The following is a 187,488-nucleotide window of genomic DNA, read 5'->3' as shown; positions in this document are numbered from 1 at the left end:
GCCGCCGCGCCGGAATAGTCCGCCGTGTCGATGCCGTTTCCGCCGTCCAGCAGGTCGTTGCCCCCGCCGCCGGTCAGAAGGTCATTGTCATCACCGCCACGCAGGGTGTCGTTGAGGCGCCATCCGCTCAGGACGTCGTCTCCTGCTCCCCCGTCGAAATCGAGAGTGCCTGAGTTCGAGCTGAGCTCATGGAACCAGAAGACGTTTCGGCCCGCGCCGCCCACCGCGACGGTATCCCCGAAGAACTCGCCGTTCTCGAAGGCCGCTACGCTGATGGTCAAGCCGGGGTTGAAAGCGATCCGCGCCTCTCCGGTGGAGAAGTTGACGAAGGTGCCGCTCGCGAAGGACCGCAAGGTGTCCGTCCCGTCGCCGCCGATCAGTGTCGCCGCGCCCGACCCGGAGTAGGGCATGATGATCAGGTCGTTTCCATCACCGCCGTCCAGCGTGTCCGCCCCGCTGCTGCTGATCTCGTCGTCGCCGGCGCCTCCAAAGATCACATCGGCGCCGCTGCCGGTGGTGATCAGGTCATTCCCGTCCCCGGCGTCGATGCGAACACCGGCGTTCAGGAAGCCCAGGCTGAAGATGTCCAGGCCGCTCGTGCCGACAAGGATTTCGACGTTCGTCAGACGGTAGTTGGCGATGGAGATCGCCGCAATGCCGGTATCGTAGCTCCAGAACGCGACCGGACCGATGCCAATCCGGCTGAAATCGAAGGTGTCCGATCCCGCACCGCCGTCGAACGTGGTCTGCGGCGGAGAAGGGGAACCCATGGTGACGGAGGTGGCGATCAGGGTGTCGTCGCCATCCTGTCCGTTGACGGTATCCACTCCCGAACCCGCATCGATGACATCGGCGCCGCCGCCGGCGTTGATGATGTCATCGCCTCCGCCCGCATAGATGAGATCGACGCCGCCGGTCCCGGCGATGGTGTCGCCGTTCGCCGTGCCGTTGATCGTGTTGGGCAGGGGATTGCCCGACAGGTCGAACAGGCCGTTGGAGAAGAGCAGGCGCTCGATCCCGGTCAGGGTGTCCACGCCGTCCGGCCCGCTGACGGTGGTCACGCCGCCGGTGGTTGACACTGTATAGGCCGAGGAGAGACCGGTGAAGACGGCCGTATCCAAGCCCTGGCCGCCGGCGATGGTGTCGTTGCCCTGTCCGCCGGTGATTACGTCATCGCCGACGCCGCCGTCGATGGAGTCGAAGCCTGCCGTGCCGACGAGGGCATCGGCGCCCGACGTGCCGTTGATGACATTCGCGACAGGCGCACCGTTGAGATCGAACAGGCCGTCGGAAAACCGCAGCCGCTCCACGCCGCGTAGGGTGTCCACCTGATTGTAGGTCGCCGTGTCGGTGACGGTCGTGACGCCGTTCGGGCCGCTCGCGATGACGTAGTTGGACCTGGACCCGCCGTACACGGCGACATCCAGGCCATCGCCGCCGTCCAGAATGTCGTCGCCGAAGCCGCCGTCCAGGACGTCATCCCCGTCGCCGCCGACCAGGGTATCGTTGCCGTTGTCGCCACTGAGCCGGTCGCGGCCGCCGAAGCCCATCAGCAGATTGGGCCCCACGATGGTCCCGGTGAGCACGTCATCGAACGCGCTGCCGAAGAGATCGTCGATCCATTCGAGGCGGTCCATGCCCTGGCCGGTGTCCTGAGGCCCGAAGATCCGGAGATCGACGGTCACGCCGCGGGTGGCGGAGCGGTAGTCGGCGACGTCACCGCCCGAAACGTACTGGCCGTTGACGTAGGTTGATTGGGGCCAGTCGCCGCCCTGGCCTCCGTCAAGGCGGTCGTCGCCCTCGCCTCCGGCCAGAATGTCATTGCCGGCCCCGCCCTGGAGGTCGTCGTTGCCGGCGCCGCCGTTCAGGACGTCGTCGCCGTTCCAGGACTGCATGACATCGTCGCCGGCCGTGCCGTTGAACACGTCGTTCCCGCTCGTGCCGCTGAACATCTGTCCGGGCGTGACCAGCGGGTTGTAGCCGAAGTTGGCGGCGGAGAAGTCGGTCCGCACGGTGCTGACGAAGGTGATCAGCGTGATCCAGCCGTGCGCGTTCCCGCTCGCGTCGCGGTCCACCTGCAACAGGACGTCGCCGCCCTCCTGGACCAGGCGGGCGAAGCCGATCTGGAAGGGGTTGTAGCCGTTCCACTGGATGAGGGAGGCGGTCAGCATCGGCTCCCAGCTGAGGATGTCGCCGCCCGCTCCGGCGGTGAAGTCGGTGAATCGGATCGTCGGGCTCGGGTTCTCGAGCCGGCCCATGTAGACGGTGTCCCCCCCGGCGCCGGTCGCGATGGTCAGGTCGCCGTAGAGGAATCCCTGCAGGTAGATCCGGTCATTGCCCGCGCCGCCGTCCAGCAGGGCTGAAAATCCTGGGTCGCCGATGATGCTGAGTTCGTCCGCGCCATCTCCGCCGAACAGTTGGACGCGGTCCGTGGAGCCGCCCCAACGCGAGACCGAAATGGTGTCGTTGCCGTCGCCGCCCATCAGGATGTCGTTGCCGCCGCCCTCGCCGGGGTTGCCCAGATCTGACAGCTGGTCGTCTCCGGCGCCGCCGTCGACGATGTCGTCCCCCATGCCGCCGTTCAGCCTGTCGTTCCCCGCCCCACCATCGAGCCGGTCGTTGCTGTTGCGGCCCTGCAGGAAGTCATCGCCGTCGAGGCCCGACATGATGTCTTCGCCGTTGGTCCCGATCAATTGATCCACGCCGGCGGTGCCCATGAACGTCTGGCCGGGGATGCCGCCGCCGTTGGGGTCGTAGCCGCTGAAATTCCACGCGGTGAGGCTGGAGGCGAGGGTGGAGCGGAAGGTGAGGACGGTGTAGCCCGCCTGGGCACCGGTCGCGCCGTCCAGATCGATCGACAGCACCGTGTCGGCGCCGACCTGGGTCAGCTTCAGGTGGCCGCTCGCGAAGGGGTTGCCGCCGTTCCAGCCGATGAAGAGCTGGGTCAGCTTGAAGGTCGGACTGTCCCAGACGATCCGGTCGCCGCCGATGCCGCCGGTGAAATCGGTGACGACCATCTGGCCGCCCCAGGTCGGGTTCAGGACAGAGAAATCGAGGATGTCGGCGCCGGAGCCGGTGACGATCTCCACGCTTCCGGCGACGGCCCAGATACGGAACACGTCGGAACCGGCGCCGCCATCCAGCACGGCGGTGCTGGCGTTGAAGACATAGTAGTCAAGCAGGTCGTTCCCGTCGCCGCCCTCGGCCCTCAGGACGGAGACCGGCGAACGCTCGGGCCGCCAGAAGTGAAGGGTGTCGTTTCCACCCATGCCGCGCAGGATGTCGTCGCCGCCGAGCTCGTCATTGATGATGTCGGCGTCGCTCCCCCCGGTCAGGGTGTCGGAGCCGGCGGTTCCCGTGATCGTCGGCATCTGTCTTCCCCCAGGGCTCTGCAGGCCCGAACCCGACCGGGGATACGACGCGCACGCGAACAGTCCCCAACTGAGCGTAGAGGTTAATTAGGGCCTAAAGGACAAGCAAGCGCCTGACCGGCTGTCGCGTTGCCGCGCCGCCGAGCCGCCGCCGCTGCGCGCGGAGGCGCGGCGGCGGAAAAGCGCAGTCTTACCGCCCGAACTTCTGGAACTTGATCCGGTGCGGGATCAGGCTCTCAACGCCGAGGCGGCGCTTCTTGTCTTCCTCATAGGCCTCGAAATTCCCTTCGAACCATTCGACGTGGCTGTCGCCCTCGAAGGCCAGGATGTGGGTCGCCAGACGGTCCAGGAACCAGCGATCGTGGGAGATGACCACGGCGCAGCCGGCGAAGCCTTCCAGGGCCTCCTCGAGGTTCTGCAGGGTCTCGATGTCCAGGTCGTTCGTCGGTTCGTCGAGGAGGATCAGGTTGCCGCCCGAAGCCAGGGTCTTGGCCAGGTGGACGCGGTTGCGCTCACCGCCGGACAGTTGGCCGACCTTCTTCTGCTGGTCGCCGCCCTTGAAGTTGAAGCTGCCGACATAGGCGCGCGAGTTAATCTCGCGCTTGCCGACCATCATGATGTCGGTGCCGCCCGAGATGGCCTGCCAGATGGTCTCGTCCGGCTTCAGGTCGTCGCGCGACTGGTCGACATAGGCCAGCTTGACGGTTTCGCCGACCTTGATCGTGCCCCCGTCGGGCTGTTCCTGGCCGGTGATCAGCTTGAACATCGTCGACTTGCCGGCGCCGTTCGGGCCGATCACCCCGACGATGCCGTTGGGCGGCAGCTTGAAGGTCAGGTTGTCGAACAGGACCTTGTCGCCATACGACTTCTGCAGGCCCTCGACCTCCAGCACGACGTTGCCCAGGCGCGGGCCCGGCGGGATCTGGATGACGGCGTGGGTCTGAGCGCCGCGCATGCTCTCCTGCTCGTCGACCATCCGCTCATAGGCGGCCAGACGGGCCTTGGACTTGGCTTGACGGGCCTTGGCGCCCGAGCGGACCCATTCCAGTTCGCGGGTCAGGGCGCGCTGGCGGGCTTCGGATTCCGACTGCTCCTGCACGACGCGCTTGGTCTTGGCTTCCAGCCACGAGGAGTAATTGCCCTCGTGCGGGTGGCCCTTGCCGCGGTCCAGCTCCAGCGTCCACTTGGTCACCAGATCGAGGAAGTAGCGATCGTGGGTGACCAGGATCACGCAGCCGGGGAAGTTTTCCAGGTGGTGCTGCAGCCAGGCGACGGATTCGGCGTCCAGGTGGTTGGTCGGTTCGTCGAGCAGCAGCATGTCCGGCTTGCTGAGCAGCAGGCGGGCCAGGGCCACGCGGCGCTTCTCACCGCCCGACAGGTTGGTGACTTCCCAGTCGTCCGGCGGACAGCGCAGGGCGTCCATGGCCATTTCGATGCGGCTGTCGATGTCCCAGACATCGCCGGCGTCGATCTTCTCCTGGAGGGCGGTCATCTCCTCCATCAGCTCGTCGGAGTAGTTCTCGGCCATCTCCATGGCGATCGCGTTGAAGCGGTTGACCCACTGCTTCTCTTCGCACCAGGACTCGACGTTCTCGCGGACGTTCAGGGCGGGATCCAACTGGGGCTCCTGCTCCAGGTAACCGCGCTTGATGCCGTCGGCGGCCTTGGCCTCGCCGGAGAATTCCTTGTCCAGCCCGGCCATGATCTTCAGCAGGGTGGACTTACCCGAGCCGTTGACCCCGACCACGCCGATCTTGGCGTCGTTGTAGAAGCTCAGCCAGATGTTCTCGAAGATCTTCTTGCCGCCGGGAAAGGCCTTGGTCAGGCCCTGCATCTGGAAAATATATTGCTGCGCCATGAGGTGCGGTGCGCCCTGTCGTCTGATCGGATGGGGAGGTTGGCGCGGGATGTAGCCGCCACGCCGCTTCAGGGCAAATGACTAGCGGACGGGCAGGGCGGTTTGATGGCCGCGGCCTGCATCCATCTGATCACCTGGCGGCCTCTCTGCCGTACGCCTCGCTGTCGGGGCCGAGGGAGCATCCATGCGTTCGAATCTCGCCGCAACGGCCCTTGCGGCCGCGATCCTGCTTGTCCTGCCGGCCGCGGCCGGAGCGCAGGACCGCGCCGCCTTCCCCGCCGCCATGGACGCCTTCGCGCGCCGGGCGCTGGCGCGGACCGAGGCCGTGCCGGGCATGGCCGTGGCCGTCGTGGACCAGAACGGCGCGATCTACACCGGAGGCGTCGGCGTGGCGGATGTCGCGAGCGGCGCGCCGGTGGACGCGGACACGCGGTTCTACATCGCCTCGGCGACCAAATCCTTCACCGCCCTGGCCATCGCGGCGATGGCGGGACGGGGCGAGGTCGATCTGGAGGCGCCGCTGGCCGCGTGGTCGCCGGACTCCGGCGTGCCCGCCGACATCGCCGGGCGGATCACCCTGACCGACCTGCTCAGCCATCGGTCGGGCGTCGAGAACGGGCCGATCGCCTTCCGCGCCGCCTTCTCCGGCGACTGGACCCCGGCGCTCATGTGGGACCTGACCGCGCAGACCCGACCGGTGGAGGACGGCGGCTACGGGACGTTCGACTATACCAACTCGGGCTACAACCTGGCCACGGTCTTGCTGGAGCATGAACGGGGCCGCGACTGGCGCGCGCTGGTGCAGGGCGAGGTCCTGACGCCGCTGGGCATGACCGACACCACGGCCTTCATCGACGAGGCGCGGACCGAGGGTCACACCGTCGCCGCCGGCCATTTCGGGCGTCTCTCCGGACAGCCGGAGCGGTCATATCTGCAAAAGACCGACGCCACGATGCAGTCGGCGGGCGGGCTGGTCTCCACGGCGCACGACATGGCCATCTGGCTGGAGGCGCAGGTGACGGACGGAACGGTCGGCGGCGGCCGCGTCCTGCCCGCCGGCCTCATCGCGTCCACCCATGCGTCCCGCGTGGCGCAGGAGACGACCTTCGGTCCCTATGTCCGCACCGGCTACGGCCTGGGCTGGCAGGTCGGGCGATACGGCGACGACGTCCTGATCCACCATTTCGGCAATTTCTCGGGCTCGCGGGCCCACGTCTCCTTCATGCCGGAGCGTCATCTGGGCGTGGCCGTGATGGTCAACGAGGACGCCTTCGCGGGCGAACTGGCCGACCTGGTCGCCAACTACGCCTATGACTGGTTCGCGAACCTGCGGGATGTGGACGCCGTCTATGACGCGAAGCTGGCCGAGCTGGTTGTCCGCAGGGACCGGCGGCGCGAGGGGATCGCCGGCAACCTGGCCGCCCGCGCACAGCGGCCCCGCACGCTGAGCCTTCCGAACGCCGCCTATGTCGGCGATTACGTCAGCCCGGCCTACGGGACCCTGAGCGTGCGCGAGGACGGCGACCGCCTGCGGCTGACCATCGGCGTGCAGTCGGCGGTGGCCGAGAACTTCACCGATCCGGAAAGCCTGCGGGTCGAACTGACACCCTACACCGGCCAGGGCGTCACCTTCCGACTCGGCGCCGACGGACGCCCCGTGTCGCTGGATTACGACGGCGACATCTACACGCGGCGCTGACGCGGTGCTTGGGGCTTTGCAGGCGCCGCCGTCAGGTCGCGACGTGACGGGCGCCGCGACGGATGACGACCCCGCCCACAACCAGGGCCAGGCCGGCGCCCATCAGGAACATCGAGACGGCGCCGCCCCCGATCTCGCTGTTGTTCGCCGCGCTGATGGATCTGGCTGCGGATGTTGCGTCCGTCGCAGTGGTCGCGGTGGCGAAAGCGACCTGTTTGCATTGAGCGATCAGATCCGCATCGGCCCCACGTTCGGCCATTGAAGCCTCGCAAGCCTGTCTCAGGCCTGGATCGGCCGTCGGCGGACCACCCGTGAAATGCATCCACCCGCCGACAATGATCAGGATGACCCCAAGCGCGATCAGAACGAGCGGATTTTTCTTCAAGAGAACCCCCTATTGCGGCGACTTTGAACGAAGGCCGCCGCGGTCGGATCGGTTCCCCGAAAGCGCTACGTCTGCGCCGGCAGGAGGGCCATCAGGGCGCGGGTGAAGCCGACCGGGGCGACGGTCAGATGATCCTCGTCCCCCAGCACCGCCGACTGGACCCGAAGGCCCGGATAGGCACGGGATTTCAGGGTCCGTTCCATGGTCCGCACGTCCCCGACCATGTCGGCGTCCGTCGTATGGCGGGGGCCGGGGCCGGGAGTCTCATAGGCGCCGATATACATGAAGACCTCGGCCGGCAGGTCGCGGTGGGTGCGGGCGTATTCGGCCTCCATCGTCATGATGTGCCGCCGGTCGAACCAGAAGGACGGACTGCCCAGCACATAGCCGTGGAACAGCGCCGGATCGGTGAACAGGACCTGGGCGCCGAGCAGGGCGCCGTAGGAGTGGCCCAGCAGGACCCGGCGCGCGGGATCGGCGCGGAACCGGTTCTCGATGAAGGGCAGAGCCTGCGTCTTCAAATAGGTCTGGTAGGCCGAGCCGCCGCCATGGACGGTCGACCTGGCGCGCCGAGGCCCGTTCGGGGTCGGCGTATAGTCGCGGTTACGGCTGGCCACCGGGTTGTCCCCCCGCGCATAGGACAGGCCGACCAAGATGAACTCCTCGATCACCGGGCCGTCGAGGTTCACCCGCCGCGCGATCTGGCGAATGATGGGGAAGGCGTAGTCGGCGTCAGTGACGTACAGCACCGGATAGCGGCGTCCGGGGCTGGTCTCGTAGCTGGCGGGCAGGCTGACGAAGACCTCGTAATCGCGGCCCGAGACCGGATCGGGCACGGTCCAGACCTGGGTGCCCGCCAACACATAGGGCGCGCCTTCAGCGCGGGCGGGCGTTTCCGCCGACTGGGCGTCAGCCTTTTCCGTGCAGGCGGCGACGGACGCCGCCAGCAGGATCATCGCCAGACCGAACGCCTTCATCGCTAACTCCCTCGAAGCTTCACTGCGAGGGAGCCTAGGGCGGAATGTGGCGATGAGGGGGCCGCCGGCCCCCTCATCCTCCGATCAGGCGCCGATGCCGCCGTCGACCAGGATGCTGGTTCCGGTGATGTAGGCGGCGCCCGGACCGGCGAGGAAGGCGACCGCCGAGGCGATGTCCTGCGGTTGGCCGAAGCGCCCGAGGGCGGTGCCCGCCAGCAGTCCGGCGGCGTTGGGACCGTCGGCAGGGTTCATGTCGGTGTCGGTGGCGCCCGGCTTGACCAGATTGACGGTGATCCCGCGCGGCCCCAGCTCGCGAGAAAGGCCCAGGGTGAAGGCCTGCAGCGCCGACTTGGTGGCCGAATAGACGGTCACGCCGGGGAAGGGCACGCGGTCGGCCAGCACGCTGCTGATCGAGATCACGCGACCGCCTTCGCCGAGGTGGGGCAGGGCGGCCTGGGTCGTCAGCATGACGCCGCGGATGTTGACGTTCAGCAGGGCGTCGATCTCCTCGGCCGACTGGTCAGCGAACATCGTGCCGCCCGCGATGCCGGCGTTGTTCACGACGATGTCGAGGCCGCCCAGTCCGGCGACCGCGCCTTCGACGGCCTTCTGCGGTCCATCGGTTGAGCCGGAGTCGGCCTGCAGGACGACGGCCTTGCGGCCAAGGGCGCGGATCTCGGCGGCGACGGCTTCGGCCTTGTTGGCGGACTTCTCATAGGTGATGGCGACATCGGCGCCGTCGGCGGCCAGCTGACGGGCGATGGCGGCGCCGATGCCGCGGCTGGCGCCGGTGACGAGGGCGCGTTTTCCGGCGAGGGGGAGAGAGGCGGTCATGTTCTGGTTCCATTCTGTAACGACTGCTACAGAACGCCAGATGGAAAGCTTGCCTGCCGTCGTCAAGGGATTATGTATCGCTCGTTAGAAAAAGAGGTCCGAAAGACGCCATGGCCGGCCGTCCCCGCAGTTTCGATCGTGATGAAGCCCTGTCCCGCGCCCTCGAGGTGTTCTGGACCAAGGGCTATGCGGACGCGTCCATGACCGACCTGACCGGGGCCATGGGGATCAACGCCCCCAGCCTCTACGCCGCCTTCGGCAGCAAGGAGGCGCTCTTCCGCGAAGCCGTGCGGCTCTACACCGACACCCAGGGCGCGGCCCTGTGGGCTTCGATGACCGAGGCCGCGACGGCGCGCGACGCCATCGGGGGGCTGCTGCTGGCCACGGCGATGGCTAGCGGAGAGTGCGACCAGCCGAAGGGTTGTCTGCTGGCGATCTCGAGCGCCAACCTCGACGCCCTGCCGAAGGGCGCCTGCGACGATGTGGCGGCGATCCGAAAGGATGCGTTCGCGACGATGCGAGACCGGCTGAGCGCCGGTCAGGCGGCGGGCGAGATCGCACCGGACGCCGATCTGACCGCCATGGCCGCCTTCTTCGCCACGGTCCAGCAGGGCATGACCTTCCGGTCCCGCGAGGGGGCGACGGCGGACGAACTGGCCGGAACCGCCCGCGCCGCCATGCTGGCCTGGGACGGACTGGCGGGGCTTACGCGTAGTTGAAGCTGATCGAGATGCGCTCGGACTTGGCGGCGTTGGTCGGCACCTCGTGGCGCAGCCAGCTTTCCCACATCAGCACCGTCCCGGCCTTGGGGGCCAGGTAGATGAAGGGCTGTTCGGCCTCGGACGCGTCAGGGCGGACTCCGGGGCGAGCCATCATCATCGGCAGACGCGGATCTTCCAGCTTCAGGGCCGAGGCGCCGTCCGGGACCTCGACATAGACGGTGCCCGACAGGAAGGCGTGAGGGTGGATGTGCCCCGTGTGACCGCCGCCGGGCTTGAGGATGTTGACCCACAGATTGTCCAGTCGCGGCTTGCGCGCCAGATCGAAATTCAGAGCCTTGGCATAGGCTTGCGCGTGCTTGTCGAGATGCCGCTTCAGCTCGCCGAACTCCGGCAGCCGCACCGGCAGGTCGGTCAGGGAGCCGTAGGAGGTGTAGCCGCGATAGCCGTGCTCCTTGCACCACTGGCGTCCCGCCATGTCCTCGGCCGCGAGCATCCGGCAGGCGTCGGCCAGCTCAGCGTTGAAGGCCGCGAAGCCGGTGGAGGCGGCGAGCGAGGCCTCATAGACCTGGGTGACGAAGAGGGGGCGCAGGGACATGGCGGTGGCATAGCCGCTAGGGCCGATCAGCGAAAGCGGAGGAGGGGCTGTCCGAGCGTCGGCCCCTCCGGTTCGCTCGATGCGTGCGGACCTCAACCTGACGTTATTGTGATTGGGACGGCTCAGCTTGCTGTCTGAACCTCCGTCGGCCCATTCGGGGCAAGGAGGAAAACCATGCTGAAAATCGCCTTGGCCGTCACCTCGATCGTGTTCCTGGCGGGCGCCGCTCCGGCGCCCCTGACCGGGGGCGCGCCCCAAAGCGCGTATACGCAGACCCGAGTGACCGGCCCCGGAGACGGCAACTGGGACTACAGCAGCCCCTACGAAATGTGTTTGCGCAATTTCGGCTGTGAGAAATACGGCGACGGCTCGATCGGCTGCTCGCAGGACTGGCATTTCCGCGTCTGCGCTGACGTCGGCTGACCCCATCCCGTTCGGTCGCCGGGGGAGGTCCGCCTGGGGCGGGCGTCCACCCGGCGGCCCTTCAGGCGGCCCGGTTTCGGCCGGTCACCATTCCAGCCCCGCTTCGCCCCGCAGCACAGCCTCAGCCTCCGCCGTATGCTTGGCTCCGTCGCGCGCATGCAACACCAGCGGGGGCAGCAACCGCAGCGGCGCCTTGCCGGTCTTGATGGCCTGCACCAGGACGCGTTTGGCCGGTTCGTCTGCGAAGGCGTGGATCGGGCGGATCGCGAACGACCCCGCCGTCTCACCCAGGCCCGCCAGCAGATCGGCCAGACGGTCGGCGCGGTGGATGACCACGATCCGGCCGCCCTCGCGCACGGACTTCAGCAGGAAGCGGGTCCAGGCGCCCAGGCCGTCGTCGGCCATCCAGGCGCCTGACTTGCCGGGAGAGGGCGCGCGCAGGGCGCCCGGATCATCGAAAAAGGGCGGGTTGGACACCGCGCGGTCGAACACCGGCAGGTCCAGGGCGCGGAACCCCTGGGCGATGTCGCCTTCGACGATCGTGGTCTCGGCCCCGTTCAGAATCGCGTTTCGCCGGGCCAGCGCCGCCATGGCCGGATCCCGCTCCAGCCCGGTCAGGGCCACGCCGGGGCGCCGCGCCGCGATCTGCATCAGCACGGCGCCCGCGCCGCAGCCGGCCTCGATCACCCGCTCGCCGGGTGCGGCGTCGCAGGCGGCGGCCAGCAGGGCGGCGTCCATTCCGGCGCGATAGCCCTTCGCGGGCTGGAGGAATCGCACGCGACCGCCGAGAAGGGCGTTCTCGACGATTTCCGATGACGATTCAGTGGCGGATGCGACGGTCACGCGGCTTGACCCCTGTTGACCCGATCACCATTGTGCGCCGCATCGCCGCCGGGCAAGGCGGCGGCTGGATTTTCAGGCGCGATCCTCCTCCCGCGCCGTTCCCGAAGAGTATTCCGTTGGACGCTGTCACCGTCGCCGAGTCCCGTCGCAAGGGAGAGGTCGAGCCCTTGATCCGGCTCGCGCGCGACGACATGGCGGTGGTCGACGCCTTGATCGTCGAGCGGATGCAGTCCGACGTTCCGGTCATCCCGATGCTGGCCGACCACATCGTGGCGGCGGGCGGCAAGCGCCTGCGCCCGTTGCTGACCGTGGCCGCCGCGCGCGCCGTCGGCGCGCCGAACGGCATGGAGGCCGCCGTCCGCCTGGCCGCCTCGGTCGAATTCATCCACACCGCCACCCTGTTGCACGACGACATCGTCGACGCCTCGGATCTGCGCCGGGGCAAGGTGGCCGCTCACCTGATCTGGGGCGCCCCCTCCAGCGTGCTGGTCGGCGACTTCCTGTTCGCCCGCGCCTTCGAACTGATGGTCGAGACCGGCCAGATGCGGGCCCTGGGCATCCTGGCCCGGGCGTCCAGCGTCATCTCCGAGGGCGAGGTGCTGCAGCTGACCCGCGCCCACGACCTGGGGCTGGATCAGGACACCTATCTGCAGATCATCTCGGCCAAGACCGCCGAACTGTTCGCCGCCGCCGCGGAATCGGGCGCGGTGGGGGCCGGCGCCGACGAGACGGCGGTCCAGGCCCTGCGCGCCTACGGTCTGAACCTCGGCCTGGCCTTCCAGCTGGCCGACGATGCGCTGGACTACGGCGGCCAGGCCGCGGATCTGGGCAAGAACACCGGGGACGACTTCCGCGAAGGCAAGGTCACCCTGCCGCTGCTGCTGGCCGCCGCCCGCACCAAGGGCCACGACGACGGCTTCTGGGAGCGCACCATCAACAAGGGCGAGCGCCACGAGGACGACTTCAAGCGCGCCCGCGAGCTGGTGGTCGGCGCGGGGGCGGTCGGCGCGACCCTGGACGTGGCCTGGGACTACGCCGACCTGGCCAAGGCCGCGCTGGCGCCGTTGGCGGACAGCGAGTGGAAGACCGCGCTGGAGCTGTTGGCTGATTTCGCCGTCAGCCGGGTCGCGTAAGGCTTGTTCCGCACCGCTACGGACTATTTCACCCCGCCACGGCTGTGCTAGAGCGCTGCAACCGGTCGGGGTGAGTCTTCGTTAGAAGGCTTGCGCCGCCGTCGCCGTCGTCATACGGCAAGGATTGAGACAACAGCCGCCATGGCGGCATCAGAAGGCAGAGACACCATGTCCGACACCCTGGAACGCGTCCGTAAGATCGTTATCGACCACCTGGACGCCGATCCGGACAAGGTCACTGAAAAGGCCAGCTTCATCGACGACCTGGGCGCCGACTCGCTCGACAACGTCGAACTGGTCATGGCCTTCGAGGAAGAGTTCGACATCGAGATCCCGGATGACGCCGCCGAGCACATCCAGACCGTTGGCGACGCCGTGAAGTTCATCGACGAGAAGCTGGCGGGCTAAGGCTCACCAGCCGTTTCGTACGGCATCGAAAAGCCGCCGCGACGCTGAAGGGCGTCACGGCGGCTTTTCTGCGTCTGGGCGAACCTGGACGGCCGACCTGACGGCGTTCGCGTATCGCGGCGAACGCCGTCAGGCCGCCATTCGTCTCAGACGACCGGGAAGGTCGGCGGCGCCAGGGTCAGGTGGGTGTCGCTCACCGGCTGCTCACTGAAGAACTTGACCAGCAGGGGCGTCACGTCCGGGTGAGCTTCGAAGACGTTGTGGCCGGCGTTCTCGACCACCACCCGCGTCTTGTTCTGGAACTGGGCGATCACCTCGGCCTGTTCCTCCAGCGGGGTGCGGCCGTCGAGGGTGCCCGCGACCAGAAGGGCCGGGGTCTCGATCTCGATCGAGGCCCGGAAGTCGTCACCCAGGTCGACACCGGGGATGGCGCCCAGCAGGTGCGGCATGGGAATGTTGAAGGCGTCACCCAGAACCGCCGTCTTCGCCTCTTCGGTGATCATCGCCAGGCGGGCGGGCGTGATGCCCGACGCGAGGTCCATCGCCTCCGGCATGCCGGAGATGCTGAAGTAGCGATGCGGCGGCGGGAACAACGGCGCCAGGACGTCGGTCTTCCCGGCGTCGAGCGCCAGGTAGATTTTCGGCAGCATGGTCAGCTGCGGCGGATTGGCGACCAGGGCGGAGGCCATCAGCTGCACCCCGAAGCCGCCCATCTGGACGTCGACCGTGCCGCTTTCGGCGGGCATGGTCACCGTCGCCGGGTCGGCCTCCAGCCGCTCATGCACGCGGCGCATCAGGGCCGGCATGTTCGGGATCGCCGCGCGAACGGCGGGGTCCGTCCCCATCAGGCGATCGACGCGGTCCAGGAACATGTCGATGTGCGCGGGCCGTTTGACGGTCTGGTCCTGACCTTCAAGGCTGGCCAGGGCGACGCGGCCGATCGAGTTCGGATACCGTTTGAGCACCGACAGGGCCAGGTGGGTGCCGTAGCTGATGCCCCACAGATTGACCTTCTCCGCACCCAGGTGAATGCGCAGGTCCTCGATGTCGTCGGCGTTCTGCTCGGTGTTGTAGCCGGTCATGGCGATGCCGGCGCGGGTCCAGTCGATCCAGGCCTTCTGCATCTCCTCCCGGTACCAGGCGGTCATGCCGGCATGGGTCAGGGCGGGGTAGGGCGTGGTGTTGGCCCGGTCGGGAATGCTGGACGACAGGCCGGTGCCGCGCTGGTCGAAGGCGATGACGTCGGCCACCGCTCTCAGGGCCATGAAGATCGGGAACCGCGGGCCCATCGCGGTGCGCACGCCCGATCCGCCGGGGCCGCCGGCCAGATAGACGATGGGCGCGCCCGGGTTCGGTGAGGTCGAGGGGAAGCGCACATAGCCAAGGCGGATGCGACGCGAACCGGGGATGCGCCGATCCTCGGGTACCTCGAAATAGCTGCGGACGGCGTCGGTCTCTTCGCCGTTTCCGGCCTTGTAGCGGAAGGGGCCGGCGGGCTCCTGCGCATGGGCTTTCCAGGGAAACGTCAGGGCGGGCACGGCGAGGCCTGCGGCGGCGAGGATGGAGCGGCGGTTCAGGGATGTGTAGGTCATGACGACGGTTGAAGCAGGGTTCTCGAGCGGCTGGGGCGTGCTTCGGCGAATGGCGCGTCTGCATCGGCGAACGGCAGCGCTCTCCGGCGAATGGCGATAGGGTCCGCGCCATGTGGCGGATTCTCTTCATCGCGATTCTTCTGGCTTCGGTCTCGACGGCGCTGCGGGCCCAGGAACGGCCCGCCGAATTGGCGTGGCAGGCGTGCCGAGGCGCGCCCGGCGTCGCCGCGCCGGTCCTTCAGGACTGTCGTCCCGTCGAGGGCGTGATCGACCCGCAGGGGCGGGAGCTCTGGCTTCGCGCGGTCGTGCGGCGGCCGGCGGGCGATGATCCCGTCGCCCTCTATGTCGTCGGCGTCGCCTCCTCGCAGGTCTGGCTCAATGGCCAGACGCTGGGCGCGAATGGACGACCGGGTGATTCCCCCGCGTCGGAGACGGCGGGGCGGTACGAGGCGGCCTTCGCGATCCCCGAACGGATGTGGGTCCCCGGAGACAATGTCGTGACGATCCGCATGTCGTCCTTCCATGGTCTGGTGCGTCTGGACGGCCCCATCGCGGCGATCCTGGTGGCGCCCTATCCTTGGCCGTCTCGCGCGATCCCGCTGGCGATCGCCTTCCTGGCGGCGGGGGCCCTGTTCGCCGCCGCCTTCGGCTTCGGCGTCATCCACATCCTGCGCCGGACGGGGTCCAGCCTGGCGCTGGCGGCCATGGCCGGGGTCGCCGGTCTGCAGGCGATCCTGGAGAGCCTGCGGGTGCTGATCCCCTACGCCTATCCCGTCCACGGTCTGCGGCTGGTGGGCATCTGGGTTCTGACCGCCGTCTTCGCGGTGCTGCTGGCGACCTATGTGGTGTCGCGCTTCCAGCCCCAGGCGCGGCGCCCGGTGGTCGCGCTGGCGGTGGCGGCGGTGGCGGCGACCTGCTTTGCTCCCGGATTCGACAGTAAGACCGTGCTGGCCCTGATGGCCGGAGTGGTGCTGTCCACCGCGGTAGCCGCTTTCGCCGTCTATCGCCGCATGCCGGGCGCGCGCCTGACCCTGGCCTATCTCGCCGTCTTCCTGGCGATCTGCGCGCTGTTCCCCGGCTGGGTCGTCGACCTGTCCTACTTCCTGTTCGCCGTCGGTCTGGTGCTGACGCTGCTGATGACCGAGGTCGTGCGGCTCGGCCGCGACGATCAGGAGCGCGAGGTCGCCCTGACCCGCGCCGCCGCCCGTCCGAACTGCCTGACGGTGGCGTCCTCACGCGGTGTCGAGCGCGTGCCGCTGGAGGACATCGTGGCCATCGTCGGGGCGGACGACTATGTCGAACTGCGGCTGACGGGCGGCCGGCGGTTGCTGCACGCCGCCCGCCTCGACCGGCTGGAAGAGGACCTGCCGGCCAGCTTCCTACGGGTCCACCGTTCGGTGATCGCCAACCTGGCCCATGTCCGCGGCTTCGAGCGGGACGGCGGCCGGAGCCGGCTGCTGATGGACGAAAGCACGCCCCTGCCCATCAGCCGAAACCGCCTCCCGACCGTCCGCGAGGCGCTGGACGAACCTGAATTGCTCTAGGTCGACCAGGCCAGCGGCGCCTCAGTCCTGGCCGGCCAGCTGTGCGATCCAGCGCTCGAGGCCGGCGGTGTCGGTCAGGGCGCCTGTCCAGGCGTGTCGGGGAACGGCGGTCTGGTTGTTGGCGCGCGCGCGGTTCCGATAGACCTTCATCGGCACATAGGCGGTGGCGCGTCCGCTGGGCAGCGGCACGTAGCGGATCTCCATGTACAGGGTGTCGGCGGAAGTCTCCTGTCCGACCTGAACCGCGCCCAGAGCGGTCAGGGTGTCGACCGCGTCTAGGCAGGCGGAGGCGCAGCCGTAGTCCGTCAGCACATAGACCTTCCCCGCGACCGGGTTCGCGGGCGCCGCTCCGCGCTTGGGTTCGGCATCGTCCGCTTCATGGAACAGGGGGCTGCCGGCGGCCATCGCCGCCGACATGCCGTCGATGAGCCGGTTCACATAGGCCAGGGTGTCGGGCTGGCTGCTGAACTGGGTCCGATACTCTTCCAGCTTGGCCAGGTTATCGGGCGAGGCGCGCCAGTCGATGCTGGAGGAGTCCGCGGTGTGCGCGTCGGCGTAGTCCGCCCCCCAGATCGTCCGCGCCAGGGTGCTGAGCCAGGTCGAGGATCCGCCGTTGTTGCCGCGCAGGTCGAAGACCAGGACGGGGGCGGCGCGCAGATCGGCGACCCGGGTTTCGGCCTCCGCGAGCAACGCCGTCAGCTTCTGGCCTTCGGGCGTGCGCGGGTCGGCGCCGAAATCGCCCAGTTCGATCCAGAGCCCGGCGTCCCATGGCCGGAGCGCCGTGGAGGCCGTGAACCTCTGGCCGCTCGCGGCTGCGATTCCGGCGTCGCGGTCGGCGGGGTCGAGCGGACGCCAGGACAGGGCATGGCGCGTGGTCCGGCCGTTGACGGTGAAGTCGCACCGCTCAGGGCGCCGGACATAGGGGTTGCCCGTATCGACCAGACTCCAGACCGCATGGCTGACCCGCGTAGAGCGCAGGGACCAGCGGCCTGCCTCGCGTCCGATCATTTCCTGGGCGAGGGCCTCGGCCGGGCGGCCGTCGCAGGAGACCAGCACCGCACCGACCGGGGGCGCGGCTGGATCGCGATTGAACGCCACCTCATAGTGATCGCCGCCGGGCGCCGACCGCAGTCCGACCAGGAAACCGGGCCAGTTGATGGGCGCCGGCGCCGGGTTGTCCTTGATGTCCTTCAGGGCCAGATGGCCGTCATTGAAGGCAGCCGCGTACTCGGCCAGCGCGGCGCGCCAGGCGGAATAGCTGTCGGCGGTGCGAGCGCGGTCGAGGGCGAGGGTTAGCCCTTCTTCCAGCGAGGCGTTGAAGGCCGGGTTCTGGTCGTCGACCGGTCCCGGGTGGTTTTCGGCGACCAGGTCGTGGAACGCCTTGGCGTCCTCGCGCAAGGCCTGGCCCCATGAGGCGGGCTCCGTTCCATCCTGGGCCAAGGTCGACTGGGGCGCCGCGAGGCCGAGCCCGAACAGGATGGTTATGATCGCAAGTCGCATGAACGCCCCTCAACTGAGGTCAAAGGGTGAAACGGCGATGGTCGCTGGGCTACTTAACTTTCGGTCATGCCGCGGCGAAGGTGCCCGCCTTCGTCGACTTCGGTCGTCACAAATCGAAGCCAAGCCTGATTTGAGACTCGCGGCGAACCCGGCTTCACCAGAGCGGCGTTCTGGAGGTGAAACATGGCGTTGTTCTCGGGGCTTTCAGCCTTTCCCATCACACCGATGACGCCGGAGGGCGGCGTCATCGTCCCCGATCTTCAGCGGCTCGTGCGCCGGATCGAGGCGGGCGGGGCCGATTCAATCGGCCTGTTGGGCAGCACGGGGACCTATATGTTCCTCAGCCGCGATGAGCGGCGTCGGGCCGTGGCGGCGGCCGTCGAGGCGGCGGGGTCGGTCCCTGTCATGGTGGGGGTGGGCGCGCTGCGGACGGATGAGGCGGAAGCCGTTGCGCGCGACGCGGCCGCGGAAGGGGCCGCGTGCCTCCTGCTGGCGCCGGTCAGCTACAACCCGCTCACGGAGGAGGAGGTCTTCCAGCATTTCGTCGCCGTGGCCATGGCCAGCGATCTGCCGCTCTGCATCTACAGCAACCCGGGAACCACGAACTTCACTTTTAGTCCCGAATTCGTCGCGAGACTGACGGCGATTCCCGCGGTGGCCGCCATCAAGCTTCCCCTCCCGTCGTCCCGCGACATGGCGGCGGACCTGGCGGCTTTCCGCCAGGCGGCGCCGGGCCTGTCCGTGGGCTACAGCGGCGACTGGGGGTGCAAGGAGGCGCTGCTGGCGGGAGCGGACTGCTGGTACAGCGTGGCCGCCGGCCTGTTTTCGGAGCCTGTCGCGGCCTTGGCGGCGGCGGCGATGAGGGGCGATCGCGCGGTCGCGGAGCGTCGCGACGCCGACTTCGCCGGCCTGTGGAACCTGTTCCGCGCGCATGGCGGCCTCAGGGTGATGTATGCCGCAGCGAACATGCTGGGGCTCACCGAGGCCCAGCCGCCGCGGCCGCTGCTCCCGCTGATGGAGGACGTGAGGAGACGGCTGGCCTCGGCCCTGCCTGCCGGAGCCGCCGACGTCTGACGGCGCGCGACCGCTCCGGTCAACCAATTCCTTCCCCGCCTAGCGGTGCAGCCTTCGCCTCACTATTGTCCTGCGCGAGATTCACTGTGAAGGAACGCAGGAATGCGTCGTGTCGTCGTTACCGGCCTTGGCCTCCTGACCCCGCTCGGCTGGGGTGTAGAGCACACCTGGAAAGGGATCGTGGAAGGCCGGTCCGGCATCGGGCCCATCACGGCGTTCGACACCGAGGGGTACGGCTGCACCATCGCCGGCGAGATTCCGTCGGTGGACGGGCGCGGCGGCGGCGTGGCGGGCGAGCCCGGCGTCTTCGACCATGAGAAGATCATGTCGCCCAAGGATCGCAAGCGGGTCGACGATTTCATCGTCTACGCCATCGCCGCGGCCGACGAGGCGCTGGCCGACGCGAACTGGAAGCCGGAAACCGACGAGCAGAAAGAGCGGACCGGGGTGATGGTCGGCTCGGGCATCGGCGGTCTGGGTCCCATCGCGGACACCGCCATCATCCTGAAGGAACAGGGCCCGCGCCGGGTCAGCCCCTTCTTCATCCCGATGTCGCTGATCAACCTGACCTCGGGCCAGATCTCGATCCGCCACGGACTGAAAGGGCCGAACCACTCGGTCGTGACGGCCTGCGCCACCGGCGCGCACGCCATCGGCGACGCGGCCCGGATGATCGCGCTGGACGACGCCGACGTGATGGTCGCGGGCGGGGCGGAAAGCTCCATCGTGCCGATCGGCATCGCCGGCTTCCTGGCGTGTAAAGCGCTGTGCACCGCCTTCAACGACACGCCCGAGAAGGCCAGCCGTCCCTACGACAAGGACCACGCCGGCTTCATCATGGGCGAAGGCGCCGGCATCATGGTGCTGGAGGAGTACGAGCACGCCAAGGCGCGCGGCGCGAAGATCTACGCCGAGGTCGTGGGCTATGGCATGAGCGGCGACGCCTATCACATTACAGCCCCGTCCGAGGACGGGGAGGGCGGCCTGCGGGCCATGAAGGCGGCGCTGAAGCGCGCGGGCCTGCAGCCCTCGGACCTCGACTACGTCAACGCCCACGGCACCTCGACCATGGCGGACTGGATCGAGCTGAAGGCCATCGAGGGTCTGGTCGGCGATCACGCCAAGGATCTGGCGGTGTCCTCGACCAAGTCGATGACCGGCCACCTGCTGGGCGCCGCGGGCGCCATCGAGAGCATCTTCTCGGTGCTGGCCATCCGCGACCAGATCGCGCCGCCGACCATCAACCTGGACAATCCGGAGATGGAGACGCCCATCGACCTGGTGCCGCACAAGGGCAAGCCGATGAAGATCGATGTCGCCATGTCCAACAGCTTCGGCTTCGGCGGCACCAACGCCTCGGTCATCTTCAAGAAGGTGTCCTGAGTGTTCCGTCGGGGGGTGGAGAAGGGATCACCGGGCCGCAAGACGGCCTTCCTGGCCGCCTCGGCGACCTTCAGCCTGTTCCTGATCGCGGCCCTGGTGGCGGCGTGGAGCGTCTTCTACGCCCCCGGGCCGACGGCGCGGGAAGGGGATACGACCGTCGTGACCCTGCCCAGCGGGGCCGGGGTCAGCGCCATCGCCGCCAATCTGAAGGCGGCGGGGGTGATCCGCTCGACCGACATGTTCAAGGCCGCCGCCAGCCTGACCGGCGCCGACCGCCGCCTGCGCGCGGGAGAGTATGAGGTGCCGTCCAGGGCCTCGCTGCGCTCGGTCCTGACCCTGCTGGTCTCGGGCAAGGTGGTGCGCCACTACGTGACCCTGCCCGAAGGCTGGAGCTCGGCCCAGGCGGTCGACATCCTGATGCGTCAGCCGATCCTCGACGGCGCCGTGGACGCCGTGCCCGAGGAGGGCAGTCTGTGGCCCGACACCTATGAGGTGTCGCGCGGCGAGACCCGGGCCTCGGTGATCGCGCGCATGCAGCGGGCGCACGACGACAACATGACCCGGCTGTGGGCCACGCGCGGTCCCAACAGCGTGGTCCGCACCCCGGAAGAGGCGCTGATCCTGGCCTCCATCGTCGAGAAGGAGACCGGCGTCGCGGCCGAACGGCCCCGTGTCGCGGCGGTGTTCTCGAACCGTCTGCGAGCCGGCATGCGGCTGGAGAGCGACCCGACCATCGTCTACGGCATCACCAAGGGCCGTCCGCTGGGCCGCGGCCTGCGCCGGTCCGAGATCGACCAGCACACCGACTGGAACACCTACCAGATCGACGGCCTGCCTCCGACGCCCATCGCCAATCCGGGCCGTGACGCCATCGCGGCGGTGCTGAACCCGCCACAGAGCGGCGACCTGTTCTTCGTCGCCGACGGCAGCGGCGGACACGCCTTCGCCCGGACCTATGACGAGCATCTGGCCAATGTCGCCCGCTGGCGCGCCATCGAACGCCGCCGTCAGGGCCTGCCGCCCGAACCGGCGGCGCCCGTCCTGCCGCACGCCACGCCCAACGGCCTGCCTCCGGGCGTCGAGGTCCCGCCCGGCGCCCAGGTGATCCGCGTGCCCCAGCAACCGGCGGCCGCTCAGTGAGCCGCCTTTCCGGAATGACCGGCTTCGGCCGCGCCGATGGGGCGGAGGGGGATTGGAGCTGGTCGGTCGAGGCCCGCTCGGTCAACGGCCGCAATCTGGAGGTCCGTTTCCGCGGCCCCCCGGGCTTCGACAATCTGGAACGTCTGGCCAAGGCTTCGGGTCAGGCGCGCCTCAACCGGGGTCAGGTCACCCTGGGCGTGCAGGCCAAACGGGCCGAGCCCGGCGCCGCCGCGCTGAAGGTCAACGAGGACATCCTGGCCCGCTATCTGCAGCTGGCCAATCAGCTGGCCGAGGACGGCGCCACGCCCCCTTCGGCCGACGGCCTGCTCAGCCTGCGCGGCGTGCTGGAGGCCCCTGAGGAGGCCGACGACGCCGAGGCCCGCGCGGCGGTGGAGGCGAAGATCGCCGCCAGCATCGACGCCGCCATCGACGCCCTGAAGCTGTCACGCGAGCGGGAGGGCGAACAGCTCGCCCCGGTCATCACCGGCTTCATCGACCGCATCGAGACCCTCGTCACCGAGGCCGAGACCGAGGCCGGCGCCCAGGTGGCGGCCATCCGCGAGCGGTTCACCCGCCGCATCACCGAACTGGCTCCCGACGCTCCGGGGCTGGAGGACCGCATCTTCCTGGAAGCCGCCGCCCTGGCGACCAAGGCGGACGTGCGCGAGGAGCTGGACCGGCTGGCCGCCCACGTCGCCTCGGCCCGCACCCTGTTGCAGCAACCCCCCGCCGGGCGGAAACTCGACTTCCTGATGCAGGAATTCATGAGGGAGGCGAACACCCTCTGCTCGAAATCGGCTACCACGCCGCTCACCGGAATCGGCCTTGAGCTGAAGGCGGTGATCGAACAGCTCCGCGAACAGGTCCAGAATGTCGAATGAACGTACGCCCCGTCGGGGTGTCCTCCTGATCGTCGCCAGCCCCTCGGGCGCCGGCAAGACGTCGCTCTGCCGCCGGCTGATGGCGGACCACAAGGGGCTGGAGCTGTCGGTCTCGATGACCACGCGCGGCATCCGTCCGGGCGAGGTCGCGGACCGCGACTACCACTTCGTCGACGACGCCGAGTTCCAGCGCCTGATCGACGCCGACGCCTTCCTGGAGTGGGCCGACGTCCACGGCGCCCGCTACGGCAGCCCGCGCGGCCCCATCGACCGCGCCCTGGCGGAGGGCCGCGACGTGCTGTTCGACATCGACTGGCAGGGCGCCCGCGACATCGCCGAGAAATGCCCCGGCGACGCCGTCCGCGTCTTCATCCTGCCGCCGAGCCTGGAAGAGCTGCGCCGCCGCCTGGTGACCCGCTCGCAGGACGCCGAGGAAGTCATCGAGCGCCGCATCCAGAACGCCAAGGGCGAGATCGAGCACTGCGGCCAGTTCGACTACGTCTTCGTCAACGACGACTTCGACCGGTCCTATGCGGAACTGGCGCATATCTACCACGCCGAACGCAGCAAGCGCGGCCGCAACACCTGGGTCGAGGCCTACAAGGACGCCCTGCTCAACGAGGCGGTTTGAGCCTCAGGCGCTGACGGCCTGGCTGGGCGTCACCAGCATGTTCGACAGTTTCTCGGCCAGTTCCGCCTGTTCGAACGGCTTGAGGATCAGTCTATCTTCCGGCGCCGAGGCGAGGGCGTCGGCGTCGGCGTAGCCGGTGGCGAACAGGATTGGCACGCCGGGACGGCGGCTCTGCATCTCTCGAGCGAGGTCCGCGCCGTTGAGACCGGGCATGGCGAAGTCCAGAACCACGGCGTCGATGTCCTCGCGATGCTCGAAAATCTCCAGCGCCGCGCCGCCGCTGCCCGCTTCGATAGCGGTGTAGCCGAGGTCTTCCAGATAGCCCGAGGTCACCTCGCGCACGGCCTCGTCGTCATCGACGACCAGAATGACGACGTGGTCGGCATGGGCCGCGGTCAGGTCCAGGTATCGGGACACGCTGGGGACCGGGGCGGAATCGGCGCGTGGCAGGAAGATCTTGATGGTCGTGCCTTGGCCCACCGCCGTTTCGATGGCGACGCCGCCGCCGGACTGTTTGGCGAGCCCGAAGACCTGGCTGAGCCCCAGGCCCGAACCCTTTCCGACGTCCTTGGTCGTGAAAAAGGGCTCGAACGCCCGGGCCAGCACCTCGTCGGTCATGCCGGAGCCGTTGTCGGTCACCGAGACCATGACGAACTGTCCCGCCGGGGGCGCTTCCGGAGATGTCGAGGCGGTAGTCTCCACATTCTCCGTCCGGATCAGCAGGGTGCCGCCGACATTCATGGCGTCGCGGGCGTTGATGGCCAGGTTCAGGATCACCAGCTCGAGCTGGGTCGGGTCGATCATGGCCGGCCAGAGGCTCTCGGCCAGTTCGGGCTCGAGGATCTGGACGCTGCCGCCGATGGTGCTCTGGAGCAAATCCCTCATGCTCCGGACCGTGTCGTTGAGATCGACGGCGCGAGGCTCAAGCTTCTGACGCCGCGAGAAGGCCAGCATCTGCGCGGTCAGGCGGGCGCCGCGCCGGGACGCTTCGCCCATCATGTCCAGGCGACGGATCAGGGCCGGATCGCTGACCCGCTTCTGCATCTGCTCCACATTGCCGATGACGACGGTCAGCAGGTTGTTGAAGTCATGGGCGACGCCCGAGGTCAGCTGGCCGACCGCTTCCAGCCGTTGCGCCTGACGCAGGGCGGTCTCGACTTTTTCACGCTCCGTGATCTGCGAGGCCAGTTGCCTGTTCGCGGCCTCAAGTTCGACCGTGCGTTCAGCGACCCGACGCTCCAGCAGGGCCTCGCCCTGACGGATGGCGGCGATAAGCTCGCGCGCCTCATACTGTCTCAGTCGCCCTCGCAGCGCGGTGCGCACGGCGCTGACGAGGGTGGTGGGGTGGAAAGGGCGCTCCAGGAAGCTGACGTTGCCGAGCGCCTCCGACAATCGCCGGGCCGCCGGATTGCGCTCGACGCTGCCGCCGCGCTGGGTCAGCAGCAGGAAGGGAAAGTCCGACCACGAGGGTTGCCGGTCGACCCAGCCGGACAGCGGGGCGATGTCGCTGTTGCGCAGGGCCTCGTCGGCGATGACCGCCAGGCCCGCGCCTTCCTCCATGCGCTGCTGAAGCGTCGCGAGATCGGGACAGGCGACGGCCGGCACTCCGGCCTCTTCCAGGATCGCGGCGGCGATGGCCCCGTCGCGCCCGTTGGGCGCGAGCACCAGGGCTCTTTGGGAAAGGTCGCCGCCACCACTCATGCAGCGGATTCGCCCAGCAGGCCGCTGCCCTGACCGACGAAGTTCGGAACGCCGCGCAGGACGCCCTGGAACCCGGTCAGGGGCTCGCCCAAGGTCAGCCCGTCTTCACCGATATTGTACTCGCGAATGGTCTTCTCGTGGCGGCCGGACCGTTTCTTGATGACCGAGACCGCGCGGCGGACATTGCCCAGGGCCTCGAAATAACGAAGCAGGATTACCGTGTCGGCGAGGTAGGTGACGTCGACCGGCGCCTTCATTTCCCCCACCAGCCCGTGTTGGGCGACGGTCAGGAAGGTCGAGGCGCCCTGGCGGTTGAGATACTGCAGCAGCTCGTGGATGTGCAGGACCAGGAACTGCTCCTGCGGCATGGCCGCCTGATAGCCGTTCAGGCTGTCGATCACGACGGTCTGAATCTTCTGGTCCGACACGCAACGCCGGACCCGGGCGGCGAACTCGCCCGGCGAGAGTTCGGCCGCGTCGATCTGCTCGATGATCAGCCGGCCCTCATCGCGCATGACTTCAAGTTCGATGCCTAGCTGCTTCATCCGGTCGAACAGAAGGCCCAGTTCCTCGTCGAAGATGAACAGGGCGGCGCGCTCGCCACGATGGACTGCGGCCATGGCGAAGTTGATCGCGAAGAGGGATTTTCCGGTGCCGGCGGGGCCGAGAATCAAGGCGCTGGACCCCCGTTCCACCCCGCCGCCCAGAAGCGCATCGAGTTCGGTGACGCCGCTGGACACCGGCGTGCGGTCGAAGGTGGTGCGATGCTCGGACGCGATGATGCGCGGGTAGACCTCGAGCCCGCCGGTCTTGATGGTGAAGTCGTGGTAGCCGCCCCGGAAGCGTCGGCCGCGATATTTGATGACCCGGACCCGGCGGCGCTCGGCGCCGTATTCGGGGGCCAGTTCCTGCAGCTGGATCACGCCGTGCGCCACGCTGTGCACTGTCTTGTCATTGATCTCGGTGGTCAGGTCATCGAGCAGCAGAACGGTGGCGCTGTTCTTGGCGAAGTAGTGCTTCAACGCCAGGACCTGGCGGCGGTAGCGAAGCGAGCTTTGCGCCAACAGCCGGATTTCCGAGAGACTGTCGATCACCACGCGCCGGGGCTTCCTGGCCTCCACGGCTTCGAAGATCATCCGGGTGGTCTCGCCCAGTTCCAGGTCGGACGAATAGAGCAGGCTCTGCTGCTGCTGCTCGTCGAGAAGGCTCTCGGGCGGCACGAGTTCGAAAATGTCCATGCCGTCCAGCGACCAGCCGTGCGAACGCGCGGTCGCGCGGAGCTCATCCTCCGTTTCGGACAGGGTGATGTAGAGGACGCCCTCTCCGAGGCGGGCGCCTTCCAGCAAGAAGCTCATGGCTGCGGTGGTCTTGCCGGTGCCCGGCGCGCCTTCGAGCAGGTAGACGCGATCGCGCTCCAGCCCTCCGGCCAGGATGTCGTCGAGGCCCTGAAGGCCGAATGCGGCTTGCGTAGACCCGTCGGCGCTATGGTCGACCATCACTCTCCTCATGAGTTAGCTGGGCCGTAACGCGCCGACGAGGACTTGGTTACATGCGGACGATTTTTGCGAACGTCTTGAAAGTATGGGAGCGATCCCCAAATCGAGTCTGCTTTTTCAACAATCGAAAGGAGGTGTCGAATGTCTCATTGTCTCACGCCGTATACGGCCCGGATGAACGCGACTTACGCCCTCTCGGGGGTTCGCGCCTGATCCAGCCGACAGGCTGAACAATGGAAGGGCCGCTCCGGAAGGGGCGGCCCTTTTTGCTGGCTGGCGGGCGGCCTCCGTCGGCCCTATGGAAAGTTTCATTGTCTGAATGTAAAAGATGCTTGACGTCGCTGCGGCCTCGGACGTAAAGGTTGCTTGTCACAAAGACATAGGAGCTTGTCATGACCGGACGCGCCGACCCCTCGGTCGAGACCGTCTTCGCCCTCTGATCCCGACCGGTCGCCGACCGGTTCTCGCCGGCGCCGCATTCCGCGGCCCCGGATGCAGCCTTCCTCAAAAGGATATCGACCATGACTCTCCAGGCCGTTCTGGGGCGCGCCGCCTCGCGCCTTGAATCCACCGCCGCCGGCATCGCCCTGAGCCTGGCCGCCTGCGCCGTGCTGTTCGCCGGCGACGCCCATGCGACCGAGGCGCAGGCCGCCGCTCCGCCGCCCATCGCCCGCGCCGCCGGCGACGGTCCGCCCCTCTGGGTCATTCGCGACGCGGATTCGACCATTTATCTGTACGGCACGGTCCACATGCTGAAGCCGGGCACGGCCTGGGGCTCGGACAAGGTTGACGCCGCCTTCGACAGCGCCTCGGACCTCTGGCTCGAGATTGCCGATCCGAACGACCAGAGCGAACTGGGGCCGTTGATCCGACAGTACGGTGTCCAGCCCGGCCAGCCGCTGTCCAGCTGGCTGACCCCCGAGGAGAAGACGGCGCTCGACGCCGCCGTGCGCGCCACCGGCATTGAGCCCGCGCAGATCGATCCATTCCGTCCGTGGTTCGCCGCCCTGATGATCGCCACCGGTCCGTTGACCGCGGCGGGCTTTGATCCGGCGCTCGGCGTCGAACTGAACCTGCGCGCCCGGGCCGTGGCGGCGGGCAAGCCGATCCAAGGCCTCGAGACGGTGGGCCAGCAGATGCGCGGCCTCGCGCTGATGAGCGACGACAATCAGAAGGTCTATCTGCGTCACTATCTGAAGACCTGGAACGCCGTCGCGGGCGATCTCGATCGCCTCGTCGCCGGCTGGATCGCGGGGGACGAGACCGCCCTGGCGGAGTTCGCGCTGGAGAACGGTCGTGCGATTTCGGAAGAGACGCACCAGACCTTCCTGGCCCGCCGCAATGCCGACTGGGCCGGTCAGATCGAGACCCTGCTCAAGGGTTCGGGCGTCAGCTTCATCGCCGTGGGAGCGGGACACCTGGCTGGCGACGACAGCGTGCAGGAGATGCTGGCCGCGCGCGGTGTGACCGTGACGCGCGAATAGGAGCGGACGTCAGGGCGGGGCCGTTCCGGTACGAGCGGCCCTTTCGCCTAGGCGCGTTTGCGCCGCGCCAGCGTGGCGCCGCCGTCCGTCGGCGGTGTCAGTTGCGTCTGTCCGGAGGCGGCGCGGGCCAGGCGCAGGAAGCCGTCCAGGTCGATGACCTCGGCGCGGTCCTCGGGGCTGATGCCGGCGGCTTCGCACAGGTCGGCGCCGCCCAGCGGCTTCAGGCTGGAGCGCAGCATCTTGCGGCGCTGGCCGAAGGCGGCGGCGGTGACCCGTTCCAGCGCCTTCAGCAGGGCGGCGTCGGGGCGATCAGCCCTGGGGACCAGATGCACCACGGCGCTGGCGACCTTGGGCGGCGGGGTGAAGGCGGCGGCGGGCAGGTGCATGACCAGCTTGGCTTCCGCCACGGCCTGCGAGATCACCGCCAGCCGGCCGTAGGCGTCCTCGCCGGGCTTCGCCACCACGCGCTCGGCGACCTCCTTCTGGAACATCAGGGTCAGGGACAGCGGCGTCCAGGGCCCGGTCAGCCATTTGATCAGCAGCGGCGTGCCCACGTTGTAGGGCAGGTTGGAGACCAGGTGGGCGGGGCCTTCGACCAGCTCGGCCTCCTTCACCTTCAGCGCATCGGCCTCGACGATCGTCAGGCGGCCGTCGCCGTCTTCCAGTTCGGTCAGCAGGGGGATGAAGCGCGGGTCCTTCTCGACCAGCACCACCTTGCCGGCGTCGCTCTCCAGCAGGGCGCGGGTCAGGCCGCCGGGCCCTGGCCCGACCTCGATCACCGCGCGGCCCTCGAACGGTCCGGCCAGCCGCACGATCTTGCGCGTCACATTCAGGTCGAGCAGGAAATGCTGGCCGAAGCTCTTCTTCGCCGCGAGGCCGTGCGCGTCGAGGTGTTCGCGAATGGAAAGGTCGGCGGTCACGGACGCTGCTTAGCCCGCCGCGCGCGCCGCCGCCATCATTCCGGCGAGGCGGATGGCGGCGATCAGGCTGTCGGCGCGGGCGACGCCCTTGCCGGCGATCTCGAAGCCGGTGCCGTGATCGGGAGAGGTGCGGACGACGGGCAGGCCCAGCGTCGCATTCACCCCGCCCCAGAAGTCCAGCGTCTTCACCGGGATCAGGGCCTGGTCGTGATACATGCAGATGGCTGCGTCATAGGCGGCGCGGGCCTCGTCATGGAACATGGTGTCGGCGGGCAGGGGGCCGGCCACGTCCATCCCCTCGGCCCGCAGGATCTGGATCGCCGGGGCGATGACCTCGATCTCCTGCAGCCCCAGGGCGCCGCCTTCGCCCGCGTGCGGGTTCAGGGCGGCGACGGCCAGGCGCGGGCGGGCGATGCCGAAGTCGCGCTTCATCGACTCGTGGACCACCCGCGCGGTGCGCAGGATGCGTTCGGCGGTGACCAGCTCGGGCGCCTCGGCCAGGGGCACGTGGATCGTCACCAGGCAGACGCGAAGGTCGGCCGCCGTCAGCATCATGACCGGGCCGCGCGTGCCGGCGTAGGGCGCGTCGGCGGTCAACTCGGCGATGAACTCGGTGTGGCCGGGGAACCGGAAGCCGGCGGCGTACAGCGGCGCCTTGGCGATGGGGGCGGTGACCACGCCCGAGGCTTCGCCGGACAGGGCCAGGTTGACCGCCTGCTCGATCCAGTCGGCGACGGGACCGGCGTTGGCGGGCTCGGGCCGGCCGGGGCTGACCGGAGCGGGCAGGGGCTGGTCCAGCACCGGGACGGCGCGAGCGAAGACGGCGGCGGCCTCGCTGATGTGTGGAATGGACTGGACCGGCTGCCCCTGCGCCCGCAGCAGGGCGGCGTCGCCGATGACGGCGAAGGCCGGCCCCGTCTCGCGCAGGGCGGCCCAGGCGCGCGCGATGATCTCGGGCCCCACGCCCGCCGGTTCTCCCATCGAGAGAGCCAGCGGCGCGGGCGCCGTGGTCACTGCTTGTACTCGATCAGGGCGTCGTTGCGCAGGTCGCGCATGTAGCGGCGGCCCAGGGTGGCGATGTTCTGGCGGAAGATCTGGTTCTCGACCGTGCGGGCGTCAGGCGCCTCGCTGCCGCCCACGCGACGGCCGCAGACGGCCAGCAGGTGAACGCCCAGCGGGGTGCGCACCGGCGAGCTGATCGTGCCGATCTCGGCCGAGCGGGCGACCTGCTGGAACTGCGGCGCCAGGTTCTGGACATCGGATTCGCCCAGATCGGAGCCCAGCAGACCCTGTTCCGAGCTCGCCCGGGCCTGGATGTTGTCGCAGGTCAGCTGGCCGCGGATGGCCTCCAGCCGTTGCGTCGCGGCGGCCACGTCGGCCTCCGACGCCGTTTCCGGCAGTTCGATCATGATCTGCTTCATGGCGACCAGGCTGGTCGAGGCGCCGTCGCGCTTGTCACGCATGTAGATGATGTAGACGCCGCCCTCGACCGGGATGGGACGCGACAGCTGTCCGGCGTCCAGCTGGTCGAGCGCCTGCTGCAGGGCGGGCTGGACGGTGCCTTCAACGACCCAGCCGGCGTCGCCGCCGCGGGTGGCCGACGGAGCGGCCGAAAACTGCTGGGCGACGTTCTGGAAGGGCGCGCCCTGGACCATCTGGGCCACCAGCTGGTTGGCGCCGTTGAGCGCGGCCTGCTGACCGCCGACGCGGCTGGCCTCGATGTAGATCTCGCCGATCAGATACTGCTTCTTGGCCGCGGCCTCGTTGACCTGACGCAGGGCCGCGTCGATGGCGGCGCGGCTGGCGCGGGCGCGGCTCTGGAAACGACCGCCGACCAGCCGGGACCAGCCGATCTGGGTGCGAAGCTGGTCACGGAAGGTCGAGGTGCGGATGCCGCCCTGGGCCAGATACTGGAGGTAGTTTTCGGGCGTGGTGCCGACTTCCCGCGCCATGTCCGCGATCTCGGAGTCCACGTCCGCGTCGGGGACCTTCAGGTCCTCGTACTTGGCCAGTTCCTGATTCTGCAGGCGTTCGTCGATCAGGACGCTCATGGCCTGCTGCTGGATCGCCGGAAGGTTTTCGGCGGTCGGCTGCACCTGGGTCATGGCGATCAGCAGCAGCATGCGCTGGCGCAGATCGAAGCCGGTGATGACGCTGTCGTTGACCGTGACCAGAATGCCGTCGGCGAGCTGGAACTGCGGCGCGGCGGCCGGAGCGGCCGGCGGAGCCTGCTCGGCCGCTGGATTCAGCGTGCCCGCGGCGGCGGGGGCCTGTCCCGGAGCGGTCTGGGCCACGGCCGAACCGGCCAGCAGGGCGGCCAAAGCCACGCCCGTCAAATAACGCTGCAAACGCATGTCAGTCCTGGTTCCTCAAGCGGCGCCGTCCGGTTCGACCGCGGGAATTGCACGCTTCGCGCAGCCCGAGTCGCGCGTCGGTCAGCGCCCGTCGCCCTGTCCATAACCTGTACCGCCGAAAGTGGCGAGGTTTAGGCGGATATAGATGCCCTCGGACGGTCCGCTCGGCCGTACGCTCGTGTTGTCGCGGCGCCACCCGATCTCGAAACGGAAGCAATCGTCGTCAAACAGCAGGCCGACTTCGGACCGGGTGATGATGTTGCGCTCCAGATCGGCGACGCCTGCGGCGGCCACCCCCCAGTTGCCGTAGACGAACTGCTGCCCCGCGACCTGAACGAATTCGTAGTTCCGGTTCTCGGGTCCCGCGAGGGGGTTGGAGCGATCGACGACGTAGCTCATCGTCCCCTGGTTGCGCAGGCCCCAGCGCCCGTCGACGGCCAGTTCGGCGCGGCGGATGTCGCCTGAGGAATCGACGGTGGCGTGGCCCCAGCCGCGAATGCGGTCCGACGGCGAGAAGCTGCCCTGCACGACCCAGTCCGAGGTATCGGCCGACAGACCGGTGGGGTCATAGAGGCGGGTCGGCGCGTCCGGCACCGGGACCAGGAATTCCGTCTGTTCGCCGTCCCGGAAGCTGCGGCCGACGAACAGGCTGGCCTGGCGGCTGTCGCCCCAGCGCACGGTGGCCTTGGCGCCGGTGGTCAGGCGCAGGCCGCCCTCCACCAGGTCGTAGCCGGGGAAGCGGTCGATCCGGAACAGCGAGCTTTCATCCAGCTCCACGGTCGCGCTGTCCTCGTTGGGAATGCGGACGTCGAGGTCGGGATCGGTCGACATCGACAGCTGGGCCATCGGCTCGATGATCAGGTCGGCGCCCGGCCCCAGGCGGCGGATCAGCGGATAGGAGACGTCCAGCCCCACGGTGGCGCGGGTCCGGCTGATGGTGTCGCCCTCGATGCCCAGCACCGGCGGCAGGTCGCTGACCGAATAGACATCGGCGCGCACGTCGACGAAGGGCTCCCAGCGCAGGCCGATCGGCGAGATCAGGACCCGGCGCCATTCGGCCTGGCCGGAGATCCGGCGGCTGTCGACGCCGGGATAGCCGAGGGTCGGGCCGGCCGGGATGACGCCGGGGCGCAGGACCGGGCTGCCGATATAGTCGTCGCGCGACAGGGACACGGCCGAACCGCGCAGGCGCAGGCGCCCGCCCAGCACCGGACCGTCAGGCTCCCACCGGGCTTCGATCAGCGGCGCCACATAGGGCAGGTCGCCGTCGCTCTCGAACACGTTCAGCGCCGGCGTGATGAGGCTGAATTCCTTCACCCGCAGGCTCTGGATCGAGAAGGCGGCGATGGACAGGTAGGACCGCTCGGTCTGATGCTCGGCGTAGATCTGCGAGATCAGGCGGCGTTCGTCGCCGTAGTAGAGACCGTTGTCCTGATAGGGCGAGCGGACGTCGTAGCGGTCGAACAGGGTCTTGTCCGAGGTGCGCTCGGCCGTGAAGCCCCACCGCCAAGGACCCGCCGGGTCGAAGGCGCCGTAGCCCAGGAAGTAGCTGCGGCTGGTCAGGTCGCCGAAGCGCACGTCGTTCTCGACGGTCCCGTCGCCGTCGAGGTCGAAATTGCCGAAATTGCGCTCGTAGGTGTAGCCGCCGCGCAGGACCAGCGTGCCGTCAGCGAAGCGGCGGCGCCATTGCAGGTTCACGAACGGTGCGACGTCGGTGTTGAACTGCGGGCTGATCAGCCAGTCTTCGGACGGCGATATGACCTGCAGATAGGGAACCTCGACGCTGACGCCCCGGCCTTCGTCATAGCTGGGGATCGGGACCAGGAAGCCCGAGGCGCGGTCGACCGTGGGGTCGGGGTGCGAGAAGACGGGCAGGTAGAAGACCGGCACTCCGCCGATCCGGAACACGGCGTTGCGGTACAGGATGGCGCGCAGGGCTTCGTCCTGGACGACCTTCTCGGCCTGGATCGAGATGCTGGGCTGTTTGGTGTTCCCCTCGGCGTCGCAGATCGGGCAGGGGGTGAAGATGGCGTAGTTGAGCTCGTTGACGTTCTGGCTGCGGCGCACCGCCGTGGCCGCCATCAGGCTGGCCCCGTTGCGGAAGCGGGTGGCGAAATCGACGGCGACGCCCGCGCGCAGGTCCGAATCCATCTGCAGCTGGCTGGCGTAGACGATGTTGCCGTCGGGGTCGGTGAACTCGACCCGGTCGCGCGCGCTGCCGACGCCGAGTTTCAGGTCGTAGCTGATCTCGCCGGCCCGCACGGTGGTGTTGCGGAACCGGGCCAGCACCCGCTCCGGGCTGCCGGTGGCGGTGATGACGTCGCCGGTCCGCGTGGTCGAATCGGATTCGATATAGATGGCGTCAGGGATCAGGCCGTCGGGGCCGGGCTGCTGGGTCGGCTGCGGAGCGGGGGCCTGCTGGGCGAAGGCCGCGCCGCCCGAGGCGGCCAGCGCCACCGCGCCCGCCCCGGCGAGGAGCCGGCGGCGCAGGACTGCGGTACGGGGCCAGCGGCGGTCACGCTGCATGCAAGCTCACTTCAAGAAAAGGCCGGGCAGGGGGGCGACGGATCGCTTAGCCGTCCTCGGTATAGAACAGCAAGGTGAACGCGGCGAGCGCCGTCAACAACGGCGGCAGCCAGGCGGCGAGCCACGGCGGGATGACCTCGGCCGAACCGAAGGCGGAGGCGGCCTGGTTGACGAAGAAGAAGCCGAATCCCAGCACGACGGCGGCGGCGCTCATGCGGGCCAGATCGCCCAGCCGCATCAGCCTCAGCGAGAAGGCGGCGGCGAGAATCGACATGGCCGCGAACATCAGCGGAGTCGCCAGAAGCTGCTGCAGGCGCAGGTCGTAGGCGGTGGCCGAGAAACCTGCGTTCTTGACCCGGGCGATCTGGGCCGGAAGGGACCAGAAGGGCGTCGACTGCGGGCGGGCGAAGCGCTCGAAGGCCTCTTCGTCGGCCAGGCTGGAGGGCAGGTCGAGGGTGGCGTAGCGCACGGCGCGCTGGCCGATCTGGGCCCCGACCGCGTCGATCAGGCGCCAGCGCCCGGCGCTGAGCGAGGCCGAAGCGGCGTCGATTCGCTCGGAGAAGCTGCGCAGGCCCTCCCCGTCGTTGGTGTAGATGAAGAAGGTCACGCCCAGCAGGCGGCCGCCCGCGCGGTCCTGCCGGTCGGCGCGGATGACCATCTGGCGGCTGTCGTCGCCTTCGCGGATCCAGACGGCTTCGGGCGCGCTCGATCCGGCGACGGACCCGGACAGGCGGCTGCGTTCGCGCTGGAACAGGCCGTCGGCGGCCGACGCCGCGGGTCCCAGCGCCGTCACCGTCAGGACGCCGAACAGGAAGGCCGCGCCGGCCGCGGGCAGGACGAAGCGCCAGGCGGAGACCCCGGCCGCCCGCATCGCGATCAGCTCGCTGCGCCGGTTCAGGCCGACGAAGGCCGCCAGGGTGCCGAACAGGAAGACGAAGGGGAGCAGCTGGATGATCACCTGCGGCGACTTCAGCAGCATCAGCCCGAGGATGCGCAGGCCCGACAGATCCACATCGGACCCGACGCCGCGCGAAATCTCGACGAAGTCGATAAGCATGATCAGGGCCGCGATGACCCCCAGCGCGATGGCCAGGGCGCGGGCCTGCTGGACCAGGATGTAGCGTTCGATGCGGCCGAGGCGCAGCCAGGGCGCGCGCAGGGAGGTGCGGCTGGTCATGCGAACCTCGCCTTCAGCCGGTCCAGCACCGGCCAGCGGCGCCGGCGGCGCGGCTTGAGCGCCCGGAACAGGACGCGAAGGGCGATGGCCGTGGCGAGGATGGGCAGAAGATACTGCAGAATGTTGAGCCAGCCGTTCCAGGCGCTGGCGGCGACGACGCCGTAGCCGATGATGCGGACGATCAGGAAGGCCGCGGCGGCCTTGGCGATGCGCAGGCCGTAGCCGGTGCGGCTGAACGAACCGCCCATCAGCGCGGCCAGGGCCATGGCCATGGCGGCCAGCGCATACAGGGGCGCGGACAGGCGCGAGTGGCCCTCGGCGGCCAGTTGGCCCGCGGATCCGACGCGTTCGAGATCGCGCGGAGACGGATTGAACAGCTGGGGCAGATAGAGGTCGGACGGCTTGTACCGGACGGTCTCGTTCACATCGATATATTGCGCGAGCGGCAGGTCCTGACGGCCGAACGACAGATACTCCAGCACCCCGCGGGACGAGAACCGCTGCCAGGATCCGTTCAGAAGGGTCAGGTAGGGCTGGCCGTCGATACGGCTGAAGCGGGCCTCGGCGGCGTCCCAGGTCGTCGTCTTGTCGCCGTCCTGGACATAGACGAACAGGTTCTTGAGCAGGCCGTTCTGCTCAATCTGCTGCACATAGACGGTCAGGCCCTTGGGCCCCTGGACGAAGCGGCCCTCCTCGACCAGCAGGGCGGCCAGGTCGGTGCGGACGGCGAAGGTCTCGTTGCGCGCCTGCCGTTGGGCCCAGGGCTGGGCCACCGTGGTGATGAACAGGGTCAGTACGGCGGCGATGACCGCCAGCCGCACGGCGGGCCGGATCGCCTGCCAGCGCGTCACGCCCGAGGCGAAGACCGCGGTCAGCTCCTGCTCGCGCTGCAGGCGGGTCAGGGCCGTCAGGGCGCCGACGAACAGGCCGATGGGAATGATGACGGCCAGCAGCTGTGGCAGCGCCAGCAGGGTCAGCTTGACCATCACCCAGACGCTCTGGCCGCGTTCGACGATGAACTCCAGTTGGTCGAGGCTCTGGCTAAGAATGCCGATTCCGGCCAGCGCGGCGCACGCAGCCAACACGGGGCGGCCGATCTGCCGGAAAAGGTAGCCTTGGATCAACGTCATAAGGGAACGGAAATCGCCCGTTGCAGCCGGCGGCGAGGGAGAGCATCTAATACACACCCGTTTGCACCGGTGAAACCGCGCGAACAATCCCACTCGCACAAGACCGGGGCGTACATCCCGGCGGGAGCAGTAAATGAAGATCGAATTCGTCGCCTCGGCCGACGCCGCCGAGGTTTTGGCCGTTCTCGTCCACGATGGGCGCGCCTTCGCGGGCAATGGCCAAGCTGTGGATAACGCCACCTCCGGCGCCCTGACGAAGGCCATGACGGCCAGCCGCTTCACCGGCGGATCGAACAGCACCCTGATCGTCGCCGCCCCCGCGGGCGTGAGCGCCGGGACCATCGTCCTGACGGGCGCGGGTGATCCCGCCAAGTTCGACGACCTGGCGCTGGAAGCCGCCGCCGGCGCCGCTTATCACGCGGTGAAGCTGTCGGGCGCGGCCTCGATCACCATCGACGTCAGCTACCTGTCGGCCGACCAGGCCGCCCGCGCGGCCTTCGCCGCCCGTCTGGCCGCCTACCGCTTCCTGAAATACCGCACCACGCTGAAGCCGGAGAAGACCCCGTCGATCGAGACGATCAAGGTCGTCGCCGCCGACGTGAAGGCCGCGCAGGCCGCCTATGAAACCTATTCGGCCGTGGCCGGGGCGGTCGAGTTCGCGCGCGACCTGGTCGCCGAACCGGCCAACGTCCTGTACCCGGAAGAGTACGCCAAGCGCGTCAAGGCGCTGGAGAAGCTGGGCCTGGAGGTCGAGGTTCTGGGCGAGAAGGAGCTTGAGAAGCTGGGCTTCCGCACCCTGCTGGCCGTCGGCCAGGGCAGCGTGCGCGACAGCCAGGTCGTCATCATGAAGTGGAACGGCGGCGCCAAGGGTGAACAGCCGATCGCCTTCGTGGGCAAGGGCGTCTGCTTCGACACCGGCGGCATCTCCCTCAAGCCGGCCGACGGCATGGAAGACATGAAGTGGGACATGGGCGGCTCGGCCGCCGTGGTCGGGCTCATGCACGCGCTGGCGGGCCGCAAGGCCAAGGTCAACGCCATCGGCGTCATCGGCCTGGTCGAGAACATGCCGGACGGCAACGCCCAGCGTCCGGGCGACGTGGTCGTGTCGCTGTCGGGCCAGACGGTCGAGGTGCTCAACACCGACGCCGAGGGCCGCCTCGTTCTGGCGGACTGCCTCTGGTACACCCAGGAGCGCTTCAAGCCGAAATTCATGCTGGATCTGGCCACCCTCACGGGCGCCATGATCGTGGCTCTGGGCCTGGAATACGCCGGCGTCTTCTCCAACTCGGACGAGCTGGCGAACAACTTCCTGGCCGCCGGTCCCAAGGTCGGCGAGAACGCCTGGCGGATGCCGATCCCGGCCTTCTACGAGCGTCACATCGACACCCCGATCGCCGATGTGAAGAACACCGGCAACGGTCGCGCCGGCGGCTCGATCACCGCAGCCCTGTTCCTGCAGCGCTTCACCAACGGTACGCCGTGGGCGCACATCGACATCGCGCCGACCGCCTGGGTCAAGGACAGCCGCAACCCGACCGTGCCGGACGGCGCCGTCGGCTGGGGCGTGCGCACCCTCGACCGGATGGTGAAGGACTCGTACGAGTCCTGAACCTCGCCGTGACCCTGCCCCGGCGACGGGGAGGGGGCGCTCGGCTCATATTCTCTTCAAACTCGACGACCCCGTCCGCTGTCACTGGATAAGCGGGCGGGGTTTCGTCATTCTGGCCGACATGACCACGGGTCCTGAAATCTGGTTCTACCACCTCGAGCGGTCGAGCCTGGGGCAGGTGCTGCCCGGGCTGCTGGAGAAGACGCGCGAGCGGGGCTGGAAGGCCGTCGTGCGCGCGTCCAGCCCGGGCCTGCTGGACGATATCGACGATCACCTGTGGACCTACCGGGACGACAGCTTTCTGGCCCACGGCAGGGCGTCGGAGCCGAACGCGGACCGGCAGCCGGTGATCCTGACCGAATCGCTTGAGAACCCGAACGCCGCTCAGGCGCTGTTCATCCTGGACGACGCAGAGCTTGGCGATACGAAGGGCCTGGAACGATGCTTCATCATCTTCGACGGACGCGACGAGGCGTCGCTGACCGGCGCGCGGGGGCGATGGAAGGCGTTGAAGGACGCCGGGGCCAACCTGGCCTATTGGAAACAGTCGCCCGAGGGACGCTGGGAAAAGGCGGCCTGATCGCTGTCGCCCTGCTGGCGGCCTGTTCGTCGACGCCGGCCGGCGACGTTCCGGCGGCGCGTGCGGTCGAGGCGGCGCAACTGAACCAGCCGGTCGGCAGCCGCAACCCGCAGAACCCCACGGCAGACCTGTGCCGTGCCGGCGATCTGCAGTACCTCGTGGGCAAGCCGAAGACGGACATTCCCGTCCCGGTCGACGTGGTGAACCGGCGCGTGACCTGCACCACCTGTCCGGTGACCGAGGACTTTTCGCCTTACCGCCTGAACATCTTCTTCAACGAGCGGACCCAGATCGTCGAACAGGTCCGTTGCGGCTGAACCGAATTTCCAAGGGAGAGACGCCGATGAGAATCCTGATGCTGAGCCTGGCCGCCGCCGGACTGCTGTCCGCCTGCGCGCCGACCAGCGGGAGCGATCCCGCGACCCCGCCGATGGACGGTCCGCGCGCCTGCAAGGCCGACCAGTACCAGCGGCTGGTGGGGACCAACCGGTCGCAGCTGCCGGCGGCTCCGGCGGGCGAGACCTGGCGGGTGGTCTGCTCCACCTGCGCGATGACCATGGATTACAACCAGAGCCGTCTGAACATCGTGTTCGATCAGGCCAGCGGCGTGATCCGCGAGGTCAAATGCGGCTGACCGCGGCGGCGGTCGCCGCCGTAACGGTGCTGGCCGGAGCGTGCGCTCCGGTCACGCCGCCCACCGGACCCGGTGCCCCGCAGCGCTGCGACGCCGCCAACGCCCGCTCGCTGATCGGCAAGCATGTCGGCGCGGTGGACTATGCGGCCGGGGCCAATGTGCGCATCGTCTGCACCACCTGCGCCGTGACCTTCGACCACCGGCCCGACCGGCTGAACATCCGCTTCGACGAGGCGACGGGGATCATCAAGAGCGTCGACTGCGGATAGGCGCTCCCCCGCCCGGCTTGGCGAAGCCGGTTCGACCCGTCAGGATGCGTGGAACGGGGAGACGACCATGAAACGCATTCTGCTGGCGGGCGCGACGCTGGGCGCGATGATGTTCGGCCCGGCGGCCGTGGCCGATGCGACCGCGGACAGGGCGGTGCGCGACGCCATCGAGCGGCCGCAGGTCTGCGGACCGGCGACCTCGGCCCTGTCCGGCACGCCGGTGGCCGACATGGTCATGGTCGACGGCTTCGGGACCGGCGGCTTCGCCATCGAGACGGTCAATCCCGAGGCCCAGGCCTGGTTCAACCACGGCGTTCGTCTGCGCTGGGCGTTCGAGCACAAGGAATCGGCGCGAGCCTTCAGGAAGGCGCGGCTGCTGGATCCCACCTGCGCCATGTGCGCCTGGGGCGAGGCCTGGGCCCTGGGGCCGAACCTGAACGGCGGCGGCAATGACGACGAGAGCCAGGCGGCGGCGCTGAAGGCCGCGCGCGACGCCCGCCGCATGGCCCGCCGCGCCACGCCGATGCAGCGCCAGATGATCGACGCCCTGGTGCAGCGCTATTCCGGCGCCAAGGCCACCCGCGAGCGCCGCTTCGCCCAGGCGATGGACCGCATCGCCCGCCGCAATCCGCAGGACGTCACCGTTGCGGCCATCACCGCCGACGCCTGGATGTTGAAGGCCGACCGCTGGTGGGACGAGGACGGCAAGGCCGCGGATCCGGCCATCACCCGCGCCCTCGGCATTCTGGAGCAGACGCTGGCCTTCGCGCCCGACGATCCCGGCGCCATCCACCTCTACATCCACCTGACCGAATGGTCAGACGATCCGCACAAGGCGATCCCGTATGGCGAACGGCTGGCCGCCCTGGCGCCGGGCGCCAGCCATCTGGTGCATATGCCGTCGCACACCTTCTACCGGGTGGGACGCTACCGCGACGCCATGATGTCCAACGTCAACGCCGTGGCGCTGGATCGGCGTTACGACGGGCTGGCGCGGCCGCCCGGCGGCGTGCCCGGCATGCCGCTGCACGGGCACAACATCCATTTCGGCATGGGCGGCGCCCTGATGGCGGGCGGGGGCGAGCAGGGGTTGCTGCTGGCCGACTGGTTCCTGGCCACCTATCCGGACATCGAGGCGACCAACGTCTGGCGCCAGATCGTGGCCAACAACGCCTACGCCATCTACGGCCGCTTCGGGACGCCGGAGCAGGTGACGGCGCTGAAAGAGCCCGGCGCCGACCGTCCGATGCTGCGCGTCAGCTGGCGCTACGCCCGGGGCGAGGCGGCGGCGCGGGCCGGCGACGCCGCGGCCGTCCGCGCCGAGGCCGAGGCGATCAAGGCGATCCGCGAGGCCGACAGCTTCAAGGCCGGGCCGATGGCCAAGCGGCGCAACGACTTCACCGAACTGTCCCAGCGGGTCCTGGAAGGCCGGGCCGCCATGCTCGAGGGCAACGCGGACGCCGCCGTGGCGGCCTTCACCCGCGCGGCCGAGATCCAGGCGCAGGGCGACGAGGGCGGCGATCCGCCCGCCATCTGGTATCCGACCCGCCGCAGCCTGGCCGCCGCCCTGCTGGCCGGCGGCGACGCCGCCGGGGCCAAAGCAAAGGTGCTGGAGCTGCTCGAGGACTGGCCGAACGACCCCTACAGCTACTTCGTGCTGTCGCGGGCCGAGGCGGCGCTGGGCGACACGGCGGCGGCGGCCGAAGCCCTCCGCCGCGCGCAGGTCGAATGGATCGGCGGCGCCATGGACCTGAAGCTGGCCTGAGGTCTAGCGGCTCTTGGCTTCCCGGATCGCCGCTTCCAGCGCGGCGGGCTGGATGCTGGCCACGGCGCGCCCGTTGATGATGAAGGTCGGCGTGCCCTGAAGGCCCAGGGCCGAGGCGGCCGTGTGGGTGTCGGTCAGGTGCCGGGTCATCTCGGGGCTGCCGATGGCGGCGTGGGCGGCTTCAAGGGTGACGCCGTTGGCGACCATGATGGCGTCCACCGACTCGGGCGTCAGGTCGCCTTCGGACATCAGGGCGCGGAACACCGGCAGGTATTTGCCCTGGTCATGGGCGGCCTGGGCGGCGCGCGCGGCGTAGTGGGACGGACCGGCGGGATCGCCGCGATCCAGGATCGGCCAGTCCTTGAACACGAAGCGCACGTCCGGATGGGCCTGCATCATGCGCAGGACCTCGGGCGCGGTCTGCTTGCAGCCAGGGCAGCGGAAGTCGAAGAATTCGATCACCGTCACCTTGGCGTCGACCGGGCCGAACGCGGGGTCGCGGGCGTCGACGGTCAGCAGGGACGGGCTGGCGGCGGCGCGGCGCGTGATGCTGTCGGCCAGTTGGGAATCGGACTTGATCTGCAGGGCGGTGCTCATCTCCTGCATCACTTCGGGATTGTTGAGCAGGTAGGCGCGGATGCGGGCGTCCGAGGTCCCACCGCCGAAATAAGGGAAGGCCGCCAGCGCCAGGGCCACCACCGAGACCGCGAGGGCCGCCTTTCCGGTGCTCAGGCCGCTCAGGAACGGGCGCGGCGCGGGGACATCGGCCTGGGGCTCGGGCGTATCGGTCATGCGGTCTTCCGTGAGAAAAGAATCAGCCGGCGGCGGGAACGACGACCGGGCGGTTGCGGCTGTTGCGGCGGTCGACGTCATCGACGTCGTCCTGGGTGGCGCCCGAGGCGAAGACGATGTCCATCGCCCGGGTCCATTCGTTGCTGCCCGGCGTCAGCATGTCTCGCGCGCGCAGGGCGAACTGGGTCGCCTGCGTCTTGGCGCCGAGGGCGAAATACATCTCGGCCGAGGCCAGGCGGGCCTCGCCCTCCTTGCCCTGGCTGGCGTAGGCCTGGGACAGCAGGCGCCAGCCCATGGAGTTGTCGCTCTCCAGCGCGGTGGCGCGCTTCAGCTGGTCGACGGCGAGCTCGATCTGGGCCGGGTCCCGGGTCTCGAGCATGGCGTGGGCCAGGTTGATGCGGAGCAGCGGGGCGTCGGGCTTCAGATCGACCGCGCGCTGGTGGGCGCCGATGGCTTCGGCCGGACGGCCTTCCTCGAACAGGATCTGGCCCTTCAGCTCCCAGAAATAGGGGTTCTGGGGCTGTTCGGTCAGCAGGACGTCGACCGCGGCCAGCGCCTTCTCGGTCTGACCGTCGCGATACCAGGCGATGACGCGGGCGTAGCGGCCCGGCAGGCTTTCGTCGGTTTCGGGATAGGCGCGCAGGGTCGTGTTGGGCGCATCCATGAAGGCGTGGATCTTGGCCAGGATCAGGGCGTGCTGGGCGACGCGCTCGGGGCTGTCCTGATGGTCGTAGTGGGGCTGTTCGGCGACCAGGCGGCGCAGGTTCTCGATCCGGTCCGACGACAACGGGTGGCTGCGGAAATAGGGATAGCGGCGGGCGTCGGAGAAGACTTCCTGCGAGCGGAAATTCTCGAAGAAGGTCAGCAGCCCCCGGCCCGATTCGCCGGCCCGTTCCAGCGCGCGGGCCCCGCTGTTGTCGGCCTCGCCTTCCTGGTGGGTCATGTAGCGCAGGGCGCTGAGGGTGCCGAAATACTGGCTGTTGCCCAGCAGGACCGCGCCCGCGTCCGGCGCGCCCGCGGCGATGGCCAGGGCGCCCAGGGCCATGGTCATCAGCATCGGCTGCATGCCCGCGTTCTGGGCGCCGTCCCGCAGGGTGTGGCGGTTCTTCACGTGCCCGGCTTCGTGGGCGATCACGCCCAGCAGCTCATTGGCGTTGCGGGTGCGCAGGATCAGGCCGGTGTTGACGCCGATGATCCGCCCGCGCGTGGCGAAGGCGTTCAGGTCGTTCTCGTTGATCAGCAGGATCTCGACCTCGTCCGGCTCCAGCCCCATGGCCGTGAACACGGGGGCGGACCAGTCGTGGATGATCGCCTCGATCTCGGTGTCGCGAATGGCGCTCTGGGCGGCGGCGGGGGAGGCCGCCGTCAGCACTAGGCCGACGGCGGTCGCTGCGCCGATCAGGCGGGCGGCGTTTCGGGACAGCCAGGACATGGCGAACTCCTCAAGACCCGGACGCCCCCGTCCGTTGTGATGCTCACAATCTAATCGCGGCCTTTCAGCGGCGCCACCATCCACGCTTCGGCTTTTCGGGCGGGGCCGCGATCTGGGCGGGATCTTCCGCGATCAGGGCGGCCACGTCGACTTCAGGCTTGGGCGGTTCGACGCGTTCGACGACCGGGGCCGGAACCGGCTCGGGCGCGGCGACCGGCTCGGGGGTGACGACCGGCGCGTCCGGCTCGATGTCGAGAACGGCGGGTTCGCCTTCCGGCTCGGCCTCGTTCGGCTCGACGGCCGAGACCGGCGCGACGTCCGAATGCTCGGTGGCCGAGGCGGAGACCTTGCGGCGCACGCGGCGGCGCTTGGGCTCTTCCGGGATGGCGACCGGCGCGGCCTCGGCCTCGATCTCGGCGTCCGGGATGATCACGGCCGACGGGGTGTCGGGCGAACCGTCGGCGGGCATGCCTTCGTTGGTGGCGCGGGTCTCGACCTTCACCTCGTGGGTCAGGCCGGCTTCCGAACCGCGATCCCGGCCGCGGCCGCGGCCGCGACGACGACGCGAACGTCCGCCGCGCTCGCCGCCGATTTCGCCCTCGGGACGTTCACCGACCACTTCGTCGACGTCGGCGGCCTCGGTTTCAGCGCCCGAATCCTCGGTGCGCGGCGCGCGCTCGGGGTTGATGGGGTCGAACCAGACATAGGGGTCGTCCAGCGACGGCGTGCGGCCGCGAACCCAGAAGAAGGAGTCACGCTCGGCGGCGGCGCCGCCTTCCTCGCGCATCCGGCGGCCGCCGCGGCGGCCGCGGCGGCGGCGGCGTCCGCCCTCGCCGTCGTCCTCGTCATCGGCCAGGGCGACCGGCGCGCCGTCTTCGGCGTCAGCGGCGGCGGGGGCGTCGGCCTCGTCACGGCGACCGCCGCGACGGCGGCGGCCACGGCCGCGGCCGCGCTCGCCGTCGTGACGCTCGGCGCGCTCGCGCGGCTCGTCGTCGTCGCTGTCCTCGCGGTCCAGGTCTTCGGCGTCGTCATCGTCCTCGATGATCTCGTCGTCGTCCTCGTCCTCATCGGCGTAGGCGCTGTCGTCGAAATCGTCGTCCAGGTCGATGAAGGGCTCGGCGCCTTCCGGCGGCGAGAAGTCCTCGTTGGTCTCGGTCCGCTCGATCGTGCTTTCGCCCTGGCCCAGGGTGTCGTCGATCAGGATCACGACGTTCAGGCCGCGCTGGATCAGCAGGCTCTGCAGATAGTCGCGCTTGTGGTTCAGGATGTAGAGGGCGACCGCGGTGCAGACGCGCAGGTTCACCGAACCCGCGCCGTTCTTGCCGGCCTCGATGTCGACGGCGCGCAGGGTGACCAGCGCGGCGCTCTCAGCCGAGCGGATGCGGCCGGCGCCCTGGCAGTGCGGGCAGACTTCGGTCGCGCCCTCGATCACGCCGAGGCGGCGACGCTGGCGGCTGATCTCCATCAGGCCGAAGCCCGAGATGCGGCCCATCTGGATGCGGGCGCGGTCCTTGGCCAGCGCGTCCTTCAGCACCTTCTCGACGGCGCGGTTGTTCTTCGACTCCTCCATATCGATGAAGTCGATGACGATCAGGCCGGCGAGGTCGCGCAGGCGTAGCTGGCGGGCGGCCTCGGCGGCGGCCTCCATGTTCGTCTTGAAGGCGGTGGCCTCGACGTTGCGCTCCTTGGTGGCGCGGCCGGAGTTGACGTCGATGGCGACCAGCGCCTCGGTCTGGTTGATCACCAGATAGCCGCCCGACTTCAGCGGCACGGTCGGCTGGTGGATCTGGGTCAGCATCTCCTCGATGCCGTTCGAGGCGAACAGCGGACGCGAGCCCTGGTACAGGTGCACCTTCTTGGCCTGCGAGGGCATCAGCACCCGCATGAAGTCGCGCGCTTCCTTGAAGCCCTGCACGCCCTCGACCTGGATGCCGTCGAAGTCCTTGTCGAACATGTCGCGCACGGCGCGGCGGACGAGGTTCTCTTCCTCGTAGATCAGGGCCGGGGCGTTGGAGGCCAGGGTGGTCTCGCGGATCGTCTCCCACAGGCGCAGCAGGTACTCATAGTCGCGCTTGATCTCGGCCTTGGTGCGCTTGGCGCCGGCGGTGCGGATGATCAGGCCCATGCCCTGCGGCACATGCAGGGCGGCCGCGGCGGCCTTCAGGCGCTTGCGGTCCGACGCCTGGGTGATCTTGCGGCTGATGCCGCCGCCCTTGCCGGTGTTGGGCATCAGCACGCAGTAGCGGCCGGCCAGCGACAGCCAGGTGGTCAGGGCCGCGCCCTTGCCGCCGCGCTCGTCCTTGACGACCTGCACCAGCAGGATCTGGCGGCGCTTGATGACGTCCTGGATCTTGTAGCGGCGCATCAGGCGGCGCTTCAGGCGCTCCTCGTCGGCCAGACCGCCTTCGTGGTCGCCGTCGTCGCTGTCGCGGCCCAGGTCGTCGTGGTCGTCATCGTCCGAGTGGGCCTCGGCCATGATGGCTTCACGGTCGGCGACCGGGATCTGGTAATAGTCGGGGTGGATCTCGTTGAAGGCCAGGAAGCCGTGGCGGTTGCCGCCGTATTCGACGAACGCCGCCTGCAGGCTGGGCTCTACGCGGGTGACCTTGGCGAGATAGATGTTGCCCCGAAGCTGACGCTTCGAGCGGGATTCAAAGTCGAATTCCTCGACCTGGCGGCCCTCGACGATCGCGACGCGCGTTTCTTCCGCGTGCGCCGCGTCGATCAACATGGTCTTTGACATCAGTAGTCTCTCTCTGGCGCGCTCGGGCCGGTCCGGTCAGCGCGTGGCTGAGGGACGCGGCGGCTCGCCGAATGGGTAGGGGGAGGGGGGCGCAGGCAGGCGCAGCCTCGTCGCCACGGCGGACGCCGCGGGCGGAGTCGGTCGATGCTGACCGGAGGTTGAGGCTGGCGTATGCGCCCATGGGTCGGTTCGGTCCTGGACCCTTCCGCGCCTGTCTATAAGGCGGCGATGCGGATCCGGTTCGTCGGGTCGTCGGCGCCTTGTGGCCGGGCGACCCTCGGATTCAGTGAAAGCAGCGCTGTGAGGAGGGCGCATCCCGGTTCCGTCAAACGGGGGGACGCGATCATTTCGCCAGCGCACAGAGCATAGTCACTGGAAATGTGAATTAAAAGCGGACTTCGCCTTAACCCGTTGGCGACGACGTTCGTGCATGGTCACGGCAACCATAATGGTGGGTTGTTCGTCGCAATGGGCGCTTTCGCGCGTATCAGGCTGTCGCAGTGGGGCCTCCGCGAGTGGGCGATGACGGCGCTCGCCTTCGTCGTCTTCTGCGCCGCCGTGCTGATCGCCGGGCGCGGCCTGGCGTCGGGCGCCGTGGGTGAAGTGATGCGCGTCCGCTTCGGCGGCGACGCCGAACGCACCCGCGTGGTCGTGGATCTGGACCGCACCTCGCGCGGCGAAGTGATCCGGCCGGGCGGCGACGGGCGGGTGATCGTGGCCCTGTCGGGCGTGGCGCCGCAACGCGGCCTGTCCGGGACCGGCGTGGGCCTGGTGCGCGGCTATCGCGTGGCGGGCTCCGGCGCCTCCTCGCGCGTCGAGCTGGACCTGGCCGTCAGCGCCGAGATCGAACGCCGCTTCCTGCTGCCGCCCGGCGACGGGGTGCAGCACTATCGCTATGTCATCGACCTGAAGGCCACCGGCCGCGCCCCGACCGCGCCGCGCCGTGCAGCTCCCGCCGCGCCGCGTCCGGCAGAACGCCCCCTGATCTTCATCGACGCCGGCCACGGCGGCCGCGACCCCGGCGCGCGCGGCGCGCATGCCGAGGAAGCCGACGTGACCCTGGCCGCCGCCCTGGCCCTGAAGCAGGAGCTGGAGCGCTCGGGCCGCTATCGGGTGCGCTTGACCCGGGACACCGATGTCTATGTGGGACTGAACCGCCGGGTGGCCATCGCCCGTCAGGCGGGGGCGGACCTGTTCATCTCCCTGCACGCCGACGCCCTGGCCGATCCGGCCACGCGCGGCGCCAGCGTCTACACCCTGTCGGAACAGGGCGCGGGCCGGGCCGTGCGCGAGATCACCCGCGACGAGAACTGGCACCGCAGCCTGAACCTGCCGGGCCGCGACGCCTCGGTGGACCGCATCCTGCTGGACATGACCCAGCGCGCCACCCAGAACCGCTCGGCCGTGCTGGCCCGCACCCTGCTGACCGAGATCGAGAGTTCGGACCGTCCGCTGCTGCGCCGCAGCCACCGCGACGCCGGCCTGGCCGTGCTGCTGGCCCCCGACGTGCCCGCCGTCCTGCTCGAGATGGGCTACATCACCAATCCCGAGGATGAGCGGCTGCTGACCGACGTCCGGGCGCGCCGCCGCCTGATGCGCGCCGTGGCGTCGGGCATCGACGCCTATTTCGCCGCCCCGACCGGCGCGCTGCAGGTCGCCTCGACCAGCGAGGCCGGGCGACCCTGACGGCCAGGCTCGCGCCCGGGCGCTGAACCGACTATCTGGAATTCATGCGCCTGCGTGTCGTGGATCTGGAAACCTCCGGCGGAGACCGGACCGCCGAAATCATAGAGGTCGGCATCGTCGACGTCGTGCCGGACGGGGCGGGCTGGAAGGCCCTGCCGCCGGTGACGAAGCTGTTCCGGCCGCGGGGCGAGATCTCGGTGCACGCCATGGCGGTGCACCACATCACCCCCGACGATTTCCACGAGGCCGACCCGCACTGCGACGAGTACGCCCTGCGCGCGATGTTCGCCGAGCCGGCGGACGTCATGGTCGCCCATGCGGCCAATTTCGAACGCGGCTTCATCGCCGACACGGCCCACGGCGGCCTGCCGTGGATCTGCACCGTGCGCTCGGCCAAGGCGGTCTGGCCTCAAGCGCCGGGCCATTCCAACCAGGTGCTGCGCTACTGGCGGCAGCTGAAGCTGGACCCGGCGCTGGCCAATCCGGCCCACCGGGCGGGGCCGGACGCCTGGGTCACGGCGCATCTGCTGATCGATCTGCTGAAGGAGGCGACGGTCGAACAGATGATCCAGTGGACGCGCGAACCCCGCCGTCTGGACAAGATCCCGTTCGGCAAACATCGCGGGAGCCGCTGGACCGAGGCCCCCGCCGACTATCTGCGCTGGATGGCCGGGCAGTCGGACATGGACGCCGATGTCGTGGCCGCCGCGCGACAGGAACTGGAACGTCGTGCAACGGCGGCGACGGGTGCTCTGGCGAACGCGACCGACGCGGGCTAAAGCGGTTTCATGCCGCAAGCGCGCTTTCCGAACATCACGGGCGTCAAGATCGCCGAACGCTGGTTCGTCCTGGCGGGCGTGGCCCTGCTGGGCGCGATCACGCTCGCGGGCCTGATCGTCACCGTCTACGCCGCCTGGCTGTTCCACGACCTGCCCGACGCGTCCGAACTGGCGGACTACCGCCCGGCCACGGCGACCCGGGTCTACGCCGGCGACGGCACCCTGATCGGCGAGTTCTCGGACGAGCGCCGCATCTATGTGCCTTATGAGCAGATCCCGCTGCCGGTGATCCAGGCCTTCCTGTCCGCCGAGGACAGCCGCTTCTTCGAACACGGCGGCATCGATGTGTCGGGTCTGGGCCGGGCGATGTTCAAGAACGTCTTCAACGCTGCCACCGGGCGGCGTCTGGAGGGCGGCTCGACCATCACCCAGCAGGTCGCCAAGAACGTCCTGTTGACCAACGAGAGCAGCATCAACCGCAAGGTCAAGGAAGCCATCCTGGCCAACCGGCTGGAAGCGACCCTGTCCAAGCAGCAGATCCTCGAGTTGTATCTGAACGAGATCTTCCTCGGCTATCGCTCCTATGGCGTGGCCGCGGCCGCCTACAACTACTTCGGCAAGTCGCTGGATCAGCTGACGCCGGACGAGGCGGCCTTCCTGGCTTCCCTGCCCAAGGGGCCGAACAACTACCATCCCAAGCGCCACCCGGGCGCGGCCAAGGGCCGCCGGGACTGGGTGCTGGGCGAGATGGGCGAAAACGGCTTCCTGACGCCGGAACAGGTGGCGACCGCCCGCGCCCGCCCGCTGGTCGCCCAGGACGCGCCGCGCCGGGCCCAGTACGCCGACGCCGACTTCTTCGTCGAGGAGGCGCGCCGCCAGGCTATCCGCCGCTTCGGCGCCGAGGAGGTCAACCGCGGCGGCTACTACCTGCGCACCACCCTGGATCCCAAGCTGCAGTCGGCGGCGCGCGACGCCCTGATGAAGGGGCTCGAGAACTACGACCGTCGCCACGGCTGGCGCGGCGCCTGGGGCACGACCGATTTCGCCGAGGGCTGGCAGCGCACGGCCCTGGCCGGCACCCGCCCGCCCGAGCGCCGCAGCTGGGAAGCCGCCGGGGTCGAGAACGTGGCCGGCAACAGCGTGCGCATCCGCAGCGCCAAGGACGACCGCGTCGGCTATCTGCTGACCGGCGACGCCGCCTGGGCCAACGCCAACCGCCCCCTGAAGCGCGGCGACCTGATCTTCGTCGAGCGCGAAGGCGGGCAGTACGCGCTCAAGCAGGTACCGCGCGTGAACGGCGCCCTGGTGGCCATCGAGCCGCAGTCGGGCCGGGTGCTGGCCATGGTCGGCGGCTATTCCTACGCCCTGTCCAGCTTCAACCGGGCGACCCAGGCCCGGCGTCAGCCGGGTTCGGCCTTCAAGCCCTTCGTCTATGCGACGGCGCTGGAGGGGGACTACACCCCGGTCTCGATCGTGCTGGACGCGCCGATCAGCTTCGCCGGCGGCCCCAACGGCACCCGCTGGAGCCCCGAGAACTACAGCCGCGAGTACTACGGCCCGCAGACCCTGCGCCGCGGCCTGGAGCTGTCGCGCAACGTCATGACCGTGCGCCTGGCGCAGGACATCGGCATGAAGAACGTCGTCTCGCTGGCCGAGAAGATGGGCGTGGCCGACGACCTGCAGCCGAACCTGTCGGTGTCGCTGGGGGCGGGGGAGACCACGCCCTACAACCTCACCGCCGCCTACGCCGCCTTCGTCAACGGCGGGCGCCGGGTCAATCCCTACCTGATCGAGCTGGTCCAGAACCGGGACGGCGAGACCATCTTCCGCGCCGACGACCGCCGCTGCCGCGAATGCGGACGGGCGTTCAGCGGGCAGGAATCGCCGCGGCTGGAAGCGCGGGGCGAGCAGGTCATCGACCCGATCACCGCCTATCAGGTGAGCTCCATGCTCGAAGGCGTGGTCCAGCGCGGCACCGGCGCCGCCGCGCGCGGCCTGGGCCGCTGGGTCGGCGGCAAGACCGGCACGACCAACGAGTACCGCTCGGCGTGGTTCGTCGGCTTCTCGTCGGACATCGTGGTCGGCGTCTTCATCGGCTTCGACGACAACCGGCCGCTGGGCTCGGGCGAGACCGGCGCGACCGGCCCGGTGCCGGTGTTCACCGACTTCATGCAGGTGGCCCTGCGCGAGCGCCCGGCGCGGCCTTTCGTGCGGCCCAAGAACGCCATCTTCCGCACCGTGAACGGCATCGAGGAAGCCTTCCGCCCCGGCACCGAGCGCCGCCGCGAGGAGGAACAGGCCCCCGCTCCGGAGATCCCGCTCGGCCCGCAGAACTACAACGAGGTGCTGCGCCGCGAGCAGGAGGAGGCCGCCGGCCTGCCACCGCCCACCACGCCCCAGGCCACCACTCCGCCGCCGCCCAAGAAGGAACCGGCGCAGGATCTGGATGGGCTGTACTGAGCGGCGGCGCCGGAACGACGAGTGGTTAGTGGATAGTGATTAGTGGGTGGCTGGGGCCGCCGTCAGTTCTTCCCTGGTGAGCGCTGCTATCGCCGCGAGCGATCCACTAATCACTATCCACTAACCACTTCCACAGGCCGCCGCCTGTCGTTAGCCCCTAGCCACAGTGCGCGACGCGCTCTATGTCCGCGCCTCACTTTTGGATCGCAGGAGATTGCGATGAGACCGGATGTCGAGGCCATGAAGGCCGACATCGAGCAGAGCATCGCTCTGCTCAGGAGGCGTCTTTGACTGGGATGTCGCGCTTCGAAAGCTCGATGAGCTGAACGCCCGCGTCGAGGATCCGACGCTGTGGGACAATCCCGAACAGGCCCAGGCCGTCAGTCGCGACCGCTCGCGCCTGGAAGCCCAGATCAATACCGTCAAGGAGATGGAGCAGGGCCTCGAGGACGGGGTCATGCTGGCCGACATGGCCGATGAGGAAGGCGACGAGGCCGCCCTGGACGGCGCGCGCGCCGACCTGAAGGCGATCAAGGACCGCGCCGCCCGCGCCGAGCTGGAAGCCCTGCTGTCCGGAGAGGCCGACGGCAATGACGCCTATCTGGAAGTGAACTCCGGCGCCGGCGGCACCGAGTCCAACGACTGGGCCGGCATGCTGCTGCGCATGTACAGCCGCTGGGCCCGCGCCCACGGCTACGAGGTTGAGATCGAGGCCGAGGAATCGGGCGAACAGGCGGGCATCAAGTCCGCCACCATCCTGATCACCGGACCGAACGCCTATGGCTGGCTGAAGTCGGAATCGGGCGTCCACCGGCTGGTGCGCATCAGCCCTTATGACGCCGCCGCCAAGCGCCACACCTCCTTCGCCTCGATCGGGGTGTCGCCGGTGGTGGACGACGCCATCGAGATCGACATCAATCCGTCGGACGTGCGCACCGACACCTACCGCGCCTCGGGCGCGGGCGGTCAGCACATCAACAAGACCGACTCCGCCGTCCGCCTGACCCACATCCCGACCAACACGGTCGTGGCCTGTCAGGCTGGGCGCTCGCAGCACCAGAACCGCGAACAGGCGTGGAAGATGCTGCGCGCCCGCCTGTACGAGCTGGAGCTGCAGAAGCGCGAAGCCGCCGCCCAGGCGCTGGCCGACGCCAAGACCGACATCGGCTGGGGTCACCAGATCCGAAGCTACGTCCTGCAGCCGTACCAGATGGTCAAGGACCTGCGGACCAACGTGGAGACGTCGGACACCCAAGGGGTGCTGGACGGGGACCTCGACGACTTCATGGGGGCCGCCCTGGCGGCCCGCGTGGGTGAGACGCGGGGCAGCACGGTCGAGTGAGGGCCTGCGGCCGGCTGAGTGCCGGAAAGTGATTAGTGGTTAGTGATTAGTGGGTGGCTTGGATCGGGAGCCGCTCTCGAACGGGGCGCCCTAGCGTTGGCCGTCGCGTCCACTAATCACTAGCCACTAACCACTTCACCGCACCGGTGTCCGAGACGGCCCGCACTAGGCGTCCCGCCAAAGCAAAAGGCCCCGGAGCGATCCGGGGCCTTTCTTCTTTCAGGCCGGTCGGGCGCCTCAGGCGGCCGGCGGCTTCATGTCGATGATGTGCGGCGCGGGCTCGACCGGGCGCGGGGCCGGAGCCGGGGCGGTGGCCTGCGGGGCTTCGCGGCGGCCTTGCAGGACGCGGCCCTGGAAGTAGGCGCCGATGTCGATCGACAGCTGCTCGGCGGTGATGTCGCCGTCCACATAGGCGGTGGCGATCAGCTTGACCTGCTTGCCCGAGACGGCGCCGACGACGCGGCCGCGCACCTCGACATAGTCGGCGGCGACATTGCCTTCGACCGCGCCGGTCTCGCCGACGATCAGACGGCCGACCTTCACGTCGCCCTTCACCTGGCCGTCGATCTGCAGGTCGCCGGCGCCGCCGACGTTGCCTTCGAACTGCAGGTCCGACGACAGGGTCGACAGGCCGCGCGAGGCGACGGCCGGCGCTGCGGGCCGCGGCGCGGCGGTGGCGGCGGACGAACCGCCCGGCGCGGGCAGGTCGGGCAGCGGCGGAATGGAGGAACCGCTGTCCGAACGCGACAGGGGCTGCTGGGCGGGGGATTTAGTCTTGTTGAACAAGTTGGTCTCCGGCTCTCATGAAGCGGGCTGGGTTTTGCGGGCGGCCGTTCATCCACACCTCGTAGTGCAGGTGAACGCCGGTGGAGCGTCCTGTCGTTCCCATGGCGCCGATGCGTTGGCCAAGCGCGACACGCTGGCCCGCTTGCACGGCCATGGAGTTCAGATGAGCGAAACGGGTCTTGAAACCGCGACCGTGGTCTATCTCAACGACGTTGCCATACCCTGAACGGATACCGACAAAAGACACGATTCCGGGAGCGGTGGCGTAGATGGGGCTGTTCAGGGGCGCGGCGAAATCCTGGCCCTGGTGCAGGGCGGGGCGGCCGTTGAAGGGGTCGAAGCGGACGCCGTAGCCCGAGGTGGTCCGCGCGCTGGTGGGACGGCGGAACGGCAGCCCCTGGGCCGCGTCGGCCAGCTGGCGCATGTCGGACAGGTTGTCGGCCGCGTTGCGGATGCGGACGGCGAAGGCCTCGTCCACGTCCAGCACGGCCCCCAGCGCGCGGGGATCGCCGGCGTCGACCAGCGGCCCGCCCAGGGCGGCGTTGTGCGGGGCGTAGGCGGCGGGGTTCAGGCCGGCGAGGCGGAAGGCCAGGCGCAGCCGTTCGGCGCGGGTGCTGGCCACGCTTTCGGCGCGGGCGATCAGCCGCTCCTGGTCCATGCGCACGGCGATCATGCGCTGGACGGGGGTGTTGCGGTCGGCGTTCAGGGCCGGGGCGGGGGCCAGGGCGGCGGGAGCGCCCTCGACGCCGCGGAACATGGTCATGACCCGGGTCAGGGCGGCGTGGCGGCGCTCGACCATCTCGGCCATTTCATCCAGCGAGCCGGTGGTGGCGGTCATGCGCACCACGGCGCTGTCCAGGCGGGCCTGCAGGTCGGCGTTCAGGCGTTGGGCCTCGGCGCGGCTACGGGCCACGGTGCGGTCGGCGTTGCTCTGGCGGACCATGTCCAGGGCGAAGCCGCCCGAGGCGACCAGGAACCAGCCGCCGATCAGGACGGCGCCGGCGGCGCCCAGGATTTGACGGCCGGGCGTCAGCGCCCAGGCTTTCACGTCGTCGCCGTCGCGAAGATAGAGGTAGCGCGTCGGGAACCAGCGCCCGATCAGCGACCGTCTGACTTCAGCCTCGTGCTCGGCCATACTCAAACGCCCCCACGCCCGGCTGGGTATGAGCCACGACTGGGGGACGACGGCAAGTCTCTTTACGTCTCGTTAACCACGCCGAGGCGTCTTCAGGCGAAGAACGACGGTAATCGCGTCTGATTTTCGCCTGTCAGGCGTATGCGCGAACCTTGGAAGGCCCGCCCGAATCTGGTTTCGGGCGTTTTGATCCGTGGTCAGAGCGACTTTGCGGCCGCGAGAACTTCGGCCGCGTGGCCCTTGACCGAAACCTTGCGCCAGACCCGGCGGACGACGCCCTGGCCGTCGATCAGGAAGGTGGCGCGCTCGATGCCCATGTATTCGCGGCCATAGAGCTTCTTCTGGACCCAGACGCCCCAGGCCAGGGTGACGTCCTCCGGCTCGTCCGAGGCCAGCACGACCTTGAGGTCGTACTTGGCCTGGAAGCGGGCCAGCTTCTTCACCGGGTCGCGCGAGACGCCGACGACCACGGCGTTCGCGGCCTCGAAGTCGCCGATCAGGGCCGAGAAGTCCTGGCCCTCGGTGGTGCAGCCGGGGGTGTCGGCCTTGGGATAGAAGTAGAGGACGACCGTCTTGCCCTTCAGCGCCGCCAGCGTGGTCCGGCCGCCGTCGGCGGTGGCCATGTCGAAGGCGGGGGCCTTCATGCCTTCGGTGATCTCGGTCATCAGACGGGCCTCACCAGCACGATCTTCTTCTTGCCCGCCGCCAGCTTCAGCACGCCGTCGGCGTTGACGTCCGAGGCCTCGATCAGGCGGGCGCCGTCGGCGATCGCCTCGTCGTTCAGGCGCAGGCCGCCGCCCTGGGCCAGGCGCCGGGCCTCGCCGTTGGACGCGGTCAGGCCGGCCTTGGTCGTGACCGCGGCGACCATCGCGCCGATGACCTCAGCGGTCGGCAGTTCGACGGTGGGCAGATCGGCGGACAGGGTGCCGCGCTCGAACGCGCCCTCGGCGGCCGCACGGGCGGTCGCGGCGGCTTCTGCGCCGTGCAGCATGGTGGTGGCGGCGTCGGCGAGGGCCTTCTTGGCGTCGTTGATCCGGGCGCCTTCCAGCGCTTCCAGGGCGGCGATCTCGTCCAGCGACAGGTCGGTGAACAGGCGCAGGAACCTGCCCACGTCGGCGTCGTCGGCGTTGCGCCAGAACTGCCAGTAGTCGTAGGGGCTCAGCTGGTCGGCGTTCAGCCAGATCGCGCCCTGGGCCGTCTTGCCCATCTTGCCGCCCGAGGCGGTGGTCAGCAGCGGCGTGGTCAGGCCGAAGGCGGCCTTCTGGTCCACGCGGCGGACCAGGTCGACGCCCGAGGTGATGTTCCCCCACTGGTCCGAACCGCCCATCTGGAGCGTGACGTTGCGGGCGCGGTTCAGCTCGAGGAAGTCCACCGACTGCATCAGCATGTAGTTGAACTCAAGGAAGGTCATCGGCTGCTCGCGCTCAAGGCGCAGCTTGACCGAGTCGAACGCCAGCATCCGGTTCACGGTGAAGTGGGTGCCGAAGTCGCGCAGGAACTGGATGTAGCCGAACTGGGACAGCCATTCGTCATTGTTGACCATGACGGCGTCGGTCGGGCCGTCGCCGAAGGTCAGGAATTTGGCGAAGACCTGCTGGATGCCGCCGATGTTGGCCTGGATGTCGGCGTCGGTCAGCTGGGGGCGCGAGGCGTCCTTGCCGGTCGGGTCGCCGACCTTGGTCGTGCCGCCGCCCATCAGGACGACCGGCTTGTGCCCGGCCTGCTGGAGGCGGCGCAGCATCATGATCTGGATCAGGCTGCCGACGTGCAGCGAGGGCGCGGTGGCGTCGAAGCCGATGTAGGCCGTGACGATCCCGGTCGACGCCGCCTCGTCCAGTTCGACGGGGTGGGTGATCTGATGGATGTAGCCGCGGTCCCGCAGGGTGCGCAGGAAGTCGGACTTGAAATCTTGGTCGCTCATAGGCGGCTCCGTTAGCAGGGAAGCCGGCGGGCGTCTTGGGGGTTTGCGCGCCGGGGAAGGGGCGGCGCAGGGGTTCGCTGGCCGCTCGTCAGATCGAGAGGCGGTAATACAGGCCGGTGCGGGGCGTGCGGGCGAACATGGCCTCTGGGTAGCCTCAGCCATTGACCGCGGTCAAGCGGCGGCTATCGAAGACGGATGCTGGTCTCCCTGACGCCACACCCCGACACGCCCTCGACAGCCGTTCAGCGGATCGAGGTCGATGTGGAGCGCCGCGAGGAGTTCGTCTGGCTGCGCTACACCGTCTTCGGAGACGTCGCCCGGGTGTTCTGGCCGGGAGCGGTCGAGCCGGGCCGGGCCGACGAGCTGTGGCGGCGCACCTGTTTCGAGGCCTTCGCCCCGACCGATGACGGCTACCGCGAGTTCAACCTGTCGCCCTCGGGGGCCTGGGCCTCGTACCGGTTCGACGGCTACCGGGCCGGGATGGCTGCGGCGGACGAAAGGGCGGAGATCCTGGGCCTGGAGACGGCGGAGGCCTGGGTCGCCCTAGAGGGCCTGGTCGAAATCCCGGCGGACGCCGCTCGTGTCGGTCTGTCCGCGGTCATCGAAGACATCGACGGCGTGATCTCCTATTGGGCGCTGGCCCATCCTGCGGGTAAGCCGGACTTCCATCATCCCGAGTCGTTCGCGCTCGTCCTGCCTGTTCCGGAGCTGCCATGAAGTTCGGCCTCGACCGCCTGCTGTCCGATCTCGCGCTCAGTGCGCCGCTGAAGGGGCGGCGCGTGGCGCTGGTGGCCCATCCGGCGTCGACGACGCAGGACCTGACGCACGCCGTGGACGCCCTGGCGGCGCATCCGGACATCCAGCTGACGGCCGCCTTCGGCCCGCAGCACGGGATGAAGGGCGATCTGCAGGACAACATGATGGAAAGCCCGGACTATACCGATCCGGTGCACGGCATCCCCGTCTTCAGCCTGTACGGCGAGGTCCGTCGCCCGCACGGCCAGTGGATGAGCACCTTCGACGTGGTGCTGATCGACCTGCAGGACGTGGGCTGCCGCATCTACACCTTCGTGACGACGCTTCTGTACATGCTCGAGGCCGCCGCCGAGCACGGCAAGGAGGTCTGGGTGCTGGACCGGCCCAACCCCGCCGGGCGGCCCGTGGAAGGGACCATCCTTCGCGAGGGCTGGGAGAGCTTCGTGGGCGCCGGGCCGATGCCGATGCGCCATGGTCTGACCCTGGGCGAGATGGGCCTCTGGTTCATCGACCACTTCAAGCTGGATGTGGCCTACCGCGTCATCGAGATGGAGGGCTGGAAGCCCGCCGAGGGCCCGGGATACGGCTGGCCGCTGAGCCAGCGCAGCTGGATCAATCCCAGCCCCAATGCGCCGAACGTCTCCATGACCCGGGCCTATGCGGGCACCGTCATGCTGGAAGGGGCGACCCTGTCAGAAGGGCGGGGGACGACCCGGCCGCTGGAGCTGTTCGGGGCGCCCGACATCGACGCCCGCGCGGTGATCGCCGAGATGAAGGCCTTCGCGCCGCAGTGGCTGAAGGGCTGCGTGCTGCGCGACATGTGGTTCGAGCCGACCTTCCACAAGCACGTGGGCAAGCTGTGCTCGGGCGTTCAGATCCATGTCGATGACCCGGCCTACGACCATGAGGCGTTCCAGCCGTGGCGGGTGCAGGCCCTGGGCTTCAAGGCGATCCGGCGGCTGTATCCGGACTACGACCTGTGGCGCGACTTCCCGTACGAATACGCCTTCGGCAAGCTGCCGATCGACGTGATCAACGGCGGGCCGGAGCTGCGCCAATGGGTCGATGATCCGGCCTCGACGCCGGACGATCTGGACGCCCTGACCCGGCCGGACGAGCAGGCCTGGCTGGACACCCGCCGGCCCTTCCTGCTGTACCGGTGAGCGCGTCCCGGGACCGCCTGATCGGGGTCGCCTGCGGCCTCGGGGCCGGGGCCATGTGGGGGCTGGTCTTCCTGGCGCCCAAGGTCGCGCCCGACGCCTCGCCCATGCTGATGAGCGCGGGCCGCTATCTGGCCTACGGGATCATCGCCGCCCTGCTGCTGGCGCCGCGCTGGAAGCGAGTCGCGGCCCTGCTGGACGCCAGGGCGTGGCGGGCGTTGGCCTGGCTGAGCCTGGCGGGAAACATCGTCTACTACCTGTTCCTGGTGGTCAGCGTGCATTTCGCCGGAGTCGCCGCCTCGGCCCTGATCGTGGGCATGGTGCCGGTGGTCGTGGCGGTCTGGGGCCTGCGCGATCCCGATGCGCCGCCGCTGAGGAAGGTCGGGCCGCCGATCCTGCTGGCGGCCTTCGCCGTGGCCCTGATCGGCTGGGAGAGCCTGTCGCGGGACGCCGCCGCCGGGCGGGACGCGGTCTCGGTGCTGATCGGACTGGGCTGTGGCCTGGCGGCCCTGCTGTGCTGGTCGGCCTATGCGGTCGGCAACAGCCGCTGGATGGCGCGGCTGCCGCAGGTGGGGGCGCATAACTGGTCGCTGCTGACCGGCGTGGTGACCGGCGCCTTCGCCCTGTTGCTGGCGGTGCCGGCTCTGCTGGGCGCGGGCGAAGCGACGGCGGAGCAGTGGGCGCGGCTGGCGGCGGTCAGCGTCGGGGTGGCGGTTCTGGCCTCCATCGTCGGCAACGCCTTCTGGAACCAGGCCAGCCGCCTGCTGCCGCTGTCGATGCTGGGCCAGATGATCGTGTTCGAGACCCTGTTCGCCTTCCTGTACGGCTATCTGTGGGAAGGGCGCGGGCCGACTGTGGTGGAGATCGTGGCCATGATCCTGATGATCGTCAGCGTGGTCTGGTGCCTGCGCGCGCACCGGACATCCGCCGTGGCGGTAGTGGAAGGCGACCACTGACGCGTCAGGCGGGAAAAAGTGCACTCCGAAAAAATGGAGTGCACATCGTGCACTTTTTCTCGTGTGGCGGGGTGGCGGCGAGCGGGTTCTACCGCAGGCGAGCGAGACGGACGGCGATGTCAAAGACCGGGATCAGGCTGGCACGGGCGTGCGTCAGAAACGGACGTCACGCCTCGGGTCCGGAACGGGAAACGCCGCCGGGCGAACCCGGCGGCGTTTGATTGTTCGACGATCCGTGATCCGTTCGAGGTCAGGCCGGCTTCTCTTCCAGGCGCTTGTCCAGATAGGCGCCGACGCGGCGTTCGACGGCGCCGATATGGTCCTGCCAGAAGTGGGTCGCGCCCTCTTCCAGTTCGTAGTCGATGATGATGCCCTTCTGGGTGCGCAGCTTGTTGACCACGCGCTCGACCTCGACCGGCGGGACGATGGTGTCGGCGGTGCCGTGCAGGAACAGGCCCGAGGCCGGGCAGGGGGCCAGGAAGCTGAAGTCGTACATGTTCGACGGCGGCGAGACCGAGATGAAGCCGTCCGTTTCCGGGCGGCGCATCAGCAGCTGCATGCCGATGTAGGCGCCGAACTGGTAGCCGGCGACCCAGGTCTGGGTGGCGGCGGGATTGTTGGCCTGGAGCCAGTCCAGGGCAGTGGCCGCGTCGGCCAGCTCGCCGATGCCCGAGTCGAACTCGCCCTGCGACTTGCCGACGCCGCGGCTGTTGTAGCGCAGGGTCGCGAAGCCGCGCTTCACGAAGAGCTGGTACAGGGTCACCGCCACCGGGTTGTTCATATGCCCGCCCGCCTTGGGGTGCGGGTGCAGGATCAGGGCGATGGGGGCGTTCGGACGCTTGCCCGGGGAATAACGGCCTTCGATGCGGCCAGATGCGCCGGGCAGGATGACTTCAGGCATGGGCGGAGCGAATTCCCGTGTTCAAACATCATTTCGCAGCTGCGTAATACTTGACCACGGGGGTAGGACTTTCTAAGTCCGCCTTGCGTGCCGCCGCTTTTGCGAAGGCGCGGGTTCTAGCACAGGACCCTCGTAAAGCGCGCAAATTTTGAAGGTGCGCGATGCGACTGTCGACCAAGGGACGTTACGCCGTGATGGCGATGGCCGATCTGGCCCGGAACGGACGCGCCGTGAGCGGCGAGACGCGGGCCGTTTCGCTGGCCGAAATCGCCACCCGGCAGGAGATTTCACTCAGCTATCTGGAGCAGCTGTTCGCGCGCCTGCGCAAGAGCGGGCTGGTGCAGAGCGTGCGCGGTCCGGGCGGCGGCTACCGCCTGGCGCGGGGCCCCGAGGCGACCATGGTGGCCGAGATCGTGCTGGCCGTGGACGAGCCGATCCGGGCCACGCGCTGCTCGGGCCTGGGCACGCCGCGCGGCTGCATGATGGGGGGCGAGCGCTGCATCACCCACAATCTGTGGGAAGACCTGGGCGCCGAGATCCACGCCTATCTGGCGGCGGTGTCGCTGGAGGACGTGGTCCTGAACCGCACCGGCGCGCGCCGCCGGTCGCAGGCCCCGGGCATGGAGGCGGCGGCGTGAGCGTCTACCTGGACTACAACGCCTCGGGCCTGGTGCGTCCGGAAGTGCAGGAGGCCATGGCCAAGGCCCTGGCCGACAACGGCAATCCGTCGGCGGTGCACGCCGCCGGACGCCGGGCGCGGGCGCGGATCGAGACAGCCCGGGCCCAGGTGGCCGATCTGGTCGGGGCCGATCCGACGGCGGTCATCTTCTCGTCGGGCGGCACCGAATCCAACGCCCAGGCCATCGTCAGCGCCCTGGCGGGCGGTTGCGAGCGGCTGATCGTCGGCGCGACCGAGCATCCCTGCGTGGCCGAGGCCGCCATGGCCTCTGGCGCGCCGGTCGAGGTGCTGCCGGTCGATGCGGACGGCGTGGTCGACCTGGCCTGGCTGGCCGAGGCGCTGGCGCGGCCGGGCAGGGCCGTGGTCGCCATCCATCATGCGAACAACGAAAGCGGCGTGATCCAGCCGATCGCCGAGGCGGCGAAGCTGGTGCGGGCCGCCGGCGGCTGGCTGCACGTCGACGCCATCCAGTCGGCAGGCAAGATTCCGGTCGACATGCGCGCCCTGGACACGGACACCCTGACCCTGTCGGCGCACAAGCTGGGCGGACCGCAGGGCGTCGGCGCCCTGGTGCTGAAGCCGGGCCGCGAGGGCGTGCGCATCCTGCACGGCGCCGGACAGGAGCGCGGCCTGCGCGCGGGCACCGAGAATGTGCCGGGCCTGAGCGGCTTCGGCGTCGCGGCCGACTGCGCCGCGCGCGACCTGGACGACGCCATGGCCCACGTCGGCTGGCGCGACGCCGCCGAGGCGCGGGTGAAGGCCGCCGGCGCGACCATCATCGGCGGCGCCGTGGCGCGCCTGCCCAACACCCTGTTCATGGCCGTCGAGGGCTGGGACAGCCCGCAGCAGCTGATCACCCTGGACCTGGCGGGCGTGATGATCTCGGCCGGCAGCGCCTGTTCGTCGGGCAAGACCAAGCCGTCCAAGGCCATCAGCGCCATGGGGCTGGATCACCTCGCCACGGGCGGGGTGCGCGTCTCAGGCGGGTGGGGGACCACGGAACAGGACTGGATCCGGTTCGCCGACGCCTGGATCGCGGCGTACGAAAAGCATGTCGCGCGCACCAGTGAGCGGGCGAGGGAAGTCGCGTAAATCATGGCCGCCGTTCAGGAAACCATCGACGCCGTCGCCGCTCTCGAGAAGTACGAGCACGGCTTCAGCTCTGACATCGAACAGGAGTTCGCGCCCAAGGGCCTGAACGCCGATATCGTGCGCTTCATCTCCGAGAAGAAGGGCGAGCCCGAGTGGATGCTGGAATGGCGGCTGGCCGCCTTCGAGCGCTGGCAGGCGATGGAGGAGCCGACCTGGGCGGCGGTGAAGTACACGCCGGTTGACTATCAGGACCTGTATTATTACGCCGCGCCGAAGACCAAGGAAGGGCCCAAGAGCCTGGACGAGGTCGATCCGGAGCTGCTGGCCGTCTACGCCAAGCTGGGCATCCCGCTGAAGGAGCAGGAGGTGCTGGCGGGGGTGCAGGGCGCGCCGCGGGTGGCGGTGGACGCCGTGTTCGACAGTGTCAGCGTGGTGACGACTTTCAAGGCCGAGCTGGCCAAGGTCGGCGTGATTTTCATGCCGATTTCCGAGGCCTTGCGCGAACATCCTGAGCTGGTGCGCAAATACCTGGGCTCGGTCGTGCCGGTGTCGGACAACTATTTCGCGGCGCTGAACAGCGCGGTCTTCAGCGACGGGTCCTTCGTCTACATCCCGCCGGGCGTGAAATGTCCGATGGAGCTGTCGACCTATTTCCGGATCAATGCGAGCCAGACCGGCCAGTTCGAGCGGACCCTGATCATCGCCGACAAGGGCAGCTACGTCTCGTACCTCGAGGGCTGCACCGCCCCGATGCGCGACGAGAACCAGCTGCATGCGGCGGTCGTGGAGATCGTGGCGCTGGACGACGCCGAGGTGAAGTATTCGACCGTCCAGAACTGGTACCCCGGCGACGCCGAGGGCAAGGGCGGCATCTACAACTTCGTCACCAAGCGCGCGGACTGCCGCGGCGACCGGTCGAAGGTGTCGTGGACGCAGGTGGAGACCGGCTCGGCCGTCACCTGGAAATACCCGTCCTGCATCCTGAAGGGCGAGGAGAGCTCGGGCGAGTTCTATTCGATCGCCATCACCAACGGACATCAGCAGGCCGACACCGGCACCAAGATGATCCACCTGGGCAAGAATTCGAAGAGCCGGATCATCGCCAAGGCGGTCTCCGCCGGGAAGTCCGACTCGACCTATCGCGGCCTGGTCTCGGTGCACCCGAAGGCGACCGGCGTGCGCAACTTCACCCAGTGCGACAGCCTGCTGATCGGAAAAGAGTGCGGCTCGCACACCATCCCCTACATCGAGGCCCGCAACGGCTCGGCCCAGCTGGAGCATGAGGCGACGACGACGCGGCTGTCGGACGACCAGATGTTCTATGCGCAGCAGCGCGGGCTGTCGCAGGAGGAGGCGGTGGCCCTGCTGGTCAACGGCTTCGTGCGCGACGTGCTGCAGCAACTGCCGATGGAGTTCGCCGTCGAGGCGCAGAAGCTGGTGGCGATCAGTCTGGAAGGGAGCGTGGGGTGAGCGCCGCTACACGCGATCAGCTTGTCGGACGGGCTCGTACGATCCCCCGAGACATCTCCGGAGCGGCGTCGGTCGTCGGATTCCTGTTGTCGATCCTGGGACTGGTGCTGCTGATCGCCAGCCTGCCCGGCCTGTCCGGAACCCTTCGGCCCGACTGGCGCCTGGCCCTGGTCCTTCTGGTCGCCGGCGCCGCCTTGATGTGGTGGGGCGGGAGCGTCATCCAGCGCCGCTTCTCAGCCGCGGCGACGGCCGCTGGTTTCTCGCCTGTTCAAATCCGCGAAATTGAAGATGAGGCCGAGCGCCTCAACGAAGAAGAAGACTGATGCTCTCCATCTCCAACCTCCACGTCTCCGTCGGCGACAAGCCGATCCTCAAGGGGCTGACGCTCGACGTTCCCGCCGGTGAGGTGCACGCCATCATGGGGCCGAACGGGGCCGGCAAGTCGACGCTGGGCTACGCCCTGTCGGGCCGGCCGGGCTATGAGGCGACCGAGGGCGCCGTGGCGTGGAAGGGCGACGACCTGCTGACGCTGGACCCCGCCGAGCGGGCGGCCAAGGGCGTCTTCCTGTCGTTCCAGTATCCGCTGGAGATCCCCGGCGTGCCGGCGATGACCTTCATCCGCACCGCCCTGAACGCCCAGAAGCGGGCACGCGGCGAGGAGGAGGTCTCGGCCCCCGCCTTCCTGAAGCTGGTCCGGGCGGCGTCGGCGGCGCTGAAGATGGATTTCGACATGCTCAAGCGGCCGCTGAACGTCGGCTTCTCGGGCGGCGAGAAGAAGCGGATGGAGATCCTGCAGATGGCCCTGCTGGAGCCGTCGCTGCTGATCCTGGACGAGACGGATTCGGGCCTGGACATCGACGCCCTGCGCATCGTCGCCGACGGGGTCAACGCCATGCGCTCGCCGGAACGGTCGATGCTGGTGATCACCCACTACCAGCGCCTGCTGGACTACATCAAACCCGACCGCGTCCACGTGCTGGTCGGCGGCCGCATCGTCGCCTCGGGCGGCCCGGAGCTGGCGCACCAGCTCGAGGCGGACGGCTACGACCAGTATATGGTGCAGGCGGCGTGAACGCCCCGGTGCGCATCGACCTGAAGGCTGTCGAGACGATCCCGTCGCGACGCACCGAGGCGTGGAAATACTCCGACCTGCGCCGCTGGCTGCGCGACGAGCCGCCGCTGTCGCCCGCCCTGCCCGAAGGCGAGCCCAATGCCGGGCCGTTCAAGGCGTTGACGCGCAATGAGGTGCTGATCGCCAACGGCCGCCTGAACTGGTGGTCGGAAGGCGAGATGGAGCCGGGCATCGAGGTCAGCCACCACGCCGGCCCGGACGCGCCGCGGATGGCCGACGAGATGCCGATGGGCGCGCTGGCCGCGGGCAAGGCGCTGGAGGGCGTCTACATCATCTCGTTCAAGGCCGGCGCGCCCCGCACCCTGGCGCTGCGCCTGCTCAGCGACGCGGTCAGGACCGGCCACCACGCCCGGATCGGGGTGGTGGTCGAGGCCGGCGCCCACGCCACCCTGCTGGAATCCCACGAAGGCTGGGGCGAGGCCTATCTGTCCAACACCCTGCTGGAGATCACGGTCGAGGAGGGCGCGACGCTGGAGCGGGTCGTCCTGGTCGACGAGCCGCACGACGCGATCTCGGTGGCGTCAGTCGAGGTGCGGCTGTCGAAGCAGGCGGCCTATCACCAGACCATCGCCGCCTCGGGCGCGAAGCTGCAGCGTCTGGAGACCCGCATCGCCCACGCGGGCGAGGGCGCGACGGTGCGCATGGACGGTCTCTACGCCCTGTCCGGCGACCGCCACACCGACCTGACCAGCGTGGTCGATCACCTGGGCCCCGACGGCCTGACCAGCCAGCTGACCAAGGGGGTGGTGCGCGACACCGCGCGCGGGGTCTTCCAGGGCAAGATCATCGTCGAGCGCGGGGCCGACGGCACCGACGCCCGCATGGGCCACCACGCCCTGATCCTGGGCGAGCGCGGCGAGATCGACGCCAAGCCGGAGCTGATCATCTACGCCGACGACGTGCAGTGCGCGCACGGCAATACGGTCGGCAATCTGGACGAGAGCGCCCTGTTCTACATGCAGCAGCGCGGCATTCCGGCCGATGAGGCGCGGGCCCTGCTGACCCAGGCCTTCCTGATCGAGGTGGTGGACCGCATCGCGCACGAGGGCGCGAGAGAGGTGGCGAGGACGTGGCTGACGGAACGCTTGTGAAGACCTTCGACGCCTACGCCGCGCGCGCCCAGTTCCCGATCCTGTCGCGGACGGTGAACGGCAAGCCGCTGGTCTATCTGGACTCGGCCGCCTCGGCGCAGAAGCCGCGGGCGGTCATCGACGCCCTGACGGCGGCGATGGAGGGCAGCTACGCCAATGTCCACCGCGGCCTGCACACCCTGGCCAATGAAACCACCGAGGCGTTCGAGGCCGCGCGCGAGAGCGTGGCGCGGTTCCTGAACGCCGAAAGCCCCGACAACATCGTCTGGACCAAGGGCGGCACCGAGGCGATCAACCTGGTCGCCAACGGGATCGGCCTGTCCATCCAGCCGGGCGACGAGATCATCGTCAGCCAGATGGAGCACCACTCCAACATCGTGCCGTGGCACCTGCTGCGCGAGCGGCGCGGGGCGGTGCTGAAGTGGATTCCGCTGCTGGACGACGGGTCGCTGGACATGGCGGCCTATGCCGACCTGCTGGGATCCAAGACCAAGGTCGTTGCCGTCACCCACATGTCCAATGTGCTGGGCACCATCAATCCGGTGGCCGAGATCACCCGCATGGCCCATGCGGTCGGCGCCAAGGTGCTGATCGACGGTTGCCAGGGCGCGGTGCATGGCCTGCCGGACGTGCAGGCCATCGGCTGCGACTTCTACGCCTTCACCGGCCACAAGCTGTACGGCCCCACCGGCATCGGCGCCCTGTACGGCACGACCAAGGCGCTGGAGGCCCTGCCGCCCTACCAGGGCGGGGGTGAGATGATCGAGACCGTCGAGATGGACCGGGTCACCTACGCCAAGCCGCCGCACCGGTTCGAGGCGGGCACGCCGCCGATCCTTGAGGCCATCGGCCTGGGCGCGGCGATCGAGTGGCTGAGCCAGTACGACAAGGCGGCGATCGACGCCCACGAGCGGGCGCTGTACGCCCATGCGCGGGCGCGGCTGGACGGCGTGAACTGGCTGAAGGTGATCGGCGAGGCGGAAGGGAAGGGGGCCATACTGACCTTCACCGTCGAGGGCGCCCACGCCCATGACATCGCCCAGGTGATGGACCGCTACGGCGTCGCCGTGCGCGCGGGCCTGCACTGCGCCGAGCCGCTGGCGAAAAGGTTCGGCCTGACGTCGAGCGCCCGGGCCAGCTTCGCCCTATATAATACGACCGAGGACGCCGACGCGTTCGCCGACGCCCTCATCAAGGCGCGTGAGTTCTTTGCATGACCGACCCGATGACCTCTGAAGCCCCGACACCGGACGATGACGGCGGCCGCGCCGCCGCGGTGGAATCCGGCAAGATCAGCCAGCAGGAGCTGGACAAGCTGACCGACGACATCATCGAGGCGCTGAAGACGGTGTTCGATCCGGAAATCCCGGTCGACATCTATGAGCTGGGCCTGATCTACAAGGTCGACCTGTCGGACGAGCGCGACGTGCAGGTCGAGATGACCCTGACCGCCCCCGGCTGTCCCGTGGCCGGCGAGATGCCGATCTGGGTCGAGCAGGCGGTGATGAAGGTCGACGGCATCCGCTCGGCCCGCGCCGACATCGTCTTCGACCCGCCGTGGGATCCCTCCAAGATGAGCGACGAGGCCAAACTCGCGCTCAACATGTTCTGAGGACTGGATGAGCGAACTTTCGACCACCACCCGTCCGCGCCGTCCCCGTCCCAAGGCGATCAGCCTGACGGACGCCGCCGCTGCGCGCGTGAAGGACCTGATGGCTTCGGCCGAGGGTTCGGTCGTGGGCCTGCGCGTCGGCATCAAGAACGGCGGCTGCGCGGGTCAGGAATACACCTTCGCCTTCGCCGACAGCATCCAGCCGCTGGACGAGGTGGTCGAGGACAAGGGCGCCACCGTGCTGATCGACGGCAAGGCGGTGCTATATCTGATCGGTTCGGAGCTGGACTTCGAGACCTCCAAGCTGGCCTCCAAATTCGTGTTCCGGAACCCGAACCAGACGGATGCCTGCGGTTGCGGCGAGAGCGTCACCATCGTTCCGGTAAAGGCCGACTGAGATGATCCGCCTCGAGGGGGTGACCCGGCGCTATCGCAGCGCGGCGGGCGAGCGCGTGGCGCTGGACAGCGCCGACCTGCATGTCGCCAAGGGCGAAGTGTTCGGCGTGGTCGGCCGCTCGGGCGCCGGCAAGTCGACCCTGATCCGCACCATCAACCGGCTGGAGACGCCGGACGCCGGCAAGGTGTTCGTGGACGGGCAGGAGATCACCGCCCTGAACCCGGCCGAGCTGCGCGCGGCACGGCGCCGGATCGGCATGATCTTCCAGCATTTCAACCTGCTGAACGCCAAGACGATCGCCGAGAACGTGGCCTTTCCGCTGCGGCTGGAAGGGCGGCCTGAGGCGGAGGTGAAGGCGCGGACGGCGGAGCTGCTGGAGCGGCTGGGCCTGTCCGAGCACGCGAACAAGCATCCGGCCCAGCTTTCGGGCGGCCAGAAGCAGCGCGTCGGCATCGCCCGCGCCCTGGCCTGCGGCCCCGGCGTCCTGCTGTGCGACGAGGCGACCAGCGCGCTGGATCCCGAGACGACCGAGGAGATCCTGACCCTGCTGGACGGACTGAACCGCGACCTGGGCCTGACCATCGTGCTGATCACCCACCAGATGGAGGTGGTGCGCCGGGTCTGCGACCGGGTGGCGGTGCTGAAGGACGGCCGGATCGTGGAGCAGGGCGCGACGGCCGACGTCTTCCTGCATCCGCAGCATCCGGTGACCCGCGCCATGCTGGCCGAGGGCGAGGAGGCGTTCGACGCCTCGGTCGTGCCCGCCGGGGCGCGGCTGGCCAAGCTGACCTTCCGCGGCGCCTCGACCTATGAGCCCGAGCTGAGCCGCGTCGCGCGCTCGGTGGGCGTGGACTATTCGATCCTGTCGGGCCGCATCAGCCGCATCCGGGGCGAGCCCTACGGCCAGCTGGTGGTCGCCTTCACCGGCGGCGACGCCGAGGCGGCGGTGGCGCAACTGACGGCGCGCGGCGTTTCGGTTGAAAGCGTCCTGGGGGAGGCCGCCTGATGTTCGACAACGTCGACTGGAGCGAGATCGGCCGCGCCACCGTGGACACCCTGCTGATGCTGGGTGGGTCGCTGGTGCTGACGGTGATCCTGGGCGTGCCGCTGGGCGTGCTGCTGTACCTGTCGGGCAAGGGGCGGCTGGCGGCCAATCCGGTGCTGAACGCCGTGCTGTCCTTCGTGGTCAATGTGCTGCGCTCGGTGCCCTTCATCATCCTGCTGATCGTCATGCTGCCGGTGACGGTGCTGCTGGTCGGGACCTCGCTGGGCGTGGCCGGGGCCATCCCGCCGCTGGTCGTGGGCGCGGCCCCCTTCTATGCGCGCCTGGTCGAGACGGCCCTGCGCGAGGTGGACAAGGGCGTGGTCGAGGCGACCCAGGCCATGGGCGGTTCGACCTTCCAGATCGTCACCCGCGCCCTGCTGCCCGAAGCCCTGCCGGGCGTCATCGCCGGCGCGACCGTCACGGCCATCGCCCTGGTCAGCTACACCGCGATGGCGGGGGTGGTCGGGGCCGGCGGCCTGGGCGACCTGGCCGTGCGTTTCGGCTATCAGCGCTTCCAGACGGACGTCATGGTCGTGACCGTCGTCCTGCTGCTGGTGCTGGTGCAAATCCTCCAGATGATCGGCGACCGCGTGGTCGCCGCCGTGTCCCACCGCTGATCGCTCCCCCCGAAAGGCCCTGCCATGATCCGTCGTTCGCTCCTGCTTTCCGCCGCCGCCGTCCTGACGCTCGCAGCCTGCGGCGCGGGCGGGGAGAAGAAGGGCGCCGAGGGCGGCCCGCTGCTGGTCGGCGCGACCGCCGTGCCGCACGCCGAGATCCTGGAGGTCGTGAAGCCGATCCTGGCCGCCGAGGGCGTGCCGATCGAGATCAAGGTGTTCAACGACTACGTCCAGCCGAACGTGCAGCTGGCCGAGCGCCGGCTGGACGTGAACTATTTCCAGACCAAGCCCTATCTGGACGAGTTCAACGCCGCGCGCGGGACCAGCCTGATCACCGTCGCGGGCGTGCACGTCGAGCCGCTGGGCCTGTACTCGCGCAAGCATACGGCGCTGGCCGCCCTGCCTGCGGGAGCGCAGGTGATCCTGCCGAATGACGCGTCCAACACCGGCCGCTCGCTGCTGCTGCTGCAGTCGGCGGGTCTGATCACCCTGCGCGACGGCCAGAACCCTCTGCAGACGGTGCGCGACATCACCGGCAACCCGAAGGGTCTAGTCTTCCGCGAGGTCGAGGCGGCGACCATCCCGCGCATCCTGCCGCAGGTCGATGCGGCGGTGATCAACACCAACTACGCGCTCGACGCAGGCCTGAAGCCGCGCGCCGACGCCCTGGTGCTGGAGGGGGCGAACAGCCCCTACGTCAACTATCTGGTCGCGCGCCCCGACAACCAGAACGACCCGCGCGTGCAGGCCCTGGCCCGCGCCCTGCGCAGCCAGGCGGTGAAGGACTTCATCGCGCAGAAGTACGAAGGCGCGGTGATTCCGGCGGCGTGAGGGGCGAGGGAGTAGGGCTTAGGAACTAGGGGGGAGGCGACGCTTCCCCTCGCTGATCAGCCACTCCACCACCTCAAGCGGGATTTCAGGTTCGAAGGCCGAGAAGGTCATCGAGCCGTCCCGGTCGCTGCGGAAGACCTCGGCGATCGAGTTCTCGTGCTCGTGCCCGTCGTAGAAGAGTTCGAGATACATCCCGTCTCGCGGGACATCTGAGCCCATCGTAACAGCTATGGTTCGACCACGGAGCTTCATGCGGCGGCGGCCTTCGCCGCCGCCTCAGCCTTCTTCACCTCGTCCGGCGTCGGCACCTGAACCGCCGGCGTCACGGGATTGCCCGTGGCCTCGGCGATCAGTTCGGCGGTGCGGCCTTCGACGGCGGCCTCCAGCCGGGCCAGGAACTCGTCTTTCGGCAGGCCGGTGGGGATGGGGTCGAGGAACTCCAGCGTGGCCGTGCCCGGGTTCTTGCGAAACGCCTCCTGCGGCCAGAACAGGCCCAGGTTGGTCGCGACCGGCACCACCGGCATGTCGAAGTCGCGGTACATGTGCCAGACGCCCGAGCGGTAGCGATACTTCTCGCCGACCTTGGCCAGGTTGCCTTCCGGATAGATCAGGATCTTGCGGCCCTCGGCGTGGGCGTCGGCGGCGCGGTGCTTGAGAGCGTCGCGCGCGGCGCGACCGCCGCAGTTGTTGACGACGATGGCCCCCAGCTTGCGCAGCACCGTGCCCAGCAGCGGAAACTTCTCCAGGTGGTCGCCGGTGACGAAGGCCAGGTCCTGGAACCGGTCGTAGGTGGCGAAGCCGTCGCCCCAGCTCTGGTGCTTGGAGGCGATGATGAAGGCGCCCTGGGGCAGCCGGTCCTCGCCGCGATACTGGATGCGGATGCCCGCCAGCACGCGCATGGCCTGCACCATCCGCTTCACATAGCGGCGGATGATCCAGCCTGTGGCCCCGCGGCCGGGCGCCAGGGCCGCGATACAGGCGGCCAGGGTGTAGACGATGGACAGCGACCAGTAGGCGATCGCGAAGGCGAAGCTGCGCATGGGGGGACTATGCCCTGTTCTGACGGCAGGCCAACCGATCAGGCGGCGATGTCGAGCGATTCGGCCGAGGTGACCCGGTTCCGCCCGGTTCGCTTGGAGGCGTAGAGGGCCGCGTCGGCGCGTTCCAGCAGGGTCGAGCCCGTCTCGCCCGGACGGCGCACCGCGAAGCCGGCGGAGATGGTCACCGCGCCCAGTTCGTCATTGGTGGAGCGGCGTCGCAGCGAGCGCGACGCGATCTCCTTGCGGATGGCCTCCAGCGCGACCTCGACCTGCTTGCTGCTCTCGCGCGGGAAGATGACGGCGAACTCCTCGCCGCCGTAGCGGGCGGCGATGCGGGGCAACTGGCCGTAGCGGCCGATGACGCTGGCGACATAGCGCAGGACCTGGTCGCCGGTCTGGTGGCCCCAGGTGTCGTTGAAGCGCTTGAAGTGATCGACGTCGAGGACGGCCAGGACCATCGGTTCGCCGTCGGCCTCGACCTGCTGGCAGGCGGCGGCCAGATGTTCGTCGAAGGCCTTGCGGTTGGCCAGGTTGGTCAGGGCGTCCGTCATCGCGTCGCGGCGCACCTGTTCCAGGTGTTCGCGCAGGCGGGCGACCTCCTTGGTGGAGGCGTCGAGCTTCTTCTCCAGCGTCTCGTTCTCGCGCTGGACCCGGCGGGTGGCGGTGCTCAGGCCGCCGACGATGGTCTTCAGGGTCTCGCCGTCGCCGGCGGCGTCGATGCTGCTGGCGGCCTTGTCCAGGGTCTGGCCGTAGGCGGCCTGGGACCTGTGGGCCCGGGATATGGCGTCGGCGACGCTGGACAGCTCGCGGTCCAGCACCCGGCCGGCGTCGCGGATCTCTTCGGTCAGGCGTCCGCGCGGCAGGTATTCGGCCGCCAGCATGTCGGCGGTGGCCTCGGTGAACGGCTCTTCGGCGGCCAGGATGCGCTGGATCTCACGGCCCAGGGCTCCATCGGGGTCCCCGAGATAGTGGAGCCACAATTCGAAATTCAGCGGGGTGGGCCAGACGCCCGCCGCCTCCATCTCATCGATCACCCGACGCGACAGGCTATAGGCTTCCGGTCCCCGGAGCGTGGTCTCGACCGACGAGGTCATGCGGAATTCTTCCCCATGCATCCGCCCCTGACGAACGGATACAGCGGCAAGACGCTAGAACGCCGATCGGTAACGCCGGGTTAAGCGTAACCGTAAGAAGGCCGGAAAAGCCGTTAGTTTTTGATGGTCACCGGGCGGCGCAGGAAGGCCGGGATATCGGCCTCGCCGAACGGACGGCCGTTGCCGGCGCGCGCGTCGTCCGCCGGAGCGGCCTCGCGGCGGTCGGCGTTGCGGTCCCGATCACGATCCCGGCCACGACCCCGCTCGCGGCGCGGTTCGCGGGGTTCGCGAGGCTCGGCAGCGGGCGCGGCTTCGGCCACGGGCGCGACGGCGTCCGGCGCGGCCTCAGTGACCGGGGCGGCCTCGACCGGCGCATCCACGGCGGGCTTGGCGCCGCGACGGCTGCGGGTGCGGCGGGCGGGCGCGGCCTCTTCGGCGGCGGGCGCGGCGACTTCAGCGGCGGGCTGTTCGACCGCGGCCTCGACCGATGCGTCCTCGGCGCGGGCGCGGGCAGGGCGTTCGCTGCGGGTGCGGCCGCGCTTGTCGCCGCGGCCCCCATCACGACCACTGTCACGACCGCCGTCACGGCGCGGCTGGTCCTTGATGGCGGCGAAGTCGATGCCGTCCAGCGTCAGCTCCTGCGGGTCCATCTTGATCAGCTTGAGCACCTTATCCAGCGACTTGTCGTCGGAGGGGGTGACGATCATGAAGGCCTGGCCCAGCTTGCCGGCGCGGCCGGTGCGGCCGATGCGGTGCACATAGTCGTCGGCGTGGTGCGAGACGTCGTAGTTGAAGACGTGGCTGACATCCGGGATGTCCAGGCCCCGCGCGGCGACGTCGGAGGCCACCAGAATCTTCAGCGCGCCCGAGCGGAAGTCCGCCAGGGTCTTGGTGCGCAGGGACTGGTCCAGATCGCCGTGGATCGGCGCGGCGTCGAAGCCGTGCAGCTTGAGCGACTTGGCGACGATGTCGACTTCCGACTTGCGGTTACAGAAGACGATGCCGTTCTTCACGTCGTCGCGGCCGACCAGGGCGCGCAGGGCGGTGCGCTTGGCCTTGGGATCCGAGGTCGGGATGCGGACGATGTACTGGGTGATGGTGTCGGCGGTCATGGCCGGACGCGAGGCCTCGATCCGGGTCGGATCCTTGAGGAACTGCGTGGTCAGGCGCGTGATCTCGGGCGGCATGGTGGCCGAGAAGAACAGGGTCTGGCGCTTGGGCGGCGTCAGTTTGAAGATCTTCTCGATGTCCGGGATGAAGCCCATGTCCAGCATGCGGTCGGCTTCGTCGACGACCATGATCTCGACGCCGTTCAGCATCATCTTGCCGCGCTCGAACAGGTCGATCAGGCGGCCCGGGGTGGCGATCAGCACGTCCACGCCCTTGTTCAGGGCGGCGACCTGGTCGCCCATCGACACGCCGCCGATCAGCAGCACCCAGTTCAGCTTGGTGCCCTTGGCGTATTTGGCGAAGCTTTCGGCGACCTGGTCGGCCAGCTCGCGGGTCGGGGCCAGCACCAGGGCGCGCGGCATGCGGGCGCGGGCGCGGCCGGACTGCAGCCGGTCGATCAGGGGCAGGGTGAAGGCGGCGGTCTTGCCGGTGCCGGTCTGGGCGATGCCCAGGACGTCGCGGCCGGCGAGGGCCACCGGGATGGCGGCGGCCTGAATGGGGGTGGCGGTCGTATAGCCGGTATGGGCGACCGCTTGCAGGGTCGTGGGCGAGAGGCCCAGTTGCGAGAATTCTGTCATGGGTCCTTGGGACTGTGGAAGGACGCCCCGCGCATCGGGCCGTCGTGCGATGTCTCGGAACCGCCCTGTGCCGTGGGCGAGCGGGCGGCGCGAATTCGCCAGTCCTGTCCCGTAACGTGGGCCGCATATAGAAGCCCCTGCGCGATAGTCAACTATTCGTGTGACGGCGTTCGGGGGTTGGCAGAACCTTACACGATGTTAATGTCCGTCTCGGGAAGGGTCTTTGTGAGGGTATCTGTATGCTGCGTGCGCTAGCCGTGGCGACCGTTGCGGTCGCCTGTCTCGCCGCCGGCCCGGGTCGGGCCGATATGAATTCCGCCTTCGGCAACACCGTCATGTCCCGGTATCCGGACGGCGGCTGGGTCAAGCACTGGTTCAATCCGGACGGCAGCTACGCCGCCCAGTTCTCGGACGGCCGCCGCCTGGCCGCGCGCTGGAGCGTGCAGGGCGAGCGGATCTGCCTGACGAACATGCGCCCCAACATGCTGATCCCGCGCTTCTGCACGGCGCTGATCGAGGCCGATGTCGGCGACACCTGGCAGTCGCGCGATCCGCTGGGCCGCCGCGTCCAGAACGTGCTGCTCGCTGGACGCCAGTAGGGGCGCTCAACCCGCCGCCTGAGGCGCACAGACAAACGGCCGCTCCGGGGGAGCGGCCGTTTTGTTGTCGTCGGTATCGATGGAGAGGGGCGGTGCGCCATCCCTTCAGAGTAGCAGAACCTTGAGCGGATCGACGCGGAGCAAGCTCGACGTGGCGGCTGCGGCGGCTAGTATCCCGTGATGCTCCTCGAATTCCTCCTCGCTGCGGCCCTATCGCAGACGCCGGCTCAGGACAGCATCCGCGACTTTACGATCAGGCGGATGGACTTCGTGCTCTTCCATCAGGAGATCGACCCGGAGAACGTCAGTCGTCTGTCTCGTATCCTCGGCGAGGGGGAGATCCTCGATGTGCAAAGCCCGGGTGGAGACATCTGGGCGACCATCGACATGGCCCGCCTTGTCCGGGAGCGGCGAGCCCGGGTTCGCACCACGGCCGAATGCAGCTCTGGTTGCGCGATCGTGTGGGTGACGGCGCGGGAGAGGATGGTGGACGGGTTCACCGCTATCACCTTCCATGGCAACCCGATCAGTTCGCTGGCGTGGATGCGCGCCAACCCTGGAACGATGCGTGATGAGGAAATCCGGTTTGCCGAATCGAGCGCCGCCGCGCTGACCGCCGTCCTGGATGAGGCCCGAATTCAGCCTTGGCTGTTCCTGTGCGCCAACCGCCTACAGAACCAGGTGCATACGGTACGACCAGACCTGACGCTTCCGACCAGCGAGCGTTTTACGTCCACTGAGGACTACCATCTGGTCTGGTTCCCTCGATCCATTCTCGAAGCCGCGGGGGTTCGTCACCTGGATAGCTATGACGAGCCGAATGCGCGGCAGCGACAGGCGATCGAGACCGAGCAAGGGACACGGCGCGTTCCCAAAAGGATCTACTGGGCCAAGGATGGCGATTGCGACATCGATCGTGAGGCCTCGGCGGGTTAGCGGCGGGCGCTCCGCATGTGGTCAGGCCCGAAACACAAACGGCCGCTCCGAAGGGAGCGGCCGTTTTGTTGTCGTCGGTATCGATGGAGGGGGGCGGTGCGCCATCCCTTCAGAAGAAGGAATGGCGCGAGTGACGGGGCTCGAACCCGCGACCTCCGGCGTGACAGGCCGGCACTCTAACCAACTGAGCTACACCCGCGTTTCCCGACCGAAGCGCTGGTGCGCCGCGGCGAGGGGCGTCGTTTAGGCGGGCTCGCCGGGCGCGTCAAGCACGTCGGATAAGGAAAATCCGGATCAGCGGTTGGCGACCCCCGGACCCGCCACCGCGGCGGCTTCCGGAGGCGCGACGGGGCCCGCCACGCCGCCGTCCGCGGGCAGCTGGGCGGCCACGGCGGGCGGCGGCGGTTCATAGTGGACGCCGACGCCGGGGCCGACCGGCAGGTCGAAGGCGACCCAGGCGGCGACCATGGCCAAGCCGGCGACCAGGAAGGCCCCGGCGTAGGGCAGCATGGTCGACATCAGCGATCCCAGGCCGAATTTCGGGTCCCAGCGCTGGGCGAAGGTCAGAATCAGCGGGAAGTAGCTCATCAGCGGCGTGGCGATGTTGGTGACGGAATCACCCATGCGGTAGGCGGCGGTGGTCATCTCCGGGCTGATGCCCAGCAGCATGAACATGGGCACCACGATGGGCGCCAGCGCGGACCATTTGGCCGAGGCCGAGCCGATGAACAGGTCGAAGAAGCAGGACACCAGGACCACGCTGATGAGCAGCAGCGGGGCGGGCAGGTTGATCTGCTGCAGGCCGGCCGCCGCGTTGATGGCCAGAATCGGTCCCAGCCCCGACCAGTTGAACATGGCTACGAAGTGGGCGGCGAAGAAGGCCAGCACGAGGTAGGGCGCCAGCTGGGAGATGCCCTCGCGCATCATGCGCACCAGGTCGCGATGGTTGGTCACGGTGCGCGAGCCGACGCCAAAGGCCGCGCCGGTGACGAAGAAGGTGACGGCGAAGAAGGCGGCCAGCGACTTGTAGAGCGGGTTGAAACGCTGGGCGGCCTCGGCGTCCGGATCGACGAAGGGCGAGCCGGGCAGGAGGGTGATCAGGGTCCACAGGGCGATCATGCCCAGCACCGTCAGGCCGGCGAAGCGCAGGCCGCGCTTTTCGTCGGCGGTCAGCGGCGTCTTCTCGTCCGCGGCGGGCGCGTTGACGCCGGCGGCGGGCTTCCACGGCCCCAGGCGCGGCTCGATGACCCGATCGGTCAGGAACCAGACGATGGGGGTGAAGACGGCGACGACGCCGATGATGAAGAACCAGTTGCCCGCGATGTTCACCGAATAGGACGGATCGATCAGGTGGGCGGCCGGCTCGGTGATGCCCAGGATTAGGGCGTCGCTGGCGCCGGGGAACAGATTGCCGGCGTAGCCGCCCGAGACGGCCGCGAAGCCGGCGGCGAGACCCGCCAGCGGGTGACGGCCCGCCGCGGCGAAGATGACCGCGGCCAGCGGGATGACCACGACGTAGGAGGCGTCCGAGGCGTGGTGCGAGACCATGCCGGTGATCACCACGATGGGCGTCAGGATGGATTTGGGGGCGTTCAGCAGGGCGCTGCGGATGGCGGTGGAGAACAGTCCGCTGCGCTCCGCGACCGAGGCGCCGTAGATGATGGTGATGACGATGCCCAGCGGCGGGAACTCCGCCAGGGTGCGCGGCATGCCGATGATCAGCCGCTCCAGATTCTCGGGCGCGAGCAGGCTGACCGCCTTCAGGGTGTCGCCGGTGACCGGATTGACCGCCGCCCAGCCCAGGCCCGAGCCGATCAGGCTGAGCACGATCAGCCCGCCGATGAGCCAGAGGAAGAGGAAGACCGGGTCGGGCAGGCGGTTGCCCACCCGTTCGACGGCGTTCAGGACCCGTGCGCCAATGGCCATCCGCGTATCTCCCCCGGATTGTTTCGCGAACTTCCATAGGCGTGAAGCGGCGGTTCGGGACAAGACGCGGGCCCTGCGACATGTCGCCCGCAAATCTGCGAACCGTTCGCAAGAAAAACCTTTCACCATATGGGTTTGAACCCCGGCAGTTCCGGGGCTAGAAAGCGCCGAATCCGCCCCTCCCTCTGTGGCGGACGAGGTCCCTCCGGATGAATGCATTCCTTCTCGAATATCTGCCGATCGTGATCTTTCTCGGGATCGCGGCGGTGCTCGGGCTCGGCTTCATGCTGGCCGCCTGGGTGCTGGCCCCCAAGAACCCCGACTCGGAGAAGCTGTCCGCCTATGAGTGCGGGTTCAACGCGTTCGACGACGCGCGCATGAAGTTCGACGTGCGCTTCTACCTGGTGTCGATCCTCTTCATCATCTTCGACCTGGAAGTGGCCTTCCTGTTCCCGTGGGCGGTGTCGATGTTCGACCTGTCGCACGCGGGCATGATCTTCGCCTTCTGGTCGATGATGGTGTTCCTCGGCGTGCTGACCGTCGGCTTCATCTACGAATGGAAGAAGGGCGCGCTCGAATGGGAGTGACGACCAACAACGTGCCGCTGATCGGCATGGGCAACTCCGGCGCGTCGCCGGTGGGGCCGGGCGCCTCGTCGCCCGTCGCTTTCGGGATGGGCGCGCGCTCGACCGTCGAGGGCTATGACCCGGCGATCCACGACAAATTCTTCGAGGCCGTGAACGCCGAACTGGGCGAGCGGGGCTTCATCACGACCTCGCTGGACGACGTCATCAACTGGGCGCGCACCGGCTCGCTGATGTGGATGACCTTCGGTCTGGCCTGCTGCGCCGTGGAAATGATGCAGGCCTCGATGCCGCGCTTCGACATGGAGCGCTTCGGCATGGCCCCGCGCGCCAGCCCGCGTCAGTCCGACCTGATGATCGTGGCCGGCACCCTGACCAACAAGATGGCTCCGGCCCTGCGCAAGGTCTACGACCAGATGCCGGACCCGCGCTATGTGCTGTCCATGGGCAGCTGCGCCAACGGCGGCGGCTATTATCACTACAGCTACAGCGTTGTTCGTGGTTGTGACCGGGTGGTCCCGGTCGACGCCTATGTGCCGGGCTGCCCGCCGACGGCGGAGGCGCTGCTGTACGGGCTGCTGCAGCTGCAGAAGAAGATCCGCCGCACGGGGACCATCGACCGATGACCTCTCTGGTGAAGCAACAGGAACTCGAGACCGCCCTGACGCCGCTGGGCGCCGAGATGGTGGCCGAGCTGGGCGTGCAGGCGCAGGTGGCCTTCGGCGAGCTGACGCTGGTCGCGGACCGCGAGAAGATCGTCGAGGTCCTGACGGTGCTGAAGGACCGCTTCGGCTTCCAGCAGCTGCTGGATCTGTGCGGCGTGGACTTCCCGGACCGGGAAGAGCGGTTCGAGGTGGTCTATCACCTGCTGTCGCTGACCCGGAACGCGCGCATCCGCGTGAAGGTGACGACGGACGAGGTCCAGCCGGTGCCGAGCGCCGTGTCGGTCTTCCCCTGCGCCGACTGGTTCGAGCGCGAGGCGTTCGACATGTACGGCATGCTGTTCGAGGGCCATCCGGACCTGCGCCGGCTGCTGACCGACTACGGCTTCCAGGGACATCCGCTGCGCAAGGACTTCCCGATGACCGGCTATGTCGAGGTCCGGTACGACGAGGAGCAGAAGCGGGTGGTCTACGAACCCGTCAAGCTGACCCAGGAGTTCCGCAACTTCGACTTCCTGTCGCCGTGGGAAGGCGCTGAGTATCCCGCCCCGGTCCTGCCGGGCGACGAGAAGGTGAAGGGCTGATGGCTGATTCCAACACCATCCCGGCCCCTGTCGGCACCGACGTGTTCGACGACCTGCCGCACGACGGGCGGACCGACCACGCCCGGGCGATGGACGACCGCAAGTTCACCATCAACTTCGGCCCGCAGCACCCGGCCGCGCACGGCGTGCTGCGCCTGGTGCTGGAGCTGGACGGCGAGCTGGTCACCCGCGTCGATCCGCACATCGGCCTGCTGCACCGCGGCACCGAGAAGCTGATGGAGGCGCGCACCTATCTGCAGAACGTGCCGTACCTGGATCGCCTCGACTACGTCGCGCCGATGAACCAGGAGCACGCCTTCTGCCTGGCGATCGAGAAGCTGCTCGGCGTCGAGGTGCCGTACCGCGCCCAGCTGATCCGCGTCCTGTACTCGGAAATCGGCCGCATCCTCTCCCATCTTCTGAACGTGACGACCCAGGCCATGGACGTCGGCGCCCTGACGCCGCCGCTCTGGGGCTTCGAGGAACGCGAGAAGCTGATGGTGTTCTACGAGCGCGCCTGCGGGGCGCGTCTGCACGCCAACTACTTCCGCCCGGGCGGCGTCCACCAGGACCTGCCGAGCGACCTGATCGACGACATCGGCCGCTGGTGCCAGACCTTCCCGGCGGCGCTGAAGGACATCGAGAGCCTCGTCACCGAGAACCGCATCTTCAAGCAGCGCAACGTCGACATCGGCGTGGTGTCGAAGCAGCAGGCGCTGGACTGGGGCTTCACCGGCGTGATGATCCGCGGTTCGGACATTCCGTGGGACCTGCGCAAGTCGCAGCCCTACGAATGCTACGCCGATCTCGAGTTCGACATCGCCGTGGGCAAGAACGGCGACTGCTGGGACCGCTACCTGTGCCGCATCGAGGAGATGAAGCAGTCGGTGCGGATCATGGAGCAGTGCATCCACAAGCTGCGCAACTGTCCCGGCGAGCCGGTGATGATCGAGGACAACAAGATCGTCCCGCCCAAGCGCGGTGAGATGAAGCGCTCGATGGAAGCGCTGATCCACCACTTCAAGCTCTACACCGAGGGCTTCAAGACGCCCGAGGGCGAGGTCTACGCCTCGGTCGAGGCGCCCAAGGGCGAGTTCGGCATCTATCTGGTGTCGGACGGCACCAACAAACCCTATCGCGTGAAGATTTCGGCGCCGGGCTTCCGCTCGCTGCAGGCGATGGACTGGATGAACCGCGGCCACATGCTGGCCGACGTGTCCGCCATCCTCGGTTCGCTCGACATCGTTTTCGGAGAAGTGGACCGATGAGCGTTCGTCGTCTCGCCAAGGAACAGCCGGCCTCGTTCGCCTTCTCGAAGGCGACCAAGGCCAAGTGCGACTGGTGGATCGCCAAATATCCCGAGAACCGTCGTCAATCGGCGGTGATCCCGATCCTGTGGCTGGTCCAGAAGCAGGAGGGCTGGGTGTCCGAGCCCGCCATCCGCGCCATCGCCGAACTGCTGGGCATGCCCTTCATCCGGGTGCTGGAGGTCGCGACCTTCTACACCATGTTCATGCTGGAGCCGGTCGGCTCGGCGGCCCTGATCCAGGTGTGCGGCACCACGCCCTGCATGCTGCGCGGCGCCGGCGACCTGATGGATGTCTGCAAGAAGAAGATCGGGCCGAAGCAGACCCTGAGCGCCGACGGCCGCTTCACCTGGGAAGAGGTCGAGTGCCTGGGCGCCTGCGCCAACGCCCCGATGGCGATGATCAACGACTATTATTTCGAAGACCTGACCGCCGAGAACATGGCGCAGATCATCGACGACTTCGCCGCCGGCAAGAAGCCCAAGCCCGGCTCGCGCGTCGGCCGCGCCAGCTCGGAGCCGGAAGGCGGGGCCCTGACCCTGACCGACGCCAGGCTGTATGACGGCTCGGCGGCCAAGCCGATCAAGAAGCTGCCCAACAGCGATCCGGTGACGGCATGAGCCAGAAGCCGACTCTCAGCCCCCAAGTCGCCTCGGGCCTGTTCATCGCCGCGGGTGCGATGTGGTGCTTGGCTGCCTGGATGGGTAAAGAGGCGGCGTTCTACGGCGTCGGCGCGATGTTCGTGCTTCTCGGGATCGCCAACCTGGCGCGGGCGCGCAGGGGCGGGGCGTCATGAGCCTGCCGGATCTCGACACCGAGGAAGGCCGCGCGGCCTACCGCAAGGAACTGATGGCCGTGGGCCGTCCGTACCGGCTGGGCGGGCTGGCGCTGGTCGTGGCCGGCGCCGGCTACGTCCTGGGCACCCGTTACGCCGGCCTGCCCGCCGACCAGACGCTGACGGTGGTCGCCTTCGGCGCCGTGGCCGCGGGCTGGGTGCTGTTCCTGGCCGGCCGGTTCATGCGCACCCAGCACCACAAGCGCCGCCTGAGGGAGGGCCTGTGATGGCTGAGCAGGATCCCAAGAAGCTGGGGCAGATCTATTTCTGGGTCGGCGTCAGCGATGTCGTGATCGGGGCGGGGCTGGCTTTGGCGAGCCTGACCGGTCTGTTCGGCCCGGGCATGGACGTGCTGGCGATCGTCGGCGGAGTGATGGCGCTGGTTGGCGTCGGCTTCATCGTCTTCGGGCGAAACCAATTGAGCAACGCCGACAGCCGGCGTGGAGATCTGAACTGACCATGGTCGGAATCCTCGAAGACAAGGATCGCATCTTCACCAACCTCTATGGTCTCCAGGATTGGGGCCTCGAGGGCGCGAAGAAACGCGGCGCGTGGAACGCGACGAAGGACATGCTCGACCTGGGTCGGGACTGGATCATCACCAACGTCAAGAACTCGGGCCTGCGCGGACGCGGCGGCGCCGGCTTCTCGACCGGCCTGAAGTGGTCCTTCATGCCCAAGGAGGTGAAGGATCGTCCTCACTACCTGGTGGTCAACGCCGACGAATCCGAGCCTGGGACCGCCAAGGACCGGGAGATCATGCGCCACGATCCGCAGCTGCTGATCGAGGGCTGCCTGATCGCCAGCTTCGCGATGCAGGCGCACGCCTGCTACATCTACCTGCGCGGCGAGTACGTGCTGGAGCGCGAGCGCATGGAGGCGGCGGTCAAGCAGGCCTATGAGGCCAAGCTGATCGGCAAGAACAACGTCCACGGCTGGGACTTCGACGTCTACATCCACCATGGCGCGGGCGCCTACATCTGCGGCGAAGAGACCGCCCTGCTGGAGAGCCTGGAAGGCAAGAAGGGCCAGCCGCGCCTGAAGCCGCCGTTCCCGGCCGGCGCGGGCCTGTACGGCTGCCCGACCACGGTGAACAACGTCGAGTCGATCGCGGTCGTCGGCACCATCCTGCGCCGCGGGGCCGAGTGGTTCGCCGGCTTCGGCCGGCCGAACAACACGGGCACCAAGCTGATGACCATCAGCGGCCACGTGAACCGGCCGTGCAATGTCGAAGAGGCGATGTCGATCCCGCTGAAGCAGCTGCTGGAAGAGCACTGCGGCGGCGTGCGCGGCGGCTGGGACAATCTGAAGGCTGTGATCCCGGGCGGCTCGTCCGTGCCGCTGATCACGCGCGAGATGTCCGAGACGGCGCTGATGGACTTCGACTCCCTGCGCGATATGCGCTCGGGTCTGGGGACCGCGGCGGTCATCGTCATGGACGAGTCGACCGATCTGGTGAAGGCGATCGCCCGCATCAGCTATTTCTACAAGCACGAGAGCTGCGGCCAGTGCACGCCGTGCCGCGAAGGCACCGGCTGGATGTGGCGCGTGCTGGAGCGGATGGCGATCGGCGAGGCCGACCCGTCCGAGATCGACCTGCTGCTGGACGTGGCCGGCCAGGTGGAAGGTCACACCATCTGCGCCCTGGGCGACGCCGCGGCGTGGCCGGTGCAGGGGCTGATCCGCCACTTCCGCCATGAGATCGAGGACCGCATCGCCCAATACCGCAGCCGCCGCGCGAACTTCGCCGGCCATGCGATCGCGGCGGAGTAGGGGAAGATGTCCACGCGTCTTTCAATCCTGATGCTGTCGGCGGCGGCGCTGGTCGCCTGCTCGCCCAAGCCCGCCGAGGCTCCGGCCAAGGCCGAGACCCCCGCGCCTGCGGCTGCTCCCGCCGAGCCGGCCGCCCCGGCTGCTGTGCCCGCGACGTCGGACGTGACGCCCAAGGCCGGTGAAAGCTACTGGACGGTGCGCGCCCGGCTGGTCGCAGCAGGCTTCACGCCCGTGGACACCAATGACGAGGAGTTCACGGTCTGTCCGGACGCGATGCAGCAGCAGCGCGAGATTTCCGTCCGCGAATGCCCCAGCACCGTCGAGGTGCTGCCGGAAGTGAACAGCTGCGCCGGGACCGGTATGGGCAACTGCCTGACCAACTGGCGCAGCCCGGACGGCCGTTTCCTGAAGATCTTCACCGTCGACGGCCCCCAGCCGGGCGTCGTGCAGTCCATCGAATGGTCCAACACCCGCCCCGCGTTCGAAGAGTGAAACACGCTGTCGCGCCTTTGATGCTGATCCTCTCCCTCGCCGCCTGCGGCGAGCGGACGGACGCGCCTGCCGCGACGCCGGCGGAGAAGGTCTCGGCCGTGAACCCCGCGTCGGACGCCGAGGCCAGCGTGCCGGTCGTGCTGACCGCCGCCGACCTGCGCCGCGTCTGTCAGGCCGGTCTGGCCGCGATCCACGGACAGGACCTGTCGGCCATCCAGATCGACGGGCTGGAAGGCCCGGTGGTCAACGCGTCGTGGCGTGCGCCGGTCGACGGCGGACGTCGTCGGGCGCAATGCCGGGTCGACGGCGACATGGTCACCTGGAAGCCGGTCGATGCGAGTAATCCCGAACAAAACCGCTGGATGAACCAGTCCGGCGACCCGGCGGTGCGCTTCGTCCTTGACGGCGACGCCATCACCATCAACACGACGCTCCCGGATGGGAGCACCGCCACGGAACAGTATTCCGTGGCCGCTGAGCAAGAGGCCCGCTGATGCCCGTCGCCAAGGTCAACGGCGTAGAAACCGAGTTCGAGCCCGGGATGACCGTGCTCCAGGTCGCCGAAAAGGCCGGCCATGAGATCCCGCGTTTCTGCTACCACGAGCGCCTGTCCATCGCCGGCAACTGCCGCATGTGCCTGGTCGAGGTGAAGCCCGGACCGCCGAAGCCGCAGGCGTCGTGCGCCCTGCCGGCCGCCGAGGGCCAGGAGATCTTCACCGACACGCCGATGGTGAAGAAGGCCCGCGAAGGGGTGATGGAGTTCCTGCTCATCAACCACCCGCTGGACTGCCCGATCTGCGACCAGGGCGGCGAATGCGACTTGCAGGACCAGGCCGTCGGCTATGGCCGTGACGGCTCGCGCTACGCCGAGAACAAGCGCGCGGTCGAAGAAAAGAACATGGGTCCGACGGTGAAGACCTTCATGACGCGGTGCATCCAGTGCACGCGTTGTGTCCGCTTCATCACCGAAGTCGCCGGCGTGCCGGACATCGGCATGATCTCGCGCGGCGAAGACGCCGAGATCACCACCTATCTGGAAAAGAACATCGACAGCGAGCTGTCGGGCAACGTCAACGACCTGTGCCCGGTGGGCGCCCTGACGCACCGCCCGTGGCAGTACCACTACCGCCCGTGGGAGCTGAAGAAGACCGAGACCATCGACGTCATGGACGCGCTGGGCTCGAACATCCGCGCCGACTTCAAGGGCTCGGAAGTCATGCGCGTGCTGCCGCGCGTGAACGAGGGCATCAACGAGGAATGGCTGTCGGACGTGAGCCGCTACGCCGTCGACGGCCTGCAGCGCCAGCGCCTGGACCGCCCCTATGTGCGTGAGAACGGCCGCCTGCGCGCCGCCTCGTGGGACGAGGCCCTGGGCGTTGTGGCCGCCAAGTTGAACGCCGCCCCGGCCGATCGCATCGGCCTGGTCGGCGGCGACCTGCAGGACGCGGAATCGATGAAGGCGGCGCTGGACCTGTTCCGCGCCTTGGGCTCGGCCCACACCGACTGCCGCCAGGACGGAGCCGCTCTCGGCGTCGGCCCGCGCGAGGGTTGGCTGTTCAATACCGGCCTGCAAGGCATTGAAAACGCGGACGCCGTCCTGATCGTGGGGGCCAACCCGCGCACCGAGGCGCCGCTGCTGAACGCCCGCCTGCGCAAGGGCTGGCTGGCCGGCAAGACCGAGATCGGCCTGATCGGCGAACAGGCCGCCCTGACCTTCGACTACAGCTGGCTGGGCGCCGGCTCCAAGACCCTGGCCAAGCTGCCCAAGGCGGCGATGGACTTCCTGACCAAGGCCGAGCGTCCGGCGATCATCGTCGGCTCGGGCGCCCTGACCGGCGCGAACGGCCCGGCCGTGCTGAACGCCCTGGGCGCGCTGGCCAAGAAGGTCGGCGTGGTCACCGAAGGCTGGAACGGCTTCAACGTCCTGCACACCGCCGCCTCGCGCGTGGGCGGCCTGGACATGGGCTTCGTCCCGGGCGAGGGCGGCAAGACCGTCGCCGAGATGATCAAGCCGGGCGCGCTGGACGTGCTGTTCCTGCTGGGCGCCGACGAGATCGAACTGGGCGGCTCGGACGCCTTCCGCGTCTACCTGGGTTCGCACGGCGACCGGGGAGCCCACGGCGCCGACGTGATCCTGCCGGGCGCCGCCTACACCGAGAAGTCGGGCCTGTATGTGAACACCGAAGGCCGGGTGCAGATGGCTGAACGCGTCGTCTTCCCCAAGGGACAGGCCAAGGAAGACTGGGCCGTCCTGCGCGCCCTGTCGGCCCTGGTCGGCCAGACCCTGCCGTACGACACGCTGGACGCGCTGCGCGCCAAGCTGATGGCGGACCATCCGACCTTCGGCCGCATCGACTACCTGCCGACGCCGGCGTCGTTCGACGTGGCGGCGCTGGGCAAGAAGGGCGACCTGGGCGACGTGGCCTTCGCCTCGACGGTGCGCGACCCCTACCTGAACAACCCGATCACGCGCGCCAGCGTGACGATGGCCGAGCTGTCCGCCCAGCGGATCGCCCCGGTCGCGATGGCGGCGGAGTAACCGATGACCGACGTCGTTTCCCCCAAGTCCAAGCCGAACGTCCTGGCGGTGCTGTTCCTGACCGTCGTCGGTCTGGCCGTCGCCGCGGGCCTCGTCGCCCTGGCCGTCTGGGCCTGGGGCCTGATCCCGCCGGCCTTCTGGGCCGGCCCGGTGGGCTGGACCCTGATCACCGCGGGCGGGATCCTGCTGGTCACCGTCGGGATCCTGATCTCGCTGGCCTTCCTGCTGCTGGCCGACCGCAAGATCTGGGCGGGCGTGCAGATGCGCAAAGGCCCCAACGTGGTGGGTCCGTTCGGCCTGCTGCAGTCGTTCGCCGACTTCTTCAAATTCGTGCTGAAGGAAATCGTGGTCCCGGCCGGCGCCGACAAGGTCGTCTTCCTGCTGGCGCCGCTGCTGACCTTCATCCTGGCCTTCATCGCCTGGGCGGCCATTCCGTTCGCGCCGGGCTGGGTCGTCTCCGACCTGAACGTCGGCATCCTGTACATCTTCGCGATCAGCTCGCTGGGCGTGTACGGCATCATCATGGGCGGCTGGGCTTCGAACTCGAAGTATCCGTTCCTCGGCTCGCTGCGGTCCGCCGCGCAGATGGTTTCGTACGAAGTCTCCATCGGCCTGGTGATCATCAACGTCATCCTGCTGGCCGGGACGATGAACCTGACCTCGATCGTCACCCAGCAGCAGGGCATGATCTGGAACTGGTTCGCCTTCGGCGGCGGGGCAGGGACCTGGCCGACGATCCTGGTGATGTTCCCGATGGCGATCATCTTCTTCGTGTCGGCCCTGGCCGAGACCAACCGCCCGCCGTTCGATCTGCCCGAGGCGGAGTCCGAACTGGTGGCTGGCTATCAGGTCGAATACTCCTCGACCCCGTACCTGCTGTTCATGATCGGCGAGTACGCCAACATCGTCTTCATGTGCGCCATGATCAGCCTGCTGTTCTTCGGCGGCTGGAACCCGGGCGTGCCGCAGGACTGGCTGGACGCCCTGCCGGGCTGGCTGGAGCAGGCGGTCTATCTGGTCACCTTCCTGGCCAAGATCGTCTTCTGGTTCTGCATGATCGCGCTGGTGAAGGCCTTCGTGCCCCGCTACCGCTACGATCAGCTGATGCGCCTGGGCTGGAAGATCTTCCTGCCGACCTCGCTGGTCTGCGTGGTCGCCGTCGCCGCCTGGCGCGTGTTCGCGGTGGGTTCATGATCCGCACCCTCGCCCTTTCCGGACTGATGCTGGCGGCGCTGGCCGCCGGCGGCTGCCAGACGGTCTTCAAGCCGATCCAGCCCGAGGTGATCTCGCCGATCGACCGCATGGATCGCGCCGAGGGCGCCCGCCAGCGCGGCGCCCAGACACATCCGGACTGCAGGATCGAGCCTCGTGGCGGAAGCCAGGAGGACCAGCGGCGCCGGCGCGAGGCCTGCGAGCGGATGGAGCGCGGCCAATGATGCGCGTCCTGACCCTTCTCGTGGCCGCGGCCACGCTGACCGCCTGCGCGGGCCAGCCCTACGAACCCCTGCCGGTGTCGCCCCATCAGTGGCAGCAGCGCCAGGAACGCATCCAGCGTCAGGAGGCCGAGCGCCTCCAGCGTTGCGAGGCGATGGATAAACAGAGCGAGCGTTACGCCCGCGAGTGCCCGCGTACCGGAGGCGCGCAATAATGCTGAACCGTCTCGTCCAGGCCGCGAAAGGCGCTCTGCTGCTCGACGCCGTCGGCGCCATCGGCCTGTCGCTGAAGTACATGGCCCGACCCAAGGCCACGGTGAACTATCCGTTCGAGCGCAACCCGCAGTCGCCGCGCTTCCGCGGGGAGCATGCGCTGCGCCGCTATCCGAACGGCGAGGAACGCTGCATCGCCTGCAAGCTGTGCGAAGCCATCTGCCCGGCACAGGCCATCACCATCGAGGCCGAACCGCGCGCCGACGGCAGCCGCCGCACGACCCGCTATGACATCGACATGGTCAAATGCATCTACTGCGGCCTGTGCCAGGAGGCCTGCCCGGTGGACGCCATCGTGGAAGGTCCGAACTCGGAGTTCACGACCGAGACCCGCGAGGAACTGCTCTATGACAAGGATCGCCTGCTGGCGAACGGCGACCGCTGGGAACGGCTGATCGCCAAGAATCTGGAACTCGACGCGCCTTACCGCTAAGGCGCAATCGCTGAACGGGGAGGACGATTCCACCAGGGATCGCCGCCCATAACCGAAAGGGGCTGAGGCCTCCGATGTTGCAAGGCATTGCCTTCTATCTGCTGTCGACGGTGGCCGTCGTGGCCGGCCTTCTGGTCGTCACGGCGAAGAACCCCGTGCACAGCGTGCTGTGGCTGATCCTGGCCTTCTTCTCGTCGGCGGGGCTGTTCGTCCTGCTGGGGGCGGAGTTCCTGGCCATGCTTCTGATCGTGGTCTACGTCGGCGCCGTGGCGGTGCTGTTCCTGTTCGTCGTCATGATGCTGGATGTCGACTTCCTGCGGCTGCGCGAAGGCTTCGCGCAGTATCTGCCGCTGGCGGTGATCGTGGCCGGTGTCCTGCTGGCCGAGATGGTCATGATCTCGCTGACCGTGGTGAACCGCGGCGCCGCCGCGGACGCGGCCTCGCCGATGGTCGCGACGGCGGACGCCTCGAACGTCGAGACGATCGGCCGGGTGCTCTATACGGACTACGTCTACTTCTTCCAGGCCGCGGGCATCGTGCTGCTGATCGCCATGATCGGCGCCATCGTCCTGACCCTGCGCCACAAGCCCCACATCAAGCGCCAGAAGGTCGCCGACCAAGTCGGTCGCGACGCCAAGACGGCCATGGAAGTGAAGTCGGTCACCACCGGCGCGGGCGTCACCCCCGAGGATCTGGTCTGATGGTCGTCACCCTGCAGCACTATCTGGCGGTCGCCGCCATCCTGTTCACCATCGGGGTGTTCGGCATCTTCGTGAACCGCAAGAACGTCATCATCATCCTGATGTCGATCGAGCTGATCCTGCTGGCCGTGAACATCAATTTCGTCGCCTTCTCGAGCTACCTCAACGATGTGTCGGGGCAGATCATGGCCATGTTCGTGCTGACCGTGGCCGCCGCCGAGGCGGCCGTGGGCCTGGCCATCCTGGTGACCTTCTTCCGTAACCGCGGCGACATCGCCGTGGACGACGCCTCGGTCATGAAGGGCTGATCGTGAATATCCAGCTCCTCGTCACTCTCGGGATCTTCGCCCCGCTTCTGGGCGCGACCATCGTCGGCCTGTCGGGCCGCCGACTGGGCAACGTCGTCTCCCAGGCCATCACCACGGGCCTGCTGTTCTTCTCGTGCGTCATCGCCTGGATCGTGTTCAGCCAGTGGACGTGGGGACACCTCGAGCCGTTCACGCTCACCCTCGCGCCCTTCATCCACGTCGGCGACTTCGTCTCCAACTGGTCGATCCGCATCGACGCCCTGTCGGCCACCATGCTGGTGGTCGTGACCAGCGTGTCGTCGCTGGTTCACCTGTACTCCTGGGGCTACATGGCCGAGGACCCGGACAAGCCGCGGTTCTTCGCCTACCTGTCGCTGTTCACCTTCGCCATGCTGGCGCTGGTCACCGCCGCCGACTTCATGCAGCTGTTCTTCGGCTGGGAAGGGGTGGGCCTGGCGTCCTATCTGCTGATCGGCTTCTGGTACAAGAAGCCCACCGCCAGCGCCGCCGCCATCAAGGCCTTCGTGGTCAACCGGGTCGGCGACTTCGGCTTCGCCCTGGGCATCTTCACCGTCTTCTGGATGTTCGGCACGATCCAGTTCGCCGAGTTCTTCCCGATGATCGCCGCCAAGGCCGGCACGGGCTGGGAGTTCCTGGGCCACACCTGGTCGGGGCTCGATCTGGCGGCCTTCCTGCTGTTCATCGGCGCCATGGGCAAGTCGGCCCAGTTCTTCCTGCACACCTGGCTTCCGGACGCGATGGAAGGCCCGACCCCGGTGTCGGCCCTGATCCACGCGGCGACCATGGTCACCGCCGGCGTCTACATGGTCTGCCTGCTGTCGCCGCTGTTCGAGTACGCGCCGACCGCCTCGGCCATCGTCGCCACCATCGGCGCGGTCACGGCCCTGTTCGCCGCGACCGTCGGTCTGGCCCAGAACGACATCAAGCGGGTCATCGCCTATTCGACCTGTTCGCAGCTGGGCTACATGTTCTTCGCCGCGGGCGTGGGCGCCTATGAGGCGGCCATGTTCCACCTGTTCACCCACGCCTTCTTCAAGGCGCTGCTGTTCCTGGGCGCCGGCTCGGTGATCCACGGCATGCACCACGAGCAGGACATGCGGAAGATGGGCGGCCTGTGGAAGCTTCTGCCCGTGACCTATGCGGTCATGACCATCGGCACCATCGCCATCACCGGCCTGGGCATCCCCGGGATCGGCGGCCTGGCCGGCTTCTATTCCAAGGACGCCATTATCGAGAGCGCCTTCGCCGCCGCGGCGTCGGGCCACTCGCCGATCGGCCTGTTCGCCTTCTTCGTCGGCATCTTCGCCGCCGGCCTGACCGCCTACTATTCGTGGCGCCTGGTGTTCATGACCTTCCACAACAAGCCGGTGTGGAAGGACGAGCACCACGACGATCATGCGCACGCGCATGACGACCACGCCTCGCACGCCCAGCTGGAGACCCACTCCGAGCCGGACGCGCATGACGATCACGCTCATGACGACCATGGCCACCACGGCCCGCTGAAGCCGCACGAGAGCCCGTGGATCATGCTGGTTCCGCTGCTGGCCCTGTCGGTCGGCGCCGTGGCCGCCGGTTTCGTCTTCGCGCCCTTCTTCATCGGGCACCACGAGGGCGAGTTCTGGAAGGCCGCGATCTTCTCGGGTCCGCACAACCACGTCCTGCACGACGCCCACTCGGTTCCGACCTGGGTGAAGTGGTCGCCGCTGGTCATGACCCTCGTCGGCACCTTCGCCGCCTTCTGGCTCTATGTCCTCAAGGAGGGCATGGCGCGCCGGATGGCCGATCGTGGCGGCGTGGTTCACGCCTTCCTGTACAACAAGTGGTACTTCGACGAGCTGTACCAGTTCGTGTTCGTCAAGGGCGCCAAGGCGCTGGGCGACTTCTTCTGGAAAATCGGCGACGTGAAGATCATCGACGGAGGAGGGCCGAACGGCTTCGCCTGGCTGTCGCGTAAGTTCGCCGGCGGGCTCGCCCGCTTCCAGTCCGGCTATGTCTACTTCTATGCGTTCGTGATGCTCATCGGTCTCTGCCTGTTCCTGGCCTTCGCCATCTCCGCGTGGGGAGCCTGATCATGCCTCAGATCCCCTACATCCTGAGCGTCGTCACCTTCCTGCCGCTGGTCGGCGCGGGCCTGCTGTTGCTGACCCGCCTGCTGGGCAAGGGCTCGGTGGACAGCGCCGCGCGCTGGATCGCCCTGGTCACCACCCTGGTGACGCTGGCCGTCTCGGTCGTGCTGGTCGCGAACTTCGACCAGTCCAGCGCCGCCTATCAGTTCGTCGAACGCTACGTCTGGTTCGCGGGCGCGCAGTATCACCTGGGCGTGGACGGGATCTCGATCCTGTTCGTCCTGCTGACCGCCTTCCTGATGCCGATCTGCATCCTGGCCAGCTGGAACTCGATCAAGGACCGCGTCAGCGACTATATGATCGCCTTCCTGGTGCTGGAGACGCTGGTCATCGGCGTGTTCACGTCGCTGGACCTGTTCCTGTTCTACATCTTCTTCGAAGGCACCCTGGTCCCGATGTTCATCATCATCGGGGTGTGGGGCGGGGCGAACCGCATCTACGCGGCGTACAAATTCTTCCTGTACACCCTGCTGGGATCGGTCCTGATGTTCCTGGCCATGCTGTGGATGGCGCATACCGCCGGCACCACCAGCATCCCGGCGCTCAAGGAATTCGCCTTCTCGCCGACCGCGCAGCCGATCCTGTGGCTGGCCTTCTTCGCCTCGTTCGCGGTGAAGATGCCGATGTGGCCGGTGCACACCTGGCTGCCCGACGCCCACGTTCAGGCGCCGACGGCGGGCTCGGTCATCCTGGCCGGCATCCTGCTGAAGCTGGGCGGTTACGGGTTCATCCTGTTCAACCTGCCGATGTTCCCGGACGCGTCCAAGATGTTCGCGCCGCTGGTCTTCACCCTGTCGGCCATCGCCATCGTCTACACCTCGCTGGTCGCCTTCCGTCAGACCGACATCAAGAAGCTGATCGCCTATTCATCGGTCGCGCACATGGGCTTCGTGACCATGGGCATCTTCGCCGGCAACGATCAGGGCGTGCAGGGCGCGGTCTTCCAGATGCTGAGCCACGGCCTGATCTCGGGCGCGCTCTTCCTCTGCGTCGGCGTGGTCTATGACCGGATGCACACCCGCGAGATCGCCTTCTACGGCGGTCTGACCAGCCGGATGCCGTGGTTCGCCGCCATCTTCCTGATGTTCACCATGGCCAACGTCGGCCTGCCGGGGACCTCGGGCTTCATCGGCGAGATCCTGACCATGACCGGCGTCTACCAGGTCTCCACCTGGACGGCCCTGTTCGCCGCCTCGGGCGTGATTTTCTCGGCGGTCTACGCCCTGACGCTGTACCGCAACGTCATGTTCGGCGAGATCACCAATCCGAAGCTCAAGGACATCCTGGATATCGACAAGCGCGAGCTTCTGATCTTCACGCCGCTGATCGTCGGCACCCTGCTGCTGGGCGTCCAGCCCGGGCTGGTGCTGGACTACACCAACGCCTCGGTCGGGGCCCTGACGTCCGCCTATCAACTCGCGATCGGTGGCTGAGACCATGATGCCTGATCTGATTTCCGCCCTCCAACTCTCGGCCCCCGAGATCACGCTCGCCGTAGGCGGCCTCGTGCTGCTGATGGTCGGCGCCTTCTCGGGCGAGCGCAGCGCCGGCCTGGTGTCCTGGCTGTCGGTGCTGCTGCTGATCGCCGCCACCGCCGTCACCGTGACGGGTCCGCTGGGCCAGGCGTTCAACGGCGCCTATGTGGCCGATCCGCTGGCCGTCTACGGCAAGGCCGTGATCTTCCTGTCCAGCGCCGCCGCCATCGTCCTGGGCAACGGCTGGATGCACCGGTCCAAGATCGCGCGCTTCGAATTCCCGGTCCTGATCGTGCTGGCCTCGGCCGGCATGGGCATGATGGCCTCTTCGGGCGACCTGATCTCGCTCTACGTCGGCATCGAGCTGCACTCGCTGGCCCTGTATGTGCTGGCCGCCTTCCACCGCGACGACCTGAAGGCGTCCGAGGCGGGCCTGAAGTATTTCGTGCTGGGCGCCCTGTCGTCGGGCCTGCTGCTGTACGGCGCCAGCCTGATCTACGGCTTCACCGGCTCGATGCGGTTCGAGGACATCGCCGCCTACGCCGCGGCCAACCCGTCGACCGGCCTGATCTTCGGCCTGGTGTTCCTGATCTCGGGCCTGGCCTTCAAGGTCTCCGCCGCGCCGTTCCACATGTGGACGCCGGACGTCTACGAAGGCGCCCCGACCCCGGTCGTGTCCCTGTTCGCCACGGCCCCCAAGGTCGCGGCCATGATCCTGATCGCCCGCACCCTGGAAGGCGGCTTCGCCGGCTCACATGACCAGTGGTCGCAGGTGCTGATCCTGATCTCCCTGATCAGCTTCGCGGTGGGCGCCTTCGGCGGCCTGGCGCAGAAGGACCTGCAGCGCCTGCTGGCCTATTCGTCGATCGCCAACATCGGCTACGCCCTGCTGGGCATCGCCGTGGGCACGACCCTGGGCATCCAGGCCATGCTGATGTTCATGACCCTGTACGTCATCGACCAGTTCGGCTTCTTCGCCATCCTGCTGTCGCTGAGCCGCGGCGGCCGTCCGATCCGCAAGATCGCCGACCTGGCGGGCCTGCGGAAGGAGCGTCCGCTGACCACCATCGCGCTGACCGTCCTGTCGCTGTCGGTGCTGGGCATGCCGCCGCTGTCGGGCTTCTGGGCCAAATACTACGTCTTCGGCGCCGCCGCCGAGGCGGGCTACTGGATGGTCGGCGCCGCCGGTCTGGTGGCTTCGGTCGTGGCCGGCTTCTACTATCTGCGCATCATCAAGCTGATGTGGTTCGATCCGGCTCCGGAAGGCACCGCGCCGACCGACGCCGCGCCGGTCGAGGCCCGCACCATCGCCATGGCCTGCGCGGCCTTCAGCTTCCCCGTGGTCATCGTGGCCCTGCCGTGGCTGGTTCCGCTGGCCGCTCGCGCCGCGACGGGCTTCGGGGTCGGATAGGGGTGGCGACCGCCCCCGTCCTGCTGCTCGACCACACCGATTCCACCAATGCGGAGGCCCGTCGCCGGGCCGAGGCCGGCGAGGCCGGACCGCTGTGGATCGCCGCGCGCCGTCAGACCGCCGGCCGCGGTCGGCGGGGGCGGGCGTGGGAAGCCAACACGGGCAATCTGTTCACGACCCTGCTGACGACCACCCGCAAGCCGCCCGCCGAGGCGGCGCAGGTGACCTTCATCGCCGCCCTGGCCGTCGCCGACCTGCTGGACCGGTATGCGCCGCCGTCGCTGGTGACGATCAAATGGCCCAATGACGTGATGCTGGCGGGCCGGAAGGCCTGCGGCATCCTCGTGGAGTCCGGCGCCCATGCGAGCGGCGGCCTGTGGCTGGCCGTGGGCATCGGGGTCAACCTGGCTGAGGCGCCGGCGGGGACTGAGCGTCCCGCGGCCGCCCTGTCGCACCATCTGTCCGCCGAACACATCGCCCCGCCCAAGGTGGAGGTCGCGGCCGAGCAGTTGGCCGAGACCTTCGGGGTCTGGATCGACCGCTGGGAGACGCTGGGCTTCCAGCCGATCCTCGACGCCTGGGCGGCGCGGACGCCGGGCCTGGACGGGCCCGCCGTCGCCCGGCTGGGCCACGAGACCGTCGAGGGCCGCGCCGAGGGCGTGGAGGCGGACGGGGCGCTGCGGCTGAGACTGGCGGACGGGAGCCTGCGCCTTATCTCGGCGGGTGACGTGTTCTTCGGGGAGGGCGGCTGAATGTTGCTGGCGATCGAACAGGGCAACACCAACACGCTCTTCGCGGTGCATGACGGCGCCGACTGGATCGCCCAGTGGCGCGCGGCGACCGATTCCCAGCGCACGGCGGACGAATACGCCGTGTGGCTGACCCAGCTTCTGACCATGCGCGGCCTGACCCTGGACCAGCTGGACGGCTGCATTATCTCCAGCGTGGTGCCGCAGTCGATCTTCAACCTGCGCAACCTGTCGCGGCGCTATCTGAACGTCGAGCCGATGGTGATCGGCGACAATGTCGAACTGGGCATTCCGGTGCGCATCCTGAAGCCCAGCGAGGCGGGCGCCGACCGGCTGGTCAACGCCATGGGCGCGCACCTGATGTATCCGGGCGACCTGATCGTCATCGACAGCGGCACCGCCACGACCTTCGACGTCATCGCGGCGGACGGCGCGTTCGAGGGCGGCGTGATCGCACCCGGCGTGAACCTCAGCCTGCAGGCGCTGCACGAGGCGGCGGCCATGCTGCCGCGCATCGCCATCCAGAAACCCGGCAAGGTGATCGGCAAGGACACCGTCACCAACATGCAGTCCGGCGTGTTCTGGGGATATATCGCCCTGATCGAAGGCCTGGTGGCCCGGATCAAGGCCGAGTGGGGCAAGCCCATGACCGTCATCGGAACCGGGGGCGTGGTCTCCCTGTTCGAAGGCGCGACCGACAGCATCGACCGGTTCGATCCGGACCTGACCATCCGCGGCCTGCTCGAAATCTGGCGGCGGAACACCCATCTCAAGGACAAATGAAAAAACAAGCTGACGACGAATTCGTCTTCCTGCCGCTAGGCGGGTCGGGCGAAATCGGAATGAATCTGAATCTGTACGGCTACGGCCCCGAGCGCGACCGGCAATGGTTGATCGTGGACGTGGGCGTGACCTTCGGCGACCTGTCGACGCCCGGCGTCGACGTGATCGTGCCCGATCCGGCCTTCCTGGAAGGCGAGAAGATCCGCGGCATCGTCCTGACCCATGCGCACGAGGACCATATCGGCGCGCTGGGCTGGCTGTGGACGCGGATGAAGGCTCCGCTCTATGCGACGCCGTTCACCGCCTATCTGATCCGCGAGAAGCTGCGCGAGGCGGGCATCCTGGACCAGGTCGAACTGATCGAGGTGCCGCTGGGCGGCTCGATCAACCTGGGGCCGTTCGACGTCACCTTCGTCACCATGACCCACTCGATCGCCGAGCCGAACGGCCTGGCGATCAAGACGCCGCTGGGCACGGTGCTGCACACCGGCGACTGGAAGATCGACGACGATCCCATCATCGGCGGCGTCACCGACGCCAAGGCCATCAGCCAGCTGGGCGACGACGGCGTCCTGGCCATGGTCTGCGACTCGACCAACGTCTTCGTCGAGGGTTCGGCCGGGTCCGAGGGCGGGGTGCGCGACGCCCTGACCGAGTTGATCGGCGGGCTGAAGGGCCGCATCGCCGTGGGCTGTTTCGCGTCCAACGTGGCCCGGATGGACAGCGTGATCCGCGCCGCCGAGGCCGCGGGACGCCGCGTGTCGCTGGCCGGCCGGTCGATGCACCGCATCACCGCGGCGGCCAAGCACGTGGGCATGCTGCACGACATCAAGCCGTTCCTGAGCGAGCAGGAGGCCCGCATCTGGCCGGCCGATGAGATCCTGTACCTGTGCACCGGCAGCCAGGGCGAGGTTCGCGCCGCCCTGTCCCGGGTCGCCGAGGGCACCCACCCCTATGTGAAGCTGAGCAACGGCGACCACTGCATCTTCTCGTCGCGGGTCATCCCGGGCAACGAGCTGTCGGTCGGGCGTCTGCAGGACAAGCTCGCGGACCGCGGGGTGCGCCTCTACACCGAGAAGGATCACCGCGGCATCCACGTCTCGGGCCACCCGTGCCGGGACGAACTGAAGCAGATGTACGAATGGGCGCGGCCGAAGATCGCCGTGCCGACCCACGGCATGCGCCGCCACCTGGCCGAACACGCCAACCTGGCCAAGGACATGGGCGTTCCGGAAACGGCGACGCCGCGCAACGGCGACATGGTGCGCCTGGCCCCCGGACCCGCCGCCATCATCGACGAAGTGCCCTCGGGCCGCCTGTACGTCGACGGCGGGCGTCTGGTGACCGAACAGGGCGAGGCCCTGCACGAGCGGCGTCACGCCTCGACCAACGGCGTGCTGATCGTCAGCTTCGCCATGGACCGGCGCGGCAAGATCGTCAGCGACATCGACGTGCGGGCCATCGGCCTGCCGGGCGATGAAGAGGCGCCGCTGGGCGACGCCCTGGACGATTTGGCCGAACGGGTCGAGCAGACGGTCCTGAAGCTCAAGGGCCCGGCGCTGGAGGACGAAATGGTCATCGAGCAGGCCATCTCGCGCGTGCTGAAGAAGGCCAGCCAGCAGATCTGGGACCGTCGTCCGATCGTCGAGACGATCATCCTGCGGCTCTAGGAAGCGGGCCGGAACCGCGATCATCCGGGGTCTGTATGTCGCCGGGGCTTTGAAGCGGGCGGTGAGGTTCCTATAAGGAGCCGAATCCCCCGCCCAAGGTCTGCCCATGCCCGACGTTCCGTCCGAGTTCCGCTACAAACGCGTCCTGCTCAAGGTGTCGGGCGAGGTGCTGATGGGCGATCAGGGCTACGGCATCGACATGAAGACCGTGGCCTCGGTGGCCGGGGCCATCGCCGACGTGGCCCGCGAGGGCGTCGAAATCTGCCTGGTCATCGGCGGCGGCAACATCTTCCGCGGCCTGTCCAAGGCGGCGGGCGACATGGACCGCGCCTCGGCCGACTACATGGGCATGCTGGCGACGGTCATGAACGCCCTGGCCATGCAGGCCGCGCTGGAGAAGATCGGGGTCCAGACCCGGGTGCAGAGCGCCCTGACCATGAATGCGGTGGCCGAGCCCTATGTGCGCCGCCGCGCCCTGCGCCACCTTGAGAAGGGACGTGTGGTGATCTTCGCCGCCGGTGTCGGCGCGCCCTTCTTCACGACCGACTCGGGCGCCGCCCTGCGCGCCGCCGAAATGGGCTGCGACGCCCTGCTGAAGGGCACCAGCGTGGACGGCGTCTACACCGCCGACCCGAAGAAGGACCCGACGGCGACCCGCTACGACACCCTGACCTACCACGACGTCCTGGCGCGCGACCTGAAGGTCATGGACGCCTCGGCTGTGGCCCTTATGCGTGACTCGGGCATTCCGATCGTGGTCTTCTCCATCCGGGAGGACGGGTCGTTCCGGAACGCCCTGACCGGGAAGGGCCACTTCACCGTCATCAGCGCCGACGGCAAGGCCGCCTGACAACCTTATAAGAAGACGAGAGAAACGATCATGGCCAAGCCCGATCTGAAGACCTACCGCGATCGCATGGACAAGGCGGTCGCCGCCCTGAAGGAAGAGTTCAACGGCCTGCGCACCGGCCGCGCCCACGCCGGCCTGCTGGATCCGGTGCAGGTGGAAGCCTACGGCTCGACCTCGCCGCTGAACGCCGTCGCCGCCATCAGCGTGCCCGAGCCGCGCCTGCTGTCGGTCAGCGTCTGGGACAAGGGCATGGTCGTCGCGGTCGAGAAGGCCATCCGCTCCGCCGGCCTGGGCCTGAACCCGATCCTGGACGGCCAGATGCTGCGCATCCCGATCCCGCCGCTGACCGAGGAACGCCGCAAGGAGTTCGCCAAGCTGGCCGGCAAATACGCCGAACAGCAGAAGATCGCCGTCCGCAACGTGCGCCGCGACGCCAACGACGACCTGAAGAAGGCCGAGAAGGCGGGCGACATCAGCCAGGACGAGCAGAAGAAGATGGAAGCCGAGGTCCAGAAGGACACGGACGCGGCCATCAAGCGCGTCGACGAGGCCTTGAAGGCCAAGGAAGTTGAGATCATGCAGGTCTGATGGCGCGATCTGCCATAGGATAGCCGACGCATGAGCGCCGAACCTCTCAGTCCTGAACCCCCAAGTCCTGCGTCTCCGGGGCCGCGCCATGTCGCGTTGATCATGGACGGCAACGGCCGCTGGGCCGAGGCGCGGGGCCTGCCGCGCGCCCTCGGGCACCGGGAGGGCGTGCAGGCGCTCAAGCGCACCATCCAGGCCGCGCCCGCGCTGGGCATCACCTGCCTGACGGTGTTCGGCTTCTCGACCGAGAACTGGCAGCGCCCGGCCGAGGAGGTCTCGGACCTCATGGGGCTGGTGCGCACCTATGTCGGCAGCGACCTGAAGCGGCTGGAGCGGGAAGGGGTGCGCCTGCGCATCCTGGGCCGCCGGCAGGGCCTGCCCGCCGACATCGCCGAGATCGTCGACCGCGCCGAGGCGACGACGGCCCACAACACCAAATTCACCCTGCAGGTCGCCTTCAACTATGGCGGCCGGGCCGACATCGTCGACGCCGCGCAGCGCTACCTTGACCGGGTCAGGGCGGGCGAGGCCGTCGAACCGCTGGACGAGGCCGCGCTGGGCGCGGGCCTGTCGACCGCGGGAGGACCGCCGGTGGATGTGATCGTGCGCACCTCGGGCGAATACCGGCTGTCGAACTTCCTGTTGTGGGAGGCCGCCTACGCCGAGCTGATCTACCAGGACATCCTGTGGCCCGACTATGGCGAGGCCGCCCTGGCCGACGTGGTCGCGCAGTTCCGCAGCCGTGATCGCCGTTTCGGCGGCCGTCCCGCCGCCCGCGTGGCCGGCTGATGGCGGTTCGGGCCGGCGACATCGGACTGAGAGCCGCTTCGGCCCTGGTGCTGGTGCCCGCCGCCGTCCTGGCCATCTGGGCGGGTGGCCTGTGGTTCCTGGGCCTGATGCTGCTCGCCTGCGTCCTGCTGTCGATCGAATGGGCGATGATGAGCGCCGCGGCCGCCTGGCGGCTGATGGCGGGCGCCGTCGGCTTCGGCCTGTTCGCGGCGGTGATCTCGGCCCACGTCGGCCAATTGTCCCTGGCCCTGGTGATGCTGGTGTTCTGCGCCGCCGCGGCCGGGATGTTCGCCCGCAGCCGCGGGCAGGAGGCGCTGGATGCCGCCTATGGGGTGCTCTACCTCGGCTGGCCCGCCGTTCTGCTGATCTGGCTGCGCGGGGCGGACACCGAGGCGGGACCGCATGTCGGCCTGTACTGGACCGTCTTCGCCTTCGCCGTGGCCTGGGCCTCGGACATCATGGCCTATCTGGCCGGCTCGACCATCGGCGGGCCCAAGCTGTGGCCGCGCTTCTCGCCCAACAAGACCTGGTCGGGCTTCATCGGGGGACTGGCCGCGGGGACCGTGGCCGGCGCCCTGATGGGCGTCTACCTGGACATGGGGATCGGCCTGTGGGGCGGTCTGCTGGGCCTCGCGGCCGCGATCGCCACCATGGCCGGGGACCTGTGGGAGTCCGCGCTCAAGCGCCGGTACGGGGTCAAGGACGCGGGCAATCTGATTCCCGGACACGGCGGCCTGCTGGATCGGGTGGACGGCCTGATGTTCGCCGCGGTGGTGGTGGCCTGCGGACGCCTGATCGCCGTCATGATGGGCGGAGGCGGAGCATGATCCGTCGCCGCATCACGGTGCTGGGCTCCACGGGCTCGGTCGGCTGCTCGACCCTGGACCTGATGGAACAGGCCGAGGCGGGCGGGGCGGGGGCCTTCGAGGTCGAGGCCCTGACCGGCGGCGCCAACATCGCCCGGCTGGCTGAACAGGCCCGCCGCTGGAAGCCGAAGGTTGCGGTGACCGCCGACCCGGCTCGCCTGGATGAATTGCGCGACGCCCTCTCCGGCAGCGGCGTCGAGGCCGCGGCGGGCGAGGCGGCGATCACCGAGGCGGCCTCGCGGCCCGCCGACTGGGTGATGGCCTCGATCGTCGGCGCGGCGGGGTTGAAGTCGGCTTGGGCCGCCGCCTCGACCGGGGCGACGCTGGCCCTGGCCAACAAGGAAAGCCTGGTCTGCTGCGGTCCGGCCCTGATCGAGCGGGTGCGCCGGTCCGGCGGACGGCTGATACCGGTCGATTCGGAGCATTCGGCCATCTTCCAGGTCTTCCCGCACGACGCGCCGGAACAGGTCTCGAAACTGACCCTGACCGCGTCGGGCGGCCCGTTCCGCACCACCCGCGCCGCCGACATGGCCGCGATCACGCCGGAACAGGCGGTGGCTCACCCCAATTGGAGCATGGGCGCAAAGATTTCCGTCGACAGCGCCAGCATGGCCAACAAGGGCCTGGAGATGATCGAGGCGGCCTATCTGTTCGACATGCCGGCCGAGCGGATCGACGTCGTCGTGCACCCGGAATCGATCATTCACAGCCTGGTCGAATACATCGACGGCTCGACCCTGGCCCAGATGGGGCCGCCGGACATGAAGACGCCGATCGCCTGCGCCCTGGCCTGGCCTGACCGGATCGCCTGGCCGGCGCCGCGGCTGGACCTGGCCGCGCTGGGCCGGCTGACCTTCGAAGCGCCCGACGAGGCGCGCTTCCCGTTGCTGGGGCTGGCGCGCCGGTCGCTGCAGGCGGGCGGTGCGGCCCCGATCGTATTCAACGCCGCCAACGAGGTCGCGGCCCTGGCTTTCCTTGACCGCCGACTGGGCTTTCTCAATATTGCCGCAGTCGTCGCCGACACCTTGTCGCGCATAACGGCTTCGGGGGTGGATTCCGGTTCCCATAACGCTTGTGACGCGGCCCTGGCCGTGGACGCGGAGGCGCGACGGGTGGCGGAATCGATCGTTCGGGGTCTCGCGGCGGCGGCCTGAACGGCGGAGGACCCTTTTCGGCATGACGGGCTTTTTAGGCCAGGCGCTTATCTACATCGTGCCATTCCTGCTGGTGCTGACGTTCATCGTCACCATCCATGAGCTGGGCCATTTCCTTGTCGCGCGCGCCTTCGGCGTGAAGATCGACCGGTTTTCGATCGGCTTTGGCCGTCCGCTGCTGAGCCGCGTCGATCGCCGGGGCGTCGAATGGCGCCTGGGCTGGATCCCGCTGGGCGGATACGTGAAGTTCTCGGGCGATCTGGACGCATCCAGCGTGCCGGACCAGGCCGGACTGGCCGAGCTTAAGTCGCGGGTGATCGCGGAGCATGGTCCCGGAGCCGAGCGCGACTATTTCCATTTCAAGCCGGTCTGGCAGCGCGCCCTGATCGTGGCGGCGGGCCCGGCGGCGAACTTCGCGCTGGCGTTGGTGCTTCTGACCCTGCTGTTCAGCGTGGTCGGCGAGCAGATCGCCGCGCCGCGCGTCGCCGAGGTGGAGCCGGGCGGCCCCGCCGCCGCCGCCGGTTTCCAGCGGCTCGACCTGATCACGGCCATCGACGGACGCCCGATCCGGGACAGCGGGGAAGTCACGCGCACCATCGTGCTGTCGGCCAATGACGCCCTGACCTTCACCGTGGAGCGGGGCGGGCGGACGCTGCAGCTGACCGCCACGCCCCTGCGCCGCCTGGAGAACGATCCCATCGCCGGCCGGATCTGGGTGGCGCGCACCGGGATGACGCTGTCCTCGCTGCCGCAGGACATCCACTACAACCGCCTGAATCCGATCGAGGCCGTGGGCAAGGGCGCCGACACCATGGTGTCTGTGGTCAGCAGCACCTTCCGCTACATCGGCCGGATATTCTCCGGCAAGGAATCCGGCGACCTGCTGAACGGTCCGCTGGGCATCGCCAAGGCCGCCGGGGGCGTGACCCAGCAGGCTGTCGCCTATGAGGCGCCGCCCGCCATCCTGATGCTGAATCTGATGCTGACCTATTTGCAGTTCGCCGCCATAGTTTCGATCGGAATGGGTATTGTTAATCTGTTGCCGATTCCCGTTCTGGATGGGGGCCACCTGGTGTTCTACGGCTATGAGGCTGTGGCGCGCAGGCCAGTCCCCGCCCGTGTTCAGGAGGTCGGCTACAGGGTCGGTCTTGCTTTGCTGGCGGGATTGATGTTGTTCGCAACCTGGAACGATCTCCAGAAACTGAGTTTGTTCAAATTCCTCGGCGGGCTCGCCTGATGAGCCAACGCCAGCCCCCGATGGTTCCCCGTATGATCCGACAAGACGCGTCCGCCCTTCGTTTCGCTCGCGCCGCGAGCCCCAGCCTGCTGGTGCTGGCGATCGCCGCCGGCCTGGCGGGACCGGCGCTGGCCCAGAGCGCGCCGCCTGCCGCGCCGGTCCTCCAGCCGGGCCCTCCGATCGAGGCCGCGCCCGCCGCCGCCCAGGCCGCCCCGGCGGCTCCAGCCCCCGCGGATCGGGTGCAGGTCTCCCGCATCCTGGTGCGCGGCAACCAGCGGATCGACCAGACGACGGTTCTGTCCTACCTGCCGATCCAGCCGGGCGACGTCGTCGACGCCGCCGTGCTGGACGTGGCGGTCCGGACCCTGACCCGCACCCAGTTGTTCGCCGACGTCCAGTTGGGCGTCCAGCCGAACGGCGACCTGATCGTCGAGATCGTCGAGAACCCGATCATCAACCAGGTGGTGTTCGAGGGAAACAGCGCGCTCGGCCAGGAGAAGCTGACCGAGGAAGTCACCCTGAAGCCGCGCGGCATCTACACCCGCGCCCGCATTCAGGAAGACGTCGGCAAGATCGTCGAGCTGTACCGCCTGTCGGGCCGTATCGGCGCGACCGTCACGCCCAAGATCGTCCAGCTTGAACAGAACCGCGTCGATGTGGTGTTCGAGATCAACGAAGGCCCGGAAACGGGCGTGCGCGCGATCACCTTCCTGGGCAACCAGGCCTTCTCGGACAACGACCTGCGCGAGGTCATGATCACCAAGCAGTCGCAGTGGTGGCGTCTGTTCTCCAGCACGGACAACTACGATCCGAACCGCCTGGACTACGATCGCGAGCAGCTGCGGAAATTCTACACCAACCGCGGCTACTACGACTTCCGCGTCCTTTCGGCGGTCAGCGAGCTGACGCCAGACGACTCCAACTTCGGCATCACCATGACGGTGGACGAGGGCGACCGGTACAATTTCGGGACGATCAACATCGTCACCGAGAATGACCGCCTGAATCCGGAATTCCTGCAGCTGCTGCTGCCGATCCACGAGGGCGACCTCTACGAGAGCGACAAGATCGAGACGGCCGTCGACGCCCTGACGTTCGCCGCCGGTTCGGCCGGCTACGCCTTTGTCGAGATCGAGCCCGAGTACCGCGCCAATCCGGAGACCGACAAGGTCGACGTGACCTTCAACATCAAGGAAGGCCAGCGCGTCTACGTCGACCGGATCAACGTGGTCGGCAACACCCGGACCCTCGACAACGTCATTCGCCGCGAAATGATGCTGAGCGAAGGCGACGCCTTCAACCGCACCCTGCTGGAGCGGTCGCGCAACAATCTGCGCGCGCTGGGCTTCTTCAAGGACGTGACCGTCGAGGAAGCCCGCGGCTCGGCTCCGGACCGGTCGATCGTCAACGTCACCGTGCAGGAACAGCCCACCGGCGAACTGTCGGTCGGCGCCGGCTTCAGCTCGGTCGACTCCTTCGTGCTGAACCTGGGCATCACCGAGCGCAACTTCCGCGGCCGCGGCCAGAACGTGGTCGCCCGTCTGGAGTGGGGCTCGCTGCGCCAGCAGATCGACTTCCGCTTCACCGAGCCGAAATTCCTCGGTCGTGACCTGCGCGCCGGCTTCGACGCCTTCCACTCGCGCTACGACCTGAGCGAATATTCGTCGTACGACTACCGCTCGACCGGCGGCGGCGTGCGCCTGTCCTATCCGCTGAACGGCTTCACCCTGCTCAGCACCCGCTACTTCCTGAAGTCGGACGAGATCATCGTTCCGTCGGGCTATTGCAGCAGCAGCGGCTCGGGCTCGAACGCCCTGTGCGACCAGGTCGGCTCGTACATCAACTCCTCGGCCGGCTACACCATCCTGGTCGACCGCCGGAACGACCCGGTCCGCCCCACGCGCGGCTGGACGGGCACCCTGCGTCAGGACTTCGCCGGCATCGGCGGCGACGTGAACTATGTGAAGACCGAAGCCGAAGTGTCGGCCTACTGGGGCTTCTCCCCCGCCTGGATCGTCACGGCCCAGGCCTCGACCGGCTATGTCGCCGGCTGGGGCGGGGATCCGATCCGGATCAACGACCGCTTCTTCAAGGGCGGCAACAGCTTCCGCGGCTTCGAAACCGCGGGCATCGGTCCGCGCGACCTGAACACCACCGACGCGCTGGGCGGCAATTTCTACGTCATCGGCACGCTAGAGCTGACGGTCCCCAACTATCTTCCGGAAGAATACGGCATCCGGACCTCGCTGTTCACCGATGTGGGCACCCTGGGCGCGCTGGATGATCGTTACACGGTCACCTCGGCGGGGCTTCCCGACGCCAAGATCGTGGACGAGCTCGAACTGCGTGCGTCGGCCGGCATCAGCATCCACTGGCGTTCGCCGATGGGTCCGATCCGCTTCGACCTCAGCAAGATTATCGGCCAGGAAGACTACGACAAAACCGAAACCTTCCGCTTCTCGACTTCAACCCAGTTCTAACCGCGGGACGACGTCCCGCTCCAAAGGCCTGACCATGAAACTGTTCGCTATCGGCGCCTTCGCCGTCGCCACCCTCGCCGCCGGAACCGCCTCGGCCCAAGCCCAGGCCCAGCAGCCGGCTCCGCTCACGCACGGACCGGTCCTGGCGGGCGTCTGCATGTACAGCCCGCAAGCCCTGATCACGAACAGCACCGCCGGCCGTTCGCTGGCCACCGGCCTGCAACGCCTCGGTGAAGAAGTGCGTGGCGAGCTGGCCCCGTACGCCGCGACCCTGGAAACCGAAGCCACGGCGCTGCAACAGGGCGGCCAGGCCGCCGATCCGGACGGCTCGCGCGGCCGTGCCTGGCAGACCCGCCTGCAGGAAGCCCAGCAGCTGGAAGAGACCCGCACCAACGAGCTGCGCTACACCGAGCGTCTGCAAACCCAGACGATCGTCAACGCCGCCCGCCCGATCATCACCGCCCTCTATCAGGAGAAGGGCTGCAGCATCCTGCTGGACGGCGGTTCGGTTCTGGCCGTGAACCCGCAGATGGATCTGACCGAAGCCGCGATCCAGCGCCTGAACCAGGCCCTGCCGTCGCTGCCGCAGTTCACGCGCAGCGCCGTGCCGGTCCAGCCGCAGCAATAAGCCTGCGATCCGGAATGCCTGACCCGCGATTTTTCGAGAGCCTGCCGACGCTGGACGTCGCCGGGCTGGCCGAACGGATCGGGGCGGAAGTCTCGCGCGGCGGGGACCGAAAGGTCTCCGCCGTTGCGCCTTTGGGGACCGCCGGTTCGACCGAGGTCGCCTTTCTCGGCGACCGCAAATTCGCTGAACAACTGAAGGCCACCGCCGCCGGCTGCGTGATCGTTCCGGCCGCCGCCGCCGACCTGGCGCCGGCCTCCGCCGCCGTGCTGGTGTCATCGACGCCCCAGGCCGCCTGGGCGGCGGCGTCGCTGCTGTTCCACCGCCCGCATGCGCTCGACAAGGCCGCCGACCCTGTTTTCGCCGTCGAGGACGAGACGGTCGTGCTGGAGCCCGGCGTGGTGCTGGGTCACGGCGCCCGCATCGGCCGCGGCACCCGCGTCGGCGCCAATACGGTGATCGGCCCGGGCGTGCAGATTGGCCGCGACTGTCACATCGGCTCCAACGTCACCATCGGCTTCGCCCTGATCGGCGACCGGGTGAAACTGTATTCCGGCGTTCGCATCGGCGAGCCGGGCTTCGGCGCGGCCGGATCGCGCGCCGGACCGGTCGATGTGCCCCAGCTGGGCCGGGTCGTCATCCAGGACGGAGTCACGGTGGGCGCGAACACCTGCATCGACCGCGGCGCCTATGACGACACGGTCATCGGCGAGAACACCAAGATCGATAATCTGGTCATGATCGCGCACAATTGCACGATCGGCCGCAACTGCCTGATCGCCGCCCACACGGGGATTTCCGGGTCGGTGACGGTCGGCGACGGCGTCATGTTCGGCGGCAAGGCCGGCATCGGCGACCACTTGGCCATCGGCGAAGGCGCCCGGGTCGCGGGCGGCGCCGGGGTGCTGGCGAACATCCCGGCGGGGGAGACCTGGTCCGGTTATCCAGCGAAACCCATTCGACAATTCTTGCGCGAAACGATCTGGGTGTCCAAACAGGCGTCGAAGAAAAAGGACGACAGGGAGTAGAGCCATGGCCGACGAGAACGGCAGCATCGATTACGCCGAGGTGATGCGGCGGCTCCCCCACCGATATCCCTTCCTGCTCGTCGACAAGGCCGAGAATTTCGTGCCCGCGACCTCGATCACCGGGATCAAGAACGTCACGCATAACGAGCCGTTCTTCCCGGGACATTTCCCGATCGATCCGGTCATGCCGGGCGTGCTGATCGTCGAGGCGATGGCCCAGACGGGCGCCTTGCTGATGTCCAAGACCATGGATGTCGCGGTGGCCGACAAGGTCATCATGTTCATGTCGATCGACGGCGTGCGCTTCCGCAAACCGGCCCGGCCGGGCGACCAGCTGCGCATGGAGGTCAGGGTGACCCGCGCCCGCGGCGACGCCTACAAGTTCCGGGGCGAGACCTTCATCGACGGCAAGCTGGCCGCTGAGGCCGAGTTCATGGCGATGGTCGTGACCGTCGATCAGCCGGCGACCTGATGGCCATCCACCCCACAGCCCAGGTCGATGCGTCGGCCAGACTGGCCGATGGCGTCGATATCGGCCCGTGGAGCATCATCGGGCCGAACGTCGTGCTGGCCGAGGGCGTGCGCGTCGCCAGTCACGTGGTGATCCAGCAGGACACCGCGATCGGCGCCGGCACGACGATCCACCCGTTCTGCGTCATGGGCGGGGACCCTCAGCACGGCGGCTACAAGGGTGAGCCGGTTGCGCTGGAGATCGGCGAGAACAACACCATCCGCGAGCACGCGACCTTCAACCGGGGCACGCCGGGCGACCGCAAGCTGACCACCATCGGCTCGAACAACCTGTTCATGACCGGGGCCCACGTCGGGCACGACTGCATCGTGGGCAGCAACGTGACCTTCGCCAACAACGCCACCCTGGGCGGTCACGCCCGGGTCGGCGACAAGGTCTTCCTCGGCGGACTGGCGGCGGTGCACCAGTTCGGGCGGATCGGACAGGGCGCCATCGTCGGCGGCCTGTCGGCGGTGACGCGCGACGTGATCCCCTACGGCTCGGCCTGGGGCAATCACGTGCGCCTGCACGGGCTGAACCTGATCGGCCTGAAACGGAAGGGTTACGGCAAGGACGCCATTCGCCGCCTGCTGGCCGCCTATCGCGACATCTTCGAGGGCGAGGGCCTGTTCTCCGAGCGCCTGACCGAGGCGGCCGCGACCTATGCCGACCTGCCGGAGATCCAGGAGATCGTCGCCTTCATCCGCGAGGACACGCGGCGACCGGTCGCTCTTCCGGAACGCGTATGAGCGGCAAGCTGGCCCTGATCGCCGGCGGCGGGGCCTTGCCCGTCTCGGTGGCGGCGCGCTGCGAGGCCGAGGGCCGGCCGGTGTTCGTGATCCGGCTGGCGGGCTTCGCCGACCCGCACCTGGCCCACTATCCGGGCATCGACGCGGGCATGGCCGAGATCGGCAAGATCCTGTCGGCGATGAAGAAGGCCGGCTGCAAGGCGGTCTGCCTGGCCGGGACGGTCAGCCGGCCCGATTTCAAGACCCTGAAGCCTGACTTCAAGGGCGCGACCGTCCTGCCGGGCATCATCGCCGCCGCCACCAAGGGCGACGACGCCCTGCTGCGCAAGATCCTGTCGGTGTTCGAGGCCGACGGCTACCTGGTCGAGGGCGCCGACGACATCCTGGGCGGAGAGACCCTTCCGGCCGGAGCGCTGGGCCGGGTCCAGCCGAGCGAAGACCAGCTGACCGATCTGCGGAAGGCGCTGTACGTCGCCGAGAAGTCGGGCGAACTGGATATCGGCCAGGGCGCGGTCGTCTGCGACGGCCTGGTGCTGGCCGTGGAGGCCCAGGAGGGCACGGACGCCATGCTGATGCGCGTCGCCAGCCTGCCCGCCGACCTGCGCGGCTCGGCCTCCGTCCGCAAGGGGGCGCTGGGCAAGGCGCCCAAGCCGATCCAGGACCTGCGCGTCGACATGCCGGTCATGGGCGCGCACACCATCGAGATGGCCGCCGCCGCCGGTCTGGCGGGCGTCGGCGGGGTGGCGGGCAAGCTGATCGTCATCGACCGTCCGTCCCTGATCGAGGCCGCCGACCGGCTGGGGCTCTATGTCTGGGGCGAAGACCGATGAGCCGTCCGCTGAAGATCATGCTGGTCGCCGCCGAGGCGTCTGGAGACGCGCTGGGCGCCGGTCTGGCGCAGGCGCTGAAGACCCGGCTGGGCGACGACGTGACCTTCGTCGGCGTCGGCGGGCCCAAGATGGCCGCCGAAGGCGTGCAAAGCCCGTTCGACATCGCCGAACTGTCCATCCTGGGCTGGATCGAGGGGCTGAAGGCCTATGGCGTGGTCAAGCGCCGCGTGACCGACACCGTGGCCCATGCCGTGGCGGAGAAGCCCGACGCGGTCGTGCTGATCGACAGCTGGGGCTTCACCATCCGGGTGGCCAAGGCGCTGAAAGCGGCGTTGCCTGGCGTACCCCTGATCAAATACGTCGGGCCGCAGGTCTGGGCCTCGCGGCCGGGCCGGGCCAAGACCCTGGCGCAGTCCGTGGATCACCTGCTGGCGCTTTACGCCTTTGACGCGCCGTGGTTCGAGCGCGAGGGGCTGGCGACGACGGTCGTCGGCTCGCAGGCCCTGCATGTGGACATGAGCGCGGCGGACCCCGCCGCCTTCCGCGCCCGCCGGGGCATTGCGCCGGACGCCGACCTGCTGCTGGTCCTGCCGGGCAGCCGCCCGTCCGAGATCCGGCTGATGACGCCTGTCTACGAGGGCGCCGTGGGGCGGCTGAAGCGCCAGAATCCGGCGCTCGAAGTGGCGGTAGTCGCCGCCGGCACCGTCGCCGAGGACGTGACCGGGCGGATCGCCGCCTGGCCGTTCCGCGTGCATCTGGTGTCCGAGGCCGAGAAGTACGACGCCATGAAGGCCGCCACCGTGGCGCTGGCGACCAGCGGCACGGTCTCGACCGAGCTGGCGCTGGCCGGCGCGCCGATGGTGATCGGCTATCGCTTCCAGCCGCTCAGCTACGCGATCATGAAGCCCTTCTTCACGGGCAAGTACGCGACCCTGTTCAATCACGCGGCGGACGAGGAGATCGCCCGCGAGCTGATCCAGAACGACGCCACGCCGGAGAAGGTCGCCGCAGAGGTGGAGCGGCTGCTGGCCGATCCCGAGGCGCGCCGGACGCAGGCCGAGCGGCAGACGGCGGCGCTGGATCTGATGGGCCGCAATGCACCGGACCCGTCCAGCCTGGCGGCTGACGCGGTGCTGCGAGTCATCGCGGCCAGGGCGGGGCGCTGAGACCGTGTCGCCGGCGCCCCTGATCCTGATCCCGGGGCTGCTGAACGACGCGGACCTGTGGCGGGCCCAGGTCGCCGCCCTGTCGCCGCGCTTCGACGTGCGGGTCGCGGACATCACCCGGGGCGAGACGATGGCGGCGCTGGTCGAGGCCGTCTTCGCGTTGGCCGAGGGACCGGTCGCGGTCGCGGGCTTCTCGATGGGCGGCTATGTGGCCCAGGCCATGCTGATGCACTGTCCGGAGCGGATCGAGCGGCTGGCCCTGCTGGACACCGGGATTCGTCCCGACACGCCCGAGCGCGCCGCCGAGCGGGCGACGCAGACCCGGTTGGCGACGGCGTCCGGCCGGTTCGTCGGGATCGGAGACCGGCTGCTGAGGACATATATGGCCCCCGACCACGTCGCGAACCCGGACATGGCCGAGCGGGTCAAGGCGATGACCCAGCGGCTGGGAGCCGAGGTCTTCATCCGCCAGAGCGCCATCGTTCGCGGGGACGGCGAGGCGGCGCTGCGGGCGTATCGCGGGCCGACGCTGGTGTTGTGCGGGGAGGTGGACCAGATCACCCCGCCGGCGGGTCACCGCGAGATCGCCGGGCTGGTCCCGGACGCCGAACTGGTCATCGCGCCGGGTTGCGGCCACCTGACGCCGATCGAGGCGCCGGAGCTGGTCAGCGGGGCGCTGGCCCACTGGATGGAGCGCTGAGCATGGCGCGCGCCCTCAGCCCCCGCCGGGCGGCCGAGGTGCGCGCCGCCGTGCAGATGGCGGTCGGGGCCGCCGCGGCCTTCTATCTGGCCACCGCGCTGGGCCTGCCGCATCCCTACTGGAGCGTGATCTCGGCCATCGTGGTCATCCAGACCAGCGTCGGCGGCGGGGTGGTGGCCGTGGCGCGCGACCGGGCCGTCGGCACCATCGTCGGGGCCCTGATCGGCGGAGCGGTGGCCTTCGTGCGGCCCGAGGGCGTCAGCGCCATGGTCGGAGCCCTGGCCCTGTCGACGGCGGGGCTGGCCTTCTTCGCCGCGGGTCGGCCCTGGCTGAAGATCGCGCCGGTGACGGCCGCCATCGTCATCGCGGGCGGCGCGGGGCCCGAGGGACCCGCTTCGCTGGCGCTGGACCGGGTGATGGAGATCCTGACCGGCAGCGGGGTCGGCGTCATCGCCATCCTGCTGCTGTTTCCCCGGCATGCGCGCCAGACCTTCCGGCTGCAGGCGCGGGAGGCGGCGGGCAAGGCCGCGGCCCTGCTGGCGCTGGTCATGCGCGGGGACGCCGCCGACGCGGGCGACCTGGCCCGCAGCCACGCGGACATGAAGAAGCGGCTGGACGCGCTGGGGCAGGCGGCGACCAATGTCATCGACCTGCCGGGCAGCCAGAAGGAGACCGCCGACCGCGCGGCCCTGGTGCGGGCCTTCTGGCGGGTGCGCAGCGACATCGTCATCCTGGGGCGCGGCTTCCAGGCCTCCGGGGCGCTGGACCGTCTGGAGCCGTGGATTCACGCCGCCACGGCCGCGGTGGTTCGTCTGGAGGCGCTGTCGCGGGGCGAGGCGGGGGAGCCGCTGGGCGATCCCGATCCGGTGCTGGCGCTGGGCGGCGGCGAGTCCGACGGCGATCTGGCCCGGGGTGCGGCGGCCATCGGTCTGGCTCACATGCACCGCGATCTCGACGACCTGGGCGAACGTTTCCGCGACCTGCGTCTGGTCTAGACGCGGCGGGGCCGAGGCCACATTCTGGTCCGGAGATCGGGGCTTGCTGAGCCCTCGAAGAGGATTGAGCGATGACCCGCCAGAAAGCCCCCAAGAAGAGCGAGACCATCGAGGTGCGCGTGCCCTACGGCGCCAAGACCGCCTTCGCCGAGCGCTGCCGCGAGAACGGCCAGACGGTCAGCGAAGCCGTACGGGCCTTCATGGAGCGCGAGATCGGCGGCGAGAGGCGGTCGGGGCGGGGTCGGACCCGCCTGTGGCACGCGGTCGCGGCGCTGGCGGCGGGACTGGCCCTGGGCTCCATCGCCGCTCCGTCGCTGGCCCAGAGCGCGCCTGCGTCCCGCGCCGCCTTCGAGCGGCTGGACCGTAACCACGACGGCGTCGTCAGCTATGACGAGTTCCGCCGCTAACGGGTCTAGCGGACCGGCTTGAAGAGCCGTCCGCCGCGCAGGTTCAGCCAGGTCCAGGGTTTGAACAGGCCGGCGCCGGGCTTCCACGACGCGACCACGATCTCGGCCTTGCCGACGATGTTCTCGGCCGGCAGCAGGCCGACGCCAACATCGCCGGGCCAGCGGCTGTCCAGCGAGTTGTCGCGGTTGTCGCCCATCATGAAATACTGGCCCTCGGGCACCACATAGACGCCGGTGTCATCGCCTGGCAGGCCGGACCCGCGGTCATAGGTGAGGTACTGCCGGCCCTCCGGCGTGGTCTCGCGCACCCGCAGCACCTGGACGCCGGAATCATCCTGGTCCTGGACCAGGTTCAGCGGCGTGCGGGGGATGGCGCTGCCGTTCACGAACACCGTTCCGCCCATGACCTGCACCCGGTCGCCCGGCAGGCCGATGACGCGCTTGACCCAGGTCTGCTGCGGCGCGCTGGGGCGGCGGAAGACGACCACGTCGCCCCGCTCGGCCGTGCGGCCGAACAGGCGGCCGTCCGGCAGCGGCGGGTTGAAGGGCAGTGAGGCCCGGCTCCAGCCATAGGCGAATTTCGACACCACCACATAGTCGCCGATCACCAGCCCCGGCTCCATCGAGGACGAGGGGATGGTGAAGGGCTGGTACAGGGTCGTCTGGATGGCGGTGGCGGCCAGCAGGCCAATCGCGACCACGCGGACGGTGTCGATCAGTTCGCGGACGGGCCCCTGGGAGGGGCGGAGGGCGGTCTTGGCGTGTTGGGTCATGAGCTCAGCAGACGGCGCCCCACGGGCGGCTTCAACGGCGAAGGCGTCCGGACGCCGGGAAATCGTGTCCGGACAAAGAAAAACGCCGGGGCGCGGGGCCCCGGCGTTCTGTCCGGTAGAGGCGGGATCAGCCGCGGTTTTCGATCGGCACGTAATCGCGCTCGGTCGGGCCGGTGTACAGCTGGCGCGGACGGCCGATCTTCTGGCCCGGGTCGGCCATCATTTCCTGCCACTGGGCGATCCAGCCGACGGTGCGGGCCAGGGCGAACAGCACGGTGAACATCGAGGTCGGGAAGCCCATCGCCGACAGGGTGATGCCCGAATAGAAGTCCACGTTCGGGAACAGCTTGCGCGAGGTGAAGTACTCGTCCTGCAGGGCGACCTTCTCCAGCTCCTTGGCGACGACGAACAGCGGATCGTTCTCGCGGCCCGTGGCGGCCAGCACTTCGTAGGCCGACTGCTGCATGACCTTCGCGCGCGGGTCGTAGTTCTTGTAGACCCGGTGGCCGAAGCCCATCAGCTTGAATTTGCGGTCCTTCACGCCCTGGATGAACTCCGGGATCTTGTCCGGGGTGCCGATCTCCTTGAGCATGTTCAGCGCCTCTTCGTTGGCGCCGCCGTGCGACGGGCCCCACAGGCAGGCGATGCCGGCGGCGATACAGGCGAAGGGGTTGGCGCCCGACGAGCCGGCCAGACGGACGGTCGAGGTCGAGGCGTTCTGCTCGTGGTCGGCGTGCAGGGTGAAGATGCGGTCCATGGCGCGAACCAGGCGCGGATCGACGTGATAGTCCTCGGCCGGAACGGCGAAGCACATGCGCAGGAAGTTCTCGGCGTACGACAGGTCGTTGCGCGGCGAGATGAAGGGCTGGCCGACGTGGTACTTGTACGCGCGGGCCGCGATGGTCGGCATCTTGGCGATCAGGCGGATGGCCGAGATATTGCGCTGCACCGGATCATGGATGTCCAGGCTGTCGTGGTAGAAGGCCGACAAGGCGCCGACGGTGCCGACCATGATCGCCATCGGGTGGGCGTCGCGGCGGAAGCCTTCGAAGAAGCGGTCGAACTGGGCATGCAGCATGGTGTGCATGGTGATGTTGCGCTCGAAGGCCTCGTATTCCGCGGCCGTCGGCAGTTCGCCGTGCAGCAGCAGGTGGCAGACCTCGATGAAGTTCGACTGCGAGGCCAGCTGGTCGATCGGATAGCCGCGGTGCAGCAGCACGCCGGCGTCGCCGTCGATGAAGGTCAGGGCCGACTCGCAGGCCGCGGTCGAGGTGAAGCCCGGGTCGTAGGTGAAGGCGTCGGTGCCCGCATAGAGCTTGCGGATGTCGATGACGTCGGGGCCGGTCGAACCCGACAGCACCGGCAGATCCACGGTCTTGCCGGCGTAGTTGAGGGTCGCCGTCCCGGCGGGTTTGGCTTGTTCGGTCATTTCAGCCCCTTGTCAGCGGCAGCCTCGCGCGGGGAGGCGGCGGGCCGCGTTTTGTTTGTAAACGTCACTTAGTCTGTTGCAGCGCATCATCCAAGCGCCCGAGGCTTTCTTCGCGTCCCAGGGCCCCCAACGTTTTCGCGATGTCGGGCGATGCGGCCCCGCCGGTCAGGGCCGCGCGCGTGGCCGGGCCGATCTTTCCGAAGCCCACGGCCTCTTCCTCGGCGAAGGCCTTCAGCTCGGCCTCGAGGGCGAAAACGTCCCAGCTTCCGAACAGCTTCAGCCGATCGCGCAGGCGTCCGATGCGCTCGCCGGACTCGCCGGACAGCAGGCCTTGGCCCTTTTCGTCGATGGCGAGGGGCCGGGCGCGCAGCACGAAGGCGGTCTGGTCGGCCAGTTCGAGAATGCTCTTGGCGCGGTCCTTCACGAAGGGCATGGCGCGCAGCAGGCGGACTTCGTCGTCAGGGCCGAGCGTGTGGCCGCGCGACAGGTGGACGTCCAGGGTCAGCTTGGCCAGCCGGTCGTCCTGGGCGAGCCGGATCCAGTGGCTGTTGACGTGGGCCAGCTTGTCGAAGTCCAACCGCGCGGGCGCCTTGCCGACGCCGCCCAGGTCGAACCAGGCCTGGGCCTGTTCATCGGAGAACAGCTCGTCGTCGCCGTGGGCCCAGCCGAGGCGGGCCAGGTAGTTGCGCATGGCCTCGGGCAGATAGCCCATCTCGGCGTATTCGTGCACCGCCTGGGCCCCATGCCGCTTGCTGAGCTTGGCGCCGTCCGGGCCGTGGATCAGGGGGATGTGGGCGAAGGTGGGCCGGGTCCAGCCCAGGGCGTCATAGATCAACGATTGACGAGCGGCGTTGTTCAGGTGGTCGTCGCCGCGGATGACGTGGGTCACGCCCATGTCGTGGTCATCGACCACCACGGCCAGGTTGTACGTCGGGGCGCCGTCCGACCGCAGAATGACCAGATCGTCCAGCGAGGCTGTCTCCCAGCGCACCGAACCCTGCACCGCGTCGTCCACGACGACGGGCGCGTCCGCCGGGCGGCGGAAGCGGACGGTGTGCGGCTTCAACAGGTCATCGACCGTGGGCGTCCGGTCGCGCCACGGCGACTCGAAGGGGCGGCCCTCGGCCTTGGCCTGGTCACGCAGGGCGCCGGTCTCTTCGGCGGTCAGGAAATCCCGGTAGGCGTGGCCGGTCTCCAGCAGGATGTTGGCGACCTCGCGGTGACGGTCGGCGCGCGCGAACTGAAACACCGGCTCCTCGTCGGCGAACAGCTCCAGCCAGGCCATGCCGTCGAAAATGGCCTTCACGGCCTCGTCGGTCGAGCGCTCGCGGTCAGTGTCCTCGACGCGCACGAGAAACTTCCCGTTGTGTCGCCGTGCATACAAATAGTTGAAAAGCGCCGTCCGGGCGCCCCCTATGTGCAGGAAGCCGGTGGGCGAGGGGGCGAAGCGGGTGACCACTTCGGAAGTCGGGGCGGAAGAGGAGGTCATTTCAGGTCGGTCCGATCGGGTCGCCCTTATACCCCCGCCTGCCGCAAAGCCTAGCGCCCGGGTGAGGATCGCGGGTTTCCTGCGCGCCCAGATCAAGGCGCAGACCCTGCGCTGGCGACTGTGGACGCCGGTGGCGTTCGGCGCGGGCTGCGCGACCTATTTCGCCTTCAAGGCCGAGCCGCCGCTGTGGCCGCTGCTGGCCTTTGCGGGTCTGGCTTCGCTGGCTTGGCTCATGGGGCGGCGGCTGCATGCGGCGCGTGTGGTCAGCCTGTGCCTGCTGATGCTGGCCTGTTTCGCCCTCGGACTGGCGGCGGCCAAGCTGCGCACCGACGCCGTCAGCGCGCCCATAGCGCCCGCCATGGACGGGCCGACGGTGATCGAGGGCTGGGTGGTGGATGTCGACAGCCCCGGCGCGGCGGGGCCGCGCATCATCGTCGCCCCGGTGCGCATCCGCGGGCTTGAGCCGGAGCAGACGCCCGTGCGTATCCGCGCGACGGTGAAGGGCGTGGCGCCCGAGCCCGGCGAGGCCGTGCGCCTGTTCGCCATCCTCAATCCGCCGCCCGCGCCCGCCAGCCCCGGGGCCTATGATTTCGGCCGCACGGCCTTCTTTCAGAGGATCGGCGGGGTGGCGTTCGCGCTCGGCGAGACGCGGACGGCGGTCCTGTCCGAGGCCCCGTGGCGGCTGCGCCTGGTGATGTGGGTCAACGCCATGCGCTTCGACCTGGCCCAGCGGATCGTGGCCCGGCAGGGCGAGCGCGCGGGCGGGGTGGCGGCGGCCATGACCACGGGCCACGAGGCCTGGCTGGATCCCGCCGAAGTCGATGTCATGCGCGATTCCGGGCTGGCGCACATCCTGTCGATCTCGGGCCTGCACATGGCGGTGGTGGGCGGCTTCGCCTTCTTTCTGGTGCGGCTGCTGATCGCGGCCTGGCCTTGGCTGGCGCTACGCGTGCCGGGCAAGAAGGCGGCGGCCGTCGCGGGCCTGCTGGCGGTCGGGACCTATCTGGTGGTGTCCGGCGCGCCGCCGCCGGCGGAGCGGGCCGCGGTGACCGCCTCCATCGCCTTCCTGGCGGTCCTGCTGGACCGGCAGGCGATCACCATGCACGCGCTGGCGGTGGCGGCCCTGGTGGTCCTGCTGCTCCAGCCCGAGGCCATCGTCACACCCGGCTTCCAGATGTCCTTCGCGGCCACGGCGGCGCTGGTCGCTCTGGTCGAGGCCTGGCCGCACCGTCCCAGGGAGATTTCGACGCCGTGGCCGATCCTGATGGTGCAGCGGACCGGCGCCTGGGTCGGGGCGGCGGTGCTGGCCAGTCTGGTGGCGGGGGCGGCGACAGGGCCGTTCGCCATGCAGCATTTCAACCGCTCGGCCATGTACGGGCTGGCGGCCAATCTGGCGACGGCGCCGCTGTCGGACTTCCTGATCATGCCCGCCCTGGCCCTGGGCGCCCTGCTGGAGCCGATCGGGCTGGGCGCGCCCTTCCTGTGGCTGGCGGCGCGGGGCATCGACCTGATGCTGGCCATCGGTGAACGGGTTGCGGGTTTGCCGGGTGCAGTGCGGACCATCGCCAGCGCGCCGGACATCGTCCTGCCCATCGCCTTCCTCGGGGTGCTGTTCTGTTGCCTGTGGCGCGGGCCGCTGCGGTGGCTGGGCCTGCCGTTGGCCTGCGCGGTGCTGATCTGGCCGCGCGACCCGGCGCCGGACCTGTGGATCGGCGACGCCGGCACGCAGGCGGCCTTTGTTCAGGACCGGCAGGCCGTGATCGTCCGGCCCGGCGTGCGCCAGTTCGCGGTCGATGTCTGGACCCGGCGGCGCGGGCTGCAGGCGGTCGATCGGCCCGCGGAACGCTGGACCTGCGGCCGGTTCTCCTGCGCGCCGGAGACCTCCGGTCCCGCAGCCCTGTGGTGGGGCCGCCGCGCGCCGTCGGCGGAGCAGCTGGACGCCCTGTGCCGGTCAGCGCCGGTCGTCAGCGTGCGGGGCGAACTGGCCGCGCTTCCGCCGTCCTGCGAAGGGCGGCTGGTGCTGGACGGGCTGGACTACGCCCGGGGCGGGGCGGTGGAGCTGAAACGCGAAGGGCCCGCCGCGGCGAACCGCTGGCGAGCCCTGTGGGTGTCAGATGTGCGTGGCGATCGGCCGTGGAGCCGGTTCGGCGACGCGCTTAGTGATACCGGCGGATGAGGCCGACCAGCTTGCCCTGAACCGCGACCTGGTCCGAGCCGTAAATCTTGGTCTCGTAGTTGCGGTTGGCGGGCTCCAGCGCGATGGAGGCGCCCTTCTTGCGCAGGCGCTTCAGCGTGGCCTGTTCGCCTTCGACCAGGGCCACGACGATCTCGCCGGACGAGGCGTTCTCGGTCGATTTGATGATCACCAGATCGCCGTTGAGGATGCCGGCCTCGATCATCGAGTCGCCCTCGATCTCGAGCAGATAATGCTCGCCGGAGCCCAGCATGGCCTCCGGCACCGGATAGCGGGCGGTCTCGTGCTCGATGGCGTCGATGGGCGTACCCGCCGCGATCTTGCCCATCAGCGACAGTTCGCGGGTGTCGTTCGCCGGTTCGGCGGCCTGCGGACGGCCGCCGCCCTCGATCACGCCCGGCTTGAAGCCCGCATGACCGCGCGGCGCGCCCTGCGTCGCCTGTTCCGGCAGCTTGGTGACCTCCAGCGCACGGGCCCGGTGGGCGAGGCGGCGGATGAAGCCCCGTTCCTCCAGCGCCGTGATCAGGCGGTGGATGCCCGACTTGGACGCCAGATCCAGCGCCTCCTTCATCTCGTCGAAGGACGGAGACACGCCGGTCTCCTGAATCCGCTCGTGGATGAACATGAGCAGTTCGTGCTGTTTGCGCGTGAGCATGACGTCCTCGAGGCGAATCCGGTTTCCAGAACGCTAGCGGAACAAACCGCAAACGTCCAGAAACTGTTCCTGAGGTGTTCCGGTTAAGGCAGGGTTACCGAAGCGGCGCCATTGCGAACCCAAGACGGCGATGACACGACAGGGGCCAAGCTGCGGGAGGCGAAGATGCGAGAGAGGCTGAACGACGCCTGGCGATCTGTCCTGGACTCCACGACCGGCATGATGCGGTTTCGGGGCCGTTCGCGGATCGTGGACGTCTTCCATCTCTGGATCGCCATGGTTCTGGTCCAGCTGATCGCCCTGGCGCTGATCACTCCATTGGCGTGGGACGTGAGCTGGTGGGTCGGCGCGACGGTGAAGACGCTGGTCTGCCTGCCGTTCATCGCCCTCTTCTGCCGCCGGCTGCACGATCAGGGCCTGTCGGGCTGGTTCACGCCGATCATCCTGCCGCTACCGGCGGTGGGCCTGTATCAATCCTACCGGGCGACCTTCGCGGTCCTGAACCCGCAATGGCTGACCGAGCGGTCGTTCGTTCAGGGCCTCGAGTTGTGCATGATGGTGCTGGCGCTGACGTTCCTGATACTGCTGCTGCGGCCGGGTCAGAAGGGTGCGAACCGGTATGGGCCGGATCCGCGCGAAGCGGCCGATCAGGCCAGCAGCGCCCGGGTCGCCGCTTCCACGTCGTCCTGACGCATCAGGCTTTCGCCGACAAGGATGGCCTGGGCGTGGGCGTCGCTGACCTGCTGCACGTCGTCCGGGGTGAAGATGCCGCTCTCGGCTACCAGCAGGGCGCGGACGGGGCTGAGCATGGCCAGCCGCTCGGTGGTCTCCAGATCGACCTCGAAGGTCCGCAGCGACCGGTTGTTCACCCCCACCAGATCGCCGCCCAGCTTGCAGGCGCGGGCCATCTCGGCCTCGTCGTGGGTCTCGATCAGGGCGTCCATGCCGAAGCGTTCGGCCTCTGACAGCAGTTCAGCGGCCAGCGTGTCGTCGATCATGGCCAGGATGATCAGGATGCAGTCGGCGCCCAAGGCCCGGCTCTCGGCCACCTGCCAAGGATCGACCAGGAAGTCCTTGCGCAGGCAGGGCAGGGCGACCGCGTTCCGGGCGGCGGCCAGATAGGCGTCGTCGCCCTGGAAGCTGGGGCCGTCGGTCAGCACGGACAGGCAGGTCGCTCCGCCGCGCTCATAGGCCTTCGCCAATGCCGGCGGATCGAAATCGGCGCGGATCAGTCCCTTGGACGGGCTGGCCTTCTTGATCTCGGCGATCAGGGCCGGGCGACCGGTCTCGATGACGTGGTTGTCCAACGCGGCGCGGAAGCCGCGCGGGGCGGAGACGAGGGCGGCGCGCGCCTCGACCGCGTCCTGCGACAGGGCGGCCTTGCGGGCGGCGACGTCCTCGCGCTTGTAGGCGGCGATGCGGTCCAGCACGTCGGTCACGCCGGCTCCTCTTCCTCGATGGGGGTGTTGGTGGCGGCGACCAGTTCGGCCAGGGCCTTGGCCGCGCGACCGTCGTCGATGACGGCGGCGGCCTGGGCCGCGCCCTCGGCCAGGTCGGCGGCCTTGTCGGCCACGACCAGCCCGGCGGCGGCGTTCAGCAGCACCACGTCGCGATAGGCGCCCTTGGCCCCGTCCAGCAGGGCGGTCAGGGCGGCGGCGTTCGCCTCGGCGTCGCCGCCGCGGATTGCAGAGAGGTCGTGGCGGGCCAGTCCGGCGTCCTCGGGCGTGACGGTGAAGCGGCGCACGGCGCCATCCTTCCATTCGGCCACCTCGGTCTCGCCGGTGACGGTCAGTTCGTCCAGGCCCTGGCCGTGCACGGTCCAGGCCCGCACGGCGCCCAGGCGGCCCAGCACCTCGGCCAGGGGCTCCAACAGACGGGGATCGTAGACGCCCATCACCTGCCGCTTCGCCTGGGCCGGATTAGACAGCGGGCCCAGCAGGTTGAACACGGTGCGGAAGCCGATCTCGGCCCGCACCGGCCCGACGTGGCGCATGGCGCCGTGGTAGGAGGGGGCGAACAGGAAGGCGATCCCCGCCCGGTCCAGCGCGCGCAGCTGCTGGGCCTGGCCGGCCTGCAGATTGACCCCCAGCACCGCCAGCACGTCGGAGGAGCCGGACTTCGAGCTCAGCGCCCGGTTGCCGTGCTTGGCGACCTTCAGGCCCGCGCCCGCCAGCACCAGCGCCGCCGCCGTGGAGATGTTGAAGGTGTGCTGGCCGTCGCCGCCGGTGCCGCAGGTGTCGATGACATCCCAAGGGTGATCCAGCGTCAGGGCCGCCTCGCGCATGGCGGTGGCGAAGGCCGCGATCTCGCCCACCGTCTCGCCGCGGATGCGCAGGGCGGTGACGGCGGCGGCGACCTGGGCCGGGGTCGGCTCGCCGCGCAGGCAGGCGGCGAAGAAGGCGTGCGCCTCGGCGTCCGACAGGGTCTTGCCGTCGACCAGCTTGGCCAGCAGGGGCTTGAAGGTGTCGGCCACCTCAGACCATCGCCCGGCGCTTCACGCCCGCGAGGTCCAGGAAGTTGGCCAGCAGGTCGTGGCCGTGTTCGGTGGCGATCGATTCCGGATGGAACTGCACGCCGTGAATGGGGCGGGTCTTGTGGGCCAGGCCCATGATCTCGCCGTCGGCGGTCCAGGCGGTGACCTCCAGCACGTCCGGCAGGGTCTCCCGCTTCACCGCCAGCGAGTGGTAGCGCGTGGCCGTGAACGGCGAAGGCAGGCCGCGGAACACGCTCTTGCCCTCGTGAAGGATCGGCGAGGTCTTGCCGTGCATCAGGGCCTTGGCGCGGATCACATCGCCGCCGAACGCCTGACCCATCGCCTGATGGCCCAGGCAGACGCCGAAGATCGGCATGTCCAGAGGCGCGGTGTCGATCAGGGCCAGGCAGACGCCGGCCTCGTTGGGCGTGCACGGACCGGGCGACAGCAGCACGGCCTCGGGCTTCAGGGCCCAGGCCTCCGCGGCGGTCAGGTCGTCGTTGCGCACGACGCGCGTCTCCGCGCCCAACTCCGCCAGGTAGTGGACGAGGTTGTAGGTAAAGCTGTCGTAGTTATCGACGACGAGGATCATGACTTGGCTTCTAGGGACTACGGCCCGCCGCGCCAAGCGCCCAAGGCGTCTCAGGAGGCCGGTAAGACTGCGTTAACCGTATTGGATCGAATTGGGACTCTTCGAACGGGGAGGCTCGAATGGCCGACGGCATCCAGAAGGCGCGTATCCTGCTGACCGATCCCGCGGCGACGCGGAGCAGCCCATGGCCCGCGCTCGGCGCGGCGGCCCTGGCCGCGACGGCGGCGGTGCTGATGGCCGGGGTGATGATCCTCGGGCCGGGCGTCCGCTTCCAGGACGCACCGCCGATCGATCAGGCCCTGTTGCCGAACGGATAGCGCCAGGCCTCGTCCGCCGCCCGCATGGGCGCGCGCGCCTTGGCCCGGGTTTCGGCATATTCCGCCGCCGGATCGCTGTCGGCGACGACGCCGGCGCCCGCCTGCACATGGATCTGGCCGTCGGCGAACAGGGCGGTGCGCAGGACGATGCAGATGTCCGCCTCGCCGCCCGCCGAAATATAGCCCACGCCGCCGCCGTAGCCGACGCCGCGCTTCACCTCTTCCAGCTCGTCGATGATCTCCATCGCCCGCACCTTCGGCGCGCCCGACAGGGTGCCGGCGGGCAGGGCGGCCAGCAGGGTGTCGACCGCGTCCAGTTTGGGATCGGCCATGCCCTGCACATCCGAGACGATGTGCATGACCGAGCTGTAGCGCTCGACCTTGAAGCTTTCGGTGACCTCGACCGTGCCCGGCGCGGACACCCGGCCCACGTCGTTGCGGCCCAGGTCCAGCAGCATCAGGTGCTCGGCCCGCTCCTTGGGATCGGCCAGCAGCTCGGCCTCCAGCGCCCGGTCGGCCTCGGGCGTCTCGCCGCGCGGACGGGTGCCGGCCAGCGGACGGATGGTCACCCGGCCGTCCTTCAGCCGGACCAGGATCTCCGGGCTGGACCCGGCCAGCTGGAAGTCGCCGAAGTCGAGGAAGAACAGATAGGGCGAGGGGTTCTGACGTCGCAGGGCGCGGTAGAAGGCCAGCGGGTCCGCGTCCCACGGCGCCGAGAAGCGGTGGCTGAGTACGACCTGGAAGATGTCGCCGGCGGCGATGTACTCCTTGGCCCGGGCGACCATGACGCCGAAGGCGGCTTCATCGACCGGCGAGACAAAGGCGGGGCCGGCGGCCTCGACCGGCGCGGGCAGGGCGGGCAGGGGCGTGCGCAGGTCAGCCTCGAACCGGTCCAGACGCTCGACGGCGGCGTCCCAGGCGGCGCGGGCGTCCTGTCCGCTGTCCGGATAGGCGGCCGAGACCAGGACGATCTCGTGCTTCACCGAATCGAAGATGCCGACGATGGCGGGACGGGTCAGGACCGCGTCGGGCAGGTCCAGCGGGTCCGGGTTGGGCGCGCCCAGCGGCTCCAGGAGGCGGACCATGTCGTAGCCGAACACTCCGAACAGGCCCGCGGCCATGGGCGGCAGGTCCTCGGGCAGTTCAAAGCGCGAGGCGGCCATCAGGGCGCGCAGCGAGGCCAGCGGATCCTCGCCGTCGGGAGCGTAGCGGTCGGCCGCGATATCCGCGCCGCGGGCCGTCTCCGGCCGGCGGTCGCGGCAGCGCCAGACGACGTCGGGCTCGCGCGTGATGATCGAATAGCGGCCGTTGACGGCGCCGCCCTCGACCGACTCCAGCAGGAAGGCGTGGGACCGGCCCCGCCCGACCTTCAGAAAGGCGGAGACGGGAGTCTCCAGATCATCGACCAGCCGGCGGACGACCACCTGCGGCCGGCCCGAGGACCAGCCGTCGCGGAAGTCGGAGAAGGCGGCGGAGAGGTCCGCCGTCGTCATTGCGCCGGGGCGGGGGCCGGACCGCGCGGAGCGGCGGCTCCAGCGGCGCCGCCGGCCGGGGTCGCCGGGGCGACTTCCGACAGGCCCAGGGCCAGGCGGGCCTGCGGTTCGCTGAAGGTGGCGTTCACGCGGGCCGCGGCGGCCTTGATGGCGGCCTCGCCGACGGCGTTCAGGTTGTCCCCGGCCATACGGGCCCGGAACTGGTCCGCGGGGCCGGCGGCCAGGGTCGGGTTGGGCGCCGTGATCGCGTCCGTACGGCCGATGACGAAGCTGTCGGCGGCCTGCTGCTGGGAGAAGACCTGGCCGCGCGGCGTGGAGAACAGGCCCTGGACGACGCCCTGGCCCGCGGACTGGTCCTGGGCGCCGATGTTGGCGGCGGTCTGCAGCGTGGCGCCGGCCGAGCGGGCGACGGCGGCCATGTCCTCGCCGCCGCGGATGCGGCCGGCCAGGGCGTTGGCGCGGGCGTTGAGCAGGCGGTTGTTCTCGCGGGCGATCCAGTTGGCGGCCAGTTCGGAGCGGAAGCTGGGGTTGCTCAGCGAGGGCAGGGCCGGGGGCACGATCTCGTTGATCCGGACGACGAAATATTCGCCCTGACCGGCTTCCATGACTTCGCTCTCGCCGTTGCGGCCGAGCTTCCACATCGCTTCCAGCAGTTGGGGCGGCGCGCGGAAGTTCGGCTGCTGAATGCTGCGGCCGTCCTGGGTCACCTGCGGCACGGCGAGGATGCGGGCGCCGACCTCGGTGACCGCGGCTTCCAGCGTCTTGCCGTCCTTGCGCGCCTTGTCATAGGCCTCGACGCGCCGATAGACGGCGGCGCGGCGGTCTTCCTGGCGCAGTTCCTCGACGACCTGGGCGCGGACGTCCGCGAGCGTCGAGGGGCGGCCCGGCTTCACGCCGGTCAGCTTGGCGACGACGAAGCCGACGCGCGCCTGGACGGGGTCGGACACCTGGTCCGGGGTCATGCCGAACACGGCGGCGGCCACGGCCGGATCGGTCACGGCCGTGCGCGGGCGATCGGTGAAGGCCGAGGGCGCCAGGTTGTTCGCCTGGCCGACGGCTTCCGGCGTCTGGCCGGCGCGCAGGGCGGCGGCGATACGGTCGGCCACGGCCTTGTTCGGCGCCGTCAGGGTCACGAAGGTGCGGGTTTCCGGTTGCGACAGGGCGTCGCGGCGGAAGTTGAAGCGTTCCTGGATACGGGCGTCGGTGATCTCGCCCTGACCGTCGGCCGGGCTGTCGAACAGCACCACCGAGGCGCTGCGGAATTCCGGCAGGCGCAGCTGGGCGGCGTTCTGCTGGATGAAGGTGTTGAGCTGGGCGTCGGTCGGCGCGGCGGCCGAGCCGGCCATGGCCTGGGTCACGGCGAACCAGCGACCGTCGCGGGTCTCCAGCGCCTGGTTGGCCAGGACGGCGCCGTAGATGCGCGGCAGGCGCACGCCGGCGCCGATGGCCGAGCCGTAGTGGCGGGTCACGATCTCGTCGCGCATCTCGTTCTCGAAGCGCTCGGGCGTGGCGTTGTTCTGCTGCAGGGCGGCGACGTAAGCGCCCTGGTCGAAGCGGCCGGTGACCGAATCGAAGAAGGCGGGGACCTGACGAATCTGACGCAGGACCAGTTCCTTGCCGGGGCGGATGCCGACCTTGTCAGCCCACGACATGAAGCCGAGGCGCTCGGACTGCTGGGCCAGATAGGCCGGGAGCTGCCCGCCGCCGACCAGGTCCTCGAACGTCAGGGGGCGACCGGCCTGTTCCTGGGCCTGATTGCGGATGCGGTCCAGGTCGGCGCGGAACTCCGGCGCGTCGATGCTGCGCTCGCCCGCCGAAATCACATGCTTGGGCCCGAAGCTGGACAGCAGGTCCGGCATCTGCGAGCCGCCAGTGACCAGCAGGCCCACACCCAGCAGGACGAGCAGGCCGATGGCCCACTTGGACTTGGCGAATTTGCGGAACGCGGTGAGCATGGTCGGTCCTGAACGGAAGGGCGGCGAGAATGGCCACCTCGGCCTATAGGGCGTGAGGGGCCAGCACGGCAAGACGATGGCGACGCTTCGTCTGTTCGCGCATCTTGGCTTGGCCGCCGTCCCCGCCTAGAGAAGCGCGCATGAAACAATCCGTGAAGCTGGTCGCAGGAAACTGGAAGATGAACGGGCTGGGCGCGAGCCTGGCCGAGGCGGAGGCCCTGCGCAGCGCGCTGGAGGCCGAACCGGCGGCCTGTCGGGTCGCCCTGTGTCCGCCCGCCACCCTGGTCGATCGCCTGGCCGCCGTCTGTGCAGGCGGCCCCGTCGAGGTCGGCGGACAGGACTGCCGCGCCGAGACCTCCGGCGCCTACACCGGCGACATTTCCGCCGCCATGCTGAAGGACGCCGGCGCGAGCCTGGTCATTCTCGGCCACTCCGAACGCCGTCAGGGCCATGGAGAGACCGACGCCCTGGTGCTGGCCAAGGCCGAGGCGGCGCTGGCCGCTGGCCTGTCGCCGATCGTGTGCGTCGGCGAGACCCTGCAACAGCGCGAGGCGGGGCAGGCGGTCGCGGTCGTGCGCGACCAGGTCATCCATTCCCTGCCGCTGGCGCTGGCCGGTCAGGCGTTCGCTGTAGCCTATGAGCCCGTCTGGGCCATCGGCACCGGCCTGACCCCGACGCTGGAGCAGATCGAGGAGGTCCACCGGGCCGTCCGCGCCGCGATGATCGAACGCCTGGGCCTGGCCGCCGCCACGCCGCCGATCCTGTACGGCGGTTCGGTCAAGCCGGACAACGCGCGCGACATCCTGTCGACGCCCGAGGTCGGCGGCGCCCTGGTCGGCGGCGCCTCGCTGAAGGCCGCGGACTTCCTGGGCATCATCCGCGCCGCCTGACTGGAGGCGGGTGATCAGCGGGCGGCTGCGGCCGTCGGCGAACCCCTCGTCCCTGGCCACCAACCCCATCCCTCGCGCCGTCGTTGCCCACCGCACACAACGATGATAGACGCCGCCGCTTGATCGGCGCGGGTTTGCGCCACACATATCGGCTGCCATGCTCCAGATCATTCTCCTCGTCGTCATGATCCTCATCTCGCTCGCGCTCGCGGGCGTGGTCCTGCTGCAGCGCTCCGAAGGCGGCGCGCTGGGCATGGGCGGAGGTCCCTCGGGCTTCATGACCGCGCGCGGAGCGGGCAATTTGCTGACCAAGACCACCTGGGTCCTGGCCTTCCTGTTCTTCCTCTGCGCCCTGTCGCTGACGATCCTGGGCAATGTCGAACGGTCGAACCGGTCGATCGTGGACGCCGACGCCGTCGGCGAACTGGCCGCTCCGCCGCCGTCGGCCACGCCGGGCGCCGCCGCCGCCGATCCGGCGACCCCGGCCCAACCGGCCGCCCCGTCGATGCAGGACCTCGAGTCGAGCCTGTCCGGCGCTTCGGCGGCCCCGGCTCCCGCCCCGGCCCAGCCGGCGCCCGCTCAGTAAGGATGGGCGGGGACCTTCTCCCCGCCTTCCTCTCCCGCCCTCAAAGTCTTCGCAGTTCAGGGTCGCGTTTCGCGCGACCCTTCTTCCACATGTTTGCGCGGTCGCCGCTGATCCGGCGGACCGAATCAGCGGTAAGGTGATCTCCCATGGCCCGTTACGTGTTCATCACTGGCGGCGTGGTTTCCTCCTTGGGAAAAGGCCTCGCTTCCGCCGCTCTCGGCGCGCTTCTGCAAGCGCGCGGCTACAAGGTTCGCCTTCGTAAGCTCGACCCCTATCTGAACGTCGATCCGGGCACGATGAGCCCGTATCAGCACGGCGAGGTCTTCGTGACCGACGACGGGGCCGAGACCGATCTCGACCTGGGGCACTATGAGCGCTTCACCGGCGTGTCGGCCGCTCGGTCCGACAACATCACGACCGGCCGCATCTATTCGACCATCCTCGAGAAGGAGCGCCGGGGCGACTATCTGGGCGCTACGGTGCAGGTGATCCCGCACGTCACCGACCAGATCAAATCCTTCTGCCTGACGCCGGCCGTGACCGATGACGGCGAGGATGTGGACTTCGTGCTGGTCGAGATCGGCGGCACGGTCGGCGACATCGAGGGCCTGCCGTTCTTCGAGGCCATCCGCCAGCTGGGCCAGGACCTGCCGCGCGGCCAGTCGTGCTTCGTGCACCTGACCCTGCTGCCCTTCATCAAGACCGCCGGCGAGATGAAGACCAAGCCGACGCAGCACTCGGTCAAGGAGCTGCGCTCGATCGGCATCCAGCCCGACATCCTGCTGTGCCGCTGCGAATTCCCGATCCCGGCCGAGGAAAAGCGCAAGATCGGCCTGTTCTGCAACGTGCGCGAAAGCGGCGTCATCCAGGCCATGGACTCGGCCGACATCTACGCCGTGCCGCTGGACTATCACCGCGAGGGGCTGGACGCGGAAGTCCTGGCCCACTTCGGCATCACCGACGCCCCGGCGCCCGACCTGTCGCGCTGGCAGGAGATCGCCCGTCGCCGGCTGCAGCCCGACGGCGAGGTCACCGTGGCCGTGGTCGGCAAGTACACGGTCCTGAAGGACGCCTACAAATCCCTGATCGAGGCGCTGCACCACGGCGGCGTGGCCAACAACGTCAAGGTCAACATCGACTGGGTCGAGGCCGACACCTTCGAGGGCGACCCTGAGGCCTGCGAGGCCCGGCTGCAGGGCGCGCATGCGGTGCTGGTGCCCGGCGGCTTCGGCGAACGCGGCTCGGAAGGCAAGATCGAGGCGGCCCGCTTCGCGCGGGTGCGCAACATCCCCTATTTCGGCATCTGTTTCGGCATGCAGATGGCGGTGATCGAGGCGGCGCGGAACCTGGCCGGCTATCCCAAGGCCTCCTCCACCGAGTTCGGCCCCACGACCGAGCCGGTCGTCGGCCTGATGACCGAATGGACCCAGGGCAACCAGCGCGTCTTGCGCCAGCAGGGCGGCGACCTGGGCGGCACGATGCGCCTGGGCGCCTATGAATCGACGCTCAAGCCGGGATCCAAGATCGCGGAGATGTATGGTTCGACCACCATCAGCGAACGGCACCGCCACCGCTATGAGGTCAACATCAACTACCGCGAGGCGATCGAGCAGAAGGCCGGGCTGGTCTTCGCCGGCCTGTCGCCGGACGGCGTCCTGCCCGAGACCGTCGAGCGCACCGACCACCCGTGGTTCATCGGTGTGCAGTATCACCCGGAGCTGAAGAGCCGGCCGTTCGCGCCGCACCCCCTGTTCGCCGGCTTCATCGCCGCGGCTGTGGTGCAGAGCCGGCTGGTCTAGGCGTCGGACCGATCCAGCGGCGCCGGACCTTCGGCGGAGGCGGCCAGCTTCAGGCTCTCAAACGGCTGGCGGACGCGGCAACGGATGCAGGTCTGCATGCCGGGCAGCGCGCGGCTGTCGACGAAGATGTGACCCCTGATCCTGCAGCGTAGCGACTGGAACATGCTCTATCCCGGATTGGGATAACCATGTTTCATCCGATGCCGGGCTACAAGAAAAACATAGATTTCCGACACTTATAGGTCGAATCTCGTCAGGCCTGCAACGCCAGGAGGGCGAAGCTGGCCAGCCAGTGCTCGCCCATATAGTCGCCGGTGACGTGGGGCAGGGCGGCGTCCAGGTGGGTCGCGGCGGCCCGACCGGCGATGACGGCGCGGATGTCGTCTTCAGGAAGGGCCGAGGCGATCTCGCGCCAGCACCAGGCCCGGCTCAGGTTCAATCCGTCCAGGTGGGCGATCTTCCCGTCCGACCGGTCGCTGACGCTGGCGGGCGTGAAGAGGGTCGCCGGCTTCTGTGATCCGACCTTCGGCAGGAAGGCGTTGAACCAGTCCCGGAAAGCCTCGGGCGCCATCACCCGCCGCATCAGGGCGGCCTCCATGAGGGCCGGGGACAGGAACTCGTCCTGCGACGGCTCCCACGCCTGACAGTCGCGGTCGTCCGCGTGCCAGGCCAGCGCCTTCTCGCGGCACAGGGCCGCCAGCGCCGGATCGTTGGTCTCGGCCCAGGCCAGCGTCAGCCGCAGGGCGAAGGCGGTGTTGTAGTGGGTCCCGACCCGCACCGGATAGCCGGCCAGCGGCAGGAAGGCGTGGAAGCGGTCGGCGAAGGCCCGCGCCAGCGGACGCAGGGTGGCGGCGCGGCGGCGGCCGTCCTCGCTGTCGTGCCGGTCCATCTCGGCGGCCAGCATCAGCAGCCAGCCCCAGCCGTAGGGACGCTCGAAGCCCCGGCTGGACGGCTGGGCCAGATAGGCGACCTCGGCGGCGACGTTGTCCGGCGTGAACAGCTCGTTCGCCAGCGCCCAGATCCGCGGCGCCTCGGGATTGTTCGGGTACAACCGCAGCAGGGTGAACAGGGTCCACCAGCCGTGGACGCAGGAATGCCAGTCGAAGCTGCCGAAGAAGATCGGGTGCAGGTCGCGTGGACCTCGCACGTCGCGCCTGCCGGTCATCACGTGATCCAGCTTGTTCGGATACTCGAGGGTGACGTGCCCCAGCGCGGCGGAGGCGAAGCGGGAGGCGGTGGCGGCGTCGAGGGTGTGAGTCATCTCAGAACCGGAAGGCGAGCGCATACATCAGCCCGATATTGACGATCAGCATGAGCAGGGCAGTGGGAAGCTGGGCCCGGATCACCCCGTTCAGGGCGGCGTTGCGGTCGGGCAGCTCCAGCAGGTTGGCGGGCACCACGTTGAAGTTGGCGGCCATGGGCGTCATCAGCGTCCCGCAGAAACCGGCCAGCATGCCGATGGCGCAGACGATGGCCGGATTGCCGCCGAACTGGTGCACCACGATGGGCAGGCCGATGGCGGCGGTCATCACCGGGAAGGCGGCGAAGGCGTTGCCCATGACCACGGTGAACAGCGCCATGCCCAGGCAGTAGGCGATCACCGCCAGCAGGGGCGTGGTCAGGGGGACCGTCTGGCTGACCAGCTGACCGACCACTCCACCCACATCGGCGGCCAGGAAGACCGCGCCCAGCGAGGCCAGCATCTGGGGCAGCAGGGTCGCCCAGCCGATGGAGTCCATCAGCCGGCGGCCTTCCTGCACCGGGGCCAGGACCGGCGGACGGAACCAGGCCATGGCCGCGAACAGGGCGATGACGCAGCCGAGACCCAGGGCGATCAGGGTCGTCTGTGTCGATGAGATCAGCCAGGCCCCGGCCCCCGTGTACTTGGCCAGAAGTGTCCCGCCGACGGCGACCAGCGGGATGATCAGGGCCGGTACGAACAGGGCGTTGCCCCGCCGGGCCGCGCCCTCGCGCCGTTCCTCCAGCGTGGTGGTCGCGGGCCGGCCGACGCCCATCTTTCCAACGGCGCCGACGATCACCAGCGCCACGACCAGCAGGCCGTTGCCCAGTCCGCCCAGCAGATCGCCGAACAGCAGGGAGGCCGCGATCAGGCCCCAGAACAGGGTGTTGCGGATACGGGTCGGGTGGGTCCGGTCCGTGGCCGTGAAGACGGCGAAGGCCAGGAACATCAGCCCGACGAGGATGTAGGCGTGCTGCAGGGTGATCATTGCGCCGCCTCCGCATCGGCGGCGGCGGGCGTGGCCAGGTCGCGCTTCAGCGACCGGTCGAACAGCCACAGCCTGACGCCGTGCACGAGGAAGGCCGCGATCGCGGTGGGGATGGCCCACAGGGAGATGTGCAGGGCCTCGACCCGGATGCCCGCCTGTTCGAGGAAGCCGACCATCAGCACGATGGAGCCGATGGCGATGAAGATGTCCTCGCCGAAGAACAGGCCGACGTTGTCGGTGGCGGCGGACATGCCCCGGATGCGGAAGCGGACCTTGTCGGGCAGGGGACCGTGTTCGGCCTCCGCCGCGCCCTCGGCCATGGGGGCCACCAGCGGTCGGACCATCTGGGGATGCCCGCCCAGCGAGGTCAGGCCCAACGCCGAGGTCGCCTGACGGACCAGCAGATAGACCAGCAGCAGCCGCCCCGCGGTGGCGGCCCGCACCTGGGCGATCAGCTGGCGCGCCCGCTCCTGCAGCCCGGCGCGCTCCAGCACGCCGATGACCGGCAGGATCAGCCAGGTGATGTGGAAGTAGCGGTTGTCGTTGAAGGCCTCGCCCAGTCGGGCCAGCGTCGCCACGCCGGCGTCGAACAGGGCTCGAGGATCCGCCCCTGTCGTCACCGCCGCCAATACGCCCGTAACGACGGCGGCGATCAATATGACCAGCAGCGGATTGATCCGGGCGATGAAGCCCGCGACCACGACCGCAATTCCGAGCAGCACCAGCATCCGCCGTCCCCCTTTTCGTCCCCGGGCGGAGAGTTGCGCGGTTCGCGGGGTTGGGGAAGCCCTAGGCCCTCCCGAACCCGCCGCCGCCCGGAGTCTCGATCACGAACACGTCCCCGGCCGCCATCTCGACCTCCGCCGTGGCGCCCAGTGTCTCCGCCGTTCCGTCCGCCCGCTCGACGCGGTTCACGCCGACCGCGCCCGGCTCGCCACCCGCCGCGCCGAAGGGCGGGGTGCGGCGATGGTTGGACAGGATGGCGGCGGTCAGGGGCTCCAGGAACTGCACGCGCCGCACAGCGCCGTCGCCGCCCCGGTTCGCACCCGCCCCGCCCGAGCCGGGGCGGATGGCGAAGGCTTCCAGCAGGACCGGGAAGCGGGTCTCCAGCACCTCGGGGTCGGTCAGGCGGCTGTTGGTCATGTGGGTCTGCACCGCCGCCGCGCCGTCGAAGCCGGGCCCGGCGCCCGAGCCGCCGGCGATGGTCTCGTAGTACTGGCGGGTCGCGTCGCCGAAGGTGAAGTTGTTCATCGTCCCCTGGCTGGCCGCCAGCACGCCCAGTGCGCCGTACAGCGTGTCCACGACGGCCTGGCTGGTCTCGACATTCCCGGCCACGACGGCGGCGGGATAGCGGGGGTTCAGCATCGATCCCTCGGGCACGATCAGTTCGATCGGCTTGAGGCAGCCCTCGTTCAGCGGGATGGCGTCGTCCACCAGGGTCCGGAAGACATACAGGGTCGCGGCCCGGGTGATCGACAGCGGCGCGTTGAAGTTGTTGGGCCGCTGGGCGCTGGTCCCCGTGAAGTCCACGACCGCGCTGCGGGCCTCCGGATCCACGTCAATCCGTACACGGATGATCGCGCCGTCATCCATCTCCAGATCGAAGGATCCGGGCTTCAGGGCGGCGATGGCGCGGCGGACCGCCTCCTCGGCGTTGTCCTGGATATGGCCCATGTAGGCGGCGACCACGTCGCGCCCGAACTCGGCCACCATGCGGGCCAGCTCGTCGGCGCCGCGCGCGCAGGAGGCGACCTGGGCCTTCAGGTCGGCCATGTTCTGGTCGACGTTGCGCGACGGATGAGGCCCGGAGGCGAACAGGGCGCGGGTCTCGGCGTCCCTCAGCGTCCCGGCGTCGACCAGCAGGAAGTCGTCTATCAGCACCCCTTCGTCCTCGACCTTCTTCGAGGTCGGCGGCATGGAGCCGGGGGTGATGCCGCCCACGTCCGCATGGTGTCCGCGCGCGGCGACGAAGAAGGCCGGCGCCTCATCCGCATCCAGGAAGACAGGCATGATGACGGTGATGTCCGGCAGGTGCGTCCCGCCGTTGTAGGGGGCGTTCAGCATATAGACGTCGCCGCGCCTCATGCCGCGTCCATCCCGGGCCTGCCCGCGGGCGCCACCGCGCGAGGCGACCACGGTGCGGATGCTTTCGCCCATCGAACCCAGATGCACCGGGATGTGCGGCGCGTTTGCGATCAGGGCGCCGCCCGCGTCGAAGACGGCGCAGGAGAAGTCCAGCCGCTCCTTGATGTTCACCGAATAGGCCGTGGCCCGCAGCGCCTCGCCCATCTGTTCAGCAGCGGCCATGAAGCGGCTGTTGAACACCTCCAGCAGGATCGGATCGGCGTGGGCGCCGATGGCCGTGCGGGCGGGCAGGGGAACGACCCGCTCCAGGATCAGGTTCAGCCCCGCGTCGGCGGCGGCGCGCCAGCCCGGCTCGACCACGGTGGTGCCGGTGTCCTCCAAGATCACCGCCGGGCCGTCGACGGCGGCGCCGGGTCCGAAGTCCTCGCGGCGATAGACGGGGGCGTCGTGGCTTTCCCCGGCCATCCAGACCGGCGTGCGGGTCACGGCCTCGAGCGTCCGCTCGCGCGGGTCGCCATCGGTCGCGGCGGTCTGGCCCGAGGCACCGGTGGCCTCGGCCTCCAGCGTTTCGACGACCAGCGCCTTGCCCTCGGCGAAGAAGCCGAAGCGACGGCGATGCAGGGCCTCGAAGGCGGACCTCATGTCGTCGGCGGGACCGAAGGGCACGCTCAGGGGCGTGTCCGAGCCCGCGAACTTGATCTCGGCCCGGGCCGTCACCGTGATCCGGTCGTCGGCGAAGCCCTGCGCCGCCAGTTCGGCCCGCGCCTGTTGGGCCAGCTCGCCCACCCGCGCCGCCATTTCGGCGTCGGCAGCGATCTCCAGCGGGATCGCCGCCGTCGCCTGCCGGATGGCGCGCACCTCGGCCAGACCCATGCCGTAGGCCGACAGCACGCCCGCGAACGGGTGCAGCATCACCGTCGTCATGCCCAGGGCGTCGGCCACCAGACAGGCGTGCTGCCCGCCCGCGCCGCCGAAGCAGTTCAGGACGTAGCGGGTCACGTCGTAGCCACGCTGGATCGAGATCGACTTGATCGCCTCGGCCATGTTCTGCACGGCGATGGTGACGAAGCCCTCGGCCAGGGCTTCGGGCGTGGTGGCGCGGCCCGTCGCCGCCTCGACCTCGGCGGCCAGTTCGGCGAAGCCCGCGCGCACGGCGTCGGCGTCCAGCGGCTGGTCCGCGCCCGGTCCGAAGACGGCGGGGAAGAGCTCCGGCTTCAGCTTGCCCAGCAACACATTGCAGTCGGTGACCGTCAGTGGCCCGCCCCGGCGATAGGCGCGCGGCCCCGGCACGGCGCCCGCCGATTCCGGTCCGACCCGCAGCCGCGCGCCGTCGAAACGGCAGATCGAGCCGCCGCCCGCCGCCACCGTGTGGATCGAGAGCATGGGCGCCCGCAGTCGCACCCCGGCGACCACGGCGTCGGAGGTGCGCTCATACTCGCCGGCGAAATGGGACACGTCGGTCGAGGTGCCGCCCATGTCGAAGCCGATCACGCGGTCGAACCCCGCGACCTTCGCGGTTTCCGCCATGCCGACCACGCCGCCCGCCGGACCGGACAGGATGGCGTCTTTGCCCCGAAAAACGCCCGCCGCCGTCAGTCCGCCGTTCGACTGCATGAACAGCAGGGGCGTGGCCTCGCCCAGTTCGCCGCCGACCTTATCCACATAGGCGCGCAGGATGGGCGACAGATAGGCGTCGGCCACGGTGGTGTCGCCGCGCCCGATCAGCTTGATCAGCGCCCCGACCTCATGGCTGACCGATATCTGCTCGAAGCCCAGCTCGCGGGCGATCCCGGCCACCTGCCGCTCGTGGTCGGTGAAGCGCCAGCCATGCACCAGGGCGATGGCGACGGCCCGGAAGCCGGCGTCGCGCGCGGCCTTCAGTCCACGCCTTGTCCCCTCGATATCCACAGGTCTGTCCACAGCCCCGTCGGCGCGGACGCGCTCGTCGATCTCGACCACCCGGTCATAGAGCTGGTCGTTCAGGCGGATGTGGCGGGCGAACAGGTCGGGGCGGCTTTGCCAGCCGATGCGCAGGGCGTCGCCGAAGCCTCTGGTGATCGCCAGCACGGTCGGCTCGCCCTTGCGTTCCAGGAGGGCGTTGGTCGCCACGGTGGTGCCCATCCGCACGGCCTCGACCAGGCCGGCGGGCAGGGGACCCGGTCCCGCTCCCAGCACCCGGCGCACGCCCTCGACGGCGGCGTCGGCGTACTGCTCGGGATTGACCGACAGCAGCTTGCGGGTCGTCAGAGTTCCGTCCGGCGCGCGGGCCACCACATCGGTGAAGGTGCCGCCCCGGTCGATCCAGAAGCGCCAGCCGCTCGGGGCCTGATCCATTCCGCTGCTCCGACTCATCCGGTCTCCATTGTGCTCAGAGGCCGAGCGGGCCGAACAGCCAGGTCATCCAGATTCCGACCGCGAGGAAGACGCCGAAGGCCAGCCGGTCGTCTCCGGCCAGGGGCTTCTTCATGAGCGCGCGCGCGAGCACGAGGCTGAGCCCTGCCGCCGCTGACCACAGCAGCACGGTCGGCAGGCCGATCCATCCGACCCAGGCGCCGCCCGCCGCCAGCAGGAAAGGATCGCCGCCGCCCAGGCCATCCCGTCCCCTCAGGCGCCGATAGGCGAACGCCAGCAGCCAGAGGGCGGCGAAGCCCGTCGCGGCGCCGATCGCGGCGTTCAGCAGCCCTGTCCCCCCGGGGAGCAGGGCGGCGCCCAGGCCGGCGGCGGCCAGGGGCAGGGTCAGCTCGTCCGGCAACCAGAAATGTTCGGCGTCGACGACGGCGATCAGCAGCAGCATCCATCCCAGAATCGCCGTCAGCAGGGTGGCGGACACCGAGGCCTGCGAGAGCCCGGCCCAGGCGCCGATCGCGGCGGCCGCCAGGGCGAAGGCGGACAGTCTCAGCGGCCAATGCGCGCCGGACCGCGGCCTCGATCCGGGAAGACGGACGCTGATCCAGGCCAGGGCGAGGCCGATCATGGACCCCGCGGCGGCGAAAACGACTGTGACAGTGACGACGTCCACGATCCCTCCGACCGGCTCCGCGACCGTTGCGATAGGCGGCTCGTCCAAGCGCCGCAAGGCCGATGGGGTCGGACCTATTGTGACGGTTACGCCGTATCATGACGGTGTTTCATCAAGCTGCGACGACATCTTCACGCAAGGGCGACCGAACCGTCACGGTTCGGCGGCCCCGCTGTCATATCCGGCTCCTAACCACGGACAGGGCAGGCGGGGGCGATGCTTCGTCAGGATCGGGCGCATGGGCGCGCGGTCTCACCTGCCGTGAGTTCCTCTGGACCAGACACGGTGAAAACGATGACCGGCTTCAAACTGACCACCCTGCTGGCCCTGTCGGCCAGCGCCCTGACCCTCGCCGCCTGCGGTTCGTCTGAAGTGGCTTCGCCCGGCGAAGGCGACTTCGGCGGCGGCACGGGCGGCGGCGGCGGCGTGACGCCCCCGGCTCCGGGAACCCCGGCCGCCGACTGCCCCACCGGCTTCGCCAACGTCGGCGTTGTCGCCGCGGGCACGCTGCGCGCCTGCCAACTGCCGACCACCATCACCGGCAACCTGACCGTGCCGCTGCGCGCCGGCACCATCTATTCGATCTCGGGTCGCACGGAAGTCGGCAACGACCGCGGCGCCGATCCGGCCGCGCCGGTCGCCGGCACCCAGCAAGGCATCCTGACCATCGAAGCCGGCGTGCGCCTGTACGGTTCGGGCGGCTCGGACTACCTGCTGGTCAACCGCGGTTCGCAGATCTTCGCCGAAGGCACCGCGACCAACCCGATCATCTTCACCAGCCGCGCCAACGTCGAAGGCACCACCACCGAGAACTCGCAAGGCCAGTGGGGCGGCGTCGTCATCGCCGGCCGCGCCCCGACGGCGGTCTGCCCGGTCGGCGTCACCGCGCCGAACATCGCCTGCGTCGGTCAGGTCGAAGGCACCAGCGCCAACTACGGCGGCAACAACCCGACCGATAACTCGGGCCGTCTGCGCTACGTCCAGATCCGCTACTCGGGCTTCGAAATCTCGCCGAACAACGAGCTGCAGGCCCTGACCCTGGCCGGCGTCGGTTCCGGCACCGTGATCGACCACGTCCAGGCCTACAACAGCTCGGACGACGGCATCGAAATCTTCGGCGGCACCGTCAACCTGAGCCACATCGTGATCAACGGCGCCGACGACGACGGCCTGGACACCGACACCGGCTGGCGCGGCGGCGCCCAGTTCGGCATCATCACCCAGCGCGCCACGGCCGTGACCAACGGCAGCCGCGGCTTCGAATGGTCGGCCGCCCCGTCGGGCACCGCCTTCTACGCCCAGCCCAAGGTCTCGAACTGGACCATCGTCGGCCGTAACGCCGCCGTGGCCGCCGACGCCCTGCTGACGCTGAACACCGGCACCCAGCCGACGATCATCAACTCGGTGATCACCAACCCGTCGACCTCGGCCGCGGCCTGCCTGGACATCGACGACGCCCAGACGGTCACCAACGCTCCGGTGTTCCGTTCGGTCTTCTTCGCCTGCAACCGTCCGTACGAGAACGACTCGAACGTCAACGCGGTCGCCACTGAAGCGGTGTTCATCAACGCCACGAACGTCGGCAACACCGCGACGGGCGTCTCGTCGATGACGGCTCCGGCCGGCGCCACCCTGACGGCCCAGAGCCTGGCCTTCATCAACGGCGCCAACGAGACCGCCGTGACCCCGGCCAACGCCCCGGCGATCTACAGCTTCTTCACCGCGGTGACCTACGTCGGCGCCGTGCGGAACGCGGCGGACACCTGGTACCAGGGCTGGACCTGCGGCCTGCAGGCGGCCAACGCCGCGGCCCCCAGCCTGACCTGCTGACGACGGATGGACGGGCGGCGGCTTCCCGCCGCCGCCCGGCTACCGAACCCTTCCGTTGATCCCTTCGAGGCGCAGACCATGAAGACCGTGAAAATGTCCTTTGGTGGGCTTCTGCTCGCCACCACCGCCCTGGTCGCGCCGGGCGTCGCCCTGGCCCAGACCGCCCCGACGACCCAGACGCCGGCCGCGCAGGCCGAGCCGCCGGTCGACACGGAGACCGACCTCGGCGAGGTCGTCGTTCTGGGCCGCTATATCCCGCAGCCGAACCGCGAGAGCCCCGAGGTCGCCGCCTTCGTGACCGCCGAAGACCTGCAGCGCACCGGCGACGCCGACGCCGCCCAGGCCCTGTCGCGTGTCACCGGCCTGTCGATCGTCGAGGGTCGCTTCATCTATGTGCGCGGTCTCGGCGAGCGTTATTCGTCGGCCCTGCTGAACGGTTCGCCGCTGCCCAGCCCCGAGCCGCTGCAACGCGTCGTCCCGCTGGACCTGTTCCCGTCGGAAGTGCTGGCGGGCCTGACGGTCCAGAAGACCTATTCGGTGTCCTTCCCCGGCGAGTTCGGCGGCGGCGTCGTCGACCTGCACACCATCGACACGCCGGGCCAGCCGTTCTTCAGCATGCAGGCCTCGATCGGCGGCAACACGGAGACGACGAACAAGGAATCGCTGATCTATTACGGCTCGCGCACCGACTTCACGAGCTTCGACGACGGCACCCGCGATGTCCCGGGCGCGCTCCAGCTCGGCTTCGGCAGCGGCAAGCGCATCTCGGCGGCCAACTTCACCGCTACCGAACTGCGCCACATGGGCCAGTCGCTGGTCAACGCGCCGCTGCGCCTGCTGCAGCGTGAGACCACGCCCGCCAATTTCGGCCTGCGCTTCACCGGCGGCACGAACATGGAAACCGGCATGGGGACGCTGGGCGGCGTCTTCGTGGCCTCGTACGACAACAAGTGGAGCGGCCGTCGCGGCGTGCGCCAGACGGGCCGTATCGACAGCGGCCAGCTGGTCACCGCCAACGACTTCGACTTCCAATCGAACCAGAACGACCTGACCCTGAACTTCCTCGGCGCCCTGAGCCTGACCAGCGACACCAACACGCTGAAGTGGACCAACCTCTACGTCCGCAACGTCACCAAGGAAGCGCGTTCGGAAGCGGGCTTCGATGACGGCTCGGGCGGTCAGCGCCGCACCGACAACACCGAATGGTTCGTGCGTCAGCTGTTCTCGACCCAGCTGGCCGGCGAGCACACCTTCGGCGGCGCCGGCGAGTGGGAGTTCGACTGGCGGGCGGCCTACGCCAAGACCTCGCGTGACGCGCCGTACGAGAGCCGCTTCGGCTACGGCCAGAACGTGGCCGGCGACTGGATCCACGACATCGAGACCAACGCCATCTCGTTCAGCGAACTGGACGACGACATCGTGTCGGGCGGCGCGGACGTCAGCTACACCCTGCCGCTCTCCGACGCCCGCGAAGCCGTCTTCTCCTTCGGCGTCGCCTATTCGGACAACAACCGGGAATCCGAGCAGCGCACCCTGCGCTTCATCGCCCCGAACGGCCTGAGCGCCGATCAGCTGGAGTCGCGCGTCGACTTCCTGTTCGCGGACATCAACATCGGGCCGTACCTCCAGATCGAGGAGATCACCGGGACCAACGGCGCCGCAGCCTTCGACGGCCAGCTGACGGTCAAGGCCGCCTACGCCCAGGTGGCGGCGGAGATCATCCCGCTGGTCAACCTGAACATCGGCGTCCGCGCCGAGCAGGGCGAGCAGACCGTGACCCCGCGCGACCTGTTCGGCGGCACGACCGGCTTCCTGCCGACCCGGATCGAGGAAGAGTACATCCTGCCGGCGGGCACCATCACCTGGAACTTCGCCGAGGACATGCAGCTCCGCTTCGGCGCGTCCAAGACGATCGGCCGCCCCCAGTTCCGCGAACTGGCGCCGCAGCAGTACACGGACGTCGAGAGCGACCGGACCTTCATCGGCAACCCCTACCTGGTCGATACCGAGATCCTGAACATCGACGCGCGCTGGGAATGGTACTTCGCCCGCGATCAGTATGTGACGGCCGGTCTCTTCTACAAGGACCTGGACAAGCCCATCGAGTCGAGCGTCGTCGACCAGGGCTCGTCGATCTCGCAGACCTTCCTCAACGCGCCCAACGCGACCATCCAGGGCGCCGAGGTCGAGGTGAAGAAGTATTTCGAGTTCGGTTCGGAGATGGACTTCATCGCCAACAAGCGGTGGCTGATCCAGGCCAACTACACCTACTCCAAGTCCGAAGTGAACGTCGGGTCGGGCGACACCGTCATCACCCAGAACAGCTTGGGCGTCGCCCAGCCGGCCTCGTTCTACGTGGTCGACGGCAGCCGCCTGCAAGGCCAGTCCGAGCACGTCGCCAACCTGCAACTGGGCTGGGAAGACGACACGGCCCGCTCGCAGGCGACCCTGATCGCCAACTTCGTGTCGGAGCGCACCTCGGCGCGCGGCCGTCCGGGCGAACCGGACCTGATCCAGGAGCCAGGCGTCCAGCTCGACTTCGTCTTCCGCAAGGATTTCGACTACGCGGGCCGCGAATACGGCGTGGCGGTCGAGCTGCGGAACCTGCTGGGCGAGGAATTCCTTGAATACCAGGAGCTCGGAAATCGGGTCGTCATCAACGGCTATGAGCTGGGCACCAGCGGCTCGGTCAGCCTGACCGCCCGCTTCTGATCCAGCGACAGAGGGCCGATTCCATCCGGAGTCGGCCCTTTTCATTTGTATTGTTTCGATGACGCTTCGTCCGTTCGCGGCTTAACCGTCACGGCAAGTTCGCGCCGCCGTCATGGGGCCGTGAAGCCCGAACCCGGACGATTGGTCTAGGAACGCTGCGGGCCGTCGGGGCCCATGACGGGCGTCCTCTCGTGATCGCTGTTCTTCGCAACTGGACCACCTCGGCCCGCGCGTTCGCGCAGGATGTCGCGGCGCGTCCGGTCCGGCTCCGGCCCCTCGTCGAGGGCCTGCTGGTCGCCGTCCTGCTGGTGCAGGCCGGGCGTCTGGTCTGGCTGTTCGTCGAGCCGCCGCCGGTCGCCTCGGCGGAGGCGCCGGCGGCGAACCGCTCCGCCGACACCTCCATCTTCCAGCGTTTCGACGCCTTCTTCCGCACCGGCGGCCAGTCCAGCATGGCGGAAGCCACCGCCGCGGGCAGCAGCCAGATGCGCCTGTTCGGCGTCCGCGCCGACGGCGCCGGCGGCGGCTCGGCCATCATCGGCCTGGCCGACGGCCGCCAGATCTCCGTCGGAGTCGGCGAGGAGGTCGAGCCCGGCCTGACGCTGCAGTCGGTCGGCGCGGACCATGTCGTCCTGTCGCGCAACGGCGCGCTCAGCCGCCTGATCTTCGCCGAGACGCCGGTCGGCGCCGCCGCGCCGCCGCCGCCGCCCGCCACGCCGCAGGTGGTCGCCCCGCCGGCCCCCGCCGCCGCTCCGGCCGCCGCCGAGGCCGCCGTGGTCGACCCGGCCCGGCTGATGGCCCAGGCCTCGCTGCGCCCCCGCATGCGCGGGTTGGGGATCAACGGCTTCACGGTCTCCGCCGCCGGCGACGGCGCCGCGCTGAAGGCCGCCGGCCTGCAGTCGGGCGACGTCATCCTGGCCGTCAACGGGGCCGAACTGAACAGTCTGGACCGTATCGCGGACCTGCGCCGCGACCTCGCCAACAGCCCCACCGCCGAGATCCGCTACGAGCGCGGCGGGCAGGTACGCACCACCACCATAAGGACCGCCCGGTGAACCGCATGAGCCGAAACGCCGTCTGCGCCGTGCTGGCCGGGCTGATGATCGCCCAGGGCCCGCTGGCCGCCGCGCCCGCCATGGCCCAGCCGGGCGCGCAGGCCGGCGCGCGCCAGACCCTGAACGTGCAGGGCGCGGACATCCGCGCCTTTATCCAGGACGTGGCCCGCATGACGGGCCGCACCTTCATCGTCGATCCGGCCGTCAGCGGCACGGTGACCGTGACCAGCGAGCGCGCCCTGTCGCGGACGGAACTGTTCGAGGTCTTCCTGTCGACCCTGCGCGCCAACGGCCTGGTGGTGACCCAGACCGGTTCGGGCGCCTATCGCATCAGCCCGGCCCAGGGCGCGGCGCAGGGACCGGCCACCGTGGGCGCCGAGCGCTTCACGACCGAGGTCTTCCAACTGCGCAACATCGACGCCGCCTCGGCCGCCGAGACCATCCGTCCGCTGGTCGGCGCGCAGGGGCAGGTGCTGGCCAACCCGGGCGCCAACAGCGTCGTCGTGGCCGATTTCGCCGACAATCTGGGCCGCATCCGGGCCCTGATCCGGCGCATCGACGTGGACCGCGCCAGCTTCGAGGTCATCACGCTGGAGAACTCCTCCGCGCGCGAGATCGCGGCCGTGCTGCAGTCGGTCCTGGCGCCTCCGGGCGGCCAGCCGGGGCAGGGGATGGTGTCGGTCACTCCGGTCGACAGCTCCAACTCCCTGGTCCTGCGCGGCGATGCCTCCGCCGTCGCCCGGGTGCGCCCGCTGGTCGAGGATCTGGACCGCCGCGCCCAGTCGGCCGACGACATCAAGGTCATCTTCCTGGAGCACGCCAACGCCGAGCAGCTCCTGCCCGTGCTGCAGCAGATCGTCGGCCAGCCGATCACCGCGGCCCAGGCCAACGCCACCCCCGCCGTCGGCGCCGACGGCGCGCCCGCGGCGACGACGGCCGCGCCGGTAGCGCCCGCCGTTCCGGGCCAGCGCGCCACCATCGCCCGCTTCCCCGGCGCCAACGCCCTGGTCATCTCGGCCTCGGCCGACACCCAGCGCATGCTGGCCGAGGTCGTCCGCCAGCTCGACCAGCGCCGCCAGCAGGTGCTGATCGAGGCTATCGTGGTCGAGCTGAGCGACACCGCGGTGCGCGAACTGGGGGTCCAGTGGCTGCTCGCCGGGCAGGACGGCAATCCGATCGGCCTGACCAACTACAGCGACAGCGCCACGCCCCTGCTGCCCATCGTGGGCGGCGCCGCGGCCAGCCGGCTGGAGCCCACCGACCCGATGCGCGCGCGGCTTCAGAACCTCGCGCTGAACTCCCTGCTGGGCGCCAACGGTTTCGTGGGCGGGGGCGGGGTCTCCATCGGCGACGGCCTGTTCGGCTTCATCATCAATGCGGCCAAGTCGGACGACGGATCCAACCTGCTGCAGACCCCGTCGCTGATGACCCTCGACAATGAGGAGGCCACCATCCTGGTCGGTCAGGAAGTGCCGATCACCACGGGCGAGGCGCTGCTGGACGGCAACTCAAACCCCTTCCGCACGACCCAGCGGCAGGACATCGGGGTCAAGCTGGTGGTCCGGCCCCAGATCAACGCGGGCGGCTCCATCACCCTGCACCTGCGGCAGGAGGTGTCGAGCATCAACGGCGTCCTGACCAGCTCGGCCAGCGACCTGGTGCTGAACAAGCGCGAGCTGGAGACCACCCTGGTGGTCGACGACGGCGACATCGCCGTGGCCGGCGGCCTGCTGGACCAGAACGACCGGATGTCGGTCGACAAGGTGCCGGGGCTGGGCGACATCCCGGGCATCGGCGCCCTGTTCCGCTCGACCAGCCGCCAGCGCGGGCGCACCAATCTGATGATCTTCCTGCGCCCGACCATCATCCGCTCGCCCGCCGACGCCCAGCGCCTGAGCGCCGACCGCTGGGGCTATATGCGCAACCAGCAACTGCTCAACGATCCGACCCGCGAGCCCAGCCTGGACGAGATGCTGCGCGACTACATGCGCACCCAGCCGCCGGTCGCCCCGGGTCCCGAACTGGTCCCCGGCGAGGTGGTGGTCTCGCCCCTGCCGCCCGCGGCTCCGCAGGAGTGACCGGGCGGTGATCACCCTGATCAATCCGACGCTGCCCTACGGCTTCGCCAAGCGGCACGGCGTGATCCTGCTGGACGCCGGCGAGATCGCCGTGATCGGCCTGCGTGAAGGCGCGGACCCCTCGGCCCTGATCGAGACGCGCCGCGTGCTGGGCCGCCCGCTGCGCATCGAGTCGCTGGGCCAGGCCGCCTTCGACCGCCAGCTGTCGGAAGTTTATGCGGGCGATCACCTGAACGCCGCCGACGGCGACGACCTGGACATGCCCGCCGGGCTCGAGGGGCTGATCGACGACATCCCCGCCGCCGCCGACCTTCTGGACACCGCCGACGACGCTCCGGTCATCCGCCTGATCAACGGCGTCATCGCCGAGGCGGTGCGCACCGGCGCTTCGGACATCCACCTGGAGCCGTTCGAGACGGCCCTGATCGTGCGCATGCGCGTGGACGGCGTCCTGCGCGAGGCGCTGACGCTCAGCCCGCGCATCACCCCGCTGCTGGTCTCGCGCATCAAGGTCATGGCCCGGCTCGATATCGCCGAGAAGCGGGTGCCTCAGGACGGACGCATCCCGCTGGCCCTGGGCGGCAAGACCCTGGATGTCCGCGTCTCGACCCTGCCGTCGCGGGCGGGTGAGCGGGTGGTGCTGCGCATCCTCGACAAGGACCAGGCCGGGCTGACGCTGGATCGCCTCGGCATGTCGCCGGACGCCTTCGACGCCTTCCGCGGCGCGCTGAAGGAGCCCAACGGCATCATCCTGGTCACCGGACCCACCGGTTCGGGCAAGACCACCTCGCTGTACGCCGGCCTCAGCCTGCTGAACGATGCGACGCGCAACATCCTGACGGTCGAGGATCCGGTCGAATACGCCATCGACGGCATCGGCCAGACCCAGGTGAACACCAAGGTCGGCATGACCTTTGCCGCCGGCCTGCGCGCTATCCTGCGCCAGGACCCGGACGTGGTCATGGTCGGTGAAATCCGCGACGTGGAGACGGCGGGCATCGCCGTGCAGGCCGCCCTGACCGGCCACCTCGTCCTCTCGACCGTGCACACCAATGACGCCGTAGGCGCTGTCACCCGTCTGCGCGACATGGGCGTCGAGCCCTTCCTGCTGGCCTCGACCCTGCGCCTGATCGTGGCCCAGCGCCTCGTGCGCCGCCTGTGCGGCGAATGCCGCGTGGCCGAGCCCGCCGACAAGGCCACCGCGAAACTGGCGGGAATCAGGAAGGGCGAGACCGTCTGGCGTCCGCACGGCTGCGCCCACTGCCAGAACACCGGCTACGTCGGCCGCGTCGGCCTGTACGAGGTCATCCGCGTCGACGACCGCATCCGCCGCCTGATCGCGGCCGAGACCGGTGAGGACGCCATCGTCGCCGCCGCCTTCGAGACCGGCGGAACGCTGTCGCAGCGCGCGCGTGAGCTGGTGCTGGAAGGCGTCACCTCGGTCGAGGAGGCCGTGCGCGTCACCCGCCAGGAGACCGGCGAGGCGCACGATCCGGCGCCGTCCGAGGCTGCGGCCTGATGGCGGCCTTCGACTATGTGGCGGTGGACGCGGGCGGCCGGACCGTCTCCGGCGCCGTGACGGCGTCCGACGAGACGACGGCCCGCGCCCTGCTGGGCAAGCGCCGCCTGATGCCGCTGGAAGTCCTGCCCGCCCGCACCGGCGCTGCTCGCACGACCACACCCTTGGTCCGGGGCGGTAAACTGGACGCCCGCACCCTGGCCCTGACCACGCGCCAGCTGGCCACGCTGGTCTCCGTCGCCCCGATCGAGGAGGCGCTGCGCACTATCGCGCTGCAGGCCGACCGGCCCGCCGTTCGCCGCGTGCTGGAAGGCGTCCACGCCGGGGTCATGGAGGGCCGCCGCCTGTCCGACGCCATGAGCCTGCAGGGGCAGGCCTTCCCGCCGCTGTACCGCGCCATGGTCTCGGCGGGCGAAGCCTCGGGCGCGCTGCAGCCGATCCTGGAACGCCTCGCCGACGGGCTGGAGCGCGACCAGCAGGTCCAGGGCAAGGTGATCACCGCGCTCGTCTATCCGGCGGTGCTGGCGGTCGTGGCGCTGGGCGTCATCACCGCCCTGATGGCCTTCGTGGTGCCCAAAGTGGTCGACCAGTTCGACAGCATGCACCAGACCCTGCCGCTGCTGACCCGGCTGGTCATCGGCGTGTCGCACCTGATGCGCGACTGGGGCTGGCTGATCATCCTGCTCCTCGTCGTCGGCGCCGCCCTCGGCGCCGCGGCCCTGCGCAATCCCGCCGTGCGCCTGCGCGCCGACACCCTGGTCCTGAAGCTGCCGCTGATCGGCCGCCTGACCCGCGACCTGCACGGCGCGAAGATGGCGCGCACCCTGTCGACCATGATCGCGGCGGGCCTGCCCGTGCTGGAGGGCCTGACCATCACCGCGCGCACGGTCTCGAACCGCCGCCTGCGCCTGGCCACCGAGACCATGGCCGAGGCGGTGCGGGAAGGGGGCGGCCTGTCCGCCGCCATGCGCCGCGCCGACGTCTTCCCGCCGATCCTCGTCTACATGACCGCCTCGGGCGAAAGCAGCGGCCGACTGGAGCCCATGATGGAGCGCGCCGCCGACTATCTGGAGCGCGAGTTCTCCACCTTCACCGCCGTGATGCTGAGCCTGCTCGAGCCGGCCATCATCGTGGTCATGGGCGGGGTCGTGGCCCTGATCGTCCTGTCGATCCTTCTGCCGATCCTGCAGATCAACACCCTCGCGATGGGTTGAAGATGAGTTGTGATATGACTGAATCTGAAAAGAAAACTGCTCAACGTCGCCTTCGCGCTCAAGCCGCGTCGCGCCGCGCGCGACGCGTTAGCGCCCAAAGGAGAGCGGGCTTCACGCTCGTGGAGCTGATGGTGGTCATCGTGATCATCGGCCTGCTGGCGACCGTGGTCGCGATCAACGTCCTGCCCAGCCAGGACAAGGCCATGGTCGGCAAGGCCAGGGCGGACATCGCGACGCTGGAGCAGGCCATCGAGACCTACCGTCTCGACAACCTGGCCTTCCCGGATTCGCTGCAGGCCCTGGCGACCGCGCCCGCCGGCCTGGCCAATCCGGAGCGCTACCGCGAGGGCGGCTACGTCCGTCGCCTGCCCAAGGATCCGTGGGGCAACGACTACCAGTTCCGTCGTCCCAGCCAGCATGGCGGCCAGTTCGACGTCTGGTCGTTCGGCGCCGACGGTCGCGAAGGGGGCGAGGGCAATGACGCCGACCTCGGCAACTGGAGAGTCTGACGCTCTGGGGCGCGCTAACGCTCACGACGCGGGCGTTCGCTTCTTGAGCGCGCGCCGCGATAGGGCGGGAAGGGAGGGCTTCACCCTGGTGGAGCTCTTGATGGTGGTCGCCATCATCGGCTTGGCCGCCGGGGCTGTCGTTCTGTCTGTGCCCAATCCCAAGCCCGCCGTTGCGGCGGAGGCCGAGCGCTTCGCCGCCCGGCTGGTCCGCGCGCGGGAGGAGGCCATCCTCGGCAACCGTCCCGTGGCCGTCGAGGCGACGGCGCGCGGCTACGCCTTCTCGACCTTCGACGGCGCCGAGTGGACGCCGCTGGCCGACGGCCCGTTCGGACCGGAGACCTGGACCGAAGGCTCGACCGTGTCGCCGTCCGACACCCCCGTGCGGGTGGTGTTCGATCCCTCCGGCGTGGCCGATCCGGCGACCCTGACGCTGGCCCGCGACGGGCGCAGCCGCCGCATCGCCGTGGACGGGGCGGGCGAGGTGCGCATCGATGGCTGAGCGCGGCGGCTTCACCCTGATCGAGATGCTGGTGGCGCTGGCGGTGTTCAGCCTGGCCGCCATGGCCCTGCTCAATCTGTCGGGTGAGAGCACCCGCTCGGCCCAGCGGGTCGAGGTGCGGACCCTCGGCGGCATGGTGGCCGAGAATGTCGCCGTCGAGGCCGCCGTTTCGCCGGCGCTCGGCGAAGGGGAGAGCTCCGGCCAGTCCGACCTGGGCGGTCGCCGCTGGGCGTGGAGCCGGGCCGTGACCGCGACCGCCGACCCCGACCTGCTGCGTATCGATGTCCACGTTCGCGACGAGGAAGGCCAGGCCGCCGACCGCACCCTGTTCCGCAGGCGGGCGCCGTGAACCGGTCCGGCTTCACCCTGGTCGAGGTGCTGGTCTCGCTGCTGATCTTCGCCATGCTGGCGGCGGCGGGGGCCGCGGTGCTGGGCGTCACCATCGACAACCGCTTCGCCGTGAAGGCCCAGAGCGACCGGGTCGGCGACCTGCAGCGCATGCGCAGCCTCCTGCGCGCCGACCTGGGGCAGGCCACCGCCCGCCGTGCGCGCGGCCCCAGCGGTCGCCCGGCGCCCCAGGCCATGACCGGGCCCATGAGCCCGGTCGATCCCGTCCTGACCCTGACGCGCTCAGGCTGGAGCAATCCCGGCGAGCAGGCGCGGCCTTCGTTGCAGCGGGTCGAATACCGCCTGGTCGACAACCGTCTCGAACGCCGCGTCGCGGGCCAGCTGGATGGCGCCCTGCCCGGACCGCCCCAGGTGCTGTATCGGGGCGTGCGCGACGTGACCGTGGCCTTCCTCCGAGACGGGGAGGCGGCGCCCGCCTTCACCTCCACCCTCGACCGGCCGCTGCCCGACGCGGTGCGCATCACCATGACGCTGGACGGCTATGGGCCGGTCGAGCAGCTGTTCTTGGTCGGAGGCGGCCGATGAGGCGCCGCGCCGACCGCGAGGGCATGGCCCTGCTGACCGTCCTGCTGCTGGTGGCGGTGATGTCGGTCGTGGCCGTGGCCCTGCTGGACGACGTGCGCTTCTCGGTGCGCCGCGCCACCAACGCCGAGATCGGCGGGCAGGCGCAGTGGCTGGCCTCGGGCGCCGAGCTGCTGGCGCGCAACCGCATCAAGCGGCTGATCCAGATCAATCCGTCCCGCACGCCGCTGCAGCCCGAGTGGAACGGCCGCCGCCTCGACTTCCCGGTCGACAACGGCGCCATCAGCGCCACGGTCACCGACGGACAGGCCTGCTTCAACCTGAACAGCGTGGTGCTGGGCGTGGGCGAGGATCTGGTCGCCCGGCCGCTGGGCGCGACGCAGTTCCGGGCGCTGGGCCGGGCCGTGGGCGTGCCCGACAGCCGCATGCGCGCCATCGCCGACGCCTTGACCGACTGGCTGGACGCCGACAATCAGGCCCTGCCGCTGGGCGCCGAGGACGGGGCCTATGCGGGCCTCGCCAGTCCCTACCGCACCGCCGGGGTCATGCTGGCCGAGGTCAGCGAGCTGCGCGCCGTGAAGGGGGTGGACGCCGACGCCTACCGCCGCCTGCGCCCCTATGTCTGCGCCCTGCCGACCAGCCAGCTCTCGCCGCTCAACGTCAACACCCTGACGCCCGCCCAGGCGCCCCTGATCACCATGCTGACCGCCGGCGTGGTTGGGCCCGAACGCGCCCGCGCCGTGATCGCCCGCCGCCCCCGCGACGGCTGGGGCAGCAGCGAGGCCTTCTGGAGCCAGTCCGAGCTGCAGGGCTTCACGCCTGACGACGAGACCCGGGCCCAGGCCACGGTCCTGACCCGCTTCTTCCGCCTGCGGGTGGACGTCGACTACGCCGGCGTCCGCGCCGTCCGCACCGCCCTGCTGGAGGCCCGTCCCGACGGCGCCGTCCGCACCGTCATCCAGCGCTGGACCCCCGAAGAATGAAGCCCACACGCCTGATCCTGATCCCCGCGCTGGCGGGCGATCCCGCGCCCTACCTGATCATCGGGGCGGGCGGTTACGTCCTTGAGCGCGGTCAGCTGGCCATGGACGCGGTCGAGCGGCCCGAGCCGATGCGCACCGTCGCCGTCGCGCCGGGCGCCGATGTGCTGGTCCGCTGGCTTGACCTGCCGCCGGGCAGCGCGGCCCAGCAGCGGACGGCGGCCCTGTGGGCGCTGAAGGACGATCTGGCCGTCGCGCCGGACCGGCTGTCGGTCGCCCTCGGACCGGTCCCGGCGACGGGCGAGCCGCGGCTGGCCGCCGTGGTCGGCCTGTCCCTGCTGGACGCCTGGACCGACTATCTGGCCGGGCTCGGCGTGCGCGCCGACGTGCTGGTCCCCGATGTCCTGACCCTGACCGAGCCGTCCGACGACAGCCTGACCGCCGTCGCCTTCGGAACCTCGATCGCGCTCCGCGGCCGCCGTTTCGCCGCCTCGGTCCAGCCCGATCTGGTCGATCTGGTCGCGCATGGCCGGTCGGTGGAGCCCGTCGACGATCCCGCCTCGGTCGAGCGGGCGCTGGTGCAGGCCGCGCTCAACCCTCCGATCGACCTGACGCCCGCCCGTGTCCGCGAGAAGGCCGAGAGCCGCCGGGGCTGGAGCCGCGCCGCCGCCCTGGCCGCCGCGGTCGTCGTCTCGCCCCTGGTGCTGATGGTCGCCGGAGCCGGTCGCGACGAGATGGCCGCCGCCCGCGCCGACGATCAGGCCCGCGCCGAGATCGCCCGCGTCGATCCCGAACTGGCCCGCACGCCGGACCCCGTCGCCGCCCTGCGTGGACGGGTCCGCGCCGCGCCGCCGCCCGGCGGCGTCATGGCCGCCACCGCCGCCCTGTTCACCGCCGTCGAGGGCGTGCCGGACGCCGAGCTGGACATGCTGGTGGTCGATCCCGAGGACGGGATGAAGGCCAGCGTCACCCATCCCGACTATGGCGATGTGAAGCTGATCGACAGCGCCATGCGCGCCTCGGGCCTGACCGTCACCGAGACCGGAACCGAGGACGACGCCGGACGCGTGGTCAGCGACATCACGATCGGAGCCGCCCGATGACCGCTCTTCTCGCCCGCGCCCATGGCTGGTGGGACGGCCGCACGGCGCGCGAACGCCGTCTGCTGACGGTCATGGCCGTGCTCGTCGCCGCCGTGCTGGTCTGGCTCCTGGTCGTGCGCCCGGTGCAGGCCTGGCAGGCCGGCGCGGCCGACCGCCGCTTCGAGGCCGAGCAGACCCTGGCCGAGGTCCGCAGCGGCCTTCGCATCGTCGCCCCGGAGACAGCGCCCGCCGTCGTCTCGACCGAGGGCCTTGAGCCGCTGGTGCGACGCACCGCCGAGACCGCGGGCCTGACGGTGGTCACCACCATGGCGCGGGGCGGCGGTCTGGGCATCCAGATGTCGCAGGCGCCGGGCCGAGAGACCTTCGCCTGGCTGGCCGCGCTGGAGGCGGACCACGGGATCAAGGTCTGCAGCCTCGGCGTCATGGAGAACGCCGACGCCACCCTGAACATCGACGGGGCGCTGGGGCAGGGGGGCTGCGCGCCCGCCGGCTGAAGCGGCGCGTCAGCGCGCGATGCGGACGACGGCCCCTTCGGCCGGATCGGACGCGCCGTCCGCCAGGGTGCGCACCACGCCCGCCGCCGCGTCCAGCCCCTGGTGTTCGACGATGCGGATCCATGGCGAGGCCGGGTCGACGACCCGTTCGAAGAAGGCTTTCTGGTCGGCCAGGAAGCGCTCGTAGAAGGCGTGCAGCGTGCCGCGCTCGCGGTGCTGGTCCAGACAGGTGGCGGCGAAGAAGAAGACCGGCTTCGGCCCCCTCAGCTCCGGATCGGCGCCGGTGAAGTTGTCGCTCTGGGTCGAGCCGACCAGGCAGTCGTAGGTCAGGCGCTCGCCGAAGTGGGCGTGCACCCGCCGCCGCAGCGCCGGGTCGCCCGCCAGATCCAGATACAGGGTCGGCGCGTCGGTCGGCAGCGCCTCGACATCATCGTAGCCGTGGACGGCGTCATAGGCGCCCAACCCTTCGACGAAGGCCCGATTGCGCGCGCCGGTCAGGGCGATCACCTCGACATCGTCGTCTTTCAAACACCAGGCCGAGCCGTAGGCCGTCTTGCTCGACGCGCTGGACACCACGATCCGTTTGGCGCCGAAGAAGCCATTGTCGCGCAGGAAATCGACCGCCGTATAGGAGGTGACGAACAGGGGCCGGAACAGGGCCTCGCTGTTCTCCAGCGCGGGATCATAGTGGCGGTCCGCCGCGCACAGGACATAGCGGTTGTAGATGTCCGGCACCGCCTTGCGCCACGGCGAGGCGTCGGCGAAGCCGCCGCGGGTGATCTTCTCGGCCTGCACCACCAGGGCATCGGCCATGGGGAAGTAGCCGAACACCCGCGCCCCGACCTCGACCCCTTCGGCCCGCGACTGCGTCACGTCGGCGAAGCCCCAGACCGGCATCATGCCGTAGTCGTCGCGGCCTGTCGGGAAGACCTTCCAGTAGCCGATGGCGTCGCCATAGGCGGCGTAGGTGATGTTGTTGGTGGTCAGCGAGAACCGGTCCGGCGCCAGCACCGCCTCGCCCTCGGCCAGCGGGCCGTGATCCGGGATCGCCGCCTTCAGCGTGTCGCCGATGTCGGCCTTGCGGGTCATCAGGCGTTGGTTTGCGTCGGACACGGCGTCTCTCCTGTCTGGCTGTTGCGCCAGCCTATCAGGAACGCCGGTTGACGCAGGAGAAGGATCGGGGCGGCCCGTCAGGCGCGCCGCCCCGTCCGTTCGTCAGGCCGACACGCGCCCGAACAGGTCCGCCAGGGCGGTCAGGCGCGCCTTGCCGGCCCCGGTCGCCTTTTCGGCGGCGGCGCGCAGGGGGGCGACCAACCGGCCGGCGGCCCGCTTGTCGACGGATCCTCCGCGCCAGTCCGTGATCGCCGTGCCGGCGCGGTCGGCCAGGTCGGCCTCGATCCCGTTTCCGCGCGTCAGCTGGTCCAGATAGGACTGGGCCACGTCGGGGGTGTCGCTCCAGGTGATGCGGGTCTGCAGCTGCGGATTGATCTCCGCGGCCGTGATGGCCTCGGCCGCCGCGATCTCGGCCGCCGACAGCGTGTCGCTCGGAACCAGACGCAGCACGTCCAGGCCGCGCGCGATCTCGCTGGAGTAGATGCGGCCGTTCAGCCAGTAGGCCGACCACGAACCGCCGACGTACAGACGCTCGGCGCTGATCGGGCCCCGGTCGAAGTGGGCGATCTCGACGGGCTTGGTCGGGTCGGTGAAGTCCATGATCGAGACGCCGCCCTGGTACCAGGCCTGCACCATCAGGTCGCGGCCCGGAACCGGGATGATGTTGCCGTTGTGGGCCACGCAGTTCTCGGTCGCGCCCTGCGCCGAGGGCAGCTTGTGGAAGCTCTTGCCGGTCAGGGTGCGGTTCTCGATCGTGGCGATCATGTTGGCGCCCCAGGTCGCCGGATCCTCGGCCCGGCAGCGTGCGCCGATCCCGCCGCCCCACTCGTCGGTGAAGACTACCTTGTCGCCGGCGTTGTTGAAGGTCGCCGAGTGCCAGTAGGCCATGTCCGGATCGAAGATGTCCGACACCCGCGTCGGGTGCTCCGGATCGGCGATGTCCAGCAGGATGCCGTTGCCGCTGCAGGCGCCGCCCGCCAGGCCGATCTCCGGATAGACGGTGATGTCGTGGCACTGGTTGGTCTGGGCGGTGTTCTGGCTGGCGACGCCGGCCCGGCCGCCGCGCCACAGGCCCGCCACGCGGCCCGTCGTTCCATCGGCGAAGATGCGCGGCCGGTTGACCACGGCGGCGTCCTGCGGATGGCTCAGATCGACCTTGATCACATCGATCGAGAACAGGGCCGTTTCGGGGTTCGCGTCAGGCTCTCCGTCGGTGCACATCGCCAGTTCGCCGGTCTTGCGAACGCTCGAGGTGCCTTGGCCATAGACGTACAGCACATTGGCGTCGGTCGGATGCGGCACCAGCGTATGGGTGTGCGAACCGCGGCAGGTCTGGACGGCGGCGATCTGGCGCGGCGCGTTCAGGTCGCTGATGTCGAAGATGCGCACGCCGCGGAAACGCTCGGGGCTGATTTCGTCCGTCGTGGTCGCGGGACCGCAGTCCAGGCGGCCGCGGCCTTCCTCGACCGACATGAACAGCAGGTTGCCGTGCACCGAGACGTCGCCCTGGCCGCCCGGGCAGACAACCGACATCACCAGCCGCGGCTCCGCGCCGGGGGTGGAGATGTCATAGGCGTTGAAGCCGTTGAAGTTGCCGACGAACAGCTTGCCGTTCGAGACGGCCAGGTCCGTGTTGGCCATGCCCAGCACGCTGAAGTTGGGATTGGCGTGGGCCCGGGCCATCAGGGCCTCGCCCTCGGCCCGGCTGGTCGGCGGCGAGAAGCCGATGTCCGGATCGACGAACCCCGGCGGCTTGCCGATCGTGTGCTCCAGAACCATTCCGGACGCTGACTGGCCGGCGTCGTTCAGGCCCGGCGTCAGCGCGCTGCGGACATCGGCGGTGATGGTCTGGGTCTGGCCGGGGCCTGAGGCCTGCTGCGCCGACGCGGCGGTCGCGCCCAGCAGGACGGCCAGGGCGGCGGCGGAGGTAAGCAAGGTGCTGCGAACGTTCATGGCCGGTCTTTCCAAGAGGGAAGGGATTGGGTTTCGAGGTTCAGAGATCGGAGAGCAGGGACTGCATGCGCAGGATTTCGGTCGACTGGTCCGCGACGACCGAGGTGGTGAAGTCCGACAGCATCGTGTCCTGGGCGGCGTTCGGGTGTTCGAGCAGCTCGGCGACCATGTCCAGCGCGCCCTGGTGGTGCTGGATCATGCCGGTCAGGAACAGACGGTCGAAATCGGCGCCCTGCGCCGCCGCGAGCCGCTGCATCTGTGCGGGCGAAAGCATGCCGGTCATCAGCGGCGTCTCGGACGCGGGCATGGCGTGACCCATGTGGGCGGAGTGATCCATGCCGCCGTGTCCGGCGTGCATGTCCGGCATGTCGGTCGATTGTCCCCGCTCGGTCAGCCAGTCGCGCATCAGGGCCATCTCGGCCTCCTGCGACAGGGCGATGCGGCGGCCCAGCAGCTTCACGCGCGGGTTCGCGCCGCGCGTCTCCAGCAGGCCGACCATTTCCACCGCCTGGGCGTGGTGGACGATCATGTGCTGCATGAAGCCGACGTCGTCTTCGGTGAAGCTCGTGCGGGCCAGCTCCAGCGCCTCGCCGGCGGTGATCACCCGGGACGGCGCGCCCGGTGCGCCGGGCTGGAAGATGGGCACGGTCTGCGGCGCGCAGGACAGGGCGACGGCGATCAGTCCGGCAACAAGCAACACGCCTACGTCTCCCCCGGTCGCCCCTCCGACCGAAGGCCAGACTAGGGTCCGGGATCGAACCGACGCAAGCGGCAAAGGCCGGTCTTCCGTGACAAAGCATCCATCATCGGATGATCCGGCGCCGGATCGAGTGACGGGGCAGGTTCCAGTCAGAGGCGGAAGAGGCCGCCGCTGCGGCCTTTCGTCCGGGCGCTGGGACGCCGGTGCGCCATTCTGGGACGGGTGGGCGTGGCGCGGTCCCGGCCATTCGAACTAACAGTCATTTTTGGGGATGCTCCAGGTTGAGCGCTCCATTAACTCCAGGGTCGGCCGCGTCTCGGCGCCCATGGAGGCGTATCGCGAGGAGGGGGCGCAAGCCCGAGGGGACAATGATTGCCGAATGCGTTTGCCCCCCGGTCGCCGACGACCCGGAGACGATCAACGAACAGACCGCGCCGGAGCGTTATCTGTCCGCGTGGGCGGAAAGCCATTCCGCGCCCCTGGCCCTCGTCTCGCTCGACCAGAAGCTGATCTGGGCGAACAGTCTCGCCGCGGCGGTCTTCGCGGCCGGCGAGCCCTTTGTCGTCCGGGACGGCGTCCTGACCGCCGCCGACAAGGTGCAGGCCGCGGCCCTGCGCGGCTTCTTCGAAAGGCTGGGCGAAACCAGCGAGGCCTGGATCATCAAGTCCGGGTCCGGGGCGCCGACGATCGTGCGCGCCCATGTCCTTCGCGCCGAGGACGGCGCCCGGGCCATCGCGATCAACCTGTTCTCGACCGAGCCGGCCCAGCGCTATGTCTGGACCAATTTCGGCGAGGCCTTCCGGCTCACCCGCGCCGAGGTCGAGGTCGCCAAACGCATCCTCGAGGGGTCGGCGGCCGATGAGGCGGCCGAGGGGCTGGGGGTCTCCGTCGAGACGGTACGGACCCATATCCGCAGCCTGTACGGCAAGCTGTCGATCAACAGCCGCGAACGCCTCTTCGCCCTGATCTCGCCCTTCCGCATCGGCTGACGGATCGTGGGGCGCGGGTCCCGGGTCTTCCGTCAGAAGAATTCGGTCAGGGCGGCCCGCTGAGCGTCATGCAGGTTGTTCCTGAAGGCGCCCAGGAGGCGGTCTTCGGCCGCGCCGGGAAAGAGGTGTTCCGCCGTGAGGCTCCCAGGCTCGGTCATGTCGAAATCCAGCTGGATGGCGGCCACCAGGAAATCGCCGGCCAGGTTCATCGCATAGGGGCTTGTGGGCATCACGACGCAGGCCTGGCGCTTCGGCCGCTGGGGGTCCAGCTCTTCCAGCATCTTGTCGCGTTCATAGGCGAGCGTTTCGTCCCGATCCTGCCGAAGGACGTAGATTATCGCGCGCCGCTCGTTGGTGCCTGCGAAGTCGTATCGCGCGCGCTCGCCAGACCGCGCGAATTTCTGTGTGGCGAAGAACAGCGCAACCTGTGGGTCGCTCGTCAGATCCAGCACCGGGGAATAGAGACCGTAGTGCTGAAGCAGCGTCAGAAAGGCCGGGCTGCCTCCCATGCGGAACGCGTTAAGAAACGCGTCGCGATGCGTGTGGAAGTCCCGCACCAGCTTGTAGTCTGGATCAGGGGGCAGTTCGTCCGTCGCAAAGCTTCCCGGGAACAGGTCCAGTCGCTTCTCATGTTCGTGGACCTCCCGAAGGTCGAACAGGTCGTAGATGATGAGCGACCATTCCATCATCGACAGATCGCGAAAGTGATGGAGTGCGCCGGGGCGTTCCTGCAGGACACGCCGCCACACCGAGGGCAGTAGCGAAATCTCGCCCAGGGTCTCGTGCACGAAGCTCGGATTGGGGACATAGCGCGCCAGAGCATAGTGGCTTGTTTGACCTCGAAAGATCAGGGGATGCCGGTTGGCGGTCCTGAGGTCCTCGATGATCCTCTCAAGGTCCGCCCGGCTTTCGGCGCGCAAGAGCGGCAGCCTGTTCGGTGCGGAGCCGAACCAGCGGCGGAAGTCCTTCAAGGGAAGCCGGGACTTCATGTCGTATGAGGAGATCGCGCCGCCGTAGAAGCGATCAATGACGAGATCGTCCAGCAAGACCGTGTAGCCGGAGGCCACGAGCGCCTGACTCTCGGACTCGCTGAATCCGGACTCGCTGAACTTCACATGGCTGCGGGCGGCGCTGGCGAACGCGACATCGTCATCGTCGAAGACGAAATCGGGATCGAAATAGGATCTATAGTTGCAGGCCAAGACGTCAGTCCTCGTCACCGGCGGGGGCCTCGGCCGTGGCGGACAGGGTGGGATTCGAACCCACGGTAGGCTCACACCTACGGCGGTTTTCAAGACCGCTGCCTTAAACCACTCGGCCACCTGTCCGTGTCCCGCGAGCGGAGACGCCGCATACCCTCAAATCTCCCGTTAACCAAAGCGGAAATGTCTGCGGGGCATGAAGGCCGTCTCAAGGATCGGGGCGATGACGGCAAGATTTCTCAAGGGCGCATGTATCGTCGCGCTGCTGCCGCTGATGGCGGCCTGCGCCACGGCGGCGCGGCCCGGCGGCGGGCGCATTCCCGTGGTCGCCGATCCGGCGCCGATCGTGTCCGGGACCATGCGGCCCTATCAGGTCCGCGGCCGCTGGTACCGCCCGGCCGAACAGCCGAACTATGACGAGACCGGCATGGCCTCCTGGTACGGCGACCAGTTCAACGGCCGTCCGACCGCGACCGGCGAGCGCTTCGACATGTACGCCCTGAGCGCCGCCCACAAGACCCTGCCGCTGCCCGGCCTGGTCGAGGTCACCAACCTGGCCAATGGGCGCAGCGTCGTGGTGCGGGTCAACGACCGGGGGCCCTTCGTCGACGGCCGCATCATCGACCTGTCGCGCGGCGCCGCCGACGCCCTGGGCATGCTGCAGCGGGGCGTGGGCGAGGTGCGGGTGCGCTACCTGGGCCCCGCGCCGCGCCTCGGCTCGGCCCAGCCGATGCAGTACGCCGCCGCGGTCGCCCCGGCCCCCGCGCCGCCGCGGCCCCAGCCCGCCGCCGAGACCGGCCGCTACTGGATCCAGGCCGGGTCCTTCGCGGACCGCCGCGCCGCCCGCCGGGCCGCCGACCGTCTGGGCGACCGCGCCACCGTCGATGTGGCGGGGCAGGGCGATTCGGCTCTGTACCGCGTCCTCGTCGGCCCCTGGCCCGATCCGAACGCCGCCGAGCACGCCCGTCAGGCCGTGGTCGCGCGCGGCTACGCCGACGCCCTGTTGATATCGGCCCAGTAAAGCTTGCGCCCGAAGCCGGCGCCGCCATTGTGCGCCGGTGACCTACGGCAGATTCATTACATTCGAAGGCGGCGAAGGCGCCGGCAAGTCGACGCAGGTCGGCCGGCTGCTCGAGCGGCTGCGCGCGCTCGACATCGACGTCATGAAGACCCGTGAGCCGGGCGGCTCGGAAGGCGCCGAGGAGATCCGCAACATCGCCCTGAACGGCGACGCGGGCCGCTGGTCGCCCCTGACCGAGACGATGCTGATGTTCGCCGCCCGCTGCGACCATCTGGAGAAGACCATCCGTCCGGCGCTCGACGCGGGACGCTGGGTCGTCTGCGACCGCTTCGCCGATTCCAGCCGCGCCTATCAGGGCGCCGGCGGGGGCGCGCCCGCCGAATTCATCGAGACCCTGGACGCCGCCATCGTCGGCGCGACCCAGCCGGACCTGACGCTGATCTTCGACCTGCCGGTCGAGGTCGGGCTGGAGCGGGCCTTCGGCCGCGGCCTGTTCGAGACCCGGTTCGAGTCCAAGGGGCTTGAGTTCCATGAGCGGCTGCGCCGGCGCTTCCTCGAGATCGCCGAGGAGAAAGCCGACCGCTGCGTGATCATCGACGCCGTCGGCGACGAGGAGACGGTCGCCGCCCGGGTCTGGGCCGCCGTCGAGGGCCGGCTGCTGTGAGCGAGCATCCGCGGGACCGTTTCGACCTGATCCCGGACGCCGCCGCCGAGGCCGCCTTCATCGACGCCCAGGCGCGCGGCCGCCTGCACCACGCCTGGCTGCTGTGCGGGGTCGAGGGCTCGGGCAAGGCCACCTTCGCCTACCGCGCCGCCCGCCGCCTGCTGGGCGCCGCGCCCGACCCGTCGCGCGGGCCTCTGGGCGCCGACCCCTACGACCCGGTGTCGCGCCAGATCGCGGCCCAGTCCCATCCCGACCTGCTGGTGCTGGAACGCGCCGTCGAGGGCGGCAAGACCAAGAAGTCCATCTCGGTCGACCAGGCCCGTGACCTGCCGGAGTTCTTCTCCAAGAGCCCGTCCCAGGCCCACTACCGCGTCGCCATCATCGACGCCGCCGACGACCTGAACCTGAACGCCGCCAACGCCTTGCTGAAGGTTCTGGAAGAGCCGCCCGAGCGGGGCGTGCTGTTCCTCGTCACCCATGCGCCCGGCCGCCTGCTGGCCACCATCCGCTCGCGCTGCCGCCGGCTGGCCTTCCCGGTCTGGCCCCAGCATGCGCTGGAGGAACTGGTCCGCGACCGCACCGGCGTGCCGTCCGCCGAGGCCGCGCGCATCGCCGCCATGGCCGGCGGCTCGCCCGGTCAGGCCCTGGCCCTGGCCTCCGGCGCGACGCTGGAGGCCGACCAGATCGCCCAGGCCTGGGTCGCCGCCGACCAGATCGACCGCGCCGAGGCCCTGTCCCTGGCGGACAAGTTCCGGGGTACGGAGGGGCAGGAGCGGTTCGAGACGCTGATGGACCGCCTGATCGCCGCCGTGAAGGTCCGCGCGCTGGAGGAGGGGGCGTCCGGCGCCAAATGGGCCGAGCTGTGGACCCGCCTGTCCGAACTGCCGGACCGCACCGCCGCCATCAATCTGGATCGCGGCGACGTCCTGGCCGGGGCCCTGGCCGACCTGCAACGCACCAAGGCCGCGCGCGGATGATCATCGACAGCCACGTCAACCTGCACGCCCCCCAGTTCGACGAGGACCGCGACGCGGTCATCGCCCGCGCCCGCGAGGCCGGGGTCGGGCTGATGGTCGAGATTTCGGACAAGCTGTCGACCTTCGAGGCCACCCATGGGCTGGCCATGGCCCACGGCGACATCTGGTGCACCGTCGGCGCCCACCCGCACGAGGCCAAGGATCACGCCGACCTGACCGCCGCCCAGCTGGCCGAGCTGGCCGGCCGTCCGCGCGTGATCGGCATCGGCGAGTGCGGGCTGGACTTCCACTATGACCTCAGCCCGCGCGACGTGCAGGCCGCCGTCTTCCGCCAGCATATCGAGGCGTCGCGCCTGACCGGCCTGCCGCTGGTGGTCCACACCCGCGAGGCCGACGACGTCATGGCCGCCATCCTCGAGGAAGAACAGGCCAGGGCGCCGTTCAAATTCCTCATGCACTGCTACACCAGCGGTCCGGAACTGGCGGAAAAGGCGGCGAAACTTGGGGCTTGGTTCTCGGTCTCCGGCATCGCCACCTTCCGGGCGGCGCAGGACGTGCGCGACATCATCGCCGTCATGCCCGCCGACCGGATCATCGTCGAGACCGACTGTCCCTACCTGGCGCCCATCCCGCACCGGGGGCGCCGCAACGAGCCGGCCTATGTCGGCCATGTGCTGGACAAGCTGGCCGAGATCCGCGGCTGGTCCCGCGCCGAGGCCGAGGCGCGCACCACGGACGCCTTCTTCGCCCTGTTCGACCGCATTCCGAGACCTCAGGGGGCATGATGGACGCGCTGGAGGTCGTCATCCTGGGCAGCGGCTCCTCCGGGGGCGTGCCGCGCGGCGACGGCGACTGGGGCGCCTGCGACCCGGCCGAGCCCCGGAACCGCCGCACCCGCTGCTCGGCCCTGATCCGCCGCCACGGCTCGGAGGGGATCACCAGCGTCCTGATCGACACCTCGCCCGACCTGCGCGCCCAGATGCTGGCGGCCCAGGTGAAGTCCGTCGACGCCGTCCTCTACACCCATGACCACGCCGACCAGACCCACGGCATCGACGACCTGCGCGTCTTCGCCATGCGCGCCCGGCGGCGCATCCCGGCCTTCATGGACGCCGCCACGCGCGCGGCGCTGGAGGGGCGGTTTCATTATATCTTTGAAAGTGTCGAGGGTTATCCGGCGATCCTCGACCCGCATGACATCCCGCTCCATGGCGCGCCCTGGGCCGTGCCGGGGCCGGGCGGCGAGGTTCCGGTCGTCACCTTCGACCAGGCCCACGGCCCGATCCGCTCGGTCGGCTATCGCTGCGGGCCCGTCGCCTATTCCAGCGACGTGTCGGATCTGGATGCGGCGGCGATCGAGGCGGTGGCCGGCTGCGACCTCTGGATCGTCGACGCCCTGCGCTGGACCGCCCATCCCACCCACGCCCATGTCGACAAGACGCTGGACTGGATCGCCCGGTCCGGCGTCAAGCGCGCGGTGCTGACGAACCTGCATATCGATCTGGATTACAACGCCTTGTCGGCTGTTGTTCCGCCAAACGTCGAAGTCGCCTACGACGGCTGGAGCACCCGCCTGTCCCTTTGATCTGGAGTCCGAGACGATGAAACGGCTTCTTCCGGCCCTCTGCGGCGCCCTGGCGCTGGCCCTGTCGTCTCCGGCCCAGGCCCAGACGTTCGCCCCCGCCGAGGGCGACTTCACCGCCGCCGGTTTCGCCGTCGCCGGCCAGACCTTGCCGGAGCTGAAGATCCACTACCGCACGCTGGGCCAGCCCCGGCGCGGCGCGGACGGCAAGATCGCCAACGCCGTCCTGCTGCTGCACGGCACCGGCGGCACGGGCGCCCAGTTCCTGTCGCCCCCGTTCGCGACGGAGCTGTTCGGCCCCGGCCAGCCGCTCGACGTGACCCGCTACTACGTCATCATGCCGGACAACCTGGGCCACGGCGCCTCGTCCAAGCCGTCCGACGGCCTGCGCGCCCGCTTCCCCGAGTACGGCTACGCCGACATGGTCGAGGCCCAGCGCCGGCTGCTGGTCGACGGCCTCGGCGTCGACCACCTGCGGCTGATCTTGGGGACCTCGATGGGCTGCATGCACGCCTTCGTCTGGGGCGAGGCCCATCCCGGCTTCGCCGACGCCCTGATGCCGCTGGCCTGCCAGCCGACCGCCATCGTCGGCCGCAACCGCCTGTGGCGCGCCATGCTGCAGGACGCCATCCGCGCCGATCCCGCCTGGCGGGGCGGCGACTACCAGAGCCAGCCCGTGCAGGGCCTGCGCACGGCCGTCGACCTGCTGATCCTGGCGGGCGGCGCGCCCGTTCCGCTGCAGGATCAGCTCCCGACCCGGGCCGCCGCCGACGAATGGCTGCAGGGCCAGATCGCCCGTCGCCTCGCGCCGCTGGACGCCAACGACCTCTGGTACCAGGTCAACGCCTCATGGGACTACGATCCGTCCGCCAACCTGGAGGCCATCACCGTCCCGGTGACCTGGATCAACTCGGCCGACGACTTCATCAACCCGCCGGAGCTGGGCCTGTCCGAGCGGTTCGCGCCGCGCCTGCGCCACGGCGTCTACCGCCTGATCCCCAACAGCCCCGAGGGCAAGGGTCACGGGACGCACACCTGGGCGCGCTTCTGGAAACAGGACCTGATCGACCTCCTGGCCCGCTCGGAACGCCGCTAGGCGTGCGCGTGCACGTGGGCGTGCTCATGAGAGTCCGCATGCCCGTCGTCGGCCGCGGCCTGAGCCTCGGGCTCTGACGCCGGCGGCGCTTCATCCAGGAAGTCGACCCGGCCGGTGGCCATGTCCTTCACGGCGGCCACCACCATGATCTGGCCGGTACGGACAGCCTCGGCCAGGGCGGTGTCGGCGGTCAGCAGTCGGGCCACCACGCGGCGGGCGTTCTCCTCGACCGCCCGCCGCGCCTGGTCGGGCCCGCCGATCTTCCGGGCCGACAGCACCGCCAGCAGGATCGGCACGATCATCTCCTCCAGCGACGGATCCAACTCGACGCGGCCGTCGACCACCGCCTCGGCGGCGGCCACGGCGCCGCAGCCGGTATGGCCCATCACCACCACCAGCGGGCAGTGCAGGTGCTTCACCGCATAGACGATGGACGCCAGCCCGCGCCGGTCCACGGTGTTCCCGGCCACCCGGATGATGAACAGCCGGCCCAGGCCCTGGTTGAACAGGATGGTCGGCGGCGTCCGGCTGTCGGCGCAGCCCACGATGGTGGCGATCGGATGCTGGCCGCCCTGCAGCGCGTCCAGGTCCTGGGCGGTCACGTGGCCCAGCCGGGTGTCGCCGCTCAGGAAGGCGGCGTTGCCGGCCTTCAGCAGGTCCAGCGCCTCGGCGGGCGTCGGCGGGAGTTCAGGTTCGGGCTCGGGATGCGGCGCGTGGACTTCCTCCGCGACGGCGGCGTGGGCCTCGATCGCCGGCGTTTCGTCCGCGGGGGTCTCGACGACGGACTCCGCCGCGGGTGAAACCCGCGCAGGCGTCTTCTTGCGACCGAACCACAGAAAGCCCATCGCCCGTCCCCCGAAATCGCGACTACCCCGTTAACCTTTCTGGAGAACGCGGGTCTCTGTCGTCAATCGGCTTACGGTGAAGCTTTGATGAAGTTTCAGGTGCCCAGCAGCCGCGCCGCCTGCGGGGCGAAATAGCTCAGCACCCCGGCGGCGCCCGCGCGCTTGAAGGCGTGCAGGCTTTCCAGAATCGCCCGGTCCTCGTCCAGCCAGCCGTTGGCCATGGAGGCGCGCATCATCGAGTATTCGCCGGACACCTGGTAGGCGAAGGTCGGCAGGTGGAAGGTCTCGGACACGCGCCGCACGATGTCGAGGTACAGCATGCCCGGCTTGACCATCACCGCGTCGGCGCCCTCGGCGATGTCCATCGCCACCTCGCGCAGGGCCTCCTCGGTGTTGGCGTAGTCCATCTGATAGGTCTTCTTGTCGCCGCGCAGCTGCTTGGCCGAGCCCACCGCGTCGCGGTACGGGCCGTAGAAGGCCGAGGCGTATTTGGCGGCGTAGCTGAGGATCAGCGTGTCCTGATAACCGTTGGCCTCCAGCGCCTCGCGGATCGCCTGCACCCGGCCGTCCATCATGTCCGAGGGGGCGACGATGTCGGCCCCGGCGTGGGCGTGGATGAAGGCCTGCTCGGCCAGCCGCTCCAGGCTGGCGTCATTGACGATCCGGTCGCCCTCCACGACCCCGTCGTGGCCGTGGTCGGTGTAACAGTCCAGCGCCACGTCGGTCATGACGCCGATCTCGGGCGCGGCGTCCTTGATGGCCTTGATGCAGTCGGGGATCAGGCCGTCCGGATCGGTCGCGCCGGTCCCGACGCCGTCCTTGATCGCACCGTCAACGTTGGGGAACAGGGCCACCAGCGGAATGCCCAGGTCGCGGGCCTCGACGGCCGCCTGCGCCGCCGCCTTGGGGCTCAGGCGGAAGACGCCCGGCATCGACGCCACCGGGACCCGGTCTTCCTTGCCGTCATGCACGATCAGCGGCCAGACCAGGTCGGCGGGCGTCAGCGTGGTCTCGGCCACCAGCCGGCGCACCCAGGGGCTGGAACGCAGCCGGCGCGGACGGGCGTAGGGAAAGGCGGCGGGCGGGAAGGGCTGGGTCATGGCGGCTCCATAGACCCCTTCTTCCGGCGGGAGAAGGTGGCGGAGCGCCTCGGTCGCCCGCCGGTCGATAGGAGGCTGGCGGGGTTGCGATGCGAGGGATCAACGCATCCGGAGGAAGGTCGTCAGGTCCATCGTTCCCGGCGGTCGGGGATCGCCGCAAACGATGCGGAGTTGCGCGGCGACCGCCGGGCTCTGTGAAGCCGATGTCACCACCGGCGGCCGATAGACTGTTTTCACCGGATCGCGCAGACCGCTGAATTCCTCGCGGATATGCACGGACCGTGACCGGGCTTCACAGTCGTAGGTCGCTGCAAGCAGGGCATACCGTCGCTGGGGCGTTGGACGGTCGGCGACCTCATACAGGACGGTTTGAACCTGCCCCGCGTCGGTCCGGGAGGTGTTCCCAAGATCGATTGCGAACAGGGTTCGCCCCTCCCGACCGGCGGGCTCCAGATTCTGGGCCGCCGCCGATCCCGCGATCAGGGCAGATGATAGTGCGGCATGGAAGACAATGCGGCGCATCTCAGGGTCCGTTCGCAGGACAAGGCTTCGCGAGATTGAAACCATAGGTGGATCGGACGCATGCCGGGCTGTCAACGACGGACCTTCCAGCCCCTACGGTTTGATGCGTTCAAGACGCCAACCCCTCCCATCGGGAGAGGGGAGTGCTAGAAGCCCGCGACAGACTCGAGGAAACACTGCCCATGGACTTCGCCCTTACCGACGACCAGCGCGCGATCCAGGACGCCGCCCGCGCCTTCGCCGAGGCCGAGCTGGCCCCGCACAGCGCCGAGTGGGACGAGACCAAGACCTTCCCCGTCGACGTCATGCGCCACGCGGCCGAGATGGGCTTCTGCGGCATCTATACGGGCGAGGAGCACGGCGGCATGGCCCTGGGCCGGGTCGAGGCGGCGCTGATCTTCGAGGAGCTGTCGCGCGGCGACGTCTCCACCGCCGCCTTCATCTCGATCCACAACATGGCGACCTGGATGATCGACAGCTTCGGCTCGGCCGATCTGCGCGCCCGCTACGTCCCGTCGCTGGTGACGATGGAGAAGATCGCCAGCTACTGCCTGACCGAGCCGGGCTCCGGCTCCGACGCCGCCGCCATGCGCACCACGGCCGTCCGCGACGGCGACCACTATGTCCTGAACGGCTCCAAGGCCTTCATCTCCGGCGCCGGGACCTCGGACGTCTATGTCGTCATGGCCCGCACCGGCGAGCCGGGCGCCAAGGGCATTTCGGCCTTCGTCGTTGACCTGGGCACGCCGGGCCTGTCGTTCGGCGCGCAGGAGAAGAAGATGGGCTGGAACTCCCAGCCCACCGCCATCGTCAGCTTCGACGACTGCCGCATCCCGGCGGCCAATCTGCTGGGCAAGGAAGGCGACGGCTTCCGCTACGCCATGATGGGTCTGGACGGCGGCCGGCTGAACATCGCCGCCTGCTCGCTGGGCGGCGCCCGTCTGGCCCTGGAAACGGCCCAGGACTACGTCTCGACCCGCAAGCAGTTCGGCAAGGCCCTGGCCGAGTTCCAGAACACCCAGTTCAAGCTCGCCGACATGGCCACCCAGCTGGACGCCTGCCGCCTCATGGTGCTGCGAGGCGCCTGGGCCGTCGACACCGGCCACCCCGAGAAGACCAAGTGGTGCGCCATGGCCAAGCGGTTCACCACCGACGCCTGCTTCCAGATCGCCGACGAGGCGCTGCAGCTGCACGGCGGCTACGGCTATCTGAAGGACTATCCGCTGGAGCGCATCGTCCGCGACCTGCGCGTCCACCGCATCCTTGAAGGCACCAACGAGATCATGCGCGTGATCACGGCGCGTGAGATGATGCGGCAGTAGTCCGGTGATGGGCGAGACGACGAGAGTTTACTACCGCCCCCTTATTGTCTTCAGGGACTTTGTCGTCATGGCCGTGATGGTCGTGGGGTTGTGGAACTACGAAACTCTTCCGACGACCTACTATCAGGCCCTGAAAGCGCTGCCGGGCCTGTGGTTCGTCTACGCTCTCTGCGCGCTTGTCGTGGTCGTGATGCTGTGGAGGCTGCCCCGGGTCTGGCTGACGATCCTGCGTAAGCCCGCTGTGGAATTCGACGGAAGGACCCTGACCGTGCGGAACTTCAGCACGCGCCGGTTCGAGGTCTCCACAACGGACATCCGATACTCGATATCCAGGGAGGGAGGCCCGATCATCATTCGGGCAGGCGGCGCCGAGGTGGCTCGCTTTCACCCCTCGCGCATAGACGGCGCTCTCACGCTGACCCGTCTGCTGGACCATCTCGGTCAGACTGCTCCGGAAAGTGCATGATCTCGGGCGAACCGAGTTGACCAAGCGCCTCGACCCGTGCCCAGCTTCGCCGGTTCCAGGAAACCGGGGCGAGGGGGCAGGTCATGTTGAGCGTTCTGTTGCTGGCGTCGCTGATGGGACTGCAGGAGCCGCCGGCCGAGCCTCGGCACTGGAGCGCCGTCACCTTCTCCACCCCGCCTCACGTCTCCTATCCCGACGGGGAGCGGGGCGTGCCCATGGTTCGGCTGAAGTGCGGGGTCGCGGAGGGCGGTCGCCCCGTCGACTGCGAGGTCGAGCGCCGTCTGCCCGAGGGGACGCGGCTGGGCGGCCGCCTGCTGCGCGCGATGGCCGGCGCCCGGCTGGCGGATCCCGGCGTCCGGCCCGGCGACACCTTCAGCCTGGACGTCTGGGTCTGCCCGCCGACCGCCAGGCCGAGCCCGACGCCGTGCCCCCGCCCGGACTGGCCCGCGGACAGCCCGGTGGACGGCGCGGTCGCAGCCGACTAAGTCGGCCCGCATGACCACCGAGCCTGAAATCCTCACCCGCGTCGCCTCCGGCGTCGGCGTCATCACCCTGAACCGGCCCAAGGCCCTGCACGCGCTGAATCGCGCCATGTGCGACGCCGTGATCGCGGCGCTCCTGGCGTGGCGCGAGGACGAGGCGGTCCAGTCGGTGCTGATCGACCATTCGGGCGAGCGCGGCTTCTGCGCCGGCGGCGACATCCGCATGATCGCCGAAAGCGGGGCAGGGGACGCCTCGGAGGCCAAGGCCTTCTTTAAGGCCGAGTACCAGCTGAACCACCTGCTGTTCGACTATCCCAAGCCGGTGACGGCCATCGTGGACGGCATCGTCATGGGCGGCGGCGTCGGGATCTCCGAGCCGGCCACGGTCCGCATCGCCACCGAGCGCACCACCTACGCCATGCCCGAGACCGGCATCGGCCTGTTCCCCGACGTGGGCGGCGGCTGGTTCCTGCCGCGCCTGCCGGGTCAGACGGGCGTCTGGCTGGCGCTGACCGGCGCGCGGCTGAAAGCGGCGGACACCGTCTTCCTGGGCATTCACACCCACTATCTGCCGACCGACGCCCTGGAGGCCTTCCGCGCCATCCTGTCCGTCGATCCGGCCTATCCCATCGATGTCGCCGACGGGCTGGAGGACGACGCGGGCGAGGCGCCGATCGAGGCCCATCTGGAGGCCATCGACCGCCTGTTCGCCTTCGACACGGTCGAGCAGATCTTCGCCGCGCTCGAAGCCGACGGCTCCGACTGGGCCCTGGCCCAGCTGGCGATCCTGAAGACCAAGTCGCCCCAGTCGCTCAAGGTCTCGCTGCGCCAGCTGCGCACCGGTGCGGCGCTGGAGACCTTCGCCGAGAACATGGCCATGGAATACGCCCTGGGCGGCCGCGTGGTTCGCACCCACGACTTCCAGGAAGGCGTCCGCGCCGTCATCGTCGACAAGGACAACGCCCCGAAATGGTCGCCCGCCGACCTGTCGGGCGTCACCGACGCCGTCCTGGACGCCCTGTTCGCGCCGTTGCCTGCGGGTGAAGAGTGGACGCCGCTGCCCTGAGCAGATGAGCCCTTGCATCGGGCCGGGTGAAGCGTAGCTTCCGCTGCGCAAAACAGGGATCCCCATGCTGAGAACCGCCGTCCTCGCCACCGTCTGCGCCATGGCCCTGTCGGGCTGCGTCATCATCGCCAACGAGAGCAGCGATGAGACGGTGGTTCACGCCACCCCGGCCGCCGCGTCCGTGTCGCCGGAGGCGCGCTACGCCGACGCCCTGTCCGACACCCGCCGCCTGCCCGAGGAGGTCGCCCGCGACCCGCTGCGCAAGCCGGCCGACATGCTGGCCCTGATGAACCTGCGGCCGGGCCACGTCATCGCCGACATCCGTCCGGAGGAGGGCTATTTCACCCGCCTGTTCGCGCCCGTCGTCGGCGCCGGCGGCCACGTCTACGCCTTCGTGCCCAATCAGACGGCGACCCGCGAGAACGCCTTCGCCGACACCCTGGCCTCGACCTACGGCAACACCAGCCGCGTCACCGGCGCGCTCGAGACCATGACCTTCGACCAGCCGCTGGACGTCGTCTTCATGGGCGAGGAGTACCACGACTTCACCATCCCCCGCTTCGGCGTGGACGTGGCGGCGATGAACCGCCGGGTGTTCGAGGTGCTGAAGCCGGGCGGCCTCTACGTCATCCTCGACCACCAGGCCGCCGACGGCGCCGGCATTTCGGTCTCGGGCAGCCTGCACCGCATCGAGGCCGCCGAGCTGCGCCGTCAGGTCGAGGCCGCCGGCTTCGTCTTCGACGGCGAAAGCAGCGCCGTCCGCGTCCCCGGCGACGACCATACGCTGACCGTCTTCGATCCCACGATCCGCGGCCGCACCGACCGCTTCGTCTACCGTTTCAGAAAGCCCGGCTGAGACCGGGTCTCACAGGAGGATAGTCCATGCGTCGCTCCCTGATCCCGGCGCTCGCCGCCGCCCTGCTGCTGACCGGCGCCGTTACGGCCCAGGCCGGCTCCGCGCCGGTCGTCGCGGCCGTCCAGTCGCCGGACTACGCCGCCGTCCTCGCCTCGCCGGTCCGCACCGATGAGGACCGCGCCCGCGACACGGCCCGCCACACCGCCGAGACCCTGGCCTTCACCGGCGTCCGGCCGGGCTGGAAGGTCGCCGACATGATCATCGGCGGCGGCTACTTCACCCGCGTCTTCTCCGCCGCCGTCGGACCGTCGGGCCACGTCACGGCCTGGCAGCCGGACGAGTTCATCGGCTTCCAGGCCTCCTATGGCGAGGCCGTCACCGCCGCCGACGCCCTGCCGAACGTGGACGGCGTCCACTCGGCCATCGGCGCGCCGGTCTTCCCGTCGGGACTGGACCTGATCTTCACGGCCCAGAACTATCACGACCTGCACCTGCGCCCGTTCGCGACGGACACGGCGGCCAAGGTCAATGCGGCGGCTTTCGCGGCGCTCAAGCCGGGCGGCGTCTACGTCATCATCGACCATGACGCGGTCGCCGGCTCGGACCTGACCGTGCCGCACACCCTGCACCGCATCGACCGCGCGACCCTGATCGCCGAGGTCGAGGCCGCGGGCTTCGTGCTGGACGGGTCCAGCGACATCCTGGCCAATCCCGCCGACCCCCGCACGGCCAACGTCTTCGACCCGGCGATCCGCGGCCACACCAGCCAGTTCCTGCTGCGGTTCAAGAAGCCGGGGTGAGCACACCACACTCGTGACTGGCCTTCTCCCTCCGCCCCGGCTAACCCGTCGGCAAAGTCAAAGGGAGACGCGCCATGACCACCACCATCGCCTTCATCGGCCTGGGCAACATGGGCGGCGGCATGGCCGCCAACCAGGCCAAGGCGGGGCACAAGGTGCTGGCCTTCGACCTGTCGCAGGCCGCGCTGGACCGCGCCGCCGCCGCGGGCTGCACCCCGGCCGCCAGCGTCACCGAGGCGGTGAAGGCCGCCGACATCGTCATCACCATGCTGCCCGCCGGTCCGCATGTGCTGAAGGTCTATTCCGAGCAGATCATCGGCGCCGCGCCGTCCTCGGCCCTGCTGCTGGACTGCTCGACCATCGACGTGGACACCGCCCGCAAGGTGGCCGGCCTGGCCAGGGAGGCGGGCTACGCCTTCGCCGACGCGCCCGTGTCCGGCGGCGTCATGGCGGCCGACGCCGGCACCCTGGCCTTCATGGTCGGCTGCGATGAGCCCGACTTCGCCCGCATCGAGGCGGCGCTGGAGCCGATGAGCCGCGCCACGTTCCGCGCCGGCGACCACGGGGCAGGGCAGGCGGCCAAGATCTGCAACAACATGATCCTCGGCATCACCATGCTGGGCACCTGCGAAGCCATCGGCCTGGCCGAGAAGCTGGGCCTGGATCCGGTCAAGATGTTCGACATCGTCGCCAAGTCCTCGGGCCAGAGCTGGTCGACCACCACCTACTATCCGTGGCCCGGCCCGGTGCCGACCGCGCCGTCCAACCGCAACTACGAGGGCGGGTTCGCCGCCGCCATGATGCTCAAGGACCTCAAGCTGGCCCAGGACGCCGCGGCCAAGTCCGGCGCCTCCACCCCGCTCGGCGCCCAGACCGAGGCCCTGTTCCAGATGTTCAACGGCCTCGGCTACGGCGACAAGGACTTCTCGGCCATCCTGCAGCTGCTGCGCGGCAAGCTGGACGAACTGCCCCGGACCTGATCCGGGGCTTGATCCACCTCAATGCGGCGCACGGTCCTTCCGCCGATGCTCGCTCATGCGCACGAACGAAACTGAGAACCGTTATCAATTAGCGAGTTGCGACGATTTAGCCGCCTCCGCTGATAGACTTTCACCCGCACGGGGCGCACATACGCGCCGAACCGACAAGACCATGCGAGTGACAGGGTTGTTCGACTACAAGGCCGCATTCCAGACCGCTGTTGAGCAGGTGAAGAGCGAGGGGCGCTACCGCGTCTTCGCCGATCTGAAGCGCGTGCGCGGTCAGTTCCCGCTGGCCAAGCGCCGCCGCGCCGACGGCTCCGAACAGGACGTCGTGGTCTGGTGCTCGAACGACTACCTCGGCATGGGCCAGCATCCGGTGGTGCTGGAGGCCATGCAGGCCGAGATCGACCAGGTCGGCGCCGGCGCCGGCGGCACCCGCAACATTTCCGGCACGACCCGTTCGGCGGTCGACCTCGAGGCCGAGCTGGCCTCGTGGCACCAGAAGGAAGCGGCGCTTCTCTTCACCTCGGGCTACGTCGCCAACGAGGCGACCCTGACCACGCTGCAGCGCATCCTGCCGGGCCTGATCACCTTCTCCGACTCGCTGAACCATGCCTCGATGATCGCGGGCATCCGCAACGGCGGCGGCGAGCGGCACATCTTCGCCCACAACGACCTGGAACACCTCGAGGCCCTGCTGGCCGCGGCCCCGGCCGACGCGCCCAAGCTGATCGCCTTCGAGAGCGTCTATTCGATGGACGGCGACATCGCCGACCTGGCCGGCACCATCGCGCTGGCGAAGAAGTACAACGCCCTGACCTACCTCGATGAAGTTCATGCGGTCGGCCTGTATGGCGCGACCGGCGCGGGCGTGGCCGAGCGGGACGGCGTGCTGGACGGCATCGACATCGTCGAATGCACCCTGGGCAAGGCCATCGGCGTCATGGGCGGCTATATCGCCGCCGACGCCGTGATCGTGGACGCGGTCCGCAGCTGGGCCTCGGGCTTCATCTTCACCACCAGCCTGCCGCCCGCCCTGACCGCCGGCGCGCTCGCCTCGGTCCGTCACCTGAAGGCCCACCCGGAACTGCGCGACGCCCATCAGGAGCGCGCCGCGACGCTCAAGGCCCGCCTCGCCGCGGCCGGCATTCCGGTCATGGAATCGGAAAGCCACATCGTCCCGGTCTTCGTGGGCGATCCGGTGCACACCAAGATGATCTCGGACATGCTGCTCGAGCAGCACGGGGTCTATGTCCAGCCGATCAACTATCCGACCGTCCCCAAGGGCACCGAGCGCCTGCGCTTCACCCCGTCGCCGAACCACACCGACGCGATGATGGACGATCTGGTCAAGGCGATGGACGCCCTGTGGACCCACTGCAACGTGGCGCGCCTGCCCGCGGTGGCCTGACCTTTTTCTTTTCCGCTCATCCCGGCGAACGCCGGGACCCAGTCCTGTCCAGCCTGACGCCGGTGTTTCAGGACTTGCCTGCGGAGCGGGGAAACGCGTTACCATCACCCAAAGCACTGGGTCCCGGCGTTCGCCGGGATGAGCGGAGTGGGGGGCACATGATCGCTGACGATCCCGGCGAGGTCATCTTCGAGCTGACCCGCAACGGCGCCTATCTGAAATGCTCGGCGATCCACGTCGCCACCGGCCGCGAGGTCTCGGCCATGGGCCCGGTGCACGAGCCGGAGGGGCTGAAGCGCGTCGCGCTGGCCAAGCTGAAGCGGGCGCTGGCCCAGGGCTGATCCCGTCGCCACCGGATCGATCCCTCCTGACAGACTGCTGCCATTTCCTGACAGTCGGATGGGCTACAACAGCGTTGAAACCGAGGAGGAGCTTGCCATGACCCTGACCGCATCCTGCCACTGCGGCGCTATCAAGATCGAGGTTCCGGGCCTCCCGGCCGAGGCCAAGGAGTGCAACTGCACCTACTGCCACCGCACGGGCGCGGTCTGGGGCTATTACGCGCCCGAGGATCTGCGGATCACGACCGCCGGCGAGCCGGCCCGCGACTACGCCCCCAGCGGCATGAACCACCATCATTTCTGCGGCCAGTGCGGCGGCAACACCCACGGCTTCAGCCCGGACTGGGCGTCCCTGTACAACAACGACGGCACGCTGAAGCCCGGGATGAAGGAGGGGATTCCCGAGCGTCAGAACGCGGCGATCAACCTGCGCATGATCGACGACCTGGACCTGTCCACGCTGGCGATCACCAAGGTCGACGGCCGCAACAGCTGGTAGGCGTTCGCGGCCCCCGTTCCGAAGCGGGACACTAGATGTTGTGGTCGGCGGCGCCGGGGCCTAGATAGGTCGGCATCCAGACCACCACTCTAGTATTCGGGGACGCGAGTGACCGCCTTCACCCACGCTGACTATTTCTCGAAGTCCCTCGCGGACGCCGATCCGGAGATCTTCAAGGGGATTCGGGGCGAGCTGGGCCGTCAGCAGGAGCAGATCGAGCTCATCGCGTCCGAGAACATCGTCTCCCAAGCGGTGCTGGAGGCGCAGGGCTCGGTCCTGACCAACAAATACGCCGAGGGTTATCCCGGCCGCCGCTACTATGGCGGCTGCGAGTTCGTCGACGTCACCGAGAACCTGGCCCGCGAGCGCGCCAAGGCGCTGTTCGGCGCCGCCTTCGCCAACGTCCAGCCGCACTCGGGCGCCCAGGCCAACCAGGCGGTCTTCTTCACCCTGCTGCAGCCCGGCGACACCTTCCTGGGCATGGACCTGGCCTGCGGCGGCCACCTGACCCACGGCTCGCCGGCCAACCAGTCGGGCAAGTGGTTCCGCCCGGTGACCTACAAGGTCAATGAGGACGATCACCTGATCGACTACGACCACGTCGCCGAGATGGCCCAGAAGGAGAAGCCCAAGCTGATCCTCGCCGGCGCCAGCGCCTATTCGCGCCACATCGACTTCAAGCGCTTCCGCGAGATCGCGGACTCGGTCGGCGCCTATCTGATGGTCGATATGGCCCACTACGCCGGCCTGATCGCCGGCGGCGTCTATCCGGATCCGATCCCGCACGCCCACGTGGTCACCACCACCACGCACAAGACCCTGCGCGGTCCGCGCGGCGGCATGATCCTGTCCAACGACATCGAGCTGGGCAAGAAGATCAACTCGGCGGTCTTCCCCGGCCTGCAGGGCGGCCCGCTGGAGCACGTCATCGCCGCAAAGGCCGTGGCCTTCGGCGAAGCCCTCAAGCCCGAGTTCAAACTCTACGCCCAGCAGGTCGTGAAGAACGCCCAGGCCCTGTCGGCCGTGCTGATCGACCGCGGCCTGGCCATCGTCTCGGGCGGCACCGACAGCCACCTGGCCCTGGTCGACCTGCGGCCCAAGGGCGTCACCGGGAAGGCCACCGAGCACCAGCTCGAGATGGCGCTGATGACCTGCAACAAGAACGGCGTGCCGTTCGACACCGCGCCCTTCACCGTCACCTCGGGCGTCCGCCTGGGCACTCCGGCGGGCACCACGCGCGGCTTCGGCGAGGCAGAGTTCCAGCAGATCGGCCACTGGATCGCCGACGTCGTCTCCTCGATGAACGGCGGGGACGAAGCCGATCCGGCCGTGGTCGCGGCCGTCGCCGCCCAGGTGCGCGAGCTCACGCACCGCTTCCCGATCTACGGATAAGCGCGCGATGAAGTGCCCCTTCTGCGGAAACCCGGACACCCAGGTGAAGGACAGCCGCCCGTCGGATGACGGCGCGGCCATCCGCCGCCGGCGGTCCTGCCCGCAGTGCAACGGGCGCTTCACCACCTTCGAACGGGTCCAGCTGCGCGAGCTGATGATCCTCAAGCGCAACGGCCGCCGCACGCCCTTCGACCGCGACAAGCTGGAGCGGTCGCTCGGCATCGCCCTGCGCAAGCGCCCGGTTCAGCCCGAGCAGATCGAACAGCTGGTCAGCCGCATCACCCGCCAGCTGGAAAGCCTGGGCGAGACCGAGATCCCGTCCTCGACCGTCGGCGACTTCATCATGAAGGCGCTCAAGGGCGTCGATGAGGTCGCCTACGTCCGCTACGCCTCGGTCTACAAGGACTTCCGCCACACCGGCGATTTCGCCCGCTTCCTCGGCGACGAGGGTCTGGACGACGAGTCCGGATCGCGCTGATGCGCCCCGCGTCCACGACGATGACGGTCACCCTGAAGCTGGCGACCTCCCTCGACGGTCGCATCGCCACCGCCTCCGGTGAGTCCAAATGGATCACCGGCGAGGCGGCGCGGCTGCAGGGACACCGCCTGCGCGCCGCCCATGACGCCATCCTCGTCGGCGTCGAGACCGTCCTGGCCGACGACCCCGAACTGACCGCCCGCCTGCCGGGCCGCCCGGTGGACCAGCCCCTGCGCGTGGTCCTCGACAGCCGCCTGCGCACGCCCCCGACCGCCAGGGTGGCCGCCGGGGACGCGCTGATCCTGACGGCGTCCGAACCGGTCCCCATCGGCTCCGCCACGGTCGAATGGGTCGAGACCCTGGACGGCCGTCCGGCCCCCGCCGCCGTCCTCACCGCCCTCCGCAGCAAGGGCGTGGCCTCGGTCCTGATCGAGGGGGGCGGGCAGGTCGCCGCCTCCTTCCTGCGCGCGGGTCTGGTCGACCGCATCGAGTGGTTCCGCGCGCCCGTCCTGCTGGGCGGCGACGGACGGCCCTGCGTCGCCGCCCTGGCGCTTGCAAACCTGGCCGACGCCCCCAAGTTCCGGCGTCTGTCCGCCGAACCCGTCGGCGACGACCTGTGGGAACGCTATGACGCCCTCCGCTGAGTTCGCGCCGGTCCATCCGGACGCTTCGGACGCATCGGACGGTGTTTTTCCGGGTCCGATCCGCACTGTTCGCACCCTGTTTTTTCCGTCCAAGGCCGCCTGAATGTTCACCGGAATCGTCACCGACATCGGCCGCGTCCGTAAGGTCGAGCAGACCGCGCGCGACCGCCGCTACGAGATCGAGACCGTCTGGGACACCGCCGGCATCGACCTGGGCGCCTCGATCAGCCACGCGGGCTGCTGCCTGACCGTCACCGAGAAAGGGCCCGGCTGGTTCGCGGTCGAGGTCTCGGGCGAGACCCTGTCCAAGACCAACCTGGGCGACTGGACCGAGGGCCATCGGGTCAATCTGGAACGCGCGGCCCGGCTGGGCGACGAGATGGGCGGCCACGTCGTCTCGGGCCACGTCGACGGGCTGGGCAAGGTCGTCTCGATCACGCCGGACGGCGGCTCGCACCGCATCGAGATCGAGGCCCCGGCGCCGCTGCACCGCTTCATCGCCTCCAAGGGCTCGATCACCGTCGACGGCGTCTCCCTGACCGTGAACGCGGTCGAGGGGCGCGTTTTCGTACTTAATCTTATACCCCACACCTGGGACGTGACGACGCTCGGCCAACTGAAAATCGGCGACGACGTGAATCTCGAGATCGACATGCTGGCGCGATACCTCGCGCGGTGGCAGGAGACGGCGTAATGCAACTGGCCGCGAACATGAACGACAGCCCCATCAGCCCCATCGAGGACATCCTCGAGGACGCCCGCAACGGGCGACCCTACATCCTCGTCGACGCCGAGGATCGCGAGAACGAGGGCGACATCATCATCCCGGCCCAGTTCGCCACGCCGGACCAGATCAACTTCATGATCAAACAGGCCCGCGGCCTGGTCTGCCTGGCCATGACCGCCGACCGCGCCCGCCAGCTGCGTCTGCCGCCGATGGCCGCCGACAACCGCGAAAGCATGACCACCGCCTTCACCGTCTCGATCGAGGCCAAGGACGGGGTCACCACGGGCATCTCCGCCGCCGACCGCTCGCGCACCATCCATGTCGCGACCGACCCGTCCAAGGGCGTGGACGACATCGTCTCGCCCGGCCACATCTTCCCGCTGGTCGCCCGCGACGGCGGCGTCCTGGTCCGCGCCGGCCACACCGAGGCGGCCGTGGACATCAGCCGCATGGCCGGCCTGAACCCGTCGGGCGTCATCTGCGAGATCATCAAGGACGACGGCGAGATGGCCCGCATGCCGGACCTGATCGCCTTCGCCCAGCTGCACGGCCTCAAGATCGGCACCATCGCCGACCTCATCGCCTACCGCCGCCGCACCGAGCGCTTCGTCGAGCGGATCATGGACACGCCGTTCGAGAGCGTCCACGGCGGCCCGTTCCGGCTGATGCTCTACAAGAACACCATCGAGGGCAACGAGCACGTCGCCCTGGTCCACGGTCGGATCGAGCCGGGCAAGCCGACCCTCGTGCGCATGCACCAGGTCGACTTCGCCGCCGACCTGCTGGGCCATGTCGAGGCCCGCCAGTGCTACATCCCGCAGGCGCTGAAGGCGATCAGCGACCATGACGGCGCCGGCGTCACCGTCTTCCTGCGCGACCCCGACCTGCACGGCCTGGCCGAGCGCCTGGCCGGCGTCGAGAAGCCCAAGGCGGTCGACCGCTCGCTGCGCAACTACGGCGTCGGCGCCCAGATCCTGCTGGATCTCGGCGTGCGCGACATGATCGTGATGAGCTCGACGCGCCCCAATCCCACCGCGCTGGAAGGCTACGGCCTGCGTATCGTCGGCTGGCGCGACATGGACGGAGAAGACCAATCGTAAGCGATCCCATCCGCGTCCTCATCGTCGAGGCGCGCTTCTATGACGACCTGGCCGACGCCCTGCTGGAAGGGGCGAAGGACGCCCTGCGCGAACAGGGGGTCCAGTTCGACGTGATCTCCGTTCCGGGCGCGCTGGAAGTGCCGACCGCGATCGCCCTGGCCGTCGAGGCCGGGCGCTATCCGACCGCGCCGCGCTACGACGGCTTCGTCGCCCTGGGGACGGTGATCCGCGGCGAGACCTACCATTTCGAGATCGTCTCGGATCAGTCGGCCGCCGGCATCACCCAGCTGGGCCTGAACGGCGTGGTGGTCGGCAACGGCATCCTGACGACCGAGGACGAGGACCAGGCCTGGGCCCGCGCCCGTCGCAGCGAGGGCGACAAGGGCGGCGGCGCCGCGCGCGCCGCGCTCGACCTCATTGCCTTGCGCAAGCGGCTGCGCGTAGGACTGGGCGCGTGACCGAACCCAACAGCCTCAAGTCCGTCCTCGAGCAACTCGCCGAGGCCGAGAAGTCCCGCGCCGAACCGGCCCTGACCTCGCGTCAGCGCCGGGCCCGCACCGTCGCCCGCCTCGCCGCCGTCCAGGCGCTCTACCAGATGGAGCTGGCCGGGGAGGGGGTGGACACCGTCATCACCGAGTTCTCGAACCACCGCTTCGACGCCGACATCGAGGGTGAACCCCTCGCCGAGGCCGATGAGGCCTATTTCGCCGCCATCGTGCGCGGCGTGGTCGGCCACCAGCGCGCCATCGACGAGTCGGTGAAGGCCCGCCTGGCGTCTAACTGGCGTCTGGAGCGGCTGGACTCGACCCTGCGCGCCCTGCTGCGCGCCGGCGCCTGGGAGCTGCGCGAAAGCCGCGACGTGCCCAAGGAGATCGTCATCGACGAGTATGTCGAGCTGGCCAAGGCCTTCTTCGACGACTCCGAGGCCAAGTTCGTCAACGCGGCGCTCGACGGCGTCGCCCGGGACGTGCGCGGCTGATCCCATGCCGGCAATCGACGTCGCCGGTGAGTTCGAGACGATCCGGCGGCTGTTCGCCCCGCTGGCCCATCCCGAATGGGGCAGGGGCCTGCTGGACGACGTCGCCGTGGTTCCGTCCCGGCCCGGCTTCGACTTGGTCCTGACCAAGGACACTATCGTCGAGGGCGTCCACTTCCTGCCGACCGATCCGCTCGATACGGTGGCCCAGAAGCTGCTGCGGGTGAACCTGTCCGACCTCGCCGCCAAGGGCGCCGAGCCCTTCGGCTACCTGCTGTCCTGCGGCTGGTCCGAGCGCTGCGGTTGGCCCGAGCGGCAGGCCTTCGCCAAGGGACTGGCCGACGATCAGAAGGCCTTCGGCGTCGCCCTGCTGGGCGGCGACACGGTGGTCACGCCCGGTCCCGCGACGTTCTCGGCCACCCTGATGGGCTGGTCGCCCAAGGGGAAGACGGTCAGCCGCGCCGGCGCCCGTCCCGGGGACCTGGTCTTCGTCACCGGCTTCATCGGCGACGGCTGGCTGGGCCTGCAGGCCGCGCGGGAGAAGCTGGGACTCGCGCCCGAGCGCCTCGCCGCCCTCGTCGAGCACTATCGCCGCCCGATCCCCCGCCTGATCTTCGCCGACGCCATCCGCGACATGGCCACGGCCTCCGTGGACGTCTCCGACGGCCTGATCGCCGACCTGGGCCATATCGCCGGGGCCAGCCGCGTCGGCCTGGACATCGATCTGGAGGTCACGCCCCTGTCCCCGGCCGGGCAGGCCTGGTTCGCCGGGCGGGTGGACGAACAGGCGGCGCTTGAGACCCTGGCCACCGGCGGCGACGACTATGAGATCGCCTTCACCGCCGCCGCCAGGGATGAGCCCGCCCTGCGCCGCGAGGCCGAGCGCCGCCACATCTGGCTGACCTGCCTGGGCCGGGTCGTCGAGGGCAAGGGCGTCACCGCCCGCTTCGCCGGCCAGCCGGTCCAGATCGCGGCGTCGGGCTTCACCCACGGCTGACAACGAAATCTCAAGGCGTCTGGGGCAGGGTGTCCCCATGCGCCGTCGTGACCTCCTCTCTGCCGCCGCCGTCCTGCCCGCCGCGGCTGTCGCCTCGACGGCCGCCGCCGGCGACGCCCCCCGCTCGTCCGGCGGAGCGACGGTCAACATCTCGGGTGTCGGACTGCCGGTCATCGCCGAAGGCCGGCTGCGCAACTACGTCTTCGTCTCCATGCGCCTGCACCTGGGCGGTTCGGCCACCGTGGAATCGATGCGCGGCAAGGAGGCCTACCTCCGCGACGCCCTGGTCCGCGCCGGTCACCGCACGCCCTTCATCGTGCCCAACGACTGGACCCGCATCGACACTGACCTGATGTCGGCCAGCCTGATGCGCGCCGCCGCCGCCATCGTCGGACGCGGCTCGATCGCGCGCGTCGAGATCATCAGCCAGGCCCCGCGCTGGCGGACCGGCCTGCGGGCCGGCTGAACACCGTTCACCATCCCCTGTTGCGTCACTCCGACGCATTTGGCACGCTTCCTCCGTTATCCCGAGTGGTCGCCCCTGACGCGACCGTTGCGCACGGGGGGACCGGAAGGCGGAGAGAGGCGAAAACGCCCGCCGCGCCAAGGGTCCGGGCGCCCTACACACAGGGTTTGGAAACGCCATGTCTAACTATCTGTGGCTTGTCATAGCCGCGGGCGGTCTCGGAATTCTCTACGGAGCGATCCAGACGGCCGCCTTGATGAAAGCTCCCACCGGCAACGACCGCATGCGCGAGATCGCGGCCGCCATCCAGGAGGGGGCCTCCGCCTATCTGCGCCGCCAGTACATGACCATCGGCGCCGTCGGCGTCGTCATCCTGATCGCCGCCTACCTGCTGATCGGCCAATGGGCCGCCCTCGGCTTCCTGATCGGCGCCGTGCTTTCGGGCGCGGCCGGGTTCGCCGGCATGCTGATCTCGGTCCGGGCCAACGTCCGCACCGCCCAGGCGGCCTCCGAGAGCCTGTCCAAGGGGCTGGACCTCGCCTTCCGCTCGGGAGCCATCACCGGCATGTTCGTGGCCGGCGGCGCCCTGCTGGGCGTGGCGGGCTACTACGCCTTCCTGACCGCCGGGCTCGGGCTCGAGAACACCAGCCGCGAGGTCATCGACGGCCTAGTCGCGCTGGGCTTCGGCGCCTCGCTGATCTCCATCTTCGCGCGACTGGGCGGCGGCATCTTCACCAAGGGCGCCGACGTCGGCGGCGACATGGTGGGCAAGGTCGAGGCCGGCATCCCCGAGGATGACCCCCGCAACGCCGCCACCATCGCCGACAACGTGGGCGACAACGTCGGCGACTGCGCCGGCATGGCCGCCGACCTGTTCGAGACCTACGCCGTCTCGACCGTGGCGACGATGGTGCTGGCCGCCATCTTCTTCCGCGGCACGGAGTACGTCGGCGCGATGATGCTGCTGCCGCTGGCCATCTGCGCCATCTGCATCGTCACCTCGATCATCGGCAGCTTCTTCGTCCGCCTGGGCAAGAGCCAGAACATCATGGGCGCCCTCTATCAGGGCCTCATCGTCACCGGCGTCCTGTCGATCGGCGCGGTCTGGTGGATCATCGACCAGGTGGCTCCGGCCACGGTCACCACCTCGGGCGGGCTGGTCATCACCTCGATGCAGCTGTTCTGGTCCGGCGTGGTCGGCCTGGTCGTCACCGCCGCCATCGTGGTCATCACCGAATACTACACCGGCTCCAACTTCCGTCCGGTCCGTTCGGTGGCCAACGCCTCCGTCTCGGGCCACGGCACCAATGTGATCCAGGGCCTGGCCGTTTCGCTGGAGGCCACCGCGCTTCCGGCCCTGGCCATCATCGTCGGCATCGTCGTCAGCTTCCAGCTGGCGGGCCTGTTCGGCATCGCCATCGCCACCACGACCATGCTGGGCGTGGCGGGGATGATCGTCGCGCTGGACGCCTTCGGTCCGGTCACCGACAACGCCGGCGGCATCGCCGAGATGGCGGGCCTTCCGCCGGAAGTGCGCCACTCGACCGACGCCCTGGACGCGGTGGGCAACACCACCAAGGCCGTGACCAAGGGCTACGCCATCGGTTCGGCCGGCCTGGGCGCCCTGGTGCTGTTCGCCGCCTATACCGAGGACCTGAAATACTTCGCCGAGACCGCCCTGCCGGGCAGCTTCTTCGAAGGCCTCGGTACGGTCGCCTTCGACCTGACCAACCCCTATGTCGTGGTCGGCCTGCTGTTCGGGGGGCTGTTGCCCTTCCTGTTCGGCGGCATGTCGATGACCGCCGTGGGCCGGGCGGCCGAATCGGTCGTCGCCGAGGTGCGCCGTCAGTTCCGCGAGAACCCGGGCATCATGACCGGCGAGGTGAAGCCCGAATACGGCAAGGCGGTCGACATCCTGACCTCGGCGGCGATCAAGGAGATGATCGTGCCGTCGCTGCTGCCGGTGCTGTCGCCGATCGTGCTGTTCGTCGTCGTGCTGTTCATCCAGCCGGAGAAGGCCAACGCCTTCGCCGCCCTGGGCGCCATGCTGATGGGCGTCATCGTGACCGGCCTGTTCGTGGCCATCTCGATGACCTCGGGCGGCGGCGCCTGGGACAACGCCAAGAAGGTCATCGAAGAGGGCTTCACCGACAAGAACGGCGTGGTCCACGGCAAGGGGTCGGAGGCTCACAAGGCCGCCGTCACCGGCGACACGGTGGGCGATCCCTACAAGGACACCTCCGGTCCGGCGGTGAACCCGATGATCAAGATCACCAACATCGTCGCCCTGCTTCTGCTGGCGGTGCTGGCGAGCGGGAAGATCGGCTAACGGTGGGGGTGGCGTCGGTTACGGCGTCACCCCTTTTGCCGCCGGTGGCCGGCAAGTGGTGAGTGGTTGGTGATTAGTGGCTCGATGCCGCCGGCAGGAGGCCCTCTGACGAAGAACCTTCTCCGGCCCAGCCACTAATCACTAACCACTAACTTGGCGCCACAACGAGAAACGCCCCGGAGAGCCATCTCCGGGGCGTTTCGGTGAGCAGAGAGCGCTGTAGACGCCGAACCCTAGTCCGGGCGGCGCTGGCCCGGGGCGTCTTCCTCGGTGCGGGGCAGCTGGCCGCGGGCGACGTTGCCCAGCAGCTGCTCCAGGATGGTCAGCTGACGGCCGCGGGTCGGGGTCTCGCGACCGTTCATCGAGATGCGCTCGCCGTCGTCGAGGCCCAGGGTGCGCACGCCCGCGACCTGGCCGCCGGCGTTGAAAGTGATCTCGGTCACGCTGCGCTGGGTCACCTGCGGGCGGTTGTAGGTGTATTTCTCGGTCGTCTGGCTGACGTAGTACCAGATCGTGTCGCTCTCGAAGGCCGAGGTCGTCGACGGCGAGCCCAGCTTGGTCAGCACCGTCTGGCGCGTGTCCGTGCCGGCGACGATGTCGGTGGGCTTGGCGTCGATGGCCTGGAAGCCGTTCTGGCCCACGACGGGGGCACAGGCCGCGGTCAGCGCGGCGAGCGACAGAGCGGCGATCAGGAGTTTCGTACGGAGCATTTGCGGGGCCTGCGACAGAACAAGGTCTTTGACCTAACCGGACCCGAGCCTTAGTTCAACGGCGCGGCGGAAAAGGGGCCGTGAAACATGCTGCAGAATCTCTTCCGAACCCTCCGCCGCGAACGCTTCGGCGACGGGCTTTATGAAATCGCCGTCCGTCAGGCCCGCGACCCGCGCTTCTACACCGCGCTGGGCGTTGCGGACCGCATCGACGCGCGGTTCGAGCTGTACACCCTGCACGTCCTGCTGCTGACCATGCGGCTGAAGGACGAGGGGACCGAGCGCGGCGGCGACGCCGGCCAGCAGCTGTTCGACACCTATGTGTCGGCGCTGGACCACACCCTGCGGGAGCTGGGCGTCGGCGACATCTCGGTCGGCAAGAAGATGCGCAAGCTGGGCGAGTCGCTCTACGGGCGCATGACCACCTATGAGCAGCCGCTGCGGGACGGGGACGCCGATACGCTGGCGGCCGGCCTGGCGCGCAATGTGCTGGAAAGCGAGACGCCCGCCGACGGGGCGGCCCTGGCGGCCTATGCCCTGTCCAGCCGCGCCCGGCTGGCGGCCCAGCCGTTCGACGACGTTCTGAAAGCCCCCGCGTGGGCGGAGGTGAAGGCATGAGCACTCCCCAGCTGCCCTACAGCGAGCCTGTCCGCCTGCACCAGATCGGGTCCGGCGTGAAACGCACCCTGACGCCCGACGCCGCCGCCCGCGCCCGAATCGCCCGGGCGCTGGACCTGGCGTCGCTGGACGCGGTCGAGGCCGAGGTGAACCTGGTGCCCACCGCCGCGGGCTGGACCCTGTCCGGGCGCGTCCGGGCCGAGCTGGCCCAGACCTGCGGAATCACCCTGGAGCCGCTGCCGCTGACGATCGACGAGGCCTTCTCGGTCCAGCTGGCCGAGCCGGTGGACGAGGAATCCGACGAGATCATCATCACGCTGGAGGACGAATCGCCCGACGTGGTCGAGGACGGCCAGATCGATCTGGGCCAGTACGTCGTGGAACAGCTGGCCCTGCATCTGGACCCATTCCCCCGCAAGCCGGGCGCGGAGTTCGTCCAGCCGCCGGAACCCACCGAAATCTCGCCTTTCGCGGTCCTGAAGCAACTTCGGCCCTCCGACGAAGGTTGACGCCGGGTCCACCTGGTTGCATCCCCCTTGTGCGGCGTTATCGTCGCCGCCTGACCAGCGCCGCTAACGTCGGCGCGACGGAGTCGAAACGGCTTGCCATCCCCCATTCTGATCTCGCTTGACGCCATGGGCGGGGATCACGGCCCGCCGGTCGTGGTCGGCGGCATATGCGACTACCGCACGCGGCACGGCGGCGAGGGCGTGCGCTTCCTCCTGAACGGCGACGAGGCCGCGATCCGCGCCGAAATGGCCCGCTGCGGCCTGGGCGACGACATCTGCGACGTCCGCCACACAGACAAGGTCGTGGCCATGGACGAGAAGCCCGCCACGGCGATGCGCCGCGGCAAGGGCTCCAGCCTGTGGAACGCCATCGAGGCGGTGAAGACCGGGGAGGCCGCCGCTATCGTCTCGGCCGGCAACACCGGCGCCCTGATGGCCATCTCCAAACTGATCCTGCGCATGTCCGCGCCGGGCCTTGAACGTCCCGCCATCGTCGCCAGCTGGCCGACCTTCCGGGGCGTCACAGCCGTGCTGGACGTCGGCGCCAACGTCGAGAGCGACGCAGCCCAGCTGGTCGAGTTCGCCATCATGGGCGAGGCCTTCATGACCGCCGTGCACGGGGTCGCCAGCCCTACCGTCGGCATTCTGAACGTCGGGTCCGAGGACATGAAGGGCCACGAGGAGGTCCGCGAGGCCGCGCGCCTGTTACGCGAGGGCGGCTTTGGTCTGGCCTATCACGGCTTCGTCGAGGGCGACGACATCGCCAAGGGCACGGTCGATGTGGTCGTCACCGACGGCTTCACCGGCAACATCGCCCTGAAGACCGCCGAGGGCGTGGCCAAATTCATCGGCGCCCTGACCCGCGAGGCCCTGACCTCCAGCCTGATGGCCAAGGCCGGGGCGGCGCTGGCCTATCCGGCGCTGAAGAAGATGAGCGCCAAGATCGATCCCAACGCCATCAACGGCGGCCCGCTGCTGGGCCTGAACGGCATTGTGGTGAAGAGCCACGGCGGCGCGACCGCGGGCGGCTTCGGCGCCGCGATCCGCATCGCTGTCGATCTGGCGCGCAGTGACTATATGACCAAGGTCGGGGCCAGCCTGCAGAAGCTGACCGCCGTACTGGAACAGCCGCCCGCGCAGCCTTCGGACGCGGCCATGGAGACTACCAAGTGAGCGTCATGCGAAGCGCCGTGACCGGCGTCGGTTCGTATCTTCCGGAACAGATCGTCACCAACGCCGATCTGGCCGCCATCGTGGACACCTCGGACGAGTGGATCCAGGAGCGGACCGGCATCAAGCAGCGGCACAAGGCGCGCGATGACGAGCCCACCAGCGATCTGGCGGTCGAGGCCGCCCGTCGCGCCCTGATCGATGCGGGCAAGACGGCCGCGGACGTGGACCTCATCGTGGTGGCGACCACCACCCCGGACATGACCTTCCCGGCCACGGCCTCGATCGTGCAGCGCAAGCTGGGCGCGCCCGTCGGCATCGCCTTCGATGTCCAGGCCGTGTGCTCGGGCTTCGTCTATGCGCTCAGCGTCGCCGACGGCTTCGTGGCCCGGGGCCTGGCCAAATGCGCCCTGGTGATCGGCGCCGAGGAGATGACCCGCCTGCTGGACTGGAATGACCGGTCCACCTGCGTGCTGTTCGGCGACGGCGCCGGCGCCGTGGTGGTCGAGCCGCGCGAAGGGCAGGGGACCAAGGCCGATCAGGGACTGCTGGGCTTCGCCCTGCGCTGCGACGGCTCCAAGACCGACCTGCTGTATGTGGACGGCGGCCCGGCCACGACCGGCTCGGTCGGGCATCTGCGCATGGCGGGCAATCAGGTGTTCCGCCACGCGGTCATCAATATCGCGGAGGCCATCACCGCCGCCTGCGAAGCCTCAGGCATCGAGGTGCCCGAGGTCGACTGGTTCGTGCCGCACCAGGCCAACCAGCGCATCATCCGCGGCGTCGGCGACCGGTTGGGTCTGGACGAGGAGAAGGTCATCTCGACCGTCGCCACCCACGCCAACACCTCGGCCGCCTCCATCCCCCTGGCGCTGGACGCCGCCATCAAGGACGGGCGCATCAAGCGCGGTGATCTGGTGGTCATGGAGGCCATGGGCGGAGGCCTGACCTGGGGCGCCTGCGCGATTCGTCTGTAAAGCGCATTTCGCCTTTTCATTTCAGGGCGCTTGCCCTTTTATGCGACCCACTGACGATTGAGGGGAGTGACCGGTGACGCAGACCCTGACGCGGGCCGATCTTTGCGAGGCTGTCCACGAGGAAGTGGGCCTTTCGCGGCAGGAATGCTCCCAGATGGTCGAGCGCACCCTCGAACTGATCGTCGAGTCGCTGGAGCGCGGCGAGACCGTCAAGCTGTCCGGCTTCGGCGTCTTCCAGGTTCGCGAGAAGCGCGCCCGCATGGGCCGCAATCCCAAGACCGGCGAACCGGCGGCGATCAACCCGCGCCGGGTGATCAGCTTCCGCGCCTCGCAGATCATGAAGGGCCGGGTGCACGACGCTGTCGTGACCGCCTGATCTGACGCATGGCCAAGAGCCCTCAAGCGTTCCGGACGATCTCGGAGGCCGCCGACGAGGTCGGCGCGCCCCAGCACGTCCTGCGCTTCTGGGAGACCAAATTCACCTTTGTCGCGCCGTTGAAGCGCGCGGGCGGCCGCCGGTTCTACCGTCCGCAGGACATCGTGCTGCTGAAGGCCGTCAAGCGGCTGCTGCATGACGAGGGCCTGACCATCAAGGGCGTGCAGCGCCTGTTCCGCGAACAGGGGCTCAAGCGCATCGCCGCCTGGGGCGACCCCGAAGGCCTGGTGGCGTTCGAGCCCGAGGGCGCGACGCCGGAGCCCGCGCCCGCGCCGGCGCCCGCCGCCGTATCGTCGGTCCGGCTGCGTCAGGTTCTGGCGGAACTGGAAGGCGCGCGCGCTCGTCTGGAAGCCGCCCTGTCGCGATCCGCCTGAAGACCTCTTTTTTGGGTTTGCGCGCGGCGCGACCCCGTCTATAGGGAGCGCCTCTCGGAGCGTGGCGCAGCCTGGTAGCGCACTTGACTGGGGGTCAAGGGGTCGCAGGTTCGAATCCTGTCGCTCCGACCATTTTCGAAAGAAAATCGGTTGGTTGAAGGGGTCGTCTTCGGACGGCCCCTTCGCAATTCCGGCCTGCGTCAGTCCTTGCCGCTCTCGACCCATTTGAACAGCGGATACAGCGGCACGCCCCAGCCGATGCCGCCGACGGCGAAGAACAGCAGGTCCAGCAGCATGTTGGGGCCGAACAGGCCGCGCAGGGCGATGACGCCCCAGATCCACACGACCAGGAAGACCAGCACGGCGATCATGGCGATGAAGCGCCGGGTGCGGCCGCCCATCAGCGCTTGCTGCGGAACAGGAAGAAGGCGGCCAGGGCCACGGCCGAGGCGATCATCGACCACAGGACCCAGCCCCACTGGTCCATGGTCGAGACGGCGAAGACGCGGACGGCCAGGAAGGCGCCCGCGATCGCGCCGACGCCCGAGACCAGCCCGGTCGCGAACAGGCCGCGGCGGCCAGTGAGCAGATCGGCCAGCCAGGCCAGCACGAAGGCGCCGAGAACGGCGGTGACGATGTCGGCGTACTGCAAACGGCCTCTCCAGCATGCGGCGACAGGGCGCCGAAAAGCGACTCGATCTCGCCCTCATGCGCGGGCATACCGCACAGGTCCGGGCGCGGCGAGTAGCGCGCGAGCGGCAGTGT

Annotated in this window: 184 protein-coding genes, 3 tRNA genes and 2 pseudogenes; 132 read left to right on the top strand and 57 right to left on the bottom strand. The window is 69.2% G+C overall.

Going from position 1 to position 187,488, the window contains the following annotated elements:
* Both AC07NB_RS04755 and ettA read right to left on the bottom strand, forming a co-directional pair.
* A pseudogene (locus AC07NB_RS04755) lies at positions 1–3,371 on the bottom strand (hypothetical protein); the annotation flags it as partial.
* 190 nt (positions 3,372–3,561) lie between these two features.
* Positions 3,562–5,229 carry an energy-dependent translational throttle protein EttA gene (gene ettA / locus AC07NB_RS04750; RefSeq protein WP_492312889.1) on the bottom strand — a complete coding sequence of 556 codons (1,668 nt, stop codon included), beginning with the start codon at positions 5,227–5,229 and terminating at the stop codon, positions 3,562–3,564.
* A gap of 184 nt (positions 5,230–5,413) precedes the next feature.
* Between ettA and AC07NB_RS04745 the strand changes: the two genes are divergently transcribed.
* Positions 5,414–6,928, top strand: a complete 1,515-nt coding sequence (locus AC07NB_RS04745; protein WP_494572528.1) for a serine hydrolase — start codon at positions 5,414–5,416, stop codon at positions 6,926–6,928.
* Between the two features lie 31 nt (positions 6,929–6,959).
* On the opposite strand, the gene AC07NB_RS04740 is transcribed toward AC07NB_RS04745, so the two are convergent.
* The 3 genes from AC07NB_RS04740 to AC07NB_RS04730 all read right to left on the bottom strand — a co-directional run bounded on the left by AC07NB_RS04740 (position 6,960) and on the right by AC07NB_RS04730 (position 9,124).
* Entirely contained in the window at positions 6,960–7,313 is a 354-nt protein-coding gene (locus AC07NB_RS04740; protein WP_492312891.1) for a hypothetical protein, read from the bottom strand.
* Between the two features lie 65 nt (positions 7,314–7,378).
* Positions 7,379–8,290, bottom strand: a complete 912-nt coding sequence (locus AC07NB_RS04735; RefSeq protein WP_494572526.1) for an alpha/beta hydrolase — start codon at positions 8,288–8,290, stop codon at positions 7,379–7,381.
* An 84-nt stretch (positions 8,291–8,374) separates the two neighbouring features.
* Positions 8,375–9,124 carry a 3-oxoacyl-ACP reductase family protein gene (locus AC07NB_RS04730; RefSeq protein WP_494572525.1) on the bottom strand — a complete coding sequence of 250 codons (750 nt, stop codon included), beginning with the start codon at positions 9,122–9,124 and terminating at the stop codon, positions 8,375–8,377.
* A gap of 110 nt (positions 9,125–9,234) precedes the next feature.
* On the opposite strand from AC07NB_RS04730, the gene AC07NB_RS04725 reads away from it, so the two are divergent.
* The gene (locus AC07NB_RS04725; protein WP_494572524.1) at positions 9,235–9,843 is read left to right on the top strand and encodes a TetR/AcrR family transcriptional regulator; all 609 of its coding nucleotides are present in this window, start codon (positions 9,235–9,237) and stop codon (positions 9,841–9,843) included.
* Here AC07NB_RS04725 and AC07NB_RS04720 read toward each other — a convergent pair.
* Positions 9,830–10,441 carry a TIGR02466 family protein gene (locus AC07NB_RS04720; protein WP_494572523.1) on the bottom strand — a complete coding sequence of 204 codons (612 nt, stop codon included), beginning with the start codon at positions 10,439–10,441 and terminating at the stop codon, positions 9,830–9,832. The genes AC07NB_RS04725 and AC07NB_RS04720 overlap by 14 nt on opposite strands.
* 174 nt (positions 10,442–10,615) lie before the next feature.
* On the opposite strand from AC07NB_RS04720, the gene AC07NB_RS04715 reads away from it, so the two are divergent.
* On the top strand, positions 10,616–10,864 hold the full coding sequence (locus AC07NB_RS04715; RefSeq protein ID WP_494572522.1) for a hypothetical protein: 249 nt from the start codon (positions 10,616–10,618) through the stop codon (positions 10,862–10,864).
* Between the two features lie 84 nt (positions 10,865–10,948).
* Here AC07NB_RS04715 and AC07NB_RS04710 read toward each other — a convergent pair whose 3' ends face one another.
* Positions 10,949–11,707 (bottom strand): tRNA1(Val) (adenine(37)-N6)-methyltransferase, encoded by a 759-nt coding sequence (locus AC07NB_RS04710; RefSeq protein ID WP_291841150.1) that lies wholly within the window; start codon positions 11,705–11,707, stop codon positions 10,949–10,951.
* A gap of 116 nt (positions 11,708–11,823) precedes the next feature.
* Here AC07NB_RS04710 and AC07NB_RS04705 point away from each other — a divergent pair, with 116 nt between their 5' ends.
* On the top strand, positions 11,824–12,840 hold the full coding sequence (locus tag AC07NB_RS04705; RefSeq protein ID WP_494572521.1) for a polyprenyl synthetase family protein: 1,017 nt from the start codon (positions 11,824–11,826) through the stop codon (positions 12,838–12,840).
* Between the two features lie 168 nt (positions 12,841–13,008).
* Positions 13,009–13,248, top strand: a complete 240-nt coding sequence (locus AC07NB_RS04700) for an acyl carrier protein (protein WP_092312098.1) — start codon at positions 13,009–13,011, stop codon at positions 13,246–13,248.
* 146 nt (positions 13,249–13,394) lie between these two features.
* Here AC07NB_RS04700 and AC07NB_RS04695 read toward each other — a convergent pair whose 3' ends face one another.
* Positions 13,395–14,840 carry an alpha/beta fold hydrolase gene (locus tag AC07NB_RS04695; RefSeq protein WP_494572520.1) on the bottom strand — a complete coding sequence of 482 codons (1,446 nt, stop codon included), beginning with the start codon at positions 14,838–14,840 and terminating at the stop codon, positions 13,395–13,397.
* A gap of 110 nt (positions 14,841–14,950) precedes the next feature.
* Between AC07NB_RS04695 and AC07NB_RS04690 the strand changes: the two genes are divergently transcribed.
* Positions 14,951–16,384, top strand: a complete 1,434-nt coding sequence (locus AC07NB_RS04690; protein WP_494572519.1) for a LytR/AlgR family response regulator transcription factor — start codon at positions 14,951–14,953, stop codon at positions 16,382–16,384.
* 21 nt (positions 16,385–16,405) lie between these two features.
* On the opposite strand, the gene AC07NB_RS04685 is transcribed toward AC07NB_RS04690, so the two are convergent.
* Positions 16,406–17,884, bottom strand: a complete 1,479-nt coding sequence (locus AC07NB_RS04685) for a S41 family peptidase (RefSeq protein WP_494572518.1) — start codon at positions 17,882–17,884, stop codon at positions 16,406–16,408.
* A 183-nt stretch (positions 17,885–18,067) separates the two neighbouring features.
* Between AC07NB_RS04685 and AC07NB_RS04680 the strand changes: the two genes are divergently transcribed.
* The 5 genes from AC07NB_RS04680 to gmk all read left to right on the top strand — a co-directional run bounded on the left by AC07NB_RS04680 (position 18,068) and on the right by gmk (position 22,993).
* The gene (locus AC07NB_RS04680; RefSeq protein WP_494572517.1) at positions 18,068–18,958 is read left to right on the top strand and encodes a dihydrodipicolinate synthase family protein; all 891 of its coding nucleotides are present in this window, start codon (positions 18,068–18,070) and stop codon (positions 18,956–18,958) included.
* A 102-nt stretch (positions 18,959–19,060) separates the two neighbouring features.
* Complete coding sequence (gene fabF / locus AC07NB_RS04675; protein WP_492312903.1) at positions 19,061–20,341, top strand: beta-ketoacyl-ACP synthase II; 1,281 nt, start codon at positions 19,061–19,063, stop codon at positions 20,339–20,341.
* Positions 20,342–21,481: an endolytic transglycosylase MltG gene (mltG, locus tag AC07NB_RS04670; protein ID WP_291837032.1), complete on the top strand. Its 1,140-nt coding sequence runs from the start codon at positions 20,342–20,344 to the stop codon at positions 21,479–21,481.
* A 14-nt stretch (positions 21,482–21,495) separates the two neighbouring features.
* Positions 21,496–22,362, top strand: a complete 867-nt coding sequence (locus tag AC07NB_RS04665) for a YicC/YloC family endoribonuclease (protein ID WP_494572529.1) — start codon at positions 21,496–21,498, stop codon at positions 22,360–22,362.
* Positions 22,352–22,993, top strand: coding sequence for a guanylate kinase (gene gmk / locus AC07NB_RS04660; RefSeq protein ID WP_492312905.1), 642 nt, complete (start codon positions 22,352–22,354; stop codon positions 22,991–22,993). The genes AC07NB_RS04665 and gmk overlap by 11 nt, the downstream gene beginning before the upstream one ends.
* A gap of 3 nt (positions 22,994–22,996) precedes the next feature.
* On the opposite strand, the gene AC07NB_RS04655 is transcribed toward gmk, so the two are convergent.
* Positions 22,997–24,658, bottom strand: coding sequence for a response regulator (locus AC07NB_RS04655; protein ID WP_494572516.1), 1,662 nt, complete (start codon positions 24,656–24,658; stop codon positions 22,997–22,999).
* Positions 24,659–24,690: 32 nt separating this feature from the next.
* Positions 24,691–26,190 (bottom strand): ATPase domain-containing protein, encoded by a 1,500-nt coding sequence (locus AC07NB_RS04650; RefSeq protein ID WP_492312906.1) that lies wholly within the window; start codon positions 26,188–26,190, stop codon positions 24,691–24,693.
* A gap of 521 nt (positions 26,191–26,711) precedes the next feature.
* On the opposite strand from AC07NB_RS04650, the gene AC07NB_RS04645 reads away from it, so the two are divergent.
* Complete coding sequence (locus tag AC07NB_RS04645; RefSeq protein ID WP_494572515.1) at positions 26,712–27,674, top strand: TraB/GumN family protein; 963 nt, start codon at positions 26,712–26,714, stop codon at positions 27,672–27,674.
* A gap of 47 nt (positions 27,675–27,721) precedes the next feature.
* Here AC07NB_RS04645 and rsmA read toward each other — a convergent pair whose 3' ends face one another.
* The 6 genes from rsmA to AC07NB_RS04615 all read right to left on the bottom strand — a co-directional run bounded on the left by rsmA (position 27,722) and on the right by AC07NB_RS04615 (position 35,736).
* On the bottom strand, positions 27,722–28,594 hold the full coding sequence (rsmA, locus tag AC07NB_RS04640) for a 16S rRNA (adenine(1518)-N(6)/adenine(1519)-N(6))-dimethyltransferase RsmA (RefSeq protein WP_494572514.1): 873 nt from the start codon (positions 28,592–28,594) through the stop codon (positions 27,722–27,724).
* 9 nt (positions 28,595–28,603) lie between these two features.
* Positions 28,604–29,608: a 4-hydroxythreonine-4-phosphate dehydrogenase PdxA gene (gene pdxA, locus AC07NB_RS04635; protein ID WP_494572513.1), complete on the bottom strand. Its 1,005-nt coding sequence runs from the start codon at positions 29,606–29,608 to the stop codon at positions 28,604–28,606.
* Positions 29,605–30,948, bottom strand: a complete 1,344-nt coding sequence (locus AC07NB_RS04630) for a peptidylprolyl isomerase (RefSeq protein ID WP_291837329.1) — start codon at positions 30,946–30,948, stop codon at positions 29,605–29,607. The genes pdxA and AC07NB_RS04630 overlap by 4 nt, the downstream gene beginning before the upstream one ends.
* Before the next feature lie 81 nt (positions 30,949–31,029).
* Complete coding sequence (locus tag AC07NB_RS04625; RefSeq protein WP_492312910.1) at positions 31,030–33,474, bottom strand: LPS assembly protein LptD; 2,445 nt, start codon at positions 33,472–33,474, stop codon at positions 31,030–31,032.
* Positions 33,475–33,520: 46 nt separating this feature from the next.
* Positions 33,521–34,651, bottom strand: coding sequence for an LPS export ABC transporter permease LptG (lptG, locus tag AC07NB_RS04620; RefSeq protein ID WP_291836871.1), 1,131 nt, complete (start codon positions 34,649–34,651; stop codon positions 33,521–33,523).
* Positions 34,648–35,736 (bottom strand): LptF/LptG family permease, encoded by a 1,089-nt coding sequence (locus AC07NB_RS04615; RefSeq protein ID WP_291836873.1) that lies wholly within the window; start codon positions 35,734–35,736, stop codon positions 34,648–34,650. The genes lptG and AC07NB_RS04615 overlap by 4 nt, the downstream gene beginning before the upstream one ends.
* 178 nt (positions 35,737–35,914) lie before the next feature.
* Between AC07NB_RS04615 and AC07NB_RS04610 the strand changes: the two genes are divergently transcribed.
* From AC07NB_RS04610 to AC07NB_RS04585, 6 genes are all read left to right on the top strand, one after another.
* A complete protein-coding gene (locus AC07NB_RS04610; RefSeq protein WP_291836875.1) occupies positions 35,915–37,390 on the top strand; it encodes a leucyl aminopeptidase in 1,476 nt (491 codons plus the stop codon).
* 121 nt (positions 37,391–37,511) lie between these two features.
* Positions 37,512–37,970, top strand: coding sequence for a DNA polymerase III subunit chi (locus AC07NB_RS04605; protein ID WP_494572512.1), 459 nt, complete (start codon positions 37,512–37,514; stop codon positions 37,968–37,970).
* A complete protein-coding gene (locus tag AC07NB_RS04600) occupies positions 37,928–38,287 on the top strand; it encodes a hypothetical protein (protein ID WP_291836878.1) in 360 nt (119 codons plus the stop codon). Before AC07NB_RS04605 ends, AC07NB_RS04600 begins: the two co-directional genes overlap by 43 nt.
* A gap of 26 nt (positions 38,288–38,313) precedes the next feature.
* Complete coding sequence (locus AC07NB_RS04595) at positions 38,314–38,604, top strand: I78 family peptidase inhibitor (protein ID WP_494572511.1); 291 nt, start codon at positions 38,314–38,316, stop codon at positions 38,602–38,604.
* Positions 38,595–38,873 carry a peptidase inhibitor I78 gene (locus AC07NB_RS04590; protein ID WP_291836882.1) on the top strand — a complete coding sequence of 93 codons (279 nt, stop codon included), beginning with the start codon at positions 38,595–38,597 and terminating at the stop codon, positions 38,871–38,873. The genes AC07NB_RS04595 and AC07NB_RS04590 overlap by 10 nt, the downstream gene beginning before the upstream one ends.
* A gap of 67 nt (positions 38,874–38,940) precedes the next feature.
* A complete protein-coding gene (locus tag AC07NB_RS04585) occupies positions 38,941–40,638 on the top strand; it encodes a hypothetical protein (RefSeq protein ID WP_494572510.1) in 1,698 nt (565 codons plus the stop codon).
* A gap of 3 nt (positions 40,639–40,641) precedes the next feature.
* On the opposite strand, the gene AC07NB_RS04580 is transcribed toward AC07NB_RS04585, so the two are convergent.
* From AC07NB_RS04580 to AC07NB_RS04570, 3 genes are all read right to left on the bottom strand, one after another.
* Positions 40,642–41,430 carry a DsbA family protein gene (locus tag AC07NB_RS04580; RefSeq protein ID WP_494572509.1) on the bottom strand — a complete coding sequence of 263 codons (789 nt, stop codon included), beginning with the start codon at positions 41,428–41,430 and terminating at the stop codon, positions 40,642–40,644.
* A gap of 22 nt (positions 41,431–41,452) precedes the next feature.
* Entirely contained in the window at positions 41,453–42,862 is a 1,410-nt protein-coding gene (locus tag AC07NB_RS04575) for a M48 family metalloprotease (protein WP_494572508.1), read from the bottom strand.
* A gap of 64 nt (positions 42,863–42,926) precedes the next feature.
* A complete protein-coding gene (locus tag AC07NB_RS04570) occupies positions 42,927–45,605 on the bottom strand; it encodes an Rne/Rng family ribonuclease (RefSeq protein ID WP_494572559.1) in 2,679 nt (892 codons plus the stop codon).
* 522 nt (positions 45,606–46,127) lie between these two features.
* Between AC07NB_RS04570 and AC07NB_RS04565 the strand changes: the two genes are divergently transcribed.
* The 4 genes from AC07NB_RS04565 to prfB all read left to right on the top strand — a co-directional run bounded on the left by AC07NB_RS04565 (position 46,128) and on the right by prfB (position 51,872).
* Positions 46,128–47,291 carry an N-acetylmuramoyl-L-alanine amidase family protein gene (locus tag AC07NB_RS04565; RefSeq protein ID WP_494572176.1) on the top strand — a complete coding sequence of 388 codons (1,164 nt, stop codon included), beginning with the start codon at positions 46,128–46,130 and terminating at the stop codon, positions 47,289–47,291.
* A 44-nt stretch (positions 47,292–47,335) separates the two neighbouring features.
* Positions 47,336–48,070 carry an exonuclease domain-containing protein gene (locus AC07NB_RS04560; protein WP_494572175.1) on the top strand — a complete coding sequence of 245 codons (735 nt, stop codon included), beginning with the start codon at positions 47,336–47,338 and terminating at the stop codon, positions 48,068–48,070.
* A gap of 9 nt (positions 48,071–48,079) precedes the next feature.
* Entirely contained in the window at positions 48,080–50,530 is a 2,451-nt protein-coding gene (locus AC07NB_RS04555) for a penicillin-binding protein 1A (protein ID WP_494572174.1), read from the top strand.
* A 219-nt stretch (positions 50,531–50,749) separates the two neighbouring features.
* A protein-coding gene (gene prfB / locus AC07NB_RS04550; RefSeq protein ID WP_494572173.1) for a peptide chain release factor 2 occupies positions 50,750–51,872 on the top strand; the annotation gives its coding sequence in 2 pieces (ribosomal slippage) (positions 50,750–50,818 and positions 50,820–51,872; 1,122 coding nt in all).
* Between the two features lie 237 nt (positions 51,873–52,109).
* Here prfB and AC07NB_RS04545 read toward each other — a convergent pair.
* The 4 genes from AC07NB_RS04545 to tyrS all read right to left on the bottom strand — a co-directional run bounded on the left by AC07NB_RS04545 (position 52,110) and on the right by tyrS (position 55,714).
* The gene (locus AC07NB_RS04545; protein WP_494572172.1) at positions 52,110–52,658 is read right to left on the bottom strand and encodes a bactofilin family protein; all 549 of its coding nucleotides are present in this window, start codon (positions 52,656–52,658) and stop codon (positions 52,110–52,112) included.
* Positions 52,642–53,793, bottom strand: a complete 1,152-nt coding sequence (locus tag AC07NB_RS04540) for a M23 family metallopeptidase (RefSeq protein ID WP_492312921.1) — start codon at positions 53,791–53,793, stop codon at positions 52,642–52,644. Before AC07NB_RS04540 ends, AC07NB_RS04545 begins: the two co-directional genes overlap by 17 nt.
* 197 nt (positions 53,794–53,990) lie before the next feature.
* The gene (locus tag AC07NB_RS04535) at positions 53,991–54,458 is read right to left on the bottom strand and encodes a peroxiredoxin (RefSeq protein WP_494572171.1); all 468 of its coding nucleotides are present in this window, start codon (positions 54,456–54,458) and stop codon (positions 53,991–53,993) included.
* A complete protein-coding gene (gene tyrS / locus AC07NB_RS04530; protein ID WP_494572170.1) occupies positions 54,458–55,714 on the bottom strand; it encodes a tyrosine--tRNA ligase in 1,257 nt (418 codons plus the stop codon). The genes AC07NB_RS04535 and tyrS overlap by 1 nt, the downstream gene beginning before the upstream one ends.
* A 195-nt stretch (positions 55,715–55,909) precedes the next feature.
* On the opposite strand from tyrS, the gene AC07NB_RS04525 reads away from it, so the two are divergent.
* Genes AC07NB_RS04525 through AC07NB_RS04515 form a run of 3 tightly spaced genes read left to right on the top strand, consistent with a single transcriptional unit; the run spans position 55,910 to position 58,586 of the window.
* Complete coding sequence (locus AC07NB_RS04525) at positions 55,910–56,431, top strand: DOMON-like domain-containing protein (RefSeq protein WP_494572169.1); 522 nt, start codon at positions 55,910–55,912, stop codon at positions 56,429–56,431.
* Entirely contained in the window at positions 56,428–57,633 is a 1,206-nt protein-coding gene (locus tag AC07NB_RS04520) for an exo-beta-N-acetylmuramidase NamZ family protein (RefSeq protein WP_494572168.1), read from the top strand. The genes AC07NB_RS04525 and AC07NB_RS04520 overlap by 4 nt, the downstream gene beginning before the upstream one ends.
* Positions 57,630–58,586, top strand: coding sequence for a DMT family transporter (locus AC07NB_RS04515; RefSeq protein WP_494572167.1), 957 nt, complete (start codon positions 57,630–57,632; stop codon positions 58,584–58,586). Before AC07NB_RS04520 ends, AC07NB_RS04515 begins: the two co-directional genes overlap by 4 nt.
* Positions 58,587–58,836: 250 nt before the next feature.
* On the opposite strand, the gene AC07NB_RS04510 is transcribed toward AC07NB_RS04515, so the two are convergent.
* Entirely contained in the window at positions 58,837–59,487 is a 651-nt protein-coding gene (locus AC07NB_RS04510; RefSeq protein ID WP_291839330.1) for an alpha/beta hydrolase, read from the bottom strand.
* A 161-nt stretch (positions 59,488–59,648) separates the two neighbouring features.
* Between AC07NB_RS04510 and AC07NB_RS04505 the strand changes: the two genes are divergently transcribed.
* The 12 genes from AC07NB_RS04505 (at position 59,649) to AC07NB_RS04450 (ending at position 69,453) form a co-directional block, all read left to right on the top strand.
* Positions 59,649–60,125, top strand: coding sequence for an Rrf2 family transcriptional regulator (locus tag AC07NB_RS04505; protein WP_291839328.1), 477 nt, complete (start codon positions 59,649–59,651; stop codon positions 60,123–60,125).
* Positions 60,122–61,258 carry a cysteine desulfurase family protein gene (locus tag AC07NB_RS04500; protein ID WP_494572166.1) on the top strand — a complete coding sequence of 379 codons (1,137 nt, stop codon included), beginning with the start codon at positions 60,122–60,124 and terminating at the stop codon, positions 61,256–61,258. The genes AC07NB_RS04505 and AC07NB_RS04500 overlap by 4 nt, the downstream gene beginning before the upstream one ends.
* A gap of 3 nt (positions 61,259–61,261) precedes the next feature.
* Positions 61,262–62,728 (top strand): Fe-S cluster assembly protein SufB, encoded by a 1,467-nt coding sequence (sufB, locus tag AC07NB_RS04495; RefSeq protein ID WP_494572165.1) that lies wholly within the window; start codon positions 61,262–61,264, stop codon positions 62,726–62,728.
* An 86-nt stretch (positions 62,729–62,814) separates the two neighbouring features.
* Positions 62,815–63,051 (top strand): hypothetical protein, encoded by a 237-nt coding sequence (locus AC07NB_RS04490; protein WP_494572164.1) that lies wholly within the window; start codon positions 62,815–62,817, stop codon positions 63,049–63,051.
* Complete coding sequence (sufC, locus tag AC07NB_RS04485; RefSeq protein ID WP_492312930.1) at positions 63,051–63,800, top strand: Fe-S cluster assembly ATPase SufC; 750 nt, start codon at positions 63,051–63,053, stop codon at positions 63,798–63,800. Before AC07NB_RS04490 ends, sufC begins: the two co-directional genes overlap by 1 nt.
* Positions 63,797–64,951, top strand: a complete 1,155-nt coding sequence (sufD, locus tag AC07NB_RS04480; protein WP_494572163.1) for a Fe-S cluster assembly protein SufD — start codon at positions 63,797–63,799, stop codon at positions 64,949–64,951. The genes sufC and sufD overlap by 4 nt, the downstream gene beginning before the upstream one ends.
* Positions 64,930–66,168, top strand: a complete 1,239-nt coding sequence (locus AC07NB_RS04475; RefSeq protein WP_494572162.1) for an aminotransferase class V-fold PLP-dependent enzyme — start codon at positions 64,930–64,932, stop codon at positions 66,166–66,168. Before sufD ends, AC07NB_RS04475 begins: the two co-directional genes overlap by 22 nt.
* Positions 66,165–66,563, top strand: a complete 399-nt coding sequence (locus AC07NB_RS04470) for an SUF system Fe-S cluster assembly protein (protein ID WP_291837950.1) — start codon at positions 66,165–66,167, stop codon at positions 66,561–66,563. Before AC07NB_RS04475 ends, AC07NB_RS04470 begins: the two co-directional genes overlap by 4 nt.
* Before the next feature lie 7 nt (positions 66,564–66,570).
* Complete coding sequence (locus AC07NB_RS04465) at positions 66,571–66,960, top strand: HesB/IscA family protein (RefSeq protein ID WP_291837948.1); 390 nt, start codon at positions 66,571–66,573, stop codon at positions 66,958–66,960.
* A 1-nt stretch (position 66,961) separates the two neighbouring features.
* The gene (locus AC07NB_RS04460) at positions 66,962–67,966 is read left to right on the top strand and encodes a methionine ABC transporter ATP-binding protein (RefSeq protein ID WP_494572161.1); all 1,005 of its coding nucleotides are present in this window, start codon (positions 66,962–66,964) and stop codon (positions 67,964–67,966) included.
* Entirely contained in the window at positions 67,966–68,622 is a 657-nt protein-coding gene (locus AC07NB_RS04455) for a methionine ABC transporter permease (protein ID WP_492312934.1), read from the top strand. Before AC07NB_RS04460 ends, AC07NB_RS04455 begins: the two co-directional genes overlap by 1 nt.
* 24 nt (positions 68,623–68,646) lie before the next feature.
* A complete protein-coding gene (locus AC07NB_RS04450; protein WP_494572160.1) occupies positions 68,647–69,453 on the top strand; it encodes a MetQ/NlpA family ABC transporter substrate-binding protein in 807 nt (268 codons plus the stop codon).
* 18 nt (positions 69,454–69,471) lie between these two features.
* On the opposite strand, the gene AC07NB_RS04445 is transcribed toward AC07NB_RS04450, so the two are convergent.
* From AC07NB_RS04445 to AC07NB_RS04430, 4 genes are all read right to left on the bottom strand, one after another.
* Positions 69,472–69,645 (bottom strand): hypothetical protein, encoded by a 174-nt coding sequence (locus tag AC07NB_RS04445; RefSeq protein ID WP_492312936.1) that lies wholly within the window; start codon positions 69,643–69,645, stop codon positions 69,472–69,474.
* A 56-nt stretch (positions 69,646–69,701) separates the two neighbouring features.
* Positions 69,702–70,493, bottom strand: a complete 792-nt coding sequence (locus AC07NB_RS04440; RefSeq protein ID WP_492312937.1) for a lysophospholipid acyltransferase family protein — start codon at positions 70,491–70,493, stop codon at positions 69,702–69,704.
* A 38-nt stretch (positions 70,494–70,531) separates the two neighbouring features.
* Complete coding sequence (locus AC07NB_RS04435) at positions 70,532–71,587, bottom strand: GGDEF domain-containing protein (RefSeq protein ID WP_494572159.1); 1,056 nt, start codon at positions 71,585–71,587, stop codon at positions 70,532–70,534.
* A 113-nt stretch (positions 71,588–71,700) separates the two neighbouring features.
* Positions 71,701–73,335, bottom strand: coding sequence for a DEAD/DEAH box helicase (locus AC07NB_RS04430; RefSeq protein ID WP_494572158.1), 1,635 nt, complete (start codon positions 73,333–73,335; stop codon positions 71,701–71,703).
* A gap of 239 nt (positions 73,336–73,574) precedes the next feature.
* Between AC07NB_RS04430 and AC07NB_RS04425 the strand changes: the two genes are divergently transcribed.
* A complete protein-coding gene (locus tag AC07NB_RS04425; protein WP_492312940.1) occupies positions 73,575–73,934 on the top strand; it encodes a hypothetical protein in 360 nt (119 codons plus the stop codon).
* A gap of 180 nt (positions 73,935–74,114) precedes the next feature.
* A complete protein-coding gene (locus tag AC07NB_RS04420; RefSeq protein ID WP_494572157.1) occupies positions 74,115–74,870 on the top strand; it encodes a hypothetical protein in 756 nt (251 codons plus the stop codon).
* Positions 74,871–74,992: 122 nt separating this feature from the next.
* Here the strand turns inward: AC07NB_RS04420 and AC07NB_RS04415 are convergent.
* Together AC07NB_RS04415 and AC07NB_RS04410 are read right to left on the bottom strand one after the other, a co-directional pair.
* Positions 74,993–75,069: transfer RNA gene (locus AC07NB_RS04415), tRNA-Asp, on the bottom strand.
* Between the two features lie 95 nt (positions 75,070–75,164).
* Positions 75,165–76,796 carry an AbgT family transporter gene (locus AC07NB_RS04410; protein ID WP_492312941.1) on the bottom strand — a complete coding sequence of 544 codons (1,632 nt, stop codon included), beginning with the start codon at positions 76,794–76,796 and terminating at the stop codon, positions 75,165–75,167.
* Between the two features lie 209 nt (positions 76,797–77,005).
* Between AC07NB_RS04410 and AC07NB_RS04405 the strand changes: the two genes are divergently transcribed.
* From AC07NB_RS04405 to AC07NB_RS04210, 40 genes are all read left to right on the top strand, one after another.
* Positions 77,006–77,383 carry an NADH-quinone oxidoreductase subunit A gene (locus tag AC07NB_RS04405; RefSeq protein WP_492312942.1) on the top strand — a complete coding sequence of 126 codons (378 nt, stop codon included), beginning with the start codon at positions 77,006–77,008 and terminating at the stop codon, positions 77,381–77,383.
* Positions 77,353–78,006 carry a NuoB/complex I 20 kDa subunit family protein gene (locus tag AC07NB_RS04400; RefSeq protein ID WP_492312943.1) on the top strand — a complete coding sequence of 218 codons (654 nt, stop codon included), beginning with the start codon at positions 77,353–77,355 and terminating at the stop codon, positions 78,004–78,006. The genes AC07NB_RS04405 and AC07NB_RS04400 overlap by 31 nt, the downstream gene beginning before the upstream one ends.
* On the top strand, positions 78,003–78,626 hold the full coding sequence (locus tag AC07NB_RS04395; protein ID WP_291839439.1) for an NADH-quinone oxidoreductase subunit C: 624 nt from the start codon (positions 78,003–78,005) through the stop codon (positions 78,624–78,626). Before AC07NB_RS04400 ends, AC07NB_RS04395 begins: the two co-directional genes overlap by 4 nt.
* 89 nt (positions 78,627–78,715) lie before the next feature.
* Positions 78,716–79,894: an NADH-quinone oxidoreductase subunit D gene (locus AC07NB_RS04390; protein WP_291839461.1), complete on the top strand. Its 1,179-nt coding sequence runs from the start codon at positions 78,716–78,718 to the stop codon at positions 79,892–79,894.
* Positions 79,891–80,553 (top strand): NADH-quinone oxidoreductase subunit NuoE, encoded by a 663-nt coding sequence (gene nuoE, locus AC07NB_RS04385; protein WP_494572156.1) that lies wholly within the window; start codon positions 79,891–79,893, stop codon positions 80,551–80,553. Before AC07NB_RS04390 ends, nuoE begins: the two co-directional genes overlap by 4 nt.
* Positions 80,550–80,729, top strand: coding sequence for a hypothetical protein (locus tag AC07NB_RS04380; RefSeq protein WP_494572155.1), 180 nt, complete (start codon positions 80,550–80,552; stop codon positions 80,727–80,729). The genes nuoE and AC07NB_RS04380 overlap by 4 nt, the downstream gene beginning before the upstream one ends.
* The gene (locus tag AC07NB_RS04375; protein ID WP_492312947.1) at positions 80,726–80,995 is read left to right on the top strand and encodes a hypothetical protein; all 270 of its coding nucleotides are present in this window, start codon (positions 80,726–80,728) and stop codon (positions 80,993–80,995) included. The genes AC07NB_RS04380 and AC07NB_RS04375 overlap by 4 nt, the downstream gene beginning before the upstream one ends.
* Positions 80,995–81,225, top strand: coding sequence for a hypothetical protein (locus tag AC07NB_RS04370; protein ID WP_492833768.1), 231 nt, complete (start codon positions 80,995–80,997; stop codon positions 81,223–81,225). The genes AC07NB_RS04375 and AC07NB_RS04370 overlap by 1 nt, the downstream gene beginning before the upstream one ends.
* 2 nt (positions 81,226–81,227) lie before the next feature.
* The gene (gene nuoF / locus AC07NB_RS04365) at positions 81,228–82,541 is read left to right on the top strand and encodes an NADH-quinone oxidoreductase subunit NuoF (protein ID WP_291839449.1); all 1,314 of its coding nucleotides are present in this window, start codon (positions 81,228–81,230) and stop codon (positions 82,539–82,541) included.
* 6 nt (positions 82,542–82,547) lie between these two features.
* The gene (locus AC07NB_RS04360) at positions 82,548–83,033 is read left to right on the top strand and encodes a hypothetical protein (protein WP_494572154.1); all 486 of its coding nucleotides are present in this window, start codon (positions 82,548–82,550) and stop codon (positions 83,031–83,033) included.
* 20 nt (positions 83,034–83,053) lie between these two features.
* Complete coding sequence (locus tag AC07NB_RS04355; RefSeq protein WP_494572153.1) at positions 83,054–83,527, top strand: hypothetical protein; 474 nt, start codon at positions 83,054–83,056, stop codon at positions 83,525–83,527.
* Positions 83,527–85,572: an NADH-quinone oxidoreductase subunit NuoG gene (gene nuoG, locus AC07NB_RS04350; protein WP_494572152.1), complete on the top strand. Its 2,046-nt coding sequence runs from the start codon at positions 83,527–83,529 to the stop codon at positions 85,570–85,572. The genes AC07NB_RS04355 and nuoG overlap by 1 nt, the downstream gene beginning before the upstream one ends.
* A gap of 3 nt (positions 85,573–85,575) precedes the next feature.
* Positions 85,576–86,766 (top strand): NADH-quinone oxidoreductase subunit NuoH, encoded by a 1,191-nt coding sequence (gene nuoH, locus AC07NB_RS04345; RefSeq protein WP_492312952.1) that lies wholly within the window; start codon positions 85,576–85,578, stop codon positions 86,764–86,766.
* Positions 86,763–87,008, top strand: coding sequence for a hypothetical protein (locus AC07NB_RS04340; RefSeq protein WP_494572151.1), 246 nt, complete (start codon positions 86,763–86,765; stop codon positions 87,006–87,008). Before nuoH ends, AC07NB_RS04340 begins: the two co-directional genes overlap by 4 nt.
* Complete coding sequence (locus tag AC07NB_RS04335) at positions 87,005–87,220, top strand: hypothetical protein (protein ID WP_492312954.1); 216 nt, start codon at positions 87,005–87,007, stop codon at positions 87,218–87,220. Before AC07NB_RS04340 ends, AC07NB_RS04335 begins: the two co-directional genes overlap by 4 nt.
* Complete coding sequence (nuoI, locus tag AC07NB_RS04330; RefSeq protein ID WP_492312955.1) at positions 87,220–87,711, top strand: NADH-quinone oxidoreductase subunit NuoI; 492 nt, start codon at positions 87,220–87,222, stop codon at positions 87,709–87,711. The genes AC07NB_RS04335 and nuoI overlap by 1 nt, the downstream gene beginning before the upstream one ends.
* Before the next feature lie 74 nt (positions 87,712–87,785).
* Complete coding sequence (locus AC07NB_RS04325; RefSeq protein ID WP_291839402.1) at positions 87,786–88,412, top strand: NADH-quinone oxidoreductase subunit J; 627 nt, start codon at positions 87,786–87,788, stop codon at positions 88,410–88,412.
* Positions 88,412–88,720 carry an NADH-quinone oxidoreductase subunit NuoK gene (gene nuoK / locus AC07NB_RS04320; RefSeq protein WP_291839400.1) on the top strand — a complete coding sequence of 103 codons (309 nt, stop codon included), beginning with the start codon at positions 88,412–88,414 and terminating at the stop codon, positions 88,718–88,720. The genes AC07NB_RS04325 and nuoK overlap by 1 nt, the downstream gene beginning before the upstream one ends.
* Before the next feature lie 8 nt (positions 88,721–88,728).
* Positions 88,729–90,813 carry an NADH-quinone oxidoreductase subunit L gene (gene nuoL / locus AC07NB_RS04315; protein ID WP_492313595.1) on the top strand — a complete coding sequence of 695 codons (2,085 nt, stop codon included), beginning with the start codon at positions 88,729–88,731 and terminating at the stop codon, positions 90,811–90,813.
* A 2-nt stretch (positions 90,814–90,815) separates the two neighbouring features.
* Positions 90,816–92,303: an NADH-quinone oxidoreductase subunit M gene (locus AC07NB_RS04310; RefSeq protein ID WP_492312957.1), complete on the top strand. Its 1,488-nt coding sequence runs from the start codon at positions 90,816–90,818 to the stop codon at positions 92,301–92,303.
* A 7-nt stretch (positions 92,304–92,310) separates the two neighbouring features.
* On the top strand, positions 92,311–93,756 hold the full coding sequence (nuoN, locus tag AC07NB_RS04305; protein WP_494572150.1) for an NADH-quinone oxidoreductase subunit NuoN: 1,446 nt from the start codon (positions 92,311–92,313) through the stop codon (positions 93,754–93,756).
* Between the two features lie 2 nt (positions 93,757–93,758).
* Positions 93,759–94,508, top strand: a complete 750-nt coding sequence (locus AC07NB_RS04300; RefSeq protein WP_492312959.1) for a biotin--[acetyl-CoA-carboxylase] ligase — start codon at positions 93,759–93,761, stop codon at positions 94,506–94,508.
* Positions 94,509–95,288 carry a type III pantothenate kinase gene (locus AC07NB_RS04295; protein WP_494572149.1) on the top strand — a complete coding sequence of 260 codons (780 nt, stop codon included), beginning with the start codon at positions 94,509–94,511 and terminating at the stop codon, positions 95,286–95,288.
* Positions 95,285–96,958 carry a ribonuclease J gene (locus AC07NB_RS04290; RefSeq protein ID WP_494572148.1) on the top strand — a complete coding sequence of 558 codons (1,674 nt, stop codon included), beginning with the start codon at positions 95,285–95,287 and terminating at the stop codon, positions 96,956–96,958. Before AC07NB_RS04295 ends, AC07NB_RS04290 begins: the two co-directional genes overlap by 4 nt.
* A 106-nt stretch (positions 96,959–97,064) precedes the next feature.
* Positions 97,065–97,808 carry a UMP kinase gene (pyrH, locus tag AC07NB_RS04285; protein ID WP_291840567.1) on the top strand — a complete coding sequence of 248 codons (744 nt, stop codon included), beginning with the start codon at positions 97,065–97,067 and terminating at the stop codon, positions 97,806–97,808.
* Between the two features lie 30 nt (positions 97,809–97,838).
* Positions 97,839–98,396 carry a ribosome recycling factor gene (frr, locus tag AC07NB_RS04280; RefSeq protein ID WP_291840570.1) on the top strand — a complete coding sequence of 186 codons (558 nt, stop codon included), beginning with the start codon at positions 97,839–97,841 and terminating at the stop codon, positions 98,394–98,396.
* 30 nt (positions 98,397–98,426) lie between these two features.
* Positions 98,427–99,185, top strand: coding sequence for a polyprenyl diphosphate synthase (uppS, locus tag AC07NB_RS04275; RefSeq protein WP_494572147.1), 759 nt, complete (start codon positions 98,427–98,429; stop codon positions 99,183–99,185).
* Positions 99,185–100,012 (top strand): phosphatidate cytidylyltransferase, encoded by an 828-nt coding sequence (locus AC07NB_RS04270; protein ID WP_494572146.1) that lies wholly within the window; start codon positions 99,185–99,187, stop codon positions 100,010–100,012. The genes uppS and AC07NB_RS04270 overlap by 1 nt, the downstream gene beginning before the upstream one ends.
* On the top strand, positions 100,009–101,205 hold the full coding sequence (gene dxr, locus AC07NB_RS04265) for a 1-deoxy-D-xylulose-5-phosphate reductoisomerase (RefSeq protein ID WP_494572145.1): 1,197 nt from the start codon (positions 100,009–100,011) through the stop codon (positions 101,203–101,205). Before AC07NB_RS04270 ends, dxr begins: the two co-directional genes overlap by 4 nt.
* 22 nt (positions 101,206–101,227) lie before the next feature.
* Positions 101,228–102,442 carry a M50 family metallopeptidase gene (locus AC07NB_RS04260; RefSeq protein WP_494572144.1) on the top strand — a complete coding sequence of 405 codons (1,215 nt, stop codon included), beginning with the start codon at positions 101,228–101,230 and terminating at the stop codon, positions 102,440–102,442.
* Positions 102,443–102,474: 32 nt separating this feature from the next.
* Complete coding sequence (bamA, locus tag AC07NB_RS04255; RefSeq protein ID WP_492312966.1) at positions 102,475–104,922, top strand: outer membrane protein assembly factor BamA; 2,448 nt, start codon at positions 102,475–102,477, stop codon at positions 104,920–104,922.
* 34 nt (positions 104,923–104,956) lie between these two features.
* Positions 104,957–105,550, top strand: a complete 594-nt coding sequence (locus AC07NB_RS04250) for an OmpH/Skp family outer membrane protein (protein ID WP_291837274.1) — start codon at positions 104,957–104,959, stop codon at positions 105,548–105,550.
* Positions 105,551–105,564: 14 nt separating this feature from the next.
* The gene (gene lpxD, locus AC07NB_RS04245; protein WP_291837276.1) at positions 105,565–106,575 is read left to right on the top strand and encodes a UDP-3-O-(3-hydroxymyristoyl)glucosamine N-acyltransferase; all 1,011 of its coding nucleotides are present in this window, start codon (positions 105,565–105,567) and stop codon (positions 106,573–106,575) included.
* Between the two features lie 4 nt (positions 106,576–106,579).
* Positions 106,580–107,047, top strand: a complete 468-nt coding sequence (gene fabZ, locus AC07NB_RS04240; protein WP_291837278.1) for a 3-hydroxyacyl-ACP dehydratase FabZ — start codon at positions 106,580–106,582, stop codon at positions 107,045–107,047.
* Positions 107,047–107,835, top strand: a complete 789-nt coding sequence (gene lpxA / locus AC07NB_RS04235; RefSeq protein ID WP_494572143.1) for an acyl-ACP--UDP-N-acetylglucosamine O-acyltransferase — start codon at positions 107,047–107,049, stop codon at positions 107,833–107,835. The genes fabZ and lpxA overlap by 1 nt, the downstream gene beginning before the upstream one ends.
* On the top strand, positions 107,832–108,665 hold the full coding sequence (gene lpxI, locus AC07NB_RS04230) for a UDP-2,3-diacylglucosamine diphosphatase (RefSeq protein ID WP_291837282.1): 834 nt from the start codon (positions 107,832–107,834) through the stop codon (positions 108,663–108,665). Before lpxA ends, lpxI begins: the two co-directional genes overlap by 4 nt.
* Positions 108,662–109,831 (top strand): lipid-A-disaccharide synthase, encoded by a 1,170-nt coding sequence (gene lpxB / locus AC07NB_RS04225; protein WP_494572142.1) that lies wholly within the window; start codon positions 108,662–108,664, stop codon positions 109,829–109,831. The genes lpxI and lpxB overlap by 4 nt, the downstream gene beginning before the upstream one ends.
* Positions 109,832–109,835: 4 nt before the next feature.
* On the top strand, positions 109,836–110,531 hold the full coding sequence (locus AC07NB_RS04220; RefSeq protein ID WP_494572141.1) for an alpha/beta fold hydrolase: 696 nt from the start codon (positions 109,836–109,838) through the stop codon (positions 110,529–110,531).
* Positions 110,532–110,533: 2 nt separating this feature from the next.
* Entirely contained in the window at positions 110,534–111,526 is a 993-nt protein-coding gene (locus tag AC07NB_RS04215; RefSeq protein WP_494572140.1) for an FUSC family protein, read from the top strand.
* 71 nt (positions 111,527–111,597) lie between these two features.
* On the top strand, positions 111,598–111,933 hold the full coding sequence (locus AC07NB_RS04210) for an EF-hand domain-containing protein (protein WP_291837290.1): 336 nt from the start codon (positions 111,598–111,600) through the stop codon (positions 111,931–111,933).
* A 5-nt stretch (positions 111,934–111,938) separates the two neighbouring features.
* Here AC07NB_RS04210 and lepB read toward each other — a convergent pair whose 3' ends face one another.
* The 3 genes from lepB to gltX form a co-directional block, all read right to left on the bottom strand.
* Entirely contained in the window at positions 111,939–112,706 is a 768-nt protein-coding gene (gene lepB / locus AC07NB_RS04205) for a signal peptidase I (RefSeq protein ID WP_291837292.1), read from the bottom strand.
* Positions 112,707–112,833: 127 nt separating this feature from the next.
* Entirely contained in the window at positions 112,834–114,135 is a 1,302-nt protein-coding gene (gene gltA / locus AC07NB_RS04200; RefSeq protein WP_492312974.1) for a citrate synthase, read from the bottom strand.
* A gap of 64 nt (positions 114,136–114,199) precedes the next feature.
* Positions 114,200–115,624, bottom strand: a complete 1,425-nt coding sequence (gltX, locus tag AC07NB_RS04195; RefSeq protein ID WP_494572139.1) for a glutamate--tRNA ligase — start codon at positions 115,622–115,624, stop codon at positions 114,200–114,202.
* Positions 115,625–115,685: 61 nt separating this feature from the next.
* On the opposite strand from gltX, the gene AC07NB_RS04190 reads away from it, so the two are divergent.
* Complete coding sequence (locus AC07NB_RS04190; RefSeq protein WP_494572138.1) at positions 115,686–117,800, top strand: ComEC/Rec2 family competence protein; 2,115 nt, start codon at positions 115,686–115,688, stop codon at positions 117,798–117,800.
* On the opposite strand, the gene lexA is transcribed toward AC07NB_RS04190, so the two are convergent.
* A complete protein-coding gene (gene lexA, locus AC07NB_RS04185; RefSeq protein ID WP_291839955.1) occupies positions 117,781–118,473 on the bottom strand; it encodes a transcriptional repressor LexA in 693 nt (230 codons plus the stop codon). The two genes, AC07NB_RS04190 and lexA, sit on opposite strands and share 20 nt — an antisense overlap.
* Positions 118,474–118,638: 165 nt before the next feature.
* On the opposite strand from lexA, the gene AC07NB_RS04180 reads away from it, so the two are divergent.
* Positions 118,639–119,163 carry a DUF805 domain-containing protein gene (locus AC07NB_RS04180; protein ID WP_494572137.1) on the top strand — a complete coding sequence of 175 codons (525 nt, stop codon included), beginning with the start codon at positions 118,639–118,641 and terminating at the stop codon, positions 119,161–119,163.
* On the opposite strand, the gene trpC is transcribed toward AC07NB_RS04180, so the two are convergent.
* From trpC to AC07NB_RS04165, 3 genes are read right to left on the bottom strand one after another with little or no spacing between them, the layout of a single operon-like run.
* Positions 119,121–119,912: an indole-3-glycerol phosphate synthase TrpC gene (gene trpC, locus AC07NB_RS04175; protein WP_494572136.1), complete on the bottom strand. Its 792-nt coding sequence runs from the start codon at positions 119,910–119,912 to the stop codon at positions 119,121–119,123. The two genes, AC07NB_RS04180 and trpC, sit on opposite strands and share 43 nt — an antisense overlap.
* Complete coding sequence (gene trpD, locus AC07NB_RS04170; protein ID WP_291839943.1) at positions 119,909–120,946, bottom strand: anthranilate phosphoribosyltransferase; 1,038 nt, start codon at positions 120,944–120,946, stop codon at positions 119,909–119,911. The genes trpC and trpD overlap by 4 nt, the downstream gene beginning before the upstream one ends.
* A 1-nt stretch (position 120,947) precedes the next feature.
* Positions 120,948–121,538, bottom strand: coding sequence for an anthranilate synthase component II (locus tag AC07NB_RS04165; RefSeq protein WP_291839940.1), 591 nt, complete (start codon positions 121,536–121,538; stop codon positions 120,948–120,950).
* A 119-nt stretch (positions 121,539–121,657) separates the two neighbouring features.
* Here AC07NB_RS04165 and AC07NB_RS04160 point away from each other — a divergent pair, with 119 nt between their 5' ends.
* Positions 121,658–121,855: a peptidoglycan-binding protein gene (locus tag AC07NB_RS04160; protein WP_291839937.1), complete on the top strand. Its 198-nt coding sequence runs from the start codon at positions 121,658–121,660 to the stop codon at positions 121,853–121,855.
* Here the strand turns inward: AC07NB_RS04160 and trpE are convergent.
* Together trpE and AC07NB_RS04150 are read right to left on the bottom strand one after the other, a co-directional pair.
* On the bottom strand, positions 121,831–123,348 hold the full coding sequence (trpE, locus tag AC07NB_RS04155) for an anthranilate synthase component I (protein ID WP_494572135.1): 1,518 nt from the start codon (positions 123,346–123,348) through the stop codon (positions 121,831–121,833). The genes AC07NB_RS04160 and trpE overlap by 25 nt on opposite strands.
* Positions 123,345–125,303, bottom strand: a complete 1,959-nt coding sequence (locus AC07NB_RS04150; RefSeq protein WP_492312982.1) for a peptidylprolyl isomerase — start codon at positions 125,301–125,303, stop codon at positions 123,345–123,347. Before AC07NB_RS04150 ends, trpE begins: the two co-directional genes overlap by 4 nt.
* Positions 125,304–125,443: 140 nt before the next feature.
* Between AC07NB_RS04150 and tpiA the strand changes: the two genes are divergently transcribed.
* From tpiA to pyrG, 3 genes are all read left to right on the top strand, one after another.
* The gene (tpiA, locus tag AC07NB_RS04145; protein ID WP_492312983.1) at positions 125,444–126,193 is read left to right on the top strand and encodes a triose-phosphate isomerase; all 750 of its coding nucleotides are present in this window, start codon (positions 125,444–125,446) and stop codon (positions 126,191–126,193) included.
* Positions 126,194–126,350: 157 nt separating this feature from the next.
* On the top strand, positions 126,351–126,779 hold the full coding sequence (gene secG, locus AC07NB_RS04140) for a preprotein translocase subunit SecG (RefSeq protein WP_492312984.1): 429 nt from the start codon (positions 126,351–126,353) through the stop codon (positions 126,777–126,779).
* Positions 126,780–126,925: 146 nt separating this feature from the next.
* The gene (gene pyrG, locus AC07NB_RS04135; RefSeq protein WP_492312985.1) at positions 126,926–128,578 is read left to right on the top strand and encodes a CTP synthase; all 1,653 of its coding nucleotides are present in this window, start codon (positions 126,926–126,928) and stop codon (positions 128,576–128,578) included.
* Here the strand turns inward: pyrG and AC07NB_RS04130 are convergent.
* The 6 genes from AC07NB_RS04130 to AC07NB_RS04105 all read right to left on the bottom strand — a co-directional run bounded on the left by AC07NB_RS04130 (position 128,575) and on the right by AC07NB_RS04105 (position 135,910).
* Complete coding sequence (locus AC07NB_RS04130) at positions 128,575–128,742, bottom strand: hypothetical protein (protein ID WP_492312986.1); 168 nt, start codon at positions 128,740–128,742, stop codon at positions 128,575–128,577. The two genes, pyrG and AC07NB_RS04130, sit on opposite strands and share 4 nt — an antisense overlap.
* 89 nt (positions 128,743–128,831) lie before the next feature.
* On the bottom strand, positions 128,832–129,839 hold the full coding sequence (locus tag AC07NB_RS04125; RefSeq protein WP_494572134.1) for a DUF2891 domain-containing protein: 1,008 nt from the start codon (positions 129,837–129,839) through the stop codon (positions 128,832–128,834).
* Between the two features lies 1 nt (position 129,840).
* A complete protein-coding gene (locus AC07NB_RS04120) occupies positions 129,841–130,806 on the bottom strand; it encodes a DUF979 domain-containing protein (protein ID WP_494572133.1) in 966 nt (321 codons plus the stop codon).
* Positions 130,803–131,534, bottom strand: a complete 732-nt coding sequence (locus tag AC07NB_RS04115; protein WP_492312989.1) for a DUF969 domain-containing protein — start codon at positions 131,532–131,534, stop codon at positions 130,803–130,805. Before AC07NB_RS04115 ends, AC07NB_RS04120 begins: the two co-directional genes overlap by 4 nt.
* Before the next feature lie 61 nt (positions 131,535–131,595).
* Positions 131,596–135,225 carry a hydantoinase B/oxoprolinase family protein gene (locus AC07NB_RS04110; protein WP_494572132.1) on the bottom strand — a complete coding sequence of 1,210 codons (3,630 nt, stop codon included), beginning with the start codon at positions 135,223–135,225 and terminating at the stop codon, positions 131,596–131,598.
* 34 nt (positions 135,226–135,259) lie between these two features.
* Entirely contained in the window at positions 135,260–135,910 is a 651-nt protein-coding gene (locus AC07NB_RS04105) for a prepilin peptidase (RefSeq protein ID WP_494572131.1), read from the bottom strand.
* A 294-nt stretch (positions 135,911–136,204) separates the two neighbouring features.
* Between AC07NB_RS04105 and AC07NB_RS04100 the strand changes: the two genes are divergently transcribed.
* The 13 genes from AC07NB_RS04100 (at position 136,205) to AC07NB_RS04040 (ending at position 150,830) form a co-directional block, all read left to right on the top strand.
* A complete protein-coding gene (locus AC07NB_RS04100; protein WP_494572130.1) occupies positions 136,205–137,740 on the top strand; it encodes a beta-helix domain-containing protein in 1,536 nt (511 codons plus the stop codon).
* Between the two features lie 78 nt (positions 137,741–137,818).
* On the top strand, positions 137,819–140,452 hold the full coding sequence (locus AC07NB_RS04095; RefSeq protein ID WP_494572129.1) for a TonB-dependent receptor domain-containing protein: 2,634 nt from the start codon (positions 137,819–137,821) through the stop codon (positions 140,450–140,452).
* A 191-nt stretch (positions 140,453–140,643) separates the two neighbouring features.
* Positions 140,644–141,504 carry a type II secretion system protein N gene (locus AC07NB_RS04090; protein WP_494572558.1) on the top strand — a complete coding sequence of 287 codons (861 nt, stop codon included), beginning with the start codon at positions 140,644–140,646 and terminating at the stop codon, positions 141,502–141,504.
* Positions 141,505–141,509: 5 nt separating this feature from the next.
* Positions 141,510–143,582: a type II secretion system secretin GspD gene (gene gspD, locus AC07NB_RS04085; RefSeq protein ID WP_494570992.1), complete on the top strand. Its 2,073-nt coding sequence runs from the start codon at positions 141,510–141,512 to the stop codon at positions 143,580–143,582.
* Positions 143,583–143,589: 7 nt separating this feature from the next.
* Positions 143,590–145,101, top strand: a complete 1,512-nt coding sequence (gene gspE, locus AC07NB_RS04080) for a type II secretion system ATPase GspE (RefSeq protein ID WP_494570991.1) — start codon at positions 143,590–143,592, stop codon at positions 145,099–145,101.
* Positions 145,101–146,315: a type II secretion system inner membrane protein GspF gene (gspF, locus tag AC07NB_RS04075; protein ID WP_494570990.1), complete on the top strand. Its 1,215-nt coding sequence runs from the start codon at positions 145,101–145,103 to the stop codon at positions 146,313–146,315. The genes gspE and gspF overlap by 1 nt, the downstream gene beginning before the upstream one ends.
* A 14-nt stretch (positions 146,316–146,329) precedes the next feature.
* Positions 146,330–146,824 (top strand): type II secretion system major pseudopilin GspG, encoded by a 495-nt coding sequence (gene gspG / locus AC07NB_RS04070; protein WP_494570989.1) that lies wholly within the window; start codon positions 146,330–146,332, stop codon positions 146,822–146,824.
* Positions 146,825–146,867: 43 nt separating this feature from the next.
* Positions 146,868–147,323: a GspH/FimT family pseudopilin gene (locus AC07NB_RS04065; protein WP_494570988.1), complete on the top strand. Its 456-nt coding sequence runs from the start codon at positions 146,868–146,870 to the stop codon at positions 147,321–147,323.
* Positions 147,316–147,672, top strand: a complete 357-nt coding sequence (gspI, locus tag AC07NB_RS04060; RefSeq protein ID WP_494570987.1) for a type II secretion system minor pseudopilin GspI — start codon at positions 147,316–147,318, stop codon at positions 147,670–147,672. Before AC07NB_RS04065 ends, gspI begins: the two co-directional genes overlap by 8 nt.
* Entirely contained in the window at positions 147,669–148,256 is a 588-nt protein-coding gene (gspJ, locus tag AC07NB_RS04055; RefSeq protein ID WP_494570986.1) for a type II secretion system minor pseudopilin GspJ, read from the top strand. The genes gspI and gspJ overlap by 4 nt, the downstream gene beginning before the upstream one ends.
* Entirely contained in the window at positions 148,253–149,236 is a 984-nt protein-coding gene (gene gspK / locus AC07NB_RS04050; protein ID WP_291833807.1) for a type II secretion system minor pseudopilin GspK, read from the top strand. Before gspJ ends, gspK begins: the two co-directional genes overlap by 4 nt.
* On the top strand, positions 149,233–150,336 hold the full coding sequence (gspL, locus tag AC07NB_RS04045) for a type II secretion system protein GspL (protein ID WP_494570985.1): 1,104 nt from the start codon (positions 149,233–149,235) through the stop codon (positions 150,334–150,336). The genes gspK and gspL overlap by 4 nt, the downstream gene beginning before the upstream one ends.
* Positions 150,333–150,830, top strand: a complete 498-nt coding sequence (locus tag AC07NB_RS04040; protein ID WP_291833801.1) for a type II secretion system protein M — start codon at positions 150,333–150,335, stop codon at positions 150,828–150,830. Before gspL ends, AC07NB_RS04040 begins: the two co-directional genes overlap by 4 nt.
* Before the next feature lie 9 nt (positions 150,831–150,839).
* Here AC07NB_RS04040 and AC07NB_RS04035 read toward each other — a convergent pair whose 3' ends face one another.
* The 3 genes from AC07NB_RS04035 to AC07NB_RS04025 all read right to left on the bottom strand — a co-directional run bounded on the left by AC07NB_RS04035 (position 150,840) and on the right by AC07NB_RS04025 (position 154,596).
* Positions 150,840–151,943 carry a DUF2855 family protein gene (locus tag AC07NB_RS04035; RefSeq protein WP_494570984.1) on the bottom strand — a complete coding sequence of 368 codons (1,104 nt, stop codon included), beginning with the start codon at positions 151,941–151,943 and terminating at the stop codon, positions 150,840–150,842.
* A gap of 102 nt (positions 151,944–152,045) precedes the next feature.
* Positions 152,046–153,896, bottom strand: coding sequence for an LVIVD repeat-containing protein (locus AC07NB_RS04030; RefSeq protein WP_494570983.1), 1,851 nt, complete (start codon positions 153,894–153,896; stop codon positions 152,046–152,048).
* A 40-nt stretch (positions 153,897–153,936) separates the two neighbouring features.
* Positions 153,937–154,596, bottom strand: coding sequence for a DUF305 domain-containing protein (locus AC07NB_RS04025; protein WP_291833791.1), 660 nt, complete (start codon positions 154,594–154,596; stop codon positions 153,937–153,939).
* Positions 154,597–154,964: 368 nt separating this feature from the next.
* Between AC07NB_RS04025 and AC07NB_RS04020 the strand changes: the two genes are divergently transcribed.
* Positions 154,965–155,585 carry a helix-turn-helix transcriptional regulator gene (locus AC07NB_RS04020; RefSeq protein WP_291833789.1) on the top strand — a complete coding sequence of 207 codons (621 nt, stop codon included), beginning with the start codon at positions 154,965–154,967 and terminating at the stop codon, positions 155,583–155,585.
* Positions 155,586–155,617: 32 nt separating this feature from the next.
* On the opposite strand, the gene AC07NB_RS04015 is transcribed toward AC07NB_RS04020, so the two are convergent.
* Positions 155,618–156,787: an FRG domain-containing protein gene (locus AC07NB_RS04015; protein WP_494570982.1), complete on the bottom strand. Its 1,170-nt coding sequence runs from the start codon at positions 156,785–156,787 to the stop codon at positions 155,618–155,620.
* Positions 156,788–156,823: 36 nt separating this feature from the next.
* Positions 156,824–156,913, bottom strand: a tRNA-Ser gene (locus tag AC07NB_RS04010).
* 97 nt (positions 156,914–157,010) lie between these two features.
* Between AC07NB_RS04010 and AC07NB_RS04005 the strand changes: the two genes are divergently transcribed.
* The 6 genes from AC07NB_RS04005 to AC07NB_RS03980 are packed head-to-tail and all read left to right on the top strand — an operon-like array spanning position 157,011 to position 162,127.
* A complete protein-coding gene (locus AC07NB_RS04005; RefSeq protein WP_291836033.1) occupies positions 157,011–157,808 on the top strand; it encodes a septal ring lytic transglycosylase RlpA family protein in 798 nt (265 codons plus the stop codon).
* 37 nt (positions 157,809–157,845) lie between these two features.
* Complete coding sequence (gene tmk / locus AC07NB_RS04000; protein WP_492313008.1) at positions 157,846–158,472, top strand: dTMP kinase; 627 nt, start codon at positions 157,846–157,848, stop codon at positions 158,470–158,472.
* Positions 158,469–159,449 carry a DNA polymerase III subunit delta' gene (locus AC07NB_RS03995; protein ID WP_492313009.1) on the top strand — a complete coding sequence of 327 codons (981 nt, stop codon included), beginning with the start codon at positions 158,469–158,471 and terminating at the stop codon, positions 159,447–159,449. The genes tmk and AC07NB_RS03995 overlap by 4 nt, the downstream gene beginning before the upstream one ends.
* Positions 159,446–160,234: a TatD family hydrolase gene (locus AC07NB_RS03990; RefSeq protein ID WP_494570981.1), complete on the top strand. Its 789-nt coding sequence runs from the start codon at positions 159,446–159,448 to the stop codon at positions 160,232–160,234. Before AC07NB_RS03995 ends, AC07NB_RS03990 begins: the two co-directional genes overlap by 4 nt.
* Complete coding sequence (locus AC07NB_RS03985; protein ID WP_494570980.1) at positions 160,231–161,034, top strand: MBL fold metallo-hydrolase; 804 nt, start codon at positions 160,231–160,233, stop codon at positions 161,032–161,034. The genes AC07NB_RS03990 and AC07NB_RS03985 overlap by 4 nt, the downstream gene beginning before the upstream one ends.
* 16 nt (positions 161,035–161,050) lie before the next feature.
* Complete coding sequence (locus AC07NB_RS03980; RefSeq protein ID WP_494570979.1) at positions 161,051–162,127, top strand: alpha/beta fold hydrolase; 1,077 nt, start codon at positions 161,051–161,053, stop codon at positions 162,125–162,127.
* Here the strand turns inward: AC07NB_RS03980 and AC07NB_RS03975 are convergent.
* The 3 genes from AC07NB_RS03975 to AC07NB_RS03965 form a co-directional block, all read right to left on the bottom strand.
* Complete coding sequence (locus AC07NB_RS03975) at positions 162,124–162,972, bottom strand: carbonic anhydrase (protein WP_494570978.1); 849 nt, start codon at positions 162,970–162,972, stop codon at positions 162,124–162,126. The genes AC07NB_RS03980 and AC07NB_RS03975 overlap by 4 nt on opposite strands.
* A 95-nt stretch (positions 162,973–163,067) precedes the next feature.
* Positions 163,068–164,072 (bottom strand): porphobilinogen synthase, encoded by a 1,005-nt coding sequence (gene hemB / locus AC07NB_RS03970; RefSeq protein ID WP_494570977.1) that lies wholly within the window; start codon positions 164,070–164,072, stop codon positions 163,068–163,070.
* 99 nt (positions 164,073–164,171) lie between these two features.
* Positions 164,172–164,594 (bottom strand): hypothetical protein, encoded by a 423-nt coding sequence (locus AC07NB_RS03965; protein WP_291836008.1) that lies wholly within the window; start codon positions 164,592–164,594, stop codon positions 164,172–164,174.
* A gap of 182 nt (positions 164,595–164,776) precedes the next feature.
* On the opposite strand from AC07NB_RS03965, the gene AC07NB_RS03960 reads away from it, so the two are divergent.
* The 20 genes and pseudogenes from AC07NB_RS03960 (at position 164,777) to AC07NB_RS03865 (ending at position 181,929) form a co-directional block, all read left to right on the top strand.
* Positions 164,777–165,916, top strand: a complete 1,140-nt coding sequence (locus tag AC07NB_RS03960; RefSeq protein WP_492313016.1) for an isobutyryl-CoA dehydrogenase — start codon at positions 164,777–164,779, stop codon at positions 165,914–165,916.
* 7 nt (positions 165,917–165,923) lie between these two features.
* Positions 165,924–166,382 carry a hypothetical protein gene (locus AC07NB_RS03955; protein ID WP_494570976.1) on the top strand — a complete coding sequence of 153 codons (459 nt, stop codon included), beginning with the start codon at positions 165,924–165,926 and terminating at the stop codon, positions 166,380–166,382.
* Between the two features lie 83 nt (positions 166,383–166,465).
* Entirely contained in the window at positions 166,466–166,867 is a 402-nt protein-coding gene (locus tag AC07NB_RS03950) for a hypothetical protein (protein ID WP_494570975.1), read from the top strand.
* Positions 166,868–166,877: 10 nt separating this feature from the next.
* On the top strand, positions 166,878–167,930 hold the full coding sequence (locus AC07NB_RS03945) for an enoyl-CoA hydratase/isomerase family protein (protein ID WP_494570974.1): 1,053 nt from the start codon (positions 166,878–166,880) through the stop codon (positions 167,928–167,930).
* 64 nt (positions 167,931–167,994) lie between these two features.
* The gene (locus AC07NB_RS03940; protein ID WP_494570973.1) at positions 167,995–168,786 is read left to right on the top strand and encodes a class I SAM-dependent methyltransferase; all 792 of its coding nucleotides are present in this window, start codon (positions 167,995–167,997) and stop codon (positions 168,784–168,786) included.
* A gap of 26 nt (positions 168,787–168,812) precedes the next feature.
* Positions 168,813–169,586: a class I SAM-dependent methyltransferase gene (locus AC07NB_RS03935; protein ID WP_291835664.1), complete on the top strand. Its 774-nt coding sequence runs from the start codon at positions 168,813–168,815 to the stop codon at positions 169,584–169,586.
* A 71-nt stretch (positions 169,587–169,657) separates the two neighbouring features.
* A pseudogene (gene mmsB / locus AC07NB_RS03930) lies at positions 169,658–170,566 on the top strand (3-hydroxyisobutyrate dehydrogenase); the annotation flags it as partial.
* Positions 170,567–170,738: 172 nt separating this feature from the next.
* Entirely contained in the window at positions 170,739–171,980 is a 1,242-nt protein-coding gene (hemA, locus tag AC07NB_RS03925) for a 5-aminolevulinate synthase (RefSeq protein ID WP_291835666.1), read from the top strand.
* Positions 171,981–172,138: 158 nt separating this feature from the next.
* Complete coding sequence (locus AC07NB_RS03920; protein WP_494570972.1) at positions 172,139–172,321, top strand: DUF6898 family protein; 183 nt, start codon at positions 172,139–172,141, stop codon at positions 172,319–172,321.
* Positions 172,322–172,418: 97 nt separating this feature from the next.
* Positions 172,419–172,820, top strand: coding sequence for a GFA family protein (locus AC07NB_RS03915; RefSeq protein ID WP_291835672.1), 402 nt, complete (start codon positions 172,419–172,421; stop codon positions 172,818–172,820).
* A gap of 108 nt (positions 172,821–172,928) precedes the next feature.
* Positions 172,929–174,212, top strand: a complete 1,284-nt coding sequence (gene glyA / locus AC07NB_RS03910; RefSeq protein WP_291835675.1) for a serine hydroxymethyltransferase — start codon at positions 172,929–172,931, stop codon at positions 174,210–174,212.
* 7 nt (positions 174,213–174,219) lie between these two features.
* Positions 174,220–174,690 (top strand): transcriptional regulator NrdR, encoded by a 471-nt coding sequence (gene nrdR, locus AC07NB_RS03905; RefSeq protein WP_291835677.1) that lies wholly within the window; start codon positions 174,220–174,222, stop codon positions 174,688–174,690.
* Complete coding sequence (locus AC07NB_RS03900) at positions 174,690–175,334, top strand: RibD family protein (protein WP_494570971.1); 645 nt, start codon at positions 174,690–174,692, stop codon at positions 175,332–175,334. The genes nrdR and AC07NB_RS03900 overlap by 1 nt, the downstream gene beginning before the upstream one ends.
* Before the next feature lie 103 nt (positions 175,335–175,437).
* The gene (locus AC07NB_RS03895) at positions 175,438–176,028 is read left to right on the top strand and encodes a riboflavin synthase (protein ID WP_291835684.1); all 591 of its coding nucleotides are present in this window, start codon (positions 175,438–175,440) and stop codon (positions 176,026–176,028) included.
* Positions 176,028–177,161 (top strand): 3,4-dihydroxy-2-butanone-4-phosphate synthase, encoded by a 1,134-nt coding sequence (gene ribB, locus AC07NB_RS03890; RefSeq protein ID WP_492833675.1) that lies wholly within the window; start codon positions 176,028–176,030, stop codon positions 177,159–177,161. The genes AC07NB_RS03895 and ribB overlap by 1 nt, the downstream gene beginning before the upstream one ends.
* The gene (ribH, locus tag AC07NB_RS03885; RefSeq protein ID WP_291835706.1) at positions 177,155–177,619 is read left to right on the top strand and encodes a 6,7-dimethyl-8-ribityllumazine synthase; all 465 of its coding nucleotides are present in this window, start codon (positions 177,155–177,157) and stop codon (positions 177,617–177,619) included. The genes ribB and ribH overlap by 7 nt, the downstream gene beginning before the upstream one ends.
* On the top strand, positions 177,616–178,140 hold the full coding sequence (nusB, locus tag AC07NB_RS03880; RefSeq protein ID WP_291835689.1) for a transcription antitermination factor NusB: 525 nt from the start codon (positions 177,616–177,618) through the stop codon (positions 178,138–178,140). Before ribH ends, nusB begins: the two co-directional genes overlap by 4 nt.
* 4 nt (positions 178,141–178,144) lie before the next feature.
* Positions 178,145–179,134, top strand: coding sequence for a thiamine-phosphate kinase (gene thiL / locus AC07NB_RS03875; RefSeq protein ID WP_494570970.1), 990 nt, complete (start codon positions 178,145–178,147; stop codon positions 179,132–179,134).
* Positions 179,135–179,171: 37 nt separating this feature from the next.
* Positions 179,172–179,600: a hypothetical protein gene (locus tag AC07NB_RS03870; RefSeq protein ID WP_492313028.1), complete on the top strand. Its 429-nt coding sequence runs from the start codon at positions 179,172–179,174 to the stop codon at positions 179,598–179,600.
* Between the two features lie 178 nt (positions 179,601–179,778).
* Entirely contained in the window at positions 179,779–181,929 is a 2,151-nt protein-coding gene (locus tag AC07NB_RS03865; protein ID WP_494570969.1) for a sodium-translocating pyrophosphatase, read from the top strand.
* Between the two features lie 233 nt (positions 181,930–182,162).
* Here AC07NB_RS03865 and bamE read toward each other — a convergent pair whose 3' ends face one another.
* The gene (gene bamE, locus AC07NB_RS03860) at positions 182,163–182,639 is read right to left on the bottom strand and encodes an outer membrane protein assembly factor BamE domain-containing protein (protein ID WP_494570968.1); all 477 of its coding nucleotides are present in this window, start codon (positions 182,637–182,639) and stop codon (positions 182,163–182,165) included.
* A gap of 87 nt (positions 182,640–182,726) precedes the next feature.
* Between bamE and AC07NB_RS03855 the strand changes: the two genes are divergently transcribed.
* From AC07NB_RS03855 to AC07NB_RS03825, 7 genes are all read left to right on the top strand, one after another.
* On the top strand, positions 182,727–183,257 hold the full coding sequence (locus AC07NB_RS03855; RefSeq protein WP_492313030.1) for a ubiquinol-cytochrome C chaperone family protein: 531 nt from the start codon (positions 182,727–182,729) through the stop codon (positions 183,255–183,257).
* The gene (locus AC07NB_RS03850) at positions 183,254–183,766 is read left to right on the top strand and encodes a YceD family protein (RefSeq protein ID WP_291837737.1); all 513 of its coding nucleotides are present in this window, start codon (positions 183,254–183,256) and stop codon (positions 183,764–183,766) included. Before AC07NB_RS03855 ends, AC07NB_RS03850 begins: the two co-directional genes overlap by 4 nt.
* A 126-nt stretch (positions 183,767–183,892) precedes the next feature.
* Positions 183,893–184,939 (top strand): phosphate acyltransferase PlsX, encoded by a 1,047-nt coding sequence (gene plsX, locus AC07NB_RS03845; protein ID WP_494570998.1) that lies wholly within the window; start codon positions 183,893–183,895, stop codon positions 184,937–184,939.
* Entirely contained in the window at positions 184,936–185,913 is a 978-nt protein-coding gene (locus AC07NB_RS03840; RefSeq protein ID WP_291837743.1) for a beta-ketoacyl-ACP synthase III, read from the top strand. The genes plsX and AC07NB_RS03840 overlap by 4 nt, the downstream gene beginning before the upstream one ends.
* Positions 185,914–185,986: 73 nt before the next feature.
* Positions 185,987–186,289 carry an integration host factor subunit alpha gene (locus tag AC07NB_RS03835; RefSeq protein ID WP_291837746.1) on the top strand — a complete coding sequence of 101 codons (303 nt, stop codon included), beginning with the start codon at positions 185,987–185,989 and terminating at the stop codon, positions 186,287–186,289.
* An 8-nt stretch (positions 186,290–186,297) separates the two neighbouring features.
* Positions 186,298–186,723 carry a MerR family transcriptional regulator gene (locus tag AC07NB_RS03830; RefSeq protein WP_291837748.1) on the top strand — a complete coding sequence of 142 codons (426 nt, stop codon included), beginning with the start codon at positions 186,298–186,300 and terminating at the stop codon, positions 186,721–186,723.
* 55 nt (positions 186,724–186,778) lie between these two features.
* Positions 186,779–186,855 (top strand) — tRNA-Pro (locus AC07NB_RS03825).
* Positions 186,856–186,923: 68 nt separating this feature from the next.
* Here the strand turns inward: AC07NB_RS03825 and AC07NB_RS03820 are convergent.
* Positions 186,924–187,124, bottom strand: a complete 201-nt coding sequence (locus tag AC07NB_RS03820; RefSeq protein ID WP_494570967.1) for a DUF2842 domain-containing protein — start codon at positions 187,122–187,124, stop codon at positions 186,924–186,926.
* A complete protein-coding gene (locus AC07NB_RS03815; protein ID WP_291837753.1) occupies positions 187,124–187,375 on the bottom strand; it encodes a transglycosylase in 252 nt (83 codons plus the stop codon). Before AC07NB_RS03815 ends, AC07NB_RS03820 begins: the two co-directional genes overlap by 1 nt.
* Between the last annotated feature and the right edge of the window lie 113 nt (positions 187,376–187,488).

The sequence above is a fragment of the Brevundimonas sp. GW821-FHT09G01 genome (genome assembly GCF_059416065.1).
This window is presented reverse-complemented; position numbering and strand designations above follow the sequence as displayed.

Excerpts from the sequence above, each read along its gene's own strand:
- AC07NB_RS03950 (WP_494570975.1), top strand. The coding sequence starts at position 166,466 with ATGTTGAGCGTTCTGTTGCTGGCGTCGCTGATGGGACTGCAGGAGCCG.
- AC07NB_RS04560 (WP_494572175.1), top strand. The coding sequence starts at position 47,336 with ATGCGCCTGCGTGTCGTGGATCTGGAAACCTCCGGCGGAGACCGGACC.
- AC07NB_RS04585 (WP_494572510.1), top strand. The coding sequence starts at position 38,941 with ATGAAACGCATTCTGCTGGCGGGCGCGACGCTGGGCGCGATGATGTTC.
- AC07NB_RS04700 (WP_092312098.1), top strand. The coding sequence starts at position 13,009 with ATGTCCGACACCCTGGAACGCGTCCGTAAGATCGTTATCGACCACCTG.
- AC07NB_RS03915 (WP_291835672.1), top strand. The coding sequence starts at position 172,419 with ATGACCCTGACCGCATCCTGCCACTGCGGCGCTATCAAGATCGAGGTT.
- gltA (WP_492312974.1), bottom strand. The coding sequence starts at position 114,135 with ATGACCGAACAAGCCAAACCCGCCGGGACGGCGACCCTCAACTACGCC.
- AC07NB_RS03900 (WP_494570971.1), top strand. The coding sequence starts at position 174,690 with ATGCGCCCCGCGTCCACGACGATGACGGTCACCCTGAAGCTGGCGACC.
- uppS (WP_494572147.1), top strand. The coding sequence starts at position 98,427 with ATGAGCGCCGAACCTCTCAGTCCTGAACCCCCAAGTCCTGCGTCTCCG.
- AC07NB_RS04160 (WP_291839937.1), top strand. The coding sequence starts at position 121,658 with ATGGCCGACGGCATCCAGAAGGCGCGTATCCTGCTGACCGATCCCGCG.
- AC07NB_RS03990 (WP_494570981.1), top strand. The coding sequence starts at position 159,446 with ATGATCATCGACAGCCACGTCAACCTGCACGCCCCCCAGTTCGACGAG.
- sufB (WP_494572165.1), top strand. The coding sequence starts at position 61,262 with ATGGCCGCCGTTCAGGAAACCATCGACGCCGTCGCCGCTCTCGAGAAG.
- AC07NB_RS04420 (WP_494572157.1), top strand. The coding sequence starts at position 74,115 with ATGCTCCTCGAATTCCTCCTCGCTGCGGCCCTATCGCAGACGCCGGCT.
- AC07NB_RS04435 (WP_494572159.1), bottom strand. The coding sequence starts at position 71,587 with ATGACCTCGTCGGTCGAGACCACGCTCCGGGGACCGGAAGCCTATAGC.
- gspG (WP_494570989.1), top strand. The coding sequence starts at position 146,330 with ATGACTGAATCTGAAAAGAAAACTGCTCAACGTCGCCTTCGCGCTCAA.
- nuoG (WP_494572152.1), top strand. The coding sequence starts at position 83,527 with ATGCCCGTCGCCAAGGTCAACGGCGTAGAAACCGAGTTCGAGCCCGGG.
- AC07NB_RS04680 (WP_494572517.1), top strand. The coding sequence starts at position 18,068 with ATGGCGTTGTTCTCGGGGCTTTCAGCCTTTCCCATCACACCGATGACG.
- AC07NB_RS04110 (WP_494572132.1), bottom strand. The coding sequence starts at position 135,225 with ATGGATCAGGCCCCGAGCGGCTGGCGCTTCTGGATCGACCGGGGCGGC.
- AC07NB_RS04125 (WP_494572134.1), bottom strand. The coding sequence starts at position 129,839 with ATGACTCACACCCTCGACGCCGCCACCGCCTCCCGCTTCGCCTCCGCC.
- AC07NB_RS04730 (WP_494572525.1), bottom strand. The coding sequence starts at position 9,124 with ATGACCGCCTCTCTCCCCCTCGCCGGAAAACGCGCCCTCGTCACCGGC.
- gmk (WP_492312905.1), top strand. The coding sequence starts at position 22,352 with ATGTCGAATGAACGTACGCCCCGTCGGGGTGTCCTCCTGATCGTCGCC.
- AC07NB_RS04715 (WP_494572522.1), top strand. The coding sequence starts at position 10,616 with ATGCTGAAAATCGCCTTGGCCGTCACCTCGATCGTGTTCCTGGCGGGC.
- AC07NB_RS04375 (WP_492312947.1), top strand. The coding sequence starts at position 80,726 with ATGAGCCTGCCGGATCTCGACACCGAGGAAGGCCGCGCGGCCTACCGC.
- frr (WP_291840570.1), top strand. The coding sequence starts at position 97,839 with ATGGCCAAGCCCGATCTGAAGACCTACCGCGATCGCATGGACAAGGCG.
- AC07NB_RS04575 (WP_494572508.1), bottom strand. The coding sequence starts at position 42,862 with ATGTCCTGGCTGTCCCGAAACGCCGCCCGCCTGATCGGCGCAGCGACC.
- AC07NB_RS03830 (WP_291837748.1), top strand. The coding sequence starts at position 186,298 with ATGGCCAAGAGCCCTCAAGCGTTCCGGACGATCTCGGAGGCCGCCGAC.
- lpxI (WP_291837282.1), top strand. The coding sequence starts at position 107,832 with ATGAGCGGCAAGCTGGCCCTGATCGCCGGCGGCGGGGCCTTGCCCGTC.
- gspL (WP_494570985.1), top strand. The coding sequence starts at position 149,233 with ATGAAGCCCACACGCCTGATCCTGATCCCCGCGCTGGCGGGCGATCCC.
- AC07NB_RS04525 (WP_494572169.1), top strand. The coding sequence starts at position 55,910 with ATGCTGGTCTCCCTGACGCCACACCCCGACACGCCCTCGACAGCCGTT.
- nrdR (WP_291835677.1), top strand. The coding sequence starts at position 174,220 with ATGAAGTGCCCCTTCTGCGGAAACCCGGACACCCAGGTGAAGGACAGC.
- AC07NB_RS04460 (WP_494572161.1), top strand. The coding sequence starts at position 66,962 with ATGATCCGCCTCGAGGGGGTGACCCGGCGCTATCGCAGCGCGGCGGGC.
- AC07NB_RS04445 (WP_492312936.1), bottom strand. The coding sequence starts at position 69,645 with ATGTATCTCGAACTCTTCTACGACGGGCACGAGCACGAGAACTCGATC.
- nuoF (WP_291839449.1), top strand. The coding sequence starts at position 81,228 with ATGGTCGGAATCCTCGAAGACAAGGATCGCATCTTCACCAACCTCTAT.
- AC07NB_RS04630 (WP_291837329.1), bottom strand. The coding sequence starts at position 30,948 with ATGCGTTTGCAGCGTTATTTGACGGGCGTGGCTTTGGCCGCCCTGCTG.
- AC07NB_RS04745 (WP_494572528.1), top strand. The coding sequence starts at position 5,414 with ATGCGTTCGAATCTCGCCGCAACGGCCCTTGCGGCCGCGATCCTGCTT.
- secG (WP_492312984.1), top strand. The coding sequence starts at position 126,351 with ATGCTCCAGATCATTCTCCTCGTCGTCATGATCCTCATCTCGCTCGCG.
- AC07NB_RS04690 (WP_494572519.1), top strand. The coding sequence starts at position 14,951 with ATGTGGCGGATTCTCTTCATCGCGATTCTTCTGGCTTCGGTCTCGACG.
- AC07NB_RS04150 (WP_492312982.1), bottom strand. The coding sequence starts at position 125,303 with ATGCTCACCGCGTTCCGCAAATTCGCCAAGTCCAAGTGGGCCATCGGC.
- AC07NB_RS04720 (WP_494572523.1), bottom strand. The coding sequence starts at position 10,441 with ATGTCCCTGCGCCCCCTCTTCGTCACCCAGGTCTATGAGGCCTCGCTC.
- AC07NB_RS03870 (WP_492313028.1), top strand. The coding sequence starts at position 179,172 with ATGCGCCGTCGTGACCTCCTCTCTGCCGCCGCCGTCCTGCCCGCCGCG.
- nuoK (WP_291839400.1), top strand. The coding sequence starts at position 88,412 with ATGGTCGTCACCCTGCAGCACTATCTGGCGGTCGCCGCCATCCTGTTC.
- bamA (WP_492312966.1), top strand. The coding sequence starts at position 102,475 with ATGATCCGACAAGACGCGTCCGCCCTTCGTTTCGCTCGCGCCGCGAGC.
- AC07NB_RS04130 (WP_492312986.1), bottom strand. The coding sequence starts at position 128,742 with ATGTTCCAGTCGCTACGCTGCAGGATCAGGGGTCACATCTTCGTCGAC.
- AC07NB_RS04440 (WP_492312937.1), bottom strand. The coding sequence starts at position 70,493 with ATGCGCAGCTTCGCCTTCGCGATCGCCTACTGGTCGCTGTCCATCGTC.
- nuoI (WP_492312955.1), top strand. The coding sequence starts at position 87,220 with ATGCTGAACCGTCTCGTCCAGGCCGCGAAAGGCGCTCTGCTGCTCGAC.
- AC07NB_RS04580 (WP_494572509.1), bottom strand. The coding sequence starts at position 41,430 with ATGACCGATACGCCCGAGCCCCAGGCCGATGTCCCCGCGCCGCGCCCG.
- plsX (WP_494570998.1), top strand. The coding sequence starts at position 183,893 with ATGGGCGGGGATCACGGCCCGCCGGTCGTGGTCGGCGGCATATGCGAC.
- AC07NB_RS04465 (WP_291837948.1), top strand. The coding sequence starts at position 66,571 with ATGAGCGAACTTTCGACCACCACCCGTCCGCGCCGTCCCCGTCCCAAG.
- ribB (WP_492833675.1), top strand. The coding sequence starts at position 176,028 with ATGCAACTGGCCGCGAACATGAACGACAGCCCCATCAGCCCCATCGAG.
- AC07NB_RS03855 (WP_492313030.1), top strand. The coding sequence starts at position 182,727 with ATGCTGCAGAATCTCTTCCGAACCCTCCGCCGCGAACGCTTCGGCGAC.
- AC07NB_RS04470 (WP_291837950.1), top strand. The coding sequence starts at position 66,165 with ATGACCGACCCGATGACCTCTGAAGCCCCGACACCGGACGATGACGGC.
- AC07NB_RS04610 (WP_291836875.1), top strand. The coding sequence starts at position 35,915 with ATGAAGATCGAATTCGTCGCCTCGGCCGACGCCGCCGAGGTTTTGGCC.
- AC07NB_RS04020 (WP_291833789.1), top strand. The coding sequence starts at position 154,965 with ATGATTGCCGAATGCGTTTGCCCCCCGGTCGCCGACGACCCGGAGACG.
- AC07NB_RS04605 (WP_494572512.1), top strand. The coding sequence starts at position 37,512 with ATGACCACGGGTCCTGAAATCTGGTTCTACCACCTCGAGCGGTCGAGC.
- AC07NB_RS04115 (WP_492312989.1), bottom strand. The coding sequence starts at position 131,534 with ATGCTGGTGCTGCTCGGAATTGCGGTCGTGGTCGCGGGCTTCATCGCC.
- AC07NB_RS03975 (WP_494570978.1), bottom strand. The coding sequence starts at position 162,972 with ATGGGCTTTCTGTGGTTCGGTCGCAAGAAGACGCCTGCGCGGGTTTCA.
- AC07NB_RS04260 (WP_494572144.1), top strand. The coding sequence starts at position 101,228 with ATGACGGGCTTTTTAGGCCAGGCGCTTATCTACATCGTGCCATTCCTG.
- AC07NB_RS04725 (WP_494572524.1), top strand. The coding sequence starts at position 9,235 with ATGGCCGGCCGTCCCCGCAGTTTCGATCGTGATGAAGCCCTGTCCCGC.
- pyrG (WP_492312985.1), top strand. The coding sequence starts at position 126,926 with ATGGCCCGTTACGTGTTCATCACTGGCGGCGTGGTTTCCTCCTTGGGA.
- gspD (WP_494570992.1), top strand. The coding sequence starts at position 141,510 with ATGAGCCGAAACGCCGTCTGCGCCGTGCTGGCCGGGCTGATGATCGCC.
- AC07NB_RS03980 (WP_494570979.1), top strand. The coding sequence starts at position 161,051 with ATGAAACGGCTTCTTCCGGCCCTCTGCGGCGCCCTGGCGCTGGCCCTG.
- AC07NB_RS04380 (WP_494572155.1), top strand. The coding sequence starts at position 80,550 with ATGAGCCAGAAGCCGACTCTCAGCCCCCAAGTCGCCTCGGGCCTGTTC.
- bamE (WP_494570968.1), bottom strand. The coding sequence starts at position 182,639 with ATGCTCCGTACGAAACTCCTGATCGCCGCTCTGTCGCTCGCCGCGCTG.
- AC07NB_RS04355 (WP_494572153.1), top strand. The coding sequence starts at position 83,054 with ATGCTGATCCTCTCCCTCGCCGCCTGCGGCGAGCGGACGGACGCGCCT.
- AC07NB_RS04510 (WP_291839330.1), bottom strand. The coding sequence starts at position 59,487 with ATGCCTGAAGTCATCCTGCCCGGCGCATCTGGCCGCATCGAAGGCCGT.
- AC07NB_RS03920 (WP_494570972.1), top strand. The coding sequence starts at position 172,139 with ATGATCGCTGACGATCCCGGCGAGGTCATCTTCGAGCTGACCCGCAAC.
- AC07NB_RS04370 (WP_492833768.1), top strand. The coding sequence starts at position 80,995 with ATGGCTGAGCAGGATCCCAAGAAGCTGGGGCAGATCTATTTCTGGGTC.
- AC07NB_RS04030 (WP_494570983.1), bottom strand. The coding sequence starts at position 153,896 with ATGAACGTTCGCAGCACCTTGCTTACCTCCGCCGCCGCCCTGGCCGTC.
- AC07NB_RS03895 (WP_291835684.1), top strand. The coding sequence starts at position 175,438 with ATGTTCACCGGAATCGTCACCGACATCGGCCGCGTCCGTAAGGTCGAG.
- AC07NB_RS04250 (WP_291837274.1), top strand. The coding sequence starts at position 104,957 with ATGAAACTGTTCGCTATCGGCGCCTTCGCCGTCGCCACCCTCGCCGCC.
- AC07NB_RS04040 (WP_291833801.1), top strand. The coding sequence starts at position 150,333 with ATGACCGCTCTTCTCGCCCGCGCCCATGGCTGGTGGGACGGCCGCACG.
- nuoN (WP_494572150.1), top strand. The coding sequence starts at position 92,311 with ATGCCTGATCTGATTTCCGCCCTCCAACTCTCGGCCCCCGAGATCACG.
- nuoE (WP_494572156.1), top strand. The coding sequence starts at position 79,891 with ATGAGCGTTCGTCGTCTCGCCAAGGAACAGCCGGCCTCGTTCGCCTTC.
- AC07NB_RS04360 (WP_494572154.1), top strand. The coding sequence starts at position 82,548 with ATGTCCACGCGTCTTTCAATCCTGATGCTGTCGGCGGCGGCGCTGGTC.
- AC07NB_RS03960 (WP_492313016.1), top strand. The coding sequence starts at position 164,777 with ATGGACTTCGCCCTTACCGACGACCAGCGCGCGATCCAGGACGCCGCC.
- thiL (WP_494570970.1), top strand. The coding sequence starts at position 178,145 with ATGCCGGCAATCGACGTCGCCGGTGAGTTCGAGACGATCCGGCGGCTG.
- gspF (WP_494570990.1), top strand. The coding sequence starts at position 145,101 with ATGGCGGCCTTCGACTATGTGGCGGTGGACGCGGGCGGCCGGACCGTC.
- AC07NB_RS04685 (WP_494572518.1), bottom strand. The coding sequence starts at position 17,884 with ATGCGACTTGCGATCATAACCATCCTGTTCGGGCTCGGCCTCGCGGCG.
- AC07NB_RS04425 (WP_492312940.1), top strand. The coding sequence starts at position 73,575 with ATGCTGCGTGCGCTAGCCGTGGCGACCGTTGCGGTCGCCTGTCTCGCC.
- AC07NB_RS04455 (WP_492312934.1), top strand. The coding sequence starts at position 67,966 with ATGTTCGACAACGTCGACTGGAGCGAGATCGGCCGCGCCACCGTGGAC.
- AC07NB_RS03940 (WP_494570973.1), top strand. The coding sequence starts at position 167,995 with ATGCTGAGAACCGCCGTCCTCGCCACCGTCTGCGCCATGGCCCTGTCG.
- AC07NB_RS03985 (WP_494570980.1), top strand. The coding sequence starts at position 160,231 with ATGATGGACGCGCTGGAGGTCGTCATCCTGGGCAGCGGCTCCTCCGGG.
- AC07NB_RS03935 (WP_291835664.1), top strand. The coding sequence starts at position 168,813 with ATGCGTCGCTCCCTGATCCCGGCGCTCGCCGCCGCCCTGCTGCTGACC.
- AC07NB_RS04180 (WP_494572137.1), top strand. The coding sequence starts at position 118,639 with ATGCGAGAGAGGCTGAACGACGCCTGGCGATCTGTCCTGGACTCCACG.
- AC07NB_RS04695 (WP_494572520.1), bottom strand. The coding sequence starts at position 14,840 with ATGACCTACACATCCCTGAACCGCCGCTCCATCCTCGCCGCCGCAGGC.
- gspI (WP_494570987.1), top strand. The coding sequence starts at position 147,316 with ATGGCTGAGCGCGGCGGCTTCACCCTGATCGAGATGCTGGTGGCGCTG.
- lpxB (WP_494572142.1), top strand. The coding sequence starts at position 108,662 with ATGAGCCGTCCGCTGAAGATCATGCTGGTCGCCGCCGAGGCGTCTGGA.
- AC07NB_RS03955 (WP_494570976.1), top strand. The coding sequence starts at position 165,924 with ATGGGCGAGACGACGAGAGTTTACTACCGCCCCCTTATTGTCTTCAGG.
- AC07NB_RS04295 (WP_494572149.1), top strand. The coding sequence starts at position 94,509 with ATGTTGCTGGCGATCGAACAGGGCAACACCAACACGCTCTTCGCGGTG.
- AC07NB_RS04335 (WP_492312954.1), top strand. The coding sequence starts at position 87,005 with ATGATGCGCGTCCTGACCCTTCTCGTGGCCGCGGCCACGCTGACCGCC.
- lpxA (WP_494572143.1), top strand. The coding sequence starts at position 107,047 with ATGGCCATCCACCCCACAGCCCAGGTCGATGCGTCGGCCAGACTGGCC.
- AC07NB_RS04535 (WP_494572171.1), bottom strand. The coding sequence starts at position 54,458 with ATGACCGAGATCACCGAAGGCATGAAGGCCCCCGCCTTCGACATGGCC.
- AC07NB_RS04120 (WP_494572133.1), bottom strand. The coding sequence starts at position 130,806 with ATGATCACCCTGCAGCACGCCTACATCCTCGTCGGGCTGATGTTCCTG.
- AC07NB_RS04590 (WP_291836882.1), top strand. The coding sequence starts at position 38,595 with ATGCGGCTGACCGCGGCGGCGGTCGCCGCCGTAACGGTGCTGGCCGGA.
- AC07NB_RS04270 (WP_494572146.1), top strand. The coding sequence starts at position 99,185 with ATGGCGGTTCGGGCCGGCGACATCGGACTGAGAGCCGCTTCGGCCCTG.
- fabZ (WP_291837278.1), top strand. The coding sequence starts at position 106,580 with ATGGCCGACGAGAACGGCAGCATCGATTACGCCGAGGTGATGCGGCGG.
- AC07NB_RS03850 (WP_291837737.1), top strand. The coding sequence starts at position 183,254 with ATGAGCACTCCCCAGCTGCCCTACAGCGAGCCTGTCCGCCTGCACCAG.
- AC07NB_RS03945 (WP_494570974.1), top strand. The coding sequence starts at position 166,878 with ATGACCACCGAGCCTGAAATCCTCACCCGCGTCGCCTCCGGCGTCGGC.
- dxr (WP_494572145.1), top strand. The coding sequence starts at position 100,009 with ATGATCCGTCGCCGCATCACGGTGCTGGGCTCCACGGGCTCGGTCGGC.
- AC07NB_RS04100 (WP_494572130.1), top strand. The coding sequence starts at position 136,205 with ATGACCGGCTTCAAACTGACCACCCTGCTGGCCCTGTCGGCCAGCGCC.
- AC07NB_RS04340 (WP_494572151.1), top strand. The coding sequence starts at position 86,763 with ATGATCCGCACCCTCGCCCTTTCCGGACTGATGCTGGCGGCGCTGGCC.
- AC07NB_RS03965 (WP_291836008.1), bottom strand. The coding sequence starts at position 164,594 with ATGCGCCGCATTGTCTTCCATGCCGCACTATCATCTGCCCTGATCGCG.
- lepB (WP_291837292.1), bottom strand. The coding sequence starts at position 112,706 with ATGACCCAACACGCCAAGACCGCCCTCCGCCCCTCCCAGGGGCCCGTC.
- sufC (WP_492312930.1), top strand. The coding sequence starts at position 63,051 with ATGCTCTCCATCTCCAACCTCCACGTCTCCGTCGGCGACAAGCCGATC.
- AC07NB_RS04430 (WP_494572158.1), bottom strand. The coding sequence starts at position 73,335 with ATGACAGAATTCTCGCAACTGGGCCTCTCGCCCACGACCCTGCAAGCG.
- AC07NB_RS04395 (WP_291839439.1), top strand. The coding sequence starts at position 78,003 with ATGACCTCTCTGGTGAAGCAACAGGAACTCGAGACCGCCCTGACGCCG.
- ettA (WP_492312889.1), bottom strand. The coding sequence starts at position 5,229 with ATGGCGCAGCAATATATTTTCCAGATGCAGGGCCTGACCAAGGCCTTT.
- AC07NB_RS04595 (WP_494572511.1), top strand. The coding sequence starts at position 38,314 with ATGAGAATCCTGATGCTGAGCCTGGCCGCCGCCGGACTGCTGTCCGCC.
- AC07NB_RS04325 (WP_291839402.1), top strand. The coding sequence starts at position 87,786 with ATGTTGCAAGGCATTGCCTTCTATCTGCTGTCGACGGTGGCCGTCGTG.
- trpE (WP_494572135.1), bottom strand. The coding sequence starts at position 123,348 with ATGACGACGGCGGACCTCTCCGCCGCCTTCTCCGACTTCCGCGACGGC.
- AC07NB_RS04570 (WP_494572559.1), bottom strand. The coding sequence starts at position 45,605 with ATGTCAAAGACCATGTTGATCGACGCGGCGCACGCGGAAGAAACGCGC.
- AC07NB_RS04735 (WP_494572526.1), bottom strand. The coding sequence starts at position 8,290 with ATGAAGGCGTTCGGTCTGGCGATGATCCTGCTGGCGGCGTCCGTCGCC.
- nuoH (WP_492312952.1), top strand. The coding sequence starts at position 85,576 with ATGACCGACGTCGTTTCCCCCAAGTCCAAGCCGAACGTCCTGGCGGTG.
- AC07NB_RS04310 (WP_492312957.1), top strand. The coding sequence starts at position 90,816 with ATGCCTCAGATCCCCTACATCCTGAGCGTCGTCACCTTCCTGCCGCTG.
- AC07NB_RS04410 (WP_492312941.1), bottom strand. The coding sequence starts at position 76,796 with ATGGCCATTGGCGCACGGGTCCTGAACGCCGTCGAACGGGTGGGCAAC.
- AC07NB_RS04290 (WP_494572148.1), top strand. The coding sequence starts at position 95,285 with ATGAAAAAACAAGCTGACGACGAATTCGTCTTCCTGCCGCTAGGCGGG.
- AC07NB_RS04565 (WP_494572176.1), top strand. The coding sequence starts at position 46,128 with ATGACGGCGCTCGCCTTCGTCGTCTTCTGCGCCGCCGTGCTGATCGCC.
- AC07NB_RS04555 (WP_494572174.1), top strand. The coding sequence starts at position 48,080 with ATGCCGCAAGCGCGCTTTCCGAACATCACGGGCGTCAAGATCGCCGAA.
- AC07NB_RS04005 (WP_291836033.1), top strand. The coding sequence starts at position 157,011 with ATGACGGCAAGATTTCTCAAGGGCGCATGTATCGTCGCGCTGCTGCCG.
- AC07NB_RS04390 (WP_291839461.1), top strand. The coding sequence starts at position 78,716 with ATGGACGACCGCAAGTTCACCATCAACTTCGGCCCGCAGCACCCGGCC.
- tpiA (WP_492312983.1), top strand. The coding sequence starts at position 125,444 with ATGAAACAATCCGTGAAGCTGGTCGCAGGAAACTGGAAGATGAACGGG.
- AC07NB_RS04450 (WP_494572160.1), top strand. The coding sequence starts at position 68,647 with ATGATCCGTCGTTCGCTCCTGCTTTCCGCCGCCGCCGTCCTGACGCTC.
- AC07NB_RS04540 (WP_492312921.1), bottom strand. The coding sequence starts at position 53,793 with ATGGCCGAGCACGAGGCTGAAGTCAGACGGTCGCTGATCGGGCGCTGG.
- AC07NB_RS03865 (WP_494570969.1), top strand. The coding sequence starts at position 179,779 with ATGTCTAACTATCTGTGGCTTGTCATAGCCGCGGGCGGTCTCGGAATT.
- AC07NB_RS04625 (WP_492312910.1), bottom strand. The coding sequence starts at position 33,474 with ATGCAGCGTGACCGCCGCTGGCCCCGTACCGCAGTCCTGCGCCGCCGG.
- fabF (WP_492312903.1), top strand. The coding sequence starts at position 19,061 with ATGCGTCGTGTCGTCGTTACCGGCCTTGGCCTCCTGACCCCGCTCGGC.
- AC07NB_RS04215 (WP_494572140.1), top strand. The coding sequence starts at position 110,534 with ATGGCGCGCGCCCTCAGCCCCCGCCGGGCGGCCGAGGTGCGCGCCGCC.
- pyrH (WP_291840567.1), top strand. The coding sequence starts at position 97,065 with ATGCCCGACGTTCCGTCCGAGTTCCGCTACAAACGCGTCCTGCTCAAG.
- tyrS (WP_494572170.1), bottom strand. The coding sequence starts at position 55,714 with ATGAGCGACCAAGATTTCAAGTCCGACTTCCTGCGCACCCTGCGGGAC.
- AC07NB_RS04665 (WP_494572529.1), top strand. The coding sequence starts at position 21,496 with ATGACCGGCTTCGGCCGCGCCGATGGGGCGGAGGGGGATTGGAGCTGG.
- AC07NB_RS04405 (WP_492312942.1), top strand. The coding sequence starts at position 77,006 with ATGAATGCATTCCTTCTCGAATATCTGCCGATCGTGATCTTTCTCGGG.
- AC07NB_RS03820 (WP_494570967.1), bottom strand. The coding sequence starts at position 187,124 with ATGGGCGGCCGCACCCGGCGCTTCATCGCCATGATCGCCGTGCTGGTC.
- hemB (WP_494570977.1), bottom strand. The coding sequence starts at position 164,072 with ATGACCCAGCCCTTCCCGCCCGCCGCCTTTCCCTACGCCCGTCCGCGC.
- AC07NB_RS04165 (WP_291839940.1), bottom strand. The coding sequence starts at position 121,538 with ATGATCCTCGTCGTCGATAACTACGACAGCTTTACCTACAACCTCGTC.
- gltX (WP_494572139.1), bottom strand. The coding sequence starts at position 115,624 with ATGACCTCCTCTTCCGCCCCGACTTCCGAAGTGGTCACCCGCTTCGCC.
- lpxD (WP_291837276.1), top strand. The coding sequence starts at position 105,565 with ATGCCTGACCCGCGATTTTTCGAGAGCCTGCCGACGCTGGACGTCGCC.
- AC07NB_RS04645 (WP_494572515.1), top strand. The coding sequence starts at position 26,712 with ATGACTCTCCAGGCCGTTCTGGGGCGCGCCGCCTCGCGCCTTGAATCC.
- lptG (WP_291836871.1), bottom strand. The coding sequence starts at position 34,651 with ATGACCAGCCGCACCTCCCTGCGCGCGCCCTGGCTGCGCCTCGGCCGC.
- AC07NB_RS04095 (WP_494572129.1), top strand. The coding sequence starts at position 137,819 with ATGAAGACCGTGAAAATGTCCTTTGGTGGGCTTCTGCTCGCCACCACC.
- AC07NB_RS04400 (WP_492312943.1), top strand. The coding sequence starts at position 77,353 with ATGGAAGAAGGGCGCGCTCGAATGGGAGTGACGACCAACAACGTGCCG.
- AC07NB_RS04210 (WP_291837290.1), top strand. The coding sequence starts at position 111,598 with ATGACCCGCCAGAAAGCCCCCAAGAAGAGCGAGACCATCGAGGTGCGC.
- hemA (WP_291835666.1), top strand. The coding sequence starts at position 170,739 with ATGCGAGTGACAGGGTTGTTCGACTACAAGGCCGCATTCCAGACCGCT.
- lexA (WP_291839955.1), bottom strand. The coding sequence starts at position 118,473 with ATGCTCACGCGCAAACAGCACGAACTGCTCATGTTCATCCACGAGCGG.
- AC07NB_RS04520 (WP_494572168.1), top strand. The coding sequence starts at position 56,428 with ATGAAGTTCGGCCTCGACCGCCTGCTGTCCGATCTCGCGCTCAGTGCG.
- AC07NB_RS04650 (WP_492312906.1), bottom strand. The coding sequence starts at position 26,190 with ATGGTCGACCATAGCGCCGACGGGTCTACGCAAGCCGCATTCGGCCTT.
- AC07NB_RS04505 (WP_291839328.1), top strand. The coding sequence starts at position 59,649 with ATGCGACTGTCGACCAAGGGACGTTACGCCGTGATGGCGATGGCCGAT.
- gspK (WP_291833807.1), top strand. The coding sequence starts at position 148,253 with ATGAGGCGCCGCGCCGACCGCGAGGGCATGGCCCTGCTGACCGTCCTG.